This is a genomic window from Winogradskyella wichelsiae (assembly GCF_013403925.1).
In the GTDB taxonomy this organism is placed as follows: Bacteria; Bacteroidota; Bacteroidia; order Flavobacteriales; family Flavobacteriaceae; genus Winogradskyella; species Winogradskyella wichelsiae.
In genome coordinates this window covers 1-230,686 of record NZ_JABFDJ010000005.1, presented here as the reverse complement: position 1 = coordinate 230,686, position 230,686 = coordinate 1, and the positions used below count along the sequence as shown (strand labels likewise).

Genomic DNA, 230,686 nt, shown 5'->3' with positions numbered 1-230,686 from the left:
TTATTATTAGTATTTTGTTTTTATTACCCATAGGTTTATTGGCTCAGAAAATAGACCATTCAGTGTCGTACCGAAATATTGAAAGCGAAAGCTATTTCCGGTTTCACTACGATAATGATTATTTTGCAGCTACAGACGAGAACTACACTCAAGGATATAATTTAGAACTAGTTTCCCCTAGTTTAGAAAAAAATCCTATAAATTATTTATTCCTCAAATCTAAAGCAGCCCATACCAAATATGGTTTAGCTCTAGAGCACATTGGTTTCACACCCAATGATTATGTAAGTGAAGCTATTCAATATGGAGACCGTCCTTTTTCTACAGCTATAATGTTGAAGTCCTTTACGATTGCTACAAATACGATGCGTAAAACAAGGGTATCACAAGCGTTGAGTTTGGGATTAATTGGTCCTGGGGCTTTTGGCAAAGAAATGCAAGTCGGTATTCATGAAGCTACAGGAAATAAGATTCCTGGTGGTTGGGATAACCAAATTAAAAATGATGTGGTTATCAACTATCGAATAGATTATGAGAAACAACTTTATCAATACCAGCAATGGCTGGCTTTACAAGCACAATCCTCGTTGCAGTTAGGAACTTTATTTACAAATGCATCTTTAAGTTTTAATACAACTTTCGGAATCCTAAATTCAGCATTTACAACTGATAAATCTAAAAATAAGTTTCAGATTTATGTTTACGCACAACCGATAATTAGTGTCATAGGTTACGATGCAACTTTACAAGGTGGGGTATTTAATACGGATAATCCATACACAATTGCATCAAAAGAAGTGGAACGTTTTACAGCGCAATACAATTATGGGCTCGTATTAAAAACGAAAAGCCTATATTTTGAATATACCAGATCTGCCATCACCAGAGAATTTGAAACTGGATCCTCAGCCAAATGGGGAGGGATTAGAATTGGATTTACGTTTTAGATCACATAGCGTCAGTTCGAGTGTTGCGAGTAAGCGAGTAACGTATCGAGAACCTCAATTACACAAACACTTCTCGATACAAAATCCCTAAAAAGGGGATTTCACTCGAAGTGACGCTAAGGTTCATTTTGTACTCTTCCGTCAGTGCGAGTATTACGAGTAAGCGAGTAACGTATCGAGAACCTTGATTTTACATAGAGGAAAATTTAGTAATAAGTTCTTATCTTGTGATTATGAAACAATCTTATGTCTATATTTTGAAATGCTCAGATGACTCATATTATACAGGTATTACATCTAATTTAACAAAAAGAATAGAAGAGCATAAAACAGGAAAACACAGGGGCAGTTATACTTGTAGTAGAAGGCCTTTAAGTTTAGTTTATTATGCAGAGTTTACAGATATAAATATAGCTATTCAAACAGAGAAACAAATAAAGAAGTGGTCTAGAGTGAAAAAAGAAGCTTTGATTAACGGTGACTTTGAAAAGTTGCCCAACCTCGCAAAGAAGAATTTTGATAAATAATACTTCTCAATCCAAAATCCTAAAAAAGAGAATTTCACTCGAAGTGACGCTAAGGTTCATTTTGTACTCTTCCGTCAGTTCGAGTGTTGCGAGTAAGTGAGTAACATATGGAGAACCTCAGTTACACAAACACTTCTCGATACAAAATCCCTAAAAAGGGATTTCACTCGAAGTGACGCTGAAGTTCATTTTATACTAACCCGTCAGTTCGAGTGTTGCGAGTAAGCGAGTAACGTATCGAGAACCTTGGTTAAAACAAATACTTATCAATCCAAAATCCTAAAAAAGAGAATTTCACTCGAAGTGACGCTAAAGTTCGTTTTGTACTAACCCGTCAGTTCGAGTGTTGCGAGTAAGCGAGTAACGTATCGAGAACCTCAATTACACAAACACGTCTCGATACAAAATCCTAAAAAGGAGATTTCACTCGAAGTGACGTTAAGGTTCATTTTATACTAACCCGTCAGTTCGAGTGTTGCGAGTAAGCGAGAAACGTATCGAGAACTTATCTTATTAACTTACTTTTTTAGTTGTCTTTCAGATAAAATCTTTCCTATAATAAAACCAAGAATAGCAAAACCACCATCAGAAAGTGTAAACCAGAGTTCTTTTGGTAACATAATAATATTAAAAAATGTAGCCGCAAGCATTAGCATTCCAACGATATAACTTGGTACCATACGAGTTTTAGATATTTTGGCCGCCACAAACATTCCAATAAGCACTCCAACGAAATGGGCGATGACGACACAGATTTTGATGCCTACAGGAATCTTATTCATGTTGTTGCTTAGCCAGTCCATATTCAAAGGATCTGCGCCATCTGGTAATGGAAATAGGTTATGACCGATTAGATTTTCGATGAGGTAAACCGCTAGTGATGCTGCGATAAAGCCAATAATGGTCGCTAATACATTTCTCATTATTCCAATTGATTAGTGGTTATTATAAATGCTATATGTACTTAAAGATATGAATTATTATAACGTTTCCTCTAACCATTTAAAAAACTCACGTTGCCATACTAAAGCATTTTGCGGTTTTAAAACCCAGTGGTTTTCTTCAGGAAAATATAACAATTTACTTTTCAAGCCTAATAATTGTGCTGCTTGGTAAGCGCCTAAACCTTGTTCAATAGGTACACGGTAATCTTTTCCTCCCTGAATAATTAAAATGGGAGTATTCCAATCAGATACTTTTGTAATAGGGTTAAACGCATTATAGGTTTTCTGTGCTGCTTCATTGGTTTTATCCCAATATGGGCCACCAAAATCATGATTGACAAAGAATAATTCTTCGGTCGTTCCGTACATACTTCGAGTGTCAAAAACACCATCGTGTGCTATAAAAGATTTAAAACGATTGTTATGAATTCCTGCTAAATAGAAAACTGAATAACCACCAAAACTAGCTCCTATAGCACCCAATCTATCATTATCCACGTAAGGTTCTTTAGCTAAATCATCGATAGCAGCTAAATAATCATCCATCACTTGGCCACCCCAATCTTCACTGATGTCTTCATTCCATTCAACTCCATGGCCTTGCATGCCACGACGGTTTGGTGCGACAACAATATAACCTTGTGATGCCATTAATTGAAAATTCCAACGGTAAGAATAAAATTGAGATAATGGAGATTGTGGTCCACCTTGTGCGTATAACAGCGTTGGATATTTTTTAGTCGCATCAAAATTTGGGGGCAAAATAACCCAAACTAACATTTGCTTACCATCTGTAGTGGTAACGTAACGTTTTTCAACAGTTGGTAAATCTACGCTAGCATATAAGTCACTGTTGATGTTAGTAAGCTGTTTGAAAGTTTTAGATTTTAAGTCGAAACTAAAAATATCAGCAGCGTGGTTCATATCAGTTCTTGTGACTAAAAGCGTGTTATCCTTTTGTGCAACAATACCTGTAATATCAAATGGACCGTTGGAAAGTTGTTCTACAACAGGTGCTATTCGTTTTTTATCAGGATAATTCACTTTAAAAATCTGAATCGTGCCATCCACAGGTGCTGTAAAATAGATGGCTTTCCCGTCATTACTCCATAGAAAACTTCGTACAGAATCGTCCCAGTTTGCTGTTAAATTTTGTTTAATGCCATTATTTAAAACAATAATATCATTCTTATCGCTTTCATAACCATCAGTTTTCATTTGTAACCAAGCCAAGGCCCCTTGAGATGAAAAGGCTGGATTTGTATCATAACCTTTATTAGCTTCCGTAATATTCTCAGTCGTTTTGTTTTCTAAATTGTATTTAAAAATATTTGTGTCAGTGCTGGTCGCATAAGCTTTACCTTTTAGTTTTTTGCTCACATAGTAAATGGCTTTACTATCAGGTGACCAAATATAATCTTCATCACCACCAAAAGGACGTTGCGGGGTGTGAAAAGGTTCATTAGGCATAATATCAAGGCCTGCGTCATCGCTCTCATTTACTTTTTTATAAAATAAATGATTGTAGTGACCATCTTGCCAGGTGTCCCAATGACGAATGTCTAAATCAGAAAAAATATAAACATCGGCTTCTTCTAAATCTTTATAAACAGCTTTACCTTTGATAGCTTCAATAGCGATTTCTTTATGGAATAATTGATATATACCATCAGGAGACGTATTTTTATCGTTTATAGCGACCTCTTCTTTTTGTATTTCAGTAATGTCACCACCAGAAAAAGGCATGCTATAGTATTTAGAATTGTAACCATTGGTCTTAATATGAGGCGTTTTTACGGTAAAGAAAATAGTTGAAGCATCTGTACTGAGTCCCATAACGCTTAAGCGCTCTACTTGCCATAATAATTCGGGGGTCATTGTTTGTTGTGCGGTAACTAAAGTGCTGCTTAACATAAGGGTGATAATTAGGACGATATTTTTCATAATGAATTATTAATTGAAGACTGTTTTAGAGCAGCCGTCGGGATGATAAAACATGAATTTTTATATGGAATATAAACATACAAATTTAAGAATTTTATTTGTGATAATCGCTCATCAGTTCGAGCGTTTCAAGTATATGAGAAGCGTATTGAAATCTTTGGTAACTGAACGACTTCTCCATACAAAACCCCTAAAAAGGGATTTCACTCAAAGTAACGTTGAGGTCCGATATATATACCTTTTTTAGTTCGAGTGTTTTGATTAAGCGAGAAACGTATCGAGAACGTTAGTTACTTTAAATACTTCTCGATACAAAATCCCTAAAAAGGTGATTTCACTCGAAGTGACGTTGAGGTTGGATTTGTGTTATTTCGTCAGTTCGAGTGTTTTGATTAAGCGAGAAACGTATCGAGAACGTTAGTTACTTTAAATACTTCTCGATACAAAATCCCAAAAAGAGGATTTCACTCGAAGTGACGTTGAGGTTGGATTTGTGTTATTTCGTCAGTTCGAGTGTTTCGAGTAAGCGAAAAATGTATCGAGAACCAAGTGGTTTTTTTAAGACGCATAGGCACTCCATTCAATAACGTTGCATGAAAATGAATACGTTTCATTAAGGTTTCCAGTCAAAGTCATACTCTTAATCTCAGCATCCAGTTCGCCATCTAGCCATAAAACATGATCAGCATGAGGCATTTCTGTAGTAGAAAGGTCAAATTTGCAATCAGGAAAATCCTCGTTATACCTTGTGCCATCTTCCAATATTTCAAAATGTTGCTGTGGGGAATGGCATTCAATTACAGTAACATCTCTGGCTTCAATGTAAGTGGTATAAGATTGATTGAAATCTATAACATAAGTTTTTTCCTTTTTTAGCATTGTGAGAGCACCTATGGTAAGGTCATGTCTTTGATCTACTATGTTTCCAGCAATCTCTAAAGAAAGTGTAAATTCGAAATCTGAAATGTTCTGATTTGAAATGTTCATCATATTTTGTATTCGTTATATTAACAATAACGAAATTAAAAACAAAAGTTATAAGATAAGCTGTATTTTAAATATTCTTGGAGAATTTAGTTTTGATTGATAAACTTAAATATTGCCCCATAATAGGGGGGAGCTTTATTAAAGGTAGCGATATATTAGAGGGAAGTAATGGCTTCTCGATACAAAATCTCGAAAAGAGAATTTCATGAGAAGCGATGTTGTGCACGTTTAGGTATAAAACAAAAAAAAAATCCTGATGGTGACATCAGGATTTTAAATTCTATTTATTGATTTTTCTTGTCGTAGAAATTGAATTACTCAACAATAACCCACTCTCCTTTTTCTAATAAAGGAAGGGCTTGTTTGTATTTAACGTCTTTACTTTCTCCGCTCATGACGTTCTTAATTGTCACTTTATCATTACGACCAATTTTTGGTTGATCTCTAACAATCGTTTCAACAACTTGTTGCTGTTGTTGTGAAGCGCCTGAACCTGCTGCTCTGTTTTGAGAAGAACGCTCATCCAAATTAGGAATCTCTTCTTTTTGAGTTTCCAGTTTTTCCTGCTTCTGTTGTTTTGCTTCTTGAATTGTACTAGCGGTTTCTTGAGGTATTTCTCCTTTAAATAAGAATGAAATAACATCTTTATTCACTTGGTCAATCATGGCTTTAAACAACTCAAAAGACTCAAATTTGTAAATTAATAGAGGATCTTTCTGCTCGTGAACAGCTAACTGAACAGATTGCTTTAATTCGTCCATTTTACGTAAATGTACTTTCCAAGCATCATCAACGATAGCTAAAGTAATGTTCTTTTCAAAATCATTAATTAACTGTGTACCTTTAGTTTCGTATGCTTTTTCTAAATCGGTAACAACTTGTAAGTTCTTAACACCATCAGTAAAAGGGACTACAATTCTTTTAAAACGATCACGTTGTGTATCATATACATTTTCAATAACAGGAAAGGCTAAATCTGCAGCACGTTGCATTTTTTCACGGTAATTCTGAAAGGCCGCTTTGTAAATGATTCCTGCGATTTCTGTTGGATTCTTTTTCTCGAATTCAGACTCAGTAATAGGTGATGCCATTGAGAAGTAACGAATCAATTCAAATTCAAAATTCTTAAAATCATTCGCATTTTTATTGGTTTCAGTAATACCTTCAGAGGTATCAAAAATCATGTTAGCTAAATCGACTCTAAGGCGTTCTCCATGCAAGGCATTACGGCGACGCTTGTAAATAACTTCACGTTGCGCATTCATAACATCATCATATTCTAATAAACGCTTACGAACACCAAAGTTGTTTTCTTCTACTTTTTTCTGTGCACGCTCAATAGACTTAGAAATCATGCCGTGTTGTATCACTTCCCCTTCCTTTAAGCCCATGCGGTCCATCATCTTAGCAATACGCTCAGAACCAAATAAACGCATCAAGTTATCTTCTAAAGAGACATAGAATTGTGAACTTCCTGGATCTCCTTGACGACCAGCTCTACCACGTAACTGTCTGTCTACACGACGTGAATCGTGACGTTCAGTACCTACAATAGCTAAACCACCTGCTTTTTTAACTTCGGCACTTAATTTAATATCGGTACCACGACCTGCCATGTTGGTGGCAATCGTAACCTGACCAGCATTACCTGCTTGTGCTACAATATCGGCTTCTTTTTTGTGTTGTTTCGCGTTCAAGACGTTATGATCTATTTTGCGAATGCTTAACATTTTTCCTAAAAGCTCTGAGATTTCAACGTTAGTGGTTCCTATAAGTACAGGGCGGCCTGCATTAGATAAGCTGACAACTTCATCAATTACCGCATTGTATTTCTCACGTTTTGTTTTATAAACTAAATCGTCTCTATCATCTCTAGCGATGGGTCTGTTGGTCGGAATTTCGACAACGTCTAATTTATAGATTTCCCAAAGTTCACCTGCTTCTGTTACGGCAGTACCCGTCATACCAGATAGCTTGCGGTACATTCTAAAGTAATTTTGAAGGGTTACTGTAGCAAAAGTTTGCGTAGCGGCTTCAATCTTAACACTTTCTTTAGCTTCAATAGCTTGGTGTAAGCCGTCTGAATAACGACGACCATCCATAATACGACCTGTTTGCTCATCGACAATCATCACTTTGTTGTCCATAACAACATATTGATTGTCTTTTTCGAATAGAGCGTAAGCTTTTAAAAGTTGGTTAAGGGTGTGTATACGTTCGGACTTAATGTTGAAGTCTCTAAATAAATCTTCTTTAAGGTTGGCTTCTTCTTCAGATAAAAGGCCTTTGTTTTCAATCTTAGCGATTTCAGTTCCCATTTCTGGCATCACAAAGAAATCAGGATCGTCTTCACCAGAAAGGTAATCGATACCTTTATCGGTTAATTCAACTTGATTATTTTTTTCGTCAATAACATAATAAAGTTCTGCATCTACTTTAGGCATTTCTCTATTGTTATCTTGCATATAGAAGTTTTCCGTTTTCTGAAGTAATAATTTAACACCTTCTTCAGATAAAAACTTAATTAAGGCTTTATTTTTAGGAATCCCTCTGTAAGCTCTTAATAATTGAAAACCACCTTCTTTAGTATTGCCTGCAGCAATTAACTTTTTAGCTTCGGCTAAAACACCAACTAAATATTTGCGCTGTACTTCTTCAATAGCATTAACTTTAGGTTTTAAAGCATCAAACTCGTGCTCATCTCCTTTTGGTACTGGACCAGAAATGATTAAAGGTGTACGGGCGTCATCGACTAATACAGAATCGACCTCATCGACAATAGCGTAGTGATGTGGACGTTGTACTAGATCTTCTGGCGAATTGGCCATGTTATCACGTAAGTAATCGAAACCAAATTCGTTGTTGGTTCCGTAAGTAATATCTGAGTTATAAGCTTTACGACGGGCATCAGAATTTGGTTGGTGGTAATCGATACAATCGATACTCATGCCATGAAACTGAAATATGGGCGCCATCCAAGCACTATCACGTTTGGCTAAGTAGTCATTCACAGTGACTAAGTGAACTCCTTTTCCAGCTAAAGCATTTAAATAGACCGGAAGCGTAGCGACCAAAGTTTTACCTTCACCCGTTTGCATCTCTGCAATTTTACCTTGGTGCATAGCAATACCACCAATTAACTGAACATCGTAATGGATCATGTCCCAAGTAATAGCTTTACCTGCGGCATCCCAAGAGTTTTCCCAAACGGCTTGGTCACCTTCTAGATTGACATAATCGTGTGCTCCAGAAATCTCACGGTCAAATGCATTTGCAGTTACCGGAATCTGTGTATTATGAACAAAACGTTTTGCCGTTTCTTTAACCACAGCAAAAGCTTCTGGTAAGATGTCGTTTAAAACGCCTTCTGTAATGTCGTAAATTTCGTCATCGATTTTATCGATTTCAAGATACATGTCTTCACGCTCATCAATATCTTCTGTAAGCTTAGCTTTTTCTAAAAGGGCTTCTTTTTTAGTGTTTAAGGGCTGCCTGGCTTCTGCTATCTTAGCTTTAAATTCGGCAGTTTTTGCCCTAAGCTCATCATGCGATAAGGCCTCTAAAGCGTTTTCGAAAGTTTTTATTTTTTCTACAATAGGTCTAATGGCACTTACATCTTGTTTGGATTTATCTCCAACAAAAACCTTAAGTACTTTATCTAAAAAAGTCATATTTAATCATTTGTAACGGATTGACAGTGGCCAATCTTAGTATTAATTTCAGTTCGTTGTTTTAAAATATAGCTTGTATTTTGAAACAGATAGTTAAGTTCGGAAAATACATCCGAAAATAAAAAAAGTCTCTCAGTTATAGTAACGCGAGAGACTTTTTTGTGATAATTTTATATGTTAATATTCATCCTCATTCCAGAGGTAATCTTCGTCAGTAGGATAATCTGGCCAAATTTCTTCAATAGAATCATATGAATCTCCTTCATCTTCTATCGCTTGTAAATTTTCTACAACTTCTAATGGTGCTCCTGTTCTAATTGCGTAGTCAATAAGCTCATCTTTTGTTGCCGGCCAAGGTGCATCACTTAAATAAGATGCTAATTCTAATGTCCAATACATAATGCGTGTGTAATTTAATTTTTGCAAAAATAATTTTTTAGTTGAATAATTCAAGAAAAAATCAAATTAATTAACGCGTAAAATTAATATTTTAATTTTTTGGTTGCGCTGAACATTTATAATTGTGCCTTTTGAATCGCTCAAATGTGCACTTATAAATGTCTAATCATTAATAGAAAGAACGTGTAATTTTCAACTTTTAATTTTAGACTAATTTTTGCGTTTTTAGTCTTGAGCATACAAAATAAAATGAGGTCAATAACCGAGTTCGCGATACATTCTGACAAACAGGTCAGCATACTCGAACTGACGTTTTATGATCTTTAAGATTCTTTATTGGGAATCCATTTTATCTCTTCAGCTTGTAAGTCATAAGACAACTTCCGTGCCAACACAAAAAGGTAGTCAGATAGTCTATTGATATACATTAAAGTTTCAGGTTGAAATGGCTCCAGATCATTTAAATGTGATGCCTGACGCTCAGCTCTACGACAAACGGTACGTGCGATGTGACAGAATGACACGGTTTGATGGCCTCCAGGTAATACAAAATGCGTCATTGGAGGTAAGCTATCTTCCATGAGGTCCATTTCTTTTTCTAGTTTCTCAATGTCTTCATTCGCAATCTTCGGTATGTTTAAGCGTGCTTTACCATTTTTTAAAGTTGCTTTCTCAGGATCGGTAGCTAAGATGGCGCCAACGGTGAATAAGCGGTCTTGAATGTCCATTAAGGTGTTTTTATACAATAGGCTAATATCTTGGTCTCTAATTAAACCAATATGAGCGTTAAGTTCATCAATGGTCCCGTAACTTTCTATTCTTATATGATGCTTAGGAACACGTGTGCCACCAAAAAGTGCCGTTGTCCCTTTATCTCCTGTTTTTGTATATACCTTCATGTAAACAAAGTTAAGAGTTATGAGTTAAAAGTTAAGCGTTTGAATCTGTTTTTTTTGATGGTGAGGTGGTTGTATAGTGAAGTGGTGAAGTGGTGAAGTGGTGAGGTGTGAAATGGTAAATCGGTAATACGATGTGTAGGTTCACTGTATCACTGTTTCACTGTTTCACTGTATCACTGTTTCACTGTACCACTGTATCACTGTATCACTGTTTCACTGTATCACTGTATCACTGTATCACTGTTTCACTGTTTCACTGTATCACTTTTTCGCGTATAGCGCTAATATGAAGCGGTAATTAACTAGATATAAGAATTACGTTTTGAGATAAATCGATCAAAAAGATAGAGAGCCCCACTGAATCATGGCATCACCGTATCACTATACAACCCCGTCACTATATCCATGTGTTCTTTTTTTTGTAAAAGGGTTAATTTTTGAATTGTAATTTGATTTTGAGACTTTCTATTGGTTTGATTTTTAAGTTTATAGTGTCTTCATCTCACCATCTCACAGAATCACCACCTCACCAATTCACCACTTCACCAATTCACCATTTCACTGTATCACCACCTCACCATTTCACTGTATCACCACCTCACCATCTCACCATCTCACCATTTCACTGCATCACCATCTTACGAATTAAAAGTATCACTCTCAATGACACCATCTCTCAAACGAATAACACGCTTAGCATGTGCTGCGATGTCTTCTTCATGGGTAACCATAATGACTGTGTTGCCAGATTGATGAATGTCTCCAAAGAGTTTCATAATTTCTACACCTGTTTTAGAATCTAGGTTTCCTGTAGGTTCATCAGCAAGGATGATGGAAGGTTTGTTAACCAAAGCTCTTCCGACGGCGACACGTTGACGCTGACCACCTGAAAGTTGATTGGGTTTATGATCCATACGGTCTGCAAGACCTACATCAGTTAAAACTTCTGTAGCACGTTCTTCTCTTGCTTTTTTAGAAAAACCAGCGTAAACCATTGGCAAAGCCACATTGTCTAAAGCAGTGGTTCTTGGTAAAAGGTTGAAGGTTTGAAAAACAAATCCGATTTCTGTGTTTCTAATATCCGCAAGGTCATCATCGCTCATTGTGCTGACATCTTTTCCATTAAGTTTGTAAGAACCAGCCGTTGGGGTGTCTAAGCAACCGAGTAAATTCATTAATGTGGATTTACCTGAGCCCGAAGGTCCCATAATGGCAACATATTCGCCACGCTTAATGTCTAAATCGATACCCTTTAAGACGTGAACGATTTCTTGACCCAATTTAAAATCTCTAATGATGTTTCTAATTTCGATGACGTTGTCACTCATGATTAAATAGTCTTGGTTGCTTTAGCTTCCTGCAAGATACAGGATATTTCAATGAATAGGACGCTAAAGTCGTTAGGTTGTTACAATCTAATTTTAAAATGTTCTTTCTTTTGTTCTTTTCTAAAAAAAACAAAGCCTAAATGAAAGGTGTCTACGGTTACAGTTACAGCATCATGCGCTTTAATGTACTCCCAAGCTTCCATCATGCCTTGAGACCAATAAATATCATCGAAAACAAAAACACTATCGTTATGCGTTTTGGATACTAAAGCTTCAAAATAATGAATGGTTGCTGTCTTATTATGATGTCCATCAAAGTAAATGAAATCGAAATGTGTGTCTTTTAAATTCGGGATGATAGTGTTAAAATCACCAATTATAAATGCCACATTAGTAACGTTTTTTTGCTTTAACTGCGCGCAGGCAAAGGCTGAGGTATTTGGGCAACCTTCAATGGTGGTAATTTGAGCTTCAGAATTGGCTAATGAAAGGGCGTACGTCCCCATACCTAATGAGGTGCCTAATTCTAAGCTGTTTTTAAAGTTGAAATACTTTGATAACCTGTAAAGGAGTCGTGCTTCTTTTTTAGAACTGCTAGATACACGGACCATATTGCGGACTTGTCTGTGTTGTGTATTTAATACTTTAGAGCCTTCTCCTAAGTCTGTAACTTGCAAAAGAGTGTCTGAGTTCTTTAATGCTTTTTTGTAAGCTTTTAGTGTGCTGTAGGCTTCATAAGTGGTGGTGTCGTAAAGGCATTTTGTAACGAAATTATAAACAAAAGGGGAGTGGACTCCATGTTGATTAGAAGCCTTTGTTAAAAATTTTAAATACGATTTTAATTGGTACACTTTAAATTGTTATTTTATTTACGGTGAGGTAGTGAAGCAGTGTTTTGAAAATTGGTGAGGCTTTGATTGAGATTTGAAATGTTTTTTACATTTAAATTAAAATAACCACCTCACCACCTCACCATCTCACCACCTCACCACTTCACCACTTCACCATCTCACCACTTCACCACCTCACCATCTCACCACCTCACCACCTCACCATCTCACCGCATCACCACCTCACCACATCACCACCTCACCACATCACCACCTCATTACTCCTCCAATTTCTCAGACAATTCAAACCAACGCATCTCTTTGTCTTCGATGGTATCAATAATGACTTGAAGTTGATCGGATAGCTTTGTAATCTCGTCTTGAGATAACTCAGGGTTAAGGAATTTGCCCTCTAAAGCGGCTTTATCTAATTCTAAAGATCGAATTTTAGAGGTTAAGTTTTTATATTCTTTTTGTTCGTTGTAATCGAGTTTTTTAGCGTCGTTTTGTTTGGCCGCTTTAGTATGATCTGTTTTTTCGATCACCTCAATGTCCTTCTGCTTAGTCTGACTGCTGTCATAAGCTCTGAAATCGGAATAATTTCCAGGGAAATCGTCCACAACACCTTCGCCTCTAAAGACAAACATATGGTCTACAATCTTATCCATAAAGTAACGGTCGTGAGAGACGACTAACAGGACTCCAGGGAAATCCATTAAGAAGTCTTCAAGGACATTTAAGGTTACAATATCTAAGTCGTTTGTAGGCTCATCGAGAATTAAAACATTAGGGTTCTGAATTAAAACCGTACATAGATACAGCCGTTTTTGTTCACCACCACTTAGTTTTTCAACAAAATCCCATTGTTTTTTTCGATCAAATAAAAAGCGTTCTAATAATTGTTGGGCGCTAATTTGTCGGCCTTTGGCCAAAGGGATGTATTCACCAAATTCCTTGATAACATCAATCACTTTTTGATTGGGTTTGGCTTTAATACCTCCTTGCGTATAATACCCGATTTTAACGGTTTCTCCAATCACTACTTTGCCGGCGTCAGGTTGTAGACTTTCAGTCAATAAATTAAGAAAGGTGGATTTACCTGTTCCATTTTTTCCAATAATACCAATACGTTCCCCTTTTTTAAAGGTGTATTCAAAGTCTTTTAAAATGGTTTTATTCTTAAAGGCTTTAGAGACTTTATGGAATTCTACAATTTTACTTCCTAAACGCTCCATGTGAATTTCTAATTGCACTTGGTGATCATTACGACGTTGGCTCGCTTTAGATTTTATTTCATGAAAATCGTCAATTCTACTTTTAGATTTTGTAGTACGTGCTTTAGGTTGGCGACGCATCCAGTCCAATTCTTTCTTAAAGAGTTGTTTCGCTTTACCAACTTCGGTCGCTTGGTTTTCTATGCGGGCTTCTTTCTTCTCTAAATAATACGAGTAATTTCCTTTGTAGGTGTGTAGCTGCCCATGATCGAGTTCTATAATTTCATTACAAACACGTTCTAAAAAATAACGGTCGTGCGTCACCATAAAAAGGGTTTGTTGGGTTTTAGCAAAATACTCCTCTAACCATTCAATCATTTCTAAATCAAGATGGTTGGTAGGCTCATCGAGAATAAGAATGTCGGGTTTGCTTAAGAGCGCCTGTGCTAAAGCCAAACGTTTTTTCTGGCCACCAGAAAGTGTTTTTACTTTAACGCTAAGGTCATCCAGTTTTAATTGCGATAAGGTTTGTTGGTATTGGGTTTCAAATTCCCAAGCATTAAAACGATCCATACCTTCAAAAGCTTTTTGATACGCATCAGCATCCTCAGGAGTCTTTAAAGCATGTTCGTAAGCTTCAATGATTTTTAAAATCGGAATGTCCGAAGCAAAGATGGTTTCTTCAAGAGTCAGATCAGGATCGAGATCGGGTTCTTGATCTAAAAAAGCCAACCGTAAGCCTTTTCTAGCAACGATTTGTCCATCGTCTGGAGTGTCCTTTCCTGCTAACATTTTAAGGATGGATGTTTTTCCACTCCCGTTTTTAGCGACAAAAGCAATCTTTTGATCTTTATGAATACTGAATGATAAATCTTTAAAAAGGACTAATTCCCCAAAAGACTTGGATATGTTTTCTACGTTAAGGTAATTCAAAGTTGTTTTTTTACAAAGAACGGAAATAAACCAAAAAGAATCGTATTAGTTTTAATATTAGTGTTGATAGATTATATTTGCCCACTAAGACCTAGAGTTACTATGAAGCCTATTAAGCTTTTAATTATTTTATTCAGTTGTGTTGTGGTGTCTTCTTGTATTCCACATAAAGACACGGTTTACCTGCAAATAAAGGAAGATGCGACCAAGGATAGCATTCCTAATAATCTTGCTGAAATGCAGAAACCTTACCGCATTCAAATCAATGATATTTTAAATATAAAAGTTAAAGCTTTAGATCAAGAAACGGTATCGATTTTAAACCCTTCAGGGGACGAGAATTTAAATGCAGGGAGTGCTGAGCGTGCTTATTTTGATGGTTTTACAGTAGATGTTCACGGTAATATAAGAATACCAACTTTAGGGTATCTTAATGTTTTAGGATTTACAACCGAAGAAATTGAAAAACAGATTGAAACCAAATTGCTTGATGAGCAATTTAAAGAAACGGCTAATATTTTTGTGACGGTAAAATTAGCAGGATTGCGTTATACCGCTAATGGGGAGGTTGGAAATCCTGGCAGTCAAGTACTGTTTACAGAACGCGTTAATATTTTTGAAGCGATAGCTAATGTTGGGGAAATTCCGGTAACGGGAAATAAAAAAGATGTTTTAATTATTAGGCAATACCCGCAAGGTCAGAAAATACATCACTTAGATCTTACAGATATTAAAGTCATGCAGTCTCCCTATTATTACATACAGCCTAATGATATTATTTATGTGAAGCCTTTAAAACAGAAATCACTTGGTACGGGTGAAACCGCAGTGTCTAGTATTGCTACCATTGCTTCGATAGTCTCGTTATTAAGCACGACTATCTTACTTTTTACAAGATTATAATGACCTATGAGAGATTACGATGAGATAGATGACCAAGACGCACAAGGGATGAGTTTTGACTTTAGAGGGTTTCTTTTTAAAGTATTAAACCTTTGGAAGTTTGTTCTGATATGTATCGGTACGGCATTGCTAATTGCTTATTTTATTAATGCTCGAAAACAAAATGTTTACCGTTTAGATGCTTTAATTTCTGTAGATAATGATCAAAATCCTTTTTTTACAGCAAACACGAGTATTTCTTTCAATTGGGGAGGGGTTTCTGGTAAGGTAGGAAAAATAATGACGGCGATTAAAACCCGTACGCATAATGAAATTGTGGTAGATTCTCTTCAGTATTATATGGAGTACCTCGAAGAGGGGAAGTATCGTAAAATAGACATTTATAAAAAAGCTCCGTTTCGTTTTGTGATTGATAAATCTAAAGGGCAAGTGCTGAATTACCCGGTGGGGATTCGGTTTTTAAATGCGAATGAGTTTGAGGTTTTTACAGCTTTTGAAGATAATGGGGCAACAGCGCAAAACTATGGAGACAAATCAAAATTTGGAATCACAGTTCCTTCAGGTGATTTTACCAAAACATTTAAAAGTGGAGAACCTATAAATTTACCGTTTCTTAATGGGCGCTTGGTGGTTCAACCCGATCGAAGCATAAAAGCAGGTAAAGAATATTTTCTTCAGTTTAGCAATTTTGACGGAGTGGTCAATACGTATAAAACAGCGATTGCTATTGGAACATTTTCAGAGTCGTCTTCTAATATTTTAAGACTGCAATTAGCAGGACATAATAAAGATAAGATTGTAGATTATTTAAATGCAACTTCAGCAATTTTAAGTAAAACCGAATTAGAACGAAAAAATTTATACGCCACCAATACCATTAAATTTATAGATAGCAGTTTAGCGGCAGTCAACACCAATCTTAAGGGGTTCACGGACGATATGAATACCTTCCGTAGGGAAAATAAGGTGTTTGATGTCAGTACGGAAATAACTCAAATTTCAGAAGAATTACGTGAATTTGAATTGTCAAAGCAAGAAGAGGCGTCTAAGCTTGATTATTTAGGAAATTTAGAGGTGTATCTAAATACCAAAACAGATTATACCAATATAGCAGCACCAACCAGTGTGGGGATTGAGGAAAGTAACATTCTTAGAAGTGTTTCCAAAATTGTAGAGTTAGCGGCAGAACGTCAAAACTTAGAATACACAACCAAAGAAGGCTCAGGACTTTTTAAAGAGTTAGATCGCCGTATTGATTCTGAAAAAAATGTATTGCTTGAAACAATCAACGCAACCAAGGGCACTATTGGAGTTGGTATTGGCACTTTAAATCGTAAAATCGCGAATTTAGAAGCCAAATTAAGTGGTTTACCAGAGGATGAACAACAGTTTTTAAAGATTCAAAGGCAATTAGATTTAAGTCAAGAAGCTTACAATATTTACATGGCCAAACGAAGTGAAGCTGCCATTGTTAAAGCGGCTAACATTTCAGATCTTGGTATTGTAGATGAAGCTAAAGATATCGGTGGAGGGTTAATAGGACCTAACAAATCCTTGAATTATATGATGGGCTTAATGTTAGGGTTTTTCACTCCAATGTTTCTTATTTTCATTGTTTACTTACTCGATAATACCATTCATGGGTCTGATGAAATTACACGGATGTCTAACATCCCTATTCTAGGATTGGTTGGGAAATACCGCTATAAAAATAATTTGGTAGCTTATGAGAAGCCAAAGTCTGCCGTGGCAGAGTCGTTTAGAGCAATTCGTTCAAGTTTGCAATTTATTTTTAAAAATCAAAAAATAGAAGCGGGTAAAGCACACACGTTAATGGTGACGTCTTCGGTCAGTGGAGAAGGAAAAACATTTACGTCAATCAATACAGCCACCGTATATGCGCTTTCGGGTAAAAAAACCATTTTATTAGGACTAGATTTACGAAAGCCAAAAATCTTTGATGACTTTAATATTAAGAATGACAAAGGTGTGGTCAATTACCTTATTGGTGATGGTACGTTAGAAGAAATTACAACACATACCCATATCGAAAACTTAGATCTTATTCCTTCAGGACCGATACCGCCGAATCCTTCAGAGTTATTAATGAGCGATCATTTAAAGGAATTGATAGGGACGTTAAAGGAGACGTATGATGTTATTATTTTAGATACTCCACCACTAGGATTGGTAACAGATGCTTTAGAATTGACTCAATATGCGGATGCGACTATTTTTATGGTGCGTTTAGATTATACAAAAAAGGGAATGTTGCAATTGGTCAATGCGAAACAGCGTACGGGAGAGCTTAAAAATGTCAGTTATGTGCTTAACTTTTACCGACATAAAAATAATAGTAATTATGGTTATGGCTACGGTTATGGTTACGGCTATGGTTACGGTTATGGGGTTTATGGGAACGCTTACCATGAAAAAGATGATCATTCGATATTCAAACGCGTGAAGGAATTTGTTAAAAGGTTTTAGTTTTGAGACTAGAGACTAGAGACTAGAGACTAGAGACTAGAGACTAGAGACTAGAGATTAGAGACTCCAAACTGCCTACTGAAGACTGAAGACTGAAAACTGCATACTGAAGACTAAGGACTAAGGACTGAAGACTGAAAACTGCATACTGAAGACTGAAAACTGCATACTGAAAACTACAAACCGAAGACTACAAACGAAATAAGACCATGATTACGAGCGTACAACTTGCTGTTAAACGTGTTTTTGATGTCAGTGTCGTGCTTCTTCTCTTGCCTGTACTTTTTATTTTTATCGCAGTCCTTGTGCTTATCGCAACAATGGATAATAAACAATGGGGGGTGTATACACAACAGCGTATCGGTCAATACGGTAAGCCCTTTAAAATCTATAAAATTAGAACCCTAAAGGACGGGAATCATAAGCTTGGACACTTAAACACACATGCCTCTTGGATAGGTGCTTTTTTTAGAAAAACAAAGCTTAACGAATTGCCACAATTGTTTAACGTACTTAAAGGCGATATGAGTTTTGTAGGGCCGCGTCCAGATATTCCAGGTTTTGCAGACGGCTTAACAGGCGACGATCGTATCATTTTAAATGTTAAACCAGGCATTACAGGACCTGCGAGTTTAAAGTACATCAATGAGGAGGATCTATTAGCAAAGCACAAATCTCCAGAAACATACAATAAATCAGTTATTTGGCCAGATAAGGTTAAAATCAACAAAAATTATGTGCTTAATTATAGTTTTTACTTAGATTTGAGACTCATATTAAAATCCATTTTTAGACATGATACATTCAGAAGATAAAATTGCCATTATTGGGCTAGGTTATGTAGGCTTGCCTTTAGCAGTAGAGTTTGCTAAAAAATTCTTTGTTATCGGATTTGATATTAATAAGCAACGCATTAAAGAGTTAAATGAAGGTTTAGATAAAACCAGGGAAGTGGATAATGCGCATTTAAAGTCGGTTTTAACTACGGATCTAAAGGCCTCTACAGGGCTTTATATTACGGATGACGCAGCAACATTAGCAAACACGAACATCTATATTATTACAGTGCCAACCCCAACAGATGCACTCAATAAGCCCGTATTTACTCCGTTAATAAAGGCGAGTGAAACCGTTGGTAAGGTGATGTCTAAAGAGGCTATTGTGATTTATGAATCTACCGTATACCCTGGGGCAACAGAAGAAGTTTGTGTGCCTATTTTAGAAACGTGTTCGGGATTAGAATATAATAAAGATTTCTTTGCGGGCTATTCACCAGAACGTATCAATCCAGGCGATAAAGAACACACAGTGACTAAAATTTTGAAGGTGACCTCAGGGTCTACACCTGAAATTGCACAACGCGTTAACGAGCTGTACTTAAAAGTAATTACTGCCGGAACGCATTTGGCACCTTCTATAAAAGTAGCAGAGGCTGCTAAAGTGATTGAGAATTCGCAACGCGATATTAATATCGCTTTCGTCAATGAATTGTCTAAGATTTTTAGACTGTTAGATATTGATACCAAAGCAGTATTAGAGGCGGCAGGTACCAAATGGAATTTCTTGAACTTTTCACCAGGATTGGTGGGCGGGCATTGTATAGGGGTTGATCCTTATTACTTGGCACAAAAAGCAATAGAATCGGGTTATAATCCTGAGATTATTTTAGCGGGGCGTAAAATGAATGACAGTATGGGGAGCTATGTCGCTACCGAAACTGTAAAAATGATGATCAAAAAAGGAGCCACAATTAAAGGGGCTAAAGTCCTTGTGCTAGGGGTTACTTTTAAAGAGAATTGCCCAGATATAAGAAATTCTAGAGTCATCGATATTGTTAAGGAATTAGAAACTTACGATATTAATATCGATGTTTATGATCCATGGGCTTCGCCAGAAGAAGTGAAACATGAATATGGTTTTGATCTTATTAGTAATTTTGATAACTTAAGTAGCGGTTATGATGGGGTTATTATGGCGGTAGCACATCAAGAGTTTTTAGACGTAGATCTTACCAAACTGAAATTAGAAACCGGTGTTATTTTCGATGTAAAATCGTTACTTCCAATAGACACCATAGACGCAAGATTATAATGTATTCTCATCCACATCACACAGCAGACCTTTCAAAATTAAGTTTTCTAATTACAGGAGGAGCGGGCTTTATTGGCTCCAACCTTACCGCGTATTTATTAAAACATAAGGCTAAGAAAGTTAGAGTCTTAGATAACTTCTCTAATGGACATCGTAAAAATTTAGTAGAATTTATGGAGCATCCCGATTTTGAGCTTATCGAAGGGGATATTCGTGATTTAGAGACCTGTAAAACGGCTATGGAGGATATGGATTATGTAGCACACCAAGCCGCATTAGGTTCCGTACCACGTTCTATTAATGACCCAGCAACAACCAATGAGGTGAATGTTTCTGGATTTCTAAATATGCTTATCGCATTAAAGGATAGTACAACCGTAAAACGCATGGTATATGCAGCATCGAGTTCGACTTATGGAGATAGCAAAGCCTTACCAAAAGTAGAAGATACAATTGGGAAACCTTTATCACCGTACGCCGTCACAAAATATGTGAATGAATTGTATGCTGATGTTTTTGGCACAACCTACGGTACGGATGTGATTGGGTTACGCTATTTCAATGTTTTTGGTCCCAAACAGAGTCCAGATGGTGCGTATGCTGCAGTGATTCCTTTATTTATGCAAGCGCTTAAAGATGATACATCTCCTAAAATTAATGGAGATGGAGAACAGACCCGAGATTTTACATTTATAGACAATGTGGTACAAGCTAATGTAAAAGGGTTTTTTGCCTCAAAGGACGCTAAGAATGAGGTGTTTAATGTGGCTTGTGGAGAACGCATTAGTATCAACTATTTATGGGAGTCGTTACGTGTGGCAGCCAACTCAGAATTAGAAGCCATTTATGGACCTACTAGACAAGGTGATGTTAAAGATTCGTTAGCAGATATTTCTAAAGCTCAGCAACTTTTGGGATATCAACCAAAATATACGGTTAGAGAAGGGCTGAAAATCACTTGGGATGCGTTCAATTAATGTCATAATCTCAACGACATTTAGTGCTACTTAAAGAATTATAGCAATCAAATAGCCAAGTTCTAATTATAAAATTGAAACAATGACAAATATTTTAGTCACTGGTGGTGCAGGACAATTAGGAAGTGCAATGGCTTCAAAATTAGCACTAAAACCTAATGTAACCGTTGTAGTGATCGATAACTTGTCTACAGGTGACAAATCAAAACTTCCTGTAAGAGATAATATCATCTTTATTAAAGCAGATGTTAATAGTTATTACGACATCATCTCTATTTTTGCGACCTACAAATTTAAATATGTATTTCATTTAGCAGCTGTAGTGGGGGTAGAGCGTACTTTAGAGCATCCGATAGTTGTACTAGAAGATATCGAAGGGTTAAAAAATGTATTGTCATTATCAAAGAATTCAGGGGTAGAGCGTATTTTTTATTCGAGCTCATCAGAAGTTTATGGAGAACCTTTTGAAATTCCACAAAACGAACAAACCACACCACTAAACTCTAGATTGCCTTACGCAATTGTTAAAAATGTAGGGGAAGCCTTTTTAAAGGCTTATCAACAAGAGTATGGTTTAGATTATACTATTTTTCGCTTTTTCAATACGTATGGACCTAAACAGAGTGACGATTTTGTAATGCCAAGGTTTATTAAATTAGCAATGGCTAATGAGCCTATTTCTATTTATGGAAAAGGGGAGCAGACCCGTTCATTTTGTTATGTAGATGATAATATTGACACGTGTATTAAAACATTAGATGATAAGGCCTACATTAACGATGTGCTTAATATTGGGAATGAAAATGAAATTAGTATTTTGTACTTAGCTAATAAAGTCATCGAACTGACCAATTCTAAATCAGAAATTAATTTTCTACCGTCATTAAAAGAAGGAGATATGACACGCCGATGTCCAGATATTACGAAAATGAAAGCCTTACTAGGGCGAGAATTAGTATCTTTAGAAGAAGGGATTTTAAAAATGGTAGCCCATTATAAGGCTTTATAAACACCCGTTTCTTCACCTACGGCCTTCGGTGAATTCATTCCCGCTTTGAAAAAAAGAGGGGAGCTTTTATAAGGTGGTCGTATTCCTGATTTGTATTTATTCTTGCAGAGTTATTATAGCAGCTGTTTTTTAGCACTAAGAGAATAAAACGCTAGTTTTTTAAACCACGTATCATAGCATCCTTAATCTGCTCCTCCCTTTAGAAAAAGGGAGGTGGCTAAACCGCCGCAGAAGGTTTAGACGGTGGGTTTGAATTATATTCATAAAGTGATTTGAGTTTTATGCTGTAAATTGCTTGTGTTTAGAGTTAAAGTAATACGCTAGTTTTTTTAAACCACGTATCATAGCATCCCAAATGTGCTCCTCCCTTTAGAAAAAGGGAGGTGGCTAAACCGCCAAAGAAGGTTTAGACGGTGGGTTTGAATTATATTCATAAAGTGATTTGAGTTTTATGCTGTAAATTGCTTGTGTTTAAAGTTAAAGTAATACGCTAATTTTTTAAACCACGTATCATAGCATCCCAAATGTGCTCCTCCCTTTAGAAAAAGGGAGGTGGCTAAACCGCCAAAGAAGGTTTAGACGGTGGGTTTGAATTATATTCATAAAGTAATTTGAGTTTCACTTTATTATTTGGTTTTGTTTTAGAATTTTTAAACACCCCTTTTCTTCACCTACGTGCCTTGGGTGAACTCATTCCCCGCTTTGAAATAAGGAGGGGAGCTTTTTAAGATGGTAATATTTATAATTTACACCTATTCTTAAGATGATTATTATAGCAGCTGTTTTTTAGCACTAAGAGAATAAAACACTAGTTTTTTATACCACGTATCATAGCATCCTTAATGTGCTCCTCCCTTTAGAAAAAGGGAGGTGGCTAAACCGCCGCAGAAGGTTTAGACGGTGGGTTTGATTATATATATCAATCTGATTTAAAATGTAGCTGTATTTCCTCTAAAACAGATGGTAGAAAGTCAAAAACCATCTTGTTTTCAAAACGAATGACTTTATAACCTAAGTTTTCTAAATAGTGGGTTCTTTTTTCATCGTATTCCTGCGCTTTTGGATTATTATGAACCTCGCCATCTAATTCAATGATGAGCTTTTCAGAAGCACAATAGAAATCTACAATATAATAACCGATGCTATGTTGTCTTTGGAAACGCTTATTACTTAATTGTCTTGACTTTAAATGTTTCCATAAAAAAGCTTCTGAAGGTGTTAGGTTTTTCCTTAAGGCCTTCCTGTAGTCTTGTAATTCTTTTTTACTGTGTATCTTTTTGATTGGCATGTATTAAAAATATGAAATAAATCTGAGTAATTAAACACCCCTTTCTTCACCTACGTGCCTTGGGTGAATTCATTCCCCGCTTTGAAATAAGGAGGGGAGCTTTTTAAGATGGTAATATTTATAATTTACACCTATTCTTAAGATGATTATTATAGCAGCTGTTTTTTAGCACTAAGAGAATAAATTCTAATTTTTTAAACCACGTATCATAGCATCCCAAATGTGCACCTCCCTTTAGAAAAAGGGAGGTGGCTAAACCGCCGCAGAGGGTTTAGACGGTGGGTTTGAAATATCATTTCAAAATAATTTGAGTTTCAATTTATTATTTGGTTTTGTTTTGGAATTTTTGAACACCCCTTTCTTCACCTACGTGTCTTCGGTGAATTCATTCCCCTCTTAAAAAAAGAGGGGAGCTTTTGTAAGAGGGCATATTCATGATAAGAGGGCATATTCATGATTTGTATTTATTCTTGAAGAGTTATTATTATTATTATAGCTGTTTTTTAGCACTAATAGAATAAAACGCTAATTTTTTAAACCATGTATCATAGCATCCCAAATGTGCACCTCCCTTTAGAAAAAGGGAGGTGGCTAAACTGCCAAAGAAAGTTTAGACGGTGGGTTTGATTTTGTTAATAGGACTTAGAAATAATATTTTAATAATCATAAAATCTTTTTGCTTTCTTAATAATACTTTGCGTCAAGTGTATAGATAAAGAGGTGTTGCTCCCCCTACAATTTTTTAGTCTATTTTTCGGTATTACAGGGGAATCACTATATTTACCCAATCAAAAAAAAGACTGACATTGAGCAAGCTAAACGAGGAATCTTGGCTATATACTATTTCTTCAAAAAAGAAACTGATAGACTTTAATTTCAAAGAAATATGGCACTATAGAGATTTGTTAGTGCTTTTTGTAAAAAGAGATGTGGTCACGCTTTATAAACAAACAGTTTTAGGGCCGCTTTGGTATGTAATACAGCCCTTGTTTACAGCGCTAACGTTTACTCTAATTTTTAATAAGGTGGCCAATATCGAAACTGGAACAGTGCCGCCTTTTTTATTCAATTTAGCAGGAATTTCTATCTGGAATTATTTCAGCACCTGCTTGACCGCAACTAGTGACACTTTCAAAAGCAATGAGGCCATTTTCGGAAAGGTTTATTTTCCTCGAATCATTGTGCCCTTATCGATTATCCTATCCAATTTATTAAAATTTGGAATTCAATTACTCATATTCATAGCCTTTTATATCTATTATTACAGCAATGATGCTGCGATTGCTGTAGACAGCAGCATCATCTTTTTCCCTTTTATAATACTATTAATGGGCTTATTGGGCTTAGGAATAGGAATGATTATTTCCAGTTTGGTAACAAAGTACAGGGATTTAAAATTTTTAGTAGGTTTCGGGGTGCAACTATTAATGTATGTATCCGCTGTAATGTATCCGTTAGCGCTAATGCGCGATAAATTACCCAATATAGCCTGGGTGGTAGAGTACAATCCATTAGCCTATATTATTGAAACATCACGATTTATGTTGTTAGGAACAGGAAGTATAAATGGTTTTGGAATCACGTATACGGTTCTAATCACGTTCCTAATTTTATTTTTTGGAATTATTATTTTCAATAGAACGGAAAAGACGTTTATTGATACCGTTTAATTTTGAATAGTAAGTAGTGAATAGTGAGAACAAAACAAATCACGAATAACGAACCACGAACAACAATGAGTGTCATTTTAAAAGCTGAAAATATTAGTAAACAGTACCGACTAGGATTAGTGGGTACAGGGACTATAAGTCACGACCTTAACCGTTGGTGGGCGCGTATGCGTGGTAAAGAAGATCCATACTTGAAAGTAGGTGCTGTTAATGACCGCAGTACTAAAGCGGATAGTGATTATGTATGGGCCTTAAAGGCTATTAATTTCGAAGTCCAGAAAGGGGAAGTGCTCGGTATTATAGGAAAAAATGGAGCTGGAAAATCAACCTTATTAAAAATACTATCGCGTGTTACCATACCAACCACGGGTGAGATTAAAACCAGAGGAAGAATAGCATCCTTATTAGAGGTCGGTACAGGGTTTCATCCAGAGTTAACAGGGAGAGAAAACATGTACCTGAATGGAGCGATTTTAGGAATGAGCAAAGCCGAAATAAAAGCCAAAGAAACCGAAATTATTGAGTTTTCAGGCTGTCAACGTTATGTAGATACACCCGTAAAACGGTATTCTTCTGGGATGCGGGTCCGTTTAGCCTTTGCAGTAGCCGCTTTTTTAGAACCCGATATTTTAATCATTGATGAGGTATTGGCAGTTGGTGATGCGGAGTTTCAGAAAAAGGCTATTGGGAAAATGCAAGATATTTCTAAAGGAGATGGCAGAACAGTGTTGTTTGTAAGCCATAATATGGCGGCGGTAAAGAACTTGTGTACACGCGCTATTGTTTTAGAAAACGGAACGTCTGTTTTTGAAGGAGGCACGGAGGATGCTGTAAGTTTTTATTTGAGAAAAAAAGAGAATGTTATTGACAACAGTTTTCCAATTGAATTGGATAAAGGTAATATTTTAGACTTTAATATTTTAGACTTTAAAAGGAATAATTCTAATTTGTTATTAGGGGAAAAATGCTCATTAGAACTAAAATTAGAAATTAAAGATCCTAAATCAACTAAAATAAATATTAGATATCAACTTTTCGATAACAATGAGAAATTAATTACTACTTTAAATACATATCACCACGATGTGAATAAAATTTTAGAGACTAAAATACAAAGTTTTATATGTGACATCCCTAATCTTAAATTGTCACCAGGATTTTATGATGTAGGATTACAAATCTTAGATTTAAATACAAAGCATGTTCTTTTTCAAAATGATAAATTTAGTGAAGTAGTTGTTGAGACAGGTGATGTTTTTAAAACAGGAAAACTACCTTCAAAACAGAATTTAGGAGTATTTATATCAGAACAATCATGGGAAATTAAATAATATAAAATGATATCACACAAACATAAATGTATTTTCATACATATTCCAAAATGTGCAGGGTCATCAATTGAATCCGCATTTGGAATTGATGTGAGTAATAATGATTTAGATAGAGATAATCTATTTGGATGGGATGATACTAATAAAGTTTATTTGCAACATGCTACACCACAAGAACTGATTGATTTTGAATTAATCTCGAAAGAACAGTGGAACACTTATTATAAATTTATTGTTGTTAGGAATACTTGGGATAAAGTAATGTCCGATTTGTTTTGGTTTAGAGCAACTAAAAATTTTACGGGTTCTTTTAATGATTATTTAAATGCGAAAAACGACTTTTTAAGGTTTATGAAGAAGGGCGAGGATACCTATCGAGGTGATCATCTAACTCCCCAAATTGATTATATGTTTTTGAATTCTCAACCTATACGATACGACAACGTAATTTTTTTTGATAAAAGTAATCTTGATAATAAACTAATTGAGTTGGCAAAAGATTTAAAACTATCTGCTGATTTTTTTCAAAGAAAAGTTCAGGTTGGTGAAAAATTCAATAATCATTATTCAAAGTTTTATACAGATAAAATGAAACGTCAAATATTTGAGAAGTATAAAAAAGACATAGAATTTTTTAACTTTAGTTTTGATGATAAAAGGGACTGGGTTGATCGTTTAAAATTAACATTCAATTAAAAATCATGCAACATAAAAGAGTTTTTTGGATGTTGGTAGGTGGTAAAAATACTGGCAGTTCAAGGATTCATGGTTATAATGTACATGAAGCTTTGCTTCAAAAAGGGATTAGTTCAAAAATTATACATAGAGGAAACAGAAAGTTAACACGAAAACAAAAATTACGGTTACTTATTATTTTAAAAAAAGGAGATCTATTAATTCTTCAAAAGCGAAAAGATATTGACCTTAGTAGGCTATTGCATTTGTTGAAAATTAAAGGGGTTCATATCGCATTTATTGATTGCGATTTACCTAAATGTGAAGATTCTCTTGTTAAATATTTTGATTATATAATTTGCACTTCTACAGAGTTAACTCAACTATATCAAAGTAAGCACCCTTATAAAAATATAACCTATATACCAGATGCTGTTGAATATTTTGCTCTAAATCTTCCTACACCCGTTTCTAATAAAAAGGCAATATATTTTGGTTGGTTAACGGAGGCAAGGTTACAAAATATAGAATCATTAAAGTTGTTGTTTAAAACATTAGAATGGGGTATTTGCACCATGTCTAATAATGAAAAGGCAGATATTCAATGGTTTAATTGGAGAGATAAAGAAACATTTGATATCATTAGTAAACATTCTGTTAGCTTAATACCTGTAGATAATGAGGAGGCTTCTAAATATAAATCTGCGAATAGGGTTTTGCAATCTCTTGCTATAGGTAATATTGTTCTTTGTAGCGATATTACATCTTATAGAGAAGTTATTAATAATGGCGAGAATGGCTTTATTTGTACTAGTCCAGAAGAATGGCTTAGTGCTTTAAATGAAATTTCTAATCAGGATAGAAGAGATGATATTGTTAAAAAAGGATGGGAGACCGCTCAAAATTATTGTATGGATAAAATAATTATGAATTGGATTTCTTTTCTAAATCTATAGAAAATATGTTTACAAAACCTAAAGTTAAACTTCTTTTTGCAATCAGTAACTTAACATATGGCGGTATACAAACACAAGCTTTAAGTTTAGCTAAAGCCTATCAGAAAAAAGGGGCTAAAATATATTTCTTGTGGACGTCTAAATATGAAGCTACTTTTGTAGAGAAAGAGTTATTATCTAATAATTTTCAGATTATAGATGGAAGATTTATTATAGATGATTATTGGTTGAAATATTCTTGGAAATTAAACCGTTATCTGCCAATATTTAAGGCTGCATTTATTTTAAGGTTTTATAGAATAAGTTATGTCATTCCTTATCATAATCAGTTAAGTTATTTTTTTGGAACGATACATAATTTTACTGGAGTTAAAAAAACAATTTTTCATATCAGAAATACAGTTGAAGAACGTGAACCTAGGCAAAATTGGTATTTCAAACGGGCATTACAAAATAAACCTCCTGTCATTGCTAATTCAAATCATGCCAGAATAAAATTTAAGGAACTTTATGGTGAATTATATGATTTAGAAATCTATACGATAAATAATGGGATAAACATAAGGTCCATTGATGGTGAAAAGAATTGGAAAGCACATTTTCAAGTAGAATCTATTGATTTTGTGGTGTCCGTAATAGCAAATTTCTTTAAGGAAAAAGATTTCATTACTGTTTTTAGAGCTTGGAAATGTTTTTTAGAACAAACAAATTCAAATTCTAAATTAGTAATTGCTGGAGACGAAGGAGTAGCGGGGATGATGAATGCCTATAAGGATAAAGTAAACGAATTAGGAATAACACCTCATGTTGTGTTCTTAGGAAGAGCCGCTCAAAACATAGAGTTGTTAAGTATCACCGACTGCAATGTATTAAGTACTCTTAATGAAGGGTTACCTAATAGTGTCATTGAAACATTAGCTATGGGAAAGCCTTTTGCAGGAACAAATGTTGATGGAGTTAGAGAGGTTGTTGGCGAAAACTATCCTATTCCTCTTTTTGAAAAAGGAGATGATAAACAATTATCAGAGATTCTAATAAAATTATATAACAAACAATTTGATTTAAAAGAAATAAGCGAGTATTCTTTAAAGCGGTTTGACCTGTTTAGTATTGATAAGTTAGTTGAAAACTATTCTAAAATAATTAAAGTTTAAAATAAAAACTGGATGCCATTGGCATACGGTTTCGTATATATTATTGAACCTCTACGATTTCTTTAGTTTGGTTATCGAAAAGGGAACATAAATGGATAGGCATTAATTTTAAGTTATAATAGGTATTGAGTTAATAATACTATAGAACACTAGTAGTTTTATTGGTGGGGGCTTATTTTTTTTATTTTTAGACCTCCTTTTGGTCTTGCTTTGTATATTTAGCCCTTTAAATTACAAACATGACAGATCCCCTTGTTTCAATAATTATTCCCACGTTTAATCGCGCTCATTTAATAGGTGAAACGTTAGATTCTGTATTAGCACAAACATATCAGAATTGGGAGGGTATTGTGGTTGATGATGGCAGTACGGATCATACTGCTGAGCTCATGCAGGCCTATTGCTCTAAGGATTCACGTTTTCAGTATCACCATAGACCAGCAGATCGCTTACCAGGCGGTAATGCCGCTCGTAATTATGGGTTTGAGATGTGTAAAGGGGAGTATTTAGTTTTTTTAGATTCTGACGATATATTGAGATTAAATTGTATAAACAATCGGTTAATATATTTAGGTGAAAATGACGATGTTGATTTTTTAGTTTTTCAATCACAGCTATTTGTAAATAATATAGAGAATTCTAAAATAATACCTAATATTCTAATAAAGAATACTGGAGATTTGAAACGTTTTATTAGTTACGATTACCCTTGGAATATTAGTGCCACTTTACTAAAAAAAAAATTTCTTATAAATAAAAAAATTCATTGGAATGAAAGTTTGTCAATACATCAAGATTTAGAATTTTATATTCAGGTTTTATCTGTAAAACCAAAATATAAAAAAATAGAAAATATACCCGATGTTTATATTAGAATGGGGAATGATGATAAAATTTCTTCTGGTAAAATTAAAAAAGGAATATTGTTAAGTAAATATATTTTTTTTGAGAGTCTGATTGATATTTTAAAACGAGAAAAGCTATATGATAATGATATTGGATTAAGAGTTTATGGGTTATCATTAATAACTTGTAAATTATTTTTGAAAAATAAGTCAACTAATTTTTTATTTAAAACACTTAATATTTATTTAAAACAATGTGATTTTAGATTTAGTTTTTTTATTTTGTTTGATGTATATTACCTTTTTTTAATAGAGAAAATTTCTTCTTTCAAATTAAAAAAAATGTTGAAACTTTATGAATTTGTATTTGGGGGAAATAGGTTTAAGTATTTACCACCTAATGGATCAACTTTAGGTAAAATTACATTAGAGAATTATTTGTATAGTTTGAAATAAATGAAAATATTACACATAACAAATTCAATTAAAGGTGGAGCTGGAATAGCCGCTTATCGTTTGTATAAAGCTCAGTCTCAAAACAACTTGAATGTAGCCCTATTATCTTTAAATTGTTCCTTTGATTTCAATGGATTGGAATATTCTAATTCTTTTTTTAAATATAAAAAAGCTAGTTTATTAAAAAAAATTAAAAAGAAAATCTGGCCTAGTAATTTAGATAAATTAAGTGCTGAATATTCTAATTTGTCAAAAATAATAGAAGCTGAAATAACCACTTTACCTTATTGCAATTTTAATATTTTAGAACACCCTCTAGTTAAAGAGGCTGACATTATTAATTTACATTGGATTGATGGGATAATTGATTCTGATTCTTTCTTTCTTAATATAGAAAAACCAATCTTATGGACTTTACATGATATGAATCCTTTTATGGGTATTTTTCATTATAGAAATGATGAAATTAGAAATTCACCAAATACTCTGATATTTAATAATAAAATTTTAAATCATAAAGCACTTATTTATAAAGACACATCAATAGCTGCAATTGTTTCTCCCTCCAAATGGTTATTAGATGAGGTAAAAAAAAGTAAGCGGTTTCTAAATGCAAGTTTTAATACTATTTATAATACTATACCAATAGAGCCTTTTAAGTTTATGGATAAAGAAGAAATTAGGTTCGATTTGGGCTTGGCAACTGGTAAAATTATCTTTTTATTTGTATCTCAAAACACTTTAGTTTTTAGAAAAGGATTTGATAGAATTATAAATCTTGTAAAAGATATGAAAGGTGAGAAAGAGTGTCAATTTTTAGCAATAGGAAAACCCCCAGAAAATAAAATAAAAGGGATAACTTATTTAGGAGAAATAAATAATAAAAATCAGCTTGCTAATTTTTATTGTGCTGCTGATGCCTTTTTATTGCCAAGTAGAGAAGATAATTTACCAAATACAATGTTAGAATCTTTAATGTGTGGTACTCCTGTTATTGCTAGTGATTTAGGAGGGATGAAGGAACATATAATTAATGGGTTTAATGGTTATTTAGTTTCAGAGGACTCTAGTTTTAAGGAAGTAGTAACGAGATTTATTCAAAATAAAACTATTTTTAATTCGGTTGAAATTTCAAATTATGCTAGTAAAATATTTTCTGAAGAGAAGGTTGCTCTTGCTTATACAAAAATTTATTCAGAGTTATAAATGAATACATCTAAAATTTCTATAATTACAATTAATTACAACAATAAATTAGGTTTAAATAAAACTATAAAAAGTGTTATATCTCAAACATATAAGAATATTGAATATATTGTAATTGATGGTTTTTCAATTGATGATAGTCAGTCTGTTTTAGAGGCTTATAAATTAGATATTGATATAGCTGTCTGCGAGTCAGATTCTGGAGTTTATGAAGCAATGAATAAAGGAATAAAAAGAGCATCAGGAGATTATTTATTATTTCTTAATAGTGGGGATTATTTTAGTGATGAATTTGCATTGTATAATTTTTTAAATCATGTAGAATTTAAAGGAGACATTGTTTATGGTGATTATAAATTTGAAAAAGGAGAAAAACGATACCCAGATTATCTAACACCTTTGTTTTTTGTGAAATCATCTTTACCTCATCAAAGCACATTGTTTAGTAAAAGAGTTTTTGAGAAAATGGGAGGCTATGATGAATCTTATAAGATCAGTGCAGATAGAGATTTTTATTTTAAATGTTTTTTGTCTGGATTTTTTGTTTTTAAACATGTTCCTATAGCTCTTTCTTATTTTGATTTAACAGGAATAAGTAATAACATCGAATTTAATAATATTAAGATTTTAGAAGATGAAAAATTATTTAGAAGAAATTTAGGAGTTTTTTATACAAATTATAAACAAATGCTTGTTTTACAAGATGAATTTAACGAGATAAAAAAGCAGACGTTAAGAGGTGTTTTAAAAAGGATTAAAGATAAAATATTTATAATATGTCGTATCCGCTAGTAAGTGTCATAATACCAACTTTTAATCGCACTGATTATTTAAAGTTAACTCTTGAAAGTGTGATGAATCAAACTTTTACAAACTTTGAGATTATTGTAGTTGATGATGGTTCTAACTCAACAGAAAATGAGAGATTATGTAGTCAATTTGGTAAAATAAAATATATAAAAATTATTAATAGCGGCGGGCCGGCAAAACCTAGAAATCAAGGATTATTTTTAGCCAAAGGAGAATTTATTGCTTTTGTAGATGATGATGATTTATGGCATCCTGAGAAATTGAAAGTTCAAGTTGATATTTTAGAGAATAATTCTAATTATGGATTAGTCCATAGTTATTGTGAAGTAATTGATGAGTACGGGGTTAAAATCAATGAAGTTATTGGTCGACCTGGTAATTCTAGGGTTAAGCATGGTAATGTTAAGTTGAGAATGATGGGTAATTGGACATTAATGACACCTACTCCAATGTTAAGAAAATCTCTAGTAAAACAAGTTGGCCTTTTTAATGAAACAATGCCGGCGGCTGGTGAAGATAGAGAGTATTGGACTAGGTGTTCATTTTATACGAATTTTTACTATGTAGATAAACCTCTAGCTTATTATAGAAAGCATTCTAATAATATATCTTTAGATAATGTAAAATATTTAAATTTACCTATATTTTTAAAATCGGCTTTAGATAAAGTATGTTTAAAAGTAAATATTTCAAAAGGTGATTATCATATCCTTTTAAATAATATTATATATATGCAATCAAAAATGATTAAAAAAGATATTATAAAAACGATAAAAAACTTATTTAAACTTAATAAGTTTTGGTTTTTTAACTTGAGAACAAATAAAATTATTATAAAATCCTTTATAAAATAATCAATTATGCGTAAGGGAGTTAATCCAAAGAAAAAAACAACTTTAATAAATTCTGATTATACACATCAGGTTATTTTACCAGTTTATATTCCAAATAATAATGATTATTTTAATGAAAGTTTAGAAATTCTAAAATACTGTATTACATCCTTAAAGTTAACGATACATAAATTTACTTTTGTAACGATAGTAGATAACGGTTGCAGTGCGGAGGTTAGAAATTATTTGCAAGAACTTTACAATAAGGGTGAAATTAATGAATTAATACAAACGACTACAATAGGTAAAATAAACGCTGTGTTAAAAGGAATTATAGGACATGATTTTTTATTTATTACTATTGCCGATTCAGATGTGCTTTTTTGTAATGGTTGGCAAGAAGAAACTTATAAAGTATTTGGTGGTTTTCCTAAAGCAGGTTTTGTTACAACGACTCCTAATTCTAAATTAATTAAATACAAAACGGGCGCTGTATTGTTGTCAAACATTTGGAATTCAAAAATGTTATTCACTAAAGTGAAAAATAAAAAAGCTTTACAGCGTTTTGCAGAAAGTATAGGTAATTTCAATCTATTTCAATCTATTCATTTAGAAAAAAATCTTTCTATAGAAAGTGAGACGGGTATAAAAGCTTTAATTGGTGGTGGCCACTTTGTTGGTACGTATAGAGGTGAAATTTTTAAAAATCAGAGTTTTAAAAGTTCTAAACATTCTATGGGAGGAGCTAGTGTAAGTGCCTTTTTAGATAATCCTATAGTTAAATATAATTTATGGAGATTAGCGACAGAAGACAATTATACATATCATATGGGGAATATAGTTGAAAATTGGATGCAACAAGAGTTAGATAAAATTGTAAAAAAGGATATTGACACCCCTATTTTGAACTTAATTGTTCCTAAAAAATTAAATATATTTGAATTTTTTTGTTTAAAATTTTTTGAAAGAATTCTCATGAATAGGTGGATTTGGCCATTATTTTTAAATTATAAAGGGTTATTAAAAGAAGAAGCTAAATCATATTAAATTTTTGTTCATAGTTTCAGGAACAACAAACGTCTTTAGTTGCCTTAACGAAAATAGGTTGTCTTAATATGGAATTTCAAGCCTATATTTATGATATGTAAAGGGATATATACAAGTTACCTTAGAGATTCTTGTTATAATTGAAAAACTTAAGATTTAGTCTTTATTGCAAGCATAGTTTTATACTATAAAAGTTATGTATTATGATAGAATATATCTTATATGTACATTGACCTGATGCTAAATTAATATTGTTTTACGATAAATCTTTGATTACATAAAGAGCTTTATGCAAGAAAAAATTGAACTTTTGAATGAAAAGATTAAAAAACAATATCGATTATACCTGCCCAAGGTCGGTATAAACGTTTACCATTTAAAAAGACCTTATTATTGAGAATTATACCTTTATTTGCGCACAGTATAAAATATGCCTTAAACCAAGAACATATTCTACGTTGTCTATATTTGTACAGGTGATGAAAATATAAAATGAATTTTTAAAATTAAAACAAAAGAGTTGTTAAAGCAAAACATAATTTTTTCTTAACTATAGGACAATGATCTATCCAGTTACAATTGCAGAAATAGCACAGGCACACGATGGTAGCCTAGGTATGGCGCATGCCTATATAGACGCTGTTGCCAAAACAGGTTGCAGTGCTATAAAATTTCAAACCCATATTGCTGAGGTAGAAAGTAGTATTCATGAGCCGTTTAGAGTTCAGTTTTCTAAGCAAGATGCCACGCGGTTAGACTATTGGAAACGTATGGAGTTTACTTTAGAGCAGTGGCAAGGTTTAAAACAGCATTGCGACACGGTGGGGATTGAATTTATGAGTTCGCCGTTTAGTAATGCCGCTGTAGATCTTTTAGAACAAGTAGGTGTGAAGCGCTATAAAATAGGGTCAGGTGAGGTTAATAATTTAGTGTTGCTAGAAAAAATTGCTCAAACAAGAAAGCCTGTTATTGTATCGTCAGGAATGAGTTCTTTAGAGGAGTTAGATCAAACCATTGCATTCTTAAAAGATCGGAAAGTAGCGGTTTCGGTATTGCAATGTACTACGGCATATCCCACTAAACCAGAAGAGTATGGTTTAAATGTTATTTCAATATTAAAGGAGCGTTATCAGATTCCTGTAGGGTTTTCAGATCATTCGTCGTCCATAGAAACCTGCATCGCTGCTGTTGCTTTGGGGGCAGAGATTTTAGAATTTCATGTCGTTTTTGATAAAGACATGTTTGGCCCAGATGCTAAAGCATCATTAACGTTAAACGAGACCTCTCAATTAGTTAAAGCGGTTAATAATGTGGCCTTGGCAATTCAAAATCCTATAGATAAATGTGACAATTCTAAATTTTCAGAATTAAAAGGCATTTTTGAAAAATCTTTGTCGATTAATAAAAACTTGGAAAAAGGACATCATATAACTTTTGAAGATTTAGAGACTAAAAAACCAAAAGGCTATGGTATTGATGCGTCTTTATTTCAGGAAATTATAGGAAAGCGTTTAAATAAGGATGTGAACAAATGGGCTTTCTTAAATTGGGATGATTTAATGTAATTTTATTCACATGCGATAGAGCTCTTTTTTAGGGCGTGGGAGTTGTAAAAAGGCCATTATTTTAAAATAAGCACGTATTGGGGCATCAACTTTTATAACGGGGCTCAAGGCTTAAAGTCATATTACTGTAGAACAGGGTATTTATAAGACAAATGAGGTTTTCATTTTATAAAACCGTATATATTTGTAATATTACAAAGTAAAAGTTACTAAGCATTTATGTCTCATAGAAAAATAGCTGTAGTTATTACAGCGCGCCCTTCTTATAGTCGTGTTAAAACGGTATTACGAGCAATTAAAGATCATCCTAATTTAGAATTACAACTTATTGTAGCAGCTTCTGCGTTATTAGAACGTTATGGTTCGGCAGTAAATTATATTGAGAATGATGGGTTTTCAATTGCAGCTAAAGTATTCAATGTCTTGGAAGGCGAAAACTTAACGGCAGCTGCAAAAACTACGGGTATAGGGATTTTAGAATTATCAACGGTTTTCGATAATCTAAAACCGGATATCGTGGTAACGGTAGCAGATCGGTTCGAAACTATGGCAACAGCTATAGCAGCATCTTATATGAATATACCGCTAGCGCATGTTCAAGGGGGAGAAGTCACAGGGAATATCGATGAAAAAGTAAGACATGCCATTACAAAATTAGCAGATTACCATTTTGTAGCCTCAGAAGATGCTAAAATACGTGTATTAAAATTAGGAGAAGAAGTAGATTCTGTATTTAATACAGGCTGTCCTTCAATAGACATTGCAAAAGCCATTGTGCAGACAAAAACATTACCGTTCGATCCTTATCAACGTTATGGTGGTGTGGGATCAACTCCCGATTTAACTAAAGGTTATGTTGTGGTCATGCAGCACCCCGTAACGACTGAATATAAAGATTCTAGACGTCATGTAGAAGAAACCTTAGCCGTTGTAAGTCAATTAACCTTACCGGTATTATGGTTTTGGCCAAATGTAGATGCAGGAGCAGATGGTACGTCTTCAGGGATACGTTCCTATAGAGAATATCATGAATTGAAGCACGTTCATTTTTTTAAAAATATGAAAGGAGATGATTTTTTAAATCTTTTAAATCATGCCCATTGTTTAATAGGTAATTCTAGTGTAGGTATTAGAGAGTGTGCCTATTTAGGTGTACCCGTGGTAAATATTGGGACAAGACAAAATCGAAGAGAACGTGGTCAAAACGTTATAGATGTCCCTTATAAAAGTGATGCTATTTATCGAGCTATTCAACAACAAATTAAAATAAGAAAAACATCCAAATCCTTAGTCTATGGAGATGGTAACGCGGGAGTCGCTATTGCAAATCATTTAAGCGATGTACCTCTTAAATTTCATAAAACAATTGCTTATTAAATGAAAATTTTAGGAATTATACCTGCAAGAGGAGGCTCTAAAGGAGTGCCAGGAAAAAATATAAAATTGTTAGAAGGAAAACCATTGTTGCAATACACTAGTGAAGTTGCTATAGGATCAAAATATTTATCGAAAGTCGTTCTGAGTTCTGAAGATGATAAAATTATAGAATTAGGCAAAATATTAGGGTTAGATGTTCCTTTTAAAAGGCCTTCTGATTTAGCTGATGATAAATCCCCTACGTTACCTGTAATTATCCATGCATTAGATTATTATGCAAATCAAGGGGAGTTTTTTGATGCGGTATGCTTGTTACAAGTAACCTCTCCATTTCGTACAATTGAATTTTTAGATACGGCTATTGAAACATTTTTAAAAAATGATACAGACTCATTGGTTTCAGTTATTGAAGTTCCTCATGAGTACAATCCGCATTGGGTATTTGAAGCGGATGATAAAGGTATTTTGAAAGTATCAACAGGTGAATCAGAAATTATTTCTAGAAGACAAGATCTACCTAAGGCTTTCCATAGAGATGGAAGTGTGTACCTCACTAAAATAGGGGTGTTAAAAAATCAGAATTCACTTTATGGTAAAAGCATATCATACATAGAATCGTCCAAAAAAACCTATGTAAATATTGACACGCTTGAAGACTGGAAAAAAGCAGAGCAATTAGTAAGAGGTTTTAATGAGAATATTTAAAAAAGATGATTTTTAAAGAAAGCTTACTTAAAAAAGTATTAATGTTATTTTAGAGAAATATGAAAAAGCATAAAAAAATACTTTTAATTATTCCTGACGGAGTAGGAATAAAAAATTATCTCTACTCTAAGCTTTTAACGGAGCTTAAATCTGATGATATTCAGATTGTCATATGGTCACCTTTACCAAAAGAGGTATTCAATGAAGTAGAGCGTTTACATGGTATAACTATTGAGTATAAGGCTATAATCTTATTGGCAGAACCACCTTTAACGCGTTTATACCGAGAAGCCACGACCTATGCGCGGTTAAAACACAATGTAATACTTAAGAACAATACATCGCTATTAACCAATTGGCCAAAACCCAAAGGATATAGCAAACGTGCTTTTATGCAACGCATAGCACAAGTACTAGGAAACTATTTAACTAAAGATTACAAGCGTATTTTAAGCTATGAAGCAAAAAGTAAACAACATTGGGGGATGGCAGTTATTGCTAAATATAAAGCCTATTTAGAAGCCTTACAACCGCAAAGTGTATTTATCACCCACCAGCGTGTAGGCAGTTTAATGCCTATTTGTTTGGCTGCAAAACAATTAAATATAAAGGTAACTACGGCTATTTTTTCTTGGGATAATCTTCCTAAAGCACGCCTATGTGTTACGGCGGACCAGTATTTGGTATGGGGAGATTGGATGCAACGAGAAATGGCCGATTATTATCCTGAAATTCCTTCAGAGCAAATTAAATTAGTAGGGACACCACAATTTGAATTTTATTTAGAGGATAAGCAAGTCATACCAAGAAAAGCATTTGCTAAACAACATAATTTAGATGAAAATAAAGCTTGGATTTGCTTTAGTGGGGATGATGAAAAAACATCTCCTTATGACCCTCAATATCTTTATGATCTGGCAGCGTCTTTAAAAGGAAGAACTGATATCCAAATTATTTTTAGACGTTGCCCTGTTGATTTTTCTGAGCGCTATAACCAAGTGTTAGAGCAATTTCAGAGTCACATTGTAGCCATAGATCCCATTTGGAATAAGATTAGTGGAAATTGGGGCGGCTACTACCCTGATTATAAAGATGTAAATTTACAATTAAATCTAGCCATGCATTGTGAATTAGTCTATAATTTGGGATCTACGATGGCTTTTGATTTTTCAATTTTTAATAAGCCTTGTATCTATATAAATTATGATGTAGCGCATAATAGAGATTGGTCCGTAACTACAATATATCAATATCAACATTTTAGGTCTATGAAAAATTTGGAAGGTGTGGTCTGGTTGAATTCAAAACAAGAAATAATTAAAACGATAGATCAAGTATTAACTAAGCCTACCGATATGGCTAAGGATAAAGAGCAATGGAGGAAAAGGGTTGTTTTACATCCGCTAAATGAAAGTTCTAGATACATAGCTCAAAACTTAGTAGAAAATGTCAGCAATTAAAATATATACAGATATTGCGTTGTTAAAGGAAAATGTGCCCAATGTACATTTGTTTCCTCTAATAGATAGCTTATTAACAGAGAAAGGTTTAATTAGTAATGCTGATTTCGAATTTGTAGTAGACGCTGAAGATTGTGACATGTTTTTGTTGCCTGTAACGGTCGATTATATGTTGGGTTTAGGTCGAAAAAAAGAAATAGAGGCATTTATAGATAAAGCTAAAAGTATTTGCAAAAAAGTTTTAGTCTTTACTACCGGAGACATAGGATTAACTTTAAAATTTGCTAATGTTTTAATATTAAGGTTAGGAGGTTTTAAAAGTAAAACAGAAAAGGAGACTTTTATTATGCCACCGTTTATAGAAGACCCTTATGCGAAACTAAAACATAGTTTTTTAACTATAGAAAAAAAAGAAAACCCAATAATTGGATTTGTAGGTCATGCTAATGGTGGGTTTATAAAATTAGTCAAGGAAATTGTAAGTTTTATAAAATTAAATGCTTTTCGTCTTTTACGAATAAAATATATAGATTTCCAGTCATTTTATCCATCTAGTTTGCGGAGGTTTAAATATTTAAATCTTTTAGAAAAAGAGACTACTATTAAAACTAATTTTGTTTATCGCAATAGTTATAGGGCGGGTGTTAAAACGAATAAAGACTTAGAAGCGACAACTATAGAGTTTTATGAAAATATGAATAAAAATGCCTATACATTTTGTATGCGAGGATTGGGAAATTTTTCAGTTAGATTTTATGAAACTTTAGCTATGGGGCGTATTCCTATACTTGTTGATACAGATTGTAAATTACCGTTTTCAGATAGTATCGATTGGAAAAAACATTGTTTTATTATTGATGAAGTCGAGATTGCAAATATAGGACCGCGTTTATTAGATTTTCATAAATCAATCACTGTGGAAGATTTTAAAAAAATACAAGTCTCGAATCGCTTATTATGGGAGACGTATTTTACTAAAGAAAATTTCTTTATACAGTTAAAGAAAGTATTATTAAAAGAATTAAAGTAAAGTTTATGCACATCTGTTTTATAACAAATGAGTTCCCCAAAGCCGGATTTCCACATGGTGGTATTGGTACATTTATAGCCACGATAAGTAAAGCATTGGTAGAAAGGGGAGTTAAAGTGAGTGTGGTTGGTAAAAATTACATACCTAGTGCAGATACGGAAGTGGTTAATGGAGTAGAGGTGCATAGACTACACGCAAAAAGTATAAAGGGCTTAGCTTGGTATTTTAATACACGGGTTATCGCTAAAAAAATAGAAGCAATTCACTCTAAAACACCTATCGATATTGTAGAAGCTTCAGACATGGGCTTGGCTTTTTTACCAAAACTAAAAGGCATTGCTTATGTCATTAGGATGCATGGGGGACATCATTTTTTTGCAGAATCCGAACAGCGTAAGGTTGGACTTTGGAAAGGGCTACAAGAAAAATGGTCTTATAAAAAAGCGGATGCGTTTATTGCGGTTTCAGATTATGTGAAAACCCATACGTCTAAATATTTATCCTTAGAACATCGCCAGGTACAGCGCATAAATTATCCCATAAATCTTCAGCATTTTCAGCCTATCGCAAAACCACATGTACCCTTTAAAATTGTTTTTGCAGGTACGGTTTGTGAAAAAAAAGGTATACGGCAGTTAATTCAAGCCATGACTTTTGTTTTAGAGCAGTTTCCTGAAGCGACTTTAGATGTTTATGGTAGAGATTGGACGTATCCTAATGGGGACTCTTATATTACTAGACTTAAGACTTTAGAGTTGCCTCAATTAAAGCATCATGAAGATAGGGTGAACTTTAAGGGCATCGTGGACTACGATAAATTACCCGAGAAATATGCCGAAGCGCACGTCTGTGTGTTTCCATCTCATATGGAAACTTTAGGCTTAGTAGCTCCCGAAGCCATGTGTATGACAAAACCTGTAGTGTTTACAAAAGAAGGTCCTGGTCCAGAGGTGGTTACCCATGGTGTAACAGGGCTATTGTGTGATCCTTATAACCCCAAAGATATCGCTAACCAAATTAAGTGGGTATTTCAACACCCTGAAGCCGCAATTGAATTAGGGGATAATGCTCGAAAAAGTGTAATTGAGCGTTTTAATATTGATAAAATAGCGGAACAGAATATGGCATTTTATAAAACAATTGTAAAACCCAAAGGACTATAATGTTGTTAAAATTTAAGGAAGATTTAAAGAAATATAAGCAGTATAGTTCATCAAACAGCTTGGTGTTGCTGTTCACGCAACAGGGCTTATGGGCGTTATTCGTTTATCGTATATCAAATGCTATTTACACAAGTACGATGCCTAAATTATTTAAGCGCGTATTATTAATGCCGTGTTTAGTATTTCAAAAATGCATAGAAATAGTTACAGGAATATCATTGCCATACTCTGCTGTTCTAGGTGAACGTTTTTACATTGGTCATTTTGGCGGAATTATCATTAATGCCAATACCGTGATAGGGGACAATTGCAACATTTCACAAGGGGTGACCATTGGCGTGAGTGGTCTTAAAGAAAAAAGAGGAGTGCCAACCATAGGCAATAATGTTTATGTAGGAGCCAATGCAGTAATAGTTGGTAAAATTAACATTGGTGATGGTGCCGTTATAGGTGCAAATTCCTTAGTAACAAAAGATGTGTTGTCGCACACAACAGTTTTAGGTGTACCAGCAATAAAAATTAATGATCATAGTTCAAAGGGTTATATATGAATAATAAAACAAAGAAATTGTTAATTATATCTTTAGCACCGACCATTTTAAAAGATGGCAAATATTGGTCTTATTCTCCGTATGTTAACGAAATAGATGTTTGGTTTAAATATGCCGATGAACATCGGATTTTAGCACCATTCTCATACCCAGAAGATGTGTTAGTTAAACCGTTTAGTACAAGCTTAATCAAGCGGTATTACATTCCTTTTTTTGCTTTTAACTCAATCTTTAATATCTTAAAAGCATTAATGTACATGCCTTTAATAGTGCTTCAGATGATAAGAGCAATGGCTTGGGCAGATCACATTCATTTACGTTGTCCTGCTAATGTCAGCTTAATAGCTTGCTTTGTGCAACTTCTATTTCCATTTAAGCAAAAATCGACCAAGTATGCAGGGAATTGGGATCCTAATAGTAATCAACCTGTAGGGTATCGTTTACAACAGGCCATTCTAAGGAATACAATGTTCACACGTAATATGAAAGTCTTAGTCTACGGCGATTGGCCTGGCGAAACCTCTAACGTCCATCCTTTTATTTCGGCGACCTATAGAGACAAAGAACGCGTACCTTTTCAAGCTAAGGATTATAGTCAAGAACTTGTTTTTGTATTTGCAGGGATGTTAGTGCCAGGAAAACGGCCTCTATTAACCATTCAGTTTATAGAACAATTGAACCAGCAAGGGATTCCTGCGCGTTTAGAGCTGTTTGGTGATGGCCCTTTACGATTAGAATTAGAAACCTATATTGAACAACAAAAGTTAGAGTCTTGTGTGACCATGCATGGCAACCAAGATAAAACAGTAGTGAAGGCCGCTTTGCAGACGGCACATTTTAATATGTTATTATCTAAAAGTGAGGGTTGGCCAAAAGCCGTAGCAGAAGGCATGTTTTTTGGCTGTATTCCGGTGTCTACAGCAGTCTCTTGTGTGCATTGGATGATGGGCTATGGGGAACGTGGGATTTTAGTCGAACCGCACCTAGAGACCGCAGTAGCCCAATTTATAAAGGTGTTGAACTCAGAAAATTTAGAGCGCATGGCAGAATTGGCTATGGATTGGTCGCAGGCTTACACCTTTGATCGTTTAGAAGAGGATATTCAAAAGGTTTTGGAAGGAACTTTTGAAAGTCGGGTTTGAGGTAGAGATTGGTGAAGTGGTGAGGTGGTGGTGTGGTGAAGTGGTGATATGGTGGTGTGGTGAATTGGTGAATTGGTGATATGGTGATATGGTGAATTGGTGATATGGTGATATGGTGATGAGGTGATTTGGTGGTGTGGTGAAATGGTGAAATGGTGATATGATGGTGTGGTGATATCAGTTCATGGTAATTAATAGAGGGGTATAGATTTTAAACAAAACTAGAGTGCGGGTATTACAATTAATTGATAGTTTAGATGCCGGTGGGGCGGAGCGTATGGCAGTGAATCTCGCGAATGCCTTAGTGACAGAAGTAGAAGGGGCTTATTTATGCACCACGCGCGCTGAAGGGCTTTTAAAAGCGAGCTTAAAAGCAGAAGTGAGTTATCTCTTTTTAAAACGTAAACGAACTTTGGACTTCGGGGCTTTAAAGCGTCTGTTACAATTTGTGAAACAAGAACAGATTACGGTGGTGCATGCCCATGCGAGCTCTTATTTTATGGCGACCTTGTTAAAATTAGTTCACCCAAAGCTTACTATTATTTGGCATGATCATTATGGGAATTCTGAGTTTTTAGAGCAACGCCCCAAAACCATTTTAAAATGGTGCTCTAAAACGTTTAAAGCTATTATAACGGTAAATGCCGTATTGGAACACTGGGACAAGCAGCACCTACACAGTAAGCAGGTTGTGTTTTTGCCCAATTTTATAGCGTCTTATGCTACCACAAAGACCATTACAAAACTAAAAGGCGTGGCAGGAAAACGGGTCTTATGCCTAGCTAATTTACGCCCTCAAAAAGATCATGTAACGCTTTTAAAGGGGTTTCAACAGGTATTACAGCAGTTTCCAGAATGGACCTTACACTGTGTGGGTAAAGATTTTGAGGATGCCTATACAGCAACGATTACAGCAACGGTACAAGCTTTAAATTTAGAGAAAAGTGTCTTTTTTTACGGCAGTTGTAAAGATACCACAGCGATTATCGCACAAGCAGATATCGGGGTCTTAGCGTCTAAATCGGAAGGTTTGCCTTTAGCATTATTAGAATACGGTCAAGGCGGACTAGCGGTGATAACAACGGCTGTTGGGGATTGTCATTTAGTCATCCCATCGAAGCGCTATGGGGAGCTTATACCTTCTGAGAACCCAGAAGCCTTAGCTAGAGCATTAAAAAGCTATATGGCGCGTATCGAATTGCGAGAACCTACAGGCGCATGTTTGCAAAATTTTATAGCCAAAACATTTTCAGAAGCGGCAAGTATAAAGCAAATACTAGCATTATATGTTTAAATTTGCTTTTTACCAATGAAACAAAGACCAACTCATAAAAAAAAATACCGTTTTACCAATGACCTTTATGTCGCTTTGGTGGTATTGCATTTGGTGGTAGGAGCAGGGGTGTTTTATATGCCCTACTTTTCTAACCTGTATTTTACAGTGGTTTGTCTTTATTTTCTAGGAAAGGTCATTTTGTCTCCAAAACGTTCTAAAGCCATGTGGGTCTTGTTGGGGTGTGCCTACATTGCGGCAGCAGAATCATTTTTTAGAATGACTGGTGGCGGCTTGTTTTATGAATTTTCTAAGTATTATATTATTTTATTGGTGTTAATCGGGATGTTTTTTACAGGAGTCTCTAAGAACAGTTATCCTTATTTTATCTATTTTGTTTTGTTAGTACCATCAGTTTTAGTCGCCTCTACCACATTAGGCTATGATTTAAACTTTAGAAAATCCATAGCCTTTGTATTGAGTGGTCCGGTCTGTTTAGGAGCATCGGCTTTGTATTGTTACGATAAAAAAATAAGCCAAGAACAATTATTACAAATTTTAGCTTGCATGATCTTTCCGGTCTTAGCGATGATGGTTTATTTGTTTTTATACAACCCTAGTGTTAAAGAGGTGTTGCAAGGCACAGGGTCTAATTTTGAAGCTTCTGGGGGGTACGGTCCTAATCAAGTAGCGACGTTGTTAGGTTTGGGTATGGTGGCACTAACCGTGCGGTTTTTTTTAAAATCCCCAAGTTTGTTTTTAAAACTGTTTAATTTAGTGCTTTTAGGCTTAGTGTCTTTTAGAGCTTTAGTAACCTTTAGTCGTGGTGGTGTACTCACAGCCATCATGATGATTGTTGGGTTTTTGGTGATTTTGTATGGAAAATCAAAATACAAAAGACGACAACAAATTATAAGTTCATTGTTTATAATGTGCATTGGTATTGCAATAACTTGGTTTATTACAGCTAATCAAACAGAAGGCTTAATAGAAAATCGTTACAGCAATAAAGATGCAAAAGGTAAAGAAAAGGAAGATGTTTCAACGGGACGTGTAGATTTGTTTACACGAGAATTTGAAGGGTTTTTAAGACATCCATTTTTTGGAGTGGGAGCGAATGGGATGAAACAAGTGCGTCTCGAAGAAGAAGGGCAAATTATAGCCTCGCATAATGAAGTGAGTCGGTTATTCTCGGAGCATGGCATCTTTGGGGTGATTATTTTGTTGTTACTTATTTTTACCCCTTTGCTGTATCGCCTAAAACATAAGGGAAATTTACTGTTCTATGCCTTCTTAATCTTTTGGTTTGCGACCATTAACCACTCGGCGATGCGTATTGCAGCCCCAGGCTTTATTTATGGTTTAGCGTTATTACATATTACTCATGAGAAAAAACGTCCTGTATCTAGGAAACAACTTATCAAACCCTAAAACCAACGTTTCTTATATGAAAGGCTTAACAAAAGCCTTGGAAGGAGAAGGGTTTAAGGTGGTTTGTAAATCGGCATTTCAAAATAAAATAGCACGTGTCTTAGATATGGTTAAAGGCACCATAGTGTATGGATACCGTATGGATAATGTATTAATAGATACCTATAGCACTCAGAATTTTTACTATGCTTTGGTGGTGAGTCAAGTCTGTCGTGTACTCAAATTACCGTATATTCCTATTTTGCATGGGGGGAATTTGCCGCAGCGCTTAGAGCAAAATCCTAAATTAAGCCGTATGCTGTTCAAGCCCGCTAAGGTATTAGTGTCCCCATCCATTTACTTAAAAGAAGCATTTAATAAGCAGGGGTTTACCAATGTGGTCTACATCCCTAACAGTTTACAGTTGCAAAACTACCCGTTTAGCATCAGGCCTATAGCTAACATAAACTTATTGTGGGTGCGTTCGTTTTCAGAAATTTATAATCCTTGTTTGGCCGTAGATATTTTAAAGGCACTACAAGATCAAGGTTATAACACCACATTATGTATGGCTGGCCCAGATACAGATGGTGCTTTAGCTAAGGTGAAAGCTCATGCTAAGGCGTTAGGGGTTACGGTAAATACACCAGGGAAACTCACCAAAGCAGAATGGATAACGCTTGCTAAAGATTATAATGTGTTTATCAATACCACCAATTTTGATAACATGCCGGTGAGTGTCATTGAAGCGATGGCCTTAGGTCTGCCTATTGTGTCAACCAATGTGGGGGGCATGCCTTTTCTTATTGAAGATGGAGTTGATGGAGTTTTAGTGCCACCTCATAACGCCGAAGCCTTTGTAGAAGCTATCTTAACATTAAGAACAGACGCCAAGGGGACCACTACTATGGTGGCTAAGGCACGATATAAAGTAACTTTATTTGATTGGGGCTGTCTAAAGGCACGCTGGAAAGCCGTTTTAGACGATACCAAGGACCCATGGAAGTCTTAAAACCTTCAGGGCGACCTAGCATTAAACGACCATTTTCTCATCCTATGCTGAGGTCTAAAATTAATTTAATATTGAATATACGCTAGAGTTCTTATATTTACACCCTAGTACAGCATGATAATGGCGCATAAAAAAAGTATTCATTTTGAAGTATCTGAGCGTAAAATTCTACTTCGAATCATCGACTTGGTCGTGGTATTCTTAGGGGTATATGCTTTAAGTCTTTACTTTGATTTTGAATACATAAAAGTAAGCCAAGAAAACACAGTCCCTTTAATATTATTAGGGGTTTATATCACAGTCTTCGGAACTATTTTTGAACTCTACGATTTACAAAAGGCAAGTAATTTTGATGCGACTTTTAAAAATATTGTGATCACCGCTTCTACAGTGCTCTTATTTTATCTGCTAACTCCGGTACTGTCTCCGTATTTACCTCTAGAGCGTATACAAATTGGCTATTTTTATCTTGTACTTATCCTGTCGTTACTAATATGGCGTCTCATTTATATCAACCTTATTGAGAGTCCTCGTTTTTATAAGCGCGTGCTTTTAGTTGGAGAAATATCTAATATGGAGGGTCTAATAAAGGCCCTCAACACCTCAGACCCTAATTATAAAATTGTAGGTTTTATTAATAGTGAGGCTTCTAAAAAAGAAGCGGTGAGATATAAAGAGGTGCCAGAGTTTAAAGCTAAAGACTTTTTAAAGACGATTGAAGAAGAGAAGATTTCAGAGATTTTAGTCGCTAGTTTTGATTCTGAAGCCATAATAACAGAAGTGTATCACGATTTAATGCTGCTTTTAGAACGTGGGTTTAAGATTAGAGATTACACTCAGGTTTACGAAGAGTTGCTTCAGAAAGTGCCAATTCAATTTGTAGGTAAGGATTTCTATAAGTATTTTCCATTTAGTCGTAGTAATGAAAATAAGCTCTATATCTTTTTTCAACGGGCTTTTGATCTTGTTTTTTCAATTATAGGCTTGATTATAGGACTGTTATTTTTACCCTTTATCTTAATAGGAAATGCCATAGGGAATAAAGGTCCTTTATTTTACATGCAAGAACGCGTTGGCAAAAACAGCAAGCCGTTTAATATTGTGAAATTACGAAGTATGGTGGTGAATGCAGAACAAAATGGAGCCGAATGGGCGCAAAAGAATGACGTCCGAATCACCAGGTTTGGCACGTTTTTAAGACGTTCTCGTATGGATGAGATTCCTCAGTTTTATAATGTACTTAAAGGGGATATGAGTGTTATTGGACCACGACCTGAACGTCCTTTCTTTGTGAGTGAGTTGTCTCAGATTATACCATTCTATGAAACCCGCCATATTATAAAACCAGGTTTAACAGGTTGGGCACAGGTAAGCACCAGATATGGATCTTCTGTTGATGATAGTCTTACAAAACTACAATACGATTTATACTACATAAAACACCGTAGTGTCTTTTTAGACTTTAATGTTTTTATTAAAACGTTAAGTACGATATTGTATTACCGGGGGCAGTGATGTGGTGGTGAAGTGGTGATGTGGTGATTTGGTGATGTGGTGATTTGGTGAGATGGTGAAGAGGTGAGATGGTGATTTGGTGAGATGGTGAAGTGGTGATTTGGTGAAGTGGTGAAGTGGTGAGTTGGTGATGCGATGGTTAAATCTTATTTTTATATTGAAACCTAATGGTTCTTGTTTGCTTATTGCTATTTAGACGTTACACAACAGAAGAGTTGGCATAGTTCACTAAATTCTTATTTAAACCATTTTACCAAATAGATATACCTTAGAAGTAGTGCTATGAGTATAGGGATGAGTCCTAATGCAAATACCTGAACTCCAATAATCCAATGTGAGCTCAGTAGGACAAGCATAATGATTAAGAATCTTAAATACTTTTTAAACCATGTTTTAGCATGTGGTTTTGTTAATTGTCCTATTGCCAAAATATTTAATGGAAATGCCCATAATACATTGTAGTTTAAAGCTGTAGCTGAGTGATCTGTAGCAAACCATAAGAATAAAATAAGAATTCCGATTAACCCTGTGCTCGTAAATAATGTGACATCAAGCCATTTGCTTCTTGTGTTATTTTTATAGTCTTTATAGGTTACAAATAGAATACAAAGTGCTAACAACGTCATGATGACTATAGGCGTAAGTACTATGCTCGTTGTTGTATTGGATTCCTTCTTACGATAGAGTGTGGTTGCACTTTTAACTAAGCTTTCATTTGTGCTTATTTTTGCAGTTTCAAAAAAGGCGTGGATGTACTTTGGTAAAAACATATACTCTTGTGGAGACGCTTGTTTATCTATTACAGCTCCTAATGCGATGTCTATACCAAAACTTCCCCAAGAATTTAAGCCTACATGCTCATGAATTAAATCTCTAAACGTTTTTTGTTCAACATCTTTAGGAGTTACAAATTCAATGTCGCTTTTTGTAGCTGTTTGCGTGACGTCCCTTATTCTAGTGGCACAATTATCATAGAAAAAATCGTATAAATACCGTCTGTTTTCTGGTTTGTAATTGTTTTCTAGATAGTTAAATAAAGCCTGCTTATCTTCTTTAGATAGCCTTAAAACTTGCTCCTCAATATTTCGATTTGCTCTGGTATATGCGTAATAAAAATTTTGAAACGGATGCCTGCTAATGAGATAATCTAGTTTACCTTGAATAAATTTTAAATAAAAATTAGGGGCATCAAAATCGTATTCTCCATAACCATAAACCAAATCGATTCCTAGAGCTCTATCTTTAATTCTGAATCCGTTATGTCCGAAGGCATCATTTAGAGATTCGCCAGGGCCAATGGTTATCACGGATATTTTTGCGTCGTCGGAAAGCTGTAATTGCTGTGCAACTAAAGAGACACAAGTGAAAAGAAATACAAGAACCGATAATTTTAGTTTCATAGCTGTAGCGTTATCTAAAGACACCGAAGTCTATTTTTAAAGAAAATACATTAGAATATAAGGCTGCACTTTGATCTCCAATATCTGTGAAAGCATAATCTATTTCTATACCACGATATTTAAAACCAACCCCAAAGTTAGGTTGAAAAGTGACTTGTTCTGAGTCGTCAATTTGTAATTCATTTTGGAAATTACCAACACCTGCTCTTAAAAAGACCAAGTCGGTGTACCCAAATTCGAAGCCTAAAGCAGGATTAATACTTGCAAAAGAAGTTGAAATAATATCGTTATTTTCTGCAAAGCGCATGTTTAAGTTTGCCGCAGCTAATAATGAATAATCGTAATGAAAAATCCATTTTTTAGACATTCCTAATTGTAGCTTCGGTATTGTGATTTCAGTCGTTTCTGGTAATTCTTGATTTTCACCATCAATAGCACTACTAATGTCTTCAAATTTATCTTCGTCTATAGACCAGGCATTAAAGGTTGTTGTAATGTCTCTAGCCATCAACCCAAATTTCCAATCATTACGGCTTTCAAATTGAATTCCTGCATCGAAACCGAAGCCCCAAGAGGATGCAAAATCACCAATAATTCTTCGGATCACTTTTGCATTAACACCAAAATTAAGACCATCTAATGGTAGTTTTCTAGCATACGAAAAGGTAAGACCATAATCTGCCGTAGAAAATGTACTTATTCTATCGTAATTAATATTTCCTTGATCGTCAATTAATTGTGTCGTATCTAGAATATCATCGACACCAAATCTAATCAGTGATAGGCCCATGGCACTTTTATTATCAATAGGCATGGCGTAAGCGATGTAATTGTAATTTGCAATATTGGCAAAATAACTAGAGTGCATTAATGCCAGTTGCGTATCTTCAAGATGCACTAGTCCTGCAGGGTTCCAATAGCCCGAATTAACGTCGTTTGTTTGGGAAACTACCGCGTTACTCATACCCAAGGCCGCAGCATCAACACCAATATTCATAAATTCATTTGAATATTTTCTAGTTGTTTGAGCAGAAACCGTAAGCGTAGCAAGCGTTAAGAGAATTACATAGTAATTTTTCAACAGCACAATTTTTTTACAAAGATGCATAATATTTTTCTATCTATTTAACTCTGAAACAAGGTTCTTATTGTTTTATTTTTATAAAAAATGAATAGACGCTCTTCTCAAGAAGAAGAAATGTTATTATTTTACTTCTTCAAGCTTTAAATCAACCGAAAATTGAAGGTGATAAAGGTGATGCTTGTTTGAGTTCTAAATTCTAACAAATTTGTAGGGCTATTATTTAAATAAAATATAAGCGTGAACACCAATTCTTTTCTATTTTTACAAAAAATAAATTTATGAGTTTCAAAAGACACATTCCGAATTTAGTTACACTGCTCAATTTACTTTCGGGCTGTATTGGGGTTATATTTGCTGTACATGGTCATTTTATTGCAGCAGCGATGTTTGTGTTTTTAGGCATCTTTTTCGATTTTTTCGATGGTCTTTTAGCACGAAAACTTAATGTGCAAAGTCCCTTAGGGATTCAGTTAGATTCTTTGGCTGATTTGGTGACTAGTGGAGTTGTGCCAGGAATTATAATGTTTAAGCTTATTTCAATGACTATTGATGCACCAGATTATTCTGCAAACAGCGATAGTTGGAATTCTATTTTTCATTGGCAAGTTTTTAAATTGTCTTTTTTACCATTAATAGGTCTGTTTATTACTTTAGCATCGGCTTATCGCTTAGCTAAATTTAATTTAGATGAAGATCAGCAAAGTTATTTTAAAGGGCTGCCAGTGCCAGCTAATACTTTAGTTATATTGTCTTTACCACTTATATTAGAGTATCAGAATAGTGATCTTATTAATAATATTATTATCAATAAGTGGTTTTTAATTGGGTTGACACTATTGAGTTGCTACCTTTTAAATTCGAATATTAAGTTATTCGCTTTAAAGTTTAAAAACTATGGTTTTAAGGATAATGCTGTGCGTTATATTTTTCTCATATTAAGTATTGTTTTGATCATTGTATTACATTTTGCAGCCATTCCGTTAGTGATTGGTTTGTATATCTTACTTTCATTATTAACGCGGTCTAAGATTTATTAATATAACCGATCTTTTTCTTATAACTTTCAATTAAAAATACTTTATAAAATGGCTTCAGGATTTTTTGCATTACTTGATGATATCGCAGCAATTATGGACGATGTGGCTGCAATGACTAAAATTACCACCAAAAAAACGGCCGGTATTTTAGGTGATGATTTGGCCGTAAATGCAGAGAAGGCTTCGGGTTTTGTGTCTTCTCGAGAAATTCCGGTGCTTTGGGCCATTACTAAAGGCTCTATGCTAAATAAGCTTATTATTTTGCCGCTCGCTTTTTTGTTAAGTGCTTTTGTGCCTTGGGCTATTATTGCGATTTTAATCCTTGGTGGTCTGTATTTAGCGTATGAAGGAGCAGAGAAAATATATGAATTTATTGTCCCTCATCCTAAGACGGTGAATGTAGATCTTAAGAAGGATTTTACGGAACAGGAATTATTAGCCTTAGAAAAAGCAAAAATAAAATCTGCAGTTGTTACCGATTTTATTTTGTCTGTAGAGATTGTCATTATTGCCTTAGGTTCTGTTGTTAATGAACCTTTGTTGACCCAGATTATTGTCGTTTCAATAGTGGCTTTAATTGCGACGATTGGTGTTTACGGTATTGTGGCTTTAATTGTAAGAATGGATGATCTTGGTTTGAAACTTATTAGCAAAAGTGATGGTGAAAAAGGTATTTTGTTTGGTATCGGAACGGTTTTAGTGAAAGCATTGCCAATTGTTATAAAGAGTTTATCTGTTATTGGGACCATTGCATTATTACTTGTTGCAGGTGGTATCTTTGTCCATAATATTGAATACATGCATCATTTTTTAGAACAGATTCCTTCGATTTTAAGAGATCTCATTGTAGGCCTTGTAGCGGGTGCAGTTTGTTTACTTCTTGTAAATGGTATTAAGTTATTGCTTCCAAAGAAAGCAGGGAAGCATTAGATTTTCTTATTCCTGCGAAGGCAGGAATCTTGTGTTTTAGCTGAGTGTTTTGAATAAAGTTTTGCTTTGTAAGTGGATTCCTGTTTTTGCAGGAATGACAAAGTAGCACTCTGTTTATTAATGTTTTGCTTTATAAGTGGATTCCTGCCTGCGCAGGAATGACAAGAGTAGCATTCTATTTTTATCTTGTTTTTTTTCTGTTTATTCATATTTGGTTTTAACTTGTAGATTCCTGCTTTTGCAGGAATGACAATACTTTAGAATGTGTAGCAGTAGCATTCTGTTTTTATGTTAGTCTTTTTCTGTTTATTCATGTTTTGCTTTATAAGTGGATTCCTGCCTGCGCAGGAGACAATACTCTAGAATGTGTAGCAGTAGCACTCTGTTTTTATGTTAGTCTTTTTCTGTTTATTAATGTTTTGCTTTGTAAGTGGATTCCTGCTTTTGCAGGAATGACAAAGTAGCACTCTGTCTATTCGTGTTTTTTTATATTTATAAGTGGATTTCTGCCTACGCAGGAATGACAATACTTTAGAATGTGTAACAGTAGCATTCTGTTTTTATCTTAGTCTTTTCTGTTTATTAATGTTTTGCTTTGTAAGTGGATTCCTGTTTTTGTAGGAATGACAATACTCTAGAATGTGTAGCAGTAGCACTCTGTTTTTACGTTAGTCTTTTTCTGTTTATTCATGTTTTGCTTTATAAGTGGATTCCTGCTTTTGTAGGAATGACAATACTTTAGAATGTGTAGCAGTAGCATTCTGTTTTTATGTTAGTCTTTTTCTATTTATTCATGTTTTGCTTTATAAGTGGATTCCTGCCTGCGCAGGAATGACAAGAGTAGCATTCTATTTTTATCTTGTTTTTTTTCTGTTTATTCATATTTGGTTTTAACTTGTAGATTCCTGCTTTTGCAGGAATGACAAAGTAGCACTCTATTTTTATCTTAGTCTTTTTCTGTTTATGAATGTTTTGCTTTATAAGTGGATTCCTGCTTTTGCAGGAATGACAAGACTTTAGAATGTGTAGCAGTAGCATTCTGTTTTTTTCCTGTTTATTAATGTTTGGTTTTAACTTGTAGATTTCTGTCTTCGCAGGAATGGCAAAGTAGCACTCTGTCTATTCGTGTTTTTTTATATTGATAAGTGGATTCCTGCCTGCGCAGGAATGACAAGACTCTAAAAAGTATAACAGTAACACTCTATTTTATCTTGGTTTTTTTGCTTATTAATGTTTGGTTTTAACTTGTAGATTCCTGCTTTTGCAAGAATGGCAAAGTAGCACTCTGTCTATTCGTGTTTTTTATAATTATAAGTGGGTTCCTGCTTCTGCAGGAATGACAAATGGATCCTAAATTAAAATATAATTCATCTCGTTTTACGAGAGTCCGAAGTCTTTTAGAATTCTAATTTCTTCTTACGCAACTCAAAATTCTTTCCTAGGTAAACTTTACGCACCATTTCGTCACTGGCTAACTCTTCTGGTTTTCCTGCTTTAAGAATATTACCTTCAAACATTAAGTAGGTTCTATCTGTAATGGCTAACGTTTCTTGTACGTTGTGATCTGTAATAAGAATACCAATGTTTTTCTTTGTCAGTTTCGCTACAATACGTTGGATATCTTCTACAGCAACAGGATCGACACCTGCAAAAGGTTCATCTAAAAGAATAAAACTAGGATCTGTGGCCAAGGCGCGCGCAATTTCTGTTCGTCGTCGCTCACCACCAGACAATAAATCTCCTCTACTTTTTCTAATATGTCCTAAACCAAATTCTTCAATTAGCGATTCCATTTTGTCAAGTTGCTCTTTCTTACTTAGCTTGGTAAGTTGTAATACACTTAAAATATTATCTTCTATGCTTAGTTTTCTAAACACAGAAGCTTCTTGAGCTAAGTAGCCAATACCGTTTTGAGCACGTTTGTACATTGGGTATTTTGTAATGTTAGTATCATCTAAAAAGATATTACCACCATTCGGTTTGATAATCCCAACAATCATGTAGAAAGATGTAGTTTTACCGGCACCGTTTGGTCCTAATAAACCTACAATCTCTCCTTGGTTAACCTCTAAAGAGACATCCTTTACTACTTTTCGTCCGTTGTAGGACTTCATTAAATGTTCTGCTCGTAACTTCATATATGGTCTAAGAATGCTAAAATTAATAAAATCATGGCGATTCTATTTGCTTTAGTTATCATTTATTAAAAGTTTAACCTTGTAATTCTTTCTAATTATAAATTAGATTCAGCATTGTGTTGCTCTATAGCTTCCCAATACTCATGGGCACGTCTTAAATGAGGAATCACAATGGTACCACCAACTAATGTTGCAATACTTAAAGCTTCGCTAATTTCAGCTTTAGAAATCCCTTCGTTATAAGAGGCTTCCAAATGGTATTTAACACAATCATCACAGCGTAAAACGGTTGATGCTACGAGACCTAAAAGCTCTTTTGTCTTTTTATCTAAAGCCCCTTCTTGGAACGCATTGGTATCTAAATTAAAAATACGTTTTACTACTTTATTATTATCGGCTAATATTTTATCGTTCATTTTAGCACGATAATCATTAAATTCTTTTACAATATCAGACATCTATTTAGGACTTAATTTTTGATTTTTTTTTGTTTTGATTTCGAACAACAATAGCCGAAATATAAATACTTACTTGGTACAATATTAGAATAGGAATTGCGACTATAACCTGACTTGCAATATCTGGAGGTGTAATAACAGCAGATATAATAAGTACAATAACTAAAGCAAATTTTCTGTATTTCTTTAAAAATTCAGGTGTAACTAAACCTACTTTGGTTAAAAAATAAATGATAATAGGTAACTCAAATACAAACCCAGATGCAATGGCCGAAGAGCGTACAATGGCAATTACAGAACTGACATCGAACTCGTTTAAAATTTGATCACTAATATTGTAATTGGCTAAAAAGTTAATTGATAAAGGAGTGATGATATAATAGCCAAAAAGTACGCCTAAAAAGAATAGGAGTGATGCTACAATTATAAACCCCCTAGAGCTTTTGCGTTCATTAGTTTTTAACCCAGGACTTATAAAACTCCATAATTGGTAAAGTATATAGGGGAATGCAACTATAAAACCGGCGTAGATTGAAGTCCAGATATGAGCTGAAAACTGACCCGCCACAGTTCTATTTTGGATAATAAAAGGGAATTTTTCAGCACAAAAAGTGGTGTCTGTCATTCCTATAAGTTGAGACATTTTACAAAGCCACTCATAGGTTGGGAAATCCATATGTGTTGGCCCGAAAATGATGACATCAAAAATAAACCTCTTAAAAATGAAAGCTGCCGTTGCTGCAATTACAATACTAATTGTAGCTCTAACTAAATGCCATCTTAACTCTTCAAGATGATCTAAAAAAGACATCTCATCTATATGTTTTTTTGTCATTATATAATACCTTCTTTTATTAAATCGTGAAGATGAACTACCCCTGCATATTTACCATCGTGTTCTACTAATAATTGAGAAATGCCAAATTGTTCCATAACTTCTTTAGCATCAACAGCCATTGCGTCTTCTTGAATACGCCTTGGGTTATTACTCATAATGTCTTTGGCTTTTAAACCCGAAAAATCATCGCTCTTACTCAACATACGTCTTAAATCACCATCTGTGATAATTCCAACAATTTGATCCTTTTCAATAACCGCTGTAACTCCGAGCATTTTTTCAGTAATCTCTACAATCACTTCTTTCACTGAAGCTTCAGGATTTACTTGAGGCTTTTCATTTTGAGAAGAAATATCATTTACTCTTAAATAAAGACGTTTTCCTAAAGCACCACCTGGATGATATTTTGCAAAATCATTGCTAGAGAATCCACGTAATTCTAACAAGCAAACGGCTAAAGCATCTCCTAAAACTAATTGAGCAGTTGTACTTGTTGTTGGAGCTAAATTATTTGGACAAGCTTCTTTTGTAACAAAAGCATTCAAAATAAAATCGGCTTGTTGCCCTAAAAACGATTCTATATTGCCTGTTATGGCGATCATTTTATTTTTTGCTTTCTTAATAAGTGGGACTAAAACTTTTATTTCGGGTGTATTTCCGCTCTTAGAAATACAGATTACAATGTCGTTTTGTAGAATTAATCCTAAATCTCCATGGATGGCATCGGCGGCATGCATAAATACAGATGGAGTTCCTGTAGAATTTAGCGTAGCAACGATTTTGCTAGCTATAATGGCGCTTTTGCCAATTCCGGTAATGATTACTCGTCCCTTAGAATTGTAAATTAATTGTACGGCTTCAGCAAAGTCATCTGTCAATAATTCTGACAAATTGGCTATAGCATTACTTTCTAATTTTATGGTTGATTTTGCAGTATGTAAAATGGCTTGTTTAGTGTTCAAAACTTATTTTTTATTGAGTTTTTTTGGTCTAAAGAATTTATTATCTTTAAACTTGTTGCAAATGTATATAAAATACCAATAGGGATTAATGAGTATTGCAGAAATTGACTTACACATCGCATTAAAAAAGCACTTTGGATTTTCAGAATTTAAAGGGCTTCAAGAAGAAGTAATAAAGAACGTCGTTGCAGGTAATAACACTTTTGTTATTATGCCTACAGGTGGGGGTAAATCTTTATGTTATCAACTACCAGCGCTAATTAAAGAAGGGACTGCTATCGTGGTTTCTCCTCTTATTGCGTTGATGAAAAATCAAGTTGATGCCATAAGGGCCGTGTCTGAACATGAAGGAGTAGCACACGTTTTAAATTCTTCTCTTAATAAAACAGAAGTAAAACGAGTTAAAGATGATATTACAAATGGCATTACAAAATTGCTGTATGTTGCACCAGAATCTTTAACCAAAGAAGAATACGTTGACTTTTTAAGGACTGTTAAGATTTCTTTTATGGCCGTAGATGAAGCCCATTGTATTAGTGAATGGGGGCATGATTTTAGGCCGGAATATAGAAATCTTAAGACAATTATTAAGCGTATTGGCGATGATATCCCTATCGTTGGTCTTACAGCTACGGCAACACCGAAAGTTCAAGAAGATATTTTGAAGAGTTTAGGGATGCCAAAAGCTATTACATTTAAAGCGTCCTTTAATAGACCTAATTTATATTATGAGGTACGTCCTAAAACTAAAACCGTAGATGCAGATATTATTCGTTTTGTAAAACAGAACGAAGGAAAATCGGGTATTATCTACTGCTTAAGTCGTAAACGTGTTGAAGCTTTAGCTCAAGTACTTCAAGTTAATGGTGTTAAAGCCGTGCCTTATCATGCTGGTTTAGATGCTAAAACACGTGTTAAACATCAAGATATGTTCTTAATGGAAGATACCGATGTGGTTGTTGCAACGATTGCCTTTGGAATGGGAATAGATAAGCCCGATGTGCGTTTTGTAATTCACCATGATATTCCTAAAAGTATTGAAAGTTATTATCAAGAAACAGGACGAGCAGGTCGAGATGGAGGTGAAGGTCATTGTTTAGCTTATTATGCTTATAAGGATATAGAAAAACTTGAGAAGTTTATGGCAGGTAAACCTGTAGCAGAACAAGAAATTGGTCACGCTCTCTTACAAGAAGTGGTCGCTTTCTCTGAAACTTCAGTATCTAGACGTAAATTTATTCTTCATTATTTTGGTGAAGAATTTGATAATGAAACCGGTGATGGTGGCGATATGGACGATAATGTTCGTCATCCTAAAAAGCAAGTAGAAGCACAAGATGATGTTAAAATCCTTTTAGAAACCGTTTCTAAAACTAATGAAAAATACAAAGCTAAAGATTTAGTGCAAGTATTAGTGGGCAATTCTAACGCATTGATTTCTTCTCATAAAACGGATCAACAACCATTTTTTGGAATAGGAAAGTCTAAAGATCCACGTTACTGGATGGCTTTGATCCGTCAAGTATTGGTGGCACGCTATTTAAAGAAAGATATTGAAACCTATGGTGTTTTAAGATTAAGTGACGTTGGAAAAGATTTTATTGAAAACCCAACTTCTTTTATGATGGCAGAAGACCACGTGTTTGATGAAGATTCTAACGACGGTATTATAACGAATACAAGAGGAGGTGGTGCCGCTGCGGATGAAAAATTAATGGGGATGCTTAAGGACTTGCGTAAACGTAATGCTAAAAAGTTAGGTGTACCACCATTTGTTATTTTTCAGGATCCATCATTAGAAGATATGGCTTTAAAATATCCTATTACTATTGAAGAATTAAATAATATTCATGGAGTTGGTGAGAGTAAAGCTAAAAAATACGGTAAAGATTTTGTAGATTTAATTGCTGATTATGTAGAAGATAATGACATATTACGACCAGAAGATATGGTTGTGAAATCAACAGGGACGAACTCTGCCATAAAATTATATATTATTCAGAATGTCGATCGAAAATTACCATTGGATGATATTGCTACGTCTAAGGGTATGAGCATGTCTAAGTTTATAAAAGAAATGGAAGCTATTGTTTTTTCAGGGACAAAGTTGAATATTAACTATTGGATTGATGATATTTTAGACGAAGATCAGCAGGAGGAAATTCATGATTATTTTATGGAAACTGAAAGTGATAAGATAGACGATGCTATTGAGGAATTTGATGGTGATTATGACGATGAAGAATTACGTTTGTATCGTATTAAATTTATGAGTGAAGTGGCTAATTAGTATTTAGCTAGCAGTTTTTGTTTTTTTGGTAGGTGAACTTAATAGTTCTCGATACAAAATTTAAACCTTCACTGTGTTTAATTTAAATTTTACTCGAACTGACGTTATTATATACAGTTTCTAATCTTTATTAGGCTGAAATTAAGTGTTTTGAATCGGGAATAGTTTGTGTTTTTAAGCTGTTCTCGATACAAAATATAGGTTTAGGCTACGCTTTAATTTAATTTTTACTCTAACTGATGTCTGTTGTTTCTAACTATTCCTCTTCGTCTGAGATTTCTTCTATAACTACATATTTACTGAATGAAATGTCGTGTTTCTTAACTTTAATTTGAATGCTTCTAAGTGTTGTATTATCTAGTTTTTCGACTTCACTTTCTTCAATTTGAAAATCAATCTTTGTAATATATCTTCCTTTAATATCTGAACTTTCAGATTCGAATTCAGGCATGTCAGCTTCTAATTTTAATTTAAAATCATCGCCAATAAATGTAAGTTGTGCTCCGTTTTTACATTTGATATTGAGTTCTCCTACAATTACAGTTTGAAAAAAATAATAACCACCTAATTCATTTAAGCCAGCAAAAAGAACATTTGTGTCTGCAACTCCGAAGGGGTTATTTTCTACGTCATTTATAATTGCTTCAATGGAATCATTAGATTTTGAAGATTTACTGCCTAAAAGTTGAGATAATGAAAATGCCATGTTTATGATTTTTTTCAAAACTAACTTTATTAATTTAAATCCCCAATTTTTATGGTGGTCTTCATTTGATAGTAAGTTATTAAGGATTGTTCTCGATACAAAATTTAAATCTTCACTTTGTTTAATTTATATTTCACTCGAACTGACGTTGTTTGTGATTATTTGATTTTCGGTTTTTTATTTGTTGCTATGTGTGTTAATAGTTCTCGATACAACATATAAATTTCCGCTGTGCTTTAATTTATATTTCACTCGAACAGACGTTGTTTGTGATTATTTGATTTTCGGTTTTTTATTTGTTGCTATGTGTGCTAATAGTTCTCGATACAACATATAAATTTCCGCTGTGCTTTAATTTATATTTCACTCGAACAGACGTTGTTTGTGATTATTTGATTTTCGGTTTTTTATTTGTTGCTATGTGTGCTAATAGTTCTCGATACAACATATAAATTTCCGCTGTGCTTTAATTTATATTTCACTCGAACAGACGTTGTTTGTGATTATTTGATTTTCGGTTTTTTATTTGTTGCTATGTGTGCTAATAGTTCTCGATACAACATATAAATTTCCGCTGTGCTTTAATTTATATTTCACTTGAACTGACGTTGTCTGTGATTATTTGATTTTCGGTTTTTATTTGTTGCTATGTGTATTAATAGTTCTCGATACAACATATAAATTTCCGCTGCGCTTCAATTAATATTTTACTCGAACTGACGTTGTTTGTGATTATTTGATTTTCGTTTTTTTATTTGTTGTTATGTGTGTTAATAGTTTTCGATACAACATATAAATTTCAGCTGTGCTTTAATTTATATTTCACTCGAACTGACGGGTTAATGTTAAACGATTTGTAATATTATTAGAATCATGGGCTTTAAACCTTTGGTCTTATGTTCTAAACTTTCAATTCACTATCTTTGCAACTTCAAATAAAAACACAGACAATGCAAGACGGTTTATACGCAAAATTCAACACTTCAAAAGGTGAGATATTAGTAAATTTAGAGTTCGAAAAAGCTCCGGGAACGGTAGGTAACTTTGTAGCTTTAGCTGAAGGTAATTTAGAAAATTCGGTGAAGCCACAAGGAACCCCTTACTATGATGGCTTAAAATTTCACAGAGTAATTCCTGATTTTATGATTCAAGGTGGTTGTCCACAAGGTACAGGTACTGGAAACCCAGGTTATAAATTTGACGATGAGTTTCATCCAGATTTAAAGCATAGTGGTCCTGGTGTTTTAGCTATGGCAAACTCTGGTCCTGGTACAAATGGTAGTCAGTTTTATATTACTCATATTGCTACAGATTGGTTAGATAATAAGCACACTGTTTTTGGAAACGTTGTTGAGGGACAAGATATTGTTGATGCTATTGCCCAAGGTGATACTATTGATAGCTTAGAAATTGTAAAACAAGGTGAAGCTGCAGAAAACTTTAATGCTATTGAAGCTTTTAGAACATTTGAAGGTTCTCGTGAAAAGCGTGTTGCAGCAGAGCGCGAAGCAGCAAGAGCTGAGTTAGATAAGTTAGCTTCAGGTTTTGAAGAAACAGCTTCTGGTTTACGTTATAAAATCATTCAAAAAGGAGATGGTAAAAAAGCAGAGAAAGGACAAATGGTTTCTGTACATTACAAAGGTCAGTTAGCAGATGGAACTGTTTTTGATTCTTCTTACAAAAGAAACTCACCATTAGATTTTCAAGTTGGAGTTGGTCAGGTTATTTCTGGTTGGGATGAAGGAATTTGTCTATTAAACGTTGGTGATAAAGCCCGTTTTGTAATTCCTAGTGATTTAGCATACGGTTCAGCAGGTGCAGGTGGAGTTATTCCTCCAGATGCAACTTTAGTATTTGATGTTGAATTAATGGGGACTAAATAATTATTAGTTTAAAAACTCAATTTTTAAATTGAAGTTTTAATCATAAAAAAAAAGCGAACTTTTTAAAGTTCGCTTTTTTGTTTTTATAATTTTAGTATTATGCGGTTTGCAATTGATGCTTTCCTTCATATACTTCCTCTATTAGCTTAGCATTAAAGGCAGGTAAATCATTTGGGTTTCTACTTGTTACTAATCCATGATCTACGACAACTTCACTATCTTCCCATTCAGCTCCTGCGTTAATCATATCTTGCTTAATAGAGCCGTAAGAGGTTATTTTTCGTCCCTTTAGTACATCCGCTTCCGCTAAAAGCCATGGTGCGTGGCATATTGCCGCTACAGGTTTTTTATTTTTAAAGAATGATTTTACAAAATTAACAGCCTCTTTATTTTGTCTTAAAGTGTCAGGATTCATCACTCCACCTGGTAGTAATAAGGCATTATAATCAGACTCAGCGACCTCACTCAATATTTTATCCACATTGTATTCGTTACTCCAATTACCGTTTTCCCATCCCTTGATTTTGCCAGCTTTATCTGAAACAATATGAACATCAGCTCCTGCTTGTTTTAAAGCATTCATTGGTTCTTTTAATTCACTTTCCTCAAATCCATTTGTTGCTAAAATTGCAACTGTCTTTCTTTTTAAATTTTCCATTTGTGATTTTATAATTTTATTTGTTCAACTTGTCTCTAAGATAAAGGAAATGTAGCGTTATAACGAATTTTGAAAACGGCTTAACATCAGTTTAATACTTGATGTTAAAACATTTGCTGTCGGTGTTAAAATTAGGTCAATAAGTTAAAATTTTAAGCTTTGAGGTTGTGGATAGTTTTAGTGTGATAAAACTGTAGTCATTAATTATAGCATTTATGAATGTTTTAATGGCCGTAAGTTGATGTTCTTCTTATAAGAAAATTCTTATAAATAAATTGATTTGAATTGTGATGCTGTTGGAATTTAATTAATTTTAAAGCAACTAAAATCAATTTATTTATGAAAAAATTATTACTTACTCTTTTTGCAAGCTTTGGTGTCATGGTAATGCTTTCGGCACAAAGCTACACCACGCCAGATACAGGTGTTATTTACAGTTTAGATGATCTTGTTGCTCTTAGTCCATCTACAATTTCTGTGTCAGGTTCTACTTATACATTAGTAGATGAACTTATTATTTCGGCTAGTGATACACTTCTTATCGATTCGGACTTAACTTTAGAAATTGATGAAGGTTTATTAATTACCATTTTTGGTACCTTTAGTGTGGATGCAGATCATGTTGTATTTACGGCTATTGATCCTACAATGCCTTATGAGGGGTTTCGTTTTGAACAGCTTTCTGATATAAATATTCAAAATGCAACTATAGCATATGGTGGAGGACTGCGTGTGCTTACGGAAACATTTACAATCAATAATTCTTTAATTACCAATAATGTTTCAGGTGTTTCTACAGGAAGTGTTATTTCTCTTCTTAGAGGTAGAGCACAGATTACAAATAATACAATTACTTATAATGATACCCCAGCAATAAGCTCAGGTGCAAATAGTAATGTATCACCTTACATCTTTAATAATTATATTGAGGGTAATAATCAAGAAAATTCAAATCGTCCTCAAATTAATATGGGATCTACAATGGTTGAAGAACCTTTAGAGATTATACAAAATACTATTATAGGAGATCGTAATTTAGATCAAGTTGGTGCAATTGCGGTGTCTAATGTTTTAGATAATAGTATAAATGCAATTATTGATAATAATACGATTACCAATAATCGCTATGGAATTACAGTGGTTGGAGGAAACTCTTTTGCTTATATTAGAAATAATATTATTGAAGATAATGATACACAAGGAAGTCCTAATTTAGGTGGTAGTGGTATTTCGCTAAATTCACCTTCTGATGATATGGAAGTAATTGCAAGTGGAAATGAAATACGTCGTAATCTTTGGGGAATTACAGTGATTGATGAAGCCTCTATTAATTTAGGAGATAATACTGATAATGTAGGTCAAAATGTATTTTCTGAAAATGGTAATGGAGGTGTTATCTATGCCTTATATAATAATACAGATAATGCTATTACAGCTATGCATAATTGCTGGGATGAAGCAAATGCACCAAATTCGCTTGCAGATGCAGAAGCTGTAATTGTGCATGAAAATGATATCTCTAATTTAGGATTAGTCACCTTTGATCCTGTTAATTGTGCCTTTTTAAGTATAGAGGATGTCGTCTTAAACGAGATGAAATTATACCCAAATCCTACTTCAGGTCAATTAAATTTGTCTCAAAATATTTCGTTTCAAACTATGAGTATTTATAACATTAATGGTCAGCTAATTATGCAAAAAGCATTACACGTTGGAGATAATGAAATGCATCTTAATCTGAATACAGGGATTTATCTTTTAGAATTTAATGGAGAATCGACTAAAGTGACTAAAAAGTTAGTGATTAATTAACTAATTTTTTAAATCAAACTAATAAAAACTCTTCTTATAGGGAACGTTAATTAAAAAAACCACCATGTTTTCACAAGGTGGTTTTTAATTTTATATTTTAAGAGATGCTAAGACGGATCTGAAGCTACAACACCTAATGTGTGCAGTTGTTCCATCGTTGGTGTTTTACTACCTCCTTTTGGCTCTAAAGTGATACCAAAGGCTTGACTTTCGTTAGCATTTGCGATGGTAAAGATTTTATTGTCATCTGTATTAAAGTCGTCAATAGTGCCTAAGCTAGTTGGGCTCAATGGGTTTAACGTTAGTGACCATACTTGCCATACTTTTCCTTCAGGAGCTTCAGGTAAGCCTTCAGCATCTAAATAAATTGTGTTCTTAGATTTGTTCCAATATACCTTAGCAAAACTAGAGGTAAAATCACCTTGTCCGCCAAGTGGCACCGCAATTATGTCTTTATCTCTAATGACGTCTAATAAATTTTTAGTCGCCGCTAAATCTGTTTTTGTATCTTCAATTTGCGTTTCTAAATAACGATTTTCTAAACCTACTGTCTGTATCGTTTGCTTTAATTCTGATTTCTGATTAAGTGTCCAGAATAATCCAGCAGCCAATACAACAGAAGCTGCCCAACCTGAGTAAGACATCCAATTTGTACTTTTAGGTTGTAATTGTACTACTTTTGTGTCCGTGTTACCTATCTTATCTTTTAAATTTTCAAACCCTTTCGAGCTAGGCGATACTGCAGCAGTTAGTTTTACAACTGCATTTTCTATTTCTAATACTTCTTGTAACAACTCAGGGTGTTGTAGCAGAAGCTTATATATCTCTTGATTTTCTTCCTCAGAAAGTTTTCCTGCTACGTATAGCTCTAAAATACCTGACTCTATGTATGCTTTAATGTCCATATTACAATACCATATCTCTTAGTTGTTGAATACAGTTCCGGTTTCTTGTTTTAATAGTACCAATTGGCATTTGTAGTTCTTCCGAAGCTTCTTTTTGAGTAAAACCTTTAAAATAAAGTAGCTCTATAACTGCTTTACATTTCTCTCCTAACTCCGTTACAAACTTTTTAATACCTATGGCATCCGTACTGTTGTCTAAATTATCATGGCTGGCTATGATATCTACGAAATAATCTGTACTAAGGTTTTGTTTCTTTTGTTTAAATGATTTTGAACGCGTTTTATCAATAGCTGCATTACGTGCAATATTGAGTATCCAAGTAAAAAAACGTCCTTTTTTTGAAGAGTAAGTATCTGACTTGTGCCAAGCTTTTATAAAGACATCTTGCATTATTTCATCAGCAATAGCGGCATCTTTTACAATATTATAAACAACGCCATGTATACTCTTGCTATACATTTCATATAACTTCTCAAAAGCGATATGATTTTTATTTTGAAACTGCTTTACCAGTAATTCTAATTCCATTTAAATAGTGGATTTTACTTAGAATTTTTTGCAGAAGGGGAAGAGTACACCGCAATTGTTCTAACAATTAGTTGTTATTTAGTTGTTGTAAATGTAATACAATTATTTTATAATTCCGGCACAACCAATACGAGTACCTGCATCACCTGATGGCTGAGATTTTAAATCATCTACACCAACGTGTACAATTATGGCTTTCCCTAATATGTCTTTTGTATCATCTCCACAGCCAATACACCATTCATCTGTAGTTTTGGATATGTTTGCTTTTCCGTTTGCGTCTGCAGTTAGATTGCCAATATCTCCTTTGTGGTAACCGGCGTCATCCCCCCAAGCACCATGTGGTTGTGCGGTAGGATTCCAATGTCCTCCAGACGATGTTCCGTCATCGGCAGAGCAATCTGCTTTTTCGTGAATATGAATCGCATGTTTACCTTCTTCTAACCCCGTAACAGTACCATTCATATTGACCATACCATTTTTTTGAGAAAATTTGATGGTTCCTTCAACATTACTTCCACTTTTTGGAGCTAATGTTATCGATAGGCTTTTTTCTGAAGTTTTTGGTTTTTCTAAATCTTTGGTTTCTGTTTTTGTAGTTGTTTCTGTCTTTTTTGTTTTGTCCTTACAAGCTGTTGCAAATACAACTGAAAGCATAAATACTACCAATTTTAAATTTTTCATGATGGTTCTAATTTTATGTTGCGTTAATAATATAACTGCTAACATTCTTTAATTCAAATACCAAATTGGGCTTGATGTTAAAGATGTTTTAACAGCAAGCCCAATTTAAGTAAGTAATAAATATTTTAAGAACTCAATCAAAAAGAATGTTAGTTCATTTGATCATGATCTTATTAGCGTTTTTAAAAGTCTACGCTAATCATACGATTATTTATCGCGAAGGTAAGTATTTACTTCAATAGCAACGTCTTCCCAAGTTTTGCTAACACCATCAGCCCCTTTATGAAGATCAAAACATACTTTGTTTAATGCTTCTAAAGCCCCAAGTGCATTCCAATCTTTTAAATGCATTGTACCCTTTAGACTCACACGTCTTTCATCTGTAATGCTAACTTCTAAAGGTAGATCTTCAGTAACACCATTCATTGTGATTGTTGCTACGTAAGCATCATTGATGTATTTTATTTTACCTTTTATAATTTCAGTATCTAACATAGCACCGAAGAAAGAGGTTTTTATTTTTAAATCTCTAGATTCGTCTTTAGTTAATAGATTACTAATAGGAATTGCAAATTCTAAATTATTTAAGGCTTCTTGAGGTGTTGATCCTTCTTTAGCATCAAAATTTAAAGTTGCAAATTCACCACCTACAGGTAATTTTTCAGTTGTTTTGTAAGCTGTCCATTTTACAGAAGTACCATTTGGTTTAATTATATATTTAACGGCATTATCTACCGTCTCAATAGGTTCTGTTTTATCTTCCTTTTTTTCTTGTTTACAAGATGTTAATCCTAAGGTAAGAATGACGAATAACGATAAAAATTTTGTGCTTTTCATGACTTAAATTTATTTTTTAGTAAAGTTAAGTAGATATATGGTGTAAAGCAAGTAGTATGGGGATTCTTCAATGTTATGATTTTTTCTATCATGATAATTATCATAGTTTCAGAATTGGGATTCTTTTAATTTTGTGTCTGAAATCTTAACGAAAAAATGAGTCAGTCGCTAATTAATAAATATAATGTTTCAGGTCCACGATATACAAGCTACCCAACGGTTCCTTATTGGAATTCGGAAACCTTTTCATTAGCGCAATGGAAAGATTCCTTAAAGCGTTCTTTTAGAGAAAGTAATAGTACCGAAGGTCTAAGTCTCTATATTCATTTACCATTTTGCGAAAGTTTATGCACCTTTTGTGGCTGCCACAAGCGTATTACTAAACGACACGAAGTGGAGTCTCCATATATTAATGCTGTTTTAAAAGAATGGAGTTTGTATCTTCAATTATTAGAAGGTAAACCAAAAATTAAAGAATTGCACCTTGGAGGAGGTACACCTACATTTTTTTCACCAGAACATCTCAATCTTTTAATATCCGGACTTTTAAATACTTCGGATCTTGCAGAAGATTATGAATTTAGTTTTGAAGGCCATCCTAATAATACAACAGAAGCACATCTTCAAACCTTATATGATTTAGGGTTTAGGCGTGTTAGTTATGGTGTTCAAGACTATAATATAAATATTCAGAAAGCTATTAATAGAGTTCAGCCTTTTGAAAATGTAAAACGGGCCACAGATTTAGCTCGTAAAATAGGGTATACCTCAGTAGGTCATGATATTATTTTTGGTTTACCATTTCAAACTGAAGCAGATGTTATAGAAACGATTAATAAAACAGAAGCTTTAATGCCAGATCGTATTGCTTTTTATAGCTATGCTCATGTACCTTGGATAAAAGGAAATGGACAACGCGGTTTTAGTGATACAGACTTACCTACACCAGAATCTAAACGTCAACAATATGAAACAGGAAAAAAACATTTTGAAAAAGCGGGTTATGTAGAGATTGGTATGGATCATTTTGCGCTTAAAAGTGATTCGCTTTACAAAGCCATGATAAACAAAAATTTGCATCGTAACTTTATGGGGTACACTGCTTCAAAAACTCAGGCAATGATAGGTTTGGGAGTTTCTTCCATAAGTGATAGTTGGTATGGTTTTGCACAAAACGTAAAATCTAACGAAACCTATTATAGTTTGTTAGAAGACAATATTATTCCTGTAGTTAAAGGTCATATTTTAAACAACGAAGATTTAACGCTAAGAAAGCATATTTTAAACTTAATGTGTAATTTTGAAACGTCTTGGGTAGATGATGCTCTAAATTTTGAAGAATTACCAGACGTCCTTATAAAATTAAAAGAATTTGAATCAGATGGGTTACTTCAGTTTGAATTGAAACAGGTAACAGTTACGGAAAAAGGGAAACCTTTTATTCGAAATATTTGTATGGCTTTTGATTTGCTCTTACAGCGAAAAAAGCCAGAGACTCAGTTATTTTCAATGACTATATAAAACATTGAAAAAAATGAAACGAGCATGTTCAAAATTTAAGCTTCTTAAAAGCTAATGAGTAGCGAACAGCATGTGATAATTAAAAATAATAAATAAAAACACATGAATAAGATAATTGTACCAGTTGATTTTTCAGAACAATCAGAATTTGCTTTAGAGGCTGCTGCAAGTTTAGCTCAGAAATATGATTCGGAACTGATTGTATTACACATGTTAGAATTGTCTAACGCGATCATTTCTTCTGCAAGTGAAGCCCTAAACCAAGAAACAATATTTTTTATAAAGCTGGCAGAACAAAAATTTGATACGTTTTTAAATAAACCTTATTTAAAAGGGATTAATGTTACTCCTATAATTAAGCACTTTAAAGTATGGAGTGAGGTTAATGAGGTGGCAAAAGAATATGATGCAAGTATCATCGTTATGGGATCTCAAGGCACTAGCGGTATTAAAGAGGTGTTTGTAGGTTCTAATACAGAAAAAGTTGTGCGGTATTCAGAGATTCCTGTTTTAGTTATAAAGCATAATCCTATTTTAATGGAGTTTGAAAATGGTGTTTTTGCATGCGATTTTTCTGAAAGTGCTATTGCTCCTTATTTAAAAGCAAAACAAACTTTTGAAAATTTAGGTATAAAGATGCATCTCGTGTATGTTAATTCGCCTGATGGAAATTTTAATAGTTCTTCTGAAATTGACAAACGCGTGTCTAAATTTTTAGAAAAGGCAGAGGGAGATTTAAAGCGTTTAAATCAAATTAGCGTAGTCTCTGATTATACTATAGAAAAAGGAATCTTACATTTTGCTAATGTTATAGGCGCAGATCTAATTGCTGTGGCTACGCATGGAAGAAAAGGCTTATCTCATTTTTTTGAAGGTAGTGTTTCCGAAGACATAGCGAATCATTCAACCTTACCTGTTATGACTTTTAAATTATAGTTAGCGATGTAAATAGTTAGTGTTTTTTTCATCGTAAGGAAAGCGCCAAAGATTTTTCTTTGGCGTTTTTTTATCCTGAATTATCATATTAAATTAGCGAGATCATCACCTCTTACAAACGGTAGCCAATTCTTAAGTGTAGATTTAGTGCAAGGCCATTATTAAATTTTAGATAAACGTTTTCTTCTTTAAAAAAATGAACGTAGCCCAATCCTATACCTGTTTCATAAGTAAAGTGGTTTCCAACATTTCTTCGGATTCCCCAGGTAGGTATAATCGAGATATCACTGATGAAATTATGGTTATCATCTAAAGAACCAATGACAAGGTCCGGATGGTACGTTGTTTTTATTGAAATAAAATTCCCGCTATTCCCATCTATTCTTCTCGACTTAGAAACTCTTTTATTGAGGTTATAATACCATCGCGGTTCAATTGTAATTGCAGGTACTAAAATAAATAGTGATCCATCTTCAAAGTTGTTACTAAAAATACCTGCATCAAATCCTAACTCACTTCTTAAAACTATAGAATTGGAAAGTTTAGATTCATTATGGCCCCAAAAACCTAAAAATCCTGTTTGAATACCAAATACGGATTTTTCAACACTTGTACTTTGCGCTGTTACAGTTAAAAATGAAGTACTAAAAATTAATACATATAGAATGTTTTTCATGTATGTAAAGATTAAATTAGAGATTGTAATTAATGGTTAAATATTGTTGAAAAAGGTATTGACTTCTTCCTTGAAAATATCTAATGGAATACGATGTGCTAAATGATTGCGTAGGTGAATTTTAAAATTGGGTTGAAGATCTACTATGTTGGCTATAAATTGAAGTGTGTCTTTAGGGTTAACAACATTATCTTCGGTGCCGATAACGATATGCTTATTAGGACTTATTTTATGTGTTATTTCTGGGATATTTTGAACTACAGAGCGCTTCTCTAACGCAGGGTTAAAGAGTAGGGTAGGACATTGAAAATGGTTGGATATATAATAACTAGCAAACCCCCCCATACTGCTTCCTATAACAACGTTAAACGTAATTTTAGGATAATGTTCAATGATCTCTAAAATACTATTTGGTGCATTTTCATAGTCAATAGAAGGTGCAAATACGTCTCCGTAATGTTCTAAAACAATTTTTTTCTCTAGACTTAGGCTTCCATTAAGTCCGTGTATGTATAAAATATTCATGACGTCAATTGATAAAATATTAAAATTCAATTAGTTCTTTAAAAATACTATAAAATACGCTGATATAAATGAATTTTTTAACGCTAAAAATAACTTTACATTTAAAGTTGAAATTATGAATATGAATAGGTGAGTTTTTAAATGAATCTCAAATTTTCGATTCAATATTAAGAGGTTTCAGACATCAATTTTAGATGAGTGATCACAACTGTTTAGTGACATTCAATAGCGCTCGTTGCTGTTTCTACCATTGGAGCAGGTGAAATGTACGGAATGCCTAGACCTAAACCTCGAAGAATAAATAAGGCTCCAATAATAACAACAAATACAGGAATTGCCTTTTGAATGCGCTGTTTAATGGTACTATTTAAAAACTTTCCTAAATAAATAGCTGTTGTCATTAAAGGAATAGTTCCTAGCCCGAATAAGACCATATACAAACTTCCTTCTAATAAACTGCCTGTAGCAATGGCACCGAATACGGCCATATAAACTAAACCACAGGGAAGAAAACCATTAAGAAAACCAATGGTTAAAAAAGTATCGGCTGTTTTCTTTTTTAAAGCTTTACCCAAGGCTGATTTTACTTTAGAAATACCTTTGTAAAGTGGTTTTGATAGATTGTATTTGCCAACAATATGATGCGGTAAAAGCACCACTGTGATCATTAAAACACCAATTATTATTGATAGTTGTTGTTGAATGCCAAAAATGTAAAGACTCTTACCAACAATACCAAAAACTAAACCAATTAAACTATATGCAAAAAGCCTTCCGAAATGATAAATAGCTATTTGGCTTACTTTTTTTAACGAATTTGAACGGTCTACAGGGAGCATAAAAGCTATTGGTCCGCACATACCAACACAATGCAAACTTCCTAATAAGCCTAAAACAAGTGCAGAAACTAACATTTAGTAAATGATTTCAGTTTTATAGATGTAAGAATTATCGTTAGCTTTCCAATCGACTTTAATGTTCCAACGACCACCCAATAAACGTTTGTCAGGTATGAGTAAATTGTAGTTAGATAATGAAATTGGTATTTCAAAATCAAATTGTTTATTAGATGGTCTATATAGGAACACTGTACCTGTGATGTTCTTGTAATCGATGTCTTCTGGAAAATTAATAACAACGCCTTTTTCTGTTTTTGTCCAATTAAGATTTGTTATCAATGTTTTAGAATGTTCTTCTTTATTTAAATCTTCTTGAAATTCTAATTCTTGGCCATAATAATCTTCTGTTACTAAATCAAAATCATATTTATCATCAACACTCATAGTAATAATAAAGTACATAATGAAGCTAATAAAGCATACAAATGCGATGACTATACCTGTTCCCCAATTTATTTTCATATCTCAATTCCCCATAAAAGGGATTTTTTTATTAATTTATTTTGTGTCTTACCAGAAAATTTAATGGTATTAATTATAACTTCTTGGTCCTAAAAAGTTAACCGTTGTAGTTTCAATTAATTCTTCATTACTATAAACTTCAATGACTAATTTATTTTTATCGCCAGAGAGTTCACTTTTATCAATTTCTATAAATAAAGTTCCTTCAGCTAAATCTTGAGCAGGAACGATAAAATTCTCTGTTGTAGAAACAAGCTTAATTGTTCCTTTATATTTTCTCAACTTAAAATTAATGCGGTTAATATCTTTAGTCGTTTTATTGACTAATTTATAAGTGAACACATTACTGATTATATTTCCTTCTTTGTGCTCATATAACTGACCAGGAAGTCTAAGTACAGTTGCTTCAACATCATTTCTTAAAAATAATAAGCCTATAAAAATACCTGTTAGAATGGTTAATACGGCTATGTAGCCTTTCATTCTTGCAGTTAATTTAAACTTTTCTTTCTTTTCAATCTCGTTTTCACTAGCGTATCTAATTAATCCTTTTGGAAGATTTATGCTTTCCATAATATGGTCGCATTCGTCAATACAAGCGGTACAGTTTACACATTCTAATTGTGTACCGTTTCTAATATCAATCCCTGTTGGGCATACATTGACACACTGTAAACAATCGATACAATCTCCATGACCTAAAGCTTCACGATCTTCATTTTTTCTAAATTTCTTTCTTCCGTTTTCTGCTTCACCACGTTTATGGTCGTAAGCAACAACGATAGATTTTTCGTCTAATAGAACACTTTGTAATCTGCCATAAGGACAGGCAATTATACAAACCTGCTCTCTAAAGGATGCAAATACAAAATAGAATACAGCCGTAAAAATAAGTAGAGGGAAAAGCGTTCCTAAATGATCTAAAGGACTTTCTGTTATGTATCTTAGAATTTTATCGCTTCCTATTAAATAGGCTAAGAAAACATTCGCAATTATAAATGAAATGATTAAGAAAATAAACCATTTGAATCCTTTCTTCCTGATTTTTTCAGCATTCCACTCTTGCTTATCTAGTTTGCGCTGTTTGTTTCTATCTCCTTCAACCCAATATTCGATACGTCTAAAAACCATTTCCATAAAAATAGTTTGCGGACAAATCCACCCACAAAATACACGACCAAAACTTACGGTAAATAAAGCTATAAATACAATAGCAATAAGCATTGATATTACTACAAGATAAAAATCTTGAGGCCAAAAAGGCAAGCCAAAAACATTAAAACGACGTTCTAAAATATTTAATAATAGAAACTGATTTCCATTAATTTTAATAAATGGTGCCACCAATAAAAAGATAAGTAAACCATAGCTTACAAACTTCCTGTATTTATAAAAATGTCCGCTTGGTTTTTTAGGATAAACCCAAGCGCGTTTACCTTCATCGGTCATTGTGCCGATGGTATCTCTAAACGATTCTTTTTCTGACGGTTCCACTTTGTTTTTGTTATAAATTATTCTGCAGTTTCTTCTTCCCAAACATCTCCCTCTGCAGCTTTTGGTTCTGCAGGTGTAGTTCCTTGAAATTGTAAAACGTAACTAGCTACTTGAGCAATTTCAGCAGGTTTTAAACTTTGCTTCCAGGCAATCATACCTTTTCCATCTCTACCACCTTCAGAGACTGTTTTAAAGACATTTTTAATGCCTCCGCCTAATATCCAACGCTCATCGGTGAGATTTGGCCCAATTCCACCACCACCATCTGCTTTATGACAAGCAACACAGTTAGATTCAAATATTTTCTTTCCGCTATTTAGATCGGAAGTTTCGGTTAACAATTCCACCGTATTAAAATCTACAAGATCTTTAGCTGTTTTTTTATATTCCTCAATGTCAATCTTTGCTTGAGCATATTCATTCTCTAATTCGGCAAACTGATTATCACCGTCTAAGATTTCATATTTTACTAAATAAATAGCAGCAAAAATAATTGAAGCATAAAAAGCATATAACCACCATGGTGGAAGGTCATTATCTAATTCTTTTATGCCGTCGTAATTGTGATCTAGTATAATTTCGTGTTCTTCTTCAATAGCCTTAGCACCTAATAGTTTCTTGTAGGTTGTTTCTACCCAAATAACTGTTTTAGAAGGTTCTGATGCTTTAGCGTCGTAACGTGCTTTAGCAGCTTCATCTAAACTTTGATAAAGTACATTTTTTATCGATTTCGAAATGGCTTCAATACCAATTAATACTAATAGTATTAATAAAAGAAATAAAGCAATTAAAGGTTGGGCTATAAATGCAGGTTCGTCTCCTGAATCTACAAAGTATTCTACCAGTCCAAAAATTAGAAAGAATAGGAATGGGACTCTTAACCAAGATGGTGTTAAATTTCTCATAGTTCTGTTTGGTTTTGGTTATCTAAAGGTAAATTACTTACCGCTGTTATATAGTCTTTTTTTGCTGTTATTACCCACCAACATAAGACTACAAAAAAGCCAAAAAATATAATTAGTGAAATGATTGGATAGATTTCTATGCCAGCAATACTATCCATATAGTTTTTTACAAATTTTAACATGGCGTTTAATTTTTAGTGGTTTCAGGATCTATATCCTTTACTTTAATATCTGTGCCTAAGCGTTGTAAATAGGCAATTACAGCAACTATTTCTCTATTTCGCATTTCAACGAACTCAGCTCCTCCAGCTTTTTTATCAGCTTCGTAAGTCGCAGCAAAATCTGGATCAGCATATAGGTTTTTTTCTATTTGCGTTCCTTGATCTGTCATTTGTTGTTGTGCATTTGCAATATCTTCAGCTGTATAAGGGACACCTAAAGTTACCATAGCTTCTAACTTAGCTTCGGTTTGAGACTTGTCTAGTTCATCTCTTATTAACCATTTGTACGATGGCATTATAGAACCTGATGATGTACTTTGTGGGTCATACATATGATTTAGGTGCCAGTTATCTGAGTATTTTCCTCCAACACGATGTAAATCTGGACCAGTTCGTTTACTTCCCCAAAGAAAAGGGTGATCGTAAACATATTCTCCAGCTTTAGAGTATTCACCATAACGTTCTACTTCACTTCTAAAAGGACGTATCATTTGAGAGTGACAACCTACACAACCTTCACGGATATAGATATCACGGCCTTCTAATTCTAATGGTGAATAAGGTTTAACACTAGATAATGTTGGTATGTTTGATTTTATCATTATCGTTGGCACAATTTGTACAATACCACCAATTAATATTGCTATAGTCGCTAAAATGGTTAGTTTAATTGGTTTACGTTCTAATACCGTATGCCAACCTTCACCAGCAACTCTATGTTTAGAAACACGTTGTAAAGCAGGAGCTTCAGCTAATTCGTCTTCTACACTAACGCTAGATTTTCTTATAGTTGCAACAACGTTATATAATAAGATAAGCATTCCTGTAATATAAAGTGTACCACCAATAGCACGCATCCAATACATTGGCATAATTTCGGTCACCGTTTCTAGAAAGTTACCGTACTTTAATGTCCCGTCTGGATTAAATTGTTTCCACATACTTGCTTGTGTAAATCCGGCAACATATAATGGTAAGGCATAAAAGATAATACCTAAAGTTCCTATCCAAAAATGAGCATTAGCTAATTTTAAAGAATAAAGTTTTGTTTTAAATAGTCTAGGAATTAACCAGTAGATCATCCCAAAGGCAAGAAAACCATTCCAAGCTAAAGCACCAACATGTACGTGAGCGATTATCCAATCGGTATAGTGACCAATTGCATTAACGTTTTTAAGTGATAAAAGCGGCCCTTCAAAGGTTGCCATACCATAACCGGTAAGTGCTACGACCATGAATTTTAAAACAGGATCTGTACGTACTTTATCCCATGCACCACGCAAAGTTAAAAGACCATTGATCATACCACCCCAAGAAGGCATTAATAACATTACTGAAAAAGCGACTCCAAGATTTTGAGCCCATTCTGGTAACGCTGTGTATAACAAGTGATGTGGTCCTGCCCATATATAAATGAATATTAATGACCAGAAGTGAATAATAGATAAGCGATAAGAGTATACTGGTCTATTTGCAGCTTTTGGTACAAAATAGTACATTAATCCTAAAAACGGAGTTGTTAAGAAGAATGCAACAGCATTGTGTCCGTACCACCATTGTACTAAAGCATCTTGAACACCTGCGTAAACAGAGTAACTTTTCATTCCGCTTACAGGAAGCTCTAAACTATTAAAGATATGAAGTACAGCAACCGTAACAAACGTTGCTAAGTAAAACCAAATGGCTACGTATAAATGACGCTGACGACGTCTTAACATCGTTCCAATAAGGTTCCATCCAAAAACGACCCAAACCAATGTAATGGCAATATCTATAGGCCATTCTAGTTCAGCATATTCTTTAGAAGAGGTATAACCTAAGGGTAACGAAATTGCAGCAGCAACAATAATAGCTTGCCATCCCCAAAAGTTAATAGCACTTAAGGTATCGTTAAACATTCTAGCTTTCAGCAAACGTTGTGTAGAGTAGTAAACACCTGCAAAAATTGCATTTCCAACGAAAGCAAAGATTACTGCATTAGTATGTAATGGTCTTAACCTTCCAAAACTTAGCCACGAAATGCCATCGGTAAGGTTAGGGAACACAAACATAAATGCTAGTAGTAATCCTACAGCCATACCTATTATGCCCCAAAATATGGTGGCATAGAGGAATTTTTTAACGATCTTATTATCGTAATAGAATTGTTGTACTTCCATAATAATTAATTAGTCTTATTGGTTTTAATAGTTGATTTTGGTTTTTCTTTAACTAATTCGTCTTCAAAAAGCATACGCACTGAAGGCGTATAGCTGTCATCAAACTGTCCGCTTCTAACAGCTACTATAAAAGCAACAAAGAAGATGATAGCCACAAGAATACTTATGGTTAATAAAATATAAATAACACTCATACCTAGTGAAGTTATGGGGCAAAATTAATATTGCAGCTGCTTTAAAAACATGATATTTGTCATGTAGAACAATTTATTTTAATTTTCGTCCTAAAAAATTTGTTGCAATTGTTGTAAATATAACGATACTAATAGAACTTAATGGCATTAAAATTGCTGCAACTACAGGTTCTAATTGTCCCGTAACAGCAAAATATAAACCTATGATGTTATAAAAAAATGAAAGCACAAAACTCCATTTAATTATTTTTACAGCCGATTTAGAAGCTTTAATAAAGGTGAACAAGTTTTTAAACCTAGAAGCATCTAGTATCGCATCACAGGCTGGAGAAAAGATATTTACATCTTCAGAGAGCGCAATGCCAACATCACTTTGTGCTAATGCGCCTGCATCGTTTAATCCATCTCCAATCATTAATACTTTTGCGCCTTCTGTCTGATGGTATTTTATAAAGTCTAACTTATCTTCAGGTTTCTGATTAAATATAAGTTTAGTTTTTGCAGGAAGTAATTTTCTTAAATTTTCGCGCTCTCCTTCGTTATCTCCAGAAAGAATGACTAAATCATACTGTTTTTTAAGCTTATTAAAAAGTTTAGAAACCCCTTTTCTGTAGCTGTTATAAAACGTAAACTTCCCTTTGTAAACATCATTACTGCTTACGTGGACTGTAGTGTTTAACACGGCTTGATCATTAGGATTACCAACAAAGCTAGCAGAACCAATCTTCATACTTACGGCATTGTGTTTTACTTCAATTCCTTTTCCTATGTGTTCTTCAAAGGCATCAAGTGTAATAATATTATTTTCTTGCAAGATATGATATAAGGTTCTACTTAAAGGATGATTAGAACCACGAAGAGAATTCTTCAAGACTATGTTTTCAACGTCTGAAAGTAATGTTCCATCATATTCAGCGTTACTCTGTTTATTTGAGGTTATTGTACCTGTTTTATCAAAAATAATGGTATCAATATGGGCTAATTTTTCAATAACACTCGCGTTTTTAACGTAGAATTTTTGTTTACCAAAAATTCTCAGGATGTTTCCAAAAGTGAATGGAGCAGAGAGTGCAATAGCGCAAGGACAAGCAATGATAAGTACAGCAGTAAATACGTTCATCGCTTTACTTGGGTCTACTAATAGCCAAAAAACAGTTGCGATTATAGAAATAGTTAGTATAGAAATTGTAAAATGCTTACTTATAGTATTAGTAATATTGGTAAAACCTTCCTCTTTATTTTTACTAAAAACATCATTACTCCAGAGTTGTGTAAGATAACTTTGTTCTACAGATTTTAATGCTTCCATTTCAATAACACCATTGGTTTGTTTACCGCCAGCAAATAATTTAGCGCCAGATTGCTTGGAGATGTTTTGCGATTCTCCTGTTACAAAACTGTAATCTATTTTCGCTTTTCCGTTAATTAAAATACCATCAACAGGAATTAATTCTTCATTTCGTATTAAAATACGGTCTCCCTTTTCAATATCGTATACTTGAACTGTTTCTTCATTTCCTTCTTTATCTATTTTAGTAATAGCAATAGGGAAATAAGATTTGTAATCGCGTTCAAAAGATAAGAATTCGTAGGTTTTTTGTTGAAAAAATTTGCCTGTTAATAAGAAGAAGATTAAGCCCGCTAAGCTATCAAAAAAGCCAGAACCAATATCTAAGGAAATTTCAATAGTACTTCTCACAAACAATACAGTAACACCTAAAGCAATAGGAACGTCTATGTTTAATATTTTTGCTTTTAGACCTTTAAAAGCTGAAATAAAATAATCTTGAGCCGAATAAAAGACAATGGGTAGTGATAAGGCAAACATAAGCCAGCGAAAGATAATTTTGTACTGGTCTAACCAAAATTCATTGACTTCAAAATATTCAGGAAAGGACAAAAACATAATGTTTCCAAATCCAAAACCTGCTACGCCCAATTTATATATTAAGGTGCGATTAATTTCTTTTTTACCCGAGTTGAAATCGTCTAAACTAATGTAAGGTTCATAGCCAATAGCGCTTAATAATAAAACTACAGATTTTAAATTAGTGGCATTGGGTTTATAGGTCACTCTAACCGTTTTCTTCCCGAAATTAACTTGAGAATATGTAATATTAGGGTCTAATTTGTTGAGGTTTTCTAAAATCCAAATGCAAGAACTACAGTGAATATGCGGAATATATAGTGTCGCAATTTCAATCGTTTCGTCTCTAAACTCCGTGAGTTTTTCTACAATGTTTTCTTGAGTAAGAAAATCGTATTTCCCTTCAATCTCTTTAGGGACTGTACCCGGAGAGTTTTGTAAATCATAATAACAAGTAAGATCGTTTTCGTTAAAAATTTCGAAAACAGTTTTACAACCATTACAACAAAAAGATTTGTCTTGGAATTCTATAGGATGATTACCACAGTTGTCTCCACAGTGAAAACAAGTTTTGTTTTCCATTTTATAATTTGCTCATTTATACCTGGTACAAAAGTGATAAAACTACGAATTAATATCTATGATAATTGTCATGTTTTCCATAACTTTGAATCTTATATTTTATGGCGATGAGTAAGTGTGATCAATGTATTGTTAAACAATTTAATTCTCTAAGAGCTTTAGGAAAAGACGATTTAATTAGAATTTCAGGTTGTAAGACTTCAAAATTCATTAAAAAAGGAGAAACGCTTTTTAGAGAAGGCGAGAACATTAATGGTATTTATTGTGTAAAGGACGGTGTTTGTAAAATGTCAAAGCTAAGCGCTAACGGTAAAGATCAAATAGTAAAACTAGTAGTTCGAGGTGATTTAATCGGACAACGTTCTTTAGTTACTGATGAAAAATCTAACCTTACAGCCATTGCCGTTAATGAAATGGAAGTTTGCTTTATTCCTAAAAATGAAGTTCTTCACGATTTATCTAAAAATGCGAGTTTCTCATTAGACATGCTTCAAGATATGGCTAAAGAACTTAGAATAGCAGATAATGTTATTGTAGATATGGCTCAGAAATCTGTAAAACGACGTTTAGCAGATGTATTAATCTATTTGCATGAAACTTTTGAAAAAGACGATAATGGTTTTGTTAGCGTTGTACTTTCTAGAGAAGATTATGCCAGCCTTGTTGGTACAGCAACAGAATCTGCAATTAGAATATTATCTCAGTTTAAAAAGGAAGGTTTCATTTCTACTACAGGAAAACATGTTAAAATTATAGATTTTGAAGCATTAAGACGTATTGAATAAGTACCACTTTTTTTTAATAAACACTATTTTTTAGCCTAAAAATTCGTTTGTAAACGAGCTAGTTAATATAACACAATACGCTTTTGAGGACTCCAGAATCTCAAATAGAAGAAATCAATTTCTAAATTGATGTTAATGCTGCTTATTAGGAACTTGAAAAGTGTTATTTTTATAAAGCTATGAAAGAAAAACCTAATAAATCGGGCTTTGTATTTAAAACTTACGAAGCACCAAATCAATCTCCGTTCGATAAACTGTTCGAAATATTTAAGGAATTAATTACCCATACTTCAGGAGATTTTGATGAAGCCATTGATTGGTTGCGTCAACTCGATAAAGAATATCAGTTAACCACACCAGATTATACTATTGATGATTTTATTGAAGACTTAAAGAATAAAGGGTACATTCAACAAGAAATTGATCCTGATGGGGCCGGAAATGGTGGCATTACAATTACGGCAAAAACCGAACGTGCCATTCGTCAGCAAGCCTTAGATCAGATTTTTGGAAAAATTAAACGCAGTGGTTCAGGGAATCATAAAAGTAAAGGTTCGGGTCTTGGAGACGAACATACAGGCGATTTTAGAGCTTATCAGTTTGGTGACGGCTTGGATAAAGTATCGATGACCGAAAGTTTACGAAATGCTCAAATTAATAATGGTATCGGCAATTTTAGTCTCACAGAAGATGATTTGGTGGTAGAAGAAACACTTCATAAAAGCCAAATGAGTACCGTATTGATGATTGACATTAGTCACAGTATGATTCTCTATGGTGAAGACCGGATTACACCAGCTAAAAAAGTTGCTATGGCTTTAGCCGAAATGATTACCACACGCTATCCAAAAGACACTTTAGAGATTTTAGTTTTTGGTAATGATGCTTGGCCTATAAAAATTAAGGATTTACCATATTTAAAAGTAGGACCTTACCATACCAATACGGTTGCAGGTTTACAACTGGCAATGGATATGTTACGTAGAAAACGGAACACCAACAAACAGATTTTTATGATTACCGACGGAAAGCCAAGTTGTTTGCGTTTGCCAGACGGTCAGTATTATAAAAACAGTAATGGTCTTGATCCGTATATTACTAATAAGTGTTACGGAATGGCGCAACAAGCGAGGCGTTTGCATATTCCTATTACCACATTTATGATTGCTGAAGATCCTTATTTAATGCAATTTATTAGAGAATTTACGAAAGCCAATCGTGGAAAAGCATTTTATACAGGACTGAAAGGTTTAGGTGAAATGATTTTTGAAGATTACGAAAACAACAGAAAAAAAAGAATTAAAGGATAAAGAAAAAAGAAGATAGAAAAGAGACATTGCTAAGTCTATTTCTAATTTCAAAATAAAAGATATGAAAAAAGAAGACATAAAAACATTAGGTGAATTAAAAGCATCAGGTTACCAATCTAAATCTATAAAAGATGAATTGAGAGATAATTTGATTGAAAATATAAAAAATAAGAAAACTACATTTGGAGGGATTCACGGTTATGAAAATACCGTGATTCCAGAATTAGAACGCGCTATTTTGTCACGCCATAATATTAATTTATTAGGATTAAGAGGTCAAGCAAAAACACGTTTGGCGCGTAAGATGGTGACGCTTTTAGATGAATACATTCCGGTAGTAGAAGGTTCTGAGATTAATGATGATCCTTTAGCACCAATCTCTAGATTTGCAATAGAATTAATTGCAGAAAAAGGCGAAGAAACACCAATCACATGGTTACATCGTGATGATCGTTTTGCTGAAAAATTAGCAACACCAGATGTTACGGTTGCCGATCTTATTGGGGATGTAGATCCTATAAAAGCAGCGAATTTAAAATTAAGTTATGCCGATGATCGTGTGATTCATTATGGAATGATTCCACGTGCTAACCGTTGTATTTTTGTTATAAACGAATTACCCGATTTACAAGCACGTATTCAAGTAGCTTTATTTAATATTCTACAAGAAGGTGATATTCAAATTAGAGGTTTCAAGTTACGATTAGCCTTGGATATGCAATTTGTTTTTACAGCAAACCCTGAAGATTATACCAATAGAGGAAGTATTGTAACACCTTTAAAAGATAGAATTGGTTCTCAGATTTTAACGCATTATCCTGAAAATATAGAAATAGCGAGAACCATTACCTCACAAGAGGCAAAACTAGACACCAGACAATCAGAATCAGTTTATGTCCCTGAGTTAGCAAAAGATTTATTAGAACAAATTAGTTTTGAAGCGAGAGAGAGTGAATATGTAGACGTTAAAAGTGGTGTCAGTGCACGTATGAGTATAACAGCTTTTGAAAATCTATTAAGCACAGCAGAACGTCGTGCTTTAATTGCTGGTGACACAGAAACCGTGATTCGTTTATCTGATTTTGTAGGTGTCATTCCGGCCATTACAGGAAAAGTAGAATTGGTTTACGAAGGGGAACAAGAAGGTGCAGACTTTGTGGCAAATGCTTTAATGGAAGCCGCAGTAAAAACCTTATTTCCTAAATATTTCCCTAAAGTAGAAAAGTTAGAAAAACAAGGTGATGAAACTCCTTATGATGATTTAATTTCATGGTTTTTTAATGGTGATGGTTTTGAATTGTTAAATGAATTTAATGATGAAGCTTACAAGGCAAAAATAGATGAGGTAACACCTCTAGATGCTTTAATTGCGGATTACCAACCAGAGCTGGATCCGAGAGATGTGTATTTTGAAAAAGAATTTATTCTTTGGGGTTTAACACAATTTAAAAAATTGAGTAAGTATAGTTATTCGGAAGGCATGCAATTCCAAGATCCTTATGGTAATTATATTAGTGGATTATAAATTTACCGATTACCACGGTTTTTAATGTTAGAATCGCAGAATTTTATAATTTCTGCGATTCTTTTTTGTTTGGTATCTTCACGTTTGGCTTGATTGAGCCAATATAAATAACCTTTTTTGTAACTCGGTGCAAAGTTGAGAAAATTGGTATAAGCATTTTTGTTTTTATTAAATGCAAGTTGAAGATCTTCAGGAATAATACCTTTTTCAACAGCGTCTAGAGCTGTCCAGCTTCCATTCTCTTTAGCAATCTTAATAGAATCAAGACCTTTTGGATGCATTAAGTTGTCTTTTTGTAATTCTTTTATATACGTTTTGTTTACCGCACTCCAAACGCTTTTGGGTTTTCTAGGACAAAAATATTGTCTACGTTTGCCATCGCCTAAACTTTTTACGGTAGCATCTATCCAACCGTAACAAAGAGCTACTTTTACAGCTTCTTCCCAACGCATGGATTCTTTTTCGTGATCTACTTTATAGAAAATTAAGTGTATCGCTTTTTCAGAATCATGGTTTTTGTGTAACCACTTTCTCCATTCTGTATCTGTCTTAAAATATAATTCAGGAATTTCCAATAGTTATATTTTTTTTGCGTTGACATAAAAATCTCTATCGATGATTAAATCTTCTGAAGTTACTTTTTTAGATTGCCATTTCATTTTAGGAAATAACCATTCCGATTTACCGTTGATTTCAACTTGAATAGGCATATCAAAATTTTCAACCGTATTTATCCAACGGTATTTTAATTTACCTTTTTTAATGCGATATTCTAAAGTCGGAATTTTTATCGTTCTTAAATATTGATTAAAAAATGCGGTTAAGTCAATGCCTGTTTGTTCGCTTAAATAATCTTCAATTTGTTTAGTGGTAACGGTTTGGTGGTAAAATGTAGATGATAGCCCTCGTAGTATTTGTCGCCATTTTTCATCATCTTCTACCAATTGGCGAAGTGTGTGTATTAAATTTTCACCTTTATAATACATATCGCTAGACCCTTCGTTATTCACATCATAATAACCAATTAAAGGTCTATCGTTTTGAATGTTTTTACGTGTTCCTATAACATAATCTGCAGAAGCTTCTTTTCCATAGTAATAATCTAAAAACAGATTTTCAGAATAGGACGTAAACCCTTCATGAATCCACATGTCAGCAATATCCTTATTGGTAATATTATTAGCAAACCATTCGTGTCCGGCTTCATGAATAATAATAAAATCAAACTTCAACCCCCAACCTGTTCCTGATAAATCTCGACCTAAATAACCCTCTTTATATTGATTACCATAGGTTACTGAACTTTGGTGTTCCATACCTAAATAAGGCACTTCTACCAACTTAAAACTGTCTTCATAAAAAGGATAAGGACCAAACCAATATTCAAAAGCTTCCATCATTTTAGGGGCATCTTTAAAATGTGCTTTAGCTTTTTCAAGATTATCCTTTAAAACATAATAATTCATGTCTAAATCTCCTTTTTCGCCTTTATAAACTTCAGAGAAATTTGCATAATCACCTATATTAATATTGACACCGTAATTATTAATTGGGTTGCTTACAAACCAATGCGAAGTTACGGTATCACCATTATCGATTAGCTTTCGTAAACGACCGTTAGAAACATTAGTGAGCCCTTTTGGGTTGGTAATACTAATGAGCATGCTATCGACTTCATCATACATATGGTCCTTGTTTGGCCACCAAACACTAGCGCCTAAACCTTGGCAAGAGGTGGCTATAAAATCTTTGCCGTTGTGGTCTTTTTTCCAAGAAAACCCACCATCCCAAGGTGCGCGTTTGGCTTCCGTTGGTTGACCTTCATAAAAAACATCAATACTGTTAACTGTTCCAATTTTTTGTTGGTTAATTAGTGTTACAAAATGCGCATTACCATCATGTCTTATTTGTAATTCTTCACCATCTTGAAGAACTTTAGTGATTTGTAAAGGGGGTTGCAAATCTATTTGCATTACCTGATGCGGTTTTAATACTTTATATTGAATGGTGTTTTTTCCTGAAATAAATTTTGCGTCAGGTTTAACTTCAACATCTAAATGGTAATAGGTTAAATCCCACCATTCACGTTCTGGTGTAATGCTTCCTCTTAAAGTATCTTGATGTGTGAAATTATTCTTTTCAGTAAGTAGCCCTTGACTTTGGCCGTTTAAAAATATAAACAATGTAAAAAGTACGAATACAATGGTTCTCATAGGGATTTTATAATCTTATTTCTGCCGTGAAAATAAAGGAAAGGTTTTTATCTTAAAATTTTATTTGGAAAAACAACAACGCTTTCGTGTCCGTCTTCTGTTACAGCAGCTACACCAAAGAAAGAATTATCAATAACAATACCATCTAGTGTGAATTCGGTTGTGTTTTCTACATAACGACTGTAATCCCAAGTTGGTGATGTTGTATCTCTCCAGTAAATTTTATAACCTTTTGCGCCTTCTACTTTTTTCCATTGCAATTTTGCAGAAGCTTCTACAATACCTCCAATGCTTACTTCTGTAGGCGATGGTGGGGCAAAAGCAAGGCTTGCCATAGTAATAGCATTCACCGTGGTTAATTTTTTACAGTAAGCAAAATTAACATGCTCAAACGTATCGCCGTAACTAATACCGTTTTCCGTTCTAATATCTTGGTGTTGTTGTGTGTAATTTTCGTGCGCTTCCATAATTCGAAGTGCTGGAAAACCAGCATCATTAAAGGGTTTATGATGTCCGCCACGTCCAAAACGATCTAATCTATAAATTAACATCGGGTTCATTTCTGGCATGTACGTTTTTGTCGTTTTATAGACATAGCGTGCCAATTGACGCGAAACACCATCCACTTCACCACCATAATAACGTCGTGCACTAGCTTGTTTGGTTAATTTTTCAGGATTAGTTTCTGCGGTAGTTATGGGTTCCGAAAAAATGCGAAATGTTCTATTATCAATAACACCATCTACGCCAGATATATTCCCAATCATGTCATTATTTAAAACACCTATAATATCCCAATGCTTTTCTTGTGCATATTGAGCTAAACCTTGTCCGCCAAATAAACCTTGTTCTTCACCAGAAAGTCCAACATAAATAATACTATTTTCAAATTGGTATTGCGATAATACTCTTGCCGCTTCCATAGTTCCAGCCATACCAGTAGCATTGTCATTGGCTCCTGGTGCATCAGACGTATAATCATTAGGATCGGTAACTCTAGAGTCAATATCACCACTCATTATAATAAAGCGGTTTGGGTATTTTGTACCACGTTGTATGGCGACTACATTAACCACGTTGACATCTTTTATAATGCGTTGATTACTGCCTTTTTCTACAAAATTATTTTGAAAGAAAACCTCTAAGCAATCCTTACAATCTTTAGAAATGTTATCGAATTCCGATTTTATCCAACGGCGAGCAGCACCAATACCTCTTGTTTTTGAGACGGTATCACTAAGCGTGTGCCGTGTGCCAAAATTAGCTAAGGTTTTTATGTCATTTTTAATACGTTCTTCTGAAACGGCATCAATAATATCATAAATTTTAAGATCAGTTTGTGCACTTAAATTGAAACAAAGTGCTAAGGTTAAAAGTAATAAGGCTTTATTCATTTAGAGTTAGTTTTTCAAGAAGTTCTCTTACTTTTTCAGGGCCTTTAATTTGATATTTCGCTTTAGTTTTAACGTAACCTACTTTTATAGTGGTTGCTAATTCTGGAGCTGCTTCAAACATATATTCGTCGGTCCAATCGTCTCCCATAATAAGGATAAAGTCGTAATCTTCCTTTCTTAATAACTGACTAGTCGCTCTACCTTTGTTAACATTACTACTTTTTATTTCAATAACCTTGTTACCTTGTAAAACAGATAATTCATTATTAGCTACCATACTGGTTAAAACCGTATTAAGTTCCATGGTTCTAATTTGTGCCAATTCAGGATCTGCTGTTCTATAATGCCAAGCTAAAGAGTATTCTTTTTCTTCAATAAAAGTACCTGGTGTTCGGTCTACAAAAGTTTCGAGAATAGGTTTTATACTAGACATCCAATCGGTTTTAAGGATTTCTAAAGGTGTCCATTTTTTATGTTTACGCATCCAAACACCATGATCTGTAATAAGATCGTAGTCTTTATGACCATACCAATCTTCAAAAGTAGCTTTGTCTCTTCCACTTATTAAGCAAAGTTTAGTGTCTTCTTGATTTTGAAATTTATCTAAAAGGGCAAAAAGCTTGTCATCAGGTTTGGCATCTTGTGGGTTGTCTTTAAAACCAACCAGAGTACCATCATAATCTAATAAAATTAATCGTTTTTTAGCTTTTTTGAAATTTTCAACAATATTATTTTCATCCTTGTCGTTTAATTTTTTTGAAACAAAAACATCTTGTAATTCATTAGTGCTTTCTAAAGTTTTGAAAAATTCTTCAGCCCATTTTTCTACATCGTAACGTTTTAAACGTTTTTGTAAAATTTTCATTCGGCTTTTTTGCTCTTCCAAAGGCATGGTTAAAGCTTTGTCTAATGCAGTAGCAAAGTCTTCAAAACTATTTGGGTTAATAAGTAAAGCTTCATTCATTTCTTTAGCTGCACCAGCCATTTCACTTAAAATAAGAACACCATCTTGTTTTGTTCTAGTAGCGACGTATTCTTTGGCTACTAAATTCATTCCATCTCTTACAGGTGTGATTAATGCAACATCTGATGAGGTATATAAATCAATAAGATTTTCAAAAGGAAGTGATCTGTAGAAATACCAAATTGGTGTCCAACTTACGGTAGAAAACTCCCCATTAATACGTCCGACTAATTCATCCGTTTCACGTTTCAGTTTTTGATATTGTGGTACGTTAGAACGCGATGGAACTGCAAGCATTACCAATCTTACCTTTTCTTTATATTGAGGATAGGTGTTTAAAAAGTATTCAAAAGCTCTTAATCGATTTGGGATTCCTTTAGTGTAATCTAAACGATCAATAGTTAATATAAACTTTTGGTCGTCCCCTTCATTTAAATGAGTGTCTAATCGTTTTTGAAGTTCAGATTTTTGTGTGTCAGGATTATCATGTTCTTGTGCTGCATTGTAAAACTTACCATAATCAATTCCCATTGGGAAAGAATCTACTTTTACAATTCTATCTTCATAAGTAATTTCATTAAAATTAACCTCTAAACGTAAAATTCGTTTTACAGAACTTAAGAAATGACGTTCATAATCGTAGGTGTGAAATCCAATTAAATCGGCACCAAGCATTCCTGTTAAGAGTTCTTTACGCCAAGGGAAGGTTCTGAAAATTTCGTATGAAGGGAATGGGATGTGTAAAAAGAACCCAACGGTTACATCTGGTCTTTTGTCTTTAATAAGCTGCGGTAATAGTAATAATTGATAATCGTGAACCCAAACGGTGTCTCCTTCATCAATAGTGTCTAATACAACTTCTGCAAACTTTTCGTTAACACGTTTGTAAGCTTCCCATTGCTCAGTTTCAAATTTAGCATATTCTAAGAAATAGTGAAATAAAGGCCAAAGTGTACGATTACTAAATCCTAAGTAAAAATCTTCGACGTCAGCTTCAGTAAGTCCAACGGATCTACATTTTGCATTTTCAATTTTTTCATTGACTTTAGCTTTTATGTTCTCGTCTAAATCTTCATCTGTAATTCCAGACCAACCAACCCAAATGCCATTTCCTTCTGCATGTACGGACTTCATTCCTGTCGCAAGTCCTCCAACACTGGGAGTTACATTGAGCTTGTCGTCTTCAATTGAAATTTGTAATGGTAATCTGTTTGAAACAATTATTGTTTTATTCATGATAATATTTTGGATGGTTTTCAAGTTTTTCGTTAATTTAAAGAAATTAGAATTTTTATCATCATTTTAAACCAAAAAATTAATGAATAATTTAGATTACGGAATTATAGGAAATTGTAGAAGTGCCGCTTTAGTATCAAAAGATGCGTCTATTGACTGGTGTTGTTTGCCTAAATTTGATTCTGCATCAGTATTCGCAAAATTGCTAGATGATAATATCGGAGGAAGCTTTGGTTTTATTGTTGATGACGGCTATACGACCGATCAGTTTTATCAAGAAAACACAGCAATATTAGTCACACGTTTTACCAAAGACAACGATGTTTTTGAAGTTATTGACTTTATGCCAAGATATCACAAGCCAAATGGAACGTATCATTCACCACCAGAATTTATTAGATATCTTAAATATGTTTCGGGTCAGCCAGAATTAAAAGTGGCTTACGATCCTAAGTTAGAATATGCAAAAGGAGTCACGTCTACTTATGTAAAAGATGATTTCATTGTAAGTCTTAATAATGAAGATACTTACGATACTTTATTTTTATACACAGATTTAGATAAAGAGGCGGTTTTAAATGGTGATACAATTGTATTAGATAGTGATCATTTCTTTTTAGTGGGATACAATGAGAAATTGTTTGTACCACACTTAAAATATGCAAGCTTAGAATACGAACGTACCAAAGTATATTGGTTAAATTGGTTAGAGCGCACACCAACTTACAAAAAGTTTAACGAGCAAATATCGCGTAGCGCAATGACTTTAAAGTTGTTGAGTTATGATAAAACAGGGGCCGTTTTAGCAGCTGCAACCACCTCTTTACCAGAAACCATTGGTGAAGTTAGAAACTGGGATTACCGTTTCTGTTGGATTAGAGATGCCTCTATGGTGATTAAAGTGATGTCGCAATTAGGACATAAAAATATCGCCAGACGTTATCTTAAATTTATCATTGATCTGATGCCAGATAAGGATGAAAAGTTACAGATTATGTATGGTATTAGTGGTGAAAAGAAACTAACGGAAGAATCTCTAGATCACCTTTCTGGTTATAAAGGATCGAGTCCGGTTAGAGTAGGAAACGCCGCTTACATGCAAAAGCAGAATGACATTTATGGTATTTTAATGGATGTGATTCACCAATTACTCGTTAATTTTAGTAACGATATTGATAACGGTGAAGAGCTTTGGACCATGACTAAAGGTATTGTTTGGGTGGTAAGTAAGCATTGGCAAGAACCTGATAAAGGTATTTGGGAATTTAGAGAAGGCGATCAGCATTTTACATTCTCTAAAGTGTTATGTTGGACAGCTGTTGATAAGGCTTTAAAAGTGGCTAAACTTTTAGGTAAAACCTCTAAACTACCAAAATGGGAAGCTTTAGAAAAAGAAATACGTAAGGATATTATGGATAATGCTTGGAACGAAAAAGCGCAAGCATTTACCCAAGCTTATAATTCGGAAGATTTAGATGCTTCTGTTTTATTAATGGAATCTTATGGTTTTATAGATGCTAAACACCCAAAATTTGTAAGCACCGTAAAAGCCATTGAGCGCGATTTGTGTTATGAAGGTTTATTATACCGTTATAAAACCAAAGATGATTTTGGGTTACCATCCTCATCATTTACCATCTGTACCTTCTGGTTTATTAATAGTTTATACAAAATAGGTGAAGAGCAAAAGGCCACAGAGCAATTTGAAAAACTATTATCTTACAGTAATCATTTAGGTCTATTTAGTGAAGATATAGACTTTAAAACGAAACGTTTGTTAGGTAATTTTCCACAAGCTTATTCGCATTTAGCACTCATTGAAACGGCTATAAATTTATCTAACGTTACTACGGCCGAAGAAAATGTAAAAAATACAATTAGAACAAAGAATTAATTATTCTTTTAAAAGAAGTGTTCCGAAGATATTAGCATCGATCCAACCTCTGTTTTTATCTTCGCCTTCTACAGGAATAGAACCAATAAAGTTTTCACGTTCTAGGCTTTTGTCATTGTCACAGTAGGCAATGGCAAAGCCTATTTTTTTGTTTACACTTAATTTAACCGGTGTATTAGAACCCTTATCGTTATAAGAATCATCATATAAGGACATTTTTACTTCCCAAATGGTTGTATTTCCTGTCGTTCTATTTTTAGATTCTATATGAGAGTTGTAAAGTTTTCCTATTTTTTCAGTAGACATATCCACTATGTTTCCATCTAAAGCAATATGATAGGCAAAGGCGTTGTGATTATATTGATGTTCTCCACCACTATTGTCTTCATCTACAAAAATTTCTAAACAGTCATCATCCCACCATTTTACTAATGGATCTTCAATCTTATCTATTAGAGTATCGTCTTTTATTTCGGCTAAAATATAAAGAGCATCATTTGTCCAACTTAATTTAAAACGACCAGAATAATCCTCTTTGGTAAGTGAATCTCCCAACCAAACTTGGTCTAAAGCATACCATTTACTTTTTGCCCATGCAGAATCATTAGCCACAGCATCTACAATAATATTGTCTTCAGATTTGTAAACTTCTCGTAGTTGCTTTTCAATTTTAGTAGAAGCTGTTTTCTGCGAAGGTTGTGTCGTTTCTTTATTTGCATTTATTTTCTCTGTTTTCGATTCATTTTTACAATTAAAAAGAAGCGTTAAAAGAAGTAGGAGGTAAGTGGCTTTTTTCATGGGTTATTTTTTGTAATTAAATTTTATTGTCTTTACAGTTTGAGACTTAGTTTTCCAAGTTTTAATAATGATCTCAAAGGTATATTTTTTAAGTTGAATTTGGATAATTAAATTATATTACTACATTTGTAGTATTAAAACTATAATTGTGGATATAAAACAACTTAATAAATCAGAGCTTCAGATAATGAAGTATTTATGGATGCTTGAAAAAGGATTTATGAAAGATATTGTAGAAAAGTTTCCAGAACCGAGACCAGCTTATACTACTATTTCTACGTTATTAAAACGTATGACGGATAAGAATTATATTGGTTTTGAGCGTTTAGGTAGAGACAAAGCTTATTTTCCTATTCTTAAAAAGAACGATTATTTCACTAAGCAAGTTAACGGAATGATTCAACATTTTTTTAATGATTCTAAAGCACAATTTGCTTCGTTTTTTACAAAAAATGCAGATTTGTCTATGCAAGAGCTAGAAGAACTTCAAGCTTTATTAAAGCAGAAAATGGACCAAAAGAAAGCTAATGATTAATTATTTTATATATACCGTCATTAGCTTAGGCTGTTCTTATGCTGTTTATTTCTTGTTACTTAGAAAGCAAAAAACATTTCAATTTAATCGGTTTTTCCTAATTGGTTCTATCCTTTTGTGTTTGGTAGCTCCATTTATTGAAATAGAACTATTTAATGCCGTCCCTAGTATTACTGAAATACCTTTAGAAAGAATTACAGAGTCGACTTTTGAAACTCCACATATCGAAGCTATTACTTTTGATGAGGTTACACCAGTACATCAATCATCTATAAATCCTGTATTCATTATTTATTTTATGGTTTCTGGTTTTTTCATGTTACGATTTTTAAAGAATTTATTGAAGATTTATAAGTTGACAAGACACGATTATAAACGTGTTGAAAGGTTAAAAATAATTACGGTTACCGATTCGGATATGGTGTCTAGTTTTTTTAATTATATGTTTATTCCTGAAAATCATGTTTTGTCTAACGATGATTATTTAAGTGTTTTAGCACATGAAACTGTACATAGTGAAGAATATCACACTTTAGATATTATACTTTTAGAATTGTTGAAGTGCATATTTTGGTTTAACCCATTTATATGGATGTACAACATGTCTATTTTACAAAATCATGAATATTTAGCCGATGAACAATCCGTTTTATCTGGCATTGCTATCGAAAATTACTCAAATACTATAATAAACTTAGGGCAAAAGGAATACCGCGTTCCTCTAACTAGCGGATTTAATTTCATTCAAATCAAAAATCGAATTATTATGTTACATCAATCAAAATCATCAGTATTCAAACGAACTTTAAACATTATATCTGTCAGCTTACTTCTTGCAGGCATCTTTGTATTAAGTTCTTACAAAGACTTAAAAGAACCGCTCGTAGTTGTTATAGATGCAGGTCATGGAGGACATGATTCTGGTAATTTAGATGAGAAAAATATTGTTTTAAATATTTCTCATCAGTTATCTCTTTTGAGTAGTGATAATATCAGAATTATTACCACAAGAACTGAGGATACATTTTTAACATTACAAGAACGTGTTGAATTTATTAATACGCAAAATGCGGATCTAGTTGTAAGTTTGCATGCCAATGCACATTCAAATCCATTGACAAAGGGAGTAGAGGCTTACTACAACGACAAAGACGAGTTTAAGGATAAATCTTATGCATTTGGCAAGATTTTATTAGAAAACCAGATGGAATTATTTTCAACCAATCGCGGACTTAAAACAGTGCCTATGTATATTTTTAGGCATATCAATAGTCCTGGTGTATTATTAGAACTCGGATTTATTACGAATGAAGAGGATCATAAGGTTTTGATGAATGTGGATCGTCAAAAGCAAATAGCAGCTTCAATTTTTGAAGGATTAGAAGAAATTAGAAAGAGTAACTAAATTAAAAAAGCCAACACAACCGAAAATCATGAATCGGAAGTGTTGGCTTTTAACCATTCAACTTAACTAAATTCCTAGAAGCAGTATTTCTTTTCTGCTTTTACTTTTTCTGCGATCTCAATACGTAAATCTACAATATCTGGATAGTTTGCATATTTTGTAAAACGTTTAAGTCCCATTAACATCATACGTTGCTCGTCACCTTCAGCAAAAGAAATAATACTTTCTTTTCCTTTTTGTTCAACGATATCTACAGCGTGATATAAATATAATTTTGCCATTGCAATTTGTGCAGATTGTGAGTCTTCACCAAAGCGCTTTGCATTTTTCTCAGTTCTTAAAATTGCTGATTCTGCCATATAGATTTCAATTAAGATATCTGCAGCCGCAATTAATAATTGTTGGTGTTCTTCGAGTTGAGGTCCGAATTTTTGAACTGCTCCACCAGCAACCATTAAGAATGCTTTTTTAAGCTTTTGAATCATTACTTTTTCTTCTGAAAATAATTCAGAATAATCTGGTGTATCAAAAGAAGGAATACCCATAAGTTCTTCTTGTACTTTTGAAGCAGGACCTAATAAATCTACGTGACCTTTCATCGCTTTCTTTACTAACATACCAACACATAACATTCTGTTGATTTCGTTAGTTCCTTCATAGATACGTGCAATTCTAGCATCTCTCCAAGCAGATTCCATTGGTGCATCTTCCGAGAAGCCCATTCCTCCAAAAATTTGAATTCCTTCATCTGCAGAAGCTTGCACATCTTCAGATACGGCAACTTTTAAGATAGAACATTCAATAGCATATTCTTCAACACCTTTTAATTCTGCTTCCTGATGTGTATTTCCGGCAGCCTCACGCATTGCAATTCTATCTTCAATATTTTTTGCAGCTCTATAGGTTGCAGATTCACCAGCATAAGCATTGGCAGCCATTTCTGCTAATTTGGTTTTAATAGCGCCAAATTCTGCAATAGGGGTTTTAAATTGTTTACGCTCTGTAGCATAGTTTACTGCTGTAGTTAAAATTCTACGTTGCGAATCTAAACAAGCCGCAGCCAACTTAATACGACCTACATTTAGCGCATTCATAGCAATTTTGAAACCTTCACCACGACCTGCTAACATATTTTCTGAAGGAACAACAGTGTCATTAAAGAATACTTGACGTGTAGAAGACGCACGAATACCTAATTTATGTTCTTCTTCACCTAAAGTAATTCCGTTTGGATTTTCTTTATCAAATTCTACAATAAATCCAGTGATATTTTTATCATCTTCAATACGTGCAAAAACAATCATCAAACTACAGAAACCTGCATTTGAGATCCACATTTTTTGTCCGTTAATTTTATAAGATTTTCCATCTTTAGATAAAGCAGCTGTTGTTTTACCAGAATTGGCATCCGATCCTGCATCAGGTTCTGTTAAACAGTAAGCACCAAACCACTCACCAGAAGCTAATTTTGGTACGTATTTTTGTTTTTGTTCTTCAGTTCCGTATAATGTAATTGGCATAGTTCCAATTCCGGTATGCGCACCAAAAGCAGTACTGAAAGATCCTGTACCAGAAGAAATATAATCACAAGTTAAAACCGTAGATACAAATCCCATTCCCATTCCGCCATAAGCTTCAGGAACAGCAACACTTAAAAAGCCCATGTCTCCAGCTTTACGCATCACTTCTTCAGTTAAGGCATAGTCTTTAGCTTCAAATCTGGCTTTATGTGCAATGATTTCACGATCGTTGAATTCCGTTACGGATTCTTTCATCATGGTTTGTTCTTCTGAAAAATCTTCAGGTGTAAAAACGTCTTCACAATTTGTTTCTTTTACCAAGAATTGTCCGCCTCTTAGTAAGTCTTTATCTGTTGTTTCCATAATTTTATATAGATTATAGAAGATAGAAAATAGAAGATAGACTCTAAGCGAGACTGTTTTGAAATCCCATTGTCATTCTTTGGAATTCTTCTATTTTATCTTCAAGTTTTTTTAATGCTTCGTTGTTTAAATATTGTCTATGTTTAGCTACTAATAATTGCGTTCCTAATTGAAATGAAGAACCTAGAGCAATGTCTAGAAAATGACTAAATGATTTATCTGTTCTAGAAGATCCTTCTGCAATGTTGCTAGGCATTGATACTGAACATCTACTAACTCTACTGCTTCAATCATACCTTTCGTGTTTTGGAAAATCTAACAAAACATCAGAAATATCATTTGTAATCTCTAAACCGAGTTTCCAAATTTTTAAGTTCTTGTAATTATGTCGTTGTTTTGCACACATAAGTCTTTTTTCTTTGTTCTATTCTCTCTTATCTATTTTCTAAGAAAGAAACTCAAATATGCCACAAGCACCTTGACCTGTACCAACACACATGGTTACTGCACCATATTTACCACTCATATCTCGCTTACGCATTTCATCAAAAAGTTGTACAGATAATTTTGCTCCTGTACATCCTAAAGGGTGACCTAATGCAATGGCACCACCATTTACGTTAATGATATCTGGATTAAGGTCTAATTCTCTAATTACAGCCAAAGATTGTGAAGCAAAGGCTTCGTTTAATTCAATTAATTCTAAATCAGATTGTTTTAAACCAGCTTGTTTTAAGGCTTTCGGAATTGCTTTTACAGGTCCGATTCCCATGATACGAGGCTCAACACCTGCTGCAGCATAGTTTACCATTCTTGCAATAGGCTCTAAACCTAATTCTTTCACCATATCTTCACTCATTACCATAACAAATGCAGCACCGTCACTCATTTGAGATGAGTTACCAGCAGTAACACTTCCACCGGCAGCAAATACCGCTCTAAGTTTGGCTAAAGCCTCTTTACTTGTTCCGGCACGAGGACCTTCATCTTTAGTTACCGTATATGATCTGGTTGCTTTTTTTCCGTTGGCATCTATGTAAGTTTCATCGACTTCAATAGGTACTATTTGATCTTGAAAACGATTTTCTGCTTGTGCTCTTAAAGCTTTCATGTGCGAGTTGTAGGCAAACTCATCTTGGTCTTCACGAGATACTTTGAATTGGTTGGCTACTGCTTCAGCCGTATTTCCCATTCCCCAATAATAATCTTCATGACCTCCTTTTACAATTTCATCATAATTTAATTCAGGTTTAAAACCTGTCATAGGTACGCTACTCATGCTTTCTGCACCACCAGCTATGATACAATCTGCCATTCCGGCTTGAATCTTAGCTGTTGCCATACCAATTGTTTCTACTCCAGAAGAGCAAAAACGGTTAACCGTAACTCCAGGGACATCAACGATTTCTAATCCCATTAAAGAAATTAAACGCGCCATATTTAATCCTTGAGCTCCTTCGGGCATTGCGTTACCAACAATGACATCGTCAATACGCTTTGGGTCTAAATTAGGCAGTTCTTTCATCATATGTTTGATGGTTTCTGCGGCTAATTCATCAGTTCTTTTAAAACGGAACACGCCTTTTGGTGCTTTACCAACTGCGGTTCTGTATGCTTTTACTATATATGCTGTTTTCATGTTAATTCGATTTTTAGATTATTCGATTTTTAGATATTTTAGATTTCCAATCATCTGGAAATCCGGTAATCCAATAATCTAGTTTCTTAATGGTTTCCCTTTAGTCAACATATGTTGAATTCTTTCTAACGTTTTACGTTCTGTACATAATGAAAGGAATGCTTCACGTTCTAAATCCAATAAATACTGTTCGCTAACTAGAGTAGGTTCTGATAAATCTCCACCAGCCATAACGTAGGCTAATTTGTTTGCAATTTTCATGTCGTGTTCACTAATGTACTTAGAGTCTTTCATAGAATCTGTTCCTACCATAAACATACCTAAAGCCTGTTTACCCAAAACTTTTACATCGGTACGTTTTACAGGTTGTGTATAACCCATATTTGCCATTAACATGGCGTGTTGTTTAGCAACAGCAATCTGGCGGTCTTTATTAACAACCACAACATCTTTTCCTTTTTGAAGAATTCCTAAATCGAAAGCTTCGTAAGCAGAAGTTGCTACTTTAGCCATACCAATAGTTAAGAAGTATTCTTGAAGAGTATTTAATTGCACATCTCCTTTTTTGAAGGTGTCTGATGCTCTTAAAGCCATTTCTTTAGAACCACCACCACCAGGAATGACACCAACACCAAACTCTACCAATCCGATGTAAGTTTCTGCTGCTGCAACTACTTTATCTGCGTGCATAGAAAGTTCGCATCCACCACCAAGTGCCATACCGTGAGGCGCAGCAATTGTTGGAATAGAAGAGTAGCGCATGCGCATCATACTATCTTGGAAATATTTGATAGCCATGTTTAATTCATCATATTCTTGCTCTGCAGCCATCATAAAAATCATTCCAATGTTTGCACCAACCGAGAAGTTTGCAGCTTGATTACCAACAACCAATCCTGCGAAATCTTTTTCAGCAATATCAATAGCCTTATTTAATCCGGCTAACACATCACCACCAATCGTATTCATTTTAGATTGGAATTCTAAATTAAGAATACCATCTCCTAAATCTTCTACAACAACTCCTGAATTTTTAAAGACTTCTGTTGTTTTTCTAATATTATCTAAGATGATAAAACTGTCTTGACCAGGAATTTTTTCTTGTGATTTCTTTGGGATATCATAAGCGTAGGTTGCTCCATCTTTCACGGTATAAAAAGAATCACTTCCAGAAGCTAACATATCAGTTACCCAAGCATTAGGTTCTAAACCTTCTGCTTGCATCATTTCAATTCCTTTTTGAACACCAATAGCATCCCAAATTTGAAAAGGACCATGTTCCCATCCAAAGCCAGCTTTCATAGCATCATCGATTTTGTATAAATCATCTGAAATTTCAGGAATACGGTTAGATACATAAGCAAATAAGGCAGCGAAGCTTTTTCTGTAGAATTCGCCTGCTTTATCTTTTCCTTTTACTAATATTTTAAAGCGATCAACAACTTTATCGACAGTCTTAGTCAATTCTAAAGTTGCAAATTTTGCACGTTTAGAAGCACGGTATTCTAAGGTGTTTAAGTCTAAAGATAAAATTTCAGAAGAACCATCGTCTTTTCTTACTTTCTTATAAAATCCTTGACCTGTTTTACTTCCTAACCATTTATTCTCCATCATGGTATTGATGAAATCAGGTAATTTGAATAATTCTAAACGTTCATCTTTAGGACAGTTTTCACTAATTCCGTTAGCAACATGAACTAAAGTATCTAAACCAACAACATCAACCGTACGGAAAGTTGCCGATTTTGGACGACCAATTACAGGACCAGAAAGTTTGTCTACTTCCTCTATTGTTAAATCTAAATCTTTAACGGCATGGAATAAACTCTGAATGCTGAAAATTCCGATTCGATTTCCTATAAAAGCAGGTGTGTCTTTAGCTACAACTGAAGTTTTACCTAAGAATTTTTCGCCATATTCACTTAAGAAATCTAAAACAGATTGTTCCGTTTTAGGTCCAGGAATAATTTCGAATAATTTTAAGTAACGCGCCGGATTAAAGAAGTGTGTTCCACAGAAATGTTTCTGGAAATCTTCACTACGACCTTCGCTCATAAATTTAATAGGAATACCTGATGTGTTAGAGGTAATCAGGGTTCCTGGTGTTCTATATTTTTCAAGCTTTTCAAAAACTTGTTGTTTAATGTCTAGACGTTCTACAACGACTTCCATAATCCAATCTACATCTTTTACTTTTGCTATATCATCTTCAAGATTACCTGTGGTGATACGGTTAGCAAATGAAGGATGGTAGAGTGGTGCAGGTTTTGATTTAATAGAAGCCGTTAAAGCATCGTTTACCATTCGGTTACGAACCACTTTGTCTTCTAAGGTTAAACCTTTAGCTTTTTCTTTATCATTTAATTCTCTTGGTACAATGTCTAATAGTAAGACATCGACACCAATATTGGCAAAATGGCATGCGATACCGCTTCCCATAATTCCGGAACCGATAATTGCTATTTTATTAATTCTACGTTTGCTCATATTATTTTATTGTTTGTTCCTTTTGATTGTATATTTGTTTGTTAGAGATCATGTTATTAATGACTTCGGCTACTTTTTGAAAGCTTGCTAATTCTTCTTGTGAAACATTAGCTTTAATTGTTTCATTAAAAGTGATAACTCTATCTTTAGAGTAATTTCTTTTTTCTAAACCAAATTCGGTTAAAAAAATTAATACGCCTCTTCCGTCTTCTGGGTTAGGTCTGCGCTCAATTAAGCCTTTAGTTTCCATCATTTTTAAGGTTCGTGAAAGACTTGTGGCTTCCATTCCCATTTTTGGTCCTAAGGATGTTGAGGGTGTTCCGTTTTCGGGATCTATGCTCAATAAGGCAAAACCAGTAGCCATGGTTGTGTCGTATTTTGCCGCTTCTTCGTTATACATTTTGTTAACGGCTAACCAAGTGGTTCTTAATATATAATCTATGGTTTTATCTTTCATTCAATAGTATTGGAATTCAAATATAATAAAAAATACTATGCACGCATAATAAATTAAGAATTATTATTTTCATAATACTAAGATAAATGTTCTTAAAATGAAAGAAACACTTTTTTATACCTATTTTTTTATGAATATGTTATTTTAACAAAAAAATATGATAAAGTTAACTGAAGAAGATAATTGTAATCAGGGTTTATTATTGTCGTCTTATTAAAGACGTGTAGTTTATTATTAGAATAAAAAAAATAGGAAGAGCCACTTTAACTGTGACCCTTCCTATTTTATAAATAAAAAGTACAATGCAAGAACTTAAATTAAGCTCTATAAATTTTATTGTAAAGATCTTGATACATTTCTTTAATAACAGCACGTTTCATTTTCATTGTTGGTGTTAATTGACCATCATCAATAGACCATACGTTTGGCGTTAGCTCAAAACGTTTAATTTGCTCCCATTTACCAAAATTTAGATTGTATTTATCAACCTCTTTTTGAATTCTGCTTATTACGATATCAGAATTAGCAATTTCAGCATCTGTTTTTCCAATATCATGTTTTTTAATATCAATCCAATCTCTTATAAAATCGAAATTTGGTTGAATTAAAGCTGCTGGCATTTTCTCTCCTTCACCAACAACCATAATTTGGTCAATAAATAGAGATTGTTTCATGTCGTTTTCTAAAAGTGGTGGAATTACATATTTTCCTCCAGACGTTTTAAACATTTCCTTTTTACGCCCTGTTATTTTTAAAAAACCATCAGCGTCAACCAAACCTTTATCTCCTGTATGAAAATAATGATCTGTCATTACTTCTTCAGTTTTAATAGGATCTTTATAGTAGCCTAACATTACATTAGGACCTTTAACTAAGATTTCACCATCATCTGCGATTTTAACTTCTACGTTATCTATTGTTTTTCCTACGGTTCCAACTTTATAACCTTTATTTTTGTATAAGCCAACAGCTATTACAGGTGATGTTTCAGTTAAACCATAGCCTTCCATAACTTGCATTTTAGCTGCACCAAATATTCTAGCTAATCTAGGTTGAAGCGCTGCACTACCAGAAACCATAGTACTTAACTCTCCTCCAAGGGCATCTCTCCATTTATTGAAGATTATTTTATTAGCTATTTTAAGCTTAAACTCGTACCACGAGCCATTTGCACCATATGGTTCCCAAATTTCTCCAAGTCTAACAGCCCAAAAGAAGAGTCCTTTTTTTAGACCAGACAGGTCTTCACCTTTAAACATGATTTTATCGAAAACTTTTTCAAGTAATCTTGGGACTACGCTCATTAAATGAGGCTTAACTTCTTTAGCGTTATCACCAATTTTATCCATAGCTTCTGCAAAATAGATAGAAAATCCTGAATATTGATAAACGTATATTAGCACGCGCTCAAATACATGGCAAATAGGTAAGAAGCTTAAAATTCTGTTTTCACCGGGTAGTATAGGAACTCTAGGCGAACTATCTAAAGCATTACTTGTAATATTCCAATGAGAAAGCATTACACCTTTAGGCTTGCCTGTAGTACCAGAAGTATAAATTATAGTTGCTAAATCATCTGGTTTTACAGCGTCTTTACGCGCCTCTACCTCTGGTTGGTTACTTTCATCTTTTCCTAATTCAAATAATTCTGAATAATGTTTGCAACCTTCAATATGATCAAAAGAGTAAACTTCCTTAATCTGGGTTTTATGTTGAATTTTTCTAATTTTTTCTAATACCCCTTCGTCTGAGACAAAGCAATAAATAGATTCACTGTGATTTAAAATGTATTCATAATCTTCAGCTGAAATGGTAGGATAGATTGGAATGTTTTGTGCTCCAGTTTGAAGAATTCCAATGTCCATAATGTTCCACTCGGTGCGATTATTAGTAGAAATAAGAGCAATCTTATCATTTTCTTTTAGCCCTAATCGCAATAAAGCTCTGCTTATTGCATTCGATTTATCTATATATTCTTGAGTAGATGTTGCTATCCATTCACCATTGTATTTGGTAACCAAAGCTTTAGGGTTTGGTTTGTGTTCTAATTGATAATATGGAAAGTCGAAAAGTCGAGTTACTTCTGTCATAGTTGTTAGCGCTTATTTAGTAAGAGATAATACGAAAGTATAAAATTATTGAATACAAAATTAATAATGATGGTAAGAATAAATTAAGAATTATGGATTTATGCTGTGGAAATGATGGCTTGATTTTACGAAATGTATAATTAAAATCAGATATTTTCATAAAAAGTAATTAATTCAATGGTTTAATATGTTATTAATACCCTTGAAGGTTACTATGACTATAATACTTTGTTATGATTCGGATTATTTTTTTGAAAGTATTTGTTTTCTAGGATAAATATTCAGGATATAAGGGAAATAAGAATTGTAGGTAATGAATACATTATAAGCGGTAACTATATTCCAAATTATATAATAATTCTTAATCGATTAAATAGAATTGCATTTTGAAGATGAAGTGTAAAGAATTCAGTTTATTTTGTTATTGATCCAAACCGTTATTAGAAAGTATAAAATATTAATGTTTCTAATAATAAAGATTATTTATTTAAGAATATTAATAAGATAAATAAAGGTTCAATATTTTGATTTACAGTAGGTTTAAAGGTGCAAGGGCCTTTGGTCAGTATGGTTACTATGCGCCAAGATTTTTTTTAATAAAAAAACAGGCTAAGCGCAAAAATGTCCTAACCTGATCTCCCTCTACCAATAATACTTTTATATTTTGTAATATTTTTTTATAATAATCAGTTACGTATTTAAACGTTTTATTTAACACTGCTAAATTATAAATTTTATTAGAACGCTGCAATGCGTAGGTCTACGTAGAATTCAATAATAAACTTTGATATTGCAGAAAAGTTAATCCTATTGTTTTTTTTAAAAATAGTTCAAGGTTATTGTTTTTGCATTGATACTTTTTTTTGAATTCTGTTAAGGTAATAGCTTTACTTTTATAAAGTAATTCAATTATAAGGTTGTCTAATAGTGTAGGAGTTATAGCTTTAAATTTAGCAGAGGATAGTTGCCTTAAAACATCATTTGGTTTAAGAGATTTTAATACTATTTGTTGTTGCTGTAAATAACCAACATAAGTTGGTCTACACTTTATAATATAATAAGTGACTTTTTTATTCGATTTTAGGAGCAGTGGACTGATAAAGGGCTTAAGATAATGTATAGAATTCTTTTTTTCTGATTTTAAAAGAATGTAACTATAGCCATCGGATGGCAAAGTATATATTTCTCCATTTTGCATTTCAATAGAGGAAATGTTTAAAATCCAGTAGTTAATAGGTGTGTAATAATGGTCTATAGAAATGATAATATTATAGTTTAGCGATTGCTTAAATCTATAATATATTGATTAATAATAGTATACGTAGGTCTACGTATTGAATATATTAGGGTGGTTTTTTAACCAAACAAAGAGGGCGTTTTGGTTAGTAGTATCGATTTCTAATTTTTTAATAATATTACTGCGGTGTTTTTCTACTGTACGTCTAGAGATAAATAGTTCGTCAGCAATTTGATTACTGTTAAGGTTTTTATTTAAATATTTTAAAATTTTAATTTCGGTGGGACTAAGTTTTTTAATTTTAGAATCTGTATTAGTATTAAAATGTACGCTTTTTTTTAATTTATCACCAATATAATTAATGTTATTCTTTAAGCTTTGTAAACAAGCTTCCAATTCTTGTATGGCACTATCTTTAGTAACATAACCTTGAATACACTGGCCAACTTCTATTAAAATAGACTCCTGTTTGTGCAGCGTTAAAATAATAATTTTGGTATGTAAATTATTGCGTTTAATTTCTTGAGCAACTTCTATACCGTTCAATTTGGGCATATCAAAATCAAGAATAGCGATATCAGGCTTTAGTTCTAAGATTTTATTATAAGCGGTATTGCCATCTGTAGCTGTTGCAATAACCTCATACTTTTTTTTCTCTAAGAACTCTTTAGTTCCACTTAATAATAAGGGGTGATCATCAGCAAGAATAATAGTAGTAGACATAGCTTATTTTTTCTGAACTTTTATTTGAATTGTGGTTCCTTTTCCTTTAATAGAATCAATACTCAATTGTGCGCCAATAAGTTTTGCACGCTCTTTTATGGTTTTCATACCTAAACTATTAAGTAATTCAGTATTTTCGGTGAGATCAAAACCAATGCCATTATCCTTTATTTGGAATAAAACCGCATCTTTTAAATCCTCTACACTTATAGCACAAGCTTTTGCATCTGAATGTTTTTCAACATTATTTAAGCATTCTTGTAGCATTCTATAAATAAAAATTTCATTGTCTTTCGGTATATTTAAAGTTTCAATGTCTATATCTTCTGAATAGAAAATATCCGAATTTTTCTGGAAGTTTACTATCGTGTTTTTTACTGATTTGATTAAGCCTAGTTTTTCAAATTGAAAAGGATGTAACTGTTGGGATATAGTTCTAACTTCATCAATAGCTCCATCTACTAAAGAGGTATCGTTATTATTTTCGTTTTCTAGAAAAATTTTATTTTTAATGAGTAGTAAGCTTTGACCAACACTATCATGTAGTTCACTAGAGATGCGTTTACGTTCTGCTTCAACGCTATGTATTAAATCTTGAGCAAAAGTTTTTTGAAGTTGAACATTTTTTCGTGAATACTTTCGTGAACGCCACAAATAAATAATTGAAAAGAGGGCTATTAAAAGGATAATACTTCCCCATAACAGTTCTGCTTTATGTTTATTTTCTATATCTAAAAGCTCTATCTCTGTTTTTTGATTCTCTATTTTCTGATCGCGCTTATTGGTTTCGTAAAGTGTTTGGTAATAGCTTAACGCTTTATTTTTTTGTGATGACTTAATAGAGTCTTCAATTTTTTTTGAGGCTGTTAAATGTATATAAGCTAAATCATATTGATTTAGTTTTTGATAGACTTTAGCTAAAAAAGCTTCCCCCATTTCTATATTTGGAATATGGTCTAGGCCTCTAACAAGATCAAGATATTTTGTGCCCCATTTTAATGCATTTGGAAAGTCTTTTTCAGCAAACGCTAAATGTGCAGATGCCCTGTAATATTTACTTTCATAAATACCTTCGGTATTTCTTTTATCTTCTTTTAAGGCTTTATAATAGAATTTAGCTTTATTAATACTGTCGTTTTCTGCATAAGCAATAACAAAAGCTTGTAAGATTATAGGATGGAAATAATCGAAATAATTCGATTTTTTATTTTCTTTTTCTGCTTTCTGTATATATATTATTTCTTCTTTTTTTAAATTTTGTTTTTGTTTATCTGCAGCTGCATTTAAGTATATGGAAGTAAGTTGAGCATAGCTTTTAAATGCTTTAGCTAATGCAATAGTTTCAAGACGTTCTTGTTCTGCTTCGTCAAAAAAATCATTAGAACTATATATAATAGCTAAAGAATTTTTTGATGCAATAATATTTAAAGTGTCTTCAATTTTTATGAAAATTTCTGAAGCTTCTTGAGTATTAAGAGAAGCTTTTGTGAAATTACCTTGATCAAAATAAGCATAACCATGACGTAAAATAGCGAAAGCTTTTACGCGGTCGTTACCTGCCTTTATAGCAAATTTTTTGGCTTTGTTATAGTAAGATATGGCTGTATCCAGTTGTCTTTGATTGTAATAACAATCTCCTGTATCAATATAAAAACCGGCAATGTTTCTATCTGTAATGTGATCCTTAAGGGTCTTAAAATAAGTGTTGAAAATAACGATGCCTTCTTCAGGTTTTCCTAAGGTGTTATTATAATAATTTATACGATTTTGAATATTCCGAGAGGCTATATTAAACGAATCTAATTGTATAGCATAATCTATAGTGACTCTAGAAATTGAGTCATAACCTAATTTAGGGTAATCAATAAGAAAATCGGTTACACGATCTAGTAATTTTAGTTTTTTACCGTCGTTTTTTTCGATTTTTATAAGCGATTTTAACGCCTCAACTTTATGTTGAGGCGTTGTGTCTTGCGCATAAGTAATGGAGTAAGTTAATAGAAAAAATGCTATACAAATAGTTTTCATTGATGTTATTTTCAAAAACCTAAATTAGTGAAAATTTAGTCTTTAGAACCTTCAATCCATTTTTTAGCATTAACAAAAGCTTCTAACCAAGGTGAAACTTCATCTTTTCTATCTTGTGGGTAATTGGCCCAGTTCCATTGAAAAATTGAACGTTCAATATGTGGCATAGTTGCTAAATGTCTTCCTGTTTTATCACAAAGCATTGCGGTGTTAAAATCAGATCCATTTGGATTTGCAGGATACTCTGCATAACCATATTTAGCTACAATATTATATTTGTCTTCAGAATAAGGAAGACTAAATTTTCCTTCGCCATGAGAAATCCAAACTCCTAAAGTAGCACCTTCTAAAGTAGAAAGCATTACAGAGTTATTTTTCTGAATTTCTACAGATGTAAATCCACTTTCGTGCTTATGAGAATCATTATAAGTCAGTTTACCATGAGTCTCATGCTCTGGGTTTACTAAATCGAGTTCCATCCAAAGTTGTGCTCCATTGCAGATTCCGACAGAAAGTGTGTCTTCTCTTTTAAAGAAATCATTGATTACTTTGTTGGCCTTATCATTATATTTAATCGCTCCAGCCCAACCTTTAGCAGAACCTAAAACATCCGAGTTACTAAAACCACCAACAGCTCCTAAAAACTGAATATCTTCTAATGTTTCACGACCAGAAATTAAATCGGTCATATGAACATCTTTAACGTCAAAACCTGCTAAATACATAGCATTTGCCATTTCACGTTCAGAGTTAGATCCTTTTTCTCTTAAGATAGCCGCTTTAGGACGCGAATTATCTGTAGTAAGCACATCTTTTAATTTTCCTGTAAAATGAGATGGAAATTTAAAATCTAACGCTTGATTCTTATAGTTGTCAAAACGATCTTGAGCTAAATTATTAGCCGTTTGTTTTTGGTCTAATAAGAAAGACGTTTTAAACCAAACATCTCTTAGTTCTGTAACATTAAAAGAGAAGTCATCTTCGTTATTTTTAATCTTTACAATTCCTGAAGTATTAGCTTCACCTATATGAAAAAATTCAATATTATTTTTTGATAAAATAGTTTCTACAGATGCATCTGCTTGAAAAACAATTCCTGAATTTTCTGAGAATAAAACTTTAATAGAATCTTCTTCATTTAAAGATGTAATATTTAAATCTGCACCTAAATTAACATCTGCAAAACACATTTCTAATAAGGTTGTAATTAAACCTCCAGAAGCCACATCGTGTCCTGCTTTAATCTTATCTGCTTTAATTAAATCTTGAATGGTATTAAATGTGTTTTTTACAAAAGCAGCATTTGTAACATCAGGAGTTTCATTTCCAATAGCATTTAATGCTTGGTTAAAAGAACTTCCTCCTAATTTAAAATCATCTTGAGAAACATTGATGTAGTAAATATTTCCACCATCAATTTGTAAAACAGGTTCTACAATTTTAGTGATTTCATTACAGTTTCCTGCAGCAGAAATAATAACAGTTCCTGGAGAAATTACATCTCCATCTGTATATTTCTGTTTCATAGATAAAGAATCTTTTCCTGTAGGGATATTAATTCCTAAACCAATAGAAAATTCTGAAACCGCTTTTACAGCTTTATATAAACGTGCATCTTCACCTTCATTTTTACAAGGCCACATCCAGTTTGCAGATAAAGAAACAGAATGTAAATTATCTTTTAAAGGTGCCCATATTAGGTTGGTTAAAGATTCTGTTATAGCATTTCTACTTCCTGCTTCTGGATTAATTAATGCAGAAATAGGCGCGTGCCCAATAGATGTTGCAACACCTTCTTTACCATTATAATCTAAAGCCATTACACCAACGTTATTTAACGGAATTTGTAATGGACCAACACATTGTTGCTTGGCAACTTTACCACCAACACAACGGTCTACTTTATTTGTTAACCAATCTTTACACGCAACAGCTTCAAGTTGTAAAACTTGCTTTAGATAGATTTCTAAGTTCTTTGTTTTGTAGCGTGGGTTTTTATATTTTCTAATAACAGTTTTATCTGTCATTATTGTTTTAGGAGACGAGCCAAACATGTCTTCTAAAGCTAAATCCATAGGTTTTTCGCCAGTAGAATTAGATTCAAAAGTAAAGCGGTCATTTTCGGTAACTTCACCAACATCATAAATGGGCGAGCGTTCTCTGTCTGCTATTTTATGTAAGATTTCTAAATGTTTTTCACCAATAACTAATCCCATACGTTCTTGAGATTCATTACCAATAATTTCTTTAGCCGATAGGGTAGGATCACCAATAGGAAGTTTGTCTAAATCAATTTTTCCACCTGTATCTTCAACAAGTTCAGATAAACAGTTAAGGTGTCCACCAGCTCCGTGATCGTGAATAGAAACAATAAAGTTTTCTTCACTTTCTACCATACCACGAACCGCATTTGCAGCACGTTTTTGCATTTCAGGGTTAGAACGTTGTACTGCATTTAATTCAATTCCTGATGCAAATTCACCAGTATCAGCAGAAGAAACAGCTGCGCCTCCCATACCAATTCTGTAGTTGTCACCACCTAAAATTACAATTTTATCTCCTTTTTTAGGAACATCTTTTATAGCCTGATCTGCTTTTCCGTAGCCAATACCACCCGCTTGCATAATCACTTTATCGTATCCTAATTTTCTTGCTGGAGAATCACTTACTGAAGAATTTTCTTGATGTTCAAAAGTTAGTACAGAACCTGTAATTAATGGTTGTCCAAATTTGTTTCCAAAATCAGATGCTCCATTAGATGCTTTTATTAAAATATCCATTGGTGTTTGATACAACCACTCTCTCGCTTCAAATTTATTCTCCCAATGTCTGTTTTCTTCTAAACGCGAGTAAGAAGTCATGTAAACAGCCGTTCCTGCTAAAGGTAAAGAACCTTTTCCGCCAGCAAGTCTATCTCTAATTTCTCCACCAGAGCCTGTTGCAGCTCCGTTAAAAGGCTCTACAGTTGTTGGGAAATTGTGTGTTTCTGCTTTTAATGAAATTACAGATTCATAATCTTTAGTTTCATAAAAATCTGGCTTATCTGCAGTTTTAGGTGCAAATTGTTCCACCTTAGGGCCTTTTATAAAAGCAACATTATCTTTATATGCCGAAACAATATCGTTTGGAAATTGTTTAGATGTTTCTTTTATTAATTTAAATAATGAAGTTGGCATTTCTTCTCCATCAATAACAAAAGTTCCGTTGAATATTTTATGACGACAGTGTTCTGAATTTACTTGAGAAAATCCGAAGACTTCAGAATCGGTTAATGGTCGATCTATTTTTTTAGCAACACTTTCAAGGTATTCTACTTCTTCATCACTAAGCGATAACCCTTCTTGTTGGTTGTAAGCAGCAATATCTTCAATATTTAAAATGGCTTCAGGTTGAATGTCAATTTTAAAAATATCTTGATTCAAACTCTGATATTTTTCAGAAATCATAGGATCGTAATCCTTGTAATCTTCAACAACTGAAGTGAATTCTTCAATTCTTATGATGTCTGAAATCCCCATGTTTTGAGTGATTTCTACAGCATTTGTACTCCAAGGTGTAATCATTGCAGCTCTAGGTCCAACAAAAAAAGCATCGAGTGATGCTTGTTCTATTTTCGATTGATCACCAAATAACCATGTCAGTTTAGATATGGTTTCTGTTGATAATTCTTTTGTTGCTTGAACAGCAAAAACTTTACTGTTTTGGTTCCCGAAGAAATGAATCATTTATGTCTGGTATTTGAGTTGTGTTTAGTAAAATGCAAATTTACTTTTTTTATACGTGATTTAACTTATAATATTCTATTGAAAAGAAGAGAGTTATTCACGATGTTTTAAACATAAAAAAAGCGACTCATTAAGTCGCTTTTTTATAAAATAGAATAGTTATTATTGTTTTATCAACCGTTTCGTTTCGGTTCCATTTTCAGAATTTAATTTTACAAGATAGACTCCTTGTGATAATCCTGAAATATTTAATTTTGATTGATTGGATGATATGCTTTGAACTTTTACCTTTTTTCCTAAAATATCATAAACTTCAGCGATAATATCTTTATTTGATAGAATAGTAACTTCATTTCCGTTTACAGGGTTAGGATACATTTTAATTGTGTTTTGACTAACATCTTCAATCGATAGGTTTTCCCATCTGTTTTGAGCGTCAGGTCCACCCCAAATTGCAGTCGCTAAATATGGATTGTCAATAAAAGGGTTTCTATTGCCTTGCGCATATTCATTGCTTGTATTGGCATGATAGGCATTTCTTACATCTTCTAATCCGCCTTCAACAACAGGGTCTTCAGCATTCCATTGTAAGAATAAATCAATCATATCGTCTGGTGTAGAAGTGTTACTTCCTATACCAACATTAGAAGGTAGGCAGCGTTCTCCGTAGTGTAAATACATGTACATTATAATTCTGGCGCAATCCCCCTTCCATTCGTCACCAGGATACCAACCTCCGTTAGTAGATCCCGATTCACCGTTTAAAAATTGTCCTGTACTTTTATTCGCAAAGACAAGGTTTCCGCGTTGTCCATTTCTTTGTACGTCACTTGGTCTTAACATTTGGGCGTCAGAGCCAGGACCAGATGTTCCTAAATTAGGATTTCCTCGAGATTTAGGATAAACGTGTTCTCTATTCCAATCTCCAACTCCTCCTCCGTTTGCATTTTTTGCTCTGGTACGATCTGTAGTTACATTGTTATCAGTATCACTGTAACCATAAAGTAATATAATATTATTTGAATTGTCCGCATCTAAATCTGTAATTTTTGAAGCTTCCCAAACATCACTGTAACTTAAAAAATTAATGTGCTTATCTGTAGTAAGATCAATTAAATCATTTTTTAAACTAATGCCAGTAGAGGTGAAGTCGACGTTGCTATAATAGGGCTCTAACTCTGCAGGCGGAGCTAGTTGAGCAAACGCAACTGAGGTTGTAAATACTAAAAATAGAGTGTAAAGGTGTTTCATTAATTTTATTTTTTTAATAGTGAGATGCAATATTCCTTTAATAGGGATTTATAAGTTGACATACCGTGTCTACTGCAAAGGTAATTTTTTTTGCAAATGATTTTTTTTTTTTTTTTTAACAGCTTGAGATAAATTTATTCCATTTTAAACAAAAAAAAACAGCTTAAAAAGCTGTTTTTTATATATTGAAATTAATGAATTTATTGTTTTATAAGTTTTTTTGTAATTGTTGAATTACCCTGTGTAATTTTTGCAATATAAATACCTGTTTTTAAATTTTGAAGATTTAAAGTACTCGTTTTAGAAATTGTATTTTTAAATACACGTTTTCCTAGAATATTATAAATTTCAATGTTAGTGTCAATATTAGATTTTAAAGCTACAGTTAAATCACTTTGTATTGGGTTGGGGTGAAGTTTAACTGTTTGTATATTAAAATCTTTAACATTTAATGTAGAATAACATGTATAAGATAAGTCGTCAAATATAACTCTGTTATCATCATCACTGTTACTATCAATAATAATTGAAACATTATTTTCTACATTTATGTTTGAAATAGTTATTGTTTGTTCTGTGTCCGTGTAAGCAATGGTTCCTACAAGATTTCCGTTAACGTTTAGATTAAAAGTTCCGTCCGATCCAGAAAATACGCGTTTGGTGGTTACCGTTAAAGATCCTATTCCATTTGCAGTTGCAGGAAGAGTTAACATTCCATCTCTTACTGTAATAGCACTTGAAGAATTAATAGTTTGATCTGTTCTAGCATCTGTAGCACTCCAAGTTCCTCCTTGATCACCTGTCCAGATTATATCTGAATAAGAACCAATAGAAGTATCCAAGTTTTCGAAAGTTTCTGTTAAACAAATTGTACCTGGAACGTTTCCCGTATTTGTTGTTGTTTCACAATCTTGATTACTAAAAGCAGACGTATTTCCTGCAGCATCTTTAGCCTTTACTGTAAAGCAATAATTAGTGTCAGAAATTAGTAAGGTAGCATTTGCTGTAGTATTACTTGTGTTAAAACTAAAAACCCCATCCATATAAACATCGTAAGATGACACAGCAACATTATCTGTTGAAGCTGTCCATGATAAAGTAATACTATTATCCGTAGGGTTAGAAGCTACAAGATTAGTTGGATTTGTAGGCGACTCTTCATCAGGTGTAGGATTCCAAATCATGTTTGCATATTCAGGGTGATCTACAAATGGGTTTGCATTACCTTGAAAATTATAAGCAGCATTATTTCTTTCGCGCTCTCTCTGATCAACAGGATCTACGTTGTAATGCCAATCTAATAATACAGTAACAGCCCAATCTTCTAAAGCTTGGTTTTCTGTTCCGTTAAACATATTAAAACTTGTGTAGCCATCAACAGTATCTTCATAGCGGGTAGCAAAATAAAGAATTGCTCTTGCAATGTCTCCTTTAAACTCATCAATAGGTTCAAATACAATACCTGTATAACCAGACATTGAACTTGTACCTCTTTTGGAGCCGTTATCAGAAGTAAGGTTTACAGAGCCTACATTACCAAACGGATATGATCCTCTGTAATTATTAACACGACAATCTGTTGGGATAACGTGGTGAATGTCACTTTGCATTGGGTAATTACTATTAAAAGAAGACTGAGGAATTAAATGTTCTCTATTATAACAATCTCCTTCTGAATTTTGGTTACCACCAGAATCAACATTATGAGTAAAATTATATGAATCTGTACCTGTTGGATTTTCAGAATAAAAATCTAAAACTGTACCATCATTTTCATAATTAGTACCACCAACAACATCAATGTCAGAATGGGTATCTACATATCCATCAGAACCAGAAACACCGTCTCCATCATAAAGTTGATTGTATGTTCTTGCTGTATGACCATTAGACGTAATATCCTTTAATTGCGTTTTTAACGCAAAACCAGTTAGGCCATTTGCACTATCGTAGTAATTTGAAGGAATTTGAGCAAAACCAATAAAGGTTACAAAAAAAGTAATAATCAGTAAGTAGTTTTTCTTCATCTTTAATAATGTTTAAATGGAAGGGGTAATTATTTTCTTTCTAAAAGCGCCATGTAAAATCCGTCATATCCAGATTTATAAGCTAAGACTTTTTTGTCCTTTACAAAAGTGAAATCTTTACCTGCTTCAGAGTTTAAAAATTTATCAACTTGCTTTTGGTTTTCAGATGGTAAAACAGAACATGTAGCATAAACCATTTTCCCCCCAGATTTAACCATTTTAGAATATTGCTCTAAAACTTCTGCTTGGATTTTCTTTATGTTTTCAATAAACTCTGGCTGTAATTTCCATTTAGCATCAGGGTTTCTTCTTAGAACACCTAAACCAGAACAGGGAGCATCAATTAATAAGCGATCTGCTTTGCCATGTAATTTCTTTATTGGCTTAGTAGAGTCAATGACTTTCATTTCAATATTATGAACTCCATTTCTACGTGCTCTAACTTTTAGTTTTCTCAATTTACTTTCGTAAATATCCATAGCTATCAGTTGGCCTTTATTTTCCATAAGTGACGCCAAATGCAATGTTTTTCCGCCTGCACCAGCGCAAACATCTACCACCTTCATACCTGGCTTAACGTCTAAATAATCAGCAACAAGTTGCGAAGAAGCATCTTGTACCTCAAACCATCCGTCTTTAAAAGCTTCAGTTACAAAAACGTTGGCACGCTCTTTTAATTTAATAGCTGAAGGGTGATCTGGTAAAAAATCAGTTTCAATACTCTCAGATTCTAACTTAAGTTGTAAATCTGTTTTATTCGTTTTTAGAGTATTAACTCTAAGAATAACTTCGGCTTGTTCATTTTGCTTAGCGATTTCTTTAGTCCACTCAGCTTCACCTAATTCAGAAACACCCAATTCATCAATCCAATCTGGAATAGATTCTCTGTATTTTCTAATTTTAGACAATTCATCAAAACGTCCTTTAATTTTTCGACTTGGTGTGTCAGCAAAATATTTCCAATCTGGTAGTTTAATACCTTTTAGAGTTGCCCAAACTGCAAAAATTCGCCAAAGGTTATCTCTGTCATAAGGGGCTTTTACATCTCCAATTTCTGCATACAGTCTTTGGTAACGTACAATAGTGTAAACAGTTTCGGCAACAAAACCTCTGTCTCTGCTTCCCCAACGTTTATCGCGTTTTAGTAATTGTTGTATTACTTTGTCAGCATATTCACCTTCATTAAAAACAAGGTGTAATCCGTCAATTACTGCAAAGCATAAATTTCTGTGTAGTCGCATTTCTTTATTTGTATTCGGTATTCTGTCTCAATTTACAATGATATATAGTTAACTTTAAACAGAATTAATTTTAAATTAAATAGCTTACAAAGGTAAGTGAAAAGTTTAACAGTAAAGGTTTTTATTATGAAGTGTTAATGTTTAATGATAAATAAATTATATAATCTTTTCTTTAGTAATTCTATCTAAACTAAATTAGCACTTTATTAATCATAATAATTTTTGAAGGAAACGAAATTTGTACAAGAACTAAAGTTAAAAAGTCCTAAGGCTTACAGCGCGCTTTTAGATCAATATGAGCAAAAAGTTTTTAGTACTTGTATCTCTTTTGTGCCTAATAGAGAAGATGCAGAAGACATCGCGCAAGATGTATTTGTAGAAGTTTTTAATTCTATTAAAAAATTTAAGGGAGATTCTAAATTATCCACATGGATTTATAAAATAACGACTAATAAGTGTTTAGAATTTATTAGAAAGAAAAATACGAAGAAACGTTTTGCTTTTTTACAGTCTATTACAGGCAATGCTATTCCTATAGATAAAACAGATTATTTTACAGAGGTGAATCATCCTGGAATATTATTAGAAAACAAGGAGCTCAATGCTACTTTGTTTAAAGCTATAAATAATTTACCCGAAAGTCAGACCGTCGTATTTACATTGCATAAAATTGATGGTAAGAGTTATCAGGAAGTTGCTGAAATTACAGGTAAAAGTCTATCGTCAGTTGAATCTATTATGTTTAGAGCAAAAAAGAATTTAAAGAAAATTTTAGGAAATTTTTATAAAAATGAATATTAGCGCAAGTTTTTTAAAACTTCAGCATCTAAATCTATAATTATGAAAGCTAAAGTTAAAATGGATAAAAAAATACAAGATACCTTTAATGCAATAGAATCTATTGAAGAGGCTAAAGTGTCACCCTTTTTTAAAGAAAAGGTTATGCATCAAATTAGAAATGCTTCTGAAGATATCCAAGATAAGACTTGGTCATGGTTTACACCTCAGTTACAACTAGCAACATTAATTTGTATCATAGTGTTAAATGTTATTGCTTTTAATAAATTAAAAACGAATACTTACGATGAGAGCGTGAGCAGTTTTGCGGACTCATATGGGTTATCTACAAGTACAGAATCTACTTTATTGAATTAATTATGAAGAAAAATGTAACCTTATACATTCTACTAATCTTTTTAATAGTGGTTAATATTTTTTTCCTTTATATCTATATGGGAAATCAAATTGATTTCAAACCTAAAGAACCGAGAGGTAATAAAGATTTTATTGTTGAACAACTTGGTTTTAATGATGAACAATTAACAGCGTTTAAAGAGAAGAGTAAAGGACATCATAAAATAATTATAGGATTATCTGATGATGTACGGGTGTTAAAAGATCAACTTTTTGAAAAGTTATCTGAGAAAAATGTTTCAGAATCTTCTATAGATTCTATAACATCTTTAATTTCTTTAAAAGAGAAAGAGAAAGCCAAAGAAGTTTTTTATCATTTTAGAATGATACAAGAATTATCTAATGATGAACAAAAGGAAAAATTTAAAATGCTAATTGTAGATGCACTGCACCAAGGAGATCAAGGTCGTATGCCGCCACCACCGAGGGAAGGAGAAGGTCATATACCACCACCTAGACAGAACGATTAGAATTTAGTAACAACACAAAAAAAGACCTTCAATATTTTGAAGGTCTTTTTTTGTGTTTTATTTAACAAAGTAAACAACAAGTTTAAAAAGATAAGAGCATCTAAACTTACATAACATTAAAAAGCAAAACATGAAAAGTAAAACATTTAAAACAGTAGTATTGGTTTTTGGTTTAGTAACATTTTCTAATTGGACTTACGCGCAGTCAGATAGAAAAAAGCCACCAACGTTTAGTGAATTAATAAAAAAGATGGATGCAAATGACGATGGTAAATTATCTGAAGATGAAGTAAAAGGACCGTTAAAAGATCAGTTTTCTACAATAGATACAGATGAGGATGGTTTTATTACTGAAGAAGAATTTAAAAATGCACCTAAGCCAGAACGTAAGTCGAGAGACTAGTAAAGCTCCAAAAAAGAAAAGTTAATAATATTTTGATTGGTTAATTGTAGTTAAAGGCCTCGAAAGAGATTTCGAGGTTTTTTTATATTAAATAGAGTTTACCGAAATATATCTAATTAATAATTGTAGAGAGCAAGTGTATTTTATGCTTTTTATCTGCTAGAAAATTGATGTATATAGTGTCTGTTCTAAAAATGAAGGTAATATAAATTTTAATGTAGATTGAGAGGATAAGATTAAGAGTCAATAAATATATATGTAATTGATTGTGAGTAAGATTTATGCAAGTAAATAAGCCGCTTAATTTAAAGAGAAAGAGTTTAAAGGAATAAGTCTACTCAAATAAAAATTTCAAATACTGAATTATGATATGAAATTATTCAGAAAAATTAGAAAAAAATTATTGGATTCAGGAAAAATAAAGAGTTATCTAATTTATGCATTTGGCGAGATTTTTTTTATTGTTGTTGGTGTTCTAATAGCATGGAAGATTAATAATTTAAATGAATTAAGAAAAAATAGAATTGTAGAGTTAAAGATCTATCAGTCTTTAAATGAAGAGTTGAATTCTAATTTAGATCTTTTAGATTTTGCAATTGCTAGTTATACAAAAAACTCTAAAATAGTAGAAAGTACAATTCAACTAATTATGGAGGATGAACTAGCAGAGTTGTCAGATACCGAAAAAACAGAGTTAATTAATGTAGATTATAAAGCTACGCAATTGCATAATGGAGCGATGAACTCAGTAAATACAACTAATAAATTTGAATTTATAGAAAGTGTATTATTAAAAGATCTTATTGCTGCTTATCCTAACGAATTAGACAATTTTGAAAATCAAGAATCAAAAATTGAGAACATTATAGTCAATAAATTACAACCTGCTATAGAGAAACATATTTCTTTAATCGATATTCTTTCGGAACGTGAATTTGCAAACAACGATTTTAAGTCTTTCTCGATGGCTTCTAATTACAGAGAGTTAATAGAGAGTAGGGAATATCAGAACAGTTTAGTAGACCGTCTGTTACAAACAGAAATTCAATTGTCTAATGCTAAAAGCTTGAGAGATAAAACTCAAATGATAGCTTTTAGACTTACAAAAGAATTAGAAAATTAAAAACAAGACCTATGATGTAGATGAAGTGTTTATTTTAAAAATACCAGTAGCTCTATGGTCGCTAGGAAAGTTTTTCTAATACATTAACTATAGGGCATAAAAATTTTGTTTAAGTTTATTAATTGTTTCATTAAGGCTTCGTAAGAAAATCACGAAGCCTTTCTTGTTTTTATTTAAGAAAGAATCAAAAGTTTTATTTAGTAAATGCACCTAAATAACTAGTTAAAAAAATAATTCAAAAATACTGTATTTGTTGCACATAGAATGGTAATTATAAAAACAGCACGGAACTAACAAGTTTCATGATAGATACTGTCATGAAGCTTTTTTTATACCTAACGCAAGTTTATTTTAAAGAAAACATCTAAAGATAAAATAGATATTATGAAAACAAACAAATTAAAAAATACGCTAGGGATTTTATCAATACTATTATGCAGTTTTGCTTTTGCACAAGGACCAGGCGGAAGAGGTGGTAGACAGGGTGGAGGACCACCAGAAGGAGGAAAGCCAGATGCTTCTAAAATTATTGAAATCTTAGATACAAACGGTGATGATAAAATTGATATAGATGAAGCAGCAAAAGATGAACGCGGTAAGATTTCTGAAGATTTTAGTAAAATAGATGCTGATGGGGATGGTTTTATTAATCTTGAAGAGTTAGAAGCTGCATTAGATAATACAAAACCAAAACCGGTATCAGCTGAAAAAATCTTAGCAGAAGTAGATCAAGATGAAGATGGTCTTTTAAATGAATTAGAGGTTGCAGCAAAAGACAAGCGTGATCTTATGGCTAATTTTAGTGATATTGATGTTAATGGAGATTCACAATTAGATTTAGAAGAATTAAAAGCTTTTTATTCTAAAGATAATGACGTTGAACGTAAAAAGCGAAGAGACTAATATCAATGATAGCTAATCAATTTCACTGTTTTTAAAGAGTTAATTGCGCTAGAGGTATTGACCTGTATATCAGTTATGTAGTGACTGATGAAAACTAAAACTAAAATAAAGTTAGTTTGAAGCGCAAGTTTTCTTTTGTAAAGCCATCTAAACTTTTATAGAGTTAAACAAACAAGAAATCAAAAAAAACAATTATGAAAAATTTATTAAAATTATTAGGCTTGACTGTACTGGTCTTTTCATTAAATATTGCTTGTTCAAGTGATGATAGTACTGAAGATTCAGTAGCAGGTACAGATGATACGGATGATGAGATTGTAACAGAACTTCACGCAGCATTTTACGCTTTTAATACAGATGCAACTACAATTTATTTAGATGGCTCTAATGTTGTTATTGAAACAACAGGTTTGCCAGATCACGAAACTGTTTATTGGGGAGAAGGAAATGATTTATATATTGAAGAACCAACTGTTGAAATTACACCAAGTATAATGTCTAGTAACAACAATGCTGTTACTATAACTGTAGACGCAACCCCTAATTTAACAGGGAGTTCAGTATCTACAACTTTTGATACTATAGGGATTGCAGTAAGTGGGGCATCTATTTTTAATGACCAAGAAGGCGCAGGGGATTTAGATGAGGCTGCAGCAAGTTTAGATTGGACAGGTGGTCACATTGGTCCAGGTGTATATCATTATCACTTAGAACCAAAAGCATTTAGTAACGATGATGATAATTTGGTAGGTATCTTATTAGATGGTGTTTTTCTATATGGAAGACAATGTTCTTCAACAGGAACATATCCAACAGATTTAGACGCATCAGGTGGTCATACATCTACAACAGAATACACTGACGGTGAAGAAGAATATCATTATCATATTATAAATGAAGTTTATTCAACAACAGGTTCTTATTTAGCATTTGCAGGACCATTTCAAGGTTATTAATTATGAGAATATCATTTTTATTAGTTGTTTTTTTTATAGCTTTTGGGAGTTGTAAGGAGTCTTCAGAAAATTTAAATTCTGAAAATTTCGCAATTCCAAAAGAAAGAATATTTCTTATTAAAAATGTTGAAGTAAAAAAATCAGATCTTGTTTTAAATCCGTTAGAAGGTGTTTGGTATTATAATGATGAACCTTATAATGGGTATTCATTAAAATTTCATAAAAATAATACGCCTGAAGAAAAATTAGGTTTTTATAATGGTAAAAGGGAAGGAGTTGCCAAAACGTGGTCGGCAAACGGAGTATTACGTATAACTTCTAATTATAGTCAAAACAAATTAGTTGGTGACTATAAAAGTTATTGGGAAAATGGTAATGTTGCTTTGCAAGTAAATTATATAGAAGGAAAGAAAGAAGGAGAAGAAAAACAATTTTATTCAAATGGAGAAATTTCTAAACTACGTTGGTTAGAAAATGGAAAGGAAAATGGTTTACAAAAAGCATGGTTACCTAACGGAAAGCTTTATGTGAATTACGAAGCCAAAAATGGAAGAGTTTTTGGGTTAATGCGTGCTAACGCTTGTTATAAATTAGAAAATGAAAAAGTTGTTAAAAAGAAATAAGGTATCTCTGGTTTTGCTATCTCTGATGTTTATTACAATAAGCTGTAATGAAGTAAATAAGAATAAGGTAATAGAAGAAGTTGAAGAAGAAAGTAGGGTAGATTACTTACCATATTACAATGAAGAATCATTTACACCCCATTGGTTAGTACCAGGAAGTGAGGAAGAGAAATCGTTTCATAAAATAAAAGATTTTCAATTAGTAAATCAGCTAGGCGAAACGGTAACGCAAGAAACATTTAAAGATAAGATTTATATCACAGATTTCTTTTTTACAAGCTGCCCAGGGATTTGCCCTCAAATGACCGGGAATATGTTTAGTTTGCAAGAGGAATTTAAAGAGGATGATGAGATCTTATTTTTGTCACATTCAGTAACTCCTTCAAGAGATTCTGTTCCTGTATTAAAACAATACGCAGAAAAACATGGTGTAATAGATCATAAATGGCATTTGGTAACAGGTGCTAAATTTGATATTTATAATTTAGGGAGGTCTCAATATTTTATTGAAAATGATCTAGATGAACCTAAAAGTATAGATGACTTTTTACACACGGAAAACTTCTTACTTATAGATAAGAATAAACATATTAGAGGTATTTATAATGGCCTCAATAGAGCTTCTATGCAGCAGTTAATTGTTGATGCAAAAGCATTAAAAGAAGAAGGTTAAATGAATTAATTAGAATTGTTTATAAATTGTTTTTTTGAAAAGGCTTTGTGATTATATCGTAAAGCTTTTTTATTTTTATAAAAAATTAAACTTAATGAGATTACTAATCATTTGCTTATTATTAATTGCTTTAGGAGCTTGTAAGTCTAAAATAATACAAAAACCAAAAAGCTTTAATAACGTTGAAATTGTTCAGTTGGTAGAAGATTCTACTTTAAATGTAAGAGCATTAGAGATCGTAGATTCTATTGGGCCTATATATTTAACTTCTAAAGGAGAATTAGGAATTTTACTTAAAAACGCTATTATTAATACTGTAGATTCTTTAAAGGATAAACCTTTTTATAATCATAAAATAAACTTATCAAATGATACCCTTTCATTAAATTTTAGGGCATTAGCAGCCAATAAAACTCAAGGTTTCGGAATTACAGTAGGGAACCCTGCGCTTTTATATAAGTTAGATGCAGATTTAGAAAAAAATAAAATAGTATATCAAGAAAATCATCCTAATGTTTTTTATGATTCAATGGATTTTTGGAATGAACAAGAAGGAATAGCCATAGGTGACCCAACAGAAGGTTGTATGAGTGTTGTTATTACGAGAGATGGAGGCGAAACTTGGACAAAAATAAGTTGTGATAATTTGCCTAGTACTAAAGAGGGGGAAGCTGCTTTTGCAGCAAGCGATACTAATATTGCCATTGTAGGTGATAAAACTTGGGTGGCTACAGGAGGTAAAACGAGTAGAGTAATGTATTCACCAGATAAAGGAGTCACTTGGCGTGTTTTTGATACGCCTATTGTTCAAGGCAAAGAGACTACTGGTATTTATTCTATTGATTTTTATGACGAAAAGAATGGTTTTGCTATCGGTGGTGATTATACAAACCCTAAAGCAAATTCTGCTAATAAAATAAGAACGACAACAGGTGGAGTTACATGGCAGGTTGTTTCAGATAGCGAAGGTCCTGGTTATAGCAGTTGCGTGCAATATATCCCTAATAGTGGGGGCAAGGAGTTAGTGGCTGTTGGCTTTAACGGAATTGATTACAGTGCAGATTCTGGTACTACATGGAAACACCTTAGTAATGAAGGGTTTTATACCATTAGATTCCTAAATGATTCTACAGCATATGCAGCGGGAAAGGGGAGAGTTAGTAAATTAATTTTTACAGAATAAAAAAAGGAAGTTTTAAAGGCTTCCTTTTTATCAATGTTTTTATAATATTAATCGTTTGAATGACGTTTTTTGTATTCTTCAAACATCTTTTGTCTAAAAGAATGCTCTGCCTGATATAGTTTAATTATTTTTTTAGCAGGAAGAATACTTAATAATTCTTTTAAGTATTTAGATTTCAAATCTGTCTTTTGTATTTCAGTTTTTTCCATATCTAAAAGAAGAGTTTTGGCTTCAGATTCAGAAAGATTCTCAGCTTTTTTTTCTTTACGTCTAGTCATAGACTTTTCTCTTAATTCATTTTCTGCATTTTCATTAGCATTATAAATTGGCCAAAATTTTTGAGCTTCAGATTTTGATAAATCTAATTTTCCTGTAATATGCGCTATTTTTAAAGCTTTAATTTTTTCTCTATCAAATTTTTGAGCAAATAGGCTTACAGAAAAAAGTAAGAACAGTACAACTGTAAATCTTATTTTGTTCTGGGAATTAAATTGGTGATTTTTCTTTGAAATATTCATAGTATGTTATTCAAAAATTAAGTCTTCGGTTTCTATGTTCTCAAAATATTGATCTAACGTTTCTTCTGAGATATTTAAATCTATAAAATCGGTTTCTGAAATATCTTCAGTTACAAATAAAGATGCAAAATCTTCATTGGTATATTCTTCTTGGTATAAATAACCTTCAATAATAGCGGTATCTACAGTGTCAAATGAAATATTATTTTTTGTATTAAATACTAAGCTAAAGAATAATAAAAAACTAGCAGCAATACCAGCAACATAATAAAATGAGCGTTTAGTTTTTAATGTGATTACAGGTGTTTCAGTATCCGTTTTAAGCTTTTCTAAAATAGTATTATCTACAGTATCAAAATAATCATTTGGTAATTTAAAACCAGGATTTTCTATACCTTTAAAAGTTTCTTTTTCTCTTAAACGTTCAAAAAAGTCAGTTTCAAAAGACTCAAAATAATGATCTGGAATCTTTAAACCTGTAGATTTAATATGATGTAAATTTTTATTTTTCATTTTATGCTGAACTTGTTTCAGTATATATTCTACGCTAGTAGCAATTTCATTTATCTATTAGACTTAAAATTCCTTAAATGGTTTAATCTGAGGTTAAAAAAGCTTCAATTTTTTTAGCAGCGATATGATATGATGCCTTTAAAGCGCCTTCGCTAGTGTCTAAAATCGCTGCAATATCTTTATATTTTAAATCATCAAAATAGCGCATATTAAAGACTAACTGTTGCTTTTCCGGTAACGTCGCTATCGCTTTTTGTAATTTAAGTTGAATGGCATCACCTTCAAAATAAACATCAGCTGTTAAGTTATTAATAGCCTTGTCTTGATATTCTTCATTAGTAATTTGTAATCGTTTTGCATTTTTGTTTAACAATGTAATAGATTCATTTGTAGCTATACGGTACATCCAAGAAAATAATTTACTTTCTCCTTTAAATTTATCTATGCTTCTATAAATTTTAATAAATGAGTTTTGAAGCACATCATCTGCATCATCATGATTGAGAACAATTTTACGAATATGCCAATAGAGTCGCTCTTTATAAAGTTGTAACAACTCTCTAAATGCAGCTTCTTTAGACTTGGGGTCTTTTAGACGTAATATGAAATCCGATTCGCTATTCAATTAATCTACTTTAGTATTTAGACGTTCTAATGTCTTAAAGGTTTAATGATGATCTAAAATAATTTAATTACATTCATTTTTCTTTTGTTGATTTTCAGTGTTTTAAAATGTATTTAACCGACAAAAAGTATATAAAATCGATGAAATGTATTTATTTTCTTGTGTGATAACTAATTTTATTATATGTTTGCCTCAGCTTAACCTAACAAGCGTTATCATTGCCCCAAATCTGATAACAAAGAAAGGATGTATAATATATACATCCTTTTTTTATTTTTAATAAGTTTTCAATTTTAAGTTGTTGAGTTTACTCAAAGCTTTGCATATCTACTAATTTTCTATAAACACCATTTTTTGCAATAAGTTCAGTGTGTGTGCCTTGTTCTGCAATTTCACCTTTATTCATAACTATAATTTCATCTGCATTTTGAATAGTAGAAAGTCTATGTGCAATTATAATAGAGGTTCTATTCTTCATCATATTCTCTAAAGCATCTTGTACTAGTCTTTCACTTTCTGTATCTAATGCTGAGGTTGCTTCGTCTAAAATCATAATTGGAGGGTTTTTAAGCACAGCTCTGGCTATACTTAAGCGTTGTTTCTGTCCTCCAGATAATTTACCACCAGAATCTCCAATGTTGGTGTCAATCCCATTTGGTAAGTCTTTTACAAACTCCCAAGCATTAGCAATTTTTAAAGCTTCAATTATTTCTTCATCTGAAGCGTTTTCTTTTCCAACTTTGAGATTGTTTGCTACAGTATCATTAAATAAAATAGAATCCTGGGTTACTAAGCCCAATAAACTTCTAAGTGATTTTTTGGTTATATCTTTAATATCCTCTCCATCAATAGTAATATTACCTTCGTTAACATCGTAAAATCGTGTTACTAAATTTGCAATAGTACTTTTTCCACTTCCAGATTGCCCAACTAAAGCTACGCTTTTTCCTTTAGGAACATTGAGAGAGAATTTTTTAAGAACAAGATCGTCTTCATACTTAAAAGAAATATTATTAATTTTTAGTGAAGATTGAAAGTTTGTTTTTGCTTTTCCGTCCACTGGATCTTTAATGGTAGATTCTGTATTTAAAATTTCTAATACACGGTCTGCAGAAGCATTTGCAGATTTAACTTTATAGGTTGCTTTGCTTATAGCTTTTGCCGGTGTTAATATGTTATAGGCTAAAGCCATGTAGGTTAAAAATTCATCGGATGTTAATGTTTGTTCTACTAACACCATTTGTCCCCCATATAGCAAAATAACAGAGATAACAACTATCCCTAAAAATTCAGATGTAGGTGAAGCTAAATTCTGCCTATGCGCTAAATCATTGGCAAATTTGAATAATCTTGATGTAGATTTTTTAAATGTTGAATTAAATTTATCTTCAGCATTAAACCCTTTAATTACTTTTAATCCGTTTAAAGTTTCATCTAAAACAGAAAGAAATGCTCCATTTTCTTCTTGAACACGCTTAGAGCGTTTTTTTAAACTTTTACCAATCCGAGATATAATGATGCCCGAAACTGGTATAAATATGAATACAAAAATGGTGAGTTTAATACTTATAGTAAACATTACAACTATAGTAAAAATAATGGTTAGCGGTTCTCTAACAAGTAATTCTAAAATAGCTAATAATGAATTTTGAATTTCATTTACATCGCCAGAGATTCTTGCTATAATATCACCTTTTCTTTTTTCTGAAAAATAAGACAAGGGAAGGCTAACCGTTTTATTATATAGCTCATTTCTAATATCTTTTAAAATACCATTTCTTAAATAGGCTAGAAAGAAATTAGAGAAGTAACCAGCTGCATTTTTTAGTAAAAAAGTACTAATTACAACGGAAATCATGATAATCAAGACACTATACTGACCATCTGCTTCTATCTTTTGGGTAATAAAGAAGTTTAACGAGTCTTGTAAATAGTCTTTGTATTGAAGAATACCATCATAATTTGCACGTATTGGTTTAGCAGCAATAGGTTCTGCTGTTTTCAGTAATACCTTTAACATTGGCATTAATGAAACAAATGATAAAGTCCCAAAAAGGGCATATAAAATGTTGAAGAAAATATTTAAATATGCATATTTCTTATACGGTATAATAAACCGCGATAACTTCTTAATATAGTCCATTAATTATAAATTCATATCCTTTAGGATAGCATCGATTCTGTCATCCAACAATTGCTCCGTTGTTTCAAAGTCTGCCGAATTGTCAAGATCTTTATTTACGCTGATATAGAATTTTATTTTAGGTTCTGTTCCACTTGGTCTTAAAGCTATTTTACTTCCTTCTTCTGTATAATAAATCAAGACATTAGATTTAGGAATTTCAATCGCTGTTTCTTCATTAGTTTGAAGATTTTTTGAGATTGATAATTGGTAATCTTCAATTAAAACCACTTTTTCACCATTGATTTCTTTTAAAGGATTATTTCTTGCATCAACCATCATTTGCTTAATTTCTTGTGCACCTTCAATACCTTTTTTAGTTATAGATACTAAACGTTCTTTAAAGAAACCATGCTCAACATATAAGTCAATTAAGCTTTGGTACATTGTTTTACCTTCAGCTTTTGCTTGAGCTGCAATTTCGCAAGCTAATAAAGTAGAGGTAACCGCATCTTTATCGCGTACAAAATCACCAACCATAAAACCAAAACTTTCTTCTCCACCACCAATGAAATCCATGGTTGGGAAATCTTTAATCATTTTAGCAATCCATTTAAAACCTGTAAGACCTATTTTGCATTCCACATCATAAGCACTAGCTAAAACAGACATCATAGGAGTTGATACAATTGTAGAACCAACAAATTGGTTGTCGTTGATTTTTCCTGAGTTTTTCCATTGTTTTAGTAGAAAATTCGTCATTAAAATCATCGTTTGGTTTCCGTTAAGAATTACCAATTCATTTTCTAAATTACGAACTACAACTCCTAAACGGTCACAATCAGGATCTGTTCCGATCACAATATCACCATCAACTTTTCCTGCAAGTTCCACTGCCATTTTTAAAGCTTCTGGTTCTTCAGGGTTAGGTGATACTACCGTTGGGAAATCTCCATTTGGTACACGTTGTTCTTCAACAATATTAACGTTGGTATAACCCGCACGTTTTAAAGTTTCAGGAATAGCTGTAATAGATGTTCCGTGTAAAGAGGTGAAAACTATGTTTAAGTTTTCTTTAGCTTCTTTAGAAGTATCAAAACTTCCATTTTTTATAGATGAATTAATAAAAACATCATCAACATCTTTACCTATATATTGAATTAAGCTATCGTTAGCTTCAAACTTAATTTCAGAATACTCTAATTTATTTATTTCTGCAATAACTCCAGAATCTTGAGGTGGCACTAATTGTCCGCCATCTTGCCAATATACTTTATAACCATTGTATTCTGGTGGATTGTGAGATGCTGTTAATACAATACCACAATGACAATCTAAATGTTTTAGTGCAAATGATAATTCTGGGGTTGGTCTTAAATCTTCAAATAAGAATACTTTAATTCCATTAGCAGAAAATACATCTGCAACCAATTTTCCAAATGTTTTACTATTGTGTCTACAATCAAAAGCAATTGCCACTTTTAATTCTTCACCAGGAAACGATTCTTGTAAATAGTTACTTAAACCTTGAGTGTTTTTACCTAATGTATATTTATTCATTCGGTTGGTTCCAAGGCCCATAATACCACGCATTCCACCTGTTCCAAATTCAAGATCTTTATAAAAACTCTCCTCTAACTCTTTCGGATTAGTAGCTATTAGATTTTTTATTTCTTTTTGAGATTCTTCATCAAAAGTTGGCGTTAACCAAGAATTAACACGTTCTAATATTTCAGGTTTAATATGAATCATGAGTAGAATGAATTTATGTTGAATAAAATTGATTGAGTAACAAAAATAAACAATCTTACAATTTAAAGACGAGAATCATCTTATAATTAAACTGTTTTAGATAAATTAAGTTCTTGTTTAATATAGTAGCGCTGCTGGTTTTGGCGGTTTGTACGTAAAACAAGTTCTCCTATAAAACCAGCAATAAATAGTTGTGAACCAATTATCATTGTAGAAAGTGAAATATAGAATTGCGGACGGTCTGTAATGAGTCTTCCGGTTGGGTTTAAAAATAATTTATCGATACCTAGATAAAATGCAAAACCAAAACCAATAATAGTCATTACAACACCAAGAGCACCAAATAAATGCATAGGTCTTTTTCCGAAATGTGAAACAAACCAAATGGTTATTAAATCTAAAAAACCATTAATAAAACGGTTCATGCCAAATTTAGTTTGGCCATATTTCCGAGCTTGATGAAGTACTACTTTCTCACCAATTTTAATAAAACCTGCATTTTTTGCTAAGACAGGGATATAACGATGCATTTCGCCATAGACATCAATGTGTTTAACAACAGTATTACTGTAAGCTTTTAAACCGCAGTTAAAATCGTTAAGGTGTACGCCAGATGTTTTTCTAGCAGCCCAATTAAATAATTTTGATGGTAAATTTTTAGAGATGACAGAGTCGTAACGTTTCTTTTTCCAACCAGATACAAGATCTAGACCTTCGCTCTTTATCATTTTAAAAAGCTCTGGTATTTCCTCAGGATTATCTTGTAAATCTGCATCCATGGTAATAACAACCTCACCTTCAGCTTTTGCAAAACCTGCATGTAAAGCTTGAGATTTACCAAAATTTTTCAAAAACCTTATGCCTTTTACATTGGGGTTTATTTCACCGAGTTCAGAAATAATTTCCCAAGACTGATCTGTACTACCGTCATCTATAAATAAAATTTCATAAGAAAACTGATTGGATAGCATCACAGATACAATCCAATTATGTAGTTCCTTTAAGGATTCTTCCTCATTAAGTAGTGGTATGACTACTGATATATCCATAGATTTTTGATATAATTTCTAAACCTCAAAAGTAAAGAAATTAATTAAGCCGCGTGAGGATCCTTGCGTTTTGTGGCTAGAGCAACAATAAGACCGATAACACTGTATGCAACAAGTTGATAAGCATTTGTCTTAACGGTATTTCCTAAAGAGAAAAAGCTATCCTCAGCTTGCATTTGTTCCATAGCTTGGTCTATTGCTTCTTGTGGAGCATTAAAGTTAGACATCATTGCAATTTGAGAGTTTATAATTTTTTCTTGAAGAATAATAGCCGCTTCGGGATCTACAACATTAAAAATAATGAAGCCTATTAATGCCGGGATTAAAGTTCCGATGGCAATTGTAATAAAGAAGGCAGAAAAAGCTTCTTTAAAGCTAATAAAACCGCCTAAAAGTTTTCTAGCTTTTATTGCAGATATAATTCCAAAAACAATAACTAATAACATCTGACCAATACCAAACCACCATTGTGTAAACAAATCTAGATAAACAGCATAGCCTATAATTGTAAAAGATGATAGGATTAGACCAAGATATAGACCATAGTTAATTGCTGAAGATTTTAAAGATTTATCCATTTTAAAATAAGTTTTTTGATTAATTAACTAGTAAGTATGCAAAGTTACAGATTTGTTACATACATTTGTAAAATAAAATTATCAAAAAAGATTGCAGGTTTGTGAAAAATAATTAAATTTGCACCTCGAAAAAATCGAATTTATTTAAAGCATTTAGTAATGAAAGCAGGAATACACCCAGAAAATTATAGAATTGTAGCGTTTAAAGACATGTCAAATGAAGAGGTGTATTTAACGAAGTCTACAGCAGACACAAGTGAAACTATCGATGTAGATGGTACTGAATATCCATTAGTAAAATTAGAGATCTCTAGAACATCTCACCCTTTTTACACTGGTAAATCTAAATTAGTAGATACAGCTGGTCGTATTGACAAGTTCAAAAACAAATATGCTAAGTTTAAAAAATAAACTTTGCTTATTAACATTATATAAAAAGCCTTTCTGTTGTCAGAAAGGCTTTTTTATTTTAAACAATTAAGTTATTTTTGAGTTATAATATTTTAGATATAACAGCAACCACTAATTCTAAACACTTCATGAATTATATATTATTCGACGGTCCTTACCGCAACAATCTCTTACCATTTACATTTACAAGACCAGTTGCAGATCTAAGAATTGGTATTTTAACAATTCGTCAGAAATGGGAATCTTATTTAGAATATACCACAACAACGATTACTGAAGATTATCTAGCAGATAAGTTTCCTATGGTAGAAATGGAGGAGAACATTATGATTAATGCTTCTTTTTTACCTAATGTTGAAGTGATAGCCTTTGTGAAAAATTTGAGTCATAATCAAGCACTTTTCAAAGGTGAAGATGTTATTGCTTTTTTTATCAAGGAAGGTGAAGAAGTTAGCGATTTTTCAACATTTGAAGCTGTTGAATTTGATGGTGATATTTTAACAATAGAACATACTTGGGATATTTTTTCTAAAAATGGGGATGCAATTTTAGAAGATTTTAATCTAATTACAAAGGATAGAAAATCAGAACCTATACCTGCGACGATAAATACAATAAATCCGGAAAATATATTTATAGAAGAAGGGGCGACCTTAAATTTTGCAACTTTAAATGCTAGTTCAGGACCCATTTATATAGGTAGAGATTCAGAAGTAATGGAAGGATCTATAGTTAGAGGGCCTTTTGCACTTTGCCATGATGCCACTTTAAAAATGGCAAGTAAGATCTATGGGGCAACTACAGTGGGACCACATAGTAAAGTTGGAGGAGAGGTTAATAATTCCGTTATTTTCGGATATTCTAACAAAGGGCACGATGGCTTTTTAGGAAATTCCGTTTTAGGTGAATGGTGTAATCTTGGGGCAGATACCAACAATAGTAATCTAAAAAACAACTATGCAGAAGTGAGACTATGGGATTACGAAACAGAAGGTTTTGCAAAAACAGGATTACAATTTTGTGGCTTAATGATGGGGGATCATAGCAAATGTGGAATCAATACTATGTTTAATACAGGTACTGTCGTTGGCGTAAGTGCTAATATCTTTGGAAGTGGTTTTCCTAGAAATTTTGTACCTAGTTTTTCTTGGGGAGGAAGTAAAGGCTTTGTAACCTATAAAACAGATAAAGCTTTTGAAGTATCTGAAGTTGTGATGCATAGACGTAAAATAGAGTTTACAGAAAAAGATAAAGCTATTTTAGAACATGTATTTGAAGAAACAAAACAATATAGAAGAGATTAAGATATGTTGAAACTAAAATTTACATTACTCGTTTTGTTAGTTTTTACTTTTGGGTTTTCTCAAAGCAAAGACGTTGAAGTTAAAAATTTAGAAATAAATACTAAGTTGGATCATTTTGCTCCTCGCGTTGTAGGTGATAAAATATTTTTTAGTGCTAATCTTACAACTAAAAGAGGTCGTGCCATAAAAGATAAATATGATGGATTTGTATTTAATATATATGAAGGTTCTATCGATGGAAATGGGGAGATTAAAAACGAAAAACCTATAACTAAGACAGAACTAGGGCAGTTTAATATGTCTGCAGCTACCTACTCTAAAGATGGTAAGTATATGTATTTTACCACAAACCAATTAGGTAAAGGAAATAATAGGTATAAAGGAATTGAGACTTTTAATCTTCAGATTCAACGAGCAGAATATGTAGAAGGTAGTGGTTGGACAAACTTTACAACCTTGCCATTTTGCGATCCAGACTTTAATTTTTTACATCCAGCCTTAAGTCCAGATGAGTCTACTCTTTATTTTGTAGCAACTGTGAAGGGAACAAAAGGAAAATCGGATTTATATAAGGTCTCTGTTAGTAATCATAAAACATATGGGGAAATTAGTAAACTAAGCGAAAAGATTAATTCATCACGTACCGAGATTTATCCTTTTGTTAGTGCAGATAATAAACTTTATTTCACGTCAGATAGACGTGGAGGTAAAGGTAGTTTGGATATTTATAGTTATGATTTAAATTCTGAAAATACGGATGAAATACCAGTATCTTTAGAAGAGCCTATTAATAGTCCTGGTGATGATTTTTCATTTTTTTTAAATGATGATTTAACGACAGGTTATTTATCTTCTAGGCGTCTAAAAGGAGAAGGTGGGGATGACTTGTACTATTTTACAAAATTTTAATTTATAGATTTAGTCTTTTTTTACAGATTTTAGCTCTAGAAGGTTAGTTGCGTTAATACCTAAGCCATCGACGTTTTTTCTAGTGAATCTTACCACTTCATCATAAAACAACGGAACTATTGGTGCAGAATCCATAATTAAAGAATCCATTTTTGTATAAAGTGCTTTTCGTTTTTCTGTGTCAGTTTCGAGATAGGCAGCTTCATACATTTTATCAAATTGAGCATTTTTATAATGCGTGTAATTTGGTCCGTTTGGAGCAAAATTCTTACTATAATATAAAGAAAGATAATTTTCAGCATCAGGATAATCAGCAATCCAACTTGCTCTAAAAAAGTCCACTTGGCCATTCGCTTTAGCATCTTTAAGACTTGATGGAGGTATAACATCGACATTCACTAATAATCCTGTTTTTTGAAGTTCTCGTTGAATAAATTCACAAAAACTTAAATAATTACTTGTAGTTGTAAGTGTGATTTCAGGATTCTTGCTTCCTGTTTCATCTTTATATTCTGAAACTAATTGTTTTGCTAATTCAGGTTGGTAAGTAAATCCGATGTTTTCATCATAACCAGGCAGTCCTTTTGGTATAAAGCCACCATTTGCTGGAATTCCGATGCCATTTCTTAAATACATCATCATTTTATCGCGATCAAAACCGACATTAACAGCTTTCCTTAATTTTTTAGACTGAATGGTGTTAACTACTGCTTCCATAAAAAAGCCTAAATATTCGGTGTTTAAATAGGGGCCTCTAATCATTTTTACATCCTTAGCATAATTAGGTCTTAGCTTGCCATCAGTTGTTAGAATTTCATCTTTATAAGAACCATCTAATCCTGAAACAAAATCAATATTTCCTTGAGCAAATTGTAAAAATTCACTTTGCTTATCTGGTAAAAAAGTAATGGCTACGGCTTCTAGATAAGGTAATTGTTGACCAATTGAATCTGTTTCAAAATAATGATTGTTTCGTCTAAAAACTAATTTTAAATTTTCTTCCCAGCGTTTAAATTTAAAAGGTCCAGTGCCAATGGGGTGAGATCTAAAGTCGTTACCATAATGTTCAACAATTTCTTTAGGGACAACAGAACAATATTTCATGGTTAATAAACCTAAAAATGCAGGAAAAGGTTGTTTCAATTTAATTTGAAATACAGAATCATTGATCGCAGAGAAATCTTCTACTTTGTTTAAAACCCAACTTCCTGGTGAAGCTATGGCTTTATCTTTTAATCTGTTGAAGCTATATTCAAAATCTGAAGCATTAACCTGTCTTGTAGAATCTTTTCCGAATAATTCATGTTTATGAAAAAACACATCATTTCTAAGATTAAAAGTATAAACCGTTGCACTATCTGAAATTGAACATGTTTTAGAAATAGAGGGTTGCACATTTAATTGGTCGTCCATTTGTACCAATCCGTTAAATAACTGATTGGTAGCCCAAATATCTGCTAAATCTTTAGAAAACGCAGGATCTAAAGAACCTATGTTTTTATGTTCGTTGTATCTGAATACTTCAGTCGTTAATTGTGGGTTTTCATTTGAACGACATGAGAAAACGAATAAAAATAGAGAACAGTAAAGTAGACTGTTGAATAAGGAGGGTGTGAATTTTAGCATATAACTTATATGTTGTAAATTTGCCAACTTGGTAAAAGTACAAGAATGAATCCAACTAAAAAAGTCGCATTTTACACACTAGGTTGTAAACTTAATTTTTCTGAAACGTCAACAATAGCGAGAAGCTTTAGTGAGGAGGGGTTTGATCGTGTAGATTTTAAAGAATCAGCAGATATATATGTTATAAATACTTGCTCGGTTACCGAAAATGCAGACAAGAGATTTAAGTCCATTGTAAAACAAGCTCAGAAGGTAAATCCGGATGCTTTTGTTGCAGCAATTGGTTGTTATGCTCAATTGAAACCTGAAGAATTAGCAGATGTAAATGGCGTAGATTTAGTTTTAGGAGCTACTGAAAAATTCAAAATTACAGATTACCTTAATGATTTAACTAAAAATGATTTTGGTGAAGTACATTCTTGCGAAATAGAAGATGCTGACTTTTATGTTGGTAGTTATTCTATTGGAGATAGAACTAGAGCATTTTTAAAGGTTCAAGACGGTTGCGATTATAAATGTACTTACTGCACTATTCCTTTAGCAAGGGGTATTTCTCGTAGTGATACTATGACGAGTGTACTTAAAAATGCTAAAGAAATATCAGAACAAGGTATTAAAGAAATTGTACTTACAGGTGTTAATATTGGTGATTACGGTAAAGGTGAATTTGGGAATAAAAAACACGAACATACATTTTTAGACTTAGTTACAGAACTAGATAAAGTTGAAGGTATTGAGCGTTTAAGAATTTCTTCAATTGAACCTAATTTACTTAAGAATGAAACTATTGATTTAGTTTCGAAATCGAGAGCATTTGTACCTCATTTTCATGTGCCATTACAGAGTGGGAGTAACGTTATTCTTAAAAAGATGAAGCGTCGCTATATGAAAGAATTATATGTAGATCGTGTCACTAAAATTAAGGAAGTAATGCCAGACGCTTGTATTGGTGTTGATGTTATTGTTGGTTTTCCTGGAGAAACTAATGAGATCTTTTTAGAGACGTACAATTTTTTAAACGATTTAGATATTTCTTATTTACATGTGTTTATGTATTCGGAGCGAGATAATACGGAAGCAGCTGAAATGGGTGACGTTATACCTAAAAATGTTAGAGCCAAACGTAGTAAAATGCTGAGAGGTTTATCTGCTAAGAAGCGTCGTGCATTTTATGAAAGTCAGCTAGAAACTGATCGTACTGTTTTATTTGAAGGTGAAAATAAAGAAGGATACATCCATGGATTTACAGAAAACTATGTAAAAGTTAAAGCGCCTTGGAATCCAGAGTTGGTAAACACACTTCACAGTGTAACTCTTACTAAGATTGATGAGGATGGTCTTGTTCGATTTAATTTTCAAGAAGATTTAGTTGCTAACTAACTGTCTTTTATTTTTTTCTTCTTAAAGTTTTTAATAATAAGTTATTTCGTTCTACCTTTGAAATCAAGTAAATTCTTACAATGAAAAATATTATTAACGCTTTTTTTATTCTTTGTTTAGCAGTTGCTACAAGTTCTTGTACGGAAAGTGATAAATCTAAAGTGATAGGTGTTTGGAAATTAAAAACCCGAACAACCGATATTCCTTTTGATGTTAATAATGACGGTTCATTTAGCACTAATCTAGTTGATGAAATTGACTGTAACGAAATAGAAACTTTAACTTTTGAGGGGAACGGAACGGTTTTTTCAGGGAACGAAGCTTCAGTAAAACTAAAGTATTTTAAGACAGCAGATTCTAATACTTATGGTCTTAATGTTGAATGTAATAAAGATGGAGTTATTAGTTTTGCTTCTAGTTATAATGAGATTGATGAGAACACTATTCAGGTTTCAGGTAAAGATTATGTGATTAGTAATAATGAAATGACTGTTATTTTTGAAGGTGCTGTAAAAATTTATAATGAAGATTTTTCTGAAATTATAGAAACGAGAGATTTAACTCTTGTTTATACAAAATAAAAATGTGCTTAGTTATTGAGCAAAAAAAATCCGAAACAACTAAGTTTCGGATTTTTTTATGATATTTAATTCTTCCTTCTTATATACGAATTCCTACTGGTAGCATTCGTTTATATTTTCTGTTTCGTCTTACGTATTTTGCGATTTCAGGGCTTGTTGGTACAACACTTATATCCCTTTCCTTAATATTACTAAAAACTAAATCTATAAACTCTAATTCAAATTCATCTGTTCTAATAGTCTCAGGAATAATCATTTTGGTTAAAAATATTTTTCGCTCTTGCAAAGAATATTCTATAATAGCCATCTCATTTTCAACGTTTAATTCAAATTGACGTAAAAAATCATTATCAATCAGTTCAATAGTTTCTGTCATATTTGTTTAATTTTTTAATTAGCAGTTGGAGAGTAGATACTATATTTTATATAGTTTTGTATCTCAAAGATACGCAAAATTGAGCTATAATCCTAAATGACTAGTGTTAAAACCTTGCTGAGTAATGATTTATAGTGGTGTGTTTAGATTTCTTTAACAAAACGATTGTCTAAAGCTAAAACAAATGAAAATAGAACTTACACATGTTTATTTAATGCCAGGTATGGCTGCTAACCCTACTATATTTGAGCATATTAAGTTACCTGAATCTATATATGAAATTCATTGGTTAGAATGGCAAATTCCTGATAAAAAAGAGACACTTCAACAATATGCGCACCGTATGTGTAGTTTTATAAAGCATGATAATATAGTTTTGCTAGGGGTATCATTTGGTGGGATTTTGGTCCAAGAGATGAGTAAGTTAATTAAAGTTAAGAAGTTATTTGTGGTTTCTAGCGTAAAATCTCATCACGAATTACCTAGGCGATTTAAACTACTTAAGGCAACCAAAGCTTATAAAATTTTACCAACTCAATTGGTTAGTAATATAGATTTGTTGGCTAAATATGCTTTTGGTGAGACTGTAAAAAAACGTGTAGATTTATATAAAAAATATCTTTCTGTAAGTGATAAGACTTATTTGGATTGGTCAATAAAACAAGTGGTGTGCTGGGAACAAGAAGAACCACATTCTGAAGCTATTTATATCCACGGAGATAAAGACGTTATTTTTCCACATTCATGCACGGGGAATTGTATTGTTTTAAAAGGAGGAACACATATTATGATCATTAATAAGTATAAATGGTTTAACGAAAATTTACCAAAACTTATAGAGTCTTGAATTGAAGAATGATTGAAGAATGAGTATATTTATAAAAAAGAGTTTAAATAGGAAATTATTAAATAAGCAGTTTTAAAGTGTTTTTAGTTAAAGTATTAGTGAATATCTTATAAACTGTAGTAGTTAAAAAATGAAACGTATGAAAATCATAAAAAATAGTTTAGCATTAGTAGGAGTCGTTTGTGTATCTGGCTTATTTATTTTTGCAATGCAAAAAACACCAGAAAAAGAAAATGCTTTATCTGATTATGTGTTGGGTAAAGATGATCCTATTGTAAATAATTATAATGTGTATGCCTTAGAAATGCCTGAAGACTTAAATTTTGCAGGTGAATTAGTGCCGATTAATGATCCCGATATTTATGAACGTATGGATAGAGAATTATTGGTAAATACCTATTGGCAATCTAACGGCTTATTAATGTTTAAGCGTGCTAAAAAATATTTTCCAATTATAGAACCAATTTTGAAGAAAAATGGAATACCAGATGATTTTAAATATTTAGCTGTAATTGAAAGTGGATTAATTCAGACAGCAATATCACCAGCAGGTGCTAGTGGTATGTGGCAAATTATGGCAGCTACAGGAAGAGAGAATGGCTTAGAAGTGAATTCTAACGTAGATGAACGTTATAATATAGAAAAAGCAACAGAAGTGGCTTGTGATTATTTAAAGAGAGCTAAAAATAATTTAGGATCTTGGACAAAAGCAGCAGCTGCATATAATGCAGGTAACGCAGGTGTTTCTAGACGATTAAAAGAGCAAGATGTTACAGGTTATTACGATTTGTTATTAGGTGAAGAAACTGGACGTTATGTGTTTAGAATTGTAGCTTTAAAAGAAATTCTTTCTAATCCTGATAAATATGGGTTTAACTTTAATAAATCACATTTGTACAAAGAAGTGCCAACTTACAAAGTAAAAGTAGATACGGCGGTAACAGACTTTGCTCAGTTTGCTAAACAATTTGGTATCAACTATAAAATTCTAAAACTTCATAACCCTTGGTTAAGAGAACCATTTTTAAATAATAAATCAAGAAAACTTTATGAAATAGAAATTCCTAAAGAAGGCTATTATAATACACTTCCTTAAATTTTGGAATTTATAAAAAATCATATTTGGCAAATTTTAATTGTATTCAATTATACACTTGCATTATCTGCAGTGGCAACAATTTTGCTAAAAAAAATAAACCCAACAAAGGCATTAAGCTACATCATCGGATTGTTAGCACTACCTTTTTTGGGTTTAATTGTATACTATCTTTTCGGACAAGAATACCGAAAAACTAAAATATTCAGTAGAAAGAATGTTTTAAACCAGACGATTATAAAAAAGATTCAAGAGCAATTAGAATTAAATACCAAATCAATTAATAAGGTTGATGATTTACTCGATCAAAAATCAAAATTAATACCTTTATTGTATAATAGTGAAAAATCAAAACTCACGATTAATAATGAAGTAAAGCTTATAAAAAATGGTGACGATAAGTTTAAATTACTATTCAAAGATATCAAAGAGGCAAAACATCATATTCATTTAGAGTATTTTGCAATAGAAGATGACCAAATAGGTACAGAGTTATTAAATCTATTATGTGAAAAAGCAAGTGAAGGCTTAGAGATTAGAATTGTTATTGATGATGTAGGGAGTTCTATTTCATCTAAAATGAAGCGGAAAATAAAAGATTGTGGTATTCAAATGCATTCTTTTATGCCTGTCTTGTTTTCTAAATTTACAGGTCAGATGAACTATCGTGATCATCGCAAAATCACGGTTATTGATGGAAAAATAGGGTATGTTGGAGGGATAAATGTTTCAGATCACTATGTAAATGCTAATAACGATAGGTATTGGCGTGATACACATATTCGTTTGGCAGGTGAAGCCGTAAAACCGTTACAAATTTTATTTTTTACAACATGGGATTTTGTTTCAGATAATGCATTAGAAATGTCTAAATCTTATTTTCCTGATCATAACTGTAAAGAAAATGTACCATTACAAATAGCTGCAAGTGGCCCAGATACGGATTGGTCTAATATTATGGAATCTATTTTTATAGCCATTACAAATGCAGAAGATTATGTTTATATCACCACACCATATTTTATTCCTAATAGTGAGATTCTTACAGCGCTGCAAGTTATAGCGAGAAGTAATATTGAAGTGAAAATTATAGTTCCTAAAAAGTCTGATTCTTGGATTGCAGAATACGCAACCAATTCTTATTTAGAAATGCTTTTAGCAGCAGGTGTAGAGGTGTATCATTATACAAAAGGATTTGTGCATGCAAAAACGATGGTTGTAGATGGAGTTTTTAGTACAGTTGGTACTACTAATATGGATTATAGAAGTTTCAATATTAATTTTGAAGTCAATGCTTTGATTTATGATAAAAAAATAAGTAGCGAACTGACTGAGTTTTTCAATGAAGATCTAAAAGATTGTGAAAAACTTGAATGGCAATCGTGGAAAAAACGGCCTAAACGCACAAAAATTATTGAAGCTATAGCGCGTTTAATGGCACCTTTACTATAATTGAGATTCTATTTTATATTATAATAATGAGTTAAAATTTAAATCAGGTTTAATTAAATTAATATATTTGCCGACTTAAAATAAATTATCAAGAATCTCAAAAGGAGATAGCAACCTGCATTAACAAGCAAGGTGCTAAAAAGATAAGCCAATACTTTGGAAAAAATGTTAATCTAATTTTTCTTTCTTATTTGCTTTCTGTCTTCTTTTTAAGAAATAAAAGAATGAATAAATTAAAACAAATAGCACCAAACTTTACAGCATTAATTCCATTATTAGTTTTTGTAATTACCTTTTTAGGAATAGGTATTTATAAAGATGATTTTTATCTATTGCCAGCACCAATTGCTGTTATTGTTGGTATTGTCGTTGCATTTCTAATCTTTAAGCAATCTATTAACGAAAAGATAGAAATACTTTTAAAAGGCTGTGGGGACAATAAAATACTAACCATGTGTTTAATTTATTTGTTAGCAGGTGCTTTTGCGGCAATTACCAAATCTACAGGAAGTGTAGATGCGATAGTTAATCTGGGTATGGACTATATTGCTATTCAATATATTTATTTAGGAATTTTTTTAATAGCAGCATTTTTATCTATCTCAACAGGGACTTCCGTTGGTGCTATTGTAACGCTTGCACCAATTGTAGTTGGCTTTTCAGGACAAGGCGATATTTCTTTAGCAGTGCTTTGTGGTGCTTTATTGGGAGGATCTATGTTTGGAGATAATTTATCTGTAATATCCGATACAACTATAGCAGCTACGCAGTCTTTAGATTGTAAAATGAGTGATAAATTTAAAGAAAATATAAAAATAGCACTTCCAGCGGCATTAATAACTTTAGTTATTTTAACAGTACAAGGTTTAGATTTAAGTTCTAGTATTTTAGATGATGTTGATTACGATTATTCAGTAATAAAAATCGTTCCTTATATATTAGTTATTCTGCTATCTGTAATAGGTGTAAATGTGTTTGTAACTCTATTTTTCGGAATTATTTCAGCGGGTATTTTGGGTGTTTTCGATGGTGATTTTACAGTCATGGAGTCCACAAGAATTGCATATACAGGTTTTACAAATATGACAGAAATTTTCTTACTATCTCTGTTAACAGGTGGCTTAGCTGCTTTGGTAGAAAGAAATGGAGGTATAGACTATATTTTAAATAAAATAAAAGTTCTTATTAAAAGTAAAAGATCTGCTCAATTTGGTATTGCCGCTTTGGTGAGTACTATAAATATGGCTATTGCAAACAATACAGTATCTATAATTATATCGGGGCCTATTGCAAAAACAATAAATGATGAGTATGGATTAACAAATAGAAAAACAGCCTCAATATTAGATGTTTTTGCTTGTATTATTCAAGGTATATTACCTTACGGAGCTCAAGTTTTAATGATTCTGAGCTTTTCTGAAGGTCGGATAGATTATGTAGATTTAATTCAAAACACGTGGTATTTGCTTATATTGTTTGTAACAACAATTTTATTAATAAGCTTTGAACCTTTGTTTACTAAGAAGATAAAGAAGTAAAAGAATTATCTCTTACTTCTTCTATTTTGTCTAGATGATGTTGGTTGTCCGTACTGATGCTTTGGTATTGAAGCTTTTTTCATTTGTTGCTTCATCATTTTAATTTGATCAGCTAACATATCGCGTTTATCTAATTTTTCTGCTTCAGCCAATAACTTTTGAGCCTCTGGTTTTTTGCGTTTTGAAAAAGCAATTCCGGCTAAGTTTAATTTTGCCATGGCTAAATCATGATCCATTGATAAACCTAAATCAATAGCTTTTTTAAAATAACCTTCTGCTTCATTCATATTGGTTTGAGAAACCATAATACCATTCAGATAGTTTAAATAGCCTTGTTGTTTCTTAACTAGTGCTCCTTCAGGATTTTTGATTTTGTCTAACCACTTCTTAGAACCTTCAAAATCTTGTTTTCTAAGCTTTAAGAAAGCTAACAAAATCATTTCATTTTTAAAGTAAAGAAAAATAAATATAGTAGACAGTAATAGGTACATAATACCGTTACCTATGTAACCTTCAGTAAATTGATATATACCATAACCGATGATTAATGCGGCGATGGCTAATTTTATATTTTTATTAAACATATTTCTGTGTATTTTTACAGTGTGCAAAGATAATAAAAACTAAGAGTTAAAAATCTATTCAAAATTTTTCTTTTGCTATTTGCTAATGTAAAAAGTTGTTGTATATTTGCACGCAGTTTTGAGATAGCTCTCAAATATAAAATGATTATAAGATTTAAAATATAAGAACATGCCAAAAAGAACGTTTCAACCGTCAAAAAGAAAAAGAAGAAACAAACATGGTTTCAGAGAGAGAATGGCTTCTGTTAACGGAAGAAAAGTTTTAGCACGTAGAAGAGCTAAAGGCAGAAAGAGGATCTCTGTATCTTCAGAAACAAGACATAAAAAATAATGATTAACAATTGTTAATATATTAGGGCGTTACTTAGGTGTAACGCCTTTTTTTATACTCAAGAGATACTTATTTTTGCACACCATAACATTTTTTACACATGCCGAAAAACAAAAACATTAAATCGATATTACTTATAGGATCTGGTCCAATCGTTATAGGCCAAGCTTGTGAATTTGATTATTCAGGATCTCAAGCACTTAGATCGCTAAGAGAAGATGGAATTGAAACAATTCTTATCAATTCTAATCCAGCAACAATAATGACAGATCCGACGATGGCGGATCATGTTTATCTGTTGCCATTAACAACAAAATCCTTAATTCAGATTTTAAAAGAACATCCGCATATAGATGCTGTTTTACCTACAATGGGAGGACAAACAGCTCTTAACCTTTGTATTGAAGCTGATGAAAAAGGAATTTGGGAAGATTTTGATGTAGATATTATAGGTGTAGATATCGATGCTATAAATATTACTGAAGATAGAGAAAAATTTAGAGAATTAATGCTAAAAATTGGTGTCGGTATGGCGCCTCAAGCTACGGCAACATCTTACCTTAAAGGAAAAGAAATTGCACAAGAGTTTGGTTTTCCTTTGGTTATTAGAGCTTCTTATACTTTAGGAGGTGAAGGTGCTTCTTTTGTACATAAAGAAGAGGATTTTGATAAATTATTAACGCGTGGATTAGAAGTATCTCCAATTCATGAAGTTATGATTGATAAAGCTTTAATTGGCTGGAAAGAATACGAATTAGAGCTACTTAGAGATAAAAATGATAATGTTGTAATTATCTGTACTATCGAGAATATGGATCCAATGGGAATCCATACTGGTGATTCTATTACTGTAGCACCAGCAATGACTTTATCTGATAAAACGTACCAAAAAATGCGTGATATGGCAATCCATATGATGCGTAGTATTGGTGATTTTGCAGGTGGATGTAACGTTCAGTTTGCTGTAAGTCCTGATGATGAAGAGAATATAATAGCAATTGAAATTAATCCTCGTGTATCACGTTCATCAGCATTAGCAAGTAAAGCAACAGGTTATCCTATTGCCAAAATTGCAGCAAAATTAGCTATTGGTTATAATTTAGATGAATTACATAACCAAATTACTAAATCGACTTCTGCCTTATTTGAACCAACGTTAGATTATGTTGTTGTTAAGATTCCACGTTGGAATTTCGATAAATTTGAAGGATCAGACAGAACTTTAGGTTTACAAATGAAAGCTGTAGGAGAGGTGATGGCTATTGGTCGTTCTTTCCAAGAAGCGCTACATAAAGCAACTCAATCTTTAGAAATTAAGAGAAATGGCTTAGGTGCAGATGGTAAAGGTTATACAGATTATGATACTGTAATCGAGAAATTAACTTTCGCAAGTTGGGATCGTGTTTTTGTAATTTACGACGCCATTGCTATGGGAATTCCTTTAAGTCGTATCCATGAAATCACTAAGATTGACATGTGGTATTTACGTCAGTATGAAGAATTATTTGAACTTCAAAAAGAGATATCTACTTATACTATTGATACTTTAGATCGCGAATTATTATTAGAAGCGAAACAAAAAGGTTATGGAGACAGACAAATTGCTCACATGTTGGGTTGTCTAGAAAGTGCTGTTTACAATAAACGTAGCGAGTTAAAAATAAATCGTGTATTTAAACTGGTAGATACATGTGCTGCAGAGTTTAAAGCACAGACACCATACTATTATTCAACATTCGAAAGTGAAGTAGAAACAGCTGATGGAGAAATTTACGTTCAAAACGAAAGTGTTGTTACCGATAAAAAGAAAATTATAGTTTTAGGATCTGGTCCAAACAGAATTGGTCAAGGTATTGAGTTTGATTACTGTTGTGTTCATGGTGTTTTAGCTGCTGCTGAATGTGGTTATGAAACAATCATGATTAACTGTAACCCAGAAACGGTTTCTACAGATTTTGATATTGCTGATAAATTATATTTTGAACCTGTATTCTGGGAACATATCTACGATATTATTCAACATGAAAAACCAGAAGGTGTCATTGTACAATTAGGTGGACAAACCGCATTGAAGCTTGCTGAAAAGTTAGAGAAATGGGGTGTTAAGATTATGGGAACTAGCTTTAAAGCTTTAGATTTAGCTGAAGATAGAGGTAGTTTTTCTAACATCTTAAAAGAACATAATATTCCATATCCTGAGTTTGCTGTTGCAGAAACTGCAGATGAAGCTTTAGCGATATCTGATGTTTTAGATTTCCCTATTTTAGTAAGACCTTCTTATGTACTTGGTGGGCAAGGGATGAAAATTGTTATTAATAAAAATGAATTAGAACAACATGTTGTTAATTTATTAAAATCTATACCAGGAAATAAATTGCTATTAGACCATTATTTAGATGGAGCTATTGAAGCCGAAGCAGATGCAATCTGTGATGGTGAAAATGTTTACATTATAGGGATTATGGAGCATATTGAGCCTTGTGGTGTACACTCTGGGGATAGTAATGCAACGTTGCCTCCTTTTAATTTAGGCGAATTTGTATTACAACAAATTAAAGATCATACTAAGACCATTGCTTTAGCATTAAATACCGTAGGCTTAATTAATGTACAATTTGCTGTAAAAGATGATATTGTTTATATTATTGAAGCTAACCCAAGAGCGTCTCGTACGGTACCTTTTATTGCGAAAGCTTATAAAGAACCTTATGTAAATTATGCAACTAAGGTAATGTTAGGAGAGAAAAAGGTAACTGATTTTGATTTTAATCCTCAATTAGAAGGTTATGCGATTAAGCAACCCGTATTTTCATTTAATAAATTCCCTAATGTAAATAAACAATTAGGACCTGAAATGAAAAGTACAGGTGAAAGTATCTTATTTATAGATAGTTTAAAGGATGATCAGTTTTATGATTTATATGCAAGAAGAAAAATGTATTTGAGTAAATAATGGCACGGTTTTCGATTAAGTGTAATTGTTATTTATTAATAATTATTAACTTAGCCTATTAATGCCCTACTTATATGAAACAAAAATTACTCATTTTACTATTCTTTATATCTGCATATTCTTTTGCTCAGGTATCACCAACTCAAATTGAAGAGTTTACGATATCTCCTAACCCAGCAAATAGTACTCTTAATATTACATTGCCAAATACAGATGGCGATTTAAAATTAGAGGTTTTTGATGTCTTAGGAAAGCGAGTTTATAAAGGTGTGATTACAAAATTAGAGTGGTCAGTAAATGTCTCTAATTGGAAGAAAGGAGTTTATTTAGTTAGACTCTCTGATGACAAAACGACACAAACCAAAAGGTTTATAAAACAATAAACAGATTTTTTATATAAAAAAAAGCCATTTCATTGAAATGGCTTTTTTTATTTTAAATTTCTATTTTAACTCTATAGTCTTTTAAGAGTTCTAAATATTGATCAACGTTTTTATAGATTTCACTTAGATAGGCGTCCTTTTTTACGTCATCTTCACGTCGTTTTATCGCTCTAATAAAACGTTTTGCTTCAATTTTAGAACTTATAACAAGCCCAGGAACAGATTCTGTTTTTCCACCTTCATTAACAGCAACCATAGTGAAATAAGAAGAATTACAATGTTTTATATTTCCTGTTCTAATGTTTTCAGCTTCAACTCTAATCCCAACAACCATTGACGATTTACCAACATAATTAATAGAAGCTTTCATAGTTACCAATTCTCCAACTTCAATAGGTCTTAAGAAGTTTACTTTATCTACAGAAGCAGTTACACAATAACTTCTTGAATGCTTAGATGCACATGCAAAGGCAATTTGATCCATTAAACTTAAGATGTAACCTCCATGAATTTTACCACCAAAATTAGTGTTAGAAGGTAACATGAGTTCTGAAATTTCAATTTTTGATTCTTTTATTGATTTAAACATATATTTTTAAATTTAAGTAAAGTAGGCTTACAAGTATAGCGATTCCAAAACTTATAAGTGTACCAATTAAAATGTATTCCGTTAGTTTTCGTTCTCCAGAAGCGGTAAGATCACCAAATCTAAAAACAGATTTTGCTGTGATTAAAAAACCAACAGCTTCCCAATGATCAGTCGCAATAAATATAAAGACTAACAAGCGCTCTAATATACCAATGTAGGTTCCGGCATCTTTTAAAGATTCTTTGTCTTTTGTAATTTTAGTAATGTTCCATTTAGAAAATATAATTTTCATTATTATAGAAGTCGGTGTCGTTAAAAAAGCAGCACAAATGACCAATAATAGAAAATGAGAACTAAAAGAAAAGGTAAATGGTAAATCTCCTTCAGAGAATAAGATTGTTAAACCTATAATAGAAACGATATGTAAAAGTTGATCTATAAAAAAGTATAAACGTTTTGTTTTTTTATGTTGAAGTAAAAGCTTAGCTCCGTCAATAATGAGATGTAAAGCACCAATACTTAATATTAATAAGGTGTAACTTAAATCCCATACAATTATAAACATCAAGGCGATATGAATACTAGCATGGACATACAGCCAAACTGATTTTAGTTTTTTTCTCTCTTTTGCTTTAACCCATTTATCAGGTTGCATAAAAAAATCACCAATAAGATGCGCTAAGGTCAATTTTAAAATTAATAACATCATAGTTGGCTAATTTTTTGTCTGTATAAACGGTCTAAATCTAATATTTCGTCTAAATAGGCGCGCTTTTGACGCTTACTTACAGCATCTTGGTTAATACCAATAATTTTAGCTAATTCCACTTGAATCATGTTAGGATGTTCTAAACTGAGTTTTACAATTTCGGCAGAATTAACCGTCCAATTATCCATAGCAATAAGCGCTAGCCTAAAATAAAGATTAATTTCTTTATTTAAGATGTTGTCTTTCGTTTTTATTTTAAGGTTTTGTTTGTTTTTTTTTAAAGTTTCAAAAGTTTCACCAGAATAGATAAAGGCTTCACCGTTAGACTCGCTAACAGAATCTCCTTGATAATCTTTTGTGCCAATACCAATAGACATACGTACATCTAAATTTTTAACAGATTTTAGACATGCTTTTATATAAACGGCGTTTCTAAAGCTATCTTCAATAGTTGTACATTCTAATTGAAAGCTGTCTCCTCTATAGATATCGTAAAAATTAGTATCTGTAGTTATTTGAGCTAAAGCAGACTTTAGAGGTGTAAGCCAAAGCTCTTCGTTTGTGGCTTGACGCGATTTTATAATATCTCCAGTAATAATACTCGTCATAATTAAACTATTAATATATCAAATATATTCCTTATTTATGGAATAAACAAGTATATTCCTTTTTAAGGGCATAATTTTAATTATTCTGTTTTAAAGGCATAATATAGATTATGCTTAATTATAGGCATATTTTATAAATCGTCTTCTGAAGCACGTTTTATAATACTTTCAGGAAGTGCTTTTTTAGCTTTAGCACCCATTTTTTTTATTTTTTCAACTCTGGTAATCAAGTTGCCTTTACCATCAACAAGTTTGTTCATCGCAGAAGAATAATCACTTTTAGCAGCATCTATCTTTTTACCAACACTCGTTAAATCGATGACTAAACCTTCAAATTTATCATACAAAGCTCCTGCTTGTTTTGCTATTTCAATGGCATTTTGTTGTTGTTTTTCGTTATTCCACATAGAATCAACAGTACGTAATGTTGCTAAAAGGGTAGAAGGGGTGACAATAACAATGTTCTGCTCAAACGCTTTATTATAAAGAGAATTATCTTCATTTATAGCTACAGCAAAAGCAGGTTCAATAGGAATAAACATCAGTACAAAGTCTGGTGATTCAATATCATATAGATCTTGGTAATTCTTAGCTGACAGTTGGTCTACATGTTTCTTTATAGAATTCACATGTGCTTTTAAAAATAGCGGACGTTCCTCATCTTCTGCGTTAACAAATTGTTCGTATGCCGTTAGTGAAACTTTAGAATCAATAATCATTTTTTTAGAATCCGGAAGGTGTAACACCACATCTGGTAGTACACGAGAACCATCTTCGCGCTGAAAATTTTGCTGTACAAAATACTCCCTATCTTTTTCTAATCCTGATTTTTCTAAAACGCGCTCTAATACCAATTCGCCCCAATTACCTTGTGTTTTACTATCGCCTTTTAAAGCTCTTGTAAGGTTGATGGCTTCTTTTGTCATTTGCTGATTCAGGTCTTTTAAACCTAAAAGTTGCTCTTTTAAAGCCGAATGCATACTGATACTTTCCTTTTGTGTATCATCTACTTTTTTCTCAAAGGTTTTTATTTTTTCTTCAAGCGGATTTAAAATACTTTTTATGTTTTCTTTATTCTGAAGTGTGAATTTTTCTGATTTCTCTTCTAAGATTTTTGAAGCCATTAATTCAAAATCTTTTCGAAGTTGTTCTTGTTGTGTTACAAACTCTTCATCACGTTTTTGATTTTGTTGTTTTAAGTTTTCGAACTCTGTATTCCGTCTTGAAAGCTCTGCATTCAAAAAATCTTTTTCTCTTCTAATTTCTTCACGTTCCGATTCTATTTTAGAACTGTTTTCTTTAGATGCCGCTAATTGTTGATTGAAATATTGAAGTTGTTTTTCGCTTTCTATTTCCGAAGCTTTTTTAACTTCATTGAGTTGTAGCTGAAGATTTGCATTGCGTTCTTCAAGTGTGCTTTTATCACTTTTACTTTTCAATTGCGCAAATTTAAGCCCGATGAAAGCACCAATACTTGCAGAAACAAGACTGGCTATAAAAAGAATGATGGTGTTGTTCATAATTGAAAAGGATATGAATCAAAGATAATTTTTAATGTTGAAAAATGAATAAGAAGAAAATGAAATAAATGTTGAATGTTAAAATTTTCAGTCTACTTCGTCACACGAAAGCTTCCTGTAATCTCATCAAAAACAATCAAGTCTTTAGGGAAAAGGGAATTAAAAATACCTTTAGAAATTAAATTACAAGGTTGATCGCAAACCACATGATCTTTTGTCATTACAATCATGGTGTCGCAAAGTTGAATCGCTAAGTCAATTTCGTGAGAAGAAAACAAAATTGTTTTCCCTGTTTCTTTAGTTAATTTTTGAAGCAGTTTTAAAATGTAAGCCTTATGATACATATCGAGATGCGACGTTGGTTCGTCTAAAACAATGACATCTGTATCTTGTGCTAAAGCGCGTGCAATCATTACTTTTTGTAATTGTCCATCACTAAGTTCGTAACACTTTTTGTCTTTCAGTTCTGAAATATTTACGAGCGTTAAAGCATTATTTATAATCGTTGTGTCTGACTCCGTGAGGTTTCCTATCCAATTGGTATAAGGATGACGACCTAAAGACACCAATTCGAAAACTGATAAGTTTTTAGACGTTAAAGGTTCAGTTAAAACAATGCTTAATTGTTTAGCGAGCTCTGAAATAGAGGTTGTTTTAAGTTCCTTATCTTTCAAATAAATAGAACCAGATAATTCAGGTTGTACTTTAATTAAGGTTCTTAATAAGGTTGATTTTCCGATGCCATTTGCACCAACCAAACCAATTAATTGTCCTTTTTGCAATTCAAAATTAATATTTGATGCAATTAAGGTTTCAGCCTTCTTGGTTTTGTACCCTATGGAAAGTTGATGCGCTTTAAGAATGCTATGTGATGTTTCCTTTTTCATTTTAAAACATCATTTTTCGTTGTTTAACTAATAGCCAAATTACAACAGGCGCACCAACTAAAGCGGTTATGGCATTAATTGGTAAGGTGTAGTCACTTCCAGGAACTTGTGCTATACTATCGCAAATTAACATTACAATAGCACCAAATAAAAATACAGCAGGTAATAATATTTTATGATTTGTTGTTTTAAAAAGCTGTCTTGTTAAATGCGGAATAGCCAAACCAATAAATGCAATTGGACCCGAGAAAGCCGTAATTGTTCCGGCAATTAAACTTGTTGCTAAAATGATAATAAGTCGACTTTGTTTTAAATTTAACCCTAAACTTTTTGCGTAATTATCACCTAATAATAAACTGTTTAGTCCTTTTATAGAGGCTATACTTAATAGCAGTCCAATAGCGTAAATGATAAAGAAAATTAAAAGTTCGTACCAAGATAAGTTACTTAAGCTTCCAAAGCCCCAAAAGACATATTGTTGTAATTGTTCTGCAGAACTGAAGTAAGATAAAACACTAACAACAGCAGAGGTAATGCTCCCAAACATTAAACCAATAATTAAAATAGCCATAGTATCTCTCACTTTGTTTGAAACCGCTAAAACGGCAAGTAACACTAAAAAACTACCTAAACTAGCAGCGATAACAATGCTCCATTTAGCAATAAGTGCTGTAGCAAATAAGCCACCAAAAAGCCCTGAACCTAAAATAACTATAGCAACACCTAAACTAGCACCAGAACTGATGCCTAGAACAAAAGGACCTGCTAAGGGGTTTCTAAACAATGTCTGCATTAATAATCCTGAAATTCCCAGACCTGAACCCACCATAATTGCAGTAAGTGCTTTAGGAAGTCTAAATTCCATAATAATAATTTGCCAAGTATCATTATCAGTTGTAGAGCATAAGCTTTTAAGAACTTCTGAAAATGGAATACTTATAGAGCCAAGACTTATGTTAAGTACAAAACAAAACAAAAGAATAACAGCTAAAATTATAAATTGATATGTGTAGTTGGTTTTCATTAATAAGTAGAGTTTTTAGATTTTTTTATCTTGAAACTCTCAACGTTTTTATTTTAATTTTTTGAAAAAATAAGGTGTGTAATCTTGTAACAATTCTGGGTGGCAAACTTTAATCAAATCTTTTAGAACTAAATCGGGTCTTGCGGTTCCTAATTCATAATATAATACACCACCAGTTGCTCCTGTAGTGTTAGAAAAGCTATAAATATTTTGGTTTTTGAAGGCTTCAAAATTAGTATATAAAGTGTTAGCTTCTTCAAGTTGTTTTAAACTTGTATAATAAGATGGGCTTAACCATAAATCAGCCATTTTTGCTTTATTTAATACGGCTTCAAAACTTAAAGCTAAACTACCATTACCTGTCGTGTTGCTCCATAAATAATTAACATTGGCATCTTTTAGAAATTGAGCTTCTGCACTAGAACCATTTGGCAGATACCATACATCTTTATATAGCGCACCACTAAAAACAGTAGGTTGAAAATCAACTTGTTTAGCGATTTCTTTAGCTTCTAAGTAGTCTTTTTCAATTTTATTAAAGATAGAATCGGCTTCTTTTTCTTTGTTAAATAGTGCCCCAAATAGTTTAATCCATTCTGCTTTTGCTAAAGCAGAAGACTCTACCCAATCTCCATTGTAAATAACAGGAATGCCTACTTTTTTAATCGTTTCAAAGGTTTTGTTTACTCCATCCACACCAAAACCAATTACAACTTCAGGGTTTAATTCTAATAAAACTTCGGTATTTATGCCTTCGTTTTTTCCTAGTTCTCTTACTTTGTTATCGCCTATTAATTTTCTAGTTTTCTCTGATGACACATAATTTGTACCTGGGAATCCCACTAATTTATCTTCAATATTTAGAAGTTCTAAAGCAGGAATATGTGTTGTAGATGTCACCACCATTTTTGTGATTGGGGTAATTATCACGCCATCATAATCATTTTTATTGTAAGTTGTTTTCGCAGCTTGTTCTTTAGTAAGTACCAAATACGTGTATTTTTTTTCAGCCTTTGGCCAGGGCTTTGTTATTTCTATAGTTTTTAGATTGTTAGATTGTGAGATTTTAAAACCTTCAGCATATTTTAGAGGAACCTCTGCTGATATTATGCTATCTAATGTGTTTGAATCGTTATTTTTAGTTTCATTTTTACATGCACTAACGATAAGTAGAAGAATGAAGAATTTAATAATTTTCATGTGTAACCTTTGTAACTAATGTTTATTTATTGAATCGGTAATTTTGTTAAAATTACAGTTATGAGAGACAATTCAAATTTAACACTATATATCATTTCAGGTGTAATCATAGCACATTTTTTAATTGGGTTTATTTATCTTATCTACAAAATGAATAAAAAAAAGTGAGTTCAATCAAGTTTTTGAGATTTTTAAAAGTCTATTTTTGCTAAGAATTAAATTTAAAGATTTTTCTAGCAACTATAAGTTTTTATGCTGAAAATTTTCAACAGTTATAGCTTGAGTTGTAATATGTTTTTTAAAAATATTTGAGATTACTTAGATTAGACAGAAAATAAAATGACTAATTATGAGTTCTTCAAAATAAGTTCAAAACACATAGATTTAAGGTTGAAATTAAATAATCTCTTTAATATATTTTGAGAGAGTATGGCATCTAGGCCTATGCCAGGTCGTAATTTTTAAATTCAATATAAATTTTAAACTAATTACAATGAAAAAAATCATTTTATCAATTTTTGCAATGTCGTTATTAATCGTTTCATGTTCGGAAGACAACGATGATAATATATCAACGGAACCTTTAGGAGCTTATGAAGATGGAATAATAGTTAGTGGAGAAGGAGATCCATCTTCAATTTCTTTTATTTCTGAAGATTTAATGACTTCAGAAAATCAAATTTATTTTAATGTTAATAATGAAGCTACAGGTGTGTATTTACAATCGTTAGGTTTTAATGATGATGATGCATATATTGTTGCAGATGCAGGAACAATTACAGCCGTTAACCGTTACACATTTGAAAAATCAGCAACGATCTCTACAGGGTTAACAACACCAAGATATATTGCTTTTGAAGATAATACAGCGTATGTGTCTGATTGGGGAGATCCTAATGACGCAACGGATGATTATATAGCAGTAATTGATTTAACTTCTAATACTGTAATTTCTACAATTCCTGTTTCTGAAGGTCCTGAACAAATTTTAGAAGAATCTGATAAACTTTACGTGTCTCATAAAGGTGGTTATGGTATTAATAACTTGATTTCTGTAATTAATATAGCAGATAATACAGTTGAAACTATAGCCGTAAATTATGTGCCAGATGAAATGGCAATTAATGATGAAGGTGACTTAGTCGTATTATGTGAAGGTGGTGCAAGTTGGAGTGTGGTTGGAGAAACTTCTGCAGCTCTAGTTAAGATTGACTTATCTGATAATTCTATAATTTCTAACTTAGAATTTTCTGCAGGAGAGCACCCAAGTTTAATGGCTTATGAAGATGGTACAACTTATTATATTTTAAATAACGAAGTATTTAGTTTAACCGATAATGCTACAAGTTTACCAACATCTTCTTTATTTAGTATTACTGCAGCTTATGCTTATGGTTTATCTGTTAATGATAATCAATTATTTGTTACTGATGCTAGCTTTACAGAAAACAGTACTTTATTAGTTTATGATTTGGTATCAGGAGCAGAAACAAATACGTTTAGTGTTGGAGTAGCAGCTTCAAAAATTTATTTTAATTAAATTGATAATACCTCAAAAGGGGATCTCTAATAGTATTGGTTCAGTTTGAATCTTTATAACATAAAAGCCGCTTCTACAATTTGTAGAAGCGGCTTTTAATTTTTATTAATTTAAAATTAATCAATTTGCATATCTTGTTGTAAAGCTGAAATTGGAAGACTTAATTGTTTAATAACCTTAGAGGCTTCTGTAGTTAAGTTTGAAGATCTGCTCGAACCTGATAAATGAGATATAGCTGCTGCTAAAAGCGGCTCATTAATATCCCCAAGAATTCCTAGATTGTTTACTGATTCCGAAAGCACAATATCCGGAACCAAACCTGTAGAAGGCACTAATTCTTCATTTACATTAGTAGATTTGGCAATTAAAGGTTGTAAAGCATAAGTATGGCTTGGGTTTGCTTCAGTATCAGAAAATAGGGTAGGCGAATCGTAGACCGTTCTAGAGGCTTGTGTTTTTCCAACAGTATTTTCACCAATCACTACAACTTCGATATAAGGTTTTAAACTATTAATTACTAATTCACTAGCAGAAGCTGTTCTATTGCTGGTTGTTAGTACGTATACTTTAGAAAGGTTAAGGCTATTTATAGAACCACCACCATCTATTGAGTTTGTAAATAAATAGTCTGTGTCGTTACTCGCTAAGTTTTCATTATAAAATAATTTAGAGTAGATTTCACCTGTAAATTGACCTGTAACCATACTACCCAAATATGCCGCTGTCTGTACCGATCCACCACCATTGTATCTTAAATCTATAACTAATTCACTCACACCAGCAGCCCTAAACTCACCAAAAGCGTCATTAAGATTATCATCAAATTCAATGGTAAAACCATTATACATTAGATAACCAATGTTTATACCATCTACATTTAAAACTTCGGTTTTATGAACAGGGTTTTCGCTATAAGAAACCTTAGTTAAGCTGGCATTAATGCCAGAAAGCTCAACGGTATCGTCATCAGAAGTGTCAGGAGTACCGTTATCGTTATAATCAGCAAAATTTATGGTGTAAGATGTGCTACTTAATAAATCGACATAATTATTTAGAGTTAAATTATTGTCATTAATAGCTCTAAAGATTTGACCACGTTCTAAACCCAAGTTTTCTGCAGGACTATTTGCTAATACTAAAGTTATAGCGCCAAAAACTTCAGTCTCACTTCCCGGTACATAATACAAGTTGTATTCTATTCCGTTACTAAGTGAGATGCCAGATAATGCATTTTGAAGATCAAAATAATTACTGTAAATACCACTAAACCTATCAATTTCGTTTGGTAAGTATAATAAGGATTCAAATAATGCTTCTGGCGAAGCGTAACTATTTAAATAGTCAGTGTATTCATCTGTAGTCGTAAATCTGCTATTAGATAAGTCAGGAATCTCTGATTTATATAAATAGACAAAATTCATTGCTTTCCATACAAAATCATTAATGTCTTCGCCTGCAATAATATTGTCGTCCATGTCATCAAAACAACTTGTTGCACTAAAGGCAACAAGGCAAACCAATAATAAAATCTTTACCTTTTTCATATGTATTACATTTTCTTTTAATAGCAATCTATTACTATAGTCAGTAAAACTCTAAATTTACTTACATTATTATAAATAAAAAAAACTTTGTAACAAAAACTAAAGTGTATCGTCGTAATAATAGAAGGCAATAATATTGACTTCATATCACATAAAAATGATATAACCAACCAATCAAACCAATAATGAAGCAAGCAGATTTTGTAAGCTTAGTAATGCCTTTTAAAGATAAAGTATTTCGTTTAGCCAAACGATTACTTGTTTCTCGTGAAGAAGCAGAAGACGCTACACAAGAAATACTTTTGAAATTATGGAAAAACAGTAAAAAGATCGGTGATTACAAAAATGTTGAAGCTTTTAGTATGACAATGACTAAGAATTTTTGTTTGGATCGTTTAAAATCGAAACAAGCACAAAATTTAAAAATCGTTCATAGTAATTACACGGATAGTAATTCGTCTTTACAAAAACAAGTAGAAGCAAAAGATAGTATAGGCTGGGTTTCTAAAATAATGGAAGACCTACCAGAACAGCAAAAGATAATTGTGCAATTAAGAGATATTGAAGAATACGATTATGCTGAAATTGCTAAAATGCTAGATATGAATGAAACGGCCATACGTGTCAATCTATCGCGAGCAAGAAAAACAATAAGAGAAAAATTAACTAATACACATCAATATGGTATTAAATAATATAGAAAAGTTAATAGAAAAATACAATAGTGCAGAAACCACATTGCAAGAAGAAGCAGAGCTAAAAGCCTATTTTAAAAGCAATAATGTAGCGCCACATTTAGAGCATTACAAGTCGATGTTTCTATTTTTTTCTGAATCTAAAAAAGAACAGTATACCAAAGACGTTCCATTAAACACTAAGAAAACAAAATTGTATCAATGGATTTCTGTCGCAGCAGTAGCTGTTTTAATGCTTGGTTTTTTTATTCCTAATTGGAACAATGAACCCAAAACTCTAGCGGATTATACGCCAGAAGAACAGGAATTATATTTAGAGACCAAGCAAACGCTCTCCTTAATTTCTAAAAATTTAAATAAAGGTTTGTTAGGGATGAATGCATTAGATATGACAGGTGAAAATCTTAGTATGGGATTAGAAAAAGCAAGTTATATAACTGTATTTGGAGATACAACAAATAAATTATTAAAGAATTAAAAACAAAAACATTAAAAAACAAGATCTTATGAAAAATTATAAATCGTACTTAAAAATGGGAAAAAAGACCGTGATAATAGCCGTATTGATGCTAACAACATTAACCTCTTTTGGTCAATCTGCAATAGACAAACTAGAAGATGATGAAAATGTAATGGCGTTGGTTCTAAATCAAAAAATGTTCAGAATGTTGGCAACTATGGGGATGAATGTAGAGGATTCTGAAGATCAAGAATATGTAAAGATGGTTAATAATATTACCAGTCTTAAAGTTTTTACATCTAGTGATGCAACCACATCAAACAATATGACAACTACTGTAAAGAGTTATTTAACCTCTGCAAAATTAGAGGAGTTAATGCGCTTTAAAGAAGGAGATAAAACAGTGAAATTCTATGTAAAAGAAGGGAAAGATGAAAACCATGTAAAAGAACTCGTTATGTTTATGACCGGTTTAGGTGAGCTAACTGAAGGTGAAAATATAAAAGTGAATGGTAAGGATCTTAATTTTGAAACTGTTGTAATCTCTTTAACCGGAGATATTGATTTAAGGCAAATATCTAAAATGACGAGCCAAATGGATATTCCTGGTGGAGATCAGTTAAAGAAAGCAGGAAATAAAAAATAAATAAAAACTTATGATACAATCAATCAAAAAATCAATGGTAATGTTGTTTTTAGTTGCAGCTTTTACAAGCTGTAACCAAGAGCCTACATTACAAACCTATTATGTAGATAACGAATTAAAACCTGGTTTTGCTTCGTTTGATTTGCCCACAAATTTTGTCGATGTAGAAAATGTTGATATGACTAAAGAACAAAAAGAAGCTTATAATTCTGTAGATAAGTTGAATGTATTGACTTATATGAAAGATGACACTGATACAGAAGTATATAAATCAGAATTAGCAAAGGTTAATAGCATTCTTAAAGATCCTAAATATGAAGAATTAATACGTGGTGGGAGTGTTAAAGAGGGAAAATTTGTAGTCAAATTTCTGGGTGATGTAGATCGTATTGATGAACTTATCATTTTTGGAAATGCTACAAATAAAGGTTTTGTAATTGCAAGAGTTTTAGGTGATGATATGAATGCAGGTCAATTAATGTCTTTAGGTTCTATATTAAAAAATGCAGATTTTGATGAAGATCAACTTAAAGGTTTAAAAGAATTTTTCAAATAATCTGACGTTCTGGTGAATTTTAAAGTTTATCAGAAATTTATTTAAATATTAAAGAGAATCGTCTTGAGAAATATCTTCGAGACGATTCTTTTTTATATTATTTTTTACAGCATAAACTATGGCTATTATAAGTAGAGATCCAAAACCAACAAACAAAAGAATTTTTACAATAATATAATCAAGTATATTACATAAACCTGATATAAACATGCCCAGTGCTATGATAGTCACTAGGACTAATGCAATACTATCTTTTGATTTTGGAATAAGTTTCACAAATAGTTAAAAATTAGATCCCAGTATAATTACTAGGAGTAATCGCTTTTAATTCTGATTTAATAGCATCAGAAACCTCTAAGGTATCAATAAAATTTGAAATAGAAATTTGCGTAATCGCTTCGTTAGTTCTTGTTAATCCTTTTAAGGCTTCATAAGGATTAGGATAGCTTTCTCGTCTTAATATCGTTTGAATAGCTTCTGCTACTACAGCCCAGTTATTTTCAAGATCTTGAGCAAATTTAGGTTCATTCAATAATAATTTACCTAAACCTTTTACTGTAGATTTAAAACCAATAATTGTATGTCCAAAAGGTACACCAACATTTCTTAAAACCGTACTATCTGTTAAATCACGTTGCAATCTAGAAAGCGGTAATTTTGCAGAAAGGTGTTCAAAAATAGCATTTGCCATTCCTAAATTCCCTTCACTATTTTCAAAATCAATAGGATTTACTTTATGTGGCATTGCAGAACTTCCTACCTCACCAGCTTTAATTTTTTGTTTAAAATAATCCATTGATACATACGTCCAGATATCTCTATCTAAATCAATGATTATTGTATTTATACGTTTAAGACCATCAAACAAAGCTGCTGCATGATCGTAATGTTCTATCTGAGTTGTTGGAAAAGAATGTTGTAATCCTAATTTTCCTTGAACAAATTCTGTTCCAAAAGCTTTCCAATCAATGTTTGGATAAGCAACTTTATGAGCGTTGTAATTTCCTGTTGCACCACCAAATTTAGCTGCACTTGGTACATTGTTTAATAAATTAAACTGCTCTTTTAATCGCGCGGCAAAAACGCTAATCTCTTTTCCTAAACGTGTAGGAGAAGCTGGTTGACCATGCGTTCTAGCTAACATTGGGATATGTGCCCAATCTGTAGCTAAGCCTTCAATTTTCTCTAATAATTCTGAATATTCAGGAACATAAACATCATTCATCGCATCCTTAATACTTAAAGGAATTGCAGTGTTGTTAATGTCTTGAGACGTTAATCCGAAGTGAATAAATTCTTTGTATGCAGAAAGCTCTAAAGCATCAAATTTATCTTTAATAAAGTACTCAACCGCTTTTACATCGTGATTGGTAACTTTTTCGATATCTTTAATAGCTTGTGCATCAATTGCAGTAAAGTTTTTATAAATCGCTCTTAAATCTTCAAAAACAGAAGAAGATACAGATTCTAATTGTGGTAATGGTAATTCACAAAGTGCGATAAAATATTCAATTTCTACTAAAACACGGTATTTAATCAGTGCTTCTTCTGAGAAATAATCTTTTAATTTTTCGACTTTAGATCGGTAACGACCATCTATTGGTGAGATTGCATTTAGTGCTGAAAGTGCCATTTATATTGATTTTTTAGAAGCGTCAAATATAAGAAACTAAGTTGAAAAATGAGGTATACTATCATGGTAATAACTTGTCTTTTTTATGATAGAATATTGTGGTTTTGTAGGTCTTTTAAAATTTTTCACATTTCACATTTCACATTTCACATTTCACACTTCACACTTCCTTTTTTTATCTTTTTCAATATCTGTCGTGCTCTAGCTTTAAAAGCTGCACTTTGTGTTTTAAAATCGCGTTCTAAAATAATTACTAATTCTGGGTGAATCCAATCATATTCATTTCCTAGCAAATATAAACTTGTCATAGCGTAGGCTTTTGGTGCTACTTTTTCATCATTTATCATCCAATCAAAACAAGCCGCTGTAATTTTTTCTTTATGTTGTTCAGATATATGAGATGCCATTATATTATCTGTTTTTGTGTAATTAGCAGTTACTAAAAGTTCACAGATTTTAGCAACAGGTCTTACCGCAGGATCTAAATGTACCTTATGCATATTTTGTGTAAATACGTTTAAATGCGGAATTATTTCTATAATGCTTTCGCTGCACATAAACTCAAAAACCCAAGCAGCTCTGCACGAAATTTTATCATCAACATCAAAAAGAATTTCTAATAAGGGTTTTACCAATTCAGGGTTAGAGATCACTAAATTAGCATAGTAAAGACGCTTTTCTCGAGAGTGATTAACGTGCTTTAATTCTTTATAGAGTTTAGCTTTGGTCAAAATAAAAATGTTAATTTAGGACTTTAAAATTAATGAAAAATGAAGATTATAAAAAGGATAGGGCTAATACTTTTAGTTGTATTAATTATTGCACAATTTTTTGGACCTCAAAAAAATGTAGGAGATACAAGTTCTTTAGAACTTTTCTATGCGGATACCCATCCCTCTGAAAATGTAGAATTAATTTTAAAAAATGCCTGTTTAGATTGTCATAGCGACAATACGCGTTACCCTTGGTATAATAATATTACACCCGTTAATTATTGGTTAGATGAACACGTTAAAGATGGTGTAAAGCATTTAAATTTATCGAAGTGGGATGATTATTCGGATAAGAAAAAAGACCATAAATTAGATGAATTAATTGAAATGGTCGAAGAAAAAGAAATGCCCTTAGATAGTTATACTTGGATACATGACGAGGCAAAATTAACGGAAGCGCAAATAGAAGACGTTACAGCTTGGGCAAAAACCGTACGATTAAAATATATTTTTTTGAAAGACGCTGAGTAACTCTAAGAATTTCAAAATTAGTACTATTGCATTTTAGTACTCTAATTGAATTTTAGAATCTTTTTATGAATAAAAAATTACTCGTTATTGGTTTTGTTTGGCCTGAACCTAAAAGTTCAGCAGCTGGTAGTCGCATACTTCAGTTGATTACACAATTTCAAAAACAAGGTTATATTGTTACGTTTTCTTCAGCAGCTAAAACTTCTGATAATACATTTGATTTAAGTACTATAAATGTTGAAACGAAGCCCATTCATTTAAATGATTCTTCTTTTGATGAATTTGTTAAAGCATTAAGCCCAAATGTGGTATTGTTTGATCGTTTTATGTCCGAAGAACAATATGGCTGGCGTGTGGCAGAACAATGTCCGGATGCTATTAGAGTTTTAGATACAGAAGATTTTCATGGTTTGCGAAAGGCTAGGGAAGTGGCTTTAAAAAAGAATGAAATCGTTTCTTTATCTTATTTGCAAAACGAAACAACTAAACGCGAAATAGCAAGTATTTACCGTTGCGATTTAAGCATTATGATTTCTGAAGTTGAAATAGAAATTTTAACTAAGCAATTTAAAATTGATAAAAGCTTACTCTATTATTTACCTTTTTTATTAGACCCTATTTTGGAAGTGGATATAAAACAATTGCCAACTTTTGAAGAAAGGAAACATTTTATTACCATTGGTAATTTTCTACATGCACCAAATTATGATGCCGTTTTACATTTAAAGCGGAGTATTTGGCCATTAATAAGGCGACAATTACCTAAAGCAGAGTTGCATATTTATGGCGCTTATGAATCTCAAAAAGTAACACAATTACATAAACCTAAAGAAGGCTTTTTTATTAAAGGATTTGCTGAAGATGTAAATGAGGTTATGAAAAATGCTAAAGTATGTTTTGCATCCTTACGCTTTGGCGCAGGTCTAAAAGGGAAACTTGTAGATGCTATGCAAAACGGAACGCCCTGTGTTATGACAAGTATTGCTGCTGAAGCAATGTTTGCCGATTTTGAAATTAATGGATTTATTGAAGATAATCCTGAAGATTTTGCAGAAAAAGCAGTTGAGATTTACAATAATGTAGAACTTTGGAAAGAAAACCAAAAAAATGGATTTCAGGTTTTAAATCAACGTTTTAATAAAGCTAATTTTGAAGAAGGATTCACATTTAAAATTGAAGAACTTTCTAGTGATCTGAATTCTCACCGTGAAAACAATTTTATAGGACAATTATTTATGCATCAATCTATGCAGAGTAGTAAGTACATGAGTAAGTGGATTGAAGCGAAGAATAAGTGATGTTTAATTTGTTTTAAAGTGAAAAAGATTAGTTTATTTCTCCTACTTCCAAAGTATTAAATATCTTTTTAAAATTCAGCGGGAAATCATCTTTTAAATACATTTTTTCTTTTGTAAATGGATGTACAAATTTTAAAGAATAAGCATGTAAATACAATCCTTTACCATTTAAAATAAGCGATTCAATTCCGTAATCTTTATCACCTAAAATAGGGTTTCCTAGATCAGAAAGATGTTTGCGTAATTGATGTCTTCGTCCTGTAAAAGGTTCTAATTCCACTAAATTAAGGTAACCAAACCTTTCAGAAGGAACCGTTTGGTGGACTTTGTAATTAGATTTACACGGTTTGTCATCTACTTCCGTAGTGATAGTTCCTTCAGGTTTCATGTTACCAATAGCAACTGCATAGTAAGTTTTCTTAATAGCTCTGTCTTCAAATAATTTATTTAAAGCACGGATGCTACTACTGGTTTTTCCAACTAATAAAATACCTGTCGTAGGGAAATCTAAGCGATGCACCGGTTGTGGTTGTGTTGCATCTTCTAATGTACTTTTTTTTAGATTCTGAATAAGTGCATTGGCAATGGTTTTAAAATGATTACCACTTACTAAAATTCCACCAGGTTTATGAATTATGGCCAAATAATCATCCTCAAATAACACCTTAAGTTTAAAGGTGAGCCGTTTTTTGGGACTCACATTTTCAGGAACCGATAGAGTTATGGTTTCACCACCATTTATAAATGTTGCAGAAGTTGCAATATTATCATTTACGGAAATATAATCTTTCTTTAATACTTTTTTTAAAGCCGATTTTGTGGGGAATGCATCAAAAATTCCGACGCCATAATCTTGAAGCCGAATTGGCGCAGAACGCTTAGGTACAATATGAGTTTCTGTTAATTTGATGATTTTATATTTGCTTTAGAAGTACTAAAAATTAAAGCCGTTAGTAATAACCCTATTCCGATACCTGTTGCAGAACCTTTAATAAAATCCGTTAATTGTACATATTGTGAAAGGATCTGTGAAGCTGCAATTGCAAATAATCCAACACATAGAAGTAATAGTGTTTTTCGTTGTTTTCTTGTTTTCATCTTGTTCTGTCTATTAATATTAGTAATTCAAATTTAAAATTTGTTACATCTTTTGTGATAACAATAGAATTAATTTTCTAACAGAAAGAGCTTAAGTGTTTTCTAAAAATTAGATTAACAAGGTATAACAAAGTTAATGGAAAATTATATTTTTTTTAATCACAATTCATTTTTTGTAACCGTAACAGATTAAAAATAGCTAATAGCCATATTAAAGTCAGTAAAAACGGCTTTCCATATGATTGCTGAACCTCTAGTCCCTAAAATTAACACAATCAACTTAACCCCAAATACTCATGCTGTATTTTACCAACTAATTTTCGGAGTTAAGCAACTGATTTTAGTAGCTCTTACAACCTTTTTTAACAACGGAATGTTCAATAGGTAAATGAGTAATCGTATTGCTGTAAAAGGTATATGATTTGTCTCTAATAATTATTTTCTGTTTTAGATCATTTAATGTGAGTGTTCTGCATCACCTTTTTTCATTTCGGCAATAAGGTAATACGCATTATTATAAGCAAATTGTGTGTTTGGTGCTATTTCTTCGGGAAACTGTACAGCTATCCAATCACCATCTTTTTGACCAAGAATTACTTCTAGAGGTTTAAAACTCCAATCTTCATTTTCCTTCTCTACTGTAAATACATAAAAGCGATTTCCATCCTTAGTAATCGCACTTTCTGGTAATGCTTTGGTTTCTAATTTTTCAACTTGAATACGTCCTGTTATATACATGCCAGGAATTAAATTACCAGTTTTATTTTCAATTTCAGCATGAACATGAACCGCTTTTGGGTTCTCTTCGAATGTTTTACTTACCGAATAAATTTCTGCAGTTAATTCTTGGTCAGGCATCGATTGTACATTAAAAGTGATTTTCTGCCCTTTAGAAACTTTGTGAACATCTTTTTCAAAAACCATTAGATCCGCATGAACATGATGAGTATCTACAATTTCAAATAGTTCAGTTTGTGGATTTACATATTGCCCTGTTTTTATCGCTATTAATTGCACAAAACCTTCAATCGGGCTTTTTAAACCTATACGCTGAGAAATGTTACCATTACGAACCGATGTAGCATTAATATTCAATAACCTTAATTGTGCTGCCATACCATTTACCATCGCTTTTGATGCTTGATACTCTGCTTCAGCTTTTTGAAAATTTGCACCAGAGCCAACGCCTGCATCGTATAATTTTTGTTGACGTTCGTATCCTTTCTTTAAAAAGTTGCTATTACTATAGGCATTTAAATAATCGGTTTGCATTTTAATAATATTGGGATGCGATAGATACGCAACTATTTGCCCTTTATTAACTTTATCGCCTTCAATTACTTCAATAGCAACGACGTTTGCACCAATAACAGCGGTAATTGCAGCTTCATTTTGTGGTGGTACTTCTAAGGTTCCATTAGCCTCAACATAACCACTCACTTGTCTATAAGTAATGGTATCAACTTTCATTTGTAAAGCTTCAAATTGTTTTGCAGAAAGCATAGCTTCTTCTTGGTGTTCTTCTTTTCTTGTTCCAGTTTTAACTTCAGCATTATGAGAATCTGTATCTGCTTTCTTATCACCACACGAGGTTAGTGAAAATGAAAGAATGACTGCAATTAACATGCTATATATTGTTTTATTCATAATCTTAATTTTTAAAATATTGTAATTCAAAAGTGCTGTTTAAATAATTTATTAAGGCGTCTTGTGCTTCTAATTCAGATTGAATAGCTTCTTTTATAAGCTGTGTGAATGTCGCATAATCAATTTCACCTTCTTTGTAAGCGAATAAAGCGCCTGTTTTTTGATCTTTAGTTAATGGCAAAACTTCATCTTTATAAAATAACCAAGATGCCTTCCATTTTGTATAATTCTCCTTGGCTTCAAATAATTTAAACTGTACCTCTTTTTGTTTAAACTGAACATTAGCCTCGGCAATCTGTTTATCTATTCTTGCTGTTTTAATCTGAGTTTTTGTTGTGCCTGATAAAAAGGGAATTGAAATTCCGGCCTGATAGGTGTAAAACCCTGAGTTTCCTCCAACGTTTTGCAATCCGCCTTGAAGATTAAATTTCGGTAAGTTCGCTGCTTTTGCTACTTTGTAATTAGCTTCTGCTTCGGTAACTTGCAATTGAGAAAGGTTGTACAAAGGATGTGTTTCTATAATGAAGGTTTCCATTTCTATAGCATCTACAGTTTGAAGTTCTTCTGGAACGGTATATAAAGTGTCAGAAACTAACCATAAATTTAGCTGCTGCAATGCAATAACATAGTCGCGTTGTGCTTGCATTAATTTATTCTGAATTTGTAACGCTTGATTTTTAGCTGCTGAATATTCTAATTTAGAAATTGCTTCTACCTCATAATTCAATTCTACCGCCATTTTAAAATTGGTGTAAATTGAATCTAATTCTTTATATAAATGATAAACCTGTTTAGTTTGAAAAGCCTTAGACCAAGCCTTTTTTACTTCTAATTCCAAATCCATTTCAGAAAGCTGAAAGATATTTTCGGCAAGTTGAATGCGTTGGTCTTGCAATTTTCGTTTTGGTGAAATTCCAAACACATCTATATTCGATTGCCCTAAACCAATAGTGGTATAGACACCTGAACCGTTACTTAACTCTTCGCCTCCTGTGTAAATATTGGTTTTTCCTAAGTCGAAAGCGGTACTTTTTAAAGCTTCTTGTTTCGTGATTTCTAATTGCTTTTGTTTTAAAAGTGGATAGTTTTTTTTAGATAATTCTACAGCCTCTTGCATAGAAATAATTTGTAATACTTCCTTAGGCTCTTGTGCGTAACTTGCTGTTGGTGTAAGAAATACAAAAGCTAAAATGGCAGTTGCGGTAATTACGTTTTTATTCATTTTAATATGGAATGATTTGTTTTCTACCCAATGATATAAAATTGGTAAAACAAATAGTGTAAGTAGGGTAGAAGTGAGTAATCCGCCAATAACCACGGTTGCTAATGGTCGTTGTACTTCTGCACCTGCGGTGGCTGAAATAGCCATAGGTAAAAAACCTAAAACATCTGTAAAAGCAGTTAGCATAATTGGTCGAATACGTCGTTTTGTGCCCTCAACAATTCGATCTTTTAAATAGGTAACTCCTTCTTCTTTTAGTTCATTTAAACCACTAATCATCACCAATCCATTTAAAACAGCAACTCCAAAGAGTACAATAAAACCAACACCTGCCGAAATACTAAACGGCATATCTCGTAACCATAATGCAACAACACCTCCAATGGTTGCCATAGGAATAGCGATGTAAATCATTAGGGTTTGTGGTAACGACTTTAGTGCAAAATAAATTAATATAAAAATAAGGAACAGCGCAATAGGTACAACGGTTTGTAAACGATTACTAGCGCGTTCTAAATTCTCGAAAGCACCTCCATATCTAATAAAATAACCAGCTGGTAAATCTAGATTTGCATCTAATTTTACTTTAATTTCTTCTACTAAAGATTTTACATCGCGCCCTCTTACATTAATACCAACATAAGTTCTTCTATTAGTGTTGTCCCTACTTATTTGCATCGGCCCAGCTTTATAGCTTACGTCTGCAACTTCACGAAGCGGAATTTGTTCTCCAGAGGGTAAATTGACAAATAGGTTTTCAATGTCTGAAATATCTTTACGGTTTTTAGTATTTAACCGTACTACTAAATCGAATCGTTTTTCGCCTTCAAAAATTATTCCTGCAGTACCACCTGCAAAACTTGATTGCACAACCTGATTCAATGTATTTATTTGTAAGCCATATTGTGCTAGCTTATTTCTATTATAAGTAATAGTCATTTGTGGCAAGCCTGTTGTTGCCTCGGCTTTCATATCGCCAATACCCTCGGTTCCCGCTATAATTGTGGTGATTTCTTCTGCTTTTTGTGATAGTATGTCGATATCTTCACCATAAATTTTTATCGCAATGTCTTCACGGACACCTTCTAGAAGTTCATTAAAACGCATTTCCATAGGTTGTGTAAATTCGTAATTTACGCCAGGAATAATTTCTACAGCTTCCTTCATTTTTTTAATAAGTTCATCTTTAGAACTCACAGAAACCCATTCACTCTTAGGTTTTAAAATGACAATGACATCGGCTAAATCCATTGGCATAGGGTCTGTTGGGATTTCTGCAACACCAATACGACTCACCACTTTTTCAACTTCAGGAAACTTAGCTTTTACAATTTGCTCAATTTTAGTTGTTGTTTCAATGGTTTCTGTAAGTGAACTTCCTGGTTTTAAAATGGCATGAAAGGCAATATCACCTTCATCGAGTTGTGGTATAAATTCACCTCCCATTTTGGTAAACATAAAGGCAGTAATTCCGAATAAAACAACAGCAATACCTACAATAAGTTTTCCTCGTTTTAAAGATTTCTCTAATAAAGGTTGGTATTTACGCTCTGCCCAATGTACAAATCGATCTCCGTACGATAATTTATCTGTGGTTGGTGCTCTTAGAATTAGAGCAGACAGCATTGGCACATAAGTTAAACACAATACCATAGCACCAATCATTGCGAAAATAAAAGTTAACGCCATTGGTTTAAACATTTTTCCTTCAATACCTTCTAAAGCTAAAATTGGTAAAAACACAATTAAGATGATTAGTTGACCAAAAAAAGCTGCATTCATCATCTTTTTTGAAGATTTAGAGGCAATACCATTCCGTTCTTTTTGTGATAACTTTTTCTTCTTTATGACTTGAGTTGTAATCAAGAAAACGGTGCTTTCTACAATAATTACGGCACCATCTACAATAATTCCGAAATCTATAGCTCCTAAACTCATTAGATTAGCCCAAACACCAAAAACGTTCATTAAAATAAATGCGAACAATAATGACAGTGGAATTGTAGAAGCTACAATTAAACCACCTCGCCAGTTTCCTAATAAAAAAATAAGTACAAAAATGACAATTAAAGCCCCTTCTATGAGGTTTCCAGAAACGGTAGAAATGGTTTCTTTTATCAACTTACTTCGATCTAATAAAGGTTCAATAAGAACTCCTTCTGGTAAAGATTTTTCAATTTGAGCCATTCTTACCTTCACGTTTTCTATAACGTCGTTAGAGTTTGCACCTTTAAGCATCATCACTAAGCCACCAACAACTTCACCTTCGCCATCTTGTGTTAAGGCTCCGTAGCGGATGGCAGAACCAAATTGAACAGCAGCAATATCTCCTATAGTAACCGGGATATTATTGGTATTCTTAACCGTGATTTTTCGGATATCGTCTAAGCTTCGTGCTAAGCCCTCGCCGCGAATAAAGTTGGCTTGATGATTTTTTTCGATGTACGCACCTCCTGTATTTTGATTGTTAGCTTCTAATGCTTCAAAAATATCGGTAATGGTTAAGCCAATCGAATTTAGTTCATTGGGATCTACAGCAACTTCGTATTGCTTAATTTTTCCACCAATGGCATTCACCTCTACAACTCCAGGTACCATTGCCATTTGGCGTTGCACAATCCAATCTTGGATAGTTCGCAAATCGGTAATAGAATATTTATCTTTAAATTTGGGTTGTACTTTAAGTGTATATTGGTAGATTTCTCCTAAGCCAGAAGAAATTGGTCCCATAGAAGGTTCGCCGAATCCTTCGGGAATTTGAGCTTTAATATCGTCTAGTTTTTCGGCTACTAATTGACGCGGTAAATAGGTTCCCATATCGTCGTTAAAGACAACGGTAACAACAGATAACCCAAAGCGCGAAACAGAACGAATTTCTTGAACATTGGGTAAGTTACTCATGGCAACTTCTATAGGATAAGTAATAATTTGTTCAATATCTTCCGTGCCTAAATTTGGTGCCTGTGTAATAACTTGAACTTGATTATTGGTAATATCGGGAACAGCATCTATGGGCACTTTTGTTATGCTCCAAATTCCAGCTCCAATTATGGCAAGCGTTAGCAAACCAATAATCAATTTATTATGGATTGAAAAATCAATGATTTTATTAATCATAGAAAAAAGATTTAATTCAGTTAAAATTTTCGATATAATGCCTATTAAAAAATAGAATTATTCGAAATGAAAAGAACCTACAATGGTTCTTGTTTGGATACAGTTATCCTCAAAAAAAACTGAATTATGCCCTTGGAGGTTGTAAAATTGAAGTTGTAAAATCTTTTTCAGTGCCATTTAAGTAGAAAAAGTCTTGAGTAGAAATATAGGATATGTTAAGCTCTACATTAACAAATTTTAAATTTGTAGCATTAACATGGCAACATTGACAAATACAAAAAGGAGAACAGGAATCGGATTCTTGATGTTGATGGTTGCCACCTGTAACTTGTGAAATTTCAGTTGTAGCATCAGTATTACCAGTCGTAATGTAATCTGAACAAGGTGTTAGATTAAGTGCGAAAATATAAATTGATAATAGTAATGCTAAATGTTTCATTGATAGCAAAGATATAAATTTCTTGAAGCAATGATTGTGCAAAGTGCTAATTAGGTAAAAAAATATTAAAGAGATTTTAGTAATTTGTTATTTTAAAAATACATCAATTAACTCTTATATAAATAGGCATAAAAAAAAAGCCATTAATAATTAATGACTTTTTTAGTAATAATGAACAGAACTATTAATCAAATAGTAATTTTTAGGATAATTATTTTATAAATTATTCTTTAAAAACGCCGTAATTTCAGAGGGTTCAGCTCTGTTTCTATAGTCCGTGTTCAAATAAGCGTAATCAATCTTTCCTTCTTCATTTATTATATAAGTGGCAGCTAACGGAAGTTCGTTAGTTACGTCACCATTATGTTCATTTAACCCAAATGACGCGTTGTAAATTTTAGCAACATCGTCGGTTAATTTAAATACAATACCGTAATCTTTTGCGACTTTGTTTCCAATATCACTTAAGACTTCAAACTGTAAGTCGTTTTTTTCTGAAGTACTTACAGAGGCATCGGGTAATTCGGGTGTTAATGCTAATAAATTAGCTCCACTAGCTTTAAAGTTTGGCAATTCTTGCTGTAATTGTTTTAAAGTTAAATTACAGTATGGGCACCATCCACCGCGATACCATGTTAGTACCACGGGGCCTTTCTTTAGGTAATCTTTTAATGTTACAGGTTGTTCTAAAGCATTGTTTAAAGTAAAATTAGGAGCTTGATCGCCAATCTGCTTTGCTAAACTAATAATTTTGCTGTTTTCTACATCTGCAAAACCAGCAGCGTAAATAGTCTTTTTAGCATTGTCTGCGTTTAATTCAAAATCAGCTCTTTTTTTATCTAATTTAGACTTTAAAGAAGTTGTATTAATATCAGTCATGATTTTTATTTTTGAAAATCTTCTAGTTTTAATTTATTATTAAATTTAATGTTACTCCAAGTTACATAAATCCAAGGCAGGTCTGTTACTTCGGCATCCCAATTAGACTTTTTATATTGGCGTTTTGTAGGAATCATGATACCATCAATTTCTTCATACTCCATTTGTAATAAACTAGGTGTGTCCATTTTACCAAAGTCAGCTACTGTAAACAAAAACTGATCAATCATTCCTGTTTCTTTATTAATATAAATTTGATAAATGTCTGTAGGTTTATCGTTTTCTGACGTGAATGAAATTTTTACAATTTCATAAGCTTTATCATTGATATTTTTTTTACCTAAATACTCATAATTCACACTTGGATCCAATAGTTTAGGGAACATTGAGAACCAATAGAAATTAGTAGGTCTGTTAAAAGCCACACGTTTTAGAGCCGCTTCATCATTAATAACAGTTCCGTTGTGTTTAAGCCAATATTCGTTACCGTCGTAACCTTGTTCTATATTACCTTCAAGATTAGGAAGTGTTCTTTCGTGCTTTGTATATGAGCCATAAGATAACTCTCCATTGAACATATATTTTTCAGTGGTGATATCTGTTTTGCCATCTGGCGTTTTATAGGTGTAAGTATAAACAACGTCTTTTTTATCAAGAAGAGTTTGGTAATTACCTGTTTTTTGAGTGAGGTTATACACTAACTCTTGTCCTTTATTAGTAAAAGTCTTTTTAGCTTCTTCTTTAGCAACTTCGGCATTAGGGGTTTGAGGGACTTTTTTTTCAGCGTTATTGTTATTACAAGAAGCTAATAAAAGACAGGTAATTAATGTTAATATGTTGGTTTTCATTTTAGTTTCTTTATTTTATTTAGACCAAAGCGCCGTTTGCACCTATAACTTGGCCAGAGATCCATTTAGAATCATCACTTGCTAAAAATAAGACAACTTTGGCGATATCTATAGGTTTTGCAAGTCTATTAAAAGCATTCATGCTACTTAGTTTGTCAATAAATTCTTGCGATTTTCCTTTCATAAATAATTCGGTTTCAGTGGCACCAGGAGCAAGGGCATTTACAGAGATACCTCTACCAATTTCTTTAGAAAACACACGCGTCATTTGTTCTACAGCAGCCTTAGAGGCAGAATATAAAGCATAGGTTGGGAACATTAATTTTACGGTACTTGAAGAAATATTAATGATATTACCGTTATCAGATAATTTATGATATGCTTCTTGTAGCGTATTAAAGATCCCTTTTACATTAATATCAAATTGTTTTGAAAAATCTTCCTCAGTGTTATCTTTCAATTCTTTTGAAATCATAACACCAGCATTATTGACTAATACATCTACTTTTCCGTAGGTTGAAATTGCTTTATCGAATAATTCAGTGACATCAGCTTTATTACTAACATCAGCCTTTATTGCAATTGCTTTTCCTCCAGCTTTAGTAATTGTATTTACAGTGTTTTCTGCTTCTTCAATACTATTAGAGTGATTGACGATTACTTTAGCTCCATTTTTTGCCAATTGAATAGCAATTTCTTTTCCGATTCCTCTAGAAGAACCTGTTACGATAATAACTTTGTTTTCTAATATCATGATAATTTTATTTTAGAGCAATTAAACGTTCTGCTATTAATTTTAAATTAGGTTCATTTATTTCAGGAGATGGAGCCAAAGGATATAATTGAGCACCAGGTCTGCCTACAAAAGCACCTCTCCAGCCAGCCCATACAGCACCTGCAATATCCCAACCGTGAGCGGCAACGAGTAAACATTCACTTGGCTTAATTCCCATTTTACGAGCAGCCCAATCATAAGCATCAGAGTGCGGTTTAAATTTCCCCATGTCTTCGATACTTAAACGTTCTTCAAAATAATCTAATAATCCAGAGTTTTTAAATTGTGTTTCTACACCTTTATTAGACGAATTTGTAAATGAAACTAATTTATATCCCGCTTTTTTTAAGTCTCCTAAAGCTTTTTTTACTTCAGGGTGTGCTGGTAAAGATCGTATTGGTCCTAATATTGATTCTCTTGCATCTTCTTCTGAAACTGTAATACCATGATTGGCAGCAACCATTTGCAAAGCTGCAGCACCAATAATTCCGAAATCATTGTATTGTCTTCCTACAGTTTCAACTAATGAATACTGTAGCATTGTTGTAAACCATAAGGGTAATAAATCACTTCTATTACCTAAAACTTTTCCTACACTTTCTTTCATCGCAGTGAGGTCTAATAATGTTTCATTCACATCAAAGAATAAGACTTTAGGTCGTATAGAATTTTCAGTTGATTCTTTTTCTTCAGCTGTATTTGCTGCAAATCCAAATTGTGGAATTGTAGCTCCTGCTAATCCTAACATTGCTGATTTTTTAATAAAGCTTCTTCTGTTGTTTTTAGTACTCATGTGATTTTGTTTTATAAAACATACTTTATAGTATGTTTTTAGTTAAAAAAATATTAGGGTTTTAATTGATTTAGATAAAGTGTAAGTCCACACATATAGTGATCTAAAATAAGATCATCATTATATAATTTTCTGATACCACGAACACCTTCAAAAGCACTAATTAAATAAATAGCTACAGCTGTGTTTGAAATATCTTTATTAATACTGTTCTCTTGTTTTCCTCTTTCTAATAAATGAATTAATGCAGATTTCCATTCCTCAATTATTCGTTTTAAGGCAATTTGATAAGCTTCTTCTTCATCAGCTATTTCGTTGATAAAGTTATTCATGGGGCAACCGTGCTGCTTATCATAGAGTGAAAAAGATTTTAGACGTCCTGAAAATGTAGATTCTAATAAGTGTAGTGCATCACCACCTTGATATAAAGGTCTTATCATACCATCATAAACACGTTTTTGTACTATGGCACTAATGACCTCTATGCCTAATTCTTTTTTACTTTTATAATGATGATAAAAAGCCCCTTTAGTAAGGTTTGTGGTTTTCATGATTTTGTCTACACTTGTTGTTTTAAAACCATTTTTATAGAACAACTTAAAAGACTCGTTAAGAATTAACGTTTTTGTAAGTTCTGATTTTTGTTTTTGTTCCATTTATCAAATATATAGTAAAAAAGATTTGTGGTGGTATGTTTTATTTTTTTGTAAAATATTTAACAAGAATAAAAAGGGCGCTTATATTTCTTCTTTTAAAATCTCTAATAAAATTTTAGTGCCTTCTGTTGCCGATTTTTCAATGACATGAACGTTAGTGTTGTTTACATCAGCTGGTTTAGGGTCTATATAATAAATAGGAACAATAGGTTGTACGTAATCCATTAATCCAGCAGCAGGGTAAACTTGCATACTTGTACCAATAATAACTAAAATGTCTGCTTGTTGGCAAATCTCTATAGCTTTATCAATCATAGGGACAGCCTCACCGAACCATACAATATGAGGTCTTAATTGATGTCCTTTTTTGCAAATGTCACCTAAATGAATATCTCTATTACAAGTTGTAATATCATTTTCATCTATAGAACTTCTTATTTTTCGCAACTCTCCATGTAAGTGAATTATATTATGACTTCCAGAGCGTTCATGCAAATCATCTACATTCTGCGTGATTATAGTAACATGATAATCTTTTTCTAAAGCAGCTAAATCAAAATGTGCTTGGTTGGGCTTAACTTCATTTAGTTGTTGTCTTCGTTGATTATAAAAATCTAAAACCAAAGTCGGATTCTTTTTAAAACCTTCCGGGGTAGCAACTTCCATTACGTCGTGACCCTCCCAAAGGCCATCTGCATCTCTAAATGTTTTAATACCACTTTCTGCACTGATGCCTGCTCCTGTTAAAATAACAATATGTTTTTTCATAGATTTATAATAATACTTTAGATTTCAATAGAAATTTAAATTTTTTAAGTTTTATATATGGAGAAAATGATTGTTGAACTCCGCTTTAATTATCGCTATATTTTATATTTTTGAATATATGAAAGCAGATTTAAAACTTCTAGAATATTTAGAAACATTTCTTACAGAAAGTCGTGTTGAACGTTTCAATTCCGTGTTACCAAATAGAACGAAACATTTTACAGTAGCTACTGAAGATGTTTATCAATTGCATAATACAAGTGCTGTTATGCGATCTTGTGATGTTTTTGGTGTACAAGAATTAAATATTGTTGAAGAGGTAAATTCTAAAAGTATAGATCGCGAAATTGCCATGGGTGCTCAAAAGTGGGTAGACTTAAATCGATACAGTTCTATTAAAGATTGTATTAAGGATTTGAAAGCAAAAGATTATCAGATTGTAGCAACAACTCCTCATGTTGATGATTGCGAATTAATCGATTTTGATATTACCAAAAAGTCTTGTTTTTTCTTTGGAAGAGAAACGGAAGGTTTATCTCAGCAAGTCATTGATCAAGCTGATTGTTTTTTAAAAATACCAATGGTTGGCTTTACTGAAAGTTTAAATATTTCTGTTTCTGCAGCTATTATTCTTCAGCATGTTACAGCTCAATTAAGAAAATCTGAAATAGATTGGAAATTATCAGCAGATGAAATTATAGAGAAACGCTTTGATTGGATTAAAAAGACATTAAAGGATTATGATGCTATTGTTGAGCGTTATGTTAATAGTTAAGTTTACTCTTTACTGTTTTTGCGTTCTTTACTTCGTTTAATCACTTTATACTCTTCATAGCATTCGCTAATAGCATCTAATATTTGAAGATCGTTAGCGGTATTAATGAAGTCTTTAGAATAGTTACATTGATTTACAATTTCTTCTAAATCGAATTTAGTGACTTGAAGTAAAACAAGAAGCATTTCTCTGTCAAAACGTTTAGAAAGTTGACTTCTAATCTCGTCATCTTCTTTCATTTTTTTCAATTTATGCATTTCATTTGGCTTTCTTCCAAACATATTATACAAGAAATCTGCAGGATTAAAAATGGCACCAAGCACTTTAGTTGCTATGTTAGGCTTTCCAGCTTCATAGCCCTGACCAGGTAAGCCCGAAATACGATAACGATTATTTGAGGTAATAGGAACTTGATTCATATCAACTTCTAAATATCCTGTTAATCGCAGTTGTTTAACCGTTACTTCCTCTAAAGCTAAAGCCAACTCGGTCATTTCAATATCTGTATTACCAAATTTTAACCAATCATTAGTTACTCTAACCTTTATCGATTTGTAACCTAGATAAGATAGGTGAAGAGTATCGTTAACGTTAGCTCTTATTTCAAAAAGGCCATCATCATTTGTAGCTGTACCAACAACTTGATTAATATTTACAATATTTGCTTCGCTAAGAGGTAGACCTGTTGTGGCACTAACCATGGTTCCTTTAACTTTGGTTGGTGTTGCAGTTGCTGTGCTATCTTGGCTATAACTATTAACCGTAGCTAAAAATAAAAATAAAATAAAGAGATATCGCATGTAGGTGTGTTACGTTGTAAAGGTAATAAAGAAATCGGATTTAACATATTGCAGATTTAGATTTGACTAAATATTAACTTTTTTATATCTATAATTGAATAATAATGTATCAAAAAAAAATCCAAAACTTAAAAAATGTTTAAGTTTTGGATCTGTATATTAAAATTTACTGCAATATCAGTAAGTTAATCTCTTCTTCTAGAGCGTCTTGGTCTTTCTGAGCTAGATCCATTAGATTCTGAAGAACGTCTGTCTCCACGAGAATCGTTAAATGATCTTTCTCCTCTGTCACTAGAACGTCTATCGCTAGAGCGTCTATCAGAGCTTCCGCCATCAGAGCGTCTATCACCAGAACGTCTATCTCCTCTTGGTTTATCATCTCGTCTACGGCTTCCGCCTCCGCCACCAGAACGTCTATCGTTTCCACCACGACCTCTTCCGCCGCCGCTTCTGCCACCACGACTTCTGCCTTTATCTTCACTAACTTCAACATTTACATAACGACCTTCATATTTAAAGTCTGTAAAGAATGCTAAAACTTTTTCTTGTAATCCTTTTTCGGTATTAAAGAAAGAGAAGCTTTCTTTAACATCTACTTTAAATACATCATCACGTCCTAATTCTAATTGTTCTTTTAAGAAATCTTTCAATTTCATCCAATCAAAACCATCCTTGCTACCAACGTTTATAAAGTAACGCGAGTCATTAGATTGTTTATCGTAATCACGTCCACCATCTCTATCAGAATCTCTAGAGGCTACAGTCCCTAAATCTTTCGATTTTTGGTAATAGTTAAAGAAACGGTTAAATTCTACTGAGAAGAATTTTTTAATTAATTCTTCTTTATCTGTATCTGCGAATAATTCGTTGATACTTTCAAGATGCTTATCAATTTCGTGATTAGTTTCAGTAGTATGAATTTTGTTTGCTAAAGACATTAATTGTACTTCAACAATATCAACGCCAGAAGGAATTTCTTTCTTTTCAAATTCTTTCTTAATGATACGTTCAATACCTTTTATCTTTCTAACTTCACTTTTAGAAACAATAACCATTGAGATACCTGTTTTACCAGCACGTCCTGTTCTACCCGAACGGTGTGTGTAAATTTCAGGTTCATCAGGTAATTGGTAGTTAATTACGTGTGTAATATCATCAACATCAATACCACGAGCAGCAACGTCGGTTGCAACTAACATTTGTATTTGATTGTTACGGAAAGATTTCATTACTAAATCACGTTGATTTTGACTTAAATCTCCATGTAATGCTCCTGCAGAATAACCATCTTCAATTAAGTTTTCGGCTACTTTTTGAGTATCTCTTTTTGTACGACAGAAAATCACAGAGAAAATATCTGGATTAGCATCTGCCAAACGTTTTAAAGCTTGGTAACGATCTCTAGCATTTACTAAATAATATTCGTGCGTTACGTTACTTGTACTTTCATTTTTATTACCAACAGTAATTTCTGTTGGATTATCCATGAATTTCTTTGCAATGGTTGCCACTTCTTTAGGCATTGTTGCAGAGAATAACCATGTGTTTTTTTCTTCTGGGGTATGAGAAAGAATATCAGTAATATCTTCTTTGAATCCCATGTTTAACATCTCATCAGCTTCATCTAAAACGCTGTATTGTATTTTAGAAATATCAACCATTCTACGGCTAATCATATCTTTCATACGACCAGGTGTAGCCACAATAATTTGTGCACCACGTTTTACAGCTCTTGCTTGGTCAGAAATGCTAGATCCACCATAAATGGCAACTACATTTAAACCTTTACAATGTTTACCGTAGGCTTTAAGTTCGTTTGTAATTTGTAAACAAAGTTCACGAGTTGGAGATAAGATAAGACCTTGAGTAGTTCTGCTAGCAATATCTATTTTTTGTAACATCGGAAATCCGAAGGCTGCTGTTTTACCAGTACCAGTTTGTGCCAAAGCCACTAAATCTATGTCTTCTTCTAATAAAAGTGGGATTGCTTTTTCTTGGACTTCACTAGGTTTTTCAAAACCTAAATCTGTAATACCTTTAAGAAGGTCTTCATTAAGACCTAATTCTTGGAATGTGCTCATTTTTGAGTTTTATGTATTCGATTATGTTCTTTTGGTGTTACAAGAGAAGCGAATCGACATACTAAACACTTAAACTTCTAGGTAACACATCCTCACGCTGAGGAATTTAAAAATTCATATCCTGAATTTTTTGCAAGGTGCAAAGGTACAATAATTATTTAGATTATCAATTTATTATAGCTAATTAAATGTTTTTTATAAATATAGCGATATAGTGTAAGGTAAGTTAAAGTGTGTTTAGGTGTTTATTTATAGAGTGTTGCAGGTTGCTTTAAAGGTTTGAACGGGCTTGCTTTTCTTTTAGAAATCTAATCAATTTTGCTACAGCTTTTCCGCGATGTCCTATTTTATTTTTTTCTTCTAGAGAAATTTCAGCAAATGTTTTATCATAACCGTCAGCTTTAAATACAGGATCGTAACCAAACCCTCCTTTACCATGTTGGGTAACTGTAATTTCACCTTTACAAATTCCTGTAAATGTATGTAGTTCACCGTTAAGATGTAAAGCGATCACGGTTTTAAATTGAGCAGTCCTATTTGGTTTATCACTTAGTTCAGTGAGTAATTTATTAGTATTGTCTTCTGAGTTGCGTTGTGGCCCTGCATAACGTGCAGAAAATACGCCTGGTTCACCCTTTAGAGCTTCAACTTCTAAGCCTGTATCATCAGCAAAGCAATCGTAGTTATAATGTTTCTTTAAGTATTCGGCTTTTTGAATCGCATTTCCTTCTATGGTCGGTTGGGTTTCAGGAATGTCCTCATTGCAAGCAATATCTTTTAAACTAATTAGTTTAATGTGTTGCGGCATAATGGCTTGGACTTCTTTAAGTTTGTTTAAGTTATTAGTTGCGAATACAAGTTGCATAAGATGTCTTATTTAATGTAATTTAGCTTTTGTAAAAATAGGAATCTAATTTTAGTATCATTTGTCAAAACAATATTTTTTTAAGGGGGCGACTCAAAAAATGAGACCTTTTCTGATTTTCGTTTTTTTCGTATTTAATTTATCGCTAAGCGCGCAAGATTTTAACGATTTAGATTCTTTATTTGTTGATAGAGATCTCGATAATTATTCTATTAGGCTATTCACTAATTTTAAGGTGAATAAATTTAGTATTAGGGATGGAGATTCTAAAGCCAAATTTGTACCCAATAATAGATATGGTTTAGGACTTGGCTTTGCTAATAAGAAAATTATAATTGATTTAGCGATTAATATTAAAAACCCAAATAAGGATAAGACCAGTCGGTTTGATTTACAAGGCTCCACGATTTTAAAAAACCAAAATTATGTAAAACTTTACACTCAGGTTTATAAGGGGTTTAATGCTAAGAATAATTTTGGAGAGCCTAAAGTGTTTAGAGGAGACGTTAGGTCGGTAAGTGTTGGTGTTAATTATTTGCGCACTTTTGATGCTATTGAATTTTCTTATTCGCTATTAAAAGCGGGTCTATCAGAAGAAAATCATAAAAATATATTTATAACTGGAGGTGTAGGTCTATTTGGTAGTTTCGATTATTTCTCATCAGACTCTAGCTTATTATCTGAAACTACAAGTCTTTATTTTAATGAACAAGGAAATGTTAGAAGATATCAAAGTTTATCTTTTGGTGCGATGGCTGGCTTAATTTCGTATTTTAAATTACCTTATGATATAACAGCTACCGTTAATTTTATGCCAGGAATTGGCTTTGCTGCTAAAAAGGTGACTATTGATGGAGGTAGTTATCATCCTTCTAATCCCATGCTATATAAATTAGATTTTCTTATTGGTGTAAATTATAACTTTGATAGGTATTATGTGAGTTTAACTTATAATAATGATCTTAATAGTACAAGTCTTGATTATGGGAATAACTACCTTTTAAATCTCACCAAGGCAAAACTAGCTATTGGTTATAAATTTGGTGTTCGGAAAAAGCAATTATAATTCTATTGATTCTTGTCTAAATTGATCATCACTGATTTTTTACCAATTATTTATGATATTTATCAGCAATAGAAATCCTTAATATTTGTATCTTAGACAAAAGAATTATTCATTAAAATGCGATAGATTATGACAGTAAATTTTCAATATGTAAATATAGATACAAGTGATACGCTTTCAGAATTAACCATTGAGAAATTAGAAAAATTGGCAAATAAGTTTGAGTTTTTAATTTCAGCTCAGGTTTATTTTAAACAAGATGAAAAAGATCATGAAGCTGGTAAAATTTGTAATATAGAATTAAGCTTACCTGGTCCACGTATTTTTGCAACTTCTAATGAAAAAAATTATGAAATGGCGATGACAGAAACAATTAATGACTTAACAAGACAACTTAAAAAGAGAAAAGAAGTGTTTAAAACGCATTAACGTTTTTTTTGATGTTTAATATCAGAGGGTTTATATTTTTTAGCGATGGTGATAGGGTTCATTTCTAAGAATTGTAAACCCTCTGTACAATTGTTCTATGAAGAACAAACGTACCATTTGGTGCGAAAATGTCATTTTAGACAATCCTAACTTACCATTAGCTCTACCGTAAACGGCGTCTGAAAATCCGTAAGGCCCTCCAATTACAAATATTAGAGTTTTAATCCCAGAGTTCATGTGTTTTTGTAAATAGCTAGAAAATCCAACTGAATCTAATTGTTTACCATTTTCATCTAAGAGTATTAAAATATCAGAACTTTGTATTTTGCTCAAAATGAGTTCACCTTCTTTGTCTTTTTGCTGCGCTTCAGATAAGTTTTTAACTTTTTTTAAATCTGGAATAATCTCTAAATCAAATTTAATATAGAAACCTAAGCGTTTAGAGTAGTCGGCAATTAGGGCTTGGAGGTTTTTATTGTCTGTTTTACCTATAGCAATAAGTTTTATATTCATGTTTTAATCGCTTCGAATGATTCTGTTTTTTTTGTAATTATATTGAAAAATCGTGTTTAAGTCCTTCTCGATACAAATTTATTCGTTTTACTTACAAATTCACTTCAACTGGCAATAGATTTATTTAAATTTTTAGATTTCAATTCCTATTTTTACAGCAAATAAGTATTCCGATGATTTCAAAAGCACAATTTGATAAAGAAATAGAATTAATAATCTCTAATGCTATCAGGGAAGATGTTGGTGATGGTGACCACAGCTCGTTAGCATGTATCCCGGCCTCAGCTCAAGGAAGAGCAAAGTTGTTGGTGAAAGATAATGGTATTATTGCAGGAGTAGAATTTGCTAAACAAGTTTTTGCGCATGTCGATTCTGAGATGAAGATTGAAACCTTAATTGAAGATGGCGCTAAAGTAAAGCATGGAGATATTGTCTTTTATGTTGAAGGAGCTTCTCAGTCTATTTTAAAAGCAGAACGTTTAGTTTTAAACGCTATGCAACGTATGAGTGCTATTGCAACTAAAACAAGGCAGTTTGTGGATTTGTTAGAAGGAACAGGAACTAAAATTTTAGATACACGTAAAACAACACCAGGTATTAGAGCTTTAGAAAAATGGGCTGTAAAAATTGGTGGTGGTGAAAATCATAGATTTGCATTGTATGATATGATTATGTTAAAAGATAACCATATCGATTTTGCAGGTGGAGTATCTAAGGCCATCAATCTAACAAAAGAATACTTGAAAGAGACTGATAGAAATTTAAAAATTATTGTTGAAGCTAGGAACCTCGTGGAGATTAAAGAAATTTTAGATTGTGGCGGTGTTTACAGAATCTTAATCGATAACTTTAACTATGATGATACTCGAAAAGCTGTAAAGCTTATAGGCGATCAGTGTTTAACGGAGTCTTCAGGTGGAATTAATGAAAACACACTAAGAAAATATGCAGAATGTGGTGTAAATTATATTTCATCAGGTGCTTTAACGCATTCTGTTTATAATATGGATCTTAGCTTAAAAGCAGTATAATTCAAACTTTCTAAATAAAGGAATGACTAAACCTATAGAAGATAAATTAAATAAAATTCCGGTAGTAAAGATAATTGTACGTTTTTTTAAGCAAATTAAATTACCAGGTTTTGAAGGGCTTTCGGTCTACGACTTATTAGAGCTTTACATCATGGGTATAGTTAATGGTGCACTCACCACAAGAGCAAGTGCAATTGCATTTAGTTTTTTTACAGCTATTTTTCCTTTTTTACTATTTGTAATTATTGTCCTTCCTTATATACCTATAGATGGTTTTAGAGTCGATTTTTTAGACTTTCTAAATTCAATTTTGCCACCTCAAACTTCAGAATTTCTAATAGATAGAATTTTTGAAGATATGAGTAGTAATACTAGTGGAGGGTTAATTTCGTCTGTTTTTTTACTTTCCATGTTTTTAATGGCTAATGGTGTTAATGCTGTTTTTTCAGGCTTCGAAACCTCTTACCACAAGCAATTATCTCGTAATATTTTTAAGCAATATATGTTTGCTCTTGGTGTAGCTCTAATTCTTGCTTTCTTATTATTCTTAACGGTAGCTGTGTTTGGGTATTTTCAGATTTACATTATTCAGCCTTTATACGAAGGGTTTAGCGGTCATTTAATGACGGAAGGTGATGGAGGATTAGGTTGGGTTATTTTTGCAAAATATTTATTCTTTGTAATTATGACTTATATGGCGACAGCTACATTATATTATTTCGGAACAAAAGAAGGAAAAGCGTCTAAGTTCTTTTCTGTTGGGGCGTTGCTTACTACGTTATTGATAATGCTAACCTCATTTTTGTTCGGTATTTATATTGAAAATTTTTCTCAATACAATGAGCTTTATGGTTCTATTGGAGCATTATTAATTTTATTATTATACCTATGGCTAAATTCTAATATTTTACTTTTAGGTTATGAGCTAAATGCTTCACTACAATTTTTAAGAAAGCATCCCAAAGCTAGAAAAGAAATTATAGACCATCTGTAAAATGGTGTCTACTCAATTAAAATAGATAATCTAATTAAGGCAATAGTCATTATTATTGAGGGCATTGTTGCTAAATCTATAAGGTTATTCTGATATTGCATTACGCTACTCATAAGCGGATTTAGTAATACGTTTGATACGCTTTAATTATGGTTATTTAATTAAACCAATTACATTTGAATAATAAACTCTATAAAAACAACAGTTATGATTAAGAACACGTTTATCTTATTTATTTTATTAATGGTCTCGTTTAACCTTTCTAGTCAAGGAATCCTTGGGAAATGGAAAACTATAGACGACAATACTGGTGAAGCCAAATCTTTAGTTGAGATTTATGAAAAAGATGGAAAAATATATGGCAAAATTATTTCAGTGTTTAATCCTGATAAAGAATTTGCTAAGTGTATAGATTGTAGTGGGAAGCAAAAAGATCAACGATTAGTAGGGTTGTTGTTTATAGAAGGTTTAACTAAAAACGATGATGTATATGATGGTGGAACTATTTTAAATCCAGAAGATGGTAAAGTTTTTAGATGTAGATTAAAATTAGAAGAAGATAAAGATACACTTCAAGTAAGAGGGTATTTAGCATTTTTCTACAGAACACAATATTGGAAACGCGTTAAATAATGCTACATTTTATAGACGTCATTTTACCAATACCGCTTCAAAAGGCGTTTACATATCATATTACAGAAGCCGAATCTAAGTTTTTGTCTATTGGTATGCGTGTTGCGGTCCCTTTTGGGAAAAGTAAAATTTATACTGCTTTGGTGTATAGCATTCATCAAAATCCACCAACAGCTTACGATGCTAAAACTATTCATCAAATTTTAGATGACTCACCTGTAATAACTGAATACCAATTAAAACATTGGGAATGGATTTCTAGTTATTACATGTGTAGTTTAGGAGAGGTAATGCGAGCTTCAATGCCAAACACTTTTATGTTAGAAAGTGAAACGGTTATTTCTAAAAATGAAAATGTAACGATTCAAGATTCTGATTTAAAAGACGAAGAGTTCTTAATATATGAAGCTTTAAGTCGTCAGTCATCGCTTAAGGTTCAGGACGTTATTTCTATTTTAGATAAAAAAAGTGTACTCCCTATTATCAATAGTTTAGTAAAAAAGGGAGTAGTGAATCTACAAGAAGAGATTTACGAAAAATATACGCCAAAATTAGTGCGCTATGTAAAGTTACATTCTAGTCATAAATCTCCCGAAAAACTTCAAGAATTATTAGAAGAATTAAGTAGAGCTCCAAAGCAAAGAGAAGTTGTTTTAACTTTATTTACTATGGAAGCTTCCATAAAGCAGCCTATAAAAGTCACTGATTTAACAGAACGGAGTGGTGCATCTACTAGTATTGTAAAAACATTAATTGATAAGCATGTTTTAGAAGAGTATCATATTCAAATCGATCGTGTTCAATACGATGGAGAAGGGGATGAGGCAACTAAACGACTAAGTAAAGAGCAGCAAGTAGCATACGACGAAGTTGAAGCAATATTTGAAGAAAAATCGGTAGCATTATTGCATGGGGTAACATCTTCTGGTAAAACAGAAATATATGTTCAGCTTATTCAAAAGCAATTAGAATTAGGGAAACAAGTATTGTATTTGTTACCTGAAATAGCGTTAACAACCCAGCTGGTAAACCGACTCCAAGAATATTTTGGAGAAAAAGTGGCGGTTTTTCACTCTAGATACTCTGGAAATGAAAGGGTAGAAGTGTGGCAAAATATGTTGGCTAACTCAGAAAAAGCCCAAGTGGTAATCGGAGCGCGTTCATCGTTATTGTTGCCCTTTCGTAACTTAGGATTAATTATTGTAGATGAAGAGCACGAGCAATCTTTTAAACAATTTGATCCGGCGCCACGTTATCATGCTAGAGACGCAGCAATTGTTTTGGCAAATATCTTTAAAGCTAAAACCCTTTTAGGGTCTGCAACACCAAGTTTAGAAACTTATTTTAATGCCACTCAAGGGAAATATGGTTTGGTAGAATTAAACACACGTTATAATAACGTTTTAATGCCAGATATTGAACTTGTAGATTTAGCTGATAAGTATAAACGTAAAAGAATGAAAGGTCATTTTAGTGACCGACTTATTGAGGAAATGACGGAAACTTTAGATCAAGGTTTTCAGATTATATTATTTCAAAATAGAAGAGGCTTTTCGCCTATAATAGAATGTACCACTTGCGGAACATCACCTCAGTGTCCTAATTGCGATGTTAGTTTAACTTATCATCAATACAGAGATCAATTACGTTGTCATTATTGTGGGTATAATTCTGTAATGCTAAAAAGTTGTCAAGGTTGTGGTAATTCAACTTTAGATACTAAAGGTTTTGGTACAGAACAAATAGAGGCAGAGGTAAAAGAATTGTTTCCGGATAAAAAAGTAGCGCGTATGGATTTAGATACCACACGCGGTAAATATGGCTTTGAGAAGATTATAAATAGCTTTGAACAACGCCAGGTTGATATTTTAGTTGGTACACAAATGTTAACCAAAGGACTCGATTTTAGGTATGTTAAGTTAGTGGGAATAATGAATGCTGATAATTTACTTAACTTTCCAGATTTTAGAGCGCATGAGCGTAGTTATCAACTAATGTCTCAAGTTTCTGGTAGGGCTGGGAGGACGGATTTACGTGGTAAAGTGTTAATTCAGACTTATAATCCGCATCATAATATTTTACAGCAAGTATCTACAAATTCTTATAAAGAGATGTTTGCAGAGCAAATGAATGAGCGTTATGACTTTAAGTATCCACCAATTTATAGATTAATTAAGATCACTTTTAAACATAGGGATTATAACCGTGTAAATTTAGCTGCAGATTGGTATGCTAAATCTTTAAAGCAATTATTTAAAAATAATGTTTTGGGACCAGAATTTCCACCAGTTTCTCGAATACGTAATTTGTATCACAAAAATATATTGGTAAAAATACCTTCAAAACAATCCTTAGCTAAAACTAAAGAAGCAATCATTAAGATTGATAACAGCTTTAATGCTGTTAAAGATTTTAGATCTGTACGTGTCGTAATTAACGTAGATAATTATTAATCTATTAAATTAAAAAATCCCAAGCGTAAGGCTTAGGATTTTCAATAAATTATAATGTATTACTTTAAAATATTTATGTATTTGGGGTTACATGTTGTTTAAAGCATCTACTAATTGTGTTTTTTTATTACGACTTAGTGGAATTTCATAAGCGCCAACTTCAACATTTTTACTGTTAAATCTGTCGATTTTATCTAAGTTTACAATATAAGATTTGTGGATTCTTAAAAACTTACCATCAGGTAATTCGCTTTCAAAAGCTTTCATTGTAGATAATACAACTAAGCTGTTTTCTTCTGTTACTACTTTTACGTAGTCACCTAGTGCTTCAATCCATTTAATATCCTTAATATATACTTTACGTTTTTTAAGGTTACTTTTTACAAAAATATGCTCGCCTTCAGTTTCGTTAAAATCTAGTTTTAATTTATGTTGTTCTATAGCTTTTTCTACAGCAATATTAAAACGCTCTTTAGTAATTGGTTTCTGTAGGTAATCGGTAGCATCGTAATTAAATGCTTTAAAAGCATATTCCGTTTTGCCTGTAACAAAAATAATTTGGGGTTTGTTGTTAAGTACGTCTAGTAATTCAAAACCGTTTAATACTGGCATCTCTATATCTAGAAAGATAAGATCTACTTTATGTGTATTAAGACCGTTTTTTGTTTCTAACGCACTGCTATATTCTGCAATAAGGTTAAGTGAGGAGTGATTCTCAATTAACTTTACTATAGAAAGACGCTGAATCGCAGAATCATCAACAACTACACAGTTTAAAGTCATAACATTATTAATTTTAGGTTAAGATATCGACAATAGTACAATAAATTCGGTTAAAAAACAAATATTACCGACAAACCGTATTTTTTTTATTTTTATTTAGCTCATTACAAGATTACTAATTTTAGTTGAATAAATATTGTTAAATCTAGAATAAAAGTGTACTTTTGCAGCCGTTTTTAATAACAAACAAAATTATTTATTATGAATCATTATGAAACTGTTTTCATCTTAAATCCCGTTTTATCTGACGATCAGGTAAAGGAGACAGTAAAGAAATACGAGGATATGCTCGTTTCTAAAGGTGCTAAGATGATTGCCAAAGAAGATTGGGGACTAAAAAAGTTAGCTTACCCAATTCAAAACAAGAAAAGTGGTTTTTACCATTTATTTGAATTTACCGTAGATGGTGAAGCGATTGAACCATTAGAGTTAGAATTTAGACGTGATGAACGTTTTATGCGTTACTTAACTGTGAAATTAGACAAACATGCTATTTCATGGGCTGAGAGAAGAAGAGAGAAACTGAAAGTTAAAGCAAAAGCAAAAGCGTAATTATGTCATCAATAGAACAACAAGCAAAAGGAAAAAAAGACGGCGAAATTAGATATTTAACTCCGTTAAATATTGAGACGTCTAAAGTTAAGAAATATTGTCGTTTCAAAAAGTCTGGAATTAAGTATGTAGATTATAAAGATGCAGACTGGTTATTAGGTTTTGTAAACGAGCAAGGTAAATTACTACCAAGACGTTTAACAGGAACTTCTTTAAAGTATCAAAGAAAAGTATCTGTGGCAGTAAAAAGAGCTAGACATTTAGCGCTTATGCCATATGTTGCTGATTTATTAAAATAAAATATCATAACACGATGGAACTTATATTAAAACAAGACGTTGAAAATTTAGGATTTAAAGACGATATTGTATCTGTTAAGAACGGTTATGGTAGAAACTTTTTAATTCCTCAAGGACAAGCTGTAATGGCAACTTCTTCTGCTAAGAAAGTATTAGCAGAAACTTTAAAGCAAAGAGCTTATAAAGAAAAAACTATTATTGCTGATGCAGAAAAAACTGCAGAAGGATTAAATGGTTTAGAGATTAAAATCACAGCTAAAGCTGGAACTGGTGCAACTGCTGGAGATAAATTATTTGGTTCTATTACCAATATGGATTTAGCTGCTGCTCTTAAAAAAGCAGGTCATGACGTTGATAAAAAGTTTATCGCTATAACAGGTGGTAACATTAAACGTTTAGGTCAATATGTAGCTGCAATTAGATTACATAGATCAGTAACTGTAGATTTAACTTTCGAAGTTATTGCTGACGCATAATCTTAAGCATTATAATTTTAAAGAACCGTTTAGTTTACTAAACGGTTTTTTTGTAATTATTTTTTAAATATCATTTAAATTTTACATCAGCTTATTAGTATCTATAATAAGTAAGTCTTATAGTGGTTGTTATATGAAAAATTTATTTTTAACATTGGTAATATTTTCTTTTTTTAGTTGTAAAAATTCAACAACTGAAAAAGTCTCCTCTGAAGTTCAAGATTCTAAATTAATAGAAGTTTTTAAAGCTTCAGAAAATAATTTTCCAAATATTAGTGTTCATCGTGGTGGTAAAGGATTAGTAAATTATCCTGAAAACAGTTTAGAGGTCTTAAAATATGTTAGTGATAGCATTGTTGCTATTTACGAAATAGATGTGGCTCAAACAAAAGATGGTCAATTAGTATTATTACACGATAATTCTATTGATAGAACTACAACAGGAAGTGGAAAGGTTGACAGTTTTACATATGATGAACTAAAGCAATTTAATTTAGTTGATGATTATGGAAATGAAACAAATTTTAAAATCCCTTTATTTTCAGAAGTACTAAACTGGTGCACAAATAATAATGTTATCCTAACCGTAGATATTAAAAAAAGCGTAAGTCAGAAAGTTGTTATTGATGCCATCAGAGAGGCTAATGCTAAAGATATTTGTGTTATTATTACTTATGATATTGAACAGGCTATAGGTGCATATAAATTAGCTCCCGATTTTTTACTATCTGTTTCAGCTAGAAATGATGAAGAGTTTAATCGTTTGTTAGAAGCTGAAATTCCGACAAAAAACATGCTTGCTTTTACAGGAACTCGATTATCAGATGCTTCTCTTTATAAAAAGTTACACGATTATAATATTGTCTGCATGTTGGGGACACTTGGTAACTTAGATAAAAGTGCTGAAGCAAAAGGGGGAGAGCTTTATTTGAAGTGGGAAAAAAATGGTGCAGATATTATGGCAACCGATAGGCCATTTGCGGCATATTCTGCCATTAATTAATAAGCTTAATTATTATTTGATGAATACGTATTTTATTCATCATTGACTATACATATATCAAGAATTTTAATTTATAAAAGGCACAGCATCTATCCTTTTAAAAAACATTAATAATTACCCAGATGAAATATTCAAGATTAACCAAAGAACAATTTGAAGAATTACATAAAGAATTCATCAATTTTTTAGCCACACAATCTATTACAGGAGATGAGTGGGAAGATATTAAAAAAAATAAACCAGAAGCTGCAGAGCAAGAATTAGATGTTTTTAGCGACTTAGTTTGGTTTGGTGTTTTAAGTAAAGTTGAATATTTAGAACATATCTCACCTAATCAAATTCATCTTTTTCAATGTAATGAAAAAAGTATGCGTTTAATTGCGCTTAAGATAGAGATTGCTGAAATCGATTTTACAACCAAAGAAGGTTTTCAATGGTTACGTGATAATTTATTATCTAATTCTGTTGAATTCTTTAATGCGAAAAAAGATTATTCAGAAGATAAACACTTAGATCTCTTTAAGATGATTCAATCAGGAGCTCATATTACTAAAGGTGAATTATTTAATTATTTTGCGAATTTGGTAAAAGGATAAACTGTTCTTAAAATTATAAACAAAAAACACTCATTCTCTAAATGAGTGTTTTTTTGTTTTGTTACTTTGAGTGATTTGTGAGCTACGAACAAATTGTATAGAGAAGCTTTAAATTCTCTATTTAAACAGTTTTTTTACTGTTCTCAATATGCTAAGTTTATGCTTGATATTCTAACTGCTACTATCTAATTACATATATTTCATTGAATGAGATTCTTCTTTATTCAATGAAATTTTACTCATAACGTAAAGACTCAATAGGATCTAATTTAGCCGCTTTTGTTGCAGGATATAGGCCTGAAATAACAGCGACAATAAAGGCGATACTTGTAGCCCAAATCATAGCAACCCAAGGTGTGGAGAATTCTAATTCAAATCCTTTTGCAACACCCCAACCAATTAAAATTCCTAAAAAAATCCCTAATAAACCACCTAATTGTCCAATAATTATGGTTTCCATAAAAAACTGAAATGCTATAGTTTTACTTTTTGCACCAAGAGCTTTTCTAACTCCTATTTCTCTTGTGCGCTCACTAACCGAAACAAGCATAATATTCATAAGAGCAATTGTAGATCCAAAAATTGTAATAATGCTAATTATCCATGCAGCAACATAAAGTGCAGCTGTATTTTGTGCTACACGATTTAGTAAATCATCACTACGTTCAATTCCAAAATCATTCTTCTCAATAGGATTTAGCCCTCTAATATTTCTAAAAGTTAATATAGCATCATCCTGTGCTGTTTCAAGCATATCAGTATGATCTACCTTTACGCTCAAGCTATAGTTAATATTAGGATTGGTAAATATTGATCTTGCTTTTTGGATGGGCATTATAACACGCAAATCTTGATTATTACCAAAAGTAGATCCTTTCTCTTTTAAAACACCAACGACCTTAAATTTAGATCCTCTAATACTAATGGTTTTTCCAACGGGATTTTCAACAGGAAATAAAGCTTTTAGTAAATCGCTACCAATAACACAAATGGCATTACTATTATCAATGTCAAAGACATTAATAGAACGTCCATTTTCAATTTCTAACCCCGAATTTTCGATAAAAAACTCATTTGCACCTAGTACGGTAACTTCTGGATCTGTTTTTTTGTTATCATATTTTACTTCTGCTGTAGCTGTACCATTAAATGATACAGCTACCTTTGTAAAAGGGAAATTATAATTGTCTTCAAAATCCTTCACATTTCGATAATTAATAGCCGGATTTATTTTTTGACGCTCTCTACTACTTTGGCGTTGTGCAGTAAATTCGTATCGCTGAAAATTAAAAGTGTTAGAACCCATAGAAGAAAAATTACTAGAAATTGTATTCTCTAAAGCAGAGACACCACTTAAAATTCCGACCAAAGCCATAATTCCTATTGCGATAATTAAAACCGTTAAAATAGTGCGGAGTAGTTGGCTTTTAATAGAATCGAAGGCAATTCTAATATTTTCTTTAGCTAATGAAAACATAGTTTTTTTCGCGTTAGTTGGGTTGTTTAAAGTATAAGACGATGTAATTTGTATAAAGTTACTATAAAAATGATTTATCTTAGTAAGACCTCTAAAAATTATAATATTTTTGCAAAGAATTTGAATGTTTCATTTAAAAGTTGAATTCAATTAAAATTAAGTTTCATTAAAAGAGATTCCTATTTATAGGGAACATATTATGGCACAAAAACCAAGCATTCCAAAAGGTACAAGAGATTTTAACGCAGAAGAAGTTGCGAAGCGTTCTTATATTATGGAAACGATAAAAGCACAATTTCAAGTTTTCGGATTTCAACCTATTGAAACACCAAGTTTTGAAAACTCTGATACTTTAATGGGCAAATATGGTGATGAAGGAGATCGCTTGATTTTTAAGATTTTGAACAGTGGGGATTATTTAAAGAAAATTTCGGAAGATGAATATAGTTCTAGATCAGAAAATGTATTAACCTCTAAGATTTCAGAAAAAGCACTACGTTACGATTTAACGGTTCCTTTTGCACGTTATGTTGTACAACACCAAAACGATATAGAGTTTCCGTTTAAGCGTTACCAAATTCAACCCGTTTGGCGTGCAGACCGTCCACAAAAAGGACGTTTTAGAGAGTTTTTTCAATGTGATGCCGATGTTGTTGGTTCTCAATCTTTATTTCAAGAAGTAGAATTTGTACAGTTATATGATGCTGTTTTTTCAGCTTTAAAATTAGAAGGTGTTACCATTAAAATAAACAATCGTAAAATCTTATCTGGTATTGCAGAAGTTATTGGAGCACAAGATAAATTAATCGATTTTACGGTAGCTTTAGATAAGCTAGATAAAATAGGAGAGGAGAAGGTAAAAGAAGAAATGCGTGGTAAAGGTATTTCTGAAGAAGGCATTGAGAAGCTTCAACCTTTATTTACTTTAAAAGGTGATTTTGGTGATCAAATAGAAAGCTTAAAAACTATTTTAAGTACTTCAGAAGTAGGCTTAAAAGGTATTGACGAGCTTGAATTTATAAACACAGCGATTTCAACTTTAGAATTAAAAACAGCAAAATTACAATTAGATGTTACTTTAGCGAGAGGTCTAAATTATTATACAGGTGCTATATTTGAAGTCTCTGCACCAGAAGGTGTAAAAATGGGCTCCATTGGTGGAGGTGGTCGCTATGATGACCTTACCGGAATTTTTGGTCTTAAAGACATGAGCGGAGTAGGAATTAGCTTTGGACTAGACCGAATTTATTTGGTGTTAGAAGAGTTAAACTTATTTCCATCAACTATTGCAGAGTCTACAAAAGTACTCTTTATTAACTTTGGTGATAAAGAGGCAATGTATAGCTTAGGTACTGTAACCAAGTTAAGACGTGCAAATATAAAAGCAGAACTTTTTCCTGATGCTGCTGTTTCTGGTAAGCAAATGAAAAAGCAAATGAATTATGCAAACCGTCGTAACATTCCTTTTGTGGTGATTATGGGAGAAGAGGAATTGCAATCGGAAACCTTCACATTAAAAAATATGGCTTCAGGCGAACAACATAAAGTTGATTTTAAGACGATGTTAGATTTATTGAAATAAAAAAGTCTCAACCTTAAAAAGTTGAGACTTTACAATAACTAACTACTAACTAAAACAATTTAAACAACTATATTTTTCACTTCTAAAACAGATTGTTTTAGAGTCTTCTACTTTATTAATGTGTTAAGATCATTTAACGTATTGCTTTTATTTAATCCTAAAAGCATTATCAGCATCATAAAAATTAAGCACTATTCTTATGTCTATAAATTCGTAAACATTAAAATCAAAATGTTGGGTAATATTTTGATTTTGTTTGGGAATTTAATGAACTTATTATAATACAAAGATAATCAAATACTTGAGTTTTAGTCTATAAAAAGCAAATAATAACGATTAAAAACATTTATCAATGAGTTACGTCTTAGTTTGGAATGTGGTCGATTGCCCTGTTTTAGTAGAATATGAGACTTATTAAGTGTTTTATTTTTAATATAATATTGATGACTTAATAGTTTTAAAATGCAAAATACAAGAAGAATTTAAGCTTTTTTTCTTGTGATATGTCTTTAGTTAAGTTGATTTATACTCATTTTTCTATTCAATCAAAACAAGAATATATTAATCTTGAGAACCTTATAAAGAAATAGACTTAACGTAAAAACTCTAAAACCGACTGTCTTAGGTAACAACCAATTTTAGAGTTAAGTAATTATAATTTTAGAGGGATTATAAAAATTATGAATTAATCATATTTACGCTGTTGAAACCATAAGTCAGATAATGAAATATTAATATTTAAAGTATTTACATACTCTTTAATAAGGATACTGTCAGTGGTTCCTTTTCTACCTAAGCTATAAGATATATTTACTACAGATCGTCTGCCTATGGGTAAGCCTAAACCAATAGAAGTAGAATAGGTGTCAATGTTAGTATTATCTACCTCAAGATAACCCGAGTTGTAGTTTAACCCCATTCTAAAATCTACACGTTTCCAATATTTGTAACTTGTAGGATCTATAGAATAAGAGCCACCTAAGCTAAAAATGTCTTGATCTTTATAATCCCCAATTGCATCTGATTGATTTGTAGCAGACCAAAAACTCTTATTATAATCTGCTGTTAAAAGTAGATTTTTAAATTTAGTACTATAGCCAAAACCCATTTTTAAAGGTAAATAAAAATTATCTATAGATTCATCTTCGGTATCTTCAAGTTCGCTTAAGGCATCATTAGAATATTTTGAGATATAAGTATCCTTTGTGCCTTTTAAAACGGTGGGTAGATCTACTGTAAGTCCAAAATTATGTTTATCAAATAAATTGTATTGTAAACCTAACCCTAGTTGAGCACCGCTATAATAATTGGTTTCATCAATTTCTAAATAACTACTTGATGTTACTATAGACTCAGTTTCTTCAATTTTACCAAATAAGTAAGAAGCTTTTACCCCAACGTTTAGATTTTTAAAATAAGTTCTTGCATAATCTAGTCTAATTTCGCTTAAGCCACCCGTACCATCAATATTTGAGATGAACTCTTCATCACTTCCTTCTATGTTATTTTGTAGACCAATAAGTGAATATCCAACAGTAGTCGACGGTTTTAAAGTTAAACCAACCCCGTATTTATCATCACGATTAAAAGCTAACGAAATATTCGTGAAATTGTAAGTGGTGTTTTGCTCGCTTAGATCACTACCACCAGTAAGATTAATTAGCTCTGCAGAACCACCAAAATCAAATGTAATTTCATTTGTTTTTAAGGTTACAAATGATGCTGGGTTGTATAGGTTAATTCCTTGATTTGCATCTAGAGAAATACCTGTTTTACCAAGTCCACTATTTCTTCCTGTATTAGAATTGTTTTCTACACCTAGACCAAAAAGAGAATATGGGGATCCAGTAAGATTATTTTGAGCGGAGCTATATAACCCCAAAAACATGGCCAAGATAAAAATAGACTTAGATTTATTCATATACAGCATAAGTTACAATTAGTTTAGTTTTAAAGTCTGATTTCTGGCTGTCATTAAAAATCATTTTATTAACAGTAGAGTTATAATCTGATGGAATTAATATAAGTGCATCTTCTGTTTCTGGACTTTCACTTAGTTTATAATCAATAAAATCAATTACAGGTACGGTATATACAATTTCATTAAATTCAGAATTATCATTATTGATTGCAGCTGTTACAACATCTACACTATTGGATATTTGACTTGCCAAATCATTATTTTGATCTATAGTATAAAGCAATAATGCATCGTTTAAAGGTTGTATATCAGAATGAGAACTAGAATTTGGTTCTATGTAAAGCACAGCGTCTAATACTGTTCCTTCATTACCTATATTATATATATCTTTAATTGATGGAAATTCTATTCTTGTAACATAACCAACACCTGCTTGATTGTAACTAATATTGTTACTTTCAGTTGAGACTAAATTATATTCTTGATCAGTAATGGCCTCAAGAGGTAAGCCACTTACATCACTATCTATATAATTGTAATACGAATTAATAGTCATATCATATGTATACTCATCCGTTTCTAATTCGTCAGGAATGGTATAGTAAAATCTAATATAGGTTACATCACTCGTTGTAGAGAAACCTATTACAGAACTGTTATCACTATCTCCAGGTTGAATCGTTATCCCTTTTAATTTTTGGTAAAGAGATTCTGAATCTGTTATATTATTATCTCTAATCTCGTTAAATAAATCTTCACCAAAATCGTAAGGAAGAGTTACATAAAGTGAATCTTTATTAGGTGTAGGGTAATAAGATTTACTTACTAATGGTGTTGCTTCGTAAGCTGTTTCAGTAGTATTGTAATAATAATCATCGTCATCATCCGAGGTCATTCTGTCGCTTAACTTATAAACATTAATATTAGAGACCTGGGTTGTGTCATTATAATAATAAGTGTCATACCCTAATACCAAACCAATGCTATCTAAGATTGCGTCATTATCTAAAGAATAAGATGACGGAGTAATTTGTAAATAGGTAGAGGCGTTTACAGTCCCCATATCGTTATCTTGGTATTTACCAATTAATAACCGTTCACTAGTAGAAGTAACGATTGAATCAAATTTCATGGTAGACAATTGAACATCAAATGTATCAATAGAGATAACTCTAATGTTTGTGCCAGTAAAGTCTTCACCAGCCACTGCGCCATCTTCGTCAGCGTCTGTTGAGCATGCAATTACCAACGATAATGCAGTAATGCCCATAAATAATTTTAGAAATGATTTCAACATTTGTTTTGATTAATTTGTACAAAGCAACTAACCAATTGATGTAATAAAAAGTGTAATATACCTACAGTGTATATTAATCGACAGAAATGGGTATTTACACTATAAAAGTTAAGACTCAGTTTAATAGATTAAAAAATGGTGTTTGTCTATAAAAAAATAGGCTATGTATATTTTGTAATTGGAGTGTAAGATTGTGGTAGTAAGTTAGCACCCGATGAAAAATTATTCCCTACATTTTATAATCTTTAGTTTATTCTCTATAGCGTCTTATGGGCAAAAAATGTTCACTACTACAGAAGGAGGAGATTTGGTAACCCTAGAGTATTCAAATTATTTAGATTTGAATAATGTTCAATTTGATAACAAATCGATAGCTATAGATTTTAGCTCATTATTGAAAGAGTCAAATTTAGGTTTAGGGATGACTTATACTAACAATAGTATTGACTTTGTTAGTTATGATAGAACACACAATTATAGCATGTTTGAAACCATCCATAATGTTGAAATATTTGCCAGATATAAAAAAGCTATAGTTAATAATTGGACAATGGATCTTGTATTAGTTCCTTATTTGTCTTCAACGCTTAATGATAAAATTTCTAATGACGATTTTATTTTAAGTTATTCAGCAAATTTCACAAAGACTTGGTATAAGGACGGGCTTAAATCTGCTTTAAAATTAGGTGTTGGTTATGGTGCTTTGTTTGGTAAACCAGACTTTTACCCTTTAATATCGTATGCTAGTAATGTGAATGAAAAATTAAGATATGAAATAGGGATACCTATTACAGGTGTTTTTTATGAACTTAACGAACAAAATGGTTTTGACTTTACAGTAGAGCCAGAATCAATTTATGCATATAATGGTTCTGATTATAGAATTGAGAATGGACAAATAATCCATAATTCTGAGCTTGAGTTTAAAGCTATAAAATTTGAGCTAGGTTATAATTTTAAATTTGATAATAATTGGTCAACAAATTTTAATGTTGGCTATTTGGTTGATAGTGAGTTGACAATAAGCGAAAATGATAATAATATTTATGATTTTGATTCAGGTGAATCATTGTCACTAAACATAGGAATTAGTTTTAATATAAATAATAAGTAAAATGAGAAAAATGAATAACAAATCAGCCATAAAACTGCTTTATTTAGGAGCCGTATTAGCGCTATTTTCTAGTTGTAACAACGACGATGACGATGATGATTCTGGTAACTGGGTAAAGAAATCGACATTTAATGAAGAAGCCCGAAGTAGTTCATCTGCATTCACCATTGGAAATATTGGGTATATGGGTGCAGGTTACGACGGTAGCGATTATTATAACGATTTTTGGAGTTATAACATGGATACTAATTCATGGCAACAATTATCAGATTTTCCAGGTGAAGAGAGAAGTTCTGCAACTGCATTTGTAATTGGAAATGATGGTTATATGGGTACCGGTTATAACGGTGATACTAATGAAGAATTATCTGATTTTTATAAATATAACGTTGATACAAATACATGGACGTCTATAGCTGATTTTGCTGGTACAGCAAGATATGGTGCTGTAGGTTTTGGATCGGATACTTATGGTTATTTAGGTACAGGCTATGACGGAAGTGATAAAAAGGATTTTTGGAGATACAATCCAGGAACTGATTCTTGGGAAGAAATATATGGTTTCGGTGGAGATAAAAGAAGAGACGGTGTCACTTTTACAATTGATAATGAGGTATATTTGGTTACAGGAATTAGTAATGGCATATATGAGTTAGATTTTTGGTCTTTTAACTTAGATTCTGAAGTTTGGACACAACATACCGATATTGATGATGACGATGATGATTATATTTACAGATCTAATGCCGTTGCATTTACAATTAATGGAAAAGGATATGTAGCTTGTGGTGATTACTCTGGAACTATTAGTACAGTTTATGAATATGAACCTTCTAGCGATAGCTGGGAAGAGAAAACAGCTTTTGAGAATTATGCAAGAAGAGATGCTATAGCGTTCACAGATGGTTCACGTGCTTTTGTAGCTTTAGGTAGAAATGGAACATTGTATCTAGATGATAACATGGAATTCTTTCCAGATGCAGAGCAAGACGACGACGATAACTAAAAAAGAAGTTTAGATTGATTGATTGATAGGCTATTGCTGTAGTGATTGATGGTTAATGGCCAACTGAGAGTCAGGATAATGTTGATATCCTTCATTATTTCTGGCTCTTTTTTTTAAATAAAAAAAAAGATGAAAAAATTTTATAATTATAAAACTGTATTTTTAGGTATAACAATCTTATTTGTATTGTTTTTTTATATTCAATCTGTTGATGATGAAAATAATACTGTAGAAGAATCAGCATATGCTTTGCAGGTTTTGGAACAAGACAGTCTTTGGATTTATGAAGTGTATAATGGTGAAAATTTATTTATTCGTCAAGAATACATTCCAGCAGCAAAAGGTAAACAAGGGTTTAAATCTAAGGAAGATGCCGAAAAAATTGGTGAGCTTGTAATGAGTAAATTATTAGAAAATAAAATGCCAGTAATTAGTGTTGATGATCTGGATGCTAACGCTATTAGTTTCAAAAAGAGTTAATAGATTCTACGAAATAATTCATGTTCACAAAACAGATATCTTATAAAGAATTAATAGTACATATCATAGTATGGTTGTGTATTAGTATATTTCCTTTACTTACGGCTTATATAGATTTAGGGGAAATACCTTCAGAAATGTATTTAAAGCAATTAATGCGGCCCATTTTGTTCTATGTGAATTATTCAATCTTTGTACCTTACATATTACTAAGGCGTAAATTAATGATCTATATATTTGTATCAATTCTCTTTTTATTACTATACAATTATGTGAGTAGAGAATTGATGGATACCCCAATTATGAATGGGATCCGAAATATGAATAACCGACCTGAGCGACCGGGTGGTGGTCCTTTTGGAATGAGACACGCCATACCAATGGTGTTTTCATTTTCTATCTTTCTTTTAGGTGGTATTTTTGGTTTGGTAGTAGATTTTTACAAAAGAGATCGTGAGTCTAAAGAGTTAGAAAATGAACAAACAGAAATTAAATTGCAGTTTTTAAGAAATCAATTAAATCCACATTTCTTATTTAATTCATTAAACAGTATATATTCTCTAGTAAGAAGTAAATCTGATAGTGCACCAGAAGCTGTAATAACATTATCAGAATTAATGCGATATATGCTTTATGAAGCTAAAGATGAGCAGGTTTCTTTAGAAAAAGAAATGAACTATATACAGCATTATATAGCACTTCAGCGTTTGCGATTAAAAAATACTGAAGCCGTTAAACTTAATATAAAAGGGGAGACTAAGAATCTAAAAATCTATCCTTTATTACTTATTTCATTTATAGAAAACGCTTTTAAATACGGAACAGATTTTAAAGGTAATACGCATATCGATATTCAGATTGAAGTTGTAGATAAAAAATTTAGCTTTTATATAGAGAATATTATAGGGTTGTACAAGCGCGATGATAAAAACTCGGGTGTTGGGTTAGAGAATATAAAAAGCCAATTCAACTATTTGTATAAAAATAATTACGAGTTAACTATAGATGAAGATAAATCTTATTACAGAGTTCATTTAACCTTAAATCTAAATGATAATGAAGTGCATAATAATAGATGACGAGCCTTTAGCTATTGATGTCATAGAATCATACTGTCAAGCCTTAGGTGCTGTAGATGTTATAGAAACATTTACCAATGCCATAGAAGCTTTAGACTTTATAAATACTAATGCAATTGATTTAGTGTTTTCAGATATTGAAATGCCTAATATTTCAGGTATTGAATTAATTAGATCTCTTGAAGGAAAAGTGCCTTATTTTATTTTTACTACAGCTTATCCAGAATATGCTTTAGAAGGTTTTGATCTTAATGCTGTAGATTATTTAGTTAAACCAATTCCATTTCCTCGATTTATAAAAGCAGTAAATAGAGTTAAAGAAATGCTGAAATTAAGTCATGTTAATACATCGTTTAACTTGTCTTCAGCAGGAGGTGATGCTCCAGTACATGAAGACGATTTTATTTTTGTAAAGTCTGAGTATGAAAATGTGAAGATTGACATCAAAAAAATTAAACTGATTCAAGGGTTGAAGGATTATTTAAAAATTGAAATAGAAGATTCTAAAGCGATATTGACCTTAATGAGCTTTAAAGAAATTCAATCTAAGTTACCAGAGAATATATTTATTAGAGTTCATCGTTCTTATATTATTAATGTGAACAAAATAACATCCGTTCAAAAGAATAGAGTCATTATTAAAAACGAAAGGATTCCTATTGGTGAAAGCTATAAATCTATGGTATATAGTCGTTTAAATATCTAGCTTAAATTTCTAAATAAAGAACGTATAAAGTGATTTGTACTATAGCGGTCACTTACGTTCTTATCTCTTTCTTTTAAGATATAAACAAAGCATTACAACGTTAGAGAGTGATGCTTTATGTTTATCCTATTCTTGATAAAATTATTGTGATGATTTTATAACAGAAGTGTATTAGAAACGCTTTAAGATTTAATAAATTAGCGAATCAGATGGTTTTGTAGCTCGGTAAGCCCCTTACAAAACCAGAACAGCTAAAGCATTACATTCTTAAAAACCTTATTTCTATGACTATTACAGCGTCTTACACTGATCTCTATCAACTTACTATGGCTCAAGTTTACTTTAAGACTAAGCCTGATGGCCGTGCTGTTTTTGATTATTATTTTAGAAGTAACCCCTTTAAGGGAGGGTATTCCATCTTTGCAGGATTAGAAGATGTATTAAATACCCTTGAAACCATGGCATTCTCGGCATCAGATATTAGCTATTTAGAAGAGCATGGTTTTGAAAAAGAATTTCTAGATTATTTAAAAAACTTTCAATTTACAGGTACTATTTTTTCATGTAAAGAAGGGGATGTTGTTTTTCCGAATCGACCCATATTACAAGTGGAAGCCAATATCATTGAGGCTCAAATTATAGAGACATTCCTATTAAACTTACTCAACTTTCAGACTTTAATTGCTACAAAAGCAGGCCGTATTCGGTATAGTGCTAAGGATAAGCTGTTGTTAGATATGGGCTTACGCCGAGCGCATGCTACTGGTGGTTATTATGCTTCTAGAGCGGCCTTTATAGGTGGTTTTAATGGTACGAGTAATGTTGTTGCTGCTAAGGATTATGATCTTCCTTGTTCTGGGACTATGGCGCATTCTTTTATTCAGAGTTATGAGGATGAGTTACAGGCGTTTCGTGATTTTGCTAAGATTAGACCTGATAATTGTGTGCTTTTAGTAGATACTTACAATACGCTAAAAAGTGGTTTGCCTCATGCGGTTATTGTGGCAAAGGAAATGGAGCTTAGCGGTGACCGGCTATTAGGAGTGCGTTTGGATAGTGGTGATTTAGCGTATTTGTCTAAAAAAGTTCGAGAAGTTTTGGATGCTGCAGACTTAGGCTACGTTAAAATAATTGCTTCCAATCAGTTAGATGAATATGTTATTAAGAGCTTGAAAGAACAAGAAGCCCCTATTGATATTTTTGGAGTAGGGACTAATTTAGTCACTGGGAAACCCGATGCATCCTTAGGGGGTGTTTATAAGTTATCGGCCTATAATGGAGCCCCACGAATTAAGCTTTCGGAAAATATAGAAAAGACCTCATTGCCTTCTAAAAAGCAAGTGTTTAGGATGATTGACGCTAACGGGATGTTTTATGGTGCAGATGTTATTGCTCTGTTTAGCGAAGCGAGCGTTACTGAAATGACCCATGCTTATGACCCTACAAAGCGTTTGAATCTTACGGGTTTTGTACATGAGCCTTTGTTAGAAAAAGTAATGGAAAATGGTAAGAAAGTTAATGCGCCTAGGTCTGTACAGGCGATTGCTGACTATTCTAAAAGCCGATTAGCACAACTTCCGGAAGCGTATAAACGTTTTGAGAATCCGCATAAGTATAAAATAGGTTTGAGTCAAAAATTAAAAAATGAGCGCGATAAATTGATGTTGAAATATCAATTGTAATTATTAATTTCAACAGGTAAGCCCTTTTTTTTATTAAAAACTTGTTAAAAGCGGCATAAAATTGTAAATTAAGCTTCTATACTATTTTTAATGTAAGATTGTAGGGGATTTTATATTAATAATATAATGATGATTTAAGGCAATTAGCAATAATTGCCTTTTTTTATGTTATACAAATACTTAATGGGCTAAGTAAAATTTTTAAATCTAGAAATAATACAGATAATTGAAAGTGAGTCTTTTCAATATTTAATAATAAAAACAATATCTATTTATCTTGTTGTCTGTAACTTTAACCGGTATAGCACTTAATTCAGTATGTTATACTAACTAATTAGATGAAGTTTTTTTATCACATTTTAATATTTTTTTTAGTGTTTTATGGGACACAATCTACAGCAAAATTAGATAGTTTATTGATTAAAGGTATTACGGCAAGAAATAACAACGATTTCAATAAATGCCCTGGTATTAGCAGATGTAGTAATAGGCGAAAATAAATATAAAAGAAACGACTTTAATGGTGCAGAAAAATTAGCTAAAACAATACTTCCGGCTTAGAGTTTAATGCTCTTATCACAGAAAAAATTCCATTTCAATATTACTTTCTATTCTATCTAAGAATAAAAAAGAACTCTCATTAGCTATAAATTATGCTCAGTCAGCACCATCTCTAAGGTTAGAAAAGTAAAAGACAAGTCCGTTGATTGTTAATGAGTGCAAGGTGTAAAGCCAAAGAAACTTGAATCTATGTATAAATGTTACTAAATTATATAATACTTAAGGCATTTAAGTTAATATGAAAACGGATGAAGTTACGCGATCTAAGATGTTTGAAATACATTGTAAGCGAATATAAAATCTTAGAATTATGGATAATGAATTTGCAAAACATGAAAAGGATTACTTGAAAATCTACGAAGAAAAAGGATACACATCAGGTTTTCATTTTAAGGATGGAACGTTGCTAGGAAACGATTCTTCTCACATTTATAAACCAGAAGATCTTAATATAGTAGCAGAACATAGGTATGAGGGGATGAGCGATCCTTCGGATATGTCAATTTTATATGTTATTGAAACCAATAAAGGAGAAAAAGGGACCATGTTGTTAGGATTTGGACCAAATTCCGATTTAGAATTATCTGAATTTTTTAATAGCATCCCAGAATCTCAAATTTCGGATGAAGCTAATATTAATATGGATGAAGATTTATAAGCTTCTGGAACGTTTTATTATAAAGAAAAGTCCAATGATTTATAATTGGACTTTTTTTGTTATACACTAACACTGTCTATGATTGCAAGCTGAAATTACTTTAATCCTCTTTTAATTTATTGGCACGCTCGCGACGTGTTTCATTCTGCTTCCCATATTGGTTGTAATGATCGTCTTTTAATGGACCTTTCTCATCTGTTGCATTTTGATGTAAACGCTTCTCGTGTTCTGTTTCTTGATGGTCTTTTTTATCTTTCTTCATGGTTTAATGTATTTAAATTAGTAATCGATTGTTTTTATAAATAGTTGTTATTTAAATTAATATTCTATAACAGCTATGGAGTTGTGTGTTTTGATGCCGTTTCAATGTAATAATGAATTGGCTTAAAGGTGCCACCATTGCTATCTTCGGCAGAGCAAGCTGTGAGGCCAACCAATACATCCATCTCTGCTTTAAACCGAATATAATCTCCAGGTTTGGTGGTAGGAGGGTGTACGGATAGCTTACCGTTGGTATTAAACTGTACATTCATAAAAATATTAAAGGCCGTTGGTATGCTGTCTCGATCAATGCCAAATGGTTTTAAATTATGCTGTAAATTACCAAGACAACTCGGATGCTCACCTTTGTAATTGTACATTATTTTAAACGTTTCAGGACTGCATGGCGCCAATAGAAAATCATTGCGTCCATTGGTATCTTCTAAGATTTGCATCATTTTGTGCGACCGATTAGACCAGAGAAAGTTTCCTTTGGTGAGCAATAAATTTTCTTCAAAGTCTAAGGATTTTCCAGAGGATAATTTCTCATTATAATCGTCAGCATTAAATAGAACCATATCACTCACTTGTTTGCCCATAGGATCTATTACTGTAAGGATGTCATTCTTGTTGAGTTTGAAAGCTGCACCCGATTGTTTATCGATAACATTAATTAATGGTTTCATACTATTTTAGTGTTTTTTCTTTAGTGGTTTTATGAAAAGGACATTTCCAAGTACTGTCTACCGCTCTGCCACTGTACTGTTTCGTTTCCGATTCTTTTCCAAAATCTTTAAGTACAGGGTTGATACGTCCTTGTAATTTTTTATCTCGTTTTCTTATCCGCTTTTTGACCTTTTTATAGGTCCCCATGGCTCGTAATTGCTCAAATTGAGAATGCAGATTAAAAACAATGGTAGGGTAGGGACTTTGGCGTGCCTTGCGAGAACTTTGCGGATGAAGTCCGACAATATAAAAAGCACTCCCTTTTAAACTAAAACTAAAATTAGGATCTTGAGGGTTATCACTTACCGAAGTGTCCCATTCGCAATCGTCTAAAGCATGCAATTGTTGAAGGGTATGCCACAACGCTTTTTCGAAATCTAATTCAGAATCATAATGTTCAAACGGAAAGACCGCTAAAAACGATTCAAATAGAGGAGACTCAAAATCATATTGGTCAATAAAAGACTCTAAATCGTTTAATAGCAATTTTAAACCATCAATCTGTTGAGAAGAACGGTATACATTGAGATGGTACTTGTCTGTCATAAATAAGGTCTTAGCCATAACACAAGGATGTTTTTGTGTTAGTATAAAATCCTTATAATCTTCATCTATAGCAAGGTATAAAGGATGGTTTTTTGGAATTGTATTCATCACAAAATCTTATTAATTATACTGTATACTCAAATTTAAGAGGGATAAAAACAAAGGATTTACTCTATTAATATTATAATTAGCTCATTTCATGATGTGTTGATAAGAGGAGCTTTGAGCAAATCATTTGAGCTATTTTGTATGGTAATTGGATTAATAAAGTTATCAGAGTAATTTTAATTTTACCTTCTAACTCAACTTTATAAATTATGACACTACAAGACATCCTTTGGTTAATACTCTCGGTATTAGGAATATTTACAATTATAATTGTGATTACTCGCGTTTTTGGACTTAGAACATTTGCAAAAATGTCTAGCTTTGATTTTGCATCTACCATTGCCGTGGGTTCCGTGTTGGCCTCCATTATTCTTAATACAGATTATTCACTTTTAAAAGGTGGGATTGTTTTAACGACTATCATCGCATTTCAAACATTATTCTCTTTTTTAGTGCGTAAGAATAAATTTATGAAGCAATTATTTACTAATAAACCACAGATTATAATGTGGAATGGCAAAATTTTATACAAGCAGTTAAAAAGCTGTAATGTGGGAGAAAGTGATTTAATAGCTAAATTAAGAGAAGCTAATGTGCACGATTTTAACGAGGTTAAAGCTGTTGTTTTTGAAAGTACAGGTGATGTATCTGTAATTCATAACGATGAAAATAGGGCTGTTGAGTCTAGAATGTTATCTGATGTAAATACACAAGATTTATAGAGTTAATCATCTAAAAAAGAATATAGATTCGTTTTTTATAAAATAACTCATCTTGACAATGAGAGATTAAAATTAAAAAATAGTATGCTCAGAGGAATGAAGTCGATCCGTACGTCATTCCTCTTTCTTTATACCGTATTTACATTCCTTTTTTAGTAAATAAAAGCGGTAATATCATCTGTTTCTTTAATTACAGCACTTATCTATTTCATGTTCTTTTTATTGCATTTTAAGGCCAATAACAAAACGTGTAATTTGCAGCTAATTGTTTCAATTTATTAGAGGAAAGATGGGTTATTTATGTTAAGTATTTAAAAATTAAGCGTATTGCAAGTTTGTTAATCCCTGCTGAGTCACTCAACTTAAATTATAGCTTTTCATAGGAAATGTATTGTTGTCTTAAACTTTTTTTTAAACTTTCAACATTAATATTAAATCTGTGTTTAAATTATTCATTATGAATGATTTGCAAGAGTATTGATTTGCAAGTTCTAAAACAAGAAAAATGTCTTTATTTAGTTCTTTAGCATGTGATTGAGTTAATTAATTAATTAATAGGTGTTTTTAATACAATAAATAAAGTATGAGAGATTTTGTGAAGAAGTATGAAGTTTGGATATTTTTAGTTCTTTGCCCTGTTGTAAATGTATTTTTTGTTCTAACGAGAGTTGAAGGTTATATCTCTGAATCTACTTATAACACAGGTCGTTTCTGTATCCTTTTGTTTATGTTAATCTGTATTTTAAAGTATACTAGAGGTAATAAGGGGATTAAAAATTTATTTAAGCCTATGCTAACTTGGAAGGTGCATCCTAAATGGTATATTTTAAGTTTGGTTTTTCCTGCAACGATTGCTCTTATGACGTTGGTGCTAAAGAGCTTCTATAATGATGTCGATTATGATACTTTTATCACTGTAAAAACCACAACGTTAAGGGCGTATATTGCTTATATGGTATGGGCTTTCCTTGGCGAAGTTGTGTGGGTAAGTTATTGCATTCGAGAATTATCAAAAATAACAAAGCCCTTTTACGCAGGTCAAATTGTGGCTGTTTTTTGGACGTTATGGTTTATTCCTGTGATTCTTCTAGGTGAAGGTATTATGCCTGAAATCCCAATAATATCTGCATTTATATTTATGTTTGGCGTTGCAGGTATGTGTTCCTTTATCTACAGTCGTACTAAGAGTGGTATTTGCGTGCTTATATTACAGTCTATGGTAAATTTAACTTTGGTGTCTTTCCCCATTTCACCAACAAATGGAGGTGCACCTACATACACTACGTTTGGAATTATTTATTTTCTAGTAATGCTAGGCTTATGGAGTTTCGATTATCTTATAAATAAGAAGAAAATAAAGAATGCCTCTAGAGTGGCTAGTCTTTAAAAAAATAAGTAAATCAGAATTGATTTTAAAATAGGCAAGAATCGTATATTATAGCCTTGCTTAATACTAAGAAACAATAGATAATATGAATCTTTAAGTGTATTATGAAAAGAAAAATTAGATCTGTTTTTGTCGAATTCCTTACAAGTACATTGGGTAATTTACTTGTTGTATTGCGTCCAAACAAAGTGCGTCAATTATCTGAAAAAGGTTTGACTCTTGTATTAGGAGATCATTTGAGTTCAACAGAACGCTTAATGCGAAGAGCCATTCTAAAGAAAATTGAAAAAGCCAAAGATCATGACAAGCTCTCAGAATTACACAAAACCTATTGGGTTAAACAAGGCGATGATTTTGTAAATAATACACAAAATAACCTTGAGAATGTTCACCTACCTGCTTATAAAACGATACTCGATGTTCTTAGGAATGAAGTATCTAAAGATTCTATTACTTTCGGGAAATTAGTAGAAATAGGAACTGGTAATGGTAGTGTTTTAAGCTATTTATCTTCAAGTTATTCTGATGTAGAAGAACTGATAGGTATAGATCTAAGTAAAGAACAAACTAAAACAAATAATAGCACTTATAAAAGTAATCCTAAACTAGAGTTTGTTGCAGGAGATGTTTTAGATTGGATAGAACAACAGAAACAGGGTAATTTTATCTTTTTTACGTTTAGAGGCGTTTTAGAATACTTTAGCCAACAACAATTAAGTCTTTTTTTTGAAAAACTAAATAGTTTAGGTCATGTTATATTTTATGCTATAGAACCCACGGATGCAGAACATAATTATGAAAGGCATTCAAATTCTAAGGTGTATGGTGTAGAAGGCTCTTTTTCTCATAATTATGTAAAACTGTTTAAAGATGCTGGTTTTAAAATTTGGCATCAAGAACAAAAAGAAGAACAAGGGCATACTAATATTATAAGTGTCATCGGTGCAAAAAACTTTTAGGAAAACGAGATTGTTAATCGTACAATTAAAAGGTTAACTCTTATATTATACTAAGCTTTTAAGCTAATGGAATTTAAGCATTATCTTCAAGTTATCGATTTTTTTAGGTTTATAAAGGAATAAAGAAATATTAAATAATTCTTCTATTATATTTAAACCATAATTTAATTTTTGCCTTAGTTATTTTAACTATTGAGATTATTAAGTACTAACATACAAATTATGAGATTTCTCCCTATTTTCTCATAACCCCCTAGAACTAAATAATAATACTGTATTTGACTTTTGATATCTTTATTATAAGATGTGTTAAGTGTCAATTTACATTTGAAATTTTATTGGATTAAAAAAAATAATATTAACCATGTGAATAGCATACATAAAAGGTATGTTTCGGTATTCTTCATTCTTCTTAAAAGTTAAAAGCACCTCACAAAAGGTGAAGAATTATGAGGGCTACAAATTTTTACTCAATTAATAAAAAATGAAGACAATTACTTATGATGCTTTAAATAAAATAAGTCCGACCGAAAAAGAAAAAGTCGCAAATTTTATATTTACACATCTAGAAAAATACGGGGATCCTATAAGTGCCATAAAGAAAGCTATTGATTACGCTGTAAAAGATCGTCCTAGTTTAGGTGGTCATGTTTTTATTATGGAAAAAGATGATGAAATTATAGGAGCCGTTGTTATTAATAAAACAGGAATGGATGAGTATATACCAGAGAATATTTTGGTTTACATTGCAACTCATAAAGACCATAGAAGAAAAGGATTTGGGAAAAGTCTAATGCAATTTGCAATAGATAATTGTGAAGGCGCTATCGCTTTACATTGTGAAAAAGATAATCCAGCAAAAATGCTTTATGAAAAGTTGGGCTTTACCAATAAGTATTTAGAAATGCGACTAGAAAAATAAAGCGACTTAAAATCAGGATCTAAGTTGCTAGTTTGATGTCTCATTAACTTATAACCTAGTTTAATTGATGTTTTTAGCACTTTTATAATTTTTCAATTTACTGAAAAGAAACAAATTGCAATGGCAGAGTTAATTATACATTCAGAAAAGATAAAAGAAAACCTTAAGTATTTAAGTTATTATTTTGAAACTCATAACATCGCGTGGAGTTTAATTACTAAATTATTTTCTGGAGACAAAATTTTTATTAAAACCATATTAACAGAAGATATTATCGAAAAGATTCCTTCGGTTGGAGATTCTAGATTAATGAGTTTACGAAACATTAGAGCGGTATATCCTGATGTAAAAACAATTTACATCAACCCCTCTATAGCAGAACATGCCGATGATGTGGTAACCTATGCAGATATTTCTTTAAACACATCCATTACTACAATTGAAGCTTTAAATGAGGCTGCAAGGAAAAAAAATGTGATCCATAAAATCATTATTATGGTAGAGCTAGGTGACCTACGAGAAGGCATAAATAATGAAGATATCTTAGCGTTTTATAAAAGTGTTTTTAACCTCTCTCATATCGAAGTTTTGGGTATTGGCTCAAATTTAGGGTGTTTGTTTGGTGTAGCGCCAACACCTGAAAACCTGATGCAATTGTCGCTTAGTAAAACCCTTATATCGGAAAAGTTCAATACAGACTTAAAGTTTTTATCAGGTGGCACATCCATTACACTTCCTCTCATAGAAAATAATTTAATACCAAAAGAGATCAATCACTTTAGAGTAGGTGAAGCGGCATTTTTAGGTATTTGTCCTTTGGATGGCAAACAATTTAAAGAGCTAAATACAGATACGTTTGAGTTGCATGCAAATATTATAGAACTTCAAGTAAAGAATGTTGTGCCTGGTGGAATTATAAATGCAGCTCATTCTAGTGAAACAATTCATAATAACGAAAAAAATAATAATGTTAGATCTTACAAAGCTATTTTAGATTTCGGATTATTAGATGTGAGTAAAAGTGATATTGAAGCTGAAAATAGTTTTCTATATGTTGGTGCAACTTCAGATATGTTTGTTATTGATTTAGGTGAAAACAAAGAACAATATAAGCTTGGTGATAAAATAAAATTTAAACTCAACTATATGGCGGTTGTTAGGTTGCTGAATTCTAAATTTATAGATAAGGTGTATGTCTAAGTTGTTTTATAAAATCAAGGCAGATTTTAATAAATAAGGCAATCAGTTTTTTAGTTATAAGAGTTTAGAGTATTACGCTATTAATTGCTGATTCTGTTTGTGTTATAATCAATTTTTCACAATCATTTTGGTTTAATTTTATAAGAATTAAAAGCCGTTGTTATTAATCCGAAAAAAGTGTTGTACGACTAAAAGTTTTTAGCTAATTGAAAATTAGTATTAGCTTAGCCATTCCCTAATTAACCCCTCTGTTTTAATTGTAATTGATATTAAAAAGTTAAACCAATAGCTATTTAAGTCTTTAAAAGATAGGATTTTATATTATGGAATTAAGGAAAGAAGCGATAATTGAATCAATAAGGAAGTTTAATAATACCTCCACTGAATTCCCTAGTAACAAAACAATTGCAGACTTGTTTATTGAGCAAGCGCAATCCACTCCGGATAATTATGCCGTTATATATGGAAATGAGAAATTAAGTTTTAAAGAACTTGATGCTATTTCTAACCAATTTGCCAACTTTTTAATAGCTAATCATAACCTAAGTCTTACAGATTTTGTTGGTTTAATGATTGAGCGAAGTGAGTGGATTGTAATAAGTATCATTAGCATACTTAAAGCAGGTGCAACCTATGTGCCTATAGATATTGATTCTCCGCAAGTAAGAAAAGAATTTATTGTAAACGATTGTAAATGTAAATTTACTATTGATGCTGCTGTTATTAAAGATTTTATCAATTCAAGAAAAGAATATAGTGATAAGCCGCTCGCAAATATAGATTCAAAATCTAGTGACCTTGCTTATGTCATGTACACTTCTGGTACCACAGGGAATCCCAAAGGCGTAATGATTAAAAACATATCGGTTGTTAGTCTTATTCTAGGTGAAACTCAAAATTATGGTTTAGATAGTACAGATAAAATATTACAATTTTCTAACTATTTTTTTGATGCCTCAATAGAGCAAATATTTTTAGCCTTATTTAATGGAGCCACAACGGTAATTGTAGATAAGCAAACCATAAAAGACCATGCCGTTGCAGATTTTATAAAGAAACATTCCATAACACATTTAAATAGCACTCCAAGTTATCTTGAAACCATTGAAGGTTTATCTGAAATAAAATCACTCAGAAGAATTGTAGCAGGTGGTGAAACATGCTCACTAACATTAGCTCAAAAATTAAGCACGATATGTGATTTCTATAATGCCTATGGTCTTACAGAAACAACTGTAACTTCAATGTTATATAAATATTCTTCAAAAGATGATCATGATACGGTATTAACAATAGGAAAGCCTATACAAAACACAAAAGTTTATATTTTATCTAAAGATATGGAGATACTGCCTGTAGGAACTGCAGGTGATATGTACATGTCAGGTGTTGGTTTGGCAAAAGGTTATTTAAACTTACCAGAACTCACTACCAAAAGCTTTATTGAAAACCCATTTGAGCAGAATAGTCTGATGTATAAAACAGGAGATTTGGCAAAATGGCTTCCTGGTGGAAACATAGAATTTATTGGAAGAAAAGACGACCAAGTAAAAATTAGTGGTTATCGCTTAGAACTTGGAGAAGTTGAAGCGGCTATTAATACACTTCCAAATATTAAACGTGCCACTGTTATTTCTAGTAATCACACAGGAGAAGCAAGATTGGTAGCGTATATAGAATCTGAGAATAACACAAAAGATTCTAATAATGTACGTCATCAACTTTCCGAAATTCTTCCGGAATATATGATTCCGTCACTTATTATGTGGTTGGACCATTTTCCTATGACCACAAATGGTAAAGTAGATAAAAAGAATCTGCCACTTCCAGAATATCAAAGAGCTCTTAATGCACCACTTTTAAGAAAACCGAAAACTAAAATAGAGAAAGCTATTACAAAAATTTGGAGTAAAGCTTTGCATATACCTCAAATTGGTATTGATGATAACTTTTTTGAAATGGGAGGTAATTCACTCTTAACTCAAAAAGTAGCTGTTTTAATAGCCGAAAACCTGAACGTAAAAATACCCGTTACAAAGATTTATCAATATCCTACAATTTCTGGGTTAGCTCAGTTTTTAGAACTTGACCAAAATAAATCTACATTTGCCCATTCAAAGCGGAAAAATAAGCGGCAATCAAATAGTGATATTGCAATTATAGGTATGGCAGGAAGATTTCCTGGTGCATCTACAATTAATGAATTGTGGGAGGTTCTAAGCGAAGGAAAAGAAACGATTTCATTTTTTACACCAGAAGAATTAGATAAAAGCCTACCAGAAGAATTACGTAATAACCCATTGTATGTTGGAGCAAGAGGTATTGTACCTTCAGCAAAAACATTCGATGCTAAGTTTTTTGGACTCAACCCAAAACTTGCATCTGCTATGGATCCTCAGCAACGATTATTTCTAGAGATATCTTGGGAAGCATTAGAACAGTCTGGATATTTGCCAAATCTTTACGACGGTAAAATTGGTGTATTTGCAGGCGTTTATATTAATACGTATTTCCTTAATAATGTATTTCCTAACAAAGAATTGATGAGTCAAATCGGGGAAGTACAAGCCAATACAACTAATGATAAAGACTACATTGCAACACGTACTGCATATCATTTAAATTTAAAAGGACCAGCAGTAAGTGTACATTCAGCATGTTCAACTTCTTCACTAGCAATTGCTCAAGCCGTTGAGTCTATTCGTAATGGGCAATGCGATGTTGCTTTAGCAGGAGGCTCTAGTGTAACGTCACCAATGTATAGCGGTCATTTATATCAAGAAGGCTCGATGTTAAGTTCTAATGGTCAGTGTAGGTCTTTTGATGCCAATGGTACAGGCACCATGTTTTGTGATGGTGCTGGAGTAGTACTTCTTAAAAGTTTAGAAGATGCAAAACGAGATGGTGACATAATTCATGGAGTTATAAAAGGAATAGGTGTTAATAATGATGGAAGTGATAAAGGTAGTTTTACAGCTCCTAGTGTAGAAGGGCAAGCAGGAGCAATAAACAGTGCGCTATTAGATGCTGATGTTAAACCTTCTCAGGTAAGTTATATAGAAGCCCATGGAACCGCGACTCCTTTAGGCGATCCTATTGAGGTAGAAGGGCTTTGTTTGGCTTTTGGAGAACAAGAATCTAATGGCTATTGTGCCATAGGTTCTATTAAAAGTAATATTGGTCACCTTACTGCAGCAGCAGGAGTTGCTGGATTAATTAAGACGACTTTGGCAATGAAGCATCGTCAAATTCCTGCTTCTTTAGGATTTGAAAAACCTAATCCATCTATTGATTTTGAAAACAGTCCATTTTTTGTAAATAATAAATTAAGAGCTTGGGAATCTGAATCTCCGCGAATTGCTGGAGTCAGCTCTTTTGGTGTTGGTGGTACCAACGTACATATTGTTTTAGAAGAATATATAGCCGAAGAGAAAACAACAGATTCGGGCAGGCCTTTGCAATTACTAACATGGTCAGCTAAATCAGAAAATAGTCAACTAGGATATCAAAATGCTTTTGGTAATTATGTAAAAACAAATCCTGAAATAGCACTTGCAGATATTGCTTATTCGTTAAATGCGACAAGAGATGTTTTTAATCATCGGAGTTTCGCAATCGCAGGTCATACATTAGAGGCTAGTCACATCTTAAATACTGAAGATTCTAAAGCGATAAATAGCAATACACTAAAGGTTATTCCTAGTGAAATGGCATTTTTATTCCCTGGACAAGGTTCACAATATTTACAAATGGGAAAAGCCCTTTATGACGGTGAAACTGTTTTTAGAGATGCTGTGGATGATTGTGCAGAATTGCTAAAAGCCGATTTAAAATTAGACATAAGGAAAATTATATATCCAGAACTAAACAGTAATGATGCTGAGTTACAATTAAAAGATACCAAGTTTACGCAGCCTGCATTATTTGTAGTAGAGTATGCACTTTCTCAACTTTGGATGAGTTGGGGAATTAAACCGACGCTATTATGTGGTCATAGTATTGGTGAATTTGTCGCAGCACATTTAGCGGGTATTTTAACGTTAAAAGATGCTTTACATTTAATAGCCGTTCGCGGAAAATTGGTAAGTGAATTACCCGGAGGAAGTATGTTATCGGTACGTACAAATATTGAAAACCTTGAAGGATTAATCCCCAAAACATTATCTATTGCAGCTATAAATTCTGATCGCTTGATCGTGCTTTCAGGTCCAGATAAAGACGTTGAAGATTTTGCAAATAACTTAAATGATAAAGGGATTGCAAATATGCTTTTATCAACAAGTCATGCGTTTCACTCCATCATGATGGATCCTGTTTTGGGAGCTTTTGAAGATGAGGTCAAAAAAGTAACTTTAAATGTACCTCGCTTACCAATAGTTTCAACCGTAACAGGAGATTGGCTTACAGATGCAGAAGCCACAAGTACGAGCTATTGGACCAACCATTTAAGAGCAGCGGTAAACTTTTCTGGAGCCATGGAAACGGTTTTAGGATTAGAAGATCCAGTGCTATTAGAGATAGGTCCTGGCAGAGCACTTACAACGTTATCAATGCAAAAGAAAGGCTTAAAATCGGTAGCATCTATAGCCAGTTTATCTATTCCTAAGGAGGGAGAAAATGCTTACCATACCGTATTATCTGCGTTAGGAGATTTATGGTTAAATGGTATAGAGCCCAATTGGAAATCTTTTTATGGAGGTCAGCGTAGACAGAAAGTTGAGTTACCATCTTATGTGTTTGATAGAAAACCTTGTTGGTTAGATCCTCCACGTATTGAAACAACGATAAATACTTTAGTACATCCAGATTTGGTAAGAGGTAAAGTTGAAGAAAATATCACTATTGACAACGCGTCTAATATAAATACTCAGATCATGAGAAAGTCTATACTACTTAACAAAATAGCCGATATAATCGAAGATAATTCTGGATTGGAAATTGATGCCAATGAATCAGATCAAAGTTTTTTAGAGCTAGGACTAGATTCACTTGTTCTAACACAAATGGCTATTACGTGTAAAAATGAATTTAATGTCCCTGTAACTTTTAGACAACTTAATGATCAGTTTGGGACTCCAAATTTATTAGCAGAACATTTAGATCAGATATTGCCTGCAGAAGTTTACGCTCCAGAAGTCACTGTTAACCCTGTGGCTACAGCACCTGTGCAGCAAACAGCAGCGAACCCTATTCAAAATTCATATGCTGTACCACAAGCAGGTCAAAACCCAGCGCTAAATCTTATAGCTCAACAATTACAACTTCTAGGGCAACAACTTCAATTAATGCAAGGGAATGAAATTAATATGGCGGCAAGTGCACCAGTTGTTTCAAATGTACCAAGTACACCTCATATTAAGACTCAGAGTAAAGCCAATTCTGTTTCTCCATTACTTTCAACAAACGATAGTAGAACCGAAGAAGAAAAGAAAGAACACCAAAAACCTTTTGGTGCCTCTCCCAAAATAGATAAATTATCTACAGGGTTAAGTAGCGATCAAAATTTGTTTTTAAAGAACTTAATAACAAGTTATAATACTAAAACAGCGAAGAGCAAAGCTTATGCACAACAGCATCGTCCAAAAATGGCAGATCCTAGAGTCGTTTCTGGTTTTAAACCTTTAACTAAAGAGCTTGTGTATCCATTGGTTATAGAGAAATCTTCAGGTAATAAACTTTGGGATTTGGATGGTAATGAATACATGGATATTCTAAATGGATTTGGTGCCTGTTTATTTGGTCATCAACCCGACTTTATAAAAGAAGCATTGCACCACCAAATAGAACAAGGTTTTGAAGTCGGTCCACAACATCCATTAGCAGGTGAGGTTTGTGAAATGCTTTGTGAGTTTACAGGTCTAGATCGTGCAGCATTGTGTAATACGGGTTCAGAAGCTGTGTTAGGTGCCATGCGTATTGCAAGAACAGTTACAGGACGTTCACTTATTGTCGCTTTTTCACGTTCTTATCATGGTATTAATGATGAGGTTATTGTTAGAGGATCAAAAAAATTAAGAACATTTCCTGCAGCTCCAGGTATTCTTCCAGAGGCCGTTCAAAACATGTTGATTTTAGACTATGGTACTGAAGAAAGTTTAGCTATTATTAAAGAGCGCGCACACGAAATAGCAGCAGTATTAGTAGAACCCGTGCAGAGTCGCCGACCAGAATTTCAACCTATTGAGTTTTTAAAAGAAGTAAGAGAAATTACTAAAGCTTCTGAATCAGTACTTATTTTCGATGAAATTATTACAGGATTTAGAATGCATCTTGGAGGTGCTCAAGCTTTGTTTGGCATAAAGGCAGATGTTGCAACTTACGGAAAAGTTATTGGTGGTGGTATGTCTATCGGAGCTATTCTTGGTGAAAGAAAATATATGGATGCGCTTGATGGTGGCTTTTGGCAATATGGAGACGATTCTTTCCCAGAAGTAGGCGTTACTTATTTTGCAGGGACATTTGTACGCCATCCCTTAGCATTAGCAGCGGCAAGAGCCTCGTTAAATCATTTTAAAAATAAAGGAGCAGCACTTCAAGATGGTTTAGCATCATTAACAGAGCGTTTAGCGACCGAGCTTAACGCATATTTTAAAAATAATAGTCTTCCTGTTCAGATAACGCATTATCGTTCGTTATGGAGAACAACATTTTTAGAAGAAATTCCGTATTCTGAATTATTCTTTGTCTTAATGAGAGAAAAAGGATTTCATATTTGGGATGGTTTTCCGTGCTATATGACTGAAGCGTTTACAGACGATGATATTGATTATTTAATTAAGAATTTTATTAAGAGTATAGAAGAATTGGTAGCGGTCGGTATCTTTACCTCAGTACCAAATACAAATATTACTGACGGTATTAAAAATTTATCGACAAAAGAATTAAATACACCACCAGTTCCCAATGCACGTTTGGGTCTCGATGATGAAGGTAATCCAGCATGGTTTGTTAATGATGAGAAAACGAAAGATGAATTCCTTCGAATAGACTTATAAGAAATAAAAATAACAGGATCCAACCCGTTTTATAAAAATGATTTTACAACCAACCGAAACAAGTAAAAAAGTACCTTTCAATCCTTTTGATGGACCAAAAATTGAAAAGGTGATTTTCTGTACACAATCACAAGCAGAAATCTGGATTGGTTGTAAAATAGGAGGTGAGGATGCTAATAGATCTTATAACGAGTCTGTTTCTTTGGTGTTAAAAGGTGATTTGGATAAAACAGCATTGGAAGATGCCATAAAACAACTCGTCAAAAGACATGAGTCATTACGTGCTATCTTTAGTACAGATGGACGTTTTATGAGTATACTCGAGGAGGTATCTATTCCTTTAGGATATACTAATATTTCTCATCTTACAGATTCAGAGAAAAAACATAAAATTGCACAGTACATTTTAGCAGATGCTAATATGATTTTTGATTTGGTTAAAGGGCCATTATTAAAAACAGGATTAATAAAAATAAGTGAATCGGAGCACCAATTGGTACTTACAGCACATCATATTATTTGTGATGGTTGGTCTACAGGTATAATGATTGAAGAATTAGGACTCTTATATTCTTCTAACGTATCTAAAGAAGATCTTGAGATTCCTGAGCCAATTACCTATAGTGATTATGCAGATGAGCACCAGCAATTTCTAATTAGTGAAGAATTTCGTGAGACTGAAAATTTTTGGCTAAATCAGTATAAATCTGATGTTCCGGAATTAAATCTACCAACGGATTTTCCAAGGCCAGAAGTTCGTAATTATAAAAGTAACCGTCTTGATTTTCCATTAAACAGCGAGTTGTTAGCTAAATTTAAGAAAACAGGTGTACGTGCAGGTAGCAGTTTTGTAACTACTTTAATGACTGCTTTTGAACTGTTTTTGTGTAAACAAACAGGACAGAATGATATTGTTTTGGGTTTACCAGCAGCAGGACAAGCTGTTACAGGAAAAACGCAATTAATAGGCCATTGTGTTAATTTATTACCATTACGAAGTAAGGTTAAACTAGAGCAACCTTTTAGTGCTTATTTAAAAGACCGTAAATCTTTAATGTTTGATGCTTATGATCATCAACAGTTAAGTTTTGGTCAATTGCTTCAAAAATTACCTATAGCTAGAGATCCTTCGCGTATACCGTTGGTACCAGTCGTTTTTAATATCGATATGGGCATGAGTAATTTGGTTTCATTCAAAGATTTAACGTTTACATTAACAACAAATCCAAGAACTCATGAAGCGTTTGAAATCTTTTTAAATGCAAGTGGTACAGAAGATAATTTTGTTTTAGAATGGCAATATAACGCATCGCTTTTTACGAGATCTACAATAGAAAAAATGATGCTTTCCTTAGAGGATATCATTGAGAAAATTGTTGAAAATCCAGAGCGTACCATCTCAGATATTATAAAAACGGATGATACAGATTATAAAAAGCTTAATGCTACTGACGCCTCATATTCTAATTTGCCATTACATGAGTTATTAGCTATACAGGCTCAAAAACTCCCTAAAAAGCAAGCGATTAAATTTTTAAATACTGAAATTACCTACCAAACTTTAGAGCAACAAGTCAATCAATTAGCGCATAGCCTAAAAACGAATGGAATAAATAAAGGTGATTTTGTAGGGGTTTGCTTGCCACGCTCTATAGAACTAGTAGTAACGTTGTTAGCAATAATGGAATGTGGTGCAGCTTACCTGCCATTAGATCCTAATTATCCCAATGATCGCTTAAATTTTATGATCAATGATTCTGAAGCTAAGGTTTTAATAACAGCAAAAGCCTTTTCTTCAAAATTAGATACAAAAGCGTCAACGTTAATAATAGAAAAATTATTCTCAGAGTTACCTCAATTTTCAAAGGAAGCTTTAAACGTTGAGGTTTATCAAGACGACATAGCCTATTTACTCTATACTTCGGGGTCAACAGGAAAACCAAAAGGAGTACAAGTTTCTCATAAAAATCTAGTTAATTTTTTAACTAGTATGGCTATAGAACCAGGAATTAAAGAATCAGACAGGTTACTATCTATAACTACTATTTCATTTGATATAGCAGGTTTAGAATTATTTCTTCCACTTTTAAAAGGTGCTGAATTAATTATTTCTGATGATGATACTGCTAGAGATGGTAGGTTAATGTTAGATTTACTTAAAAAGGAAAATATTACCATGATGCAGGCTACTCCTACAACATGGCAAATGTTATTAGATTCAGGTTGGGAAACGGAGTTGCCTATAAAGGCATTATGTGGTGGAGAATCTTTGCCTTTGGCTTTAGCAAAAAAACTATTAACCAAAGTTGATGACCTTTGGAATGTTTATGGACCAACAGAAACTACAATTTGGTCTGCGGTAAAACAAATTAACAAGAGTGATAATTTAATTACTATTGGTAAGCCTATTGCTAACACACAATTGTATTTATTAAATGCTCAAAATATGTTGGTAAGTCCTGGTGCCATTGGAGAGTTATGTATTGCTGGCGATGGTGTTTCTATGGGCTATTGGAAGCGACCAGATTTAACAGCAGAAAAATTTATTTTCAACCCATTTGAAACGACTTCAAACCATACGTTATATCGTACAGGAGATTTAGGGAAATTGCTCCACACTGGAGAAGTTCAATGTTTGGGTAGAATGGATGACCAGATTAAAATTAGAGGTCATCGTATAGAATTAGGTGAAATTGAAGAGGTTATTAATACAATGGAAGATATAGAATCTACGGTTGTAATGATAGATAGAGAGCAATTAAAAGCATTTGTTATAACAAGTCAATCGTATGTTACTTCACCCAATTCAACCCAGAAATGGAAAGCGGCTCTAAAAGCATTATTACCTTCACATATGCTTCCGCAGGACATAAAGGTTCTAAAAGAATTTCCGACAACGCTAAATGGAAAAATTGATAGAAAATCGTTATTAAAAAACACTAGTATATCAACTGGTGATTTAAATCAAAATATAGGACCTAGAACAATTACAGAACAATTAATTGCAGATATATGGACGGAATGTCTAAAGGTTGATAACATTAGTGTTTTTAGTGATTTTTTCGAACTTGGAGGCCATTCTTTAATAGCTGTTAGAGTGATGTCGCTTATAGAAAAAGAAACAGGAAAAAGGTTGCCATTGGCTGCGTTAATGACGCATTCAACAATTGAAAAATTGGCACTCTATATGGATAAGGATCAAAACTCAACAACTTGGAATTCATTAGTGCCAATACAACCCAAAGGAGCAAAAGCACCAATCTATCTTGTACATGGTGCAGATCATAATGTTATGATATTTAAGTTGCTGTCTAATAACTTAGATGAGGATCAACCGGTTTATGGCTTACAAGCTAAAGGTCTTAATGGTATTGATGAGCCACTTAAAACCGTTGAGGAAATGGCTGACCATTACATTGCAGAAATCATACAATCTAATCCGTCAGGCCCCTATAATTTAGCGGGTTATTCATTTGGAGGTGTCATAGCTTTTGAAATGGCTAGGAAACTGATAGCACAAAATAAAAAAGTTAAAAGAGTAATATTATTAGACAGTTATGTTTACCCTTATTATTATCATTCTAATCCTGCAGAAAAAAGAATGGCACATACTAAATATACGGTAGCAATGTTGTTATTTATGACTAAAACCATGTTTAGTAGTAAAACAAATTTTGACCGTAGAATAGGGTTAATTAAAAATAGTATTAATAATACTTATTTAAAACTGAAATTTGGAAAAGAAGAACGACATAAACGACTTCATAGTTGGCCCTATGTACTAAATGAAATGCATAACAAAGCCATTTGGAACTATCAAATTCTACCACTAGACATACAGGTAGATTTATTAAGAGTAGAGGAGGAGGATATTTTTTATGCCCATGATACAGATAAGTTAGGTTGGGAAGCAGTTGCTATTGGTGGTGTTAATAAACATGTAATATCAGGAAATCATATAAATATGCTGTCGCCACCTAACGATAAAAAATTAGGTAGAATCATACAAGATTTACTTAATAATTAAGATGGATAATTCCAAAAGCATAGTCTTCTGCGACGCCTTAGAGGTTTTAGATTCCAATCAAGAGGTTTTAAAAGACGTCTGTTCGGATATTAAATTATTCAAAATTGAATTATCTCTGTATTATCAACTTACGGATATATTACTGAAAGCGTTAACTTCTGAAGAAGTAAAACGAGCGCAGCGCTATCATCAATTAAAAGATTCTAATCGGTTTATAATTTGCAGAGCGCTTCTAAAGTATGTAATAGCAGAAGAAAAAGGTTTAGATATTTCGCAGATTCACTTTGAAAAAAAAGCTAACCATAAGCCTTATTTCCCCCTTGATAGATCATTGTTTTTTAACGTGTCTCATGCAGGTGATTTTGCTGTTATTGCTCTTGGTAATTTTGAATTAGGCATCGATGTAGAACAGATAGATAGTAATTTTAAGTATTCTGATATTCTTTCAAGTGTTTTTAGTGTTGAAGAAATTAATTTTATAAGTCATTCTGAATTTGAAAGACGTACTTTTTATAAATTCTGGACAAGAAAAGAAGCTATAGTAAAAGCCACAGGAAAAGGTATTGATGAAGAATTTATAAATATTCCTGTATTAGATGGGGCTCATTTTGTTTCCTCATCTTTAGTTGATGGTTTTACAAACATTGAGGTTCGTAGTTTTAATTTAAATGCAGATCATACTGCAGCAATTGCTTATACGGATAAAAATAAAGGCATAATTTTTTGTAAAATTCCTAAAGCTGAAACATTATTGACTTTTTTTAATGAATAAGTAGTGTAACATAAGTTACTTCTGCTTTAAGTTATACGTTGTATTTTTATTTAAATTTCTTTAGAATGAAAAATAGTATAACATTACTCGTTTTAACACTAACTTTTGTGAATTGCAACTCTAATCATAAGGCTAAAAGTCCTTATGGTAACGTTAAGAAAGTGACATCTGTAACAGAGCATCCTGGTAAAAAAATGATGGAAGCTAATTGCTATGTTTGCCATAATTCTACTGCAACTGAAGCCGATAGAATTGGTCCTCCAATGATAGCCATTAAAAAACATTATATTGATAGTGAAACAAGTAAAGAAGACTTTGTTGCTTCAATGCAAGCTTGGATTAAAAACCCAAATGCAGATGATGCTAAAATGTATGGAGCTGTAAAACGATTTGGGGTGATGCCTAAACAAGCATTTACAGAGAAAACTATAGAACAGATTTCGGATTATATGTATGATTATAACATAGATCAACCAGAATGGTTTGAAGATCACTTCAATGAAGAAAGGGACAAAGGCATGGGAAATGGAAAAGGTAAGGGGATGGGAAATGATCAAGGTAAAAAGCGTGGTATGCAACAAGCCCAAACTAATTTTCAAGATTTACCCTATGGTGAGCGTGGTCTAAAATATGCGTTAACCACAAAAGCGGTTTTGGGTAAAAATTTAATAGGTACAATTCAGAAAAAAGGAACTTTAGAAGCGTTAGCATTTTGTAATGTGCGAGCATACCCTTTAACAGATAGTATGTCTGTGGTGCATAATGCTATTATAAAACGTGTTTCAGATAAACCAAGAAACCCAAAAAATACAGCGAATTCAGAAGAATTAGAATATATAAATACCTTTAAAAAGGTTATTGCTAATCACGAAGAAGCAAGACCAATTGTAAAAGAACTAGATAATGAAGTAAGGGTTTATTATCCCATTACGACAAACACCATATGTTTACAATGTCACGGAAAACCAAATGAAACTATAGAAGCTTCCACGTTAAAAAAAATTAAAAGATTATATCCAATGGATAAAGCTGTTGGTTATAATAATAATGAAGTGAGAGGAATTTGGAGTATTAATTTCGATAAATAAAATCAAGTCAGGTATGAGCAAATTTTTAGAAATAATAAATCAAGATAAACCAGTTTTAGTTGATTTCTTCGCAGATTGGTGTGGACCATGTAAAACATTAGGACCAATCTTAAAACAAGTAAAAGACGAATTAGAGGATAAAGTTTCCATCATAAAAATTAATGTAGATAAAAATGAAGCTTTAGCTTCAAAATATCAAGTACGAGGTGTTCCTACAATGTTGTTATTTAAAAATGGTAAACAGGTTTGGAGAGAATCAGGAGTACTTCAAAAGAATCAAATAATTGATGTTATTCACTCTAAAAATTAAGATCATAAAGACAAGATAATTGATGTCAATATGAAAAATAATCCAGCAGATTTTTGGAACGATCGTTTTAATAGCGAAGAATTTGTTTACGGTACACAACCTAATGTCTTTTTTAAAGAAGCGTTAGATAAGTTAAAAGCAGGAACGCTTCTTTTGCCAGCAGAAGGAGAAGGTCGTAACGCTGTTTATGCCGCTACAAAAGGTTGGACTGTAACTGCTTTTGATATCAGTAAAACTGGGAAAGAAAAAGCATTGCTTTTATCTCAGCAAAATAATGTTTCAATAACTTATGATGTCGTTGGCGTATTAGATTATACAAGTAATGAAAAATTTGATGCTATCGGTTTATGCTATACTCATTTTCCTATAGATATTCGTAAAGAAGCAAACCAGCATTTATTGAAATTTCTTAAAAAAGGAGGTCTAGTTATTTTTGAAGCTTTCTCTAAATCTCAATTAAAAAATAATTCTGGTGGTCCTAAAAACGAAGCAATGTTATTTTCTTTAGAAGATATAAGACAAGAATTTAAAGGTTTAGAGTTTAAATTATTAGAAGAAAAAACAATAGAACTTTCAGAAGGCAAATTTCATAAAGGAAAAGCAGACGTAATTCGGTTTTTAGGTATAAAAAAGTAAATGTATTTATAATATAATGAGTACTTTATATTATGGTGTTTTAGATTGAGTCAATAGATTTAATATCAATTATTTTTTCATTGTAATTTTAACTAAATAGAGCTTAAAATTGTAACAAATGTAACATAGCAAACCTTTCAAAAAGCATAACTTTGTATTATCCAAAATAAAGTTTATGGAAGACATGCTTTTTTACGATAGATTGCAATTTGCATTTACTATCACATTTCACTACATCTTTCCACAGTTAACCATGGGATTATCCTTAATGATAGTCTATTTCAAATGGAAATATCTCAGAAATAAAATCGAAAAATATAACAATGCAGCAAAGTTTTTTATGAAAATCTTTGCCATTAATTTTACAATGGGGGTCGTTACAGGGATTCCAATGGAATTTCAATTTGGTACCAATTGGGCAAAGTTTTCTGAGCTAACAGGTGGAATTATAGGTCAGACCTTAGCCATGGAAGGTATGTTTTCTTTCTTTTTAGAATCCTCATTTTTAGCACTATTTATTTTTGGTGAGAAATTAATGGGACAAAAACTACATTTTTTAACTGGTTTTTTAGTCTTTTTAGGTTCTTGGGCAAGTGGTTGGTTTATTTTAGCCACCAATGCTTGGATGCAACATCCTGTAGGTTATGAGATCTTAGATAATGGAAAATTTGTATTAGACAATTTCTCAGCACTTTTCACCAACCCTTGGTTATTACCAGCTTTCTTGCATAATCAAATGGCATCTGTTGTAACGTCGGCTTTTGTGATGGCAAGTATCGGAGCTTTTTATATTTTAAGAGATAAGCATTCTGAATACGGAAGGTTATTTTTAAAAACGGGTGTTATTTTCGGATTAATATCTAGTGTTTTAGTAGCTTTTCCTACAGGAGATTGGAATGCAAAAAATGTTGCTAAACATCAGCCAGGAGCTTTTGCAGCAATGGAAGGTATTTTTGAAACAGAAGATGCTGGTGCAGAAATAGTACTTATTGGTCAACCCAATATGGTAGAAAAAAAGTTAGACAATAAAATTGCCGTTCCTAATATCTTAAGTTTTTTAACCTATCAAGAATGGCATAGACAGATTCCAGGAATGGATCAATTTGAAGAAGATGAATTGCCAGATAATATTCCGGCGCTGTATTATTCTTATCATATAATGGTCGGTTTAGGAACTATTTTTATAGGGGTCATGGCTTTAGCGCTTTTCTTTTTATGGCGTAAAAAATTGTACAACATGAAGTCTTTACTTTGGACCATCATGTTTTTGGTACCGTTTCCTTACATCGCAAACATTACCGGTTGGTATACTGCAGAATTAGGAAGACAGCCTTATTTAGTTTATGGCTTGTTAAGAACAAGCGATGGTATTTCTCCTACGGTTTCATCTGGGAATACCTTATTTACTTTACTTGGTTTTGTTGCTTTGTATATGCTTTTAGGATTGTTATTTTTAGTCTTAGTTGGTAAAACTATTAACCACGGTCCAACACCTCAAAAACATTAATTATGGAAATATTTTGGTACATAGCAATAGGAATTGTCCTAACCGTGTTTTTTATTTTAGACGGTTATGATTTTGGTGCGGGAATTATTCATTTATTTTTTGCGAAGGAAGAAAAAGATAAAGAAGTCATTACAAAATCTGCAGGCTTATTTTGGGATTCTAACGAAGTTTGGTTAGTGGCTGCAGGAGGTATGCTTTTTATGGCATTCCCAACATTTTATGCCTCTGTTTTTAGTGGATTTTATTTGCCACTAATAATTGTGTTATGGTTAATTATTTTTAGAGCCATCGGCTTAGAATTTAGAGGGCAATTTAAATATCAAATGTGGAAAGATATTTGGGATAAATCCTTTGGTGTTTCTAGTTTGTTATTAGCGTTGTTTTTCGGAATCGCTTTAGGTAATATTGTTAGAGGAGTAAACCTAGGAAGTGTAGAAAATGGCGTGTCTGCTCACGAAGGGCATTATTTCTTCTTACCGTTATGGGACAGTAGCTTTAGTCCATTAACAGACCATCCAGGAGTTATCGATTGGTTTACTATAATAATTGGTTTAATAGCTGTAGTTACTTTAGCAATCCATGGTGCCAATTGGATCATTCTAAAAACCAATTCCTCTATAAATAAGAAACTCAAAGGTGTTATTTTTAAATTAAACATCGCTTTGGCAACTCTTACCATTTTTTCTTTAGTTGTATGGCAAAACGTGAACCCCAATTCATTAGATAATTTTATTCATAAGCCTTATTTAATGTTATTTCCTGTCATTTATTTAACAGGATTGATAGGATTATTTTTTATTAAAAAAATTAAAAAGAATAGTCATGCTTTTTTGTTGTCAACTTTGTTGATTTTAGGTGGAATTACCTCTTCATTGGCATCTTTATTTCCAGTAATATTACCTTCAATTAATAATAAGCATGAGGATTTAACCATTTATAATACGTCTGCATCAGAATATGGGTTGTCTGTAGCTTTAATTTGGGGGATTATAGGCTTTGCCTTGATTGTTGTTTACTTTATTATTCAAAAAAGATTAATGAGCGGAAAAATTGACAACATGGATTATGGCCATTAGAATATTCATAATATTATGACAGGAACACTAATCGCATTAATAAGTATTGTAATAGGAATAGTCGCAGCAAACGTAACCGGATATGTTTATAAAAAATATTCATTCGGTGTTATAGGCAATACCTTAATTGGTGTTTTTGGAAGTGTTTTTCTTATCAAATCATTTGGCAGATTAGGCTTCGATCCGTGGTCTATTATGAATGATGGAGACTTTGATGGTGTGCGCTTAATTATTAATTTATTAGTGTCTGCTTTAGGTGGTGTTTTAGGTTTAATTGTAACTAAAATGATTTATAGTAAAATGAATAAAGAGTAGCTCATAACTTATAAGTTACTCTTTATTCATTTTCATGTTAATAAAATTAAAGATCAAGTGTTTTTTTATTTCAAACCAAATCCATATTATAAAAACCACCACAGTTTTTCTTTCGTTTTTTAGAAAATTTAGTGATTAAATAAGCGGTGATAATCAAGTTTCGTAATTCACATAAATCAGAAGATAATTCCGAGTGGTCATATAAACGTTTGTTATCTTTATGTAACACACGCAAGCGTTTTTCTGCACGTAATAAGCGTTCGTTAGATCTTACAATACCAACATAATTACTCATTATGGTTTTAACTTCATTTTTATCGTGTGTAATTAAAATGTTTTCCATGTTTTTAATCACGCCGCTATCATTCCATTCGGGGATTCCTTTTGGCATCGTCACGTTTTCAAATTTTTTATGAACATGAAGATAAGCTCGATGTGCGTAAACCAATCCTTCCAATAAAGAATTCGAAGCTAATCGGTTACCACCATGTAATCCGGTTCTGGTAACTTCACCACAAGCATATAAGTTTTTAATAGAGGTTCTAGCACTTTTATTGACATTAACACCACCACAGATGTAATGAGAAGCCGGTAAAACCGGAATAAAATCTTTTCTAATATCTATACCAAGTGAAGCGCATTTTTCGGTAATATTAGGAAAATGTGCTTTAAATTTTTCAAAATCTAAGTGGGTGCAATCTAAGTACACATGTGGCGAACCACTTTTCTTTAATTCATTATCAATAGCTCTGGCTACAATATCTCTCGATGCTAAGTCTTCGCGATTGTCGTAATTGTGCATAAATGCTTTACCATCAATTGTTCTTAATTTTGCACCAAAACCTCTTACGGCTTCAGAAATTAAAAAAGCAGGATATTCTCCTGGATTATACAATGCCGTTGGGTGAAACTGAATAAACTCTACATCAGCAATTTCTGCTTTGGCTCTATACGCCATGGCTAATCCATCACCTGTTGCTACTTTTGGGTTGGTTGTTGTTTCGTAAACTTGTCCGCTGCCGCCAGAAGCTAACATGGTAAATTTACTTACAAAGGTTTTTACAACTGATTTTTTTTCGTCTAAAACATAAGCCCCAAAACAAGATATTTTAGAGTGTCGCTTTGTTTTTGTTTTTTTAGCTTGATGTTCTGTAATAAAATCAATAGCATAATGATGCTCTAAAAATTCAATATTGTGTTGGGCATTAACTTGGGCAATTAAAGCGCGTTCAATTTCTGCACCTGTAACATCAGTATGGTGCAAAATGCGGTTTTGAGAATGGCCACCTTCACGACCTAAATCGTATTCGCCTTCGTCATTTTTATCAAATTTTGTACCCCAATCAATTAACTCTTGTAAGCGCTCTGGGGCATGTTTTACCACCATTCTCACTACTTTTTCATCACATAAGCCATCACCTGCAACTAAAGTATCTTGTATATGCTGTTCAAAACTATCTACCGTTTTGTCATAAACGGTTGCAATACCACCTTGAGCATATTTGGTATTCGATTCTGTTTTTTCGTCTTTAGTGACAATAATGATTTTAGAATTTTTATATTGAATTGCAATTTTTAAAGCAAAAGTTAAGCCCGAAACACCAGAGCCAATAACTAAAAAATCGCATTCTATTATTTTTTTTTCACTTACCATGTAGAACTATTTATTTTGAAAGCGCTAACATTCTTTCAATTGGTATAATTGCTTTTTTTGCCAATTCAGTATCAACTTCAATACTTGGTAATTCGTGTTTAATACACAAATAGAGTTTTTTTAAGGTATTCATTTTCATATAAGCACATTCGCTACAGGCACAGGTATTATCTTCTTTAGCAGGCGCAGGAATAATTTCTTTATCAGGATTTTCTTGTAGCATCTGAAATAAAATCCCGGCTTCCGTAGCCACAATAAATTTAGTTTTATTACTATTTTTTACATAATTCAATAAACCAGCAGTAGACCCAATGTAACTAGCCACTTGAAGTAAGTGAGCTTCCGATTCGGGGTGCGCTATAATCTCGGCATCAGGATGTGATTTATATAGTTTAATTAATTTTTCCATAGAAAAAGCTTCATGAACAAGGCAAGAGCCTTCCCATAAAACCATATTTCGTCCTGTTTCTTTGTTTAAATAAGCACCCAAATTTCTATCGGGTGCAAAAATAATGGGTTGTTCTTTAGGTATCGAATCCACTATTTTTTTAGCATTAGAAGACGTACAAACGTAATTGCTGAGTGCTTTAATTTCTGCAGAACAATTAATATAAGTAACCACAACGTGATTTGGATATTGTTTTTTAAATTCTGAAAACTTATCTGGCGGACAAGAATCGGCTAAAGAGCAGCCTGCTAATAAATTAGGAAGCAATACTTTTTTTGTTGGGTTTAAAATTTTAGCAGTTTCAGCCATAAAATGCACACCAGCAAAAATTATCATGTCTGCATCTGTTTTGGCTGCTTGTTGCGCTAAAGCTAAGCTATCTCCAACAAAATCAGCAATGGCTTGGATGTCCTCTCTCTGATAATAATGTGCTAATAGAATGGCGTTTTTCTCTTTTTTTAATCGTTTTATCTCTTTTATATAATCAATATTAGGTGTTTCAGTATCTAAATAACCTTTTTTGTTAAGGCTTAATTTTGCGGATTCTAATGTTGTCATTTCTAATAAGGTTCAATAAATAGTTTAAAATAAGACATATGTCTTTAGCAAAAGTAGGGGCTTACTTTTTTCTAAAACATGATAAAAGACATGTATATACTTGAATTTTATATAAGTTATAGTTTGTAAGTATTGATATATAATTTTAATTTATTGAACACTACGTATACCTACGTATTTTTATTCTTATAAAAGTCTGTAAATTTGATAGATTATAATTAACCAATTCTATCTGATTGATATTGTATTTTTTATGGCAGCTAAAAATTAGTGTTTTATAAAAATTTAAGCTTTGTTTTGATGATCGTTGTAGTTATAATTTTAGTAAAACCTAAAGTATTTTTAATAAAAAAATCTCAAAAAATTAATAACCAACTCATACACTATGAAACAAAAATTACTTTATATTAAATATTTAATATTGTTTTTTATAATGGCATTAGTACCTCTAGGGGCAGTCTCTAAAACAACAACATTAAATTTTACAGGTGTAACTTTATTAGACGCTAAAGCCTCAATAAAAGCTTCTATGGTTGCAGAAGAAGTTATTAAAAAAACTGATGCTATAGCTAATGCTACAGAAGTACAATTAGCCAATTATAAAGCTAATAAAACAGTATTATTAGCTACTTCAACAACCCCAGACAGCAACAACATTCTTTATGTCAATAAAGCTGTAAGTGGTGGTACAGCAGATGGTAGTTCTTGGGCAAACGCGCTACCAGAACTAGCAGATGCCTTAGTTTGGGCAAAAAATAATGAAGCTACTAGTTGGGCAACAACGCCCTTACAAATATGGGTAGCAGGCGGTACATACAACCCGCTTTATAGCCCAGAAGATGGCGCCAATTTTGGAACCAACCAAACAAGAGAAAACACCTTTTTAATGGTGAATAATGTGCAGTTGTACGGTGGTTTTGCAGGTACAGAAACTACTTTAACTGCCCGAGATTTAAGTATTACAACTAATACAAGTATTCTAAGTGGAGATATTGGTACGTTAACTGATATTAGTGATAATACTTATCACGTGGTGGTTTCTAGTGGAGATGTAGGGAGCGCTTTATTAAATGGTTTTAAAGTTACGGCAGGTAATGCTAATAGTTATTCATCGATACTGATAAATACTAATAATTATAATGGATATATTGGCGGCGGAATTTTTAATAGTTCTTCATCACCTAGTTTCACTAATGTAGAGATTACAGAGAATACAGCTAACTATGGCGGCGGAATTTATAATTGGAGTTCATCACCTAGTTTAACTAATGTAGCGATTACAGATAATACAGCTAATAATGATGGCGGCGGAATTTTGAATCAATCTAATTCATCACCTAGTTTTACTAATGTAGAGATTACAGAGAATACAGCTAACTATGGCGGCGGAATTTATAATTATAATAATTCATCACCTAGTTTAACTAATGTAGCGATTACAGGGAATACAGCTGTTTATAATGGTGGCGGAATTTTTAATAATACTTATTCATCACCTAGTTTTACTAATGTAGCGATTACAGAAAACACAGCTAGTGGTGGTGATGGCGGCGGAATTTTGAATCAATCTAATTCATCACCTAGTTTTACTAATGTAGTGATTACAGAGAATACAGCAGCTGGGGTTGGCGGCGGAATTTATAATTATGATAATTCATCACCTAGTTTAACCAATACAACGGTTGTAGGGGCTATTTATAATA

Annotated in this window: 199 protein-coding genes, 1 pseudogene and 1 riboswitch (1 of these 201 cut by a window edge); of the genes and pseudogenes, 107 read left to right on the top strand and 93 right to left on the bottom strand. The window is 32.6% G+C overall.

Annotation, left to right across the window (positions count from 1 at the left end; genetic code table 11):
• Nucleotides 1–947: the 3' portion of a lipid A deacylase LpxR family protein gene (locus HM985_RS12015; protein ID WP_179376493.1), read on the top strand. It extends 10 nt beyond the left edge of the window; the window shows 947 of its 957 coding nt (coding positions 11–957); its start codon lies off the left edge, out of view; it ends in the stop codon at nt 945–947.
• Between the two features lie 233 nt (nt 948–1,180).
• Nucleotides 1,181–1,474: a GIY-YIG nuclease family protein gene (locus tag HM985_RS12010; RefSeq protein WP_179376492.1), complete on the top strand. Its 294-nt coding sequence runs from the start codon at nt 1,181–1,183 to the stop codon at nt 1,472–1,474.
• 518 nt (nt 1,475–1,992) lie between these two features.
• Here HM985_RS12010 and HM985_RS12005 read toward each other — a convergent pair.
• From HM985_RS12005 to HM985_RS11965, 9 genes are all read right to left on the bottom strand, one after another.
• Nucleotides 1,993–2,397 (bottom strand): hypothetical protein, encoded by a 405-nt coding sequence (locus HM985_RS12005; RefSeq protein WP_179376491.1) that lies wholly within the window; start codon nt 2,395–2,397, stop codon nt 1,993–1,995.
• Between the two features lie 57 nt (nt 2,398–2,454).
• Entirely contained in the window at nt 2,455–4,362 is a 1,908-nt protein-coding gene (locus HM985_RS12000; protein WP_179376490.1) for a S9 family peptidase, read from the bottom strand.
• 558 nt (nt 4,363–4,920) lie between these two features.
• Nucleotides 4,921–5,352 (bottom strand): hypothetical protein, encoded by a 432-nt coding sequence (locus HM985_RS11995; RefSeq protein WP_179376489.1) that lies wholly within the window; start codon nt 5,350–5,352, stop codon nt 4,921–4,923.
• Between the two features lie 311 nt (nt 5,353–5,663).
• Nucleotides 5,664–9,020, bottom strand: coding sequence for a preprotein translocase subunit SecA (gene secA, locus HM985_RS11990; RefSeq protein ID WP_179376488.1), 3,357 nt, complete (start codon nt 9,018–9,020; stop codon nt 5,664–5,666).
• Between the two features lie 177 nt (nt 9,021–9,197).
• A complete protein-coding gene (locus HM985_RS11985) occupies nt 9,198–9,419 on the bottom strand; it encodes a DUF2795 domain-containing protein (RefSeq protein ID WP_008272287.1) in 222 nt (73 codons plus the stop codon).
• 323 nt (nt 9,420–9,742) lie between these two features.
• Entirely contained in the window at nt 9,743–10,318 is a 576-nt protein-coding gene (locus tag HM985_RS11980; RefSeq protein ID WP_179376487.1) for a cob(I)yrinic acid a,c-diamide adenosyltransferase, read from the bottom strand.
• A gap of 638 nt (nt 10,319–10,956) precedes the next feature.
• Nucleotides 10,957–11,646 (bottom strand): ABC transporter ATP-binding protein, encoded by a 690-nt coding sequence (locus tag HM985_RS11975; RefSeq protein WP_179376486.1) that lies wholly within the window; start codon nt 11,644–11,646, stop codon nt 10,957–10,959.
• An 80-nt stretch (nt 11,647–11,726) separates the two neighbouring features.
• Nucleotides 11,727–12,497: an O-methyltransferase gene (locus HM985_RS11970; RefSeq protein WP_179376485.1), complete on the bottom strand. Its 771-nt coding sequence runs from the start codon at nt 12,495–12,497 to the stop codon at nt 11,727–11,729.
• A gap of 257 nt (nt 12,498–12,754) precedes the next feature.
• Nucleotides 12,755–14,623, bottom strand: coding sequence for an ABC-F family ATP-binding cassette domain-containing protein (locus HM985_RS11965; protein WP_179376484.1), 1,869 nt, complete (start codon nt 14,621–14,623; stop codon nt 12,755–12,757).
• A 102-nt stretch (nt 14,624–14,725) separates the two neighbouring features.
• Between HM985_RS11965 and HM985_RS11960 the strand changes: the two genes are divergently transcribed.
• The 6 genes from HM985_RS11960 (at nt 14,726) to HM985_RS11935 (ending at nt 22,090) form a co-directional block, all read left to right on the top strand.
• Complete coding sequence (locus tag HM985_RS11960; RefSeq protein ID WP_179376483.1) at nt 14,726–15,526, top strand: polysaccharide biosynthesis/export family protein; 801 nt, start codon at nt 14,726–14,728, stop codon at nt 15,524–15,526.
• A 6-nt stretch (nt 15,527–15,532) separates the two neighbouring features.
• A complete protein-coding gene (locus HM985_RS11955; RefSeq protein WP_179376482.1) occupies nt 15,533–18,013 on the top strand; it encodes a polysaccharide biosynthesis tyrosine autokinase in 2,481 nt (826 codons plus the stop codon).
• A gap of 209 nt (nt 18,014–18,222) precedes the next feature.
• Nucleotides 18,223–18,828: a sugar transferase gene (locus HM985_RS11950; RefSeq protein ID WP_179376481.1), complete on the top strand. Its 606-nt coding sequence runs from the start codon at nt 18,223–18,225 to the stop codon at nt 18,826–18,828.
• Nucleotides 18,809–20,104, top strand: a complete 1,296-nt coding sequence (locus HM985_RS11945; RefSeq protein ID WP_179376480.1) for a nucleotide sugar dehydrogenase — start codon at nt 18,809–18,811, stop codon at nt 20,102–20,104. Before HM985_RS11950 ends, HM985_RS11945 begins: the two co-directional genes overlap by 20 nt.
• Nucleotides 20,104–21,081: an SDR family oxidoreductase gene (locus tag HM985_RS11940; RefSeq protein ID WP_179376479.1), complete on the top strand. Its 978-nt coding sequence runs from the start codon at nt 20,104–20,106 to the stop codon at nt 21,079–21,081. The genes HM985_RS11945 and HM985_RS11940 overlap by 1 nt, the downstream gene beginning before the upstream one ends.
• Nucleotides 21,082–21,163: 82 nt before the next feature.
• Nucleotides 21,164–22,090: an NAD-dependent epimerase/dehydratase family protein gene (locus tag HM985_RS11935; RefSeq protein WP_179376478.1), complete on the top strand. Its 927-nt coding sequence runs from the start codon at nt 21,164–21,166 to the stop codon at nt 22,088–22,090.
• Nucleotides 22,091–23,009: 919 nt separating this feature from the next.
• On the opposite strand, the gene HM985_RS11930 is transcribed toward HM985_RS11935, so the two are convergent.
• On the bottom strand, nt 23,010–23,378 hold the full coding sequence (locus HM985_RS11930) for an endonuclease domain-containing protein (protein WP_179376477.1): 369 nt from the start codon (nt 23,376–23,378) through the stop codon (nt 23,010–23,012).
• An 806-nt stretch (nt 23,379–24,184) separates the two neighbouring features.
• Here HM985_RS11930 and HM985_RS11925 point away from each other — a divergent pair.
• The 22 genes from HM985_RS11925 to HM985_RS11820 all read left to right on the top strand — a co-directional run bounded on the left by HM985_RS11925 (nt 24,185) and on the right by HM985_RS11820 (nt 48,564).
• Nucleotides 24,185–25,048, top strand: coding sequence for an ABC transporter permease (locus HM985_RS11925; RefSeq protein ID WP_179376476.1), 864 nt, complete (start codon nt 24,185–24,187; stop codon nt 25,046–25,048).
• A 65-nt stretch (nt 25,049–25,113) separates the two neighbouring features.
• Nucleotides 25,114–26,379 carry an ABC transporter ATP-binding protein gene (locus HM985_RS11920; RefSeq protein ID WP_179376475.1) on the top strand — a complete coding sequence of 422 codons (1,266 nt, stop codon included), beginning with the start codon at nt 25,114–25,116 and terminating at the stop codon, nt 26,377–26,379.
• 6 nt (nt 26,380–26,385) lie between these two features.
• Nucleotides 26,386–27,075, top strand: a complete 690-nt coding sequence (locus HM985_RS11915; RefSeq protein ID WP_179376474.1) for a sulfotransferase family 2 domain-containing protein — start codon at nt 26,386–26,388, stop codon at nt 27,073–27,075.
• Between the two features lie 5 nt (nt 27,076–27,080).
• Nucleotides 27,081–28,010, top strand: a complete 930-nt coding sequence (locus tag HM985_RS11910) for a glycosyltransferase (protein ID WP_179376473.1) — start codon at nt 27,081–27,083, stop codon at nt 28,008–28,010.
• A gap of 5 nt (nt 28,011–28,015) precedes the next feature.
• Nucleotides 28,016–29,164, top strand: coding sequence for a glycosyltransferase family 4 protein (locus HM985_RS11905; RefSeq protein WP_179376472.1), 1,149 nt, complete (start codon nt 28,016–28,018; stop codon nt 29,162–29,164).
• 239 nt (nt 29,165–29,403) lie between these two features.
• On the top strand, nt 29,404–30,465 hold the full coding sequence (locus tag HM985_RS11900) for a glycosyltransferase family 2 protein (protein WP_179376471.1): 1,062 nt from the start codon (nt 29,404–29,406) through the stop codon (nt 30,463–30,465).
• Nucleotides 30,466–31,671, top strand: coding sequence for a glycosyltransferase (locus HM985_RS11895; protein WP_179376470.1), 1,206 nt, complete (start codon nt 30,466–30,468; stop codon nt 31,669–31,671).
• Nucleotides 31,672–32,463, top strand: a complete 792-nt coding sequence (locus HM985_RS11890) for a glycosyltransferase family 2 protein (protein ID WP_179376469.1) — start codon at nt 31,672–31,674, stop codon at nt 32,461–32,463.
• Nucleotides 32,448–33,335, top strand: coding sequence for a glycosyltransferase family 2 protein (locus tag HM985_RS11885; RefSeq protein ID WP_179376468.1), 888 nt, complete (start codon nt 32,448–32,450; stop codon nt 33,333–33,335). The genes HM985_RS11890 and HM985_RS11885 overlap by 16 nt, the downstream gene beginning before the upstream one ends.
• Nucleotides 33,336–33,341: 6 nt before the next feature.
• Complete coding sequence (locus HM985_RS11880) at nt 33,342–34,361, top strand: glycosyltransferase family 2 protein (RefSeq protein ID WP_179376467.1); 1,020 nt, start codon at nt 33,342–33,344, stop codon at nt 34,359–34,361.
• A 560-nt stretch (nt 34,362–34,921) separates the two neighbouring features.
• Nucleotides 34,922–35,926 (top strand): N-acetylneuraminate synthase family protein, encoded by a 1,005-nt coding sequence (locus HM985_RS11875; RefSeq protein ID WP_179376466.1) that lies wholly within the window; start codon nt 34,922–34,924, stop codon nt 35,924–35,926.
• A gap of 219 nt (nt 35,927–36,145) precedes the next feature.
• Nucleotides 36,146–37,303 carry a UDP-N-acetylglucosamine 2-epimerase gene (neuC, locus tag HM985_RS11870; RefSeq protein ID WP_179376465.1) on the top strand — a complete coding sequence of 386 codons (1,158 nt, stop codon included), beginning with the start codon at nt 36,146–36,148 and terminating at the stop codon, nt 37,301–37,303.
• On the top strand, nt 37,304–38,008 hold the full coding sequence (locus tag HM985_RS11865) for an acylneuraminate cytidylyltransferase family protein (protein WP_179376464.1): 705 nt from the start codon (nt 37,304–37,306) through the stop codon (nt 38,006–38,008).
• 59 nt (nt 38,009–38,067) lie between these two features.
• Nucleotides 38,068–39,468, top strand: a complete 1,401-nt coding sequence (locus HM985_RS11860) for a hypothetical protein (protein WP_179376463.1) — start codon at nt 38,068–38,070, stop codon at nt 39,466–39,468.
• On the top strand, nt 39,455–40,498 hold the full coding sequence (locus tag HM985_RS11855) for an exostosin domain-containing protein (protein ID WP_179376462.1): 1,044 nt from the start codon (nt 39,455–39,457) through the stop codon (nt 40,496–40,498). The genes HM985_RS11860 and HM985_RS11855 overlap by 14 nt, the downstream gene beginning before the upstream one ends.
• A gap of 5 nt (nt 40,499–40,503) precedes the next feature.
• Nucleotides 40,504–41,661 (top strand): glycosyltransferase family 4 protein, encoded by a 1,158-nt coding sequence (locus HM985_RS11850; protein WP_179376461.1) that lies wholly within the window; start codon nt 40,504–40,506, stop codon nt 41,659–41,661.
• Nucleotides 41,662–41,828: 167 nt separating this feature from the next.
• Entirely contained in the window at nt 41,829–42,212 is a 384-nt protein-coding gene (locus tag HM985_RS11845) for a serine O-acetyltransferase (protein ID WP_246285004.1), read from the top strand.
• Entirely contained in the window at nt 42,209–43,354 is a 1,146-nt protein-coding gene (locus HM985_RS11840) for a glycosyltransferase (RefSeq protein WP_179376459.1), read from the top strand. Before HM985_RS11845 ends, HM985_RS11840 begins: the two co-directional genes overlap by 4 nt.
• Before the next feature lie 226 nt (nt 43,355–43,580).
• Nucleotides 43,581–44,648: a glycosyltransferase gene (locus tag HM985_RS17415; RefSeq protein ID WP_179376458.1), complete on the top strand. Its 1,068-nt coding sequence runs from the start codon at nt 43,581–43,583 to the stop codon at nt 44,646–44,648.
• Between the two features lie 15 nt (nt 44,649–44,663).
• On the top strand, nt 44,664–46,058 hold the full coding sequence (locus HM985_RS11830; protein ID WP_179376457.1) for an O-antigen ligase family protein: 1,395 nt from the start codon (nt 44,664–44,666) through the stop codon (nt 46,056–46,058).
• Entirely contained in the window at nt 46,012–47,049 is a 1,038-nt protein-coding gene (locus tag HM985_RS11825; RefSeq protein ID WP_179376456.1) for a glycosyltransferase family 4 protein, read from the top strand. Before HM985_RS11830 ends, HM985_RS11825 begins: the two co-directional genes overlap by 47 nt.
• A 120-nt stretch (nt 47,050–47,169) precedes the next feature.
• Complete coding sequence (locus HM985_RS11820) at nt 47,170–48,564, top strand: sugar transferase (RefSeq protein WP_179376455.1); 1,395 nt, start codon at nt 47,170–47,172, stop codon at nt 48,562–48,564.
• A gap of 236 nt (nt 48,565–48,800) precedes the next feature.
• On the opposite strand, the gene HM985_RS11815 is transcribed toward HM985_RS11820, so the two are convergent.
• Nucleotides 48,801–49,988 carry a lipoprotein N-acyltransferase Lnb domain-containing protein gene (locus tag HM985_RS11815; RefSeq protein ID WP_317167137.1) on the bottom strand — a complete coding sequence of 396 codons (1,188 nt, stop codon included), beginning with the start codon at nt 49,986–49,988 and terminating at the stop codon, nt 48,801–48,803.
• Entirely contained in the window at nt 49,975–51,045 is a 1,071-nt protein-coding gene (locus tag HM985_RS11810) for a putative type IX sorting system protein PorV2 (protein WP_179376454.1), read from the bottom strand. The genes HM985_RS11815 and HM985_RS11810 overlap by 14 nt, the downstream gene beginning before the upstream one ends.
• 281 nt (nt 51,046–51,326) lie before the next feature.
• On the opposite strand from HM985_RS11810, the gene HM985_RS11805 reads away from it, so the two are divergent.
• Both HM985_RS11805 and HM985_RS11800 read left to right on the top strand, forming a co-directional pair.
• Nucleotides 51,327–52,085, top strand: coding sequence for a CDP-alcohol phosphatidyltransferase family protein (locus tag HM985_RS11805; protein WP_179376453.1), 759 nt, complete (start codon nt 51,327–51,329; stop codon nt 52,083–52,085).
• Nucleotides 52,086–52,133: 48 nt separating this feature from the next.
• On the top strand, nt 52,134–53,015 hold the full coding sequence (locus HM985_RS11800) for a DUF808 domain-containing protein (RefSeq protein ID WP_179376452.1): 882 nt from the start codon (nt 52,134–52,136) through the stop codon (nt 53,013–53,015).
• A 1,397-nt stretch (nt 53,016–54,412) separates the two neighbouring features.
• Here HM985_RS11800 and lptB read toward each other — a convergent pair.
• The 4 genes from lptB to HM985_RS11780 form a co-directional block, all read right to left on the bottom strand.
• Complete coding sequence (gene lptB / locus HM985_RS11795; protein WP_179376451.1) at nt 54,413–55,153, bottom strand: LPS export ABC transporter ATP-binding protein; 741 nt, start codon at nt 55,151–55,153, stop codon at nt 54,413–54,415.
• 95 nt (nt 55,154–55,248) lie between these two features.
• Nucleotides 55,249–55,611 carry a carboxymuconolactone decarboxylase family protein gene (locus HM985_RS11790; RefSeq protein ID WP_179376450.1) on the bottom strand — a complete coding sequence of 121 codons (363 nt, stop codon included), beginning with the start codon at nt 55,609–55,611 and terminating at the stop codon, nt 55,249–55,251.
• Between the two features lie 4 nt (nt 55,612–55,615).
• Entirely contained in the window at nt 55,616–56,446 is an 831-nt protein-coding gene (gene tatC / locus HM985_RS11785) for a twin-arginine translocase subunit TatC (protein ID WP_179376449.1), read from the bottom strand.
• The gene (locus tag HM985_RS11780) at nt 56,446–57,411 is read right to left on the bottom strand and encodes a KpsF/GutQ family sugar-phosphate isomerase (protein WP_179376448.1); all 966 of its coding nucleotides are present in this window, start codon (nt 57,409–57,411) and stop codon (nt 56,446–56,448) included. Before HM985_RS11780 ends, tatC begins: the two co-directional genes overlap by 1 nt.
• An 88-nt stretch (nt 57,412–57,499) precedes the next feature.
• Between HM985_RS11780 and recQ the strand changes: the two genes are divergently transcribed.
• Nucleotides 57,500–59,701, top strand: coding sequence for a DNA helicase RecQ (recQ, locus tag HM985_RS11775; protein ID WP_179376447.1), 2,202 nt, complete (start codon nt 57,500–57,502; stop codon nt 59,699–59,701).
• Nucleotides 59,702–59,957: 256 nt separating this feature from the next.
• Here the strand turns inward: recQ and HM985_RS11770 are convergent, their stop codons facing one another.
• Nucleotides 59,958–60,407, bottom strand: coding sequence for a hypothetical protein (locus HM985_RS11770; RefSeq protein ID WP_179376446.1), 450 nt, complete (start codon nt 60,405–60,407; stop codon nt 59,958–59,960).
• 950 nt (nt 60,408–61,357) lie between these two features.
• On the opposite strand from HM985_RS11770, the gene HM985_RS11765 reads away from it, so the two are divergent.
• Nucleotides 61,358–62,290 (top strand): peptidylprolyl isomerase, encoded by a 933-nt coding sequence (locus HM985_RS11765; protein WP_179376445.1) that lies wholly within the window; start codon nt 61,358–61,360, stop codon nt 62,288–62,290.
• 97 nt (nt 62,291–62,387) lie between these two features.
• Here the strand turns inward: HM985_RS11765 and HM985_RS11760 are convergent, their stop codons facing one another.
• Nucleotides 62,388–62,948: a type 1 glutamine amidotransferase domain-containing protein gene (locus HM985_RS11760; protein WP_179376444.1), complete on the bottom strand. Its 561-nt coding sequence runs from the start codon at nt 62,946–62,948 to the stop codon at nt 62,388–62,390.
• A 339-nt stretch (nt 62,949–63,287) separates the two neighbouring features.
• On the opposite strand from HM985_RS11760, the gene HM985_RS11755 reads away from it, so the two are divergent.
• Nucleotides 63,288–64,760: a T9SS type A sorting domain-containing protein gene (locus HM985_RS11755; RefSeq protein WP_179376443.1), complete on the top strand. Its 1,473-nt coding sequence runs from the start codon at nt 63,288–63,290 to the stop codon at nt 64,758–64,760.
• A 107-nt stretch (nt 64,761–64,867) separates the two neighbouring features.
• Here HM985_RS11755 and HM985_RS11750 read toward each other — a convergent pair whose 3' ends face one another.
• The 4 genes from HM985_RS11750 to HM985_RS11735 all read right to left on the bottom strand — a co-directional run bounded on the left by HM985_RS11750 (nt 64,868) and on the right by HM985_RS11735 (nt 67,715).
• Entirely contained in the window at nt 64,868–65,665 is a 798-nt protein-coding gene (locus HM985_RS11750; protein WP_179376442.1) for an anti-sigma factor, read from the bottom strand.
• Nucleotide 65,666: 1 nt separating this feature from the next.
• Nucleotides 65,667–66,194: an RNA polymerase sigma factor gene (locus HM985_RS11745; RefSeq protein WP_179376441.1), complete on the bottom strand. Its 528-nt coding sequence runs from the start codon at nt 66,192–66,194 to the stop codon at nt 65,667–65,669.
• Nucleotides 66,195–66,296: 102 nt separating this feature from the next.
• Complete coding sequence (locus tag HM985_RS11740) at nt 66,297–66,878, bottom strand: superoxide dismutase family protein (RefSeq protein ID WP_179376440.1); 582 nt, start codon at nt 66,876–66,878, stop codon at nt 66,297–66,299.
• A 207-nt stretch (nt 66,879–67,085) separates the two neighbouring features.
• A complete protein-coding gene (locus HM985_RS11735) occupies nt 67,086–67,715 on the bottom strand; it encodes a YceI family protein (RefSeq protein WP_179376439.1) in 630 nt (209 codons plus the stop codon).
• Nucleotides 67,716–67,871: 156 nt separating this feature from the next.
• On the opposite strand from HM985_RS11735, the gene hemN reads away from it, so the two are divergent.
• Both hemN and HM985_RS11725 read left to right on the top strand, forming a co-directional pair.
• Entirely contained in the window at nt 67,872–69,236 is a 1,365-nt protein-coding gene (gene hemN / locus HM985_RS11730; RefSeq protein ID WP_179376438.1) for an oxygen-independent coproporphyrinogen III oxidase, read from the top strand.
• A 102-nt stretch (nt 69,237–69,338) separates the two neighbouring features.
• The gene (locus HM985_RS11725; protein WP_179376437.1) at nt 69,339–70,172 is read left to right on the top strand and encodes a universal stress protein; all 834 of its coding nucleotides are present in this window, start codon (nt 69,339–69,341) and stop codon (nt 70,170–70,172) included.
• A gap of 112 nt (nt 70,173–70,284) precedes the next feature.
• Here the strand turns inward: HM985_RS11725 and HM985_RS11720 are convergent, their stop codons facing one another.
• The 10 genes from HM985_RS11720 to HM985_RS11680 form a co-directional block, all read right to left on the bottom strand.
• Nucleotides 70,285–70,848: a hypothetical protein gene (locus HM985_RS11720; protein ID WP_179376436.1), complete on the bottom strand. Its 564-nt coding sequence runs from the start codon at nt 70,846–70,848 to the stop codon at nt 70,285–70,287.
• Nucleotides 70,849–70,884: 36 nt separating this feature from the next.
• A complete protein-coding gene (locus tag HM985_RS11715; RefSeq protein ID WP_179376435.1) occupies nt 70,885–71,373 on the bottom strand; it encodes a YqiA/YcfP family alpha/beta fold hydrolase in 489 nt (162 codons plus the stop codon).
• A gap of 212 nt (nt 71,374–71,585) precedes the next feature.
• Nucleotides 71,586–72,287 carry a sulfite exporter TauE/SafE family protein gene (locus HM985_RS11710; protein ID WP_179376434.1) on the bottom strand — a complete coding sequence of 234 codons (702 nt, stop codon included), beginning with the start codon at nt 72,285–72,287 and terminating at the stop codon, nt 71,586–71,588.
• Complete coding sequence (locus HM985_RS11705; RefSeq protein WP_179376433.1) at nt 72,288–72,734, bottom strand: FixH family protein; 447 nt, start codon at nt 72,732–72,734, stop codon at nt 72,288–72,290.
• A gap of 69 nt (nt 72,735–72,803) precedes the next feature.
• Nucleotides 72,804–74,228: a cytochrome c oxidase accessory protein CcoG gene (ccoG, locus tag HM985_RS11700; RefSeq protein WP_179376432.1), complete on the bottom strand. Its 1,425-nt coding sequence runs from the start codon at nt 74,226–74,228 to the stop codon at nt 72,804–72,806.
• Between the two features lie 17 nt (nt 74,229–74,245).
• On the bottom strand, nt 74,246–75,133 hold the full coding sequence (locus HM985_RS11695) for a cbb3-type cytochrome c oxidase N-terminal domain-containing protein (RefSeq protein WP_179376431.1): 888 nt from the start codon (nt 75,131–75,133) through the stop codon (nt 74,246–74,248).
• A complete protein-coding gene (locus HM985_RS17295) occupies nt 75,130–75,315 on the bottom strand; it encodes a CcoQ/FixQ family Cbb3-type cytochrome c oxidase assembly chaperone (RefSeq protein ID WP_246285003.1) in 186 nt (61 codons plus the stop codon). The genes HM985_RS11695 and HM985_RS17295 overlap by 4 nt, the downstream gene beginning before the upstream one ends.
• Before the next feature lie 5 nt (nt 75,316–75,320).
• Nucleotides 75,321–77,513, bottom strand: coding sequence for a cytochrome-c oxidase, cbb3-type subunit I (ccoN, locus tag HM985_RS11690; RefSeq protein ID WP_179376430.1), 2,193 nt, complete (start codon nt 77,511–77,513; stop codon nt 75,321–75,323).
• A gap of 5 nt (nt 77,514–77,518) precedes the next feature.
• A complete protein-coding gene (gene ccoS, locus HM985_RS11685; RefSeq protein ID WP_179376429.1) occupies nt 77,519–77,707 on the bottom strand; it encodes a cbb3-type cytochrome oxidase assembly protein CcoS in 189 nt (62 codons plus the stop codon).
• Between the two features lie 73 nt (nt 77,708–77,780).
• Nucleotides 77,781–80,156, bottom strand: a complete 2,376-nt coding sequence (locus tag HM985_RS11680) for a heavy metal translocating P-type ATPase (RefSeq protein ID WP_179376428.1) — start codon at nt 80,154–80,156, stop codon at nt 77,781–77,783.
• A 107-nt stretch (nt 80,157–80,263) separates the two neighbouring features.
• Between HM985_RS11680 and HM985_RS11675 the strand changes: the two genes are divergently transcribed.
• The 3 genes from HM985_RS11675 (at nt 80,264) to HM985_RS11665 (ending at nt 83,776) form a co-directional block, all read left to right on the top strand.
• Nucleotides 80,264–80,941: a Crp/Fnr family transcriptional regulator gene (locus HM985_RS11675; RefSeq protein ID WP_179376427.1), complete on the top strand. Its 678-nt coding sequence runs from the start codon at nt 80,264–80,266 to the stop codon at nt 80,939–80,941.
• 179 nt (nt 80,942–81,120) lie between these two features.
• A complete protein-coding gene (locus HM985_RS11670) occupies nt 81,121–82,251 on the top strand; it encodes a vWA domain-containing protein (protein WP_179376426.1) in 1,131 nt (376 codons plus the stop codon).
• Nucleotides 82,252–82,312: 61 nt separating this feature from the next.
• Nucleotides 82,313–83,776, top strand: coding sequence for a magnesium chelatase (locus HM985_RS11665; protein WP_179376425.1), 1,464 nt, complete (start codon nt 82,313–82,315; stop codon nt 83,774–83,776).
• A gap of 2 nt (nt 83,777–83,778) precedes the next feature.
• Here HM985_RS11665 and HM985_RS11660 read toward each other — a convergent pair whose 3' ends face one another.
• Genes HM985_RS11660 through HM985_RS11645 form a run of 4 tightly spaced genes read right to left on the bottom strand, consistent with a single transcriptional unit; the run spans nt 83,779 to nt 89,583 of the window.
• A complete protein-coding gene (locus HM985_RS11660) occupies nt 83,779–84,351 on the bottom strand; it encodes a YdeI/OmpD-associated family protein (RefSeq protein ID WP_179313974.1) in 573 nt (190 codons plus the stop codon).
• 3 nt (nt 84,352–84,354) lie between these two features.
• A complete protein-coding gene (locus HM985_RS11655) occupies nt 84,355–85,989 on the bottom strand; it encodes a M1 family metallopeptidase (protein WP_179376424.1) in 1,635 nt (544 codons plus the stop codon).
• 47 nt (nt 85,990–86,036) lie between these two features.
• On the bottom strand, nt 86,037–87,383 hold the full coding sequence (locus HM985_RS11650; protein ID WP_179376423.1) for a M28 family metallopeptidase: 1,347 nt from the start codon (nt 87,381–87,383) through the stop codon (nt 86,037–86,039).
• Nucleotides 87,376–89,583 carry a bifunctional alpha,alpha-trehalose-phosphate synthase (UDP-forming)/trehalose-phosphatase gene (locus tag HM985_RS11645; RefSeq protein ID WP_179376422.1) on the bottom strand — a complete coding sequence of 736 codons (2,208 nt, stop codon included), beginning with the start codon at nt 89,581–89,583 and terminating at the stop codon, nt 87,376–87,378. Before HM985_RS11645 ends, HM985_RS11650 begins: the two co-directional genes overlap by 8 nt.
• A gap of 82 nt (nt 89,584–89,665) precedes the next feature.
• On the opposite strand from HM985_RS11645, the gene HM985_RS11640 reads away from it, so the two are divergent.
• A complete protein-coding gene (locus tag HM985_RS11640) occupies nt 89,666–91,477 on the top strand; it encodes a glycoside hydrolase family 15 protein (RefSeq protein ID WP_179376421.1) in 1,812 nt (603 codons plus the stop codon).
• On the opposite strand, the gene HM985_RS11635 is transcribed toward HM985_RS11640, so the two are convergent.
• A complete protein-coding gene (locus HM985_RS11635) occupies nt 91,478–92,275 on the bottom strand; it encodes a sugar-binding protein (protein WP_179376420.1) in 798 nt (265 codons plus the stop codon).
• A 148-nt stretch (nt 92,276–92,423) separates the two neighbouring features.
• Between HM985_RS11635 and HM985_RS11630 the strand changes: the two genes are divergently transcribed.
• On the top strand, nt 92,424–92,810 hold the full coding sequence (locus tag HM985_RS11630; RefSeq protein ID WP_173586885.1) for a BlaI/MecI/CopY family transcriptional regulator: 387 nt from the start codon (nt 92,424–92,426) through the stop codon (nt 92,808–92,810).
• Nucleotides 92,803–94,215: an N-acetylmuramoyl-L-alanine amidase gene (locus HM985_RS11625; RefSeq protein ID WP_179316938.1), complete on the top strand. Its 1,413-nt coding sequence runs from the start codon at nt 92,803–92,805 to the stop codon at nt 94,213–94,215. The genes HM985_RS11630 and HM985_RS11625 overlap by 8 nt, the downstream gene beginning before the upstream one ends.
• A 74-nt stretch (nt 94,216–94,289) precedes the next feature.
• Here the strand turns inward: HM985_RS11625 and HM985_RS11620 are convergent, their stop codons facing one another.
• The 12 genes and pseudogenes from HM985_RS11620 to HM985_RS11565 all read right to left on the bottom strand — a co-directional run bounded on the left by HM985_RS11620 (nt 94,290) and on the right by HM985_RS11565 (nt 115,003).
• Nucleotides 94,290–96,098, bottom strand: a complete 1,809-nt coding sequence (locus HM985_RS11620; protein ID WP_179376419.1) for an acyl-CoA dehydrogenase family protein — start codon at nt 96,096–96,098, stop codon at nt 94,290–94,292.
• 43 nt (nt 96,099–96,141) lie between these two features.
• Nucleotides 96,142–96,369, bottom strand: a pseudogene (locus tag HM985_RS17410) (four helix bundle protein); the annotation flags it as partial.
• A 174-nt stretch (nt 96,370–96,543) separates the two neighbouring features.
• Complete coding sequence (locus HM985_RS11610; RefSeq protein WP_173586889.1) at nt 96,544–97,737, bottom strand: acetyl-CoA C-acyltransferase; 1,194 nt, start codon at nt 97,735–97,737, stop codon at nt 96,544–96,546.
• A 78-nt stretch (nt 97,738–97,815) separates the two neighbouring features.
• Nucleotides 97,816–100,224: a 3-hydroxyacyl-CoA dehydrogenase/enoyl-CoA hydratase family protein gene (locus HM985_RS11605; protein WP_179376418.1), complete on the bottom strand. Its 2,409-nt coding sequence runs from the start codon at nt 100,222–100,224 to the stop codon at nt 97,816–97,818.
• Between the two features lies 1 nt (nt 100,225).
• Nucleotides 100,226–100,681, bottom strand: coding sequence for a MarR family winged helix-turn-helix transcriptional regulator (locus HM985_RS11600; RefSeq protein ID WP_179376417.1), 456 nt, complete (start codon nt 100,679–100,681; stop codon nt 100,226–100,228).
• Between the two features lie 317 nt (nt 100,682–100,998).
• On the bottom strand, nt 100,999–102,771 hold the full coding sequence (locus HM985_RS11595) for an AMP-dependent synthetase/ligase (RefSeq protein ID WP_179376416.1): 1,773 nt from the start codon (nt 102,769–102,771) through the stop codon (nt 100,999–101,001).
• Nucleotides 102,772–104,098: 1,327 nt separating this feature from the next.
• Nucleotides 104,099–104,731, bottom strand: coding sequence for a response regulator transcription factor (locus HM985_RS11590; RefSeq protein WP_179376415.1), 633 nt, complete (start codon nt 104,729–104,731; stop codon nt 104,099–104,101).
• Nucleotides 104,732–104,734: 3 nt separating this feature from the next.
• Nucleotides 104,735–106,759 carry a tetratricopeptide repeat-containing sensor histidine kinase gene (locus HM985_RS11585; RefSeq protein WP_179376414.1) on the bottom strand — a complete coding sequence of 675 codons (2,025 nt, stop codon included), beginning with the start codon at nt 106,757–106,759 and terminating at the stop codon, nt 104,735–104,737.
• A gap of 35 nt (nt 106,760–106,794) precedes the next feature.
• On the bottom strand, nt 106,795–110,484 hold the full coding sequence (gene purL, locus HM985_RS11580; RefSeq protein ID WP_179376413.1) for a phosphoribosylformylglycinamidine synthase: 3,690 nt from the start codon (nt 110,482–110,484) through the stop codon (nt 106,795–106,797).
• A 162-nt stretch (nt 110,485–110,646) separates the two neighbouring features.
• Nucleotides 110,647–111,735, bottom strand: coding sequence for an endonuclease (locus tag HM985_RS11575; RefSeq protein ID WP_179376412.1), 1,089 nt, complete (start codon nt 111,733–111,735; stop codon nt 110,647–110,649).
• Between the two features lie 200 nt (nt 111,736–111,935).
• Nucleotides 111,936–113,762: an endonuclease gene (locus HM985_RS11570; protein WP_179376411.1), complete on the bottom strand. Its 1,827-nt coding sequence runs from the start codon at nt 113,760–113,762 to the stop codon at nt 111,936–111,938.
• Nucleotides 113,763–113,791: 29 nt separating this feature from the next.
• A complete protein-coding gene (locus tag HM985_RS11565; protein ID WP_179376410.1) occupies nt 113,792–115,003 on the bottom strand; it encodes an RsmB/NOP family class I SAM-dependent RNA methyltransferase in 1,212 nt (403 codons plus the stop codon).
• 222 nt (nt 115,004–115,225) lie between these two features.
• Here HM985_RS11565 and HM985_RS11560 point away from each other — a divergent pair, with 222 nt between their 5' ends.
• The 10 genes from HM985_RS11560 to HM985_RS11515 all read left to right on the top strand — a co-directional run bounded on the left by HM985_RS11560 (nt 115,226) and on the right by HM985_RS11515 (nt 122,531).
• Nucleotides 115,226–115,804, top strand: a complete 579-nt coding sequence (locus tag HM985_RS11560; protein WP_179376409.1) for an RNA polymerase sigma factor — start codon at nt 115,226–115,228, stop codon at nt 115,802–115,804.
• Nucleotides 115,805–115,843: 39 nt separating this feature from the next.
• A complete protein-coding gene (locus tag HM985_RS11555) occupies nt 115,844–116,158 on the top strand; it encodes a hypothetical protein (protein WP_179376408.1) in 315 nt (104 codons plus the stop codon).
• Nucleotides 116,159–116,235: 77 nt separating this feature from the next.
• A complete protein-coding gene (locus tag HM985_RS11550; protein WP_179376407.1) occupies nt 116,236–116,667 on the top strand; it encodes a hypothetical protein in 432 nt (143 codons plus the stop codon).
• A gap of 130 nt (nt 116,668–116,797) precedes the next feature.
• Nucleotides 116,798–117,070, top strand: a complete 273-nt coding sequence (locus HM985_RS11545; protein ID WP_179376406.1) for an EF-hand domain-containing protein — start codon at nt 116,798–116,800, stop codon at nt 117,068–117,070.
• Nucleotides 117,071–117,440: 370 nt separating this feature from the next.
• Nucleotides 117,441–118,193, top strand: coding sequence for a hypothetical protein (locus HM985_RS11540; RefSeq protein WP_179376405.1), 753 nt, complete (start codon nt 117,441–117,443; stop codon nt 118,191–118,193).
• Between the two features lie 384 nt (nt 118,194–118,577).
• Nucleotides 118,578–119,096, top strand: coding sequence for an EF-hand domain-containing protein (locus HM985_RS11535; protein ID WP_179376404.1), 519 nt, complete (start codon nt 118,578–118,580; stop codon nt 119,094–119,096).
• A 194-nt stretch (nt 119,097–119,290) separates the two neighbouring features.
• Nucleotides 119,291–120,052 carry a YHYH protein gene (locus tag HM985_RS11530; protein ID WP_179376403.1) on the top strand — a complete coding sequence of 254 codons (762 nt, stop codon included), beginning with the start codon at nt 119,291–119,293 and terminating at the stop codon, nt 120,050–120,052.
• A gap of 2 nt (nt 120,053–120,054) precedes the next feature.
• Nucleotides 120,055–120,675, top strand: a complete 621-nt coding sequence (locus HM985_RS11525; protein WP_179376402.1) for a toxin-antitoxin system YwqK family antitoxin — start codon at nt 120,055–120,057, stop codon at nt 120,673–120,675.
• Nucleotides 120,650–121,348, top strand: coding sequence for an SCO family protein (locus HM985_RS11520; RefSeq protein WP_179376401.1), 699 nt, complete (start codon nt 120,650–120,652; stop codon nt 121,346–121,348). The genes HM985_RS11525 and HM985_RS11520 overlap by 26 nt, the downstream gene beginning before the upstream one ends.
• Nucleotides 121,349–121,442: 94 nt before the next feature.
• Complete coding sequence (locus tag HM985_RS11515) at nt 121,443–122,531, top strand: WD40/YVTN/BNR-like repeat-containing protein (RefSeq protein ID WP_179376400.1); 1,089 nt, start codon at nt 121,443–121,445, stop codon at nt 122,529–122,531.
• 47 nt (nt 122,532–122,578) lie between these two features.
• On the opposite strand, the gene HM985_RS11510 is transcribed toward HM985_RS11515, so the two are convergent.
• The 7 genes from HM985_RS11510 to HM985_RS11480 all read right to left on the bottom strand — a co-directional run bounded on the left by HM985_RS11510 (nt 122,579) and on the right by HM985_RS11480 (nt 129,688).
• The gene (locus HM985_RS11510; RefSeq protein ID WP_179376399.1) at nt 122,579–123,049 is read right to left on the bottom strand and encodes a sensor of ECF-type sigma factor; all 471 of its coding nucleotides are present in this window, start codon (nt 123,047–123,049) and stop codon (nt 122,579–122,581) included.
• 6 nt (nt 123,050–123,055) lie between these two features.
• Nucleotides 123,056–123,562: a hypothetical protein gene (locus HM985_RS11505; protein ID WP_179376398.1), complete on the bottom strand. Its 507-nt coding sequence runs from the start codon at nt 123,560–123,562 to the stop codon at nt 123,056–123,058.
• A gap of 82 nt (nt 123,563–123,644) precedes the next feature.
• A complete protein-coding gene (locus tag HM985_RS11500; protein ID WP_179376397.1) occupies nt 123,645–124,187 on the bottom strand; it encodes an RNA polymerase sigma factor in 543 nt (180 codons plus the stop codon).
• 307 nt (nt 124,188–124,494) lie between these two features.
• Nucleotides 124,495–126,330, bottom strand: coding sequence for an ABC transporter ATP-binding protein (locus HM985_RS11495; RefSeq protein WP_179376396.1), 1,836 nt, complete (start codon nt 126,328–126,330; stop codon nt 124,495–124,497).
• Between the two features lie 3 nt (nt 126,331–126,333).
• Nucleotides 126,334–128,061, bottom strand: a complete 1,728-nt coding sequence (locus tag HM985_RS11490; protein WP_179376395.1) for a phospho-sugar mutase — start codon at nt 128,059–128,061, stop codon at nt 126,334–126,336.
• 86 nt (nt 128,062–128,147) lie between these two features.
• Nucleotides 128,148–129,110, bottom strand: coding sequence for a glycosyltransferase family 2 protein (locus HM985_RS11485; RefSeq protein WP_179376394.1), 963 nt, complete (start codon nt 129,108–129,110; stop codon nt 128,148–128,150).
• A gap of 44 nt (nt 129,111–129,154) precedes the next feature.
• On the bottom strand, nt 129,155–129,688 hold the full coding sequence (locus HM985_RS11480) for a DUF4199 domain-containing protein (RefSeq protein WP_179376393.1): 534 nt from the start codon (nt 129,686–129,688) through the stop codon (nt 129,155–129,157).
• Between the two features lie 159 nt (nt 129,689–129,847).
• On the opposite strand from HM985_RS11480, the gene HM985_RS11475 reads away from it, so the two are divergent.
• The 3 genes from HM985_RS11475 to HM985_RS11465 all read left to right on the top strand — a co-directional run bounded on the left by HM985_RS11475 (nt 129,848) and on the right by HM985_RS11465 (nt 132,312).
• On the top strand, nt 129,848–130,099 hold the full coding sequence (locus tag HM985_RS11475; RefSeq protein WP_179376392.1) for a type B 50S ribosomal protein L31: 252 nt from the start codon (nt 129,848–129,850) through the stop codon (nt 130,097–130,099).
• Nucleotides 130,100–130,227: 128 nt separating this feature from the next.
• Nucleotides 130,228–131,403 (top strand): GlmU family protein, encoded by a 1,176-nt coding sequence (locus tag HM985_RS11470; RefSeq protein WP_179376391.1) that lies wholly within the window; start codon nt 130,228–130,230, stop codon nt 131,401–131,403.
• Nucleotides 131,404–131,406: 3 nt separating this feature from the next.
• Nucleotides 131,407–132,312, top strand: coding sequence for a TolB family protein (locus HM985_RS11465; protein WP_179376390.1), 906 nt, complete (start codon nt 131,407–131,409; stop codon nt 132,310–132,312).
• Nucleotides 132,313–132,321: 9 nt separating this feature from the next.
• Here the strand turns inward: HM985_RS11465 and HM985_RS11460 are convergent, their stop codons facing one another.
• Entirely contained in the window at nt 132,322–133,938 is a 1,617-nt protein-coding gene (locus HM985_RS11460; RefSeq protein ID WP_179376389.1) for an ABC transporter substrate-binding protein, read from the bottom strand.
• 45 nt (nt 133,939–133,983) lie between these two features.
• On the opposite strand from HM985_RS11460, the gene mtaB reads away from it, so the two are divergent.
• Both mtaB and HM985_RS11450 read left to right on the top strand, forming a co-directional pair.
• Nucleotides 133,984–135,318 carry a tRNA (N(6)-L-threonylcarbamoyladenosine(37)-C(2))-methylthiotransferase MtaB gene (gene mtaB, locus HM985_RS11455; protein WP_179376388.1) on the top strand — a complete coding sequence of 445 codons (1,335 nt, stop codon included), beginning with the start codon at nt 133,984–133,986 and terminating at the stop codon, nt 135,316–135,318.
• Nucleotides 135,319–135,398: 80 nt separating this feature from the next.
• Nucleotides 135,399–135,899: a hypothetical protein gene (locus HM985_RS11450; protein WP_179376387.1), complete on the top strand. Its 501-nt coding sequence runs from the start codon at nt 135,399–135,401 to the stop codon at nt 135,897–135,899.
• Nucleotides 135,900–135,978: 79 nt separating this feature from the next.
• Here the strand turns inward: HM985_RS11450 and HM985_RS11445 are convergent, their stop codons facing one another.
• Nucleotides 135,979–136,275: an N-acetyltransferase gene (locus HM985_RS11445; protein WP_179376386.1), complete on the bottom strand. Its 297-nt coding sequence runs from the start codon at nt 136,273–136,275 to the stop codon at nt 135,979–135,981.
• Nucleotides 136,276–136,459: 184 nt separating this feature from the next.
• On the opposite strand from HM985_RS11445, the gene HM985_RS11440 reads away from it, so the two are divergent.
• The 4 genes from HM985_RS11440 (at nt 136,460) to HM985_RS11425 (ending at nt 141,208) form a co-directional block, all read left to right on the top strand.
• Nucleotides 136,460–137,122, top strand: coding sequence for an alpha/beta hydrolase (locus HM985_RS11440; protein ID WP_179376385.1), 663 nt, complete (start codon nt 136,460–136,462; stop codon nt 137,120–137,122).
• A 139-nt stretch (nt 137,123–137,261) separates the two neighbouring features.
• Nucleotides 137,262–138,218 (top strand): lytic transglycosylase domain-containing protein, encoded by a 957-nt coding sequence (locus HM985_RS11435; RefSeq protein WP_179376384.1) that lies wholly within the window; start codon nt 137,262–137,264, stop codon nt 138,216–138,218.
• Nucleotides 138,219–138,221: 3 nt separating this feature from the next.
• A complete protein-coding gene (cls, locus tag HM985_RS11430; protein WP_218843414.1) occupies nt 138,222–139,670 on the top strand; it encodes a cardiolipin synthase in 1,449 nt (482 codons plus the stop codon).
• An 80-nt stretch (nt 139,671–139,750) separates the two neighbouring features.
• A riboswitch (SAM-I-IV-variant riboswitch) is annotated at nt 139,751–139,846 on the top strand.
• A 48-nt stretch (nt 139,847–139,894) separates the two neighbouring features.
• Nucleotides 139,895–141,208 (top strand): Na+/H+ antiporter NhaC family protein, encoded by a 1,314-nt coding sequence (locus HM985_RS11425; RefSeq protein ID WP_179376383.1) that lies wholly within the window; start codon nt 139,895–139,897, stop codon nt 141,206–141,208.
• A gap of 5 nt (nt 141,209–141,213) precedes the next feature.
• Here HM985_RS11425 and HM985_RS11420 read toward each other — a convergent pair whose 3' ends face one another.
• Nucleotides 141,214–141,792 carry a tetratricopeptide repeat protein gene (locus HM985_RS11420; protein ID WP_179376382.1) on the bottom strand — a complete coding sequence of 193 codons (579 nt, stop codon included), beginning with the start codon at nt 141,790–141,792 and terminating at the stop codon, nt 141,214–141,216.
• Nucleotides 141,793–141,961: 169 nt separating this feature from the next.
• Between HM985_RS11420 and rpmH the strand changes: the two genes are divergently transcribed.
• The 3 genes from rpmH to HM985_RS11405 all read left to right on the top strand — a co-directional run bounded on the left by rpmH (nt 141,962) and on the right by HM985_RS11405 (nt 145,459).
• Complete coding sequence (gene rpmH / locus HM985_RS11415; protein WP_173586745.1) at nt 141,962–142,123, top strand: 50S ribosomal protein L34; 162 nt, start codon at nt 141,962–141,964, stop codon at nt 142,121–142,123.
• A gap of 100 nt (nt 142,124–142,223) precedes the next feature.
• On the top strand, nt 142,224–145,076 hold the full coding sequence (carB, locus tag HM985_RS11410) for a carbamoyl-phosphate synthase large subunit (protein ID WP_179376381.1): 2,853 nt from the start codon (nt 142,224–142,226) through the stop codon (nt 145,074–145,076).
• 74 nt (nt 145,077–145,150) lie between these two features.
• Nucleotides 145,151–145,459 carry a T9SS type A sorting domain-containing protein gene (locus tag HM985_RS11405; protein WP_179376380.1) on the top strand — a complete coding sequence of 103 codons (309 nt, stop codon included), beginning with the start codon at nt 145,151–145,153 and terminating at the stop codon, nt 145,457–145,459.
• A gap of 52 nt (nt 145,460–145,511) precedes the next feature.
• On the opposite strand, the gene HM985_RS11400 is transcribed toward HM985_RS11405, so the two are convergent.
• The 7 genes from HM985_RS11400 to HM985_RS11370 form a co-directional block, all read right to left on the bottom strand.
• Nucleotides 145,512–146,048 carry an acyl-CoA thioesterase gene (locus HM985_RS11400; protein WP_179376379.1) on the bottom strand — a complete coding sequence of 179 codons (537 nt, stop codon included), beginning with the start codon at nt 146,046–146,048 and terminating at the stop codon, nt 145,512–145,514.
• Entirely contained in the window at nt 146,041–146,757 is a 717-nt protein-coding gene (locus HM985_RS11395; RefSeq protein WP_317167136.1) for a DUF3307 domain-containing protein, read from the bottom strand. The genes HM985_RS11400 and HM985_RS11395 overlap by 8 nt, the downstream gene beginning before the upstream one ends.
• On the bottom strand, nt 146,754–147,365 hold the full coding sequence (locus tag HM985_RS11390; protein ID WP_179376378.1) for a transcriptional regulator: 612 nt from the start codon (nt 147,363–147,365) through the stop codon (nt 146,754–146,756). The genes HM985_RS11395 and HM985_RS11390 overlap by 4 nt, the downstream gene beginning before the upstream one ends.
• A 131-nt stretch (nt 147,366–147,496) precedes the next feature.
• The gene (gene rmuC, locus HM985_RS11385; RefSeq protein ID WP_179376377.1) at nt 147,497–148,885 is read right to left on the bottom strand and encodes a DNA recombination protein RmuC; all 1,389 of its coding nucleotides are present in this window, start codon (nt 148,883–148,885) and stop codon (nt 147,497–147,499) included.
• Nucleotides 148,886–148,977: 92 nt separating this feature from the next.
• The gene (locus HM985_RS11380) at nt 148,978–149,772 is read right to left on the bottom strand and encodes an ABC transporter ATP-binding protein (protein WP_179376376.1); all 795 of its coding nucleotides are present in this window, start codon (nt 149,770–149,772) and stop codon (nt 148,978–148,980) included.
• A 1-nt stretch (nt 149,773) separates the two neighbouring features.
• Nucleotides 149,774–150,796 (bottom strand): FecCD family ABC transporter permease, encoded by a 1,023-nt coding sequence (locus HM985_RS11375; RefSeq protein WP_179376375.1) that lies wholly within the window; start codon nt 150,794–150,796, stop codon nt 149,774–149,776.
• A 48-nt stretch (nt 150,797–150,844) separates the two neighbouring features.
• Nucleotides 150,845–151,996 carry an ABC transporter substrate-binding protein gene (locus tag HM985_RS11370; RefSeq protein ID WP_179376374.1) on the bottom strand — a complete coding sequence of 384 codons (1,152 nt, stop codon included), beginning with the start codon at nt 151,994–151,996 and terminating at the stop codon, nt 150,845–150,847.
• A 493-nt stretch (nt 151,997–152,489) separates the two neighbouring features.
• Between HM985_RS11370 and HM985_RS11365 the strand changes: the two genes are divergently transcribed.
• Nucleotides 152,490–153,536: a YncE family protein gene (locus HM985_RS11365; RefSeq protein WP_179376373.1), complete on the top strand. Its 1,047-nt coding sequence runs from the start codon at nt 152,490–152,492 to the stop codon at nt 153,534–153,536.
• A gap of 116 nt (nt 153,537–153,652) precedes the next feature.
• Here HM985_RS11365 and HM985_RS11360 read toward each other — a convergent pair whose 3' ends face one another.
• On the bottom strand, nt 153,653–155,080 hold the full coding sequence (locus HM985_RS11360; RefSeq protein WP_246285002.1) for a S41 family peptidase: 1,428 nt from the start codon (nt 155,078–155,080) through the stop codon (nt 153,653–153,655).
• 185 nt (nt 155,081–155,265) lie between these two features.
• On the opposite strand from HM985_RS11360, the gene HM985_RS11355 reads away from it, so the two are divergent.
• Genes HM985_RS11355 through HM985_RS11340 form a run of 4 tightly spaced genes read left to right on the top strand, consistent with a single transcriptional unit; the run spans nt 155,266 to nt 157,437 of the window.
• Nucleotides 155,266–155,775, top strand: coding sequence for an RNA polymerase sigma factor (locus HM985_RS11355; protein WP_179376372.1), 510 nt, complete (start codon nt 155,266–155,268; stop codon nt 155,773–155,775).
• Complete coding sequence (locus HM985_RS11350) at nt 155,762–156,253, top strand: hypothetical protein (RefSeq protein WP_179376371.1); 492 nt, start codon at nt 155,762–155,764, stop codon at nt 156,251–156,253. Before HM985_RS11355 ends, HM985_RS11350 begins: the two co-directional genes overlap by 14 nt.
• A 28-nt stretch (nt 156,254–156,281) precedes the next feature.
• Complete coding sequence (locus tag HM985_RS11345) at nt 156,282–156,881, top strand: DUF4252 domain-containing protein (protein ID WP_246285001.1); 600 nt, start codon at nt 156,282–156,284, stop codon at nt 156,879–156,881.
• Between the two features lie 10 nt (nt 156,882–156,891).
• Nucleotides 156,892–157,437: a DUF4252 domain-containing protein gene (locus HM985_RS11340; protein WP_179376370.1), complete on the top strand. Its 546-nt coding sequence runs from the start codon at nt 156,892–156,894 to the stop codon at nt 157,435–157,437.
• Nucleotides 157,438–157,726: 289 nt separating this feature from the next.
• Here HM985_RS11340 and purB read toward each other — a convergent pair whose 3' ends face one another.
• Both purB and HM985_RS11330 read right to left on the bottom strand, forming a co-directional pair.
• Nucleotides 157,727–159,070, bottom strand: coding sequence for an adenylosuccinate lyase (purB, locus tag HM985_RS11335; RefSeq protein WP_179376369.1), 1,344 nt, complete (start codon nt 159,068–159,070; stop codon nt 157,727–157,729).
• A 146-nt stretch (nt 159,071–159,216) separates the two neighbouring features.
• Nucleotides 159,217–159,801, bottom strand: a complete 585-nt coding sequence (locus HM985_RS11330; RefSeq protein WP_179376368.1) for an adenylosuccinate lyase — start codon at nt 159,799–159,801, stop codon at nt 159,217–159,219.
• Between the two features lie 39 nt (nt 159,802–159,840).
• Between HM985_RS11330 and HM985_RS11325 the strand changes: the two genes are divergently transcribed.
• Both HM985_RS11325 and HM985_RS11320 read left to right on the top strand, forming a co-directional pair.
• Nucleotides 159,841–160,314 (top strand): heme-binding domain-containing protein, encoded by a 474-nt coding sequence (locus HM985_RS11325; RefSeq protein ID WP_179376367.1) that lies wholly within the window; start codon nt 159,841–159,843, stop codon nt 160,312–160,314.
• A gap of 65 nt (nt 160,315–160,379) precedes the next feature.
• Nucleotides 160,380–161,612, top strand: coding sequence for a glycosyltransferase (locus tag HM985_RS11320; protein ID WP_179376366.1), 1,233 nt, complete (start codon nt 160,380–160,382; stop codon nt 161,610–161,612).
• Nucleotides 161,613–161,640: 28 nt separating this feature from the next.
• Here the strand turns inward: HM985_RS11320 and HM985_RS11315 are convergent, their stop codons facing one another.
• The 11 genes from HM985_RS11315 to HM985_RS11265 all read right to left on the bottom strand — a co-directional run bounded on the left by HM985_RS11315 (nt 161,641) and on the right by HM985_RS11265 (nt 173,854).
• On the bottom strand, nt 161,641–162,312 hold the full coding sequence (locus tag HM985_RS11315; protein ID WP_317167135.1) for an RluA family pseudouridine synthase: 672 nt from the start codon (nt 162,310–162,312) through the stop codon (nt 161,641–161,643).
• A 200-nt stretch (nt 162,313–162,512) separates the two neighbouring features.
• Nucleotides 162,513–162,710 (bottom strand): hypothetical protein, encoded by a 198-nt coding sequence (locus HM985_RS11310; RefSeq protein WP_179376365.1) that lies wholly within the window; start codon nt 162,708–162,710, stop codon nt 162,513–162,515.
• A 456-nt stretch (nt 162,711–163,166) separates the two neighbouring features.
• Nucleotides 163,167–164,357, bottom strand: coding sequence for an efflux RND transporter periplasmic adaptor subunit (locus HM985_RS11305; RefSeq protein WP_179376364.1), 1,191 nt, complete (start codon nt 164,355–164,357; stop codon nt 163,167–163,169).
• Between the two features lie 4 nt (nt 164,358–164,361).
• Nucleotides 164,362–168,696, bottom strand: coding sequence for a CusA/CzcA family heavy metal efflux RND transporter (locus tag HM985_RS11300; protein WP_179376363.1), 4,335 nt, complete (start codon nt 168,694–168,696; stop codon nt 164,362–164,364).
• Nucleotides 168,697–168,820: 124 nt separating this feature from the next.
• Entirely contained in the window at nt 168,821–169,135 is a 315-nt protein-coding gene (locus tag HM985_RS11295) for a DUF6660 family protein (protein WP_179376362.1), read from the bottom strand.
• Between the two features lie 216 nt (nt 169,136–169,351).
• Entirely contained in the window at nt 169,352–170,014 is a 663-nt protein-coding gene (locus HM985_RS11290) for a peroxiredoxin-like family protein (RefSeq protein WP_179376361.1), read from the bottom strand.
• A gap of 5 nt (nt 170,015–170,019) precedes the next feature.
• Nucleotides 170,020–170,862, bottom strand: coding sequence for a DUF6503 family protein (locus HM985_RS11285; RefSeq protein ID WP_179376360.1), 843 nt, complete (start codon nt 170,860–170,862; stop codon nt 170,020–170,022).
• 19 nt (nt 170,863–170,881) lie between these two features.
• On the bottom strand, nt 170,882–171,616 hold the full coding sequence (locus HM985_RS11280; RefSeq protein WP_179376359.1) for a glucose 1-dehydrogenase: 735 nt from the start codon (nt 171,614–171,616) through the stop codon (nt 170,882–170,884).
• A 7-nt stretch (nt 171,617–171,623) separates the two neighbouring features.
• Nucleotides 171,624–172,430, bottom strand: a complete 807-nt coding sequence (locus HM985_RS11275) for a haloacid dehalogenase type II (RefSeq protein WP_179376358.1) — start codon at nt 172,428–172,430, stop codon at nt 171,624–171,626.
• A gap of 53 nt (nt 172,431–172,483) precedes the next feature.
• Nucleotides 172,484–173,086 carry a TetR/AcrR family transcriptional regulator gene (locus tag HM985_RS11270; RefSeq protein WP_179376357.1) on the bottom strand — a complete coding sequence of 201 codons (603 nt, stop codon included), beginning with the start codon at nt 173,084–173,086 and terminating at the stop codon, nt 172,484–172,486.
• Nucleotides 173,087–173,167: 81 nt separating this feature from the next.
• A complete protein-coding gene (locus tag HM985_RS11265) occupies nt 173,168–173,854 on the bottom strand; it encodes an SIR2 family NAD-dependent protein deacylase (RefSeq protein WP_179376356.1) in 687 nt (228 codons plus the stop codon).
• 118 nt (nt 173,855–173,972) lie between these two features.
• Between HM985_RS11265 and HM985_RS11260 the strand changes: the two genes are divergently transcribed.
• Nucleotides 173,973–174,629, top strand: a complete 657-nt coding sequence (locus HM985_RS11260) for a TrmH family RNA methyltransferase (RefSeq protein ID WP_179376355.1) — start codon at nt 173,973–173,975, stop codon at nt 174,627–174,629.
• A 2-nt stretch (nt 174,630–174,631) separates the two neighbouring features.
• Here the strand turns inward: HM985_RS11260 and HM985_RS11255 are convergent, their stop codons facing one another.
• The 3 genes from HM985_RS11255 to HM985_RS11245 all read right to left on the bottom strand — a co-directional run bounded on the left by HM985_RS11255 (nt 174,632) and on the right by HM985_RS11245 (nt 178,375).
• A complete protein-coding gene (locus HM985_RS11255) occupies nt 174,632–175,429 on the bottom strand; it encodes a carboxypeptidase-like regulatory domain-containing protein (protein ID WP_179376354.1) in 798 nt (265 codons plus the stop codon).
• Nucleotides 175,430–175,614: 185 nt separating this feature from the next.
• Complete coding sequence (locus tag HM985_RS11250; protein ID WP_179376353.1) at nt 175,615–177,510, bottom strand: DEAD/DEAH box helicase; 1,896 nt, start codon at nt 177,508–177,510, stop codon at nt 175,615–175,617.
• A gap of 271 nt (nt 177,511–177,781) precedes the next feature.
• Complete coding sequence (locus HM985_RS11245) at nt 177,782–178,375, bottom strand: non-canonical purine NTP diphosphatase (RefSeq protein ID WP_179376352.1); 594 nt, start codon at nt 178,373–178,375, stop codon at nt 177,782–177,784.
• 100 nt (nt 178,376–178,475) lie between these two features.
• Between HM985_RS11245 and HM985_RS11240 the strand changes: the two genes are divergently transcribed.
• On the top strand, nt 178,476–179,441 hold the full coding sequence (locus HM985_RS11240; RefSeq protein WP_179376351.1) for a DUF4421 family protein: 966 nt from the start codon (nt 178,476–178,478) through the stop codon (nt 179,439–179,441).
• 129 nt (nt 179,442–179,570) lie between these two features.
• On the top strand, nt 179,571–179,870 hold the full coding sequence (locus HM985_RS11235) for an HPF/RaiA family ribosome-associated protein (protein WP_179376350.1): 300 nt from the start codon (nt 179,571–179,573) through the stop codon (nt 179,868–179,870).
• Between the two features lie 39 nt (nt 179,871–179,909).
• Here HM985_RS11235 and rlmH read toward each other — a convergent pair whose 3' ends face one another.
• Nucleotides 179,910–180,383, bottom strand: coding sequence for a 23S rRNA (pseudouridine(1915)-N(3))-methyltransferase RlmH (gene rlmH / locus HM985_RS11230; RefSeq protein WP_179376349.1), 474 nt, complete (start codon nt 180,381–180,383; stop codon nt 179,910–179,912).
• 173 nt (nt 180,384–180,556) lie between these two features.
• Here rlmH and nadC point away from each other — a divergent pair, with 173 nt between their 5' ends.
• The 4 genes from nadC to priA all read left to right on the top strand — a co-directional run bounded on the left by nadC (nt 180,557) and on the right by priA (nt 185,494).
• Nucleotides 180,557–181,414, top strand: a complete 858-nt coding sequence (gene nadC / locus HM985_RS11225; protein WP_179376348.1) for a carboxylating nicotinate-nucleotide diphosphorylase — start codon at nt 180,557–180,559, stop codon at nt 181,412–181,414.
• A gap of 22 nt (nt 181,415–181,436) precedes the next feature.
• The gene (locus HM985_RS11220; protein WP_179376347.1) at nt 181,437–182,408 is read left to right on the top strand and encodes a YihY/virulence factor BrkB family protein; all 972 of its coding nucleotides are present in this window, start codon (nt 181,437–181,439) and stop codon (nt 182,406–182,408) included.
• A gap of 207 nt (nt 182,409–182,615) precedes the next feature.
• Nucleotides 182,616–183,041, top strand: a complete 426-nt coding sequence (locus HM985_RS11215; RefSeq protein ID WP_179376346.1) for a DUF2147 domain-containing protein — start codon at nt 182,616–182,618, stop codon at nt 183,039–183,041.
• Complete coding sequence (priA, locus tag HM985_RS11210) at nt 183,041–185,494, top strand: replication restart helicase PriA (RefSeq protein ID WP_179376345.1); 2,454 nt, start codon at nt 183,041–183,043, stop codon at nt 185,492–185,494. The genes HM985_RS11215 and priA overlap by 1 nt, the downstream gene beginning before the upstream one ends.
• Nucleotides 185,495–185,581: 87 nt before the next feature.
• Here priA and HM985_RS11205 read toward each other — a convergent pair whose 3' ends face one another.
• Nucleotides 185,582–186,277 carry a LytR/AlgR family response regulator transcription factor gene (locus HM985_RS11205; protein ID WP_179376344.1) on the bottom strand — a complete coding sequence of 232 codons (696 nt, stop codon included), beginning with the start codon at nt 186,275–186,277 and terminating at the stop codon, nt 185,582–185,584.
• A 201-nt stretch (nt 186,278–186,478) separates the two neighbouring features.
• On the opposite strand from HM985_RS11205, the gene rpsF reads away from it, so the two are divergent.
• The 5 genes from rpsF (at nt 186,479) to HM985_RS11180 (ending at nt 189,203) form a co-directional block, all read left to right on the top strand.
• Nucleotides 186,479–186,829, top strand: coding sequence for a 30S ribosomal protein S6 (gene rpsF / locus HM985_RS11200; protein ID WP_179376343.1), 351 nt, complete (start codon nt 186,479–186,481; stop codon nt 186,827–186,829).
• Nucleotides 186,829–187,128 carry a 30S ribosomal protein S18 gene (gene rpsR, locus HM985_RS11195; RefSeq protein ID WP_173588564.1) on the top strand — a complete coding sequence of 100 codons (300 nt, stop codon included), beginning with the start codon at nt 186,829–186,831 and terminating at the stop codon, nt 187,126–187,128. The genes rpsF and rpsR overlap by 1 nt, the downstream gene beginning before the upstream one ends.
• Before the next feature lie 14 nt (nt 187,129–187,142).
• The gene (gene rplI / locus HM985_RS11190) at nt 187,143–187,604 is read left to right on the top strand and encodes a 50S ribosomal protein L9 (protein WP_179376342.1); all 462 of its coding nucleotides are present in this window, start codon (nt 187,143–187,145) and stop codon (nt 187,602–187,604) included.
• 133 nt (nt 187,605–187,737) lie between these two features.
• Nucleotides 187,738–188,607, top strand: a complete 870-nt coding sequence (locus tag HM985_RS11185; protein WP_179376341.1) for a glycerophosphodiester phosphodiesterase family protein — start codon at nt 187,738–187,740, stop codon at nt 188,605–188,607.
• Between the two features lie 122 nt (nt 188,608–188,729).
• Entirely contained in the window at nt 188,730–189,203 is a 474-nt protein-coding gene (locus HM985_RS11180; RefSeq protein WP_179376340.1) for a DUF6495 family protein, read from the top strand.
• Between the two features lie 235 nt (nt 189,204–189,438).
• On the opposite strand, the gene HM985_RS11175 is transcribed toward HM985_RS11180, so the two are convergent.
• A complete protein-coding gene (locus HM985_RS11175; protein ID WP_179376339.1) occupies nt 189,439–190,680 on the bottom strand; it encodes an ABC transporter permease in 1,242 nt (413 codons plus the stop codon).
• 199 nt (nt 190,681–190,879) lie between these two features.
• Here HM985_RS11175 and hisS point away from each other — a divergent pair, with 199 nt between their 5' ends.
• Nucleotides 190,880–192,262, top strand: a complete 1,383-nt coding sequence (gene hisS, locus HM985_RS11170) for a histidine--tRNA ligase (RefSeq protein ID WP_179376338.1) — start codon at nt 190,880–190,882, stop codon at nt 192,260–192,262.
• A 685-nt stretch (nt 192,263–192,947) separates the two neighbouring features.
• On the opposite strand, the gene HM985_RS11165 is transcribed toward hisS, so the two are convergent.
• Entirely contained in the window at nt 192,948–194,183 is a 1,236-nt protein-coding gene (locus HM985_RS11165) for a hypothetical protein (protein WP_179376337.1), read from the bottom strand.
• Entirely contained in the window at nt 194,176–195,480 is a 1,305-nt protein-coding gene (locus tag HM985_RS11160; RefSeq protein WP_179376336.1) for a DUF4270 family protein, read from the bottom strand. The genes HM985_RS11165 and HM985_RS11160 overlap by 8 nt, the downstream gene beginning before the upstream one ends.
• Before the next feature lie 280 nt (nt 195,481–195,760).
• On the opposite strand from HM985_RS11160, the gene HM985_RS11155 reads away from it, so the two are divergent.
• The 7 genes from HM985_RS11155 to HM985_RS11125 all read left to right on the top strand — a co-directional run bounded on the left by HM985_RS11155 (nt 195,761) and on the right by HM985_RS11125 (nt 202,766).
• The gene (locus HM985_RS11155) at nt 195,761–196,594 is read left to right on the top strand and encodes a hypothetical protein (protein WP_179376335.1); all 834 of its coding nucleotides are present in this window, start codon (nt 195,761–195,763) and stop codon (nt 196,592–196,594) included.
• A 10-nt stretch (nt 196,595–196,604) separates the two neighbouring features.
• Nucleotides 196,605–197,600, top strand: coding sequence for a Kelch repeat-containing protein (locus HM985_RS11150; RefSeq protein WP_218843413.1), 996 nt, complete (start codon nt 196,605–196,607; stop codon nt 197,598–197,600).
• A gap of 129 nt (nt 197,601–197,729) precedes the next feature.
• Nucleotides 197,730–198,080 (top strand): DUF4907 domain-containing protein, encoded by a 351-nt coding sequence (locus HM985_RS11145; RefSeq protein ID WP_179376333.1) that lies wholly within the window; start codon nt 197,730–197,732, stop codon nt 198,078–198,080.
• Between the two features lie 20 nt (nt 198,081–198,100).
• Nucleotides 198,101–199,159, top strand: coding sequence for a sensor histidine kinase (locus HM985_RS11140; protein WP_179376332.1), 1,059 nt, complete (start codon nt 198,101–198,103; stop codon nt 199,157–199,159).
• Nucleotides 199,137–199,865 (top strand): LytR/AlgR family response regulator transcription factor, encoded by a 729-nt coding sequence (locus HM985_RS11135; RefSeq protein ID WP_179376331.1) that lies wholly within the window; start codon nt 199,137–199,139, stop codon nt 199,863–199,865. The genes HM985_RS11140 and HM985_RS11135 overlap by 23 nt, the downstream gene beginning before the upstream one ends.
• Nucleotides 199,866–200,149: 284 nt before the next feature.
• Complete coding sequence (locus HM985_RS11130) at nt 200,150–201,547, top strand: nicotinate phosphoribosyltransferase (protein WP_179376330.1); 1,398 nt, start codon at nt 200,150–200,152, stop codon at nt 201,545–201,547.
• Between the two features lie 871 nt (nt 201,548–202,418).
• A complete protein-coding gene (locus tag HM985_RS11125; RefSeq protein ID WP_179376329.1) occupies nt 202,419–202,766 on the top strand; it encodes a hypothetical protein in 348 nt (115 codons plus the stop codon).
• Between the two features lie 100 nt (nt 202,767–202,866).
• Here the strand turns inward: HM985_RS11125 and HM985_RS11120 are convergent, their stop codons facing one another.
• The 3 genes from HM985_RS11120 to gntA form a co-directional block, all read right to left on the bottom strand.
• Nucleotides 202,867–203,028 carry a hypothetical protein gene (locus HM985_RS11120; protein ID WP_179376328.1) on the bottom strand — a complete coding sequence of 54 codons (162 nt, stop codon included), beginning with the start codon at nt 203,026–203,028 and terminating at the stop codon, nt 202,867–202,869.
• Between the two features lie 73 nt (nt 203,029–203,101).
• Nucleotides 203,102–203,713, bottom strand: coding sequence for a DUF1989 domain-containing protein (locus HM985_RS11115; protein WP_179376327.1), 612 nt, complete (start codon nt 203,711–203,713; stop codon nt 203,102–203,104).
• A 1-nt stretch (nt 203,714) separates the two neighbouring features.
• On the bottom strand, nt 203,715–204,407 hold the full coding sequence (gntA, locus tag HM985_RS11110) for a guanitoxin biosynthesis heme-dependent pre-guanitoxin N-hydroxylase GntA (RefSeq protein WP_179376326.1): 693 nt from the start codon (nt 204,405–204,407) through the stop codon (nt 203,715–203,717).
• 209 nt (nt 204,408–204,616) lie between these two features.
• Here gntA and HM985_RS11105 point away from each other — a divergent pair, with 209 nt between their 5' ends.
• From HM985_RS11105 to HM985_RS11040, 14 genes are all read left to right on the top strand, one after another.
• Entirely contained in the window at nt 204,617–205,129 is a 513-nt protein-coding gene (locus HM985_RS11105) for a DUF421 domain-containing protein (protein WP_179376325.1), read from the top strand.
• A gap of 583 nt (nt 205,130–205,712) precedes the next feature.
• Nucleotides 205,713–206,516, top strand: coding sequence for a type II CAAX prenyl endopeptidase Rce1 family protein (locus HM985_RS11100; RefSeq protein ID WP_179376324.1), 804 nt, complete (start codon nt 205,713–205,715; stop codon nt 206,514–206,516).
• A gap of 104 nt (nt 206,517–206,620) precedes the next feature.
• Nucleotides 206,621–207,475: a methyltransferase domain-containing protein gene (locus HM985_RS11095; RefSeq protein ID WP_179376323.1), complete on the top strand. Its 855-nt coding sequence runs from the start codon at nt 206,621–206,623 to the stop codon at nt 207,473–207,475.
• Between the two features lie 484 nt (nt 207,476–207,959).
• Nucleotides 207,960–208,397, top strand: a complete 438-nt coding sequence (locus tag HM985_RS11090; RefSeq protein WP_179376322.1) for a GNAT family N-acetyltransferase — start codon at nt 207,960–207,962, stop codon at nt 208,395–208,397.
• Between the two features lie 120 nt (nt 208,398–208,517).
• Nucleotides 208,518–209,597, top strand: a complete 1,080-nt coding sequence (locus HM985_RS11085; protein WP_179376321.1) for an alanine racemase — start codon at nt 208,518–208,520, stop codon at nt 209,595–209,597.
• Nucleotides 209,598–209,920: 323 nt separating this feature from the next.
• Nucleotides 209,921–216,592 (top strand): polyketide synthase, encoded by a 6,672-nt coding sequence (locus HM985_RS11080; protein WP_179376320.1) that lies wholly within the window; start codon nt 209,921–209,923, stop codon nt 216,590–216,592.
• Nucleotides 216,593–216,629: 37 nt separating this feature from the next.
• Entirely contained in the window at nt 216,630–220,619 is a 3,990-nt protein-coding gene (locus tag HM985_RS11075) for a non-ribosomal peptide synthetase (protein WP_179376319.1), read from the top strand.
• Between the two features lies 1 nt (nt 220,620).
• Entirely contained in the window at nt 220,621–221,391 is a 771-nt protein-coding gene (locus HM985_RS11070) for a 4'-phosphopantetheinyl transferase family protein (protein ID WP_179376318.1), read from the top strand.
• A gap of 65 nt (nt 221,392–221,456) precedes the next feature.
• The gene (locus HM985_RS11065; RefSeq protein WP_179376317.1) at nt 221,457–222,479 is read left to right on the top strand and encodes a c-type heme family protein; all 1,023 of its coding nucleotides are present in this window, start codon (nt 221,457–221,459) and stop codon (nt 222,477–222,479) included.
• A gap of 13 nt (nt 222,480–222,492) precedes the next feature.
• Nucleotides 222,493–222,789 carry a thioredoxin gene (trxA, locus tag HM985_RS11060; RefSeq protein ID WP_179376316.1) on the top strand — a complete coding sequence of 99 codons (297 nt, stop codon included), beginning with the start codon at nt 222,493–222,495 and terminating at the stop codon, nt 222,787–222,789.
• A 30-nt stretch (nt 222,790–222,819) separates the two neighbouring features.
• Nucleotides 222,820–223,425, top strand: coding sequence for a class I SAM-dependent methyltransferase (locus HM985_RS11055; protein ID WP_179376315.1), 606 nt, complete (start codon nt 222,820–222,822; stop codon nt 223,423–223,425).
• A gap of 175 nt (nt 223,426–223,600) precedes the next feature.
• A complete protein-coding gene (locus tag HM985_RS11050; protein ID WP_179376314.1) occupies nt 223,601–224,932 on the top strand; it encodes a cytochrome ubiquinol oxidase subunit I in 1,332 nt (443 codons plus the stop codon).
• Nucleotides 224,933–224,934: 2 nt separating this feature from the next.
• Nucleotides 224,935–226,008: a cytochrome d ubiquinol oxidase subunit II gene (cydB, locus tag HM985_RS11045; RefSeq protein ID WP_179376313.1), complete on the top strand. Its 1,074-nt coding sequence runs from the start codon at nt 224,935–224,937 to the stop codon at nt 226,006–226,008.
• Between the two features lie 15 nt (nt 226,009–226,023).
• Entirely contained in the window at nt 226,024–226,323 is a 300-nt protein-coding gene (locus HM985_RS11040; protein ID WP_179376312.1) for a hypothetical protein, read from the top strand.
• A gap of 70 nt (nt 226,324–226,393) precedes the next feature.
• Here HM985_RS11040 and nadB read toward each other — a convergent pair whose 3' ends face one another.
• Both nadB and nadA read right to left on the bottom strand, forming a co-directional pair.
• The gene (nadB, locus tag HM985_RS11035) at nt 226,394–227,977 is read right to left on the bottom strand and encodes an L-aspartate oxidase (protein ID WP_218843412.1); all 1,584 of its coding nucleotides are present in this window, start codon (nt 227,975–227,977) and stop codon (nt 226,394–226,396) included.
• A gap of 10 nt (nt 227,978–227,987) precedes the next feature.
• Nucleotides 227,988–228,983 carry a quinolinate synthase NadA gene (gene nadA / locus HM985_RS11030; RefSeq protein ID WP_179376311.1) on the bottom strand — a complete coding sequence of 332 codons (996 nt, stop codon included), beginning with the start codon at nt 228,981–228,983 and terminating at the stop codon, nt 227,988–227,990.
• Between the two features lie 385 nt (nt 228,984–229,368).
• Here nadA and HM985_RS11025 point away from each other — a divergent pair.
• Nucleotides 229,369–230,686: hypothetical protein (locus HM985_RS11025; protein ID WP_449489492.1), on the top strand; the 1,318-nt coding region annotated here is incomplete at its 3' end.

Bases quoted from the DNA above. Each gene is read 5' to 3' on its own strand.
- HM985_RS12010 (WP_179376492.1), top strand. From the start codon at position 1,181: ATGAAACAATCTTATGTCTATATTTTGAAATGCTCAGATGACTCATAT.
- HM985_RS12005 (WP_179376491.1), bottom strand. From the start codon at position 2,397: ATGAGAAATGTATTAGCGACCATTATTGGCTTTATCGCAGCATCACTA.
- HM985_RS12000 (WP_179376490.1), bottom strand. From the start codon at position 4,362: ATGAAAAATATCGTCCTAATTATCACCCTTATGTTAAGCAGCACTTTA.
- HM985_RS11995 (WP_179376489.1), bottom strand. From the start codon at position 5,352: ATGATGAACATTTCAAATCAGAACATTTCAGATTTCGAATTTACACTT.
- secA (WP_179376488.1), bottom strand. From the start codon at position 9,020: ATGACTTTTTTAGATAAAGTACTTAAGGTTTTTGTTGGAGATAAATCC.
- HM985_RS11985 (WP_008272287.1), bottom strand. From the start codon at position 9,419: ATGTATTGGACATTAGAATTAGCATCTTATTTAAGTGATGCACCTTGG.
- HM985_RS11980 (WP_179376487.1), bottom strand. From the start codon at position 10,318: ATGAAGGTATATACAAAAACAGGAGATAAAGGGACAACGGCACTTTTT.
- HM985_RS11975 (WP_179376486.1), bottom strand. From the start codon at position 11,646: ATGAGTGACAACGTCATCGAAATTAGAAACATCATTAGAGATTTTAAA.
- HM985_RS11960 (WP_179376483.1), top strand. From the start codon at position 14,726: ATGAAGCCTATTAAGCTTTTAATTATTTTATTCAGTTGTGTTGTGGTG.
- HM985_RS11955 (WP_179376482.1), top strand. From the start codon at position 15,533: ATGAGAGATTACGATGAGATAGATGACCAAGACGCACAAGGGATGAGT.
- HM985_RS11950 (WP_179376481.1), top strand. From the start codon at position 18,223: ATGATTACGAGCGTACAACTTGCTGTTAAACGTGTTTTTGATGTCAGT.
- HM985_RS11945 (WP_179376480.1), top strand. From the start codon at position 18,809: ATGATACATTCAGAAGATAAAATTGCCATTATTGGGCTAGGTTATGTA.
- HM985_RS11940 (WP_179376479.1), top strand. From the start codon at position 20,104: ATGTATTCTCATCCACATCACACAGCAGACCTTTCAAAATTAAGTTTT.
- HM985_RS11935 (WP_179376478.1), top strand. From the start codon at position 21,164: ATGACAAATATTTTAGTCACTGGTGGTGCAGGACAATTAGGAAGTGCA.
- HM985_RS11930 (WP_179376477.1), bottom strand. From the start codon at position 23,378: ATGCCAATCAAAAAGATACACAGTAAAAAAGAATTACAAGACTACAGG.
- HM985_RS11920 (WP_179376475.1), top strand. From the start codon at position 25,114: ATGAGTGTCATTTTAAAAGCTGAAAATATTAGTAAACAGTACCGACTA.
- HM985_RS11915 (WP_179376474.1), top strand. From the start codon at position 26,386: ATGATATCACACAAACATAAATGTATTTTCATACATATTCCAAAATGT.
- HM985_RS11910 (WP_179376473.1), top strand. From the start codon at position 27,081: ATGCAACATAAAAGAGTTTTTTGGATGTTGGTAGGTGGTAAAAATACT.
- HM985_RS11905 (WP_179376472.1), top strand. From the start codon at position 28,016: ATGTTTACAAAACCTAAAGTTAAACTTCTTTTTGCAATCAGTAACTTA.
- HM985_RS11900 (WP_179376471.1), top strand. From the start codon at position 29,404: ATGACAGATCCCCTTGTTTCAATAATTATTCCCACGTTTAATCGCGCT.
- HM985_RS11895 (WP_179376470.1), top strand. From the start codon at position 30,466: ATGAAAATATTACACATAACAAATTCAATTAAAGGTGGAGCTGGAATA.
- HM985_RS11890 (WP_179376469.1), top strand. From the start codon at position 31,672: ATGAATACATCTAAAATTTCTATAATTACAATTAATTACAACAATAAA.
- HM985_RS11885 (WP_179376468.1), top strand. From the start codon at position 32,448: ATGTCGTATCCGCTAGTAAGTGTCATAATACCAACTTTTAATCGCACT.
- HM985_RS11880 (WP_179376467.1), top strand. From the start codon at position 33,342: ATGCGTAAGGGAGTTAATCCAAAGAAAAAAACAACTTTAATAAATTCT.
- HM985_RS11875 (WP_179376466.1), top strand. From the start codon at position 34,922: ATGATCTATCCAGTTACAATTGCAGAAATAGCACAGGCACACGATGGT.
- neuC (WP_179376465.1), top strand. From the start codon at position 36,146: ATGTCTCATAGAAAAATAGCTGTAGTTATTACAGCGCGCCCTTCTTAT.
- HM985_RS11865 (WP_179376464.1), top strand. From the start codon at position 37,304: ATGAAAATTTTAGGAATTATACCTGCAAGAGGAGGCTCTAAAGGAGTG.
- HM985_RS11860 (WP_179376463.1), top strand. From the start codon at position 38,068: ATGAAAAAGCATAAAAAAATACTTTTAATTATTCCTGACGGAGTAGGA.
- HM985_RS11855 (WP_179376462.1), top strand. From the start codon at position 39,455: ATGTCAGCAATTAAAATATATACAGATATTGCGTTGTTAAAGGAAAAT.
- HM985_RS11850 (WP_179376461.1), top strand. From the start codon at position 40,504: ATGCACATCTGTTTTATAACAAATGAGTTCCCCAAAGCCGGATTTCCA.
- HM985_RS11845 (WP_246285004.1), top strand. From the start codon at position 41,829: ATGCCGTGTTTAGTATTTCAAAAATGCATAGAAATAGTTACAGGAATA.
- HM985_RS11840 (WP_179376459.1), top strand. From the start codon at position 42,209: ATGAATAATAAAACAAAGAAATTGTTAATTATATCTTTAGCACCGACC.
- HM985_RS11830 (WP_179376457.1), top strand. From the start codon at position 44,664: ATGAAACAAAGACCAACTCATAAAAAAAAATACCGTTTTACCAATGAC.
- HM985_RS11825 (WP_179376456.1), top strand. From the start codon at position 46,012: ATGAGAAAAAACGTCCTGTATCTAGGAAACAACTTATCAAACCCTAAA.
- HM985_RS11820 (WP_179376455.1), top strand. From the start codon at position 47,170: ATGGCGCATAAAAAAAGTATTCATTTTGAAGTATCTGAGCGTAAAATT.
- HM985_RS11805 (WP_179376453.1), top strand. From the start codon at position 51,327: ATGAGTTTCAAAAGACACATTCCGAATTTAGTTACACTGCTCAATTTA.
- HM985_RS11800 (WP_179376452.1), top strand. From the start codon at position 52,134: ATGGCTTCAGGATTTTTTGCATTACTTGATGATATCGCAGCAATTATG.
- lptB (WP_179376451.1), bottom strand. From the start codon at position 55,153: ATGAAGTTACGAGCAGAACATTTAATGAAGTCCTACAACGGACGAAAA.
- HM985_RS11790 (WP_179376450.1), bottom strand. From the start codon at position 55,611: ATGTCTGATATTGTAAAAGAATTTAATGATTATCGTGCTAAAATGAAC.
- tatC (WP_179376449.1), bottom strand. From the start codon at position 56,446: ATGACAAAAAAACATATAGATGAGATGTCTTTTTTAGATCATCTTGAA.
- recQ (WP_179376447.1), top strand. From the start codon at position 57,500: ATGAGTATTGCAGAAATTGACTTACACATCGCATTAAAAAAGCACTTT.
- HM985_RS11770 (WP_179376446.1), bottom strand. From the start codon at position 60,407: ATGGCATTTTCATTATCTCAACTTTTAGGCAGTAAATCTTCAAAATCT.
- HM985_RS11765 (WP_179376445.1), top strand. From the start codon at position 61,358: ATGCAAGACGGTTTATACGCAAAATTCAACACTTCAAAAGGTGAGATA.
- HM985_RS11760 (WP_179376444.1), bottom strand. From the start codon at position 62,948: ATGGAAAATTTAAAAAGAAAGACAGTTGCAATTTTAGCAACAAATGGA.
- HM985_RS11755 (WP_179376443.1), top strand. From the start codon at position 63,288: ATGAAAAAATTATTACTTACTCTTTTTGCAAGCTTTGGTGTCATGGTA.
- HM985_RS11750 (WP_179376442.1), bottom strand. From the start codon at position 65,665: ATGGACATTAAAGCATACATAGAGTCAGGTATTTTAGAGCTATACGTA.
- HM985_RS11745 (WP_179376441.1), bottom strand. From the start codon at position 66,194: ATGGAATTAGAATTACTGGTAAAGCAGTTTCAAAATAAAAATCATATC.
- HM985_RS11740 (WP_179376440.1), bottom strand. From the start codon at position 66,878: ATGAAAAATTTAAAATTGGTAGTATTTATGCTTTCAGTTGTATTTGCA.
- HM985_RS11735 (WP_179376439.1), bottom strand. From the start codon at position 67,715: ATGAAAAGCACAAAATTTTTATCGTTATTCGTCATTCTTACCTTAGGA.
- hemN (WP_179376438.1), top strand. From the start codon at position 67,872: ATGAGTCAGTCGCTAATTAATAAATATAATGTTTCAGGTCCACGATAT.
- HM985_RS11725 (WP_179376437.1), top strand. From the start codon at position 69,339: ATGAATAAGATAATTGTACCAGTTGATTTTTCAGAACAATCAGAATTT.
- HM985_RS11720 (WP_179376436.1), bottom strand. From the start codon at position 70,848: ATGAAAAACATTCTATATGTATTAATTTTTAGTACTTCATTTTTAACT.
- HM985_RS11715 (WP_179376435.1), bottom strand. From the start codon at position 71,373: ATGAATATTTTATACATACACGGACTTAATGGAAGCCTAAGTCTAGAG.
- HM985_RS11710 (WP_179376434.1), bottom strand. From the start codon at position 72,287: ATGTTAGTTTCTGCACTTGTTTTAGGCTTATTAGGAAGTTTGCATTGT.
- HM985_RS11705 (WP_179376433.1), bottom strand. From the start codon at position 72,734: ATGAAAATAAATTGGGGAACAGGTATAGTCATCGCATTTGTATGCTTT.
- HM985_RS11695 (WP_179376431.1), bottom strand. From the start codon at position 75,133: ATGAGAAATTTAACACCATCTTGGTTAAGAGTCCCATTCCTATTCTTT.
- HM985_RS17295 (WP_246285003.1), bottom strand. From the start codon at position 75,315: ATGTTAAAATTTGTAAAAAACTATATGGATAGTATTGCTGGCATAGAA.
- ccoN (WP_179376430.1), bottom strand. From the start codon at position 77,513: ATGGAAGTACAACAATTCTATTACGATAATAAGATCGTTAAAAAATTC.
- ccoS (WP_179376429.1), bottom strand. From the start codon at position 77,707: ATGAGTGTTATTTATATTTTATTAACCATAAGTATTCTTGTGGCTATC.
- HM985_RS11680 (WP_179376428.1), bottom strand. From the start codon at position 80,156: ATGGAAAACAAAACTTGTTTTCACTGTGGAGACAACTGTGGTAATCAT.
- HM985_RS11675 (WP_179376427.1), top strand. From the start codon at position 80,264: ATGAGTAAGTGTGATCAATGTATTGTTAAACAATTTAATTCTCTAAGA.
- HM985_RS11670 (WP_179376426.1), top strand. From the start codon at position 81,121: ATGAAAGAAAAACCTAATAAATCGGGCTTTGTATTTAAAACTTACGAA.
- HM985_RS11665 (WP_179376425.1), top strand. From the start codon at position 82,313: ATGAAAAAAGAAGACATAAAAACATTAGGTGAATTAAAAGCATCAGGT.
- HM985_RS11655 (WP_179376424.1), bottom strand. From the start codon at position 85,989: ATGAGAACCATTGTATTCGTACTTTTTACATTGTTTATATTTTTAAAC.
- HM985_RS11650 (WP_179376423.1), bottom strand. From the start codon at position 87,383: ATGAATAAAGCCTTATTACTTTTAACCTTAGCACTTTGTTTCAATTTA.
- HM985_RS11645 (WP_179376422.1), bottom strand. From the start codon at position 89,583: ATGAATAAAACAATAATTGTTTCAAACAGATTACCATTACAAATTTCA.
- HM985_RS11640 (WP_179376421.1), top strand. From the start codon at position 89,666: ATGAATAATTTAGATTACGGAATTATAGGAAATTGTAGAAGTGCCGCT.
- HM985_RS11635 (WP_179376420.1), bottom strand. From the start codon at position 92,275: ATGAAAAAAGCCACTTACCTCCTACTTCTTTTAACGCTTCTTTTTAAT.
- HM985_RS11625 (WP_179316938.1), top strand. From the start codon at position 92,803: ATGATTAATTATTTTATATATACCGTCATTAGCTTAGGCTGTTCTTAT.
- HM985_RS11620 (WP_179376419.1), bottom strand. From the start codon at position 96,098: ATGGAAACAACAGATAAAGACTTACTAAGAGGCGGACAATTCTTGGTA.
- HM985_RS11610 (WP_173586889.1), bottom strand. From the start codon at position 97,737: ATGAAAACAGCATATATAGTAAAAGCATACAGAACCGCAGTTGGTAAA.
- HM985_RS11605 (WP_179376418.1), bottom strand. From the start codon at position 100,224: ATGAGCAAACGTAGAATTAATAAAATAGCAATTATCGGTTCCGGAATT.
- HM985_RS11600 (WP_179376417.1), bottom strand. From the start codon at position 100,681: ATGAAAGATAAAACCATAGATTATATATTAAGAACCACTTGGTTAGCC.
- HM985_RS11595 (WP_179376416.1), bottom strand. From the start codon at position 102,771: ATGACAGAAGTAACTCGACTTTTCGACTTTCCATATTATCAATTAGAA.
- HM985_RS11590 (WP_179376415.1), bottom strand. From the start codon at position 104,731: ATGTCTACTACTATTATTCTTGCTGATGATCACCCCTTATTATTAAGT.
- HM985_RS11585 (WP_179376414.1), bottom strand. From the start codon at position 106,759: ATGAAAACTATTTGTATAGCATTTTTTCTATTAACTTACTCCATTACT.
- purL (WP_179376413.1), bottom strand. From the start codon at position 110,484: ATGATTCATTTCTTCGGGAACCAAAACAGTAAAGTTTTTGCTGTTCAA.
- HM985_RS11575 (WP_179376412.1), bottom strand. From the start codon at position 111,735: ATGAAACACCTTTACACTCTATTTTTAGTATTTACAACCTCAGTTGCG.
- HM985_RS11570 (WP_179376411.1), bottom strand. From the start codon at position 113,762: ATGAAGAAAAACTACTTACTGATTATTACTTTTTTTGTAACCTTTATT.
- HM985_RS11565 (WP_179376410.1), bottom strand. From the start codon at position 115,003: ATGCGACTACACAGAAATTTATGCTTTGCAGTAATTGACGGATTACAC.
- HM985_RS11555 (WP_179376408.1), top strand. From the start codon at position 115,844: ATGAAAGCTAAAGTTAAAATGGATAAAAAAATACAAGATACCTTTAAT.
- HM985_RS11550 (WP_179376407.1), top strand. From the start codon at position 116,236: ATGGGAAATCAAATTGATTTCAAACCTAAAGAACCGAGAGGTAATAAA.
- HM985_RS11545 (WP_179376406.1), top strand. From the start codon at position 116,798: ATGAAAAGTAAAACATTTAAAACAGTAGTATTGGTTTTTGGTTTAGTA.
- HM985_RS11540 (WP_179376405.1), top strand. From the start codon at position 117,441: ATGAAATTATTCAGAAAAATTAGAAAAAAATTATTGGATTCAGGAAAA.
- HM985_RS11535 (WP_179376404.1), top strand. From the start codon at position 118,578: ATGAAAACAAACAAATTAAAAAATACGCTAGGGATTTTATCAATACTA.
- HM985_RS11530 (WP_179376403.1), top strand. From the start codon at position 119,291: ATGAAAAATTTATTAAAATTATTAGGCTTGACTGTACTGGTCTTTTCA.
- HM985_RS11525 (WP_179376402.1), top strand. From the start codon at position 120,055: ATGAGAATATCATTTTTATTAGTTGTTTTTTTTATAGCTTTTGGGAGT.
- HM985_RS11520 (WP_179376401.1), top strand. From the start codon at position 120,650: ATGAAAAAGTTGTTAAAAAGAAATAAGGTATCTCTGGTTTTGCTATCT.
- HM985_RS11515 (WP_179376400.1), top strand. From the start codon at position 121,443: ATGAGATTACTAATCATTTGCTTATTATTAATTGCTTTAGGAGCTTGT.
- HM985_RS11510 (WP_179376399.1), bottom strand. From the start codon at position 123,049: ATGAATATTTCAAAGAAAAATCACCAATTTAATTCCCAGAACAAAATA.
- HM985_RS11505 (WP_179376398.1), bottom strand. From the start codon at position 123,562: ATGAAAAATAAAAATTTACATCATATTAAATCTACAGGTTTAAAGATT.
- HM985_RS11495 (WP_179376396.1), bottom strand. From the start codon at position 126,330: ATGGACTATATTAAGAAGTTATCGCGGTTTATTATACCGTATAAGAAA.
- HM985_RS11490 (WP_179376395.1), bottom strand. From the start codon at position 128,061: ATGATTCATATTAAACCTGAAATATTAGAACGTGTTAATTCTTGGTTA.
- HM985_RS11485 (WP_179376394.1), bottom strand. From the start codon at position 129,110: ATGGATATATCAGTAGTCATACCACTACTTAATGAGGAAGAATCCTTA.
- HM985_RS11480 (WP_179376393.1), bottom strand. From the start codon at position 129,688: ATGGATAAATCTTTAAAATCTTCAGCAATTAACTATGGTCTATATCTT.
- HM985_RS11475 (WP_179376392.1), top strand. From the start codon at position 129,848: ATGAAAGCAGGAATACACCCAGAAAATTATAGAATTGTAGCGTTTAAA.
- HM985_RS11470 (WP_179376391.1), top strand. From the start codon at position 130,228: ATGAATTATATATTATTCGACGGTCCTTACCGCAACAATCTCTTACCA.
- HM985_RS11465 (WP_179376390.1), top strand. From the start codon at position 131,407: ATGTTGAAACTAAAATTTACATTACTCGTTTTGTTAGTTTTTACTTTT.
- HM985_RS11460 (WP_179376389.1), bottom strand. From the start codon at position 133,938: ATGCTAAAATTCACACCCTCCTTATTCAACAGTCTACTTTACTGTTCT.
- mtaB (WP_179376388.1), top strand. From the start codon at position 133,984: ATGAATCCAACTAAAAAAGTCGCATTTTACACACTAGGTTGTAAACTT.
- HM985_RS11450 (WP_179376387.1), top strand. From the start codon at position 135,399: ATGAAAAATATTATTAACGCTTTTTTTATTCTTTGTTTAGCAGTTGCT.
- HM985_RS11445 (WP_179376386.1), bottom strand. From the start codon at position 136,275: ATGACAGAAACTATTGAACTGATTGATAATGATTTTTTACGTCAATTT.
- HM985_RS11440 (WP_179376385.1), top strand. From the start codon at position 136,460: ATGAAAATAGAACTTACACATGTTTATTTAATGCCAGGTATGGCTGCT.
- HM985_RS11435 (WP_179376384.1), top strand. From the start codon at position 137,262: ATGAAAATCATAAAAAATAGTTTAGCATTAGTAGGAGTCGTTTGTGTA.
- HM985_RS11425 (WP_179376383.1), top strand. From the start codon at position 139,895: ATGAATAAATTAAAACAAATAGCACCAAACTTTACAGCATTAATTCCA.
- HM985_RS11420 (WP_179376382.1), bottom strand. From the start codon at position 141,792: ATGTTTAATAAAAATATAAAATTAGCCATCGCCGCATTAATCATCGGT.
- rpmH (WP_173586745.1), top strand. From the start codon at position 141,962: ATGCCAAAAAGAACGTTTCAACCGTCAAAAAGAAAAAGAAGAAACAAA.
- carB (WP_179376381.1), top strand. From the start codon at position 142,224: ATGCCGAAAAACAAAAACATTAAATCGATATTACTTATAGGATCTGGT.
- HM985_RS11405 (WP_179376380.1), top strand. From the start codon at position 145,151: ATGAAACAAAAATTACTCATTTTACTATTCTTTATATCTGCATATTCT.
- HM985_RS11400 (WP_179376379.1), bottom strand. From the start codon at position 146,048: ATGTTTAAATCAATAAAAGAATCAAAAATTGAAATTTCAGAACTCATG.
- HM985_RS11395 (WP_317167136.1), bottom strand. From the start codon at position 146,757: ATGATGTTATTAATTTTAAAATTGACCTTAGCGCATCTTATTGGTGAT.
- HM985_RS11390 (WP_179376378.1), bottom strand. From the start codon at position 147,365: ATGACGAGTATTATTACTGGAGATATTATAAAATCGCGTCAAGCCACA.
- rmuC (WP_179376377.1), bottom strand. From the start codon at position 148,885: ATGAACAACACCATCATTCTTTTTATAGCCAGTCTTGTTTCTGCAAGT.
- HM985_RS11380 (WP_179376376.1), bottom strand. From the start codon at position 149,772: ATGAAAAAGGAAACATCACATAGCATTCTTAAAGCGCATCAACTTTCC.
- HM985_RS11375 (WP_179376375.1), bottom strand. From the start codon at position 150,796: ATGAAAACCAACTACACATATCAATTTATAATTTTAGCTGTTATTCTT.
- HM985_RS11370 (WP_179376374.1), bottom strand. From the start codon at position 151,996: ATGAAAATTATTAAATTCTTCATTCTTCTACTTATCGTTAGTGCATGT.
- HM985_RS11365 (WP_179376373.1), top strand. From the start codon at position 152,490: ATGAAAAAAATCATTTTATCAATTTTTGCAATGTCGTTATTAATCGTT.
- HM985_RS11360 (WP_246285002.1), bottom strand. From the start codon at position 155,080: ATGAAAAAGGTAAAGATTTTATTATTGGTTTGCCTTGTTGCCTTTAGT.
- HM985_RS11355 (WP_179376372.1), top strand. From the start codon at position 155,266: ATGAAGCAAGCAGATTTTGTAAGCTTAGTAATGCCTTTTAAAGATAAA.
- HM985_RS11350 (WP_179376371.1), top strand. From the start codon at position 155,762: ATGGTATTAAATAATATAGAAAAGTTAATAGAAAAATACAATAGTGCA.
- HM985_RS11345 (WP_246285001.1), top strand. From the start codon at position 156,282: ATGAAAAATTATAAATCGTACTTAAAAATGGGAAAAAAGACCGTGATA.
- HM985_RS11340 (WP_179376370.1), top strand. From the start codon at position 156,892: ATGATACAATCAATCAAAAAATCAATGGTAATGTTGTTTTTAGTTGCA.
- purB (WP_179376369.1), bottom strand. From the start codon at position 159,070: ATGGCACTTTCAGCACTAAATGCAATCTCACCAATAGATGGTCGTTAC.
- HM985_RS11325 (WP_179376367.1), top strand. From the start codon at position 159,841: ATGAAGATTATAAAAAGGATAGGGCTAATACTTTTAGTTGTATTAATT.
- HM985_RS11320 (WP_179376366.1), top strand. From the start codon at position 160,380: ATGAATAAAAAATTACTCGTTATTGGTTTTGTTTGGCCTGAACCTAAA.
- HM985_RS11310 (WP_179376365.1), bottom strand. From the start codon at position 162,710: ATGAAAACAAGAAAACAACGAAAAACACTATTACTTCTATGTGTTGGA.
- HM985_RS11305 (WP_179376364.1), bottom strand. From the start codon at position 164,357: ATGAATAAAACAATATATAGCATGTTAATTGCAGTCATTCTTTCATTT.
- HM985_RS11300 (WP_179376363.1), bottom strand. From the start codon at position 168,696: ATGATTAATAAAATCATTGATTTTTCAATCCATAATAAATTGATTATT.
- HM985_RS11295 (WP_179376362.1), bottom strand. From the start codon at position 169,135: ATGAAACATTTAGCATTACTATTATCAATTTATATTTTCGCACTTAAT.
- HM985_RS11290 (WP_179376361.1), bottom strand. From the start codon at position 170,014: ATGACTGATATTAATACAACTTCTTTAAAGTCTAAATTAGATAAAAAA.
- HM985_RS11285 (WP_179376360.1), bottom strand. From the start codon at position 170,862: ATGAAAACCAACATATTAACATTAATTACCTGTCTTTTATTAGCTTCT.
- HM985_RS11280 (WP_179376359.1), bottom strand. From the start codon at position 171,616: ATGATATTAGAAAACAAAGTTATTATCGTAACAGGTTCTTCTAGAGGA.
- HM985_RS11275 (WP_179376358.1), bottom strand. From the start codon at position 172,430: ATGAGTACTAAAAACAACAGAAGAAGCTTTATTAAAAAATCAGCAATG.
- HM985_RS11270 (WP_179376357.1), bottom strand. From the start codon at position 173,086: ATGGAACAAAAACAAAAATCAGAACTTACAAAAACGTTAATTCTTAAC.
- HM985_RS11265 (WP_179376356.1), bottom strand. From the start codon at position 173,854: ATGAAAAAACATATTGTTATTTTAACAGGAGCAGGCATCAGTGCAGAA.
- HM985_RS11260 (WP_179376355.1), top strand. From the start codon at position 173,973: ATGAAAGCAGATTTAAAACTTCTAGAATATTTAGAAACATTTCTTACA.
- HM985_RS11255 (WP_179376354.1), bottom strand. From the start codon at position 175,429: ATGCGATATCTCTTTATTTTATTTTTATTTTTAGCTACGGTTAATAGT.
- HM985_RS11250 (WP_179376353.1), bottom strand. From the start codon at position 177,510: ATGAGCACATTCCAAGAATTAGGTCTTAATGAAGACCTTCTTAAAGGT.
- HM985_RS11245 (WP_179376352.1), bottom strand. From the start codon at position 178,375: ATGCAACTTGTATTCGCAACTAATAACTTAAACAAACTTAAAGAAGTC.
- HM985_RS11240 (WP_179376351.1), top strand. From the start codon at position 178,476: ATGAGACCTTTTCTGATTTTCGTTTTTTTCGTATTTAATTTATCGCTA.
- HM985_RS11235 (WP_179376350.1), top strand. From the start codon at position 179,571: ATGACAGTAAATTTTCAATATGTAAATATAGATACAAGTGATACGCTT.
- rlmH (WP_179376349.1), bottom strand. From the start codon at position 180,383: ATGAATATAAAACTTATTGCTATAGGTAAAACAGACAATAAAAACCTC.
- nadC (WP_179376348.1), top strand. From the start codon at position 180,557: ATGATTTCAAAAGCACAATTTGATAAAGAAATAGAATTAATAATCTCT.
- HM985_RS11220 (WP_179376347.1), top strand. From the start codon at position 181,437: ATGACTAAACCTATAGAAGATAAATTAAATAAAATTCCGGTAGTAAAG.
- HM985_RS11215 (WP_179376346.1), top strand. From the start codon at position 182,616: ATGATTAAGAACACGTTTATCTTATTTATTTTATTAATGGTCTCGTTT.
- priA (WP_179376345.1), top strand. From the start codon at position 183,041: ATGCTACATTTTATAGACGTCATTTTACCAATACCGCTTCAAAAGGCG.
- HM985_RS11205 (WP_179376344.1), bottom strand. From the start codon at position 186,277: ATGACTTTAAACTGTGTAGTTGTTGATGATTCTGCGATTCAGCGTCTT.
- rpsF (WP_179376343.1), top strand. From the start codon at position 186,479: ATGAATCATTATGAAACTGTTTTCATCTTAAATCCCGTTTTATCTGAC.
- rplI (WP_179376342.1), top strand. From the start codon at position 187,143: ATGGAACTTATATTAAAACAAGACGTTGAAAATTTAGGATTTAAAGAC.
- HM985_RS11185 (WP_179376341.1), top strand. From the start codon at position 187,738: ATGAAAAATTTATTTTTAACATTGGTAATATTTTCTTTTTTTAGTTGT.
- HM985_RS11180 (WP_179376340.1), top strand. From the start codon at position 188,730: ATGAAATATTCAAGATTAACCAAAGAACAATTTGAAGAATTACATAAA.
- HM985_RS11175 (WP_179376339.1), bottom strand. From the start codon at position 190,680: ATGTTTTCATTAGCTAAAGAAAATATTAGAATTGCCTTCGATTCTATT.
- hisS (WP_179376338.1), top strand. From the start codon at position 190,880: ATGGCACAAAAACCAAGCATTCCAAAAGGTACAAGAGATTTTAACGCA.
- HM985_RS11165 (WP_179376337.1), bottom strand. From the start codon at position 194,183: ATGAATAAATCTAAGTCTATTTTTATCTTGGCCATGTTTTTGGGGTTA.
- HM985_RS11160 (WP_179376336.1), bottom strand. From the start codon at position 195,480: ATGTTGAAATCATTTCTAAAATTATTTATGGGCATTACTGCATTATCG.
- HM985_RS11155 (WP_179376335.1), top strand. From the start codon at position 195,761: ATGTTCACTACTACAGAAGGAGGAGATTTGGTAACCCTAGAGTATTCA.
- HM985_RS11150 (WP_218843413.1), top strand. From the start codon at position 196,605: ATGAATAACAAATCAGCCATAAAACTGCTTTATTTAGGAGCCGTATTA.
- HM985_RS11145 (WP_179376333.1), top strand. From the start codon at position 197,730: ATGAAAAAATTTTATAATTATAAAACTGTATTTTTAGGTATAACAATC.
- HM985_RS11140 (WP_179376332.1), top strand. From the start codon at position 198,101: ATGTTCACAAAACAGATATCTTATAAAGAATTAATAGTACATATCATA.
- HM985_RS11135 (WP_179376331.1), top strand. From the start codon at position 199,137: ATGAAGTGCATAATAATAGATGACGAGCCTTTAGCTATTGATGTCATA.
- HM985_RS11130 (WP_179376330.1), top strand. From the start codon at position 200,150: ATGACTATTACAGCGTCTTACACTGATCTCTATCAACTTACTATGGCT.
- HM985_RS11125 (WP_179376329.1), top strand. From the start codon at position 202,419: ATGGATAATGAATTTGCAAAACATGAAAAGGATTACTTGAAAATCTAC.
- HM985_RS11120 (WP_179376328.1), bottom strand. From the start codon at position 203,028: ATGAAGAAAGATAAAAAAGACCATCAAGAAACAGAACACGAGAAGCGT.
- HM985_RS11115 (WP_179376327.1), bottom strand. From the start codon at position 203,713: ATGAAACCATTAATTAATGTTATCGATAAACAATCGGGTGCAGCTTTC.
- gntA (WP_179376326.1), bottom strand. From the start codon at position 204,407: ATGAATACAATTCCAAAAAACCATCCTTTATACCTTGCTATAGATGAA.
- HM985_RS11105 (WP_179376325.1), top strand. From the start codon at position 204,617: ATGACACTACAAGACATCCTTTGGTTAATACTCTCGGTATTAGGAATA.
- HM985_RS11100 (WP_179376324.1), top strand. From the start codon at position 205,713: ATGAGAGATTTTGTGAAGAAGTATGAAGTTTGGATATTTTTAGTTCTT.
- HM985_RS11095 (WP_179376323.1), top strand. From the start codon at position 206,621: ATGAAAAGAAAAATTAGATCTGTTTTTGTCGAATTCCTTACAAGTACA.
- HM985_RS11090 (WP_179376322.1), top strand. From the start codon at position 207,960: ATGAAGACAATTACTTATGATGCTTTAAATAAAATAAGTCCGACCGAA.
- HM985_RS11085 (WP_179376321.1), top strand. From the start codon at position 208,518: ATGGCAGAGTTAATTATACATTCAGAAAAGATAAAAGAAAACCTTAAG.
- HM985_RS11080 (WP_179376320.1), top strand. From the start codon at position 209,921: ATGGAATTAAGGAAAGAAGCGATAATTGAATCAATAAGGAAGTTTAAT.
- HM985_RS11075 (WP_179376319.1), top strand. From the start codon at position 216,630: ATGATTTTACAACCAACCGAAACAAGTAAAAAAGTACCTTTCAATCCT.
- HM985_RS11070 (WP_179376318.1), top strand. From the start codon at position 220,621: ATGGATAATTCCAAAAGCATAGTCTTCTGCGACGCCTTAGAGGTTTTA.
- HM985_RS11065 (WP_179376317.1), top strand. From the start codon at position 221,457: ATGAAAAATAGTATAACATTACTCGTTTTAACACTAACTTTTGTGAAT.
- trxA (WP_179376316.1), top strand. From the start codon at position 222,493: ATGAGCAAATTTTTAGAAATAATAAATCAAGATAAACCAGTTTTAGTT.
- HM985_RS11055 (WP_179376315.1), top strand. From the start codon at position 222,820: ATGAAAAATAATCCAGCAGATTTTTGGAACGATCGTTTTAATAGCGAA.
- HM985_RS11050 (WP_179376314.1), top strand. From the start codon at position 223,601: ATGGAAGACATGCTTTTTTACGATAGATTGCAATTTGCATTTACTATC.
- cydB (WP_179376313.1), top strand. From the start codon at position 224,935: ATGGAAATATTTTGGTACATAGCAATAGGAATTGTCCTAACCGTGTTT.
- HM985_RS11040 (WP_179376312.1), top strand. From the start codon at position 226,024: ATGACAGGAACACTAATCGCATTAATAAGTATTGTAATAGGAATAGTC.
- nadB (WP_218843412.1), bottom strand. From the start codon at position 227,977: ATGGTAAGTGAAAAAAAAATAATAGAATGCGATTTTTTAGTTATTGGC.
- nadA (WP_179376311.1), bottom strand. From the start codon at position 228,983: ATGACAACATTAGAATCCGCAAAATTAAGCCTTAACAAAAAAGGTTAT.